Source organism: Brevundimonas sp. NPDC055311 (assembly GCF_053645695.1).
In genome coordinates, this window is the sequence record NZ_JBSHMV010000002.1 from 504,069 (window position 1) to 724,088 (window position 220,020).

Sequence of the window (220,020 nt, forward strand, 5' to 3'; positions counted from 1 at the left end):
TGACGCGCGAGGTCATCAAGGTCGAATCCGTCACGGGCCGTCTGGAAGGCGACTTCGGCTACCTGCGCATCTCGACCTTCAACGAGAACACCGGCCGCGAGCTGACCGAAACGATCGAGCGGCTGAAGACCGAGAAGCCGGGCCTCAAGGGCTATGTGCTGGACCTGCGCAACAACGGCGGCGGCCTGCTGACGGCGGCCATCGACGTGTCGGACGCCTTCCTGGAACGCGGCGAGATCGTCAGCCAGCGCGGCCGCAAGCCCGAGGATATCGAACGCTACGCCGCCAAGCCGGGCGACCTGACCGGCGGCCTGCCGGTGGTGGTGCTGATCAACTACGGCTCGGCCTCGGCGTCGGAGATCGTGGCGGGCGCCCTGAAGGATCAGGAGCGGGCGACGGTCGTCGGCCTGACCAGCTTCGGCAAGGGGTCGGTGCAGACGGTGATCCCGCTGCGGGGCGGCCAGGACGGCGCCCTGTCGATCACCACGGCGCGCTACTACACCCCGTCGGGCCGTTCGATCCAGAAGATCGGCATCGAGCCGGACCTGGAGGTGGCCCGTTCCGAGGCCGAGGCGCGCATCGTTTCGCGCTCCAGCTTCATCTATTCCGAGGCGGCCTATTCGACGGCGCTGGACTCCTCCATCGGGGCCGAGCGCAAGGGCCCGCACACCCCGCGCGAAGCGCCCGGCGCCGACTACGCCAAGGACAAGGACTATCAGCTGGAACGGGCGCTGGACGTGCTGCGCGCCGGCGGCGACCTGGCCAGGCTGGCCGCCGCCCCCGAGGGGATCGTCATCACCGAACCGGGCGAGGAGAAAGTCGAGACGGCGGCTGACACGTCGGATAAGGCGGACAAGTCGGACACGCCGACCGTCACGATCAAGCCAGACGAGCCGAAACAGCGCTAAGACATCGTCCCCTTCTTGCGTCATCCCCGGGCTTGTCCCGGGGATCCATATCCGCGCCGGTCGGGTTCAGGCGCGGCGTTTCGGCCCCATCGGTCGTGTTCATGGATTCCCGGGACACGCCCGGGAATGACGACGGTTTGAGTAGCCGCAAACGTGGTGAACGCGCCGTTAGGCTTTCTTAACCGGCGCAGGGCTTAACTGAGGCTGAGGGGCGCCGCGTCTGTGCGGCGTCTGCCAGCCCGAGCCGACGCCCTGACCATGTTCGCCAAGCGCCAGTCCGCCCTCGCCGCCGCCGCAGGCGCGCCGCCGGAGCCCCGGTCGCGCCTCGCCATGGAGCCGGTCCTGAACGCCCTGAAGAAGCCGCCCGTCGCGGCGGGCGCGGCCGGGGCCTTCGTCATCGGCGCCGCCACCCTGTTCGTCGCCGTGCTGGGCGACCCGCGCGCGGGCGCGCCGACGGCCAGCGCCGTGCTGGAACGTCCCAGCGCCGCCGACATCGCCCCGACCGGCGCCGAGGCCTTCGGCTTCAGCGGTCTGGACATCTATCAGGACCTCGGCCCCATCGACCCGGCCCTGATGGGCGAAGAGGGCGCAGGCATGGCGGGCGAGGCTCTCATCACCCTGCCGGACGGCGCCAGCGTGGCCTCGGGCCAGGGCTTCAGCGCCCCGGTGCGCGCGCCGTCCAATCCCCTGCCCAAGGCGCCGATCGCGGGCCTGTTCCAGCCCGGCCCGAACGGTCCCCTGCCGCGCATCGCCGCCGACGGCCGCGTCCCGGCCCAGGCCTACGCCCGGCCCTTCCGCTCGAACGGCAGGCCGATGGTGGCCCTGGTGGTCGGCGGGCTGGGCCTGAACAGCGCCACGACGCGCGCGGCGATCGAACGTCTGCCGGCCGAGGTGACGCTGTCCTTCGTGCCCTACGCCGAGGGGCTTCAGACCTGGATCGACATGGCCCGCGCGCACGGCCATGAGGTGATGATCGAACTGCCGATGGAGCCGACCGGCTATCCCGACAACGACCCCGGCCCCTACACCCTGCTGTCGAGCGGCGGCGCCGACGATGTGGCGGTCAAGCTGGACTGGCTGCTGGCGCGCGCCACCGGCTATTTCGGCGTGACCAACTATCTGGGCGATCGTTTCGCGACCTCGGACGAGGGGGTGACGGCCCTGATGACCAACCTGCGCCAGCGCGGCCTGGCCTTCCTCGACGACGGCTCCATGCGCCGCCGTCCCGGCGCCTTCGCCCGCGCCAGCGCCGACCGCGTCGTCGACGAGGAACAGACCCCCGCCGCCATTCTGCGCCAGCTCAACGCCCTGGAGGCGGCCGCCAAGACCAACGGCGCGGCGCTGGGAACCGGCTTCTCCTACCCCGTCACCGTCGAGGCCGCCGCCCGCTGGACGGCGGGTCTGGAGGCCCGCGGCCTGCAACTGGCGCCCGCCTCGGCGATGACCCGGCGGCCGGGGCGGTAGGCCGCATAATCCGCGCGGCGAGGACGTCGGCGTGTTAGAGAGGTCGGCATGAGCACCGACGACGATCACGCCCCCGCCGCCGAACCTGCAGACGCCGTTCCCGGCGAGACGCCCGTGCAGCGGGCGCTGCGGCTCAAGAAGGCGGCGATTGACGCCCGACCCAAGCCGCCGCGCGGCGGACGTTTCCAGCGCGAACAGGCGGCCCGCATCAAGAGCGGGGCTTCGCGACCCTGGATGAGCAAGTAGTCAGACCGGGCCTTTGGCTTGATCGGCTCCGATAGACGTGATCGTCTGTCGGTATGACGATGTTCGCCCTCTTCCTGGCTTTGGCTTTCGTGGCCGTGCTGGCGGCCATGTCCTGGCGCGCTGCAAGAGGCCTGACGCGCGAGATGCGGTTGCCGATGCAGTGGGGCTTTGACGGGCGGTCAATATGGCGTGCGCCTCGTGACGTCGCCTTGAGCTTCACGCCTGTTCTGGCGGCCTTGACCCTGCTCTCTACGGCGATGGCGAGTCTGTTGGGGCCGCTGGAGAGCGCGGACGCGCGGCGTTACTTCGGCGTCCTGATCGTCATGGGATTGGCCTGGATCGGCGCTCACGCTCTGCACCTCAGGCTGGTGCGTGGCTGGCTCGCACGGCAGGGCTAAAGCGTCAGCCGCATGGCGACGCGGTCGGTCAGGCCGTGGGCGGCCTCTGCGGCCAGGGTCTCGCGCAGATAGGCGGGCGTTTCTGCAAACGTCAGCGCCGCATAGCCCAGGCGCGCATAGAAGGGCGCATTCCACGGAACGGTGCTGAAGGTGGTCAGGGTCAGGGCCTGTTTGGCGCGGGCTTCGGCTGCGTGGCGCGCCGCCGCCATCAGCGCCCGCCCAGCGCCGCGCCCCTGATGTTCAGCAGAGACTGACAACTCGAGGATATGCAGGTCCGCGTCCGCTTCGGCGGCGATCAGGAAGCCGATCGGCTGGTCCGCCGTATCAACCGCGACCCAGGACAGGCCCTGCGCGACGGCTGTGCGGTGGGTGCCCGGTCCGGCGACATGGTCGTCGGCGATCCAGGCCAGATCGGGCAGGGTGCGGAACAGCGTCGCCGCCGACCGCTCCACCGCCTCCAGACGGCCGATGTCCGTTCCGCGCGTCGGGCGGACCCGGATCAATGGGCGTCGCAGCCCTTGGCGGGCATGGGTTTCAGGTCCAGCAGGGCGAACAGCCTAGCGTCGTCGTCCTCTTCCGGGTTCGGCGTGGTCAGCAGCTTGCCGCCGACGAAGATGGAGTTGGCGCCGGCCAGGAAGCACAGGGCCTGCATCTCCGGCGTCATGCCTTCGCGCCCGGCCGACAGGCGGACCATCGACTTGGGGCAGACCAGGCGGGCGACAGCGACGGTGCGGACGAACTCGATCGGGTCGATCTCGCCCTCCTTCAGCACCCGCTCGCCCAGCGGCGTGCCGCCGACGGGGACCAGGGCGTTGACCGGCAGGCTGTCCGGGTGGACGGGCAGGGTCGCCAGGGCGTGCAGCAGGCCCGCGCGGTCGCGCCGCTTCTCGCCCATGCCGACGATGCCGCCGCAGCAGGTGTTCATGCCCGCGTCGCGGACGTGCTGCAGCGTCTCCAGACGGTCCTGATAGGAGCGGGTCGTCACCACCTCGGCGTAGTACTCAGGCCCGGTGTCGAGGTTGTGGTTGTAGTAGTCGAGGCCCGCGTCCTTCAGCTGTTTCGCCTGATCGGCGTTCAGCATGCCGAGGGTGGCGCAGGTCTCCAGACCCAGCGCCTTCACGCCCGAGATCATGGCCGCCAGCTTGGGCGTGTCGCGGTCCTTGAGCTCGCGCCAGGCGGCGCCCATGCAGAAGCGGCTGGCCCCGCCCGCCTTGGCCGCCATGGCCTCGGCGATGACGGCGGTCGGCTCCATCAGCTTCTCGGCCTTCAGCCCGGTCTTGAAGCTGGCCGACTGGGAGCAGTAGCCGCAGTTCTCGGCGCAGCCGCCGGTCTTGACCGACAGCAGCTGGGATTTCTGCACCTCGCTGGGGTCGAAGGTGCGCCGGTGCACCGTCGCCGCCTCGAACACCAGCTCCATGAAGGGGCGGGCGAACAGGGCCTCGACCTCCTCCAGCGTCCAGTCGTGGCGAGGGATCGAGAAATCGCGGGCGGGTCGGATCGAAGCGTCGTCAGCCATGGGACGACGGCTTAGCCGCGCGCGCGGGCGCGGCCAAGCCGGAAGTGATGCGTCGCCGTTATCTGGCTCAGCGTTCGTCCTTGTAGACGCGGCCGTCGCGCATGACGAAGGCCACGGACTTCAGCGTGGTCACGTCGGCCAGCGGATCGCCCGTCACGGCGATGACGTCGGCGCGCTTGCCCGGCTCCAGGCTGCCGATTTCCTCGGTCAGGCCCAGCAGATCGGCGGCGTTGACCGTGGCCGCCGCAATGGCGGTCGCCGGGGTCATGCCGTTCTGGACCATGAGTTCGAACTCATCGGCGTTGCGGCCGTGTTTGGAGACGCCTGCATCAGTGCCGAAGGCGATGCGCACCCCGGCCGGCACCGCCTTCTGCAACGACTGGCCGGTGATCTCGATGCGCCACAGGATCTTGGGCAGGACCTCGGGCGGATAGGCGTCGGGATCGGCGGCCAGACGCTCGCGATAGCCGTTCACCGTCGACAGGGTCGGCACATAGTAGGCCCGCGTGCGGCGCAACAACTGCAGCGTCTCGTCGTCGAAGATGGTGCCGTGCTCGATGGAGTCGGCTCCCATGCGCAGCGCCAGATTGACGCCGTCGGCGCCGTGGGCGTGGACTGCGACCTTCTTGCCGTACAGGTGGGCCGTGTCGATCAGAGCCTTGGCCTCGTCCTCGAACATCTGGGCGCCAAGTCCGGCGCCGATGCGGCTGTTGACCCCGCCGGTGGTGGCGATCTTGATCACGTCTACGCCGCGCCCGACCTGAAGGCGCACGGCTTCACGGCAGCTTTCGGCGCCGTTGCAGACATTGTCGTGAGCCACGTGTTCGCGAAGGTCGTCGTTGAAGCCCAGGCGCGCGTCCATATGGCCCGAGGTGGTCGAGATGCTGTTGCCCGCGTCGAGAATTCGGGGTCCGGGCAGACGGTGCGTGTCTGTCTCGGTCCGCAGGGCCAGTGTCACGCCGCCGCTATCGCCCAGGTTTCGCACCGTGGTGAAGCCGGCCATCAGCGTCTTTTCCGCATTCATGGCGGCGCTATAGGCGTGGACCGGCAGGTTGTCGGTGATCTCGGACAGGAAGCCCGCCTGACCCGCCGTGTCCGACACCAGGTGGACGTGGCTGTCGATCAGGCCGGGCAGGACGAAGCGGTCGCGCTGGTCCACCACCACGGCGCCAGGGAAGGCGGCGGCGTCGACGAAGCCGTCGCGGATCTCGACCACCTTGCCGTCGCGCACGATGAGGGTGGACGGGCCGCGCGGGGCCTGGCCGGGACGATCCAGCAGGCGGCCAGCCTGGATCAGGGTCACCACGCCCGGCGCGGGCGCGGCGCCGGTCGGTGCGACGGGTGTGGCGGTCTGGGCGGCTGCGGGCGCGCCAGCGGCCGCCAGGGCCAGGGCGCAGGCGGCCGTCGTCAGCAAGATCTTCATCATGGATACTCCCCCCTTGGAACTCGGGGAGTCTGTTAGCCCGCGTCTGTCGTCTTGCGCCAGTCGGATTTGCGTTCCCGGATCAGGCGACCAGGCGCGGCCCTCGTGAGGCGCCGGCGGCGACGGAGCGGTCCAGGCGGAAGCGGGCGACCTGCTGGTTCAGGCTGACGGCCTCATTGGCCAACTGGCGAGCGGCGGCGGTGGCTTCTTCGGTCATGGCGGCGTTCTGTTGGGTGATGTCGTCCATCTCGCCCATGGCGCGGCGGACACGGGCCAGGCCGTCGGACTGTTCCTGGGCCGAGCCGGCGATGCCGCCCGCCAGGCCGTCGACGGCCGAGACCTTGGCGCCGATTCGCTCCAGCGCCGCGCCGGTGCGCTCGACCAGGTCGACGCCGCGCGCCACCTGGGCCGAGGAGGTGGAGATCAGGGTGCGAATCTCGCCGGACGCCTCGGACGAGCGCTGGGCCAGGGCGCGCACTTCCTGGGCCACCACGGCGAAGCCGCGCCCGGCGTCGCCGGCGCGGGCGGCCTCGACCCCGGCGTTCAGCGCCAGCAGGTTGGTCTGGAAGGCGATTTCGTCGATCAGGCTGGTGAAGCGGCCGATCTCGCTCGAGGATTCGGCGATGGCGTGGATGGCGCTGACGGCGTCGCCGACCACCTGGGTCGTGTGCTCGACGTCGGCGCGGGCGGCGGCCAGAGCCTCGGCGGTCTGGCGCGCGCCGTCGGCGGTCGAGGCGACCTGGCGGGCGATGGCGTCGGCTTCGGCGACCGTGCGCTCCAGGTTGGCGGCCTGACGCTCGGTGCGGCTGGCCAGGTCTTCGGAGGCGACGGCCAGCTGGCTGGAGCCGGCGCTCAGGCTCTCGACGCTATCGGCCACGGCGCGGACGGCGGTGCGCAGGGCGCGGGTGGCGGCGTGGAAGTCGTTCTGCAGCGACCTGTATTCCTCGGGGAAGACGTCCGGGATGGTCACCGACAGATCGTTGTCGGCCAGGCTGTGCAGGGCGGCGCCCAGGGCGCGCACGACCTCGGCCTGGCGCGATTCGGCGGCGGCGTGTTCGGCCTGCACGCGGTCGCGCTCCTCCTGCAGGGCGTCCAGGTAGATGGAGATGGCCAGGTCCATGTCCAGCATGACCCGCTGGTTCAGTTCGGCCACGGCCTCGGCGGTGATGCGGTCGTGTTCGCGGCGATTGGCGAACAGCTTCCTGGGCCGCTCGATGATGGCGCGGGTCAGATGGGCCAGGAGAATGCTGTAGCCGCCGATGTACCAGCGCGGTTCCAGACCGATGCGGGCGTGGACGCGGCCGATGGTGCGCACCGAGGCGGCGTAGTCCTCGTCCGCGCGGCCCTCGATGATGGCGTCCCAGTGCTGCTGCTGGGCGTTGCTGGCGGCGGCGACATGGCCTTCGTCACGGAAGAAGCGGCGGGTCTCCGGCTCGGCGCGCACCCTGTCGTAGAAGGCGGCGAGGGCCAGAGGGATGGAGCGGCGCAGCAGGCCCGAGATGGCGCTGTAACCGGCGGACGGCCGACCCAGCCCCATGAAATGCATGCGGCGGTCGATCTCGTGGGAAGCCATGACGCAGACTCGTTTCAACGACGGGGCGAGGGGAGAGCCCCAATACCCCTTGTCGCCAAGAGGGTATTGTCCGGGTTAAGCCGAGATTGCGTAGATTTCCTTAATCCGCGCCGAACCGGCGGCGGCGTCATCGGCGGCCGTCATATAAAGACATCCTTATGTCTTGATTGCTCCCGTGGCCGCGCCGCGCTATAGCGGCGACAATCCCCCGATAGTGGCCGAAAGACATTTCAGCATGACCGACTACATCGTCCGCGACATCTCCCTGGCCGATTTCGGCAACAAGGAAATCGCCATCGCCGAAACCGAGATGCCGGGCCTGATGGCGCTGCGCGACGAATACGGCGCCGCCCAGCCGCTGAAGGGCGCCCGCATCGCCGGCTCCCTGCACATGACCATCCAGACGGCGGTGCTGATCCAGACGCTGGAAGCCCTGGGCGCCGAAGTGCGCTGGGCCTCGTGCAACATCTTCTCGACCCAGGACCACGCCGCCGCCGCCATCGCCGCGTCGGGCACGCCGGTGTTCGCCTTCAAGGGCGAGAACCTGGTCGAATATTGGGACTACGCTCACAAGATCTTTGAATGGGCGGATGGCGGCTATCCGAACCTGATCCTCGACGACGGCGGCGACGCCACCCTGTTGTGCGTGCTGGGGCCCAAGGCCGAGAAGGACGCCTCCGTCCTCGACAACCCGCAGAACGAGGAAGAGGAAGCCCTCTTCTCGGTCATGAAGCGTTATCTGAAGGAGAAGCCGGGCTTCTACTCGGCCATCCGCGACGCCATCGGCGGCGTGTCGGAAGAGACGACCACGGGCGTCCACCGCCTGTATCAGATGGCCGAGCGCGGCGAGCTGCCCTTCCCCGCCATCAACGTCAACGACAGCGTCACCAAGTCCAAGTTCGACAACCTGTACGGCTGCCGTGAATCCCTGGTCGACGCCATCCGTCGCGGCACCGACGTCATGCTGTCGGGCAAGGTGGCGGTGGTCTGCGGTTACGGCGACGTGGGCAAGGGCTCGGCGGCCTCGCTTCGCAACGGCGGCGCCCGCGTGATCGTCACGGAGATCGACCCCATCTGCGCCCTGCAGGCGGCGATGGAAGGCTATGAGGTCCAGACCCTCGAGGACGTCGCCGACAAGGCCGACATCTTCGTCACCACCACGGGCAACAAGGACGTCATCCGCGTCGAGCACATGCGCGCCATGCGCAACAACGCCATCGTCTGCAACATCGGCCACTTCGACAGCGAAATTCAGGTCGCGGGCCTGAAGAACTTCAAGTGGGACAAGATCAAGGATCAGGTCCACCACGTCGAATTCCCGGACGGCAAGAAGATCATCCTGCTGTCGGAAGGCCGTCTGGTGAACCTGGGCAACGCCACGGGCCACCCGTCCTTCGTGATGTCGGCGTCCTTCACCAACCAGACGCTGGCCCAGATCGAGCTGTGGACCAACGCCAAGGCCTACGACAACAAGGTCTACACCCTGCCCAAGCACCTGGACGAGAAGGTCGCCTTCCTGCACCTGGCCAAGCTGGGCGCCAAGCTGACGACGCTGAACCAGGAACAGGCCGACTACATCAATGTGCCGGTCGAGGGTCCGTTCAAGCCGGAACACTACCGCTACTGAGACCTGTCTCGGGTCTGTAAAGACAGAACCCCGCGCCGGCGACGTCGCGGGGTTCTGTTTGCTTGAAACGCACCTGCTCTCATACCGTCATCCTCGGGCTTGACGGCAGGGTAAGAGGGGGAGCCCTAGGCCGCGACGTCGCGGGGATCGAATTCGTCGGGCCCTCGGCCCATCAGGCCGGTCTCGAAGTCCATGAAGATGTCGATCAGCTCCTCGACGCCCACAGGGGGCGCCTTGGGGCTGAATCGGAAGCGCCAGAAGCTGACGATGTGCTGCACCGCCCCCAACTGGTCGCCCAGCCGGGTGAACAGGGCCGGCGCCTCCAGCAGGAAGTCGCGGAAGGCCAGCGGATTGCCCTCGCGCGTCAGCCCCGCATAGGCGTCGTCGTAATAGCGCAGGGTGCGGCTGACCTCTTCGCAGGTCTTCATGATGCGGCCGCGCAGCACGGCCCGGCCCCGGGCGATATAGTCCTTGGCGGCCTGGTCGCTGGGGCCGGCGGGCCGGATCGTTCCCACTTCATCGGCGACATGGACGATGTCGGCCATCAGGCTGCTGAGCGACCACTTGTAATAGAGGAAGCCCTTCCAGCAGAAGACGCCCTCCTGATACTGCTCGGGCTCCAGCTTCAGCGTCAGGCGCAGCGCCTCCAGCCGGTCGCCGGGGGCGTTGGACAGGATCTTCGAGGCCATGCGGGCGGTCGATCCGGCGGCCACGACTCCGTCGCCGATGCTGAGGGTGACCAGGGGCTCGATCTCCTTCTGGACGAACTCCAGCATCCGCTCCAGGTCGGCTTCGCTGAGGGCGAAATAGCAGGGCGCCGCGTCCACCCCGCCGCGCCGCAGCTGTTCGCGCAGCAGGAAGGGGTCCAGCGACGGCAGCTGATCCATCAGCCGCAGGGTCTTCAGATCCGGATGGTCGGGATCGACGCCGAAGGCTTCGTGCATGGCGCGCTCGAAGCCGATCTGATTGACAAAGATGAAGCGGCCGCCGGTCTTTAGATCGGTGCTGTCGATCGGCACCACGATCTTGGTCGCCACCTGACGGCGGCCGGGGAAGGCGTCGGTCTCGTTGCGCCGCAGCCGGTGCTTGATGATCAGGCAGCGATTCAGCGCCGGATTGCGGAACATCGGCCGCTCGGCCCAGTCCTCGCTGTCGCCGTGCTCGTCATAGACCTTGAGCAGGTTCAGCACGCGCGCGGTCGAGGCGGTCCGGCGCAGGTGTTCGAGATTGCGGATGGCGCGATCGGTCATGGCGGCCACCCTGCCAGCCAAAAATGACCAACGGCTTAGTTTGGCACAGGCCAAAAAAACGGGCCGCTTCCTGAAGGAGGCGGCCCGGTCAGTCGGGGAGGAAACTGAAAAGGGATCAGAAGTCGATGTTGACCGACAGCCACAGGCGCCGGGGCTCCTGATTGTTGGCGTACAGGTTGGTGTAGCTGAGCGCGCCCGTGTTCGTGTTGCTGACATAGGGGCGGTAGGACACGAAGTCCTTGTCAAACAGGTTGTAGATTGTGGCGTTGAAGGCCACACGGTCGGTGGCGCGGTACGAGCCGCCCAGGTGGAAGACCGAATAGCTGCGGTAATCGCCCCAGGTCGCCTTGGCGGTGCTCGTTGTGGTGTCCGGGTCGCGATAACGGTCGCTGCGGTATTCGCCCCGAGCCCACAGGCTCAGGCGGTTGGTGGCGTGCCAGCGCAGCACGCCGTTCACCATGTGCTCGGGCGTGTTGTAGAGCGGTTGCCCGGTTTCGGGGCCGCTCTTCTGCTCGCTGTCGGTGTAGGTGTAGTTGCCGTTGAGCGACCATGCGTCGTTGATCGACCAGTGGAAGGCGGCTTCCAGCCCCTGGGTGACGGCTTCATCGACGTTGATCGCCTGACCGAACAGGTCGAGGTCGGGCCAGTAGCCGTAGTCGACACAGCCGGGGCGGTTGTTCTGGGTCTCGTCGCGTACGACCGGCGGGCCGTTGTCGATGATCGGGGCGAAGGTGCAGTTCAACAGGCCGGGGCCGCTGGTGATCTTGTCCGAGAACTCATTGCGGAACACCACCGCGTTGGCGCGGAAGTTGTCGCGGTTGTCATAGAAGACGGCGAACTCGGTGGAGGTCGAGGTCTCCGGCTTCAGCGTCGGAGTGCCTATGGTCGGACGGGTGCCCTGGGCCGTGAAGCCGGTGATGCCGGGGGCGATCTGATCTAGACGCGGGGTTTTGAAGCCCTGGCTGACGCCGCCCTTCAGGGTCCAGTTTTCGGTCGCATTCCACACCAGATAGGCGCGCGGGCTGATGTGGTCGCCGAAGACGTTGTGGTCGTCGTAACGGACGCCCAGGGTCAGGGCCAAGGCATCGGTGAAGCGCCACTCATCCTCCGCGAACAGCGCCCACTGTTCGTGAGCGTAGGGCGCGGGGGCCACGCCGTCGATCATCTCAGCGTCCCAGTACTGGCCGCCGACGGTGAAGGTGTGATTGCGCCACTGCGAGAACAGCTTGGTGTCGAAAATGGTGTTGGTCGCTTCCAGGGTGCGGGCCTCGCCGGCCTTTCGGTCGGTGCCGGGCACGTCGTCGGGCAGGATGCGGCCGAGGGTCTCGCGCGTGGAGTGCGACAAGGTGGATTGCAGTTCGCCGAAGGGCAGGCGCCAGTTGTGCGCTAGGACATATTCGTCCTGGTTGAATTCTTGATCGGGGCCATAACCGCGCACGCCCAAGGTGCCCAATTGGGCGGTTGAGTTGTCGTACCACTGACGTTGCATATCGACGTCGAAGTAGAGGTCATGATCGGCGTGGGGCGTGAAATTCAGGCGGCCGCCGACGGACCACAGCTCGTTTTCAACCGGGCTGGGACCGCGCTGGCTGATGATGACCGCGCCGCCGTCGTCCTTTTCATAGGTCAGGCTGGAGGCTTCGCGCTGCGAATAGCGGCCGCGCAGGGCCAGGCCCAGGAGATCCTTCACCAGCGGACCTTGAGCATAGGCGTTGGCGCCGTAGATGTTCCCGAACTGATCGTCGCTCTGGAAGGTGCCGTCGGTGCTGAACGAGCCGTTCCATTCGGTCCCGACCTTGCGGGTGATGATGTTGACGACGCCGCCCATTGCATCCGAGCCGTAGAGGGTCGAGACGGGACCGCGCACCACTTCGATCCGGTCGATCGCCGACATCGGCGGGATGAAGCTGGTGGAGGTCTCGCCGAAGCCGTTGGGCGTGATGTTGCCTGCCGGATTCTGGCGGCGGCCGTCCACCAGCACCAGGGTATAGTCGCTGGGCATCCCGCGAATGGAAATGTTCAGACCGCCGGTCTTGCCCGCCGCCGCGCCGACGTCGACGCCTTCAACCGTCGCCAGAACCTCCGCCAGGCTCTGATACCGCGTCTCCTTCAGCTCTTCTCGCGACAATACGCTGATGGAGGCCGGGGCTTGCTCGATCTTCTGCTCGAAGCCCGAGGCGGTGACGACCACGTCGGCCACCTGGTGGCTCTGCTCCAGGACGTCAGAAGCCTCGTCGGCCAGGGCGGGCGCCGCGGCCCCGACGGTCATCAGGGCGGTGGCGGCCAGCAGGGACGAGCGGCGAGACGAGCGGAAGCAGGACATTGGAGCGGGGCCTTTGGAAATGAGAACGCCTCTCAACAGCGTTCGCATTCTCAGCGCAATGGGGGTGTGCGAATAGGTCGCATTTGCGCCGCGCTTCCGACACGTCTGGCGCGGAAATGCGGTCGGGCCTAAGAAGCGGGCATGGACATCATCGACATCCTGATCCTCATCGCCGTGGCCGCCGTCGCCGTCACCCTGGGCCTGGGCCTCTACAATCTGAAGCGCGGGGGCGAGGGGGCCAGCGTCCGGTCCAACAAGCTGATGCGGTTGCGTGTCGCCTTGCAGGCGGTGGCGGTGCTGCTGCTGATGATCGGCATGTGGCTGAAGCGCACCCACGCGGGCTGAGGTCGGACAGGAACAGGGGAGGGCGCGCCATGGTGACGCTGAACAAGATCTACACCCGCACCGGCGACGCCGGTCAGACGCGGCTGGCGTCGGGCGCGCCCGTGTCCAAGACCGATGCGCGGGTCGAGGCCTATGGGACGGTGGACGAGCTGAACGCCGTCATCGGCGTGGCGCGCCTGAACAGCGGCCAGAACGATCGCATCGACGCCATGCTGGGCCGCATCCAGAACGAGCTGTTCGACCTGGGCGCCGACCTGGCCACGCCGATGGAGCCGGCGCCCAAGTGGGAGGCCCTGCGCATCATCGCCTCCCAGGTCGAGCGGCTAGAGAACGAGATCGACTGGATGAACGACTGCCTCAAGCCGCTGGACAGCTTCATCCTGTCGGGCGGCTCGCCCCTGTCGGCGCATCTGCATCTGGCGCGCACGGTCTGCCGCCGGGCGGAACGGGACGCGGTGCGCCTGGTCGAATCGGGCGAGGCGGTGAACCCGGACGCCGTCCGCTATCTCAACCGCCTGTCGGACCTGTTGTTCGTCGCCGCGCGGCGCGCCAACGCCAATGGGGCCGGCGACGTCCTGTGGCGCCCCGGCGCGACGCGCTGAGGCGAAGGCCTTATTGAGACTGCAGCGCCTGGACCCGCTTGCGCTCGGCCTCGGTGGCGGCGGCGCGGGCGCGCTTGTCGGCGGCGATCTCATCTTCCAGCTTCACCAGGTCGCGGTTGCCCTCGGCCGAGGCCTCGGCGCGCGACATGCCTTCGGGGCGTTTGGTGATGTCGGGAATATAGATGGGCACGCCGCATTCGCGCGTCTCCATCGAATACCAGTGCCCCTTGGCCGCGCAGCGCTCGCCCGGATCGACCCAGAAACGCTGGAGGACGAACACGCCCGCCAGGGTCACGGCGAACAGGGCGAAGAAGATAATGCTGAGGCGACGGATCGTCAGAAAGCGTTTCATGCGGGGTCTCATAACCGAAAATTGGCCGCTGGACACGAACACAGTTCACGTAGCGTTACGTTGACAGGCCGGTTTCGTCGGTCCAATCCCTCGGCCGACATTTCGACGACCAAGTGGATAGGCTCATGAAGGTACTCGTCCCGGTGAAACGGGTGATCGACTCCAACGTCAAGGCGCGCGTCAAGGCGGACCAGACCGGCGTCGACCTCGCCAACGTCAAGATGAGCATGAACCCCTTCGACGAAATCGCCGTCGAAGAGGCCGTGCGCCTGAAGGAAGGCAAGGAACACCATGCCGCAGGCACGGCGACGGAAATCGTCGTCGTCTCCATCGGCGTGACCCAGGCTCAGGAAACCATCCGCACGGCCCTGGCCATGGGCGCCGATCGCGGCATCCTGGTGCAGTCGGACACGGACCTGGAGCCGCTGGCCGTCGCCAAGGTGCTGAAGGCCGTGGTGGACGAGGAGAAGCCCGACCTGGTGCTGCTCGGCAAGCAGTCGATCGACGGCGACAACAACGCCGTGGGCCAGATGCTGGCCGCGTTGGCGGACTGGCCGCAGGCCACCTTCGCCGGCAAGCTGGTCATCGACGGCGGCAAGGCTGTCGTCACCCGTGAAGTCGACGGCGGCCTCCAGACCGTCTCGGCCGAACTGCCGGCCGTGGTGTCGGTCGACCTGCGCCTGAACACGCCGCGCTATGCGTCGCTGCCGAACATCATGAAGGCCAAGAAGAAGGAGATCGCCGTCAAGGCGGTCGCCGACTACGGCGTCGACACGGCGGATCGCCTCAAGGTGCTGAAGGTGACGGAGCCGCCGAAGCGTTCGGCGGGCGTCAAGGTCGCCGATGCGGCCGAACTGGTTTCCAAGCTCAAGTCCGCGGGGGTGCTGTAATGGCCGTTCTCGTCATCGCCGACCACGACGGCTCGGCCGTTCGCGACACCACCAACAAGACCGTGACGGCCGCCCTGGCGCTGTCGTCCGACGTGGATGTTCTGGTCCTTGGAAAGGACGCCAAGGCCGTGGCTGACGCCGCCGCCAAGATTTCGGGCGTGCGCAAGGTGCTGCTGGCCGAAGGCGACGCCGTCGCCCACGGCCTGGCCGAGGCCGTCGAGGCCACCGTCCTGCCGCTGGCCGGGAACTACGACGCCATCCTGACCCCGGCCAACACCGACGGCAAGAACTTCGCCCCGCGCATCGCCGCCAAGCTGGACACGGCGCCGATCTCGGACATCGTCGAGGTCGTCTCGGCCGATACCTTCGTGCGCCCGATCTATGCGGGCAACGCGCTGGAGACGGTGCAGTCGGCCGACGCCAAGAAGGTCATCACCGTGCGCCCGACGGCCTTCGCCGCCGCCGCTGAAGGCGGTTCGGCCCCGGTCGAGAGCGTCGCCGCCGGCGAGGCGCCCAAGACCGCCTTCGTCTCCGAGGAAATGGTCAAGTCGGACCGCCCCGAACTGGGCGCCGCCAAGATCGTCGTCTCGGGCGGCCGCGCCCTGGGTTCGGCCGAAGAGTTCCACGCCGTCATGGACCCCCTGGCCGACAAGCTGGGCGCCGCCGTCGGCGCCTCGCGCGCGGCGGTCGACGCGGGCTACGCCCCCAACGACTATCAGGTCGGTCAGACCGGCAAGGTCGTGGCCCCGGCCCTCTACATCGCCATCGGCATCTCGGGCGCCATCCAGCACCTGGCCGGGATGAAGGACTCCAAGGTGATCGTCGCGATCAACAAGGACCCCGACGCCCCGATCTTCCAGGTCGCCGACTACGGCCTGGTCGCCGACTACAAGACCGCCGTGCCGGAGCTGATGGCCGCCCTGGGCTAAGGGCAGGCGTCACGCTGAGCATTGAAGCGCGCCGGATGGGAAACCGTCCGGCGCGTTTTCTTTTATTGGCCTTCTACATCCGCTCATCCCGGCGGACGCCGGGATCCAGTAAGAGCTACGCGCTCAACCGTGAAAATCCCCCTAGGCTTCCTGCCCGGCGCCTGAAGCCAAAGCACTGGATCCCGGCGTCCGCCGGGATGAGCGGAGAGGGGTTGGCCAAAGCTGTGGATGGGGCCAAACACGTCCCATGACCGCCCGCATTCCCGTCAAGCTGACCCCTCGCGCCGCCGCCGACCGCATCGACGGCTGGGACGTCGACCCGGACGGCCGTCCGGTGCTGAAGGTCCGCGTTCGCGCCCAGCCGGTGGAGGGCGAGGCCAACGCCGCCCTGACCGCCTTCCTGGCCAAGGCGCTGGGCGTGCCCAAGCGCGACGTGACCCTGGCGCGCGGCAGCCAGTCGCGTCTGAAGATGATCGAGGTCGACGGCCTGACCGACGCGGAGGTCCGCGCGCGCCTGCCCGCCGACGGAGCGCGCGACTGACTTTGCCGCGAGCGCGCCTTTTAGAGCTTTACCCTGACGGAAACACGGGATTGTATACGCGCCGTTGTCTGCCCGCAGTTCGCGGGCGCGAGGGGGCTCGCCCATGTTGTTCAGTCGCCTGCGGGGGCCAAGCCTCGCTGTTCTCACCTGCGCGCTCGGCGCGCTCAGCCTGTCGGCCTGCGCCACGACCGGCGACGCCGCGCCCAAGACCGAGACGGCCTCCGCCTCTTCGTCCAGGGATCGGACCATGGCGCCCGGCCTGGACGGCTGGGCCAATCAGGACCCCTATCCCTCCACCTATCGCGGCCTGCCGCGCCAGAACATGGCCATCGTCGGCGCCACGGTGCTGACCGGCGCGGGCCAGAAGATCGAAGGCGGCGTCGTCGTCGTCACTGACGGCCGCATCGCCGCCGTCGGCGGCGCGGACACCCCGGTCCCGGCGGGTCACCAGGTGGTGGACGCGCGCGGCCGCTTCGTCACGCCCGGCATCATCGACATTCACAGCCACCTGGGCGTCTATCCCTCGCCCGGCGTGCAGGGGATGAGCGACGGCAACGAAGCCACCAACCCCAACACCGCCCAGGTCTGGTCCGAGCACTCCATCTGGCCCCAGGACCCCGGCTTCAACACCGCCCGCGCGGGCGGGGTGACGACGATGCAGATCCTGCCCGGTTCGGCCAACCTGTTCGGCGGCCGCGGCGTGACCCTGCGCAATGTGCCGTCGGTCACCATGCAGGGGATGAAATTCCCCAACGCCCCCTACGGCCTGAAGATGGCCTGCGGCGAGAACCCGTCGCGCGTCTACGGCTCGCGCAACCAGTCGCCGGCCACCGGCATGGGCAACGTCGCCGGCTATCGCGCCGGCTTCATCGCTGCGCGCGACTACAAGGCCAAGTGGGACAAGTGGCGCGAGACGGGCGAGGGCACGCCCCCGACCCGCAATCTGCAGCTTGAGACCCTGGCGGGCGTGCTGGACGGTTCGATCCTGATCCAGAACCACTGCTATCGCGCCGACGAAATGGCGGTGATGCTCGATGTGGCCAAGGAGTTCGGCTACAAGGTCACCACCTTCCACCACGCGGTCGAGGCCTACAAGATCGCGCCCCTGCTGGCCCGCGAAGGCGTCTGCGCCGCCATGTGGACCGGCTGGTGGGGCTTCAAGATGGAGGCCCTGGACGGCATCGAGGAGAACGCCGCCCTGACCGACGCGCCCGAGGGCTCGTGCGCCGTCATCCACTCGGACGACGCCGAACTGATCCAGCGCCTGAACCAGGAAGCCGCCGCCGCCCTGTCGGCCGGTCGGCGCGCCGGGATGAACATCTCCGAAGAACACGCCATCGGCTGGATCACGCTGAATGCGGCCAAGTCCATCGGCATCGACAAGGAAACCGGTTCGCTGGAGAGCGGCAAGCGCGCCGACGTGGTGATCTGGAGCGCCGATCCCTTCTCGATCTACGCCCGCGCCGATCAGGTCTTCATCGACGGCGGCCTGGCCTTCGATCGCCAGAACCCCGCCTTCCAGCCCGTGTCCGATTTCGAACTGGGCCAGCCCGGCTTCGGCCAGGCCGCCGCCGGCGTCGCCCAGGGAGCTCGCTGAACCATGCGTATCAAAACTCTCCTCGCGGGCGCTGTCGCGGCCCTCGCCCTGACCGGCCCCGCCCTGGCGCAGGACGTCGCCATCACCGGCGGCCAGGTGCTGACCGGAACCTCGGTGATCGAGAACGGCACCGTCGTCATCCGTAACGGCAAGGTCGTTTCGGTCGGAACCGGCGGCGCGCCGGCCGGTCTGCGCGTCATCGACGCGCGCGGCAAGATCGTCACGCCGGGCTTCGTCGCCGTGGATTCCGGCCTGGCTGGGACCGAGGTCGGCTCGGTGCGCGGCTCCAACGACCTGGCCAACAGCGCCAACACCCTGACGGCGGCCTTCGACCTGTCCTACGGCCTGGACCCCTGGTCCTTCACCCTGCCCGTGGCGCGTCTCGGCGGCGTGACCCGCGCGGTGGTGACGCCGCGCCACGTCGGCTCGCGAGGGGGCGGCGGCCACAGCCATGACGATTCCGACTTCGCCGGCGCCGGCGACGGCGGCTATCAGACGCCGGGCCTGTTCGCGGGTCAGGCGGCGGTCATCAAACTGGGCGGCGCCGACATCCTGGTGAAGTCCAAGGTGGCCATGACGGCGCCCTTCGGCGAGGCCGGCGCCACCGTCGCCGGCGGCGCGCGCGGGGCCGAGTTCGTCCTGTTCAAGGAGACCTTGGCCGAAGTCCGCGCCTATGCCCGCAACAAGGCGGCCTATGACCGCGCCGACATGCGCGCCCTGTCCCTGTCGCGCGCCGATCTGGAAGCCTTGATCCCGGTGGCCGAGGGGCGCATGCCGTTGATCGTCACCGTCAACCGGGCGGCGGACATCCAGCAGGTGCTGCGCCTGGCGCGCGAGGAAGGCGTCAAGGTCATCCTCGACGGCGCCGCCGAAGGCTGGCTGGTGGCCGATGAGATCGCGGCGGCGAACGTGCCCGTCCTGCTGCACCCGATCACCAACCTGCCCTCGAACTTCGAGATGCGGGCGGCGCGGATGCAGAACGCGGCGGCGCTGAACGCGGCCGGCGTGGTCATCGCCATCAAGGGCAACGAGGGCTCGGCCCACCGCGCCCGCGACATCCGCTACAATGCGGGCAACGCCGTCTCGCACGGCCTGCCCTTCGCGGCGGCCATTCAGGCGATCACGGTCAATCCGGCCCGCATCTTCGGCTTCGACGGCCAGTTCGGAGAGCTGAAGGCCGGGGCGGCGGGCGACGTCGTGGTCTGGTCCGGCGATCCGCTGGAGCCGCTGAGCCAGCCCTCCGCCGTGCTGATCGACGGGGTGGAGCAGCCGCTGCAGGCCCGCAACCTGCTGCTGCGCGACCGCTACCGTACCGGCGGCGAAGGGGCGATGCCGCCTGCCTACGGCGACTGAGGCTTCACGGCCTGAAGACGGAAGGGCGCTGCGGGAGACCGCAGCGCCCTTTTTCATTGCTCCCGACTTCCGCTCATCCCGGCGGAGGCCGGGACCCAGTTCTTTGGCCCCAGGCTGGACATTGGAGACCGCTGTGCGCGGAGTTCTCACTGGGTCCCGGCGTCCGCCGGGATGAGCGGGGTATATAAGCGCGCGCCCCTACTGCGCCGTCAGTCCGCCGTCGATCTTGAACTCGGCGCCGGTCACGAACTTGGACTCGTCCGAGGCCAGGTAAAGCACGCAATAGGCCACATCGTCCGGCTCGCCGATGCGCTTCAGCGGAATGCCGCGCGCCAGTTTCTCATGCGCGCTCGCCTCGTCCCCGCCCGCCATGGCGACGAAAGGATCGAGGATCGGCGTCTTGATGAAGACCGGGTGCACCGAGTTGGCGCGCACGTTCCAACCAGCCCTGGCCGCCTCCAGCGCCACCGTCTTGGTGTAGAGCCAGACCGCCGCCTTGGTGGCGTTGTAGGCGCCCATGCCCGGCGCGGCCGCCAGTCCCGCGATCGAGGAGATGTTGACGATCGACCCCGCGCCCGAGGCCCTGAGCGGCGCCATGGCGTGCTTGCAGCCCAGCATGACGGATTCCAGGTTGATCGCCTGAACCTTGCGCCAGTTCTCCAGCGTGTCCTGCTCGGCCCACAACAGCTGGCCGCCGATTCCGGCGTTGTTCACCAGGATGCTGAGGCCGCCCATATCCTCGACCGCCGCGCCGACGACGCGGACCCAGTCGTCCTCGCGCGTGACGTCGTGCTCATAGGCGAAGGCCGTGCCGGGGTGGTCGGCGTTGATCGCCTCGGCCAGGGCGCGGACGCCGTTCAGGTCCAGATCGCTGAGCGCCACCCTGGCGCCCTCGCGGACCAGCATCCGGGCCATGGCCTGGCCCAGCCCCCCGGCGGCGCCGGTGATCAGGGCCGCCTTGCCCGCGACGCGTCCGCCCGTCACTCGACCAGACCCTTGACCGCCGCGTCGATGAAGCGGGCCATCGCCACGTCGCGCTCGGTCACCCCGTCGGCGTCATGGGTGGTCAGCAGCACCTCGACCCGGTTGTAGACGTTCGACCACTCCGGATGATGGTCGACCTTGTCGGCCAGCAGGGCGACGCGGGTCATGAAGCCGAAGGCGGCGTTGAAATCGGCGAAGCGCAGGGTGCGCGCGATGGCCGGGCGCGGGTCGTCGGCGCGGCGCCAGTCGGGCAGGTCCGCCAGAACTTCGGTCACGTCGAGGGCGGCGGTCATGGGCGTCTCCTTATGCTTTCGTCAGGCGTATCGCGGCCCCCGAGGCGCGACAAGCCGCCAGCCTGCGTCAGATGCGACGCTTCCCCGGATGACGGCGGCGACGGGAGGCGTTACACCCCCATCCATGACCCAGGCCGATCCCTCCTCCGACGCTTCCGGCAAGACCTCTTCCTTCGGCTTCCGCGACGTGGACGCGAAGGAAAAGGTGCAGATGGTGCGCGGCGTGTTCAACTCCGTCGCCTCCAACTACGACCTGATGAACGACCTGATGAGCGCGGGCGTGCACCGCATCTGGAAGGACGCGACGGCGGCCAAGCTGAACGTCCGGCCGGGCGAGGTGGTGCTGGACATGGCCGGGGGCACCGGCGACATGGCCCGCCGCTATTCCAAGATGGCCCGCGCGGCGCAGGATCGGCGCGGCGGCGAGGACGCCACGGTCATCGTCATGGACTACAACGCCGAGATGATCCTGAACGGCGTGGCCAAGGGCGGCGAGCCTGAGATGGCCTGGGGCGTCGGCGACGCCATGAACCTGCCCTTCCCCGACGCCTGCCTGGACGCCTATTCGATCAGCTTCGGCATCCGCAACGTATCGGACGTGGCGGGCGCCCTGCGCGAGGCGCGCCGCGCGCTGAAGCCGGGCGGCCGCTTCATCTGCCTGGAGTTCTCGCGCCCCACGACCGGCGCGCTGAGAAAGGCCTATGACGCCTGGTCCTTCCACGCCATTCCGCGCATCGGTCAGCTGGTCGCCAAGGATCGCGACAGCTACCAGTATCTGGTCGAAAGCATCCGCCGCTTCCCCGATCAGCAGACCTTCAAGCGGATGATCGAGGAGGCGGGCTTCAGCCGCGTCAGCGTCACCAATCTGTCGGGCGGCATCGCCGCCATCCACCACGGGTGGGCGATCTGAGCCGGCTGACCTTCAACGCCCCGCCGCCGACGCCTGAGGCCCAGCCGGTGCGCCATCCGGTGGGCGCGGCCTTTCGCATGGTGCGCTGGGGCTGGGTGCTGGCGCGCCACGACGCCCTGATCCCGCGCGAGGCCAACCCCCTGCTGCCCGCCTGGGGCCGCCCCTTCGCTCGCCTGATCCAGTTGTTCGCCAGCCGCAGACACCGCGCCGGACGGCCCGGCCAGCGCGTCGGCGAGGCCTTCGAGCATCTCGGTCCCGTCGCCATCAAGCTGGGTCAGGTGCTGGCCACGCGCGCCGACATCTTCGGCCTGCAGTTCGCCCAGGATCTGGGGCGTCTGAAGGACAAGCTGCCGCCCTTCCCGCTGGAAGAGGCCAAGCGCGAGATCGAACGCTCGCTGGGGCGCCCGGCCGAGAGCCTGTTCATCGATCTGACCGAACCGATGGGCGCCGCATCGCTGGCCCAGGCGCACCCCGCCTGGCTGGCCGACGGGCGCAAGGTGGCGGTCAAGGTGCTGCGCCCCGGCGTCGAGCGCCGCGTGGCCCAGGGGCTGGACGCCATGCGTCTGGGCGCCAAGCTGGTCGACCGCTTCGTCGAACCCGCCCGTCGGCTGGAGCCGCGCGCCTTCGTCGAGATCATCGCCCAGTCGCTGCAGCTCGAGCTGGACATGCGGCTGGAAGCGGCAGCCGCCTCCGAACTGGCCGAGGTCATGGCCAAGGACGGCTATATGTCCGCCCCCGCCGTCGTCTGGGACGGGGTGGGCAAGCGGGTTCTGACGCTGGAATGGGCGCCGGGCCTGCCGATGACGGACCCGGCTCTGGTCGATCTTCCCGGTCTCGACAAGGACGCTCTGGCCGACAAGGTGGTGCGCGCCTTTCTGGTGCAGGCGCTGGACCACGGCGTCTTCCACGCCGATCTGCACGAGGGCAATCTGTTCGCCGACGCCCCCGCGCAGCTGACGGCCATCGACTTCGGCATCGTCGGGCGGCTGGGCCCGGCCGAGCGCCGCTACCTGGCCGAGATCCTGTGGGGCTTCATCAGCCGCGACTACGACCGCATCAGCCGGGTCCATTTCGAGGCCGGCTATGTGCCGCCGCACCATTCGGTCGACACCTTCGCCCAGGCCCTGCGCGCGGTCGGCGAGCCGGTGATCGGCCGCCAGGCCAGCCAGGTGTCGATGGGCCGCCTGCTGGGCCAGCTGTTCGAGATCACCGCCCTGTTCGACATGCATATGCGCCCCGAACTGGTGCTGTTGCAGAAGACCATGGTCTCGGTCGAGGGGGTGGCGCGCCGCCTGAACCCCGATCACGATCTGTGGGAGGCCGCCAAGCCGGTGGTCGAGCGCTGGATCAAGCGCGAACTGGGACCGCAGGCCCAGATCAAGGAGACGGTCGAGGAGGCGCTGGTCACGCTGAAGGCCCTGTCGCGTCTGGTGCAGAACCCGCCGCCGTCTCAGACGTTGGTGATCGAGAAGGCCGGAACGCGGCCCTGGGTGGTCGCCGCCGTCACCGTCGCAGTCTGCGCGTCGGCGGCCGCCTTGGTGCTGACGCTTTGGCCGATGATCGTCGCCTGACGTTTCTTCGGAGCCTGCGTTTCATGAAGACCACTTCCTTCGCCGCCGTCCTGTCCGGCGTTCTTCTGCTGGCCGCCCCGGCGCTGGCCCAGACCACGGCTCCGAGCCGGGCGCCGAACCAGGGGGCGGCTGCGGCGACCCTGCCCGACGCCTTCGAGGGGGATGCGCCCGCCGCTTCGACAGCGCCCGCCTCGCCGCCGGTCGCCGGTCCCGCCGCCCAGGCGCCCGACATCGCCCGCTCGGAAGAGGCCCTGCGCCGGGTCATCGCCGCCTTCCAGGCTGATGAGATCGACTATTCGGTGTTCAGCACCGACATGGCCGAGCAGATCCGCGCCCAGTCCGGCGCGGTGGCGCCCCTGATCCAGCAGTTCGGCCCGCTGAAGACGATCGAGCATCGCGGCCAGCAGAGCGGCGCCGACATGTTCCGCGTGGTGTTCGAGAAGCAGGCCACCGACTGGGTCATCGCCTTCGACGACCAGGACCAGATCGCCGCCCTGCTGTTCCGCCCGGCCCAGGACTGATCAGTCCAGCGACGGCTTTCCGCGCCCGCTCTTGATCGAAGAGCGGCTGGACTTGGCCTGTAGCCGACGCTCCTTCGATGCGCGCGTCGGCCGGGTCGGCACGCGATAGACCGGCTTGATCGAGGCCTCGGCGACCATGGCCTCCAGCCGCTCGACGGCGTCCGCCTTGTTGCGCTCCTGGGTGCGGAAGCGCACGGCGCTGATGACGATCACCCCGTCCAGCGTCAGACGGCTGCCCGCCAGCTTCATCAGTCGCGCCTTCACCGGCTCGGTCAGGCTGGGCGAGTTCTTGACGTCGAACCGCATCTGCACGGCGGTCGAGACCTTGTTGACGTTCTGCCCGCCCGGTCCGCCGGCGCGGAAGAAGCGGAACTCCAGCTCGTCCTCGGGAATGCGGCTCATGACGCCTCTCTGCGCGCCCGCACCACGGCGGCGTCCAGCGCCTGCAGGAAGCGCGAGCGGTCGGAGGCGGAAAAGGGCGGCGGCCCGCTGGTCGGCACGCCCATGGAGCGCAGATGCTCGCCGATCATCCGCCCGGCCAGGGCCGAGCCGATGGAGTCGGCCGTGAACGGCTGGCCGTTCGACTTCAGCGCCTGGGCGCCCGATTTCAGCACTCGGTCGGCCAGCGGAATGTCGGCGGTGATGACGATGTCGCCGCGCGTGGCGCGCTCGGCGATCCAGTCGTCGGCCACGTCCGGCCCGGCGTCGACGACCACCTGTTCGATCAGCGGCTCGCGCGGCGTGTTGATCCAGGCGTTGGACACCACGAAGACCTTCAGGCCGCAGCGGCGCGCCACGCGATAGACCTCCTCCTTCACGGGGCAGGCGTCGGCATCGATGTAGAGGGTGGTGGCCATGAGGGGCTTATGGCCCGAGACGGGCGAGGGGAGAAGGCGCGAGGCCTTCCCCCTGCCGTCATATCAGGCCACGCCGTCGCGGATGCGCTTCAGATCCGGCGCCAGCGCCTCGTCGGTCAGCATGGCGATGGCTTCCTCGACGGTGACGATGGTCTGGGCCTGGGAGCCGAAGCGGCGGATGGCGACCTTGCCTTCTTCGGCCTCCTTGCGGCCGACGACGGCGATGGCGGGCACCTTGGCGACCGAGTGCTCGCGGATCTTGTAGTTGATCTTCTCGTTGCGCAGGTCGATCTCGGTGCGCAGACCCGCCGCCCGGAACTTGGCCAGAACTTCCTCGGCGTAACCGTCGGCGTCCGAGGTGATGGTCGCCACCACCGCCTGCGTCGGCGCCAGCCACAGCGGGAAGGCCCCGGCGTAGTTCTCGATCATGATGCCGATGAAGCGCTCGAACGAGCCCAGGATCGCGCGGTGCAGCATGACCGGGCGGTGCTTCTGGCCGTCCTCGGCGATGTAGGTCGCATCCAGACGCTCGGGCAGCACATAGTCCAGCTGGATCGTGCCGCAGGTCCATTCGCGGCCGATGGCGTCCTTGACGATGAAGTCCAGCTTGGGCGCGTAGAAGGCGCCGTCGCCTTCGGTTACGACCGGCTCGGTCCCGGCGGCGCGGGCGGCTTCCAGCATCTGGGCCTCGGCCTTGTCCCAGAATTCCTCGGTGCCGGCGCGCAGCTCGGGGCGGGTGCCCAGGCTGATGTATTTGGTCTCCATGCCGAGGTCGGCGTGGACCGAATAGGCCAGCTTGATGAACTCGGCCGTCTCCTCGACGATCTGGTCCTCGCGGCAGAAGATGTGGGCGTCGTCCTGGGTGAAGCCGCGCACCCGCATCAGGCCGTGCAGCGAACCCGACGGCTCATAGCGATGGCAGGCGCCGAACTCGGCCATGCGCAGCGGCAGTTCGCGATAGGAGCGCTGGCCCTGATCGAAGATCTGCACGTGGCCGGGGCAGTTCATCGGCTTGAGGCTGAGCGTCTCGCCCTCGACCGTCTCGCAGACGAACATATTGGCGCGGTACTTGTCCCAGTGGCCCGAGGCCTCCCAGAACTTGCGGTCCAGCACCTGCGGCGTCTTGACCTCGACATAGCCAGCGGCGTCCAGACGGCGGCGCATATAGGCCTCCAGCACGCGCCACAGCACCCAGCCCTTGGGGTGCCAGAAGACCATGCCCCGGCCCTCTTCCTGCATGTGGAAGAGCTCCATGGCGCGGCCCAGCTTGCGGTGGTCGCGCTTCTCGGCCTCTTCGATGCGCAGCAGATAGGCGTCCAGATCCTCCTTGGTCGCCCAGGCCGTGCCGTAGATGCGCTGAAGCTGGGCGCGGTTGGAATCGCCGCGCCAGTAGGCGCCCGCCAGCTTGGTCAGTTTGAAGGCCTTGCCCACGAACTTGGTCGTCGGGAAGTGCGGCCCGCGGCACAGGTCGGCCCACTCGCCCTGCTTGTAGACGGTGATCGTTTCCGTGCCCGGCAGGTCGCGGATCAGTTCGGCCTTATATTCCTCGCCGAGCGTCTCGAAGTGGGCGATGGCCTCGTCACGGTTCCAGACCTGACGCTCCAGCGGGGCGCCCCGGTCGATGATCTCGGCCATCTTCTTCTCGATCTTCGGGAAGTCGTCGGTCGAGAAGGGCTCGTCGCGGGCGAAGTCGTAATAGAAGCCGTCCTCGATGGCCGGGCCGATCGTGACCTGGGTGCCGGGGAACAGCTCCTGCACCGCCTGCGCCAGCACGTGGGCGGCGTCGTGACGGATGGTCTCCAGCGCCTCGGGGTCGTCGCGCATCAGCAGGCGGAAGTCGCCGTTCCCGTCGATGACGCGGTCCAGGTCGCGCTGCTCGCCGTTCCAGACGACCAGGGCCGCCTTCTTGGCCAGCGAGGGCGAGATGGCGGCGGCCACGTCGCGGCCCGTCGAGCCGGCCGGATACTGACGCACGGCGCCGTCGGGGAATTTCAGTTCGATCATGACGGTCGTTCTTTTTCGGTCTTGGCGGGCGGAACGGGATCATAGCCCGAACCGCCGAAGGGATGGCATTTACAGAGGCGCCGCACGGTGAGCCATCCCCCCCGCACCGGACCGTGCTCGATCAGGGCGTCGCGCCCGTAATCCGAACAGGTCGGCATGAACCGGCACTGCTGGCCGATCAGGGGGGACAGCGTCAGCTTATAGCCCCGATGGGCCGCGCGGACGCTGCGTTCGTAGAGAGACATTAGAGAGACCGGGGTCCCTTCGCCGGGGGCTCTGCTTCGGGTTCGTCGCGCTTATCCCTCTTCACAGCAGGGGGATCAACCGACGCGCCGTTCAGGCCGCGCCGGCGAGGCGAGTTCGCGTATCGCTGTGGTGTTTGGCCAACGCCTGCTGCACGGCGTCCAGCGTCGCCTCCAGCGCCACCATGGTCGAGGCGTGGCGGGCGGGATAGTCGGCGACCTGCTTCAAAACGCGCAAACCTTCAAAACGGCCATCGGGACCGTCGCCGCCGGACTTCAGCATGGCGGACATGGCGTCGCGCGCGGCCTCGATCTCCTGAGCCGAGGCGCCGAGGATGTTTTCCCCGACCACGCCCGCCGCCGCCTGGCCCAGGGCGCAGGCCTTGACCGTCTGGGCGAAGTCGCCGACGCGGCCGTCGGCGTCCAGCATCACATCGATGATCGCCTTCGACCCGCACAGCTTGGCCACCCGCTCGGCCGAGCCTTCGGGCGCAGGCAGGCGCCCGCTGTTCGGCAGGTTGGCCGCCAGCGACAGGATGCGCGCGCTGTAGAGGTCGTCGATCACGGGATGAAGATAGGCCTTCGCAGGCTGAAGGTGAAGAGACGCAAGGCTTCTCCCTCCCCTTCATGGGGAGGGTGGTCGCGCAGCGACCGGGTGGGGAGGGCTGGGTCATGGACGCGGCGCTTGAATAGCCTCGCCGCCCCCACCCGACTTCGCCCTACGGGTTCAGCCACCCTCCCCATGAAGGGGAGGGAGAAAGTCGCGTCCTACCCGCCCTGCAACGACGACCAGGTCCGTGCCGTCGGCGACGCTTCTCCGAGCGCGGGGGCGACTGCCGCCGGGCTCTGCCCCGGCTGCATCCGCGCGGCCAGCCAGCGCAGATTCTGGTCGGCGGCCTCGGGCGGCAGGTCGCGACGCAGGATGGCCTCGGCCTCGGCGGTCTTGCCCTGCAGGCCCAGCGTCAGGGCCAGGTTCTGACGCACCTGCAGCCCGGCGCCCGGCTGGGCCGCCGCGCGACGCAGCAGAATCTCGGCGGACGGCGCGTCGCCTTCGCCGATGCGGGCGATGGCGGTGTTGGTCAGGACGTCGGCGTTGTCGGGCGACAGGCGCAGGGCCTCGTTCCACGCGGCCTTGGCGTCGTCGGGGCGGCGCACCTGCTGATAGGCCACGCCCAGCAGCGACAGAGGGCGCCAGTCGCGCGGCGCCGCCGCCTTGGCCTGTTCCAGCGCAGCGATGCCGTAGAAGGCCTGCCCGCGCGCGATGTGGGCGCGCCCGACCTCCAGCATGGCCTCGACGTTGGCGGGCTGGACGACCAGCACGCCCTGCGCCGTCTCGGCCGCCTGATCATACTGGCCCAGTTCGCGCAGGGCCTGAGACAGCTTGACCCCGGCGACCGGGTCCATCGGATTGAGCTGCTGCTCCTGGGTCCAGAAGACCGAGCGGCTGAGGGCGTCGGCCCGATCATAGCCCGCGCGCGTGGCGGCGTCGGCAGGCGCGCGCGGCGCGGTCTGGCTCAGAGCCGGGGCGGCGAGGGCCAGAAGCGTCAGGCTGACGGTTGCGGCGAGGGCGGCGTTGCGCGACATGGAAGGGTCCGTGGCGGTTCTGCCCCTAGGGTCGCGCCGACGGGTCAAGGTTTGGTTAATCGGCGTTAAGCGTCGGAAAGGTCGCCCATGTCCCCTCAGTCCGAACTGCTGATCGCCGCCGCCGAGACCGCGCGCCCGGTCCGCATCGTCAAGGCGGGCGCGGCGCTGGGCGGGCGGATCGCCGCCTGGGCCGAGGCCAACGGCTTCACCGGCAAGGCGGGCCAGCTGCTGGTGGTCCCGGGCGCCGACGGCGCGCCGGAGCAGGCCCTGTTCGGCGCGGGCGAGGCCTTCGACCCCATGACGGCGCGCGGCCTGCCGACGCGCCTGCCCGCAGGGGACTGGCGGCTGGAGGGCGTCGAGGGCGAGGCGGCTCATTCGGCGGCTCTGGCCTTTGCGCTGGGGGGCTATCTGTTCGACCGCTACAAGGCCCGGCCCGAGCGCGGCCGCGCGCGTCTCGTGGCGCCGGACGGCCTCGACCTGACGGCGACGCTGAACATCGCCGCCGCCTGCGCCCTGACGCGCGAGATGGTCGACACCCCCGCCGCCGACATGGGGCCGCTGCAGCTCGAGACCATCGCGCGCGAGATCGCCGAGGGCGCGGGCGCGAGCCTGACCGTCACGACCGGCGACGCCCTGCTGGAGGAGAACTATCCGGCGGTCCACGCCGTCGGCCGCGCCGCCGCACCGCACCGGGCGCCGCGGGTGCTGGAGATCGGCTGGAATCTGGACCAGGCGGACCTGCCGCTGGTCGCCCTGGTCGGCAAGGGGGTGGTGTTCGACACCGGCGGTCTGGACCTCAAGGGCGCCGCCGGGATGCGCAACATGAAGAAGGACATGGGCGGCGCCGCCCACGCCCTGGCCCTGGGCCGCCTGATCATGCAGGCCGGTCTGCCGGTGCGGCTGGTGGTGCTGGTCGCGGCGGTCGAGAACGCGGTGTCGGCCGACGCCTTCCGGCCGGGCGACATTCTGAACAGCCGCAAGGGCCTGACCATCGAGATCGGCAACACCGACGCCGAGGGGCGGCTGATCCTGGCCGACGTCCTGACGCGGGCGGGCGAGCACCAGCCGGACCTGACGCTGGATTTCGCCACCCTGACCGGCGCTGCCCGCATCGCCCTCGGCCCCGAACTGCCGCCGCTCTACACCGACGACGACGCCCTGGCCGAGGGCGTGCTGAACGCTGGTCGCGTCGTGGGCGACCCCCTGTGGCGGATGCCGCTGTGGGCAGGGTATCGCGCCTCGTTGGACAGCGAGATCGCCGACGTTCGCAACGATTCCGCCGCCTGGGCCCAGGCCGGGTCGGTGACGGCGGCCCTGTTCCTGCAGAAGTTCGCCCCGACGACGGGCAGCTGGGCGCACATGGACGTCTTCGCCTGGAATCCTCGCGCCCGTCCCGGCTGGCCCGAAGGCGGCGAAGCCCAGGCCATCCGCGCCTGCTTCCGCTACCTCAGCGAGAAATTTTCCAAATAGCCAAGGCTGTTAACGCCCCCTTCGGGATCGGCGCCTAGGGTAGGCGGCTCGAATTATCCGAGCCGTCGAGAGACCGCCGCTTGACCGATGTCCTGGCCCTGCTGCCGCCTGGCGCGCCCCTGATCCTTCGGGACGGGGACCGCGTGGTGCTGGCCGAACAGGCGCTGGAAGGCCTGATGCGGGCCGAGGCCTATCGCCGGACCGATCCCGCCCACTGCCGTCTGCCGGTCGCCGACATCGTCGCCGACGACGGTCAGCGCATCGACCAGCTGCTGTTCGGCGAGGCCTTCGACATTTTGGAACGCAGTCAGGACCGCGCCTGGGGCCGCGCCCGACGCGACGGCGTGGTCGGCTGGGTCTCGCTGGAGGCCCTGGCGTCCGGCGCGCCCCTGGCGACGCGCCGCGTCGCCTCCGTCTCCGCCGCCCTGCCGCTGAACGCCCTGATCGGCGACGATGCCCAGGGCCTGGCCGACAGCGACCTGCAATCCATCGGCGCGTTCGAGCGTGACCTGGTCGCGGTGGCCGAGCGCCTGCTGGGCCGCCCGCACGCCCTGGGCGCCCGTTCCTCGCTGGAGACGGACTGCTCGGGCCTGGTGCAACAGGCTCTGCTGGCCTGCGGCCGGCCCGGCCCGCGTCGCGCCGCCGATCAGGCCGGTCTCGGCCGCGCCGTGTCGCGAGAGGACGCTCAGCGCGGCGATCTGGTGATCTGGCTGTCGTCGGCCGAAGGCGACTGGACCGGCCATTCGGCCCTGATGCTGGACGCCGAGCGCATCATCCACGCGACGGGCGCGCGCGGCGGCGTGGTGGTCGAGACCCTGGCCGAGGTCGAGGCCCGCCTGGCCGCCGACGGCTTCGCCTCCGCGCTCTTCCGCCGGGTCTGAGCCCTCAACCTGATCTCTGAAACGAAGAAAGGCGGCCCGAGAGCCGCCTTTCCGTCATCTGTCCTGTCCGTCGGCCCTCAGGCGTCGGGCGCCGGGTTCGTCGCCTGGGTCGCAGGCGCGTCGACGGCCGGGGCGTCAGCCGGAGCCGAACCGGCTTCGGTCGCGGCGGCGCCTTCAGCGGCCGGAGCCTCGCCTTCGCCTTCGGCCGGAGCGGCGGCGCCGGGTTGGCGCGCGGGGTCCGGCGCCGGGATGGCGTAGCCGCCCGAGCCTTGCGACCGCAGCCAGGCGATCAGGTTGATGCGGGTCTTCTCGTCGCGGATGCCGGCGAACGACATCTTGGTGCCCGGCACATAGCGGCCCGGCGCGTTGATGAAGTGGTCCAACTCGTCATAGTTCCAGGTCGGGGCCTCGGCCTTGTGCTTGGCCATGGCGTCCGAATAGGCGAAGCCCGCGCGGTGCATGGCGGGGCCGCCGACCACGCCGAACAGGTTCGGGCCGATGCCGTCGGCGCCGCCCGAGTTGACGGTGTGGCAGGCCTGGCAGCGCGCGAAGGCGGCCTCGCCGGCGGCCAGGTCGGCGGTCGGCAGGACCGTGCCCCAGTCGATCGGCAGGACGGCTTCGGCCGCGCCTGCGGCCGCTTCATCCGGCGCGTCCACGAAATAGCCCATCTTTTCGGGCTGCTTGGTGTGGTAGACCATGCCCGAAACCTGCTGGACCACCAGGATCGCAAAGGCGGTGCCCAGGCACGCGCCCATAATCTTGTTCCACTTCAGATCGCCGCTCATTCCGCGTCGTCGCATCCCGTCTCTAGATGAGCCCCCCGACCGCGAAGCGGCGTTCAGGCGTATTCTTGCGTGGGCGTCTCTTACACGCTAGCGCGACCTTCGCAACCGGCCCGGACGTTTCCGGGCGCTTTCAAGGCGCTAGGCGACCATGAATCCGCTGATAATGATACCCGCTCGCATGGCGGCGACCCGTCTGCCCGGAAAACCTCTGGCGGACATCGGCGGCAAGCCGATGATCGTGCGCGCCTGGGAGCAGGCCATGGCCTCGGGTTTCCGCGTCGCCGTGGCGGCGGGCGACCCGGAGATCGTCGCGGCGGTGCAGGCGGCGGGCGGCGAGGCGGTGCTGACCGATCCCGACCTGCCCAGCGGCTCGGACCGCATCCTGGCGGCCGCACAGGCGGTCGATCCCGACGGCGCCCATGAGGTGGTCATCAACATCCAGGGCGACATGCCCTTCGCCTCGCCGGACCTGGCCAGGGCCTGCGCCGAACTGCTGGCGCGCGAATCAGTCTGCGACATCGCCACCCTGGTCGCGGCCGAGGCGGATGTCTCGGACCGGAACAATCCCGACGTGGTCAAGGCGGTGCTGGCCCTGCCGGACGGCGGGACCAGCGGCCGCGCCCTCTACTTCACCCGCTCGACGCTGTACGGGGAGGGCCCGGTCTGGCGTCACGTCGGCATCTACGGCTACCGCCGCGAAGCCCTGGCCCGCTTCTGCGCCGCCCCGCCGTCGCCGCTGGAGAAGCGCGAAAAGCTGGAGCAACTGCGCGCCCTGGAGATGGGTCTGCAGATCTGGGCCTCGGTGATCGACGAGGCGCCCCTGTCGGTGGACAATCCGGCTGACCTGGAAGCCGCGCGGACGCTGGCCTGACTATACGCTCCGTCACCCTCGGGCTTGTCCCGAGGGCCCATGGCGGAGCCAGCCATGATCGTGGCCGCATTGACGCCGTGCTCAAACGTTCAGACGTCGGCGGCACGCCCAACGATGGGCCCGCGGGACAAGCCCGAGGGTGACGTGGAAAGGGGATCAGTCGTCGTCGCCCGCCTCGCCGTCGTCGGGGATGGCGGGCATCTCGACGGCCGGGGCCAGGGTGACGATCTCCTTGATCTCGGCGCCGGGGAAGGCCTGCATGATCGACACCACGAAGGGGTCCGCCTCGACCGCCGCGCGGCGGGCGGCGCGGGCCTTCTTCTCGACCTCGATCAGGGTCTCGCCGCCGCCCTGGCCGTTGGCCGCGATCAGCCAGGTGCGGCCGGTCCATTCCTTCAGCCGCCCGGCCAGACGCCGCGCCAGATCGTGGGGCGAGCCCTCGGCCGGTTCATAGGTGATGGCGCCGGGACGGAAACTGACGACGCGGACGTAGCGCTCCACGTCCATCTGCAGGGTGATCTCGCGCTTTTCGCCGATCAGGGCGACGACGGCCTCGAAGCTTTGCGGATCGGGCAGGGCGGGCGCCGCCATCGGCCGCGCCGCCAGCATGGCCGAGGCCCCGCCGCCTCCGCCGCCTGAGCCGCCGCCGCGAGGGCCGCTCGCGCCGCCGCCGGGGACGCCGCCCGACTGGATCGCCTTCAGCGCCTCTTCCGGTCCGGGCAGGTCGGCGGCGTAGGCCAGCCGCACGATGGCCATTTCGACGGCATCGGCCGGATTGGGCGCGCGCCGCACCTCGTCCAGCGCCTTCAGCAGCATCTGCCAGGTGCGCGACAGCGTCACGGCCGAAATGGCCGCGCCCAGGGCCGCCAGCTTCTGCGCCTGATCGCCGGGCAGGCGGGTGGCGTTCGGCCCCAGCATCTTGGCCACCGAGGCCGCGTGGCAATGCTCCAGCAGGTCGTTGGCCACCTGCACCGGATCGGCGCCGTAGCCGTACAGGGTGCGGAAGGTCGTCAGCGCCTCGGCCGTCTTGCCCGCCATCGTCTGCTCGAACAGGGCGATGGTCTGGGTGCGGTCGGCCAGACCCAGCATGTCGCGCACCGTGGCCGTCTCGACCACCGCGCCGCGCTCGGCCTGAACCAGCGCCTGATCCAGCAAGGACAGGCCGTCACGTACGGACCCTTCGGCCGCGCGGGAAATCAGCGCCAGCGCCTCCTGCTCGATCTTCATCCCTTCGCGCTCGGCGACGCGGCCCAGATGGCCGGCCAGGACCTCCGGCTCGACCCGGCGCAGGTCGAAACGCTGGCAGCGGCTGAGGATCGTCACCGGCACCTTGCGGATCTCGGTGGTGGCGAAGATGAATTTGGCGTGGGGCGGCGGCTCCTCCAGCGTCTTCAGCAGGGCGTTGAACGCCTGCGTCGACAGCATGTGGACCTCGTCCAGCACATAGACCTTGTAGCGGGCCTCCACCGGTGCGTAGCGGACGCTTTCCAGGATGTCGCGGATGTCGTTGACGCCGGTGTGCGACGCGGCGTCCATCTCCATCACGTCCATGTGCTGGCCCGCCATGATGGCGGCGTCGTGCCGCCCGGTGGGCGTCAGGGCCAGGGACGGCTTGTCGATGGTCTCGGTTTCGTTGTTGAGCGCGCGGGCCAGCAGGCGCGCCGTCGTCGTCTTGCCGACGCCCCGCACCCCGGTCAGCATGAAGGCGTGGGCGATCCGCCCGGTGGCGAAGGCGTTGGTCAGGGTGCGGACCATCGCCTCCTGGCCGATCAGGTCCTCGAACGCGCGCGGCCGGTATTTGCGGGCCAGGACGGTGTAGGCCTCGCCCTCGGCGGGCGGCGCTTCGAAAGCCGCAGGGGCAGGAACGGGCGCGGTCTCCGCCTTCGGTTCAGGCGCGGGTTCGGCCGCAGCGGCAGGCGCAGCGGACGGCGGCGGGGCGCCGAACATGTCGTCGGTGTTGGGGTCGCGCTCCTCGACTTCGGGCGCGTCTTCCTCCCACGGAGGACCATCGAGACTGTGATCGGCGTCGCTCATGGTCCTGTCTTAGCGCGAAGGGGCGTCGTCGCGCACCCCCTCGCGCCGCAGAGAGGTTCAGAGATCGGTGGGCAGTTGCCCGCCGTTGTCGCGGATCTTCTGGATCACCTGCTTGTGCAGCCAGATATTCATGCTGGCGCTGTCCGACTTGTCGCCTGTGTAGCCCAGTTCGTCGGCCAGCTCCTTGCGCTCGGCCAGCGAGGATTCCAGGCCGATCAGCTTCATCAGGTCGACGATGGAGGTGCGCCAGTTCAGCTTCTGCGCGCGCTGCTCGTTCATGAAGTCGAGGATGCCGGCGACATCGACCTCGGCCGCGGGCTGGGGCGCGACGGCGGCTGCGGTGGGCGCGGGCGCCGGGATCGGGGCCGCCGCTTCGGGCGCGGGGGCTGCGGGTGCCGCCGCCGGGGCTTCCTTCTTCCTGAAGACGCCGCCGAGAATCTTGCCGAGAATGCTCATTCGCCTGCTCCTGATGAGGGGATCGAAGCCCTTTCAGCGAATGAGGCGCGGCCCGGTTCCGTGAAGCTTGCGCGACGGGCCTTCCACGCCGCCGTTCGCCCCTCCCTCGCCATCCTCGGGCTTGACCCGAGGATCGGGCCATCTGTCTGCGGGCATCGGCAAGACAGAGCACGCCGTTTAACTCGATCCTCGGGTCAAGCCCGAGGATGACGGCGGAGATGCGGGTGCGGTGGAGATGTAGGGGACGGCGCGCTCAAGCAGCGAGTGACCGCGTCACGAGCGATAGCGCACTAAAAAATCAGGAAAGGTGGAGACCGCGACCCGAAGGGGAATTCGTTGTGGCTGCTGCCTTCCGGCCCTGACCAGGTTGGCGAAGCCTTCGCCCGCGATCTCCGAGAGGGGATATGACGGCGGACGGCGCGGGAATCAAGCCCTCCCCTGCGCGCGCTGTCGGGGCTATGGAGCGCCATGCCCTATCGCAACGCCTTTTCCGGCAATCCGCTCGACCGCTCCGGCGACCTTCGCAACGACGCCGCCTGGCTGGCCGAGCAGGAGGCCAACCCCGAAGCCCTGGCCATGATCCTGTGGGAAGGCCGTCCCCTGGTCGAAACCCATGAAGGGGCCGAGCGGCTGGTCTGGCTGTCGCTGGCCCATGCGCGCGACATGGCGCGCGACCGCGACGTCTTCCTGGGGCTGTGGAAGGGCGCGCCGGTCTTCGCCGCCGAATTCGAGGGCTCCATCGACCCGACTGCCGGGCCGGCCGGTGGGCTGGGCCGTTTTGTCGAGATGCGCGAGGCGGCGGTGGTTCTGCCCGAGGCGGACGCCGCCATCGCCGCCACGGCCAAGAGTCTGTTCGACTGGCGGCGCCGTCACGGCTTCTGCGCCGCCTGCGGCAAGGCGTCGGACCAAGCCTCGGGCGGCTGGAAGCGCGTCTGCCCGGCCTGCGGGACCGAGCATTTTCCGCGCGTCGACCCCGTCGTCATCATGCTGCCGGTGTTCAGGGGCGGCGCCGAACCCGTTTGCCTGCTGGGCCGTCAGGCCGCCTGGCCCGCCGGCCGCATGTCGGCCCTGGCCGGCTTCATGGAGCCGGGCGAATCGATCGAGGAGGCCTGCGCCCGCGAGGTGATGGAGGAGGCGGGGCTGACGGTGTCGGCCGTCGCCTACCACTCCAGCCAGCCCTGGCCCTTCCCCGGTCAGTTGATGATCGGCCTGATCGCCGAGGTCACGACCGACGAGGCCGCTCCCGACCAGACCGAGCTGGAGGCCGTCGCCTGGCTGACCCGCGGCGAGGCGCGGGCCGTGCTGGACGAGACCCACCCGACCATCCACGCCCCGCCGCCCTACGCCATCGCCAGGCGGCTGCTCGAGACCTGGGCGCGGGGCGAGGGCTAGGCCCTCGGGGCAAGCCCGAGGGCGCGGGCCTTGCGGCGGGAGTCTTACAGGATCTGGGCCGCTTCCTCGAAGTCGAGGCGGGGCGAGCGGGGGAACAGGTTCTCGTCCGTGCCGTAGCCCAGGTTCATGATGAAGTTCGGCTCGACATTGCTGTCGGGGAAGAACTCGGCCTTCACCCCCGCGGCGTCGAAGCCCGACATCGGACCCACGTCCAGACCCAGGGCGCGCGCGGCGATGGTCAGATAGCCGCCCTGCAGCGAGGCGTTGCGGAAGGCGGCCTCGCGGCGGCCCGCCTCTTCCGGGAACCAGTCGCGGGCGCCCGGCGCGTGCGGGAACAGCTTGGGCAGGGTCTCGTGGAAGTCGATGTCCTGGGCGATGATCAGATTGACCGGCGCGGCCAGGGTCTTGGCGCGGTTGCCTTCGGCCATGTGCGTCGACAGCCGGGCCTTGGCCTCGGGCGAGGTGATGAAGACGAAGCGGGCCGGGGTCATGTTGACCGCCGTCGGGCCGAATTTGGTCAGGTCGTAGAGCTTGCGGATCAGGTCTTCGGACACGGGCCGGTCGCTCCAGCCGTTGCGCGTGCGCGCCTCGGTGAACAGCTGGGCCAGAACGGCGTCGGAAACCGGAAGGTCGCGGGCGGGAAGGGCGTCAAAGGCCATCAGGGCTTCTCCAGAAAACTGATTGGTAACTTCAATGGTGGCTAATTAGTTTTGGGAGTCGTCGCCGTCAAGGGATCGGCAACCGATTTTGTGACGAATGTGCAGGGAGGCGAGCGCGACAGGCTTTCTTCGCCAGGGTCTGGAGCCGCGCGGCGCTTGGCCCTATCTAGGGCTCATGAAAGACCTCAACGCCCTGATGCAGCAGGCCCAGGCGATGCAGCAGAAGCTGCAGGACGCCCAGGCGAAAATGGCCGAATCCACCGCCGAGGGCACCTCGGGCGGCGGCCTTGTGACCATCTCTCTGAAAGGCCCCGGCGAGATCACTTCGGTGAAGATCGACGACAGCCTGATGACCCCCGGCGAGGGCGAGATCCTGGCCGACCTGATCGTCGCCGCTCACGCCGACGCCAAGCGCAAGCTGGACGAGGTCAACAACGCCCTGATGCGCGAGGCCGCCGGGCCGATGGCCGGGATGAACATCCCCGGAATGCCGAAACTCTTCTGATGGCCGCCTCCGCCGGGCCGGAAATCGAACGGCTCATCAGCCTGCTGGCCAAGCTGCCGGGCATGGGCCCGCGCTCGGCCCGGCGCGCGGCGCTCGCCCTGCTGAAGCGCCGCGAGCAACTGCTGGTCCCGCTGGCGGCCTCGCTGGCCGAGACGGCGGACAAGGTGGTCAACTGCTCGGTCTGCGGTTCGCCCGATACGCGCGACCCCTGCTCGGTCTGTTCGGATCAGACCCGCGACAACGCCCTGATCTGCGTAGTCGAGGAGGCCGGCGCCCTGTGGGCCATGGAGCGCTCGGGCGCCTTTCGCGGCAAGTATCACGTCCTGGGCGGCCTGCTGTCGGCGCTGGACGGCGTCGGCCCCGAACAACTTCGCATCGCCGAACTGATCGGCCGGGCGAAAGGCGGAGAGGCGAAGGAAGTGGTCCTGGCCCTGCCCGCCACCGTCGACGGCCAGACCACGGCCCACTACCTGGCCGAGCGCCTGTCGGCGGCGGGGGTGCAGGTCACCTCGCTTGCGCGCGGCGTCCCCGTCGGCGGCGAGCTGGACTGGCTGGACGACGGCACCATCATCCAGGCCCTGCGGGCGCGCCGCCCGGCCTAGCGAGCGCCTAGCGCTGCTTCTTCATGCGCCGCCGCATCACCCGGTCGCCCAGCGCCTCGGCGTATTTCAGGGTGAAGGCCAGGGCCGCGGGATTGCCGCGCCGGGGGCCGACCGAATCGGCCATCACCGCCCCGCGCTCGCCGATCGGCAGGGGCGCGCCCGTGGTGGTGTCCAGCGCGGTCTGGTGCTCGATCTCGGCGTTCAGCCGGGCGCCCATCAGGATCACCTGCACCGAGAACCAGGTCCACAGCAGGAAGCCCATGGCCGCCGCCAGCGGGCCGTAGGAATCGGTGCGCACGAAGGTGGTCAGGAACCAGCTGAACAGGAAGGACACCAGCAGGCTCAGGCTGGCCGCGAACAGGGCTCCCGGCGTCAGCCAGCGCCAGCGCGCCCGCGACCGGCTCGGCCCCAGCCGATAGATCAGGGCCAGCGCCCCGACATAGCCGAAGAACAGAAGCGGCCAGCGCAGCGGCGCCAGATAGGCCCACTCGTCCTGCAGGCCGAACACCGCCAGCACCACCGGCACGCCCACCACCAGGGCCGAGCTCAGCAGCACCGCCGCCATGGCCGAGACGGTGAAGCCCATGCACATCAGGTTGTAGACGACGATGTTGCGCCGCTCGACCTCGTGATAGGCGAGATTCAGTCCGTAGAAGAGGGTCTTGACCCCCCCGTTGGCCGCCCACAGCGTCAGCAGCAGGGTCCAGACCAGGGTGAAGGTCAGCTGGCCGGTCGAATTGCCCGCCAGCCGCGTCATCTCCGTCCCCAGGAACTGGGCCACATTGGCGGGCAGCACCTCATAGAGGAAGCTCAGCTGTCCCCAGGCGTCGGCCGGATCGGCGAACAGGCCGTAGATGGTGACGAAGGCGCCCAGCGTCGGGAACAGGGCCAGCAGCATGAAGAAGGTCACGCCCCCGGCGACGAAGCCGACGCGGTCGCCGAAATAGCCCATGACCGTGCGCCACAGGATGTCGACCCAGCCCTTGTGCGGTATCTCCAGCGGGCGGCGCGCCAGGCGGCCCCGGCCGGGCTCGTCCGCGTCATAGTCCTCGGGCGTGGGATCGCGCGGGGGCAGGGGCTCGGGCCGCTCGGGCCGCAGCTCCAGGCCGAAGCGGTGGCCCTGGGTGTAGAGCAGGTGCGCCGCCGTCGCGCCCGTCGCCAACCCGCCCGTGGCGGCGGCCAGATAGCGCAGCAGTCCGCCCGCCGCGCCGTGTGATCCCCGCGCAGCACGACGTTTTCCGGCGCGCGAGGCGCGATGACTGGACTGTGGTTTCATCCCCATTCGCCCTTCAACGGCCACGCTGTCGGGCCGTTCCGTCTTGAAATCATGCGTTACAGACCCCAATCAGCGAGAATGCCTGATCAGAACACCCAACCGACCTTGCTGACCGCCTGGAAAGGCGCCCAGGCGCGCCTGAAGGCCGCCGGCATCGACAGCCCCTCCATCGACGCGCGCCTGATGCTTGAGGCGGCGACCGGAGCGGGCCGCGTCGATATCCTGAACGATCCCTATCGTGCGCTCAGTCCTGAGCAAACCCTGGCGCTGGACTCCATGGTGGACCGCCGCCTGCGCCGCGAGCCGGTGTCGCGCATCCTGGGGCGCAAGGGCTTCTGGAAGATCATGCTGAACGTCACCCCCGACGTGCTCAGCCCGCGCCCCGACACCGAGACGGTGGTGGACGTCATCGTCCGCGCCTTCCCGCCGAACTCGACCTTCGAGATGGCCGACCTGGGTACGGGCTCGGGCGCCATCCTGCTGGCCGCCCTGGCCGAGCGGCGCGGCGCGCGCGGCGTCGGCACCGACATCTCGACCGAAGCCATCGCCGTGGCGCGCGAGAACGCGGCCAATCTCGACCTGAACAACCGCTGCACCTTCATGCGCACCGACTGGGCGGCGGGCTTCGCCGACGCCAGCTTCGACCTGGTGGTGTCCAACCCGCCCTACATCCCGACCGGCGACATCGCCGGCCTGGACCCCGAGGTGCGCGAGCACGACCCGCATCTGGCGCTGGACGGCGGCCCGGACGGGCTGCAGCCCTATCGCGACCTGGCGCCCGAGATCGCCCGCATCCTGCGTCCCGAAGGCGTCTTCGCCGTCGAGATCGGCTGGGATCAGGGCCAGGCGGTCAAGGCCCTGTTCGAGGCGGCGGGCTTCACCGACGTCAAGGTGGTTCAGGATCTGTCGAACCGCGACCGCGTCGTCACCAACGGCCCGGACCCGCGCGTCGGACCCATCCCCGAGGTCGAAGGTCCCGTTCAATAAGTCTGCGGCGATAAAAACCCTTGGAAAGCGTCTCGCTGCGCGCTAAGTCCGTGGTGTTCCCCACTCAAACGCATCCTTTTCGGGCCGGTTCGCCTGAACAAGCGCGTCGGAGTTCAGTGACGGTCGCGCCCCTAAGACGGACGTGGCGGACCACGGGGAACGCACGGTTTTCCGAACAGATCGCACCGGGGATAGGCCCCGAACGAACGGAACGACGAACAGGGTCCCGCCCGTTTTCTTCGACGGCGGCCCGCACCAGCACGGTAAGCTCCGATGAGAGATTTCAAGGGCATGAAGCGTCAACGCGGACGCAACCGTAAGCCCGGCGGCGGCAATAACGCCAACGCGACCAATCCGAACCGTTCCTGGGACTCGCAAGGTCCCGAGAACATCAAGGTCCGGGGCAACGCCCAGACCGTCTACGAACGCTACATGCAGCTGGCGCGCGACGCCGCGGCCGCCGGCGACCGCGTTCTGGCCGAGAACTACACCCAGCACGCCGAACACTATTTCCGCGTCCTGCGCGCCCTTCAGCCGCAGCGCTCGGTCAGCGAGATCGCCCAGCGCGAACAGGCGGGCCAGGGCTTCGACATCGACTTCGAGGACGAGTCGGGCGCCCAGGCGGCCGCCATCATCGCCGCCCAGCAGGCCGAGGAGCGCCGGGTCGAGGAAGAGGCCCGCCGTCAGGCCGAACGCGCCGAGCGCGACGCCAACCGCGATCGCGAACCGCGCGAGCCCAGAGAAGCACGCGAACCGCGCGAACCGCGTGAAAACGGCGACGGCGACAACCGCGAGGGCGGCCGTCGCGAATCCCGCCGCGAGCGCTGGGAGCGCCGCCGCGAGGAGCGCAATCGCCGCTTTGAGAACGGCGAGTCCGACGACGCCTCCAGCGACGACGCCGCGACGGTCCAGGACGAGGGCCGTCCGTTCGGCGAGCCCGCTCCCGAAGCCGCCGCGCCTGACGTCGCCGATCACGCAGCCGACGCGCCCTCGGCCGATGTCGCGCCCGACGCCGGCGATGAACCCGTCGCCAAGGCTCCGCGCACGCGTCGTCCGCGCGCCGCCGCCGCTGCTCCGGCCGCCGCCGATGACTCCGCGGCGGCCCTGCCGGGCTTCCTGACTCGCCCCACGGCGATCGAAGACGCCGCGCCGAGCGACGAAACGCCCGCCCCGCGCACCCGCCGTCCGCGCCGCAAGGCCGAGGCGGTCGCCGACGACGAATAGGGCGTGATCGCAACCTAGACAGGTGCGTTCATATTAATGCAACCAGTTGCACGTCACTCTCGAGCCATCGGGAGGACGTGTGATGGAATTCGTTCTACTGGCGGTCGCCCTCGGTCTGGCGACGGGGATCGCCGGCGTCAGGCTGTCGATCGGCGCCCACGGGCGCATAGGCGCGGCACAGAGGCTGCATGACCGTCAGGCCGCCGTCGCCCGACGCCGCATCGTCGATCTGGAGGGCGCGGTGTGCGACGTCGAGGCGCGCCTGCTGCGGGCCCAGGCGGTCGAGGCCGCCGGCCGACGCACCCACGCCGCCTTGCTGAGCGCCGCCAGTCGCGAGATGCGCGGCCCCCTGGACGCCGTTCTCGGTTTCGCCGACCTGCTGCGGATCAACGCCGTCAACGACCCCCTCAGCCATCGCCAGGCCCAGGCCGTCGATCAGATTCGCGAGGCGGCGGTCCGGTTGCGGACCCTGGTCGAGGGCCTGACCGTCTTCGCCGGCGCCGCCTCTGCGGGTGCGGCGGCCTCCGAGCGTCTGGACCCTCTGCTGGTCGCGCGCCGCATCTGCCAGGCCCTGGTCGATCAGGCTCGGGCGGCGGGGGTCGATCTGCGCCCGCCGCCGTTCCAGGCCGGTCTGACCGTTCAGGCCGAGGCGCGCGCCCTCGACCAGGTGATGACCGCTCTGATCGGCAACGCCGTCCAGCACAACCGGCCGGGCGGGATCGCCCTGATCGAGGGACGCCGCGTCGACCACGAGGTCTGGATCACCGTGCGCGACACGGGGCCGGGCCTGTCGCCCGCCCGGATCAAGTCTCTGTTCGACCCCTTCGTCCCGCGCGGACGGCCGGCGGCCTCGACCGACGGCGCGGGCGTCGGCCTGGCCGCCGCGCGTCGTCTGGCGGCCGCCATGAACGGCGACCTGGCGGTCGAGAGCCGCGAGGGCGAGGGGGCGGCCTTCACCCTGCGTCTGCCCGCTGCGTCGCCCTCCGAGCCGCAGGCCGCCCCTCGTCCCCAGCTTCAGGCCGCCCCGCCCCTGCCGCGCCTGCCGAACGCCATCCTGCTCTACATCGCCGAGGACCCGGCCGCCGTCGCCCTGATGCGTCGGCTGCTGCACGCCCTGGGCCCGATCCAGCTTCACGTCGCCGCCACCGCGCAGGAGGGGACGGATCTGGCGCGCGATCTGCAGCCCGACGCCGTGGTTCTCGACCTCGATCTGCACGGCGCCGAGGGGTTGTCCGTCAAGACCGCCCTGGCCGAGGAGCCCCTGACCCGCGACCTGCCCGTCCTGGCCTTGTCGGCGGCGGTCGACCCGGACTGGGTGGGCCGCGCCCAGGCGGCGGGCTTCGCCGAATACCTGACCAAGCCGGTCGCCCTATCCGAACTTGCGGGGGCCCTGGCGCGACTTCTGACGCCCTCTTCCCCGCCCGAAACGGCGATGCGCGCCTGACGACCTCACGCGGTCGCGACGACGGGCGGGGTTGACGCCGCGCCTCATGGCGGCTTCCTAAGAGAAACGGGGCTTTCGATCCTCGTCGCGTGAGAAGACCGAGATGCCGCCTATGCCGAACCGACCTCTGACGCCCCTGTTCAAGGCCTGGGTCGGCCCGGCCCTGGCTGCGGCGGCCCTGGCGGCCTGCGCCACGACGCCGCCGCCTCCGCCGCCGCCTCCGGCGCCGCCGCCCGTTCCGCCGGCGCCCGAGGCGCCGGTCGGCGTCGTGCTGGACGACTGGCGCGGCGTCATCACCCCGGCTGACCGCGATCGTTACCAGCGCCGCGCCGCCGCCTGGACCCTGGCGCTGGAGCAGGCCCGGCGTCAGCCCGGCTCGGGCGACCTGACGGCCCTGGGCGCCTTGGTCGATCCTGACGCCGGTCGTCCCGGCGTCGCTCCGCCGCCCGGCGCCTACCGCTGCCGCACCGTCAAGCTGGGGTCCCAGGGCGACGAAGGCGGCCTGGGCTATGTGGTCTACGGCTGGTTCGCCTGCCGCATCGAACAGACCCCGGCCGGGCTGAAGCTGGTCAAGCGCACGGGCTCCCAGCGTCCGGCGGGCCTGCTCTTCCCCGAGAACGACCGCGAGATGGTCTTCCTGGGCTCCATGGCCCTGGCGTCCGAACCGACCGCGCGCAGCTATGGCCAACGCCCGGAACGCGACATGGTCGGGGTGCTGGAGCGCGTCGGCGAGGCCCGCTGGCGCCTGGTCACGCCCTGGCCGGCGACGGAATCCAACCTCGATCTGCTGGAGCTGGTCCCCGCGACGCCTTCGCGCTGAACAGGGGCGCTGAACGGGCGCGCTGAACCGTCGCCGTTCCCGGCCGTTAGGAGGGGATGATGTTGGAGACTCCCATGCGCCTCGGACCCGCCTGCGCCGTCGTCATTCTCAGCGCCGCCGCCCTGACCGGCTGCGATCGCGCCGCCGCGCCCGATCGGCCGGCCTCGCCTGCGCCGGCCTCGCCCGCGCCGGCCCCCGTCGAGGCGGCCCCTGAGGCTCCCGCGCCCGCGCCCGAGGCGCCGGCCGCGACCCCGTCTCCGGGCGAGCAGGGCGGGGGCGACGACTGGCGCGCGGTGGCCACGCCCGCCGACGCCAGCCTTCTGGGTCGTCTCGATCAGGCCTGGCGCCTGGCTCGGGCCGAGGCCGAGGAACGGGGCTTCGCCGATGAGGTGGAATCCCTCGGCGTCCTGGTCGACCCCAACGCCGGCCAGGCCGGCCGTCTTCAACCCCCGCCGGGCGACTACCGGTGCCGGACCATCAAGCTGGGCGCGCGCGATTCCGGCCAGGGCGGTTCAGGGGGGCTGGCCTACGTCGCCTATCCCGCCTTCCGCTGCCGCGTCGAACTGACGCCGGGCGGCGACCTGATCCTGGAGAAGACCACGGGCAGCCAGCGCACGCGCGGCCTGCTCTATCCCGACACCGACCGGCGCCTGGTCTACGTCGGCGCCCAGGCCTGGGGCGACGAGACCGGCTTCCCGGCCTACGGCGCCCGGGCCGAGCGCGACCAGCTGGGCGTGTTCGAGCGCATCGGACCCCAGCGCTGGCGCCTGGTCATTCCCTTCCCTAAGCAGGAATCCAAGCTCGACATTCTGGAGCTGACGCGCTGATCGCGGCTTGACCGGGCGGGGCCGCGCCCGTCACCCTGTGCGCTTTCCTCGCCTTAATTCGGGAGCACGCGCATGCGCGGCGTCGGCCTCACGCTCGGATCCATCATCGCCATCGCCGTCGTCCTGGCGGTCGTGCTGATCGGCTTCCCGACCTACAACGTCTATACCAAGCAGATGGCCGGGCGCGCCGCCTATGAGGAGGCGGTGCAGAATCGCCGCATCCGCGTGCTGGAGGCCCAGGCCGCCCTGGACGCCGCCAAGCTGACCGCCCAGGCCGAGATCGAGCGCGCCAAGGGCGCCAATGAGGCCAACCGCATCATGGCCGAGGCCCTGGGCGGCCCCGAGGCCTATCTGCGCTGGTCCTACATCAACATGCTGCAGGAGACGGCCGGCAAGGAAGGCCGCCAGACCATCTACATCCCCACCGAGGCCGGGATGCCGATCCTCGAGGCGGGGCGGCGCCCGGCGACCCGTTAGGTCGAAGGCGACGGAACCGGGTGCGCCGCTCAGGCCTTCTGTCGATCACGAACGATTGAAGGAAGGGATGTTTCATGAAGTTGCGGCCGTCAGTACGGGGCCTGCCCGTTCTTCTCGGACTCATGATGCCGGCTCTGGCGGCGTGTGGTCAGGGTCAGGCCGAGAAGGCCGAGGACGCGGCGCCGCCGCCCGCAGCCGCCGCGCCTGAAACGGCGCCATCCCCGACGGTCGCGGCGTCTCCGGCTCCTCCTCCGGCGGCGGCGGCGCTCCGCTCCTCGCCAGGCCCTCGAGGGTCGACCGTGGACCTGACGCGGGTCCAGGTCACGGGCTCCATCCTGACGGTGGAGCTGCGCTACACGCCGCCGCCCGGCGAAGCGGTCTCCCAGTGGTTCTTCAACATCAGCGACGTCAGCGTCATCGACGACGCCACCTCGCAGCGCTACGGCGTGTTGCAGGACGAGGAGAAGAAGTGGATGGCCGCGCCGCTCTCAGGCGGGCGGATCGGCGTCAGCACCGGGCGGGACAAGCCGGCGATCATCTGGTTCAAATTCCCAGCGCCGCCCGCCGACAGCGCCACCATCTCCCTGAACATGCCCGATGTCAGTCCGTTTGACGGCGTGCCGGTGCAGCGGTGAGGCGAGTGCGCGTCGCCGCCGCGGCGACGGGGCTGGTCGCGGCTCTGGCCGCCTGTTCCGGCGAGCGGTCCGACGAGTCTGGCCCGTCGCCCGCCGCCGCGCCGACGCCCTCGCCGCAGGCTGAGGCTAACCCCGTCACGCCGTCGACGGCGGGGACCGGCGCCCAGAACGGCGCCCTGGGCGGCGGCGCTCGCCTGACCGGTCAGGTCAGCGGCCTCACCGGCCGGATCAGCGGCTTCGCCATGCGCCAGACCGAGACGCAGACCATTGTCGAACTGGCGTCAGACGTGCTGTTCGCCTTCGATTCCGCCCGGCTGACGGCGGAGGCGGAAGCGGCGCTGCGTCGCACGGCCGAACTGGCTGCTCAGGCGGGATCGGGCCGCATCACCGTGGTCGGCCATACCGATGCGGTCGGCGAGGACGCCTATAATCTCGCGCTTTCCAGGCGACGGGCCGAGGCGGTGGCGCAGTGGCTCGCGGCGTCGGGCGGCGTCCCGGCGGATCGCCTGCACGCCGAGGGGCGCGGCGAGGCCGAACCCGCAGCGCCCAATGCGACGACCGACGGCCAGGACGACCCCGAGGGCCGCGCCAGGAACCGCCGCGTCGTGGTCGCCATTCCGCGCGCCTGAGCCGCCGCCTCAGACCCGCGTCAGCCGCAGGTCCTGATAGTCGTAGCTGAAGTCGATGTCCGGCGAGACGCCCTTGACCGTGGCCGTCGCGGGCTTGGCCGTGGCGATGCTGAAGGTGACGAAGGCGTCTTCCTCGCGCTTGTCGGGGAAGCGGGTGCGGAAGGTCTCGCCGTCATAGGGCTCCAGCCAGCCCTGCAGCGCCGGGGTGTGGGTGAAGCGCAGCCACAGGCCGGACTTGCGGTTGCGGCCGCGCCCCTCGGTCTTCGGCTCGATGACGATGTCGCCGTACCAGGGATCGCGCCAGGTTCCGGCGTAGGCCTCCAGCGGCAGGGACGGGGCCGCGCCCGCCGCCTGTTTGGCGTCGATCTCGACGGCGGCCTTCAGCGACTTCTCGATCCCTTCGGCCTCGCGCTTTTTCGAATCCGCGATCCAGTCGACGTCGACCTTGTTCATGGCGATGTCGGACAGGCCCGAGCGCAGGGCGCGCAGCAGGAAGCTCTCCTCGGCGTTGGTGAAGACCGAGAAACCGATCTTGCGGCCGGGGATCAGCACCGTGGCCGAAATGCCGCCGGGCGAGCCGCCGCCGTGGGTCACCAGCCGCTCGCCGCGATAGTCCTGCACCTGCAGCCCCATGGCGTAGGTCGAGGCGACGGCCCGATTGGGCAGCTCCGCCGTCGGTCCGTTGGACGAGGAGACCACGATGTTGGGCTTGTACATCTCGCGCGCGGCGGCTTCGGAGAACAAGCGCGTCCCGTCGGCCAGCCTGCCTTCGTTCAGGCGCACGGCGATCCATTTGGCCCAGTCCGTAGCGCTGGCGCAGATGCCCCCGGCGGCGGCCGCCGAATCCCAGTTCCACACCTCGACGATGGACTCGGCGATCTGGGTCATCGGCCCCTGATAGCGCAGGGGCGGCCCGACACGTCCGTGCGGCAGGGCGGACTTCGCCGGATCGGCCAGGCGGGCCAGGGGCACGCTCTCGTTCATGCCGACCTTGTCGAAGATGCGGGTCTGGACGAAGTCCTCCCACGACAGGCCGGATGCCTTTTCGATCACCGCGCCCGCGACCACGAACATCAGGTTGCAGTAGTCGTAGTCCTCGCGGAAGCCGTCCTCGATCGGCACGAAGGCGGCCTGGGCCAGCACCTGCGCGCGCGTCCGGTCGCTGTTGGGCCAGAACAGCAGGTCGCCGGCGCCCAGGCCGAAACCGGCGCGGTGGCTCAGCGTATCGCGCACGGTGATCTGCTGGCTCACCAACGGGTCCGACAGGGTGAAGCCCGGCAGATAGGTGCGGATCGGCTCGTCCCACTTCACCTTGCCCTCGTCGACCAGGATGGCCAGGCAGGCGGCGGTGACGTTCTTGGAGTTCGACGCGATGGCGAACAGGGTGTGTTCGTCGGCCGGTTCGGCCTTGCCCTGGCGGCGCACGCCATAGCCCTTGGCCAGCACCGTCTTGCCGTCGCGGACCAGGGCCAGCGACACGGCGGGCTGCTCCGGCCAGGCGGCCATGCAGCGCTGCACCCAGGCGTCGGCGGCGGCGGCGATCTCCTCGTCGGAGCGCGTATCGGCGCTGGTCTGGGCCCAGCCGGTCGCGGGCAGGGCCGCGCCCGTGGCGGCGACGGCGGAGGAAATCAACGCCGCGCGGCGCGACAGGCGGATGGACATCAAGGACGCTCCCAAAGACTGAACGGCGACGCTACCGCCGCCCGTCCGTCGGGCCAAGGGGCGCCCTCCATTCATCCCGCTCATCCCGCCCATCCCGGCGTCCGCCGGGATTCAGTGCTTTGGCTTCAGGCGCGACGGTTCATACTGCGAACGCGGCTCTTACTGGGCCCCGGCGTCCGCCGGGGTGAGCGGGAACGAGACCGGCCTACGCCGCCAGCCGCCACCTTTGCAGGTGCTCCAGCACGTCCGCCACGATCTGGGCGCGGGTGAAGCCGGTCACGTCGCGCGGGCGCGTGCCGTCGCCGGTCACGGCGCTGAGCCGCCATTCCAGGGCGCGGCGGCTTTCGGGCGCCTCCAGCGCGGTCAGGGCCGGGCGAGGCCGCGACCGGGCGCCCAGTCGATACAGGAAGTCCCGCCCGTTGGCGTGCTCGACCCTCAGCCAGACGCCGTTGTCGTCGCTCTGGACCTCGCTGTTCTCCAGACCCTCGGCGGCCACCGCCGCGCGCACCTCTTCCAGCGCCGGGGCGCCGTGGCGGGCGATCTGGCGGTCGATGTCGCGGCGGCTGGCGGGGGCCAGGATGCGCTTGAGCTGTTCGCGCAAGGGCGCCGCCTCGGTCTCGACGGCCTCGCCCCTCAGGTCGGCGCCCATCTGCCGCGCCAGGCCGAAACAGGCCAGGATCATGATGACGGCGAAGGGCAGGGCCGCCACCAGGGTCGCCGCCTGCAGGGCGCCCAGCCCGCCCGCCAGCAGCAGCAGGGCCGCCGCCAGCCCCTGCAGCACGCACCAGTAGATGCGCTGCCAGCGCGGCGTGTCTTCGACGCCGCCCGAGGCCAGGGTGTCGATCACCAGCGATCCTGAATCCGCCGAGGTGACGAAGAAGACCGCCACCAGGGCGATGGCCAGGGTCGAGGTGATCGCCGTCCCCGGCAGATACTCCAGAAAACGGAACAGGGCGGTCGACAGGTCCGCCTGGACGGCGTCCGAGATCGCGCCGGCGGCCGCGCCCAGATCCAGGCTCATGGCCGTATTGCCGAAGACCGTCATCCACAAAAAGGTGAAGCCCGACGGGACCAGCAGCACGCCGATCAGGAACTCCCGCACCGTGCGCCCGCGCGAGATGCGGGCGATGAACATGCCCACGAACGGCGACCAGGCGATCCACCAGGCCCAGTAGAACAGCGTCCAGTCCGCCATCCAGGCGCGCGGCTCATAGGCGTAGAGGGTGAAGGTGCGGACGAAGAAATGATCCAGATAGAGGCCGAAATTCTGCACATAGGCCCGCAGCAGGAACAGCGTCGGCCCCGTGATCAGCACGAACAGCATCAGGCAGACGGCCAGCACCAGGTTCAGCTCCGACAGACGCCGAACCCCCTTGTCCACGCCCGACAGGACGGACAGGGTCGCCACGCCCATGACCACGACGATCAGGGCCACCTGCATGGTGACGCTGCTGGGCAGGCCGAAGACGTAGTTGAGGCCCGAGTTCATCTGGGCCACGCCCAGCCCCAGGGAGGTGGCGATGCCGAAAAGGGTGCCGCAGATGGCGAAGATGTCGACCATGTCGCCGATCGGGCCGTTCACCCGCTTGCCCAGCAGGGGATAGAGGCTGGACCGCATGGTCAGGGGCAGGCCCTTCCGGTGCGCGAAATAGCCCAGGCTCAGCCCGACAACGGCGTAGATGGCCCAGGCGTGGACGCCCCAGTGGGTATAGGTGATGACCATGGCCTCGCGCGCGGCGTCGATGGTGCCGGGCTGGGCCTCGGGCGGGGCGATGTAGTGCTGCACCGGTTCGGCCACGGCGAAATACATCAGGCCGATGCCCATGCCCGCCGCGAACAGCATGGCCAGCCAGGAAACATAGGGGAAGTCCGGCTCGGCGTCGTCCGGCCCCAGCTTCAGCCGCCCGGTCGGCCCGACGGCCAGCACGGTCGCGAACAGCAGGAACCCGGCCACGGAGGCGACGTAGAACCAGCCGAAGGTCTCGATCACCCAGGCCTGGGCGCGTCCGAACAGCAGGCCGGACGTGGCGGGCGCCAGCAGGGCGAGCAGCAGCAGTCCGCCTGCGATCGCGCTGGCCCCCCAGAAGACACGGGGGTTCATCTTGGTCGTCAGCATGGGCCGCAAGCGCACGGCGACGCTTATGGTTCCATACGGATTTCAGCTCGTTCCGGCTTGTTCAGGTCCGCGTCTCCCAGGCGGTCCAGGCGGCGATGGCGATCAGCCCCAGGGCCATGGCGGCGCGCAGCGCCGGTCCCTGGGCGCGGGTCAGCAGCGCCCCGCCTGCGCGGGCGGCGGTCAGCACGATGGTGGCGTGGACGACGACGCTGACCAGGATGTGCAGCGCGCCCAGCGTCAGGGCCTGCGCCAGGGTCGAGCCCTGGGCGGGGCGAATGAAGCCGGGCAGCAGGACCACATAGAGCAGGGCCGCCTTGGGGTTCAGCAGATTGCCGATCAGGCCGCGCCGGAACAGGGCGCGTCGCCGCATCTGCACCGGGGCGTCGCTGGCGCCGCCGCCGGCGCTGCGCCACGCGTCCCAGGCCAACCACAGCAGAAAGCCGACCCCGGCCCAGCGGATGGCCTGATAGAGGGCGGGCCACAGCAGCACCGCCTCGGTCAGGCCGAAGGCCGCGGCGACCATCCACAGCGTCAGCCCCAGGGTGATCCCGGCCACGGCCGCCAGCCCCGCCGCCCGCCCCTGCGACAGGGAGACCAGCGCCAGCCAGCCCATGTTCGGACCCGGCGTCAGCTCCATCAGCGCGACCGCCGCCAGAAACGGCAGGATGACGGCAGGATCGACGGGGAACGGCATCGGCGCTTTACCAACCTCTGATTGCGCTCAGGCTAGGCCGGGACGCGGGGCCGCATCAATCGTGGGCGGCGTCCCCCTTGCGTGTCTCATCGGACACACCCACCTCGTTTGCGACAGCTCAAGGCGTCGCTTCCTGTAAGGGCGCATTGAGTCGACATCCGCCTCCCGAGGGGAAACCGAACGCCATGAATCTCGACCTCTATTCCGACCGCGCCAAACAGGCCGTCCAGTCCGCCCAGTCGCTGGCGCTCGCCCGCCGCCACCAGCAGTTCGCGCCCGACCACCTCCTGAAGGTGCTGCTCGAGGAGCGCGACGGCCTGGCTCGCAAGCTGATCGATCAGGCCGGAGGCGACCCGGCTGCCGCCGAAGCCGTCACCGAAGGCCTGCTGAAGAAGCGGCCCCAGGTCGAGGGCGGCTCGGGCCAGCTCTACCTCGACGGCGATCTGGCGCGCGTCTTCAACGCCGCCGAAGAGGCCGCCAAGAAGGCGGGCGACGCCTTCGTCACCACCGAACGCCTGCTGGCCGCCATCGCCAAGGAGGGCGGGGCCGCCGCCGAGGCGCTGAAATCCGCGGGAGTCACGGCCAAGAAGCTGGACGACGCCGTGGCCGAAATCCGCAAGGGCAAGACCGCTGACAGCGCCGGCGCCGAGGACAGCTTCGACGCCCTGAAACGCTATGCCCGCGACCTGACCGAGGCCGCGCGCGACGGCAAGGTCGACCCGGTCATCGGCCGCGACGAGGAGATCCGCCGCACCATTCAGGTCCTGGCCCGCCGCACCAAGAACAACCCCGTCCTGATCGGCGAACCCGGCGTCGGCAAGACCGCCATCGTCGAAGGCCTGGCCTTGCGCATCGTCAACGGCGACGTGCCCGAAAGCCTGAAAGACAAGAAGGTGCTGGCGCTCGACATGGGCGCCCTGATCGCCGGGGCCAAATACCGCGGCGAGTTCGAGGAGCGGCTGAAGGCCGTGCTGAACGAGGTCGCCGCCGCTGAGGGCCAGATCGTCCTCTTCATCGACGAGATGCACACCCTGGTCGGGGCGGGCAAGGGCGACGGCGCGATGGACGCCTCCAACCTGCTCAAGCCCGCCCTGGCGCGCGGCGAGCTGCACTGTGTCGGCGCCACCACGCTGGATGAATACCGCAAGCACGTCGAGAAGGACGCGGCCCTGGCCCGTCGCTTCCAGCCGGTCTTCGTCGCCGAGCCCACCGTCGAGGACACGGTGTCGATCCTGCGCGGCCTGAAGGAGAAGTATGAGGTTCACCACGGGGTGCGCATCTCCGACAGCGCCATCGTCGCCGCCGCCACCCTGTCGAACCGCTACATCACCGACCGCTTCCTGCCGGACAAGGCCATCGACCTGATCGACGAGGCCGCCAGCCGCGTGCGCATGGCCGTCGACTCCAAGCCCGAGGCCCTGGACGAGATCGACCGCCGCCTGGTCCAGCTCAAGATCGAGCGCGAGGCCCTGAAGAAGGAGAGCGATCAGGCCTCCCAGCACCGTCTTGAGAAGCTGGAAGACGAGATCGACGACTTGCAGGGCCAGTCGGACGAGATGACCGCCCGCTGGAAGTCCGAGAAGGACAAGGTCGGCCAGGGCGCCCAGGTGCGCGAGACCCTGGACCGCCTGCGCCTCGAACTGGCCGCCGCCCAGCGCGCCGGCGACCTGGGCCGCGCGTCCGAGATCGCCTACGGCCAGATCCCCCAGCTGGAGAAGCAACTCGCGGATTCAGAGTCCCAGGCGGCGGTCGCCGCCCCGCTCACGCCCGAAGTCGTCGACGCCGAACAGATCGCCGCCGTGGTCAGCCGCTGGACCGGCGTGCCCGTCGACAAGATGCTGGAGGGCGAGCGCGAGAAGCTGCTCAAGATGGAGGACGAACTGGGTCGCCGCGTGGTCGGTCAGGACGAGGCCCTGGCCGCCGTCTCCGACGCCGTGCGCCGCGCCCGCGCCGGCCTGAACGACCCCAACAAGCCGCTGGGCAGCTTCCTCTTCCTCGGCCCCACGGGCGTCGGCAAGACCGAGCTGACCAAGGCGCTGGCCGGCTTCCTGTTCGACGACGACAACGCCATCACCCGCATCGACATGTCGGAATACATGGAGAAGCACTCGGTCAGCCGCCTGATCGGCGCCCCTCCGGGCTATGTCGGCTATGACGAGGGCGGCGCCCTGACCGAGGCGGTGCGTCGCCGCCCCTATCAGGTCGTTCTGTTCGACGAGGTCGAGAAGGCCCACCCCGACGTCTTCAACGTGCTGCTTCAGGTGCTGGACGACGGTCGCCTGACCGACGGTCAGGGCCGCACCATCGACTTCAAGAACACCCTGATCATCATGACCTCCAACCTGGGCAGCCAGTATCTGGCCGACCAGCCCGAGGGCGAGGATGTCGAGGCGGTTCGCCCCCTGGTCATGGAGCAGGTCCGCGCCCATTTCCGGCCCGAGTTCCTGAACCGCATCGACGAGATCATCCTGTTCCACCGCCTCGGCCGCGAACAGATGGGCGGCATCGTCCGCATCCAGCTGGCGCGCCTGGAGAAGCTGATGGCCGACCGCCGCCTGACGCTGGCCCTGGACGACAGCGCCCTGACCTGGCTCGCCGACAAGGGCTACGACCCGGTCTACGGCGCAAGGCCGCTGAAGCGCGTCATCCAGAAGGAACTGGTCGACCCGATGGCCAGGAAACTGCTGGCCGGAGAGATCGAGGACGGCAGCGTGGTGGCCGTGTCCGCGGGCGCCGACGGGCTGGAGATCGGGAAGGCGCGGGTGCACTGACGCGCCTTCGAGCGCTGATCCGAGAAAGGGGCCGCATCATTGCGGCCCCTTTTTTCTTTCGTCATCCTCCGGCAAGCCGCGAAGCGGCGCTGACCGGGGGACCCAGCGGCGCGCGGAGCGCGAAAGATCCACGCTCGACGGCCGCCCTTAGATCGCCTTCGGCGCCGCTGGGTCCCCCGGTTCCGCGCTGCGCGCGGCCCGGAGGATGACGAAAGAGGGGGAGCGACATAGCGTGGCCGTATGGCGACCCATCGCACCTTCATCGCGACCTACATCATGGCGAGCGGGCGCAACAGGACGCTCTACGTCGGCTCGACCTCCAATCTGGAAAGCCGCGTGTGGAAGCACAGGACGCGCGCCTTTTCCGGCTTCACCGACGCCTATGACTGCACCCGTCTGGTCTGGTTCGAGCAGCACGCCCTGATGCTTGATGCGATCCGGCGCGAGCGGCGGATCAAGAAATGGCTGCGCGACTGGAAGCTGGCCCTGATCGAGAAGGACAACCCGGACTGGCGCGACCTCGCGGCCGACTGGTTCCCCGACCCGGACTGGACCCCGCCGCCGGGCGCCGACTGAGCCTCACCCCAGCACCGGCATCACCTCCACCCCGTCACAGGGGAAGGGGTTCATGTGCGGGTGGCTCGAACAGGCGGGCCGCCGCCTCGTGGCTGTCGGCGCGCACGACCATGAAGACGGTCAGCAGGTTGACCACGTCGGTCACGGCGCCGTCGTCGTCGATGCGTTTGGTCGGGCCCAGCGGGCCGCCCTGAAAGACGATGGAGTCGCGGTGCGCCTCCTCCCAGGCGGCGACGCCGAGGCGGGCCGTCTCGGCCTGCTCGGCCTCGCTCATGGCGCGCCAAGCCCGCCATTTGGGGCTGGTCTTGTCGCTGGTGAAGACGGCCAGGTAATGGGTCTGCGCGCTCATCGAAGCCTCCCGTTTGCGCCAGGGGTCGGTCTTTCGTCGGCCGTGGGCAAGCGGGACCGCCTCCCCTTGTGGGAGAAGGAAAATCCGCCGGCCTTCACATCAAGGCTTCGCAGCGCCTGATACTTCCCGCGCCAGCGCCCCACTCGTCCTCATCTCCCCGCCCCACCTCCCGCCTGCCGCATCCTGCCCCTCGTCCCGTCGCAGGGGAGGGCTCGCTCGGCCGGCGAACCGAAGCGGCGGCGGGAGCGGAGAGAACGGGGTCCGTGTCGGACCGTCGGCCTCCCATCGCGCGCGCCGGGCAAGGGGAACCCCAGCGGAAGGCGGCGACGGTTCGGGTGGGCGGTTCAGGATGTCCTGCGGGCGGCGGAACGAGGCGAACGCCTCCAACGCCGTTCCGCGGCCTCAAGCCGCGCGCAAGCGCGACCGGCCGCAGACATCGGGACGCGGAGCCGACGGGGCCTAGCGACGGGGCGTTCGACCCGTCCGCCAGAGAGGCTCCGGCCAGGGTCGAGGGGTTACTCGGACCGTTCCAGGACTGCGTCGTCGCGCGGCCTGCCCGTCATGGGCGCCGGGGGTAGCCGCGAACAACGGCGCCTGCCCCGAGCTCATGTCCAACTCTTCGCGCGGGGCGTCGGCCTTCGTCGAAACGGTAAATCACATCTTCTCCGGGCGAAGCCCCGGCGCCCCGCCCAGCCCTTCCGCCGCCCGGTCACCCCGAGGCGGGTAAAGCTGTTCCTTCTCCCCTTGTGGGAGAAGGTGGCCCGTCAGGGCCGGATGAGGGGTCTCTCCGAGGTTGGATGAAGGCCGCGCTTAGACCGCCGCGCGACCCCTCATCCGTCAGCCTTCGGCTGCCACCTTCTCCCACAAGGGGAGAAGGGCTCAGGCCGCGTCGGGTCGGGAGGTCCCGAAGGGCCGACGATCGCGGCCTGCTCGACTGCGCTCAAGTCGCGAGGGTCCGCGACCCGAGCATAGCGCCCTCAGATATGTATGGCGTGGCCCAGCGCGCGCAGGGACGCCTCGTGGAAGGCTTCGCCCATGGTCGGGTGGACGTGGATGGTTCCGGCCACGTCCTCCAGCACCGCGCCCATCTCCAGCATCTGGGCGAAGCTGTTGGACAGCTCCGACACATGCTGGCCGACGGCCTGGACGCCCAGCAGGCGGTGGTCCGTCTTCGAGGCGATGACGCGGACGAAGCCGCCGTCCTCGCCCGCCTCGATGGCCAGGGCGCGGCCGATGGCGGCGAAGGGGAAGACGGCCTGGATCACGTCGTCGCGGCCCTTGACGTCGTCGGGGCCTAGGCCCGCCGAGACGATCTCCGGCTCGGTGAAGCAGACGGCGGCGATGGTGGTCGGATCGAAGACGCGATCGTGCCCGGCGATGATCTCGGCCACGACTTCGCCTTGGGCCGAGCCCTTGTGCGCCAGCATGGGCTCGCCGGTCAGGTCGCCGATGGCCCAGACGTTCTTCATGCTGGTGGCGCAGCGCTCGTCGATCTTCACGAACGGGCCGTTCATGGCCACGCCCATGTTTTCGAGGCCCCAGCCTTTCGTCCGCGCGCGGCGGCCGACGGTGACCAGCACCTTGTCGGCGTCCAGCTGCATCGGGGCGCCGTCCTTGTCGGTGACGTTCAGCTTGCCGTCGCCGAAGCCCCCGGCGCGGGCGCCGAGCAGCAGCTGGACCCCGTGCTTCTCCAGCCATCTGGCGACGGGGTCGGTCAGGGCCTTGTCGTAGAGCGGCAGGATGCGCTCGGCCATCTCGACGATAGCCACTTCGGCGCCCAGCTTGCGGAAGGCGATGCCCAGCTCCAGGCCGATGTAGCCGCCGCCGACGACGACCAGCTTCTTGGGCACTTCCGGCAGGCTCAGGGCCTCGGTGGACGAGATCACGTCGCCGCCGAAGGGCAGGAAGGGCAGTTCGACCGGCTCTGACCCCGTGGCCAGGATGACGTGTTCGGCGGTGATGCGGATGTCGCCGTCGTCGGTTTTCACGGTGCAGGTCTTGGCGTCGGTGAACTCGGCCCAGCCCTTGATGACATTGACCTTGGCCTTCTTCAGCAGGGCGGCGACGCCCGCGTTCAGCTTCTTGACCACCCCGTCCTTCCACTCGACCGTCTTCGACAGGTCGATGGCCGGGGTCGAGGCGGTGATGCCCAGCGTACCGTCGCCGGCGGCCTTGGCCACCGTCTCAAACTTGCCCGCCGCGTGGATGATGGCCTTGGACGGGATGCAGCCGACGTTCAGGCAGGTGCCGCCGAGACCGGGGGATGCGTCCACCAGCACGGTCTCCAGCCCCAGCTGGCCGCAACGGATCCCCGCCACATAGCCGCCGGTTCCGGCGCCGATGATCAGGACTTTGGTCTTGAGGGTCTGGGTCATCAGTTCATCCAGAGCGTGGCCGGGTTCTCCAGCAGGGTCTTGATCTTCTGCACGAAGACCGCCGCGTCATGGCCGTCGACGATGCGGTGATCGAAGCTGGAGGACAGGTTCATCATCTTGCGCACGACCATCTGGCCGCCCCGCACCACGACGCGCTCCTCGATCTTGTTCGGACCGACGATGGCGACTTCGGGGTGGTTGATGATGGGCGTGTGCACCACGCCGCCGAGCGTGCCCAGCGAGGTGATGGTGATGGTCGAGCCGGACAGTTCCTCGCGCTTGGCGCTGCCGTCCTTGGCGGCGCCCGAGACGCGGGCGATTTCTTCGGCCGTGTCGTAGGCGTCGCGCGCCTCGGCGTGGCGGACGACCGGGACCATCAGGCCGTTCGGCGTCTGGGCGGCGATGCCCAGGTGGACGGCGTTGTGCTGGGTCAGCACGCCGGCCTCGTCGTCATAGGTGGCGTTGATGTTCGGCTGGTCCTTCAGGGCCACGACGATGGCGCGGGCGATGAAGGGCAGGACGTTGAGCTTGGCGCGGCCTGTGCCCTTGTTCTGGGCGTTCAGGTGGGCGCGCAGCTCTTCCACCGCCGTCATGTCGATGTCCTCGACATAGGTGATGTGCGGGATGCGACGGACGCTCTCGGCCATCTTCTCCGCGATCTTGCGGCGCAGGCCGATGATGCGGACTTCGTTGGTTCCCTCGGCCCTGGCGTAGAGCGAACCGCCCGAAGCCGTAGCCGGGGCGAACGTGCCGCCGCGCGCGACGAAGGCGTCCAGATCGGCGTGCTCGATGCGGCCTGCGGGACCGCTGCCGGGCACGAAGACCAGATCGATCCCCAGATCACGCGCGCGGTTGCGCACGGCGGGGGAGGCCAGCGGGCGCTCGCCCGGCTGGCGGCCGGTCAGGGCCGGAACGGGCTTGGCGTCGGTCTTGGGCGCAGCAGCAGGCTTGGCGGCCGGTGCGGCGACAGGCGCCGGCGCGGCCTTCTCGGCCTTGGCGGCAGGCGCTGCAGCGGCGGCCGGAGCCTCGGCGACATTGCCCTTGCCCTCGACCTTGAAGCTGACCAGGGGGCCGCCGACGGCGATCTGCTGACCGGCTTCGCCGTGCAGGGCGACGACGACGCCGGAGACCGGGCTGGTCAGTTCGACCGTCGCCTTGTCGGTCATGACCTCGGCCAGGATCTGGTCTTCCTGAACCGCGTCGCCGACCTTGACGTGCCAGCCGACCAGTTCGGCCTCGGCCGTGCCTTCGCCAACGTCAGGCAGTTTGAAGACGTGGTTGGCCCCGGCGGCGGCGACCGGGGCAGGAGCGGCCTCGGCCTTGGGCGCTTCGACGGCGACCGGAGCAGGTTCGGGCGCGGCGGAGACCGGCGCAGGGGCCGGTTCATCGGCGGAGGCGTTGCCTTCGCCCTCGACCTCGAACTCGGCCAAAGGGCCGCGCACGGCCATCATCTGGCCGGGCTCACCGTGCAAGGCGGTGACGACGCCCGCGACCGGGCTGGTCAGTTCGACCGTGGCCTTGTCGGTCATGACGTCGGCGACGATCTGATCCTCGGCGACCGTATCGCCGACCTTGACGTGCCAGCCGACGAGCTCGGCCTCGGCGGTGCCTTCACCCACGTCGGGCAGCTTGAATACGTAACGACCCATCTTAGCGACCTCCCGTCATGACGGCTTTCAGCGCGTCGGCGACCCGCTGCGGTCCGGGGAAATATTCCCATTCAAAGGCGTGCGGATAGGGCGTGTCCCAGCCGGTCACGCGCGCCACCGGCGCCTCCAGGTGATAGAAGCAGCGCTCCTGCACCAGCGCGCTCAGTTCGCCGCCGAAGCCCGAGGTTTTCGGCGCCTCGTGCACGATGACGCAGCGGCCGGTCTTCTTGACCGAGGCCTCGATGGCTTCGATGTCCAGCGGAACCAGGGTGCGAAGGTCGATGACCTCGGCGTCCACGCCCGCGTGCTCGGCGCCCGCCAGCGCGACCCAGACCATGGTGCCATAGGCCAGGATGGTGACGTCGGAGCCTTCCTTCATCACGCGGGCCTTGCCGATCGGCTCGACGTATTTGCCGGTCGGAACCTGGGCCAGTTCCTGCGCCTTCCACGGGCTGACCGGCTTTTCGTGCCAGCCGTCGAAGGGGCCGTTGTAGAGGCGCTTGGGCTCGAAGAAGATGACCGGATCGTCGTCCTCGATCGCCGCGAGCAACAGGCCCTTGGCGTCATAGGGGTTGGACGGGATCACCACCTTCAGACCGGCGATGTGGGTGAACAAGCTTTCCGGCGACTGGCTGTGCGTCTGGCCGCCGAAAATGCCGCCGCCATAGGGGCTGCGGATCACCATCGAGGAGGTGAACTGGCCACCCGAGCGATAACGCATCTTGGCCGCTTCGGAGACGATCTGGTCGTAGGCCGGATAGATGTAGTCGGCGAACTGGATCTCGACGACCGGGCGCAGGCCATAGGCGGCCATGCCGATGGCGGTGCCGACGATGCCGGTTTCCGAGATCGGGGCGTCGAAGCTGCGGTTCAGGCCGTGCTTCTTCTGCAGATGGTCGGTGACGCGGAAGACGCCGCCGAAATAGCCCGCGTCCTCGCCGTAGGAAACGACAGTCGGGTCTTCGGCCATCTTGACGTCCAGGGCCGAGTTCAGGGCCTGGATCATGTTCATCGGCGCAATGGCGGGAGCGTCCGGGGCGACCGACGCCGGGGCGTCCTTCTGGTCGACCATGTCGGCTTCAATCTTGTCGTTGATCTCGGCCATCACTCAGACTCCTACTTCGCGGCGCTGTTCGACCAGACGCCAGTCCTCGGTCGCATAGACCTCCTCGAACATGGTCTTCACGCTGGGGCGCGATTGGCCCAGCGTGCCGACGGCCTCGGATTCCTTGGCGGCGGCGCGGACCTTTTCGACCGTTTCTTTTTCGGCCTCTTCCTGCTGTTCGTCGGACCATTCGCCGATAGCGATCAGGTGCTGTTTCAGGCGGGCGATCGGATCGCCCAGCGGCCACTTCTCATGCTCGTCGCCGGGGCGGTAGCGGCTGGGGTCGTCCGAGGTCGAGTGCGGGGCGCCGCGATAGGTGAACAGCTCGATGATCGTCGCGCCCTGATTGGTGCGAGCGCGCTCCTCGGCCCACTGGGTCGCGGCCCAGACGGCCAGGAAGTCGTTGCCGTCGACGCGCAGGGCGGGCAGGCCATAGCCGATGCCCTTGGACGCGAAGGTGGTCTCAAGCCCGCCGGCGATGCCCTGGAAGGACGAGATGGCCCACTGGTTGTTGACGATGTTCAGGATGACCGGCGCGCGATAGACGGCGGCGAAGGTCAGGGCCGAGTGGAAGTCGCTCTCGGCGGTCGAACCGTCGCCGATCCAGGTGATGGCGATCTTGTCGTCGCCGCGGATGGCCGAGGCCATGCCCCAGCCCACGGCCTGAACATACTGGGTGCCCAGATTGCCCGAGATGGTGAAGAAGCCGTAGTCCTTGGCCGAGTACATGATCGGCAGCTGGCGGCCCTTGATGGGGTCTTCGGCGTTCGAATAGATCTGGTTCATCATGGTCGCGAGCGGATAGTCGCGCGCGATCAGAAGGCCCTGCTGGCGATAGGTAGGGAAGCCCATGTCCTCGCGGCTCAGGATCATCCCCTGCGCGACCGCGATGGCCTCTTCGCCGGTGCACTTCATATAGAAGCTGGTCTTGCCCTGACGGTGGGCGCGGTGCATCCGGTCGTCGAAGGCGCGCGTCAGGATCATGGCCTTCAGGCCGCGACGCATTGTCTCGGGGTCCAGCTTGGGGTTCCAGGGGCCGACGGCCTTGCCTTCATCGTCCAGCACGCGGATCAGGCGGAAGGCGAGATCGCGCATCTCGGCGGGCGCCGTGCTGACCTCCGGGCGGTCGACCGCGCCGGGCGCATCGAGCTTCAGGTGGCTGAAATCAGGCGTGTCGCCCGGCCGACCCGAAGGCTCCGGGACGCGCAGCGACAGCGTCGGGGTGTTCTTCATCAATGCCTCCCGTCCGGTTGAACCGGCCGCGTTTCCTTATGAAGCAGGGCATAGCATGTCGGCTCACTGTTAGCTCTCCCAAAAACACCCTTGCCAAATGCTGATTTGGGGTATTTTATTGCGCGGAAAGCTAATTCGGAGAAAGCCTTTGGCCGACGAACTCGACCCCATCGACGCACGCATCCTCGACATCCTTCAACAGGACGCAGGCCTGTCCGTCGCCGAGGTCGCCGATCGCGTCGGCCTGTCGGCCTCGCCGTGCTGGCGCCGGATCAAGAGACTGGAGGACTCTGGCCTGATACGCAAGCGTGTCACGCTCTTGGACGCCGGACTTCTGGGCCTGGACTTCGAAGTCTACGCCATCGTCAAGCTGAGCCTGCCGACGCGCGACAACCTGCAGATCTTCGAACAGGCCGTCGAAGGCTGGCCCGAAGTCGTGCAGTGCGCCACCATCACCGGCCGCGAGGACTATGTCCTGCGCATCATCACCACCGACATGCACGCCTTCGATCAATTCCTGCGCGACAAGCTGCTGACGCTGGGAATCGTCTCCAATTGCGAGAGCCACATCGTCACTCGCGGGGTCAAGAACGTCACCACCCTGCCGCTGGGCATCATCACGCCGCACGTCAGCTGAGAGGCGTCGCCTTTCGGTCAGGCGGAACCTCCATTTCACGCGGTTCGTTGGCCTGAGGTGAAAAGCGGAGGTTTCCGACATGCTGAAATGGGCGCTTATCTTCGCCGTCATCGCCCTGGTCGCCGGTCTGCTGGGTTTCGGCGGGATCGCGGGCGCGGCGGCGGGCATCGCCAAATTCCTGGCCATCCTGGCGCTGATCGTCTTCGTGGTCTTCCTGATCCTGGGCGTGACCGTGGCCAAGAAGGTCACCTGAGGGTTTCGAACGCCACCGCGTGAACCTTGTCCCGCCCTAGAAGCGCGGCCAGGGGCGGGGTTGGGAACAATCCCGCGATCGCCGGATCGCGCACATCCAGGCCGCCGGTGAAGGCGCCGAAGGCGGGCATGATCAGCCGCCGTCCGTCGGTGACGAAACAGGGGCGGCGCACGCCTCGTCCATAGGCGGCGACGCGAGCGGCGGGATGCAGGTGGCCCGCCACCTCGCCCGGCGCGGGGTCGGGCTGCGGCTCGTGGATCAGGAACAGGCCGCCCAGCGCCAGGGTCTCGACCACCCGGCCGGGCAGGCGCCTGAAGGGATTGGCCAGCGCGCCGGCCAGGGCGTCCAGGTCGTGATTGCCCTCCAGCCAGATCCAGTCGCGACCCGCGGCCAGCCTCTCCAGCCGCGTCAGCTGGGCGCCGTCCATGCGCGACACAGCCTTTGAATCATGGAAGCTGTCGCCCAACAGGACGACCGCGCGCGGGTCCAGCGCGTCGATCTCGGCCTCCAGCCGGGCCAAGGTGGCGGGGCTGTCATAGGGCGGCAGCATCTGCCCGCGCGCCGCGAAGGCCGAGCCCTTCTCCAGATGCAGGTCCGAGGCGATCAGGGCCTGACGCCCCGGCAGCCACAGGGCTCCGGAGCAGCGCAGCACGCAGGCTTCGCCGTTGACCGTCAGCTTCAGCCCGCCGCACGGATGACGATAGGGCGACAGGATTTCCCGCAAGGCGTCGTTCATCGCCCTTCTCCCCGTGGGGGAGAAGGTGGCTCGCGCAGCGAGACGGATGAGGGGGCGGCCGGCCTCAACCTCATCGTCTGACGTTCAGCTCGCTGAAGCAGCCCCCTCATCCGAGCGGCTCCGCCGCCCACCTTCTCCCCCAAGGGGAGAAGGACGCGTCTTATCTTCACGCCGCCCCCTTCAGCGCTTCGGGCGCGTCTTCCATGACCTCGGCGATCAGGGCCTCGGCGGTCTCGTCCAGGATCATTTCCGCCGCGTCTCCCCCGACCCGTTCACGCCCGATCTGCACCAGCACCGGCACGCAGAAGGGTGAGGGCCGGTCTAGCGCCTTGTGCACGATCCGGCCGTGGATGCGGCTCAGCAACTGGCCCAGCCGCGCCACGTCCAGCAGGCCCGTCGCCGCATCGGTCCGCGCCGTCCTCAGCAGCAGGTGATCGGGCTGATGGCGCCGCAGCACGTCGTAGATCAGGTCGGTCGAAAACGTCACCTGCCGCCCGGTCTTCTCCGCTCCCGGCTGGCGCTGCTCGATCAGGCCGGAAATCAAGGCGCAGTTGCGGAAGGACCGTTTCATCATGAAGCTTTCCTCCAGCCAGGCCTCCAGATCGTCGCCCAGCATGTCCGGCTCGAACAGGGCGTCCAGATCGAGGTCGTCCATCGGTCGGATCGACCAGATGGCCAGCGAATAGTCGGTGACCACAAAGCCCAGCGGCCCGACGCCTATCCGGTCCAGTCGCCGCGTCAGCAGCATGGCCAGGGTCGTGTGCGCCAGCCGCCCCTCGAACGGATAGGCGACCAGGAAATGCCGCGTGCCCCTCGGAAAGGTCTCGATCAGCAGGGTTTGCGCTTCGGGGATAGCGCTGCGCAACGCTTGAAGCTCCAGCCACTCCTGCACGTCGGGCGGCAGGACGCGCCAGTGGTCGCGGTCCTGCACCATGCGCCGCACCCGCTCGGCCAGAGAGGTGCCCAGCGGGAATTTCGAGCCGCCGTAAGAGGGGATCTTCGGGTCTTTATCCACGGCAGGCGAGACGAGGGCGTCCGTCTTGACGATCCCCTGAAAGGCCCAGACCTGACCGGCGAAGACGAAGGTGTCGCCGGGCGTCATCTGCTCGAAATACCATTCCTCGGCCTCGCCGATCTTGCGCCCCGCGACCAGATGCTTGCCGCCCGCGCGCCGCCCCGCGACCCGCACGTTCAGATTGGCGGCCGACACGATGGCGCCGACGTTCATCCGGTGCCGTTGGGCCATCTGGGCGTTGCGGACGGTCCATTTGCCGTCGCGGGTGCGCACGATGCGGGCGAAGCGATCATAGGTCCGCAGCGCATAGCCGCCGACAGCGACCAGATCGACCACCTCCTCGAACGCCTCATAGGTCAGGCCGCGATAGGGGCCGGCCGTCGTCACCTCGGCGAACAGGTCGGGCAGGTCGAAGGCCTCCGAACAGGCGCAGCCCATGACGTGCTGGGCCAGCGTATCCAGCGTGCCCGTATGTTCCGGCTCCCAGTCGAAGGCGTTCTCGGCTACGGCCTCGCGCGCGGCCTGACACTCCAGCATCTCGAAGCGGCTAGCGGGGACCATCAGGGCGCGCGACGGCTCGTCCAGCCGGTGGTTGGCGCGGCCGATGCGCTGGACCAGACGGCTGGCCCCCTTCGGCGCGGCCAGTTGGATCACCAGATCGACGTCGCCCCAGTCGATGCCCAGGTCCAGCGTCGAGGTACAGACCACGGCCTTGAGGTCGCCGCGCGCCATCGCCGCCTCGACCTTGCGCCTCTGCTCGGCGGCCAGGGAGCCGTGGTGAAGTGCGATCGGCAGGTCGTCCTCATTGATCGCCCACAACGACTGGAACACGAACTCGGCCTGCCAGCGGGTGTTGACGAAGATCAGGCTGAGGCCTGCCTGCTTGATGGCGTCGTAGACCTCGGGGATGGCGTGGACGCCGGTGTGCCCGGCCCAGGGCACGCGGCCTTCCGAGACCAGCACGTCCACCACCGGCGACGCGCCCGGATCGCCGAGGACGATGCATATTCCTTCTCCCCCTGTGGGAGAAGGTGGGCCCGAAGGGCTCGGATGAGGGGTTCTTCTGTCGTCGGACGGGATGATTTCGGGAATGTCGCGAGACCCCTCATCCGTCAGGCTCCGCCTGCCACCTTCTCCCACAAGGGGAGAAGGAGAAAGCCAGTCGGCGATCTTGCCCGGATCGTCCACCGTCGCGCTCAGGGCCACCCGCCGCATCGTCGGCGCGAACGTCTGCAACCGCGCCAGCCCCAGCGCCAGCAGGTCGCCGCGCTTGCCGCTCCAGATGGCGTGGACCTCGTCCAGCACCACGCACTTCAGGTCGGCGAAATAATCCCTCGCCCCCTCCCAGGCGCAGAACAGGGCCAACTGCTCGGGCGTGGTCAGCAGGATGTCGGGCGGGAAGTCGCGCTGGCGCTGCTTCTTGGACTGTTTAGTGTCGCCGGTGCGGCTCTCGACGTGGATGTTGAGCCCGATCTCGCGGATCGGCGTCATCAGGTTGCGCTCGACGTCGGTGGTCAAGGCCTTCAGCGGCGACAGATAGAGGGTGTGGACGCCCGACCCTGGTCCGGTCTGCGGCCTCGGCCCCCGTTCGGCCAGATCGATCAAGCTGGGCAGGAAGCCCGCCAGAGTCTTGCCTCCGCCCGTCGGCGCCACCAGCAGGGCGTGCTTTCCGGCCTGCGCCGCCGCCACCATTTCCAGCTGATGCCGACGCGGCGACCAGCCCCGACCGGCGAACCAGTCGGCGAACAGCGGCGGAAGCGTTGCAGTGATCGGCGGCGTCACGACAGGCCTATAGCATGTTCCCGTTCCGTTTCGTCACCTCTGGCGCTATCTAGCGAGGGTGACTGTCGAATCCGCCGAGATCAGCACCGCGTCGTCGCTGACGTTCGACCTGCCGCCCGCGCTGGCCACGCCGCCGGGGGCCGGGGCCGTGTGCGACGATCAGGGCGCGCGCAAGATCGGGCGGGGCGCCGCCGAGGGCCTGTTCACCGGCGGCGACGTGATCGTCGCCCACGCTGGGCTGACGGCGCGACGGCTGGGTCTGGCGCCGCCGCCGCGCTCGGCCGAGATGCTGGATGCGCTGGAGTTGTTCGCCTTCGTGCGCCCGGCCCGGTTCTGCGCTCCGTCGGCCACGGGACTGGCGCTGGCGCTCGGGCGCGAGGAGCCGAGGGGGGCCGAGGCCCAGGCCGCCGCCCTGCGCGCCGCCGCCGCCGACCTGCTGGCCGAGCTGGCCGCGCCTGCCTATCCGGGGCGGGAGGAGGCCTATACGCTGGCCTTGACGCTGGAGCGGGCGGGCTGGGGCTGGGCGTCGCGCGTGCTTCAGGCCCTGCGCGCCGGGCCGTTGCGCGACCGCCAGCAGCGCGGCTCGGGCCTCGACGTCTGGGCGCGGCTGCAGGAATGGGAAGACGAGGCGCCGCGCGGCGAGGCCGGGTCGGCCCCCGTCGATTCCGAGAGCGCCCGCATCCGCCTGGACAAGCTGCTTCAGGCCTCGGGTCTGGACGAGACGCGGCCTGCCCAGTCCGACTATGCGGCGGAGGCCGCCTACGCCTTTTCGCCGCGCAACGAAGAGGGTCGCCCGCGCGTCCTGCTGGCCGAGGCCGGGACCGGCACGGGCAAGACCCTGGGCTATCTGGCGCCCGCCAGCCTGTGGGCCGAGCGCAACGCAGGCGCAGCGTGGATCTCGACCTACACCCGCGCCCTGCAACGCCAGATCGACCGCGAAAGCCGCGCCCTGTGGCCCGACGAGGCCGAGCGTCGCCGCAAGACGGTGGTGCGCAAGGGGCGCGAGAACTACCTCTGCCTACTGAACCTTCAGGACATGGTGCAGGCGGCGCAGCTGGGGAACGGCGACCTGATCGGCATGGGCCTGGCCGCGCGCTGGGCCGCCCACACCCGCGACGGCGACATGACGGGGGGCGACTATCCCGGCTGGCTGCCCGGCCTCTATGCGACCGCGCCCATGCATCAGGCGGGACCGGCCAATCTGGTCGACCGGCGCGGCGAGTGCGTCCACGCCGCCTGCCCCCACTATCGCCTGTGCTTCGTTGAAAAGACCATCCGCGCCAGCCGCCGGGCCGATCTGGTGGTGGCCAATCATGCGCTGGTGATGACGCAGGCCGCCTTCGACGGCGCCCGCACCGCGCGCGGCCTGAAGCAGGACGGCGAGACGGCGGCGCTGAAGCGCATCGTCTTCGACGAGGGCCACCACCTGTTCGACGCCGCCGACAGCGCCTTCTCCGCCTGCCTGTCGGGGCAGGAGGCGGCCGAACTGCGTCGCTGGATCAGAGGGCCCGAGGGGCGCGGCCGTCGCGGGCGCGGGCTGGAACAGCGTCTGGGCGACCTGACCGCCGACAACGAAGCCGCCTCCAAGGCCCTGAAGGACGCGCTCCAGGCCGCCGCCCAACTGCCCGGCGAAGGCGTGTCTGGCCGCATCGCCCCGGCCTCGGGCGAGGTGAACCCGATCGGGCCGATCGAGCGATTTCTGGTCGCGGCGCTGGAGCAACTGCGCGCCCGCGCGGCCGAGACCGGCGGCGCCGAGTTCGGTCTGGAATGCGCCCTGCGCCCCGTCGCCGAGCCGGTGCTGGAGGCCGCCCGCGAAGCGGCCCGCGCCATCGCCGCCGTCGAGGCGCCCTTGCTGGCCCTGTCGCGCCACCTCGAAGACATTCTGGACGAGGAGGCGGCCGAGCTGGACGGCGCCGCCCGCGCCCGCATCGAGGGCTCGCTGCGCGGGCTGGACCGGCGCGCGCGCATGACCCTGCCCGGCTGGCGCTCCATGCTGGCGGCGCTGGAGGAGGGGGGCGACGAACCCGACCCCGATTTCGTCGACTGGCTTTCGGCGGAAGCCGCTTTCGGCCGCATCCATGACGTGGCCCTGCGTCGTCACTGGATCGATCCGACCGTGCCGCTGGAGGCGGCGGTGGTCATGCGCTCGCACGGGGTGCTGGTGACCAGCGCCACCCTGACCGATCCGGCGGCGGAAGACCCCTTCGACCTCGCCCGGATGCGCACCGGGGCCGCGCGCCTGATCGAACCGGCGCGGACGCTGAAGGTCGACAGCCCGTTCGACTATGCCACCAACAGCCGGGTCATCGTCGTCAATGATCTGGTCAAGGACGACCCGCGCCAGATCGCCTCGGCCATGCGCGAACTGTTTCTGGCGGCGGGCGGCGGCGGACTGGGCCTGTTCACCGCCATCCGGCGGCTGAAAGCGGTCTATGAGCGACTGGGGCCGGAACTGGCGCGGGCGGGCCTGCCGCTCTACGCCCAGCACGTCGATCCGCTGGAGGTCGGGGCGCTGGTCGACGTCTTCAGGGCCGAGCGCGACAGCTGCCTGCTGGGCACCGATGCGGTCAGGGACGGGGTGGACGTGCCGGGGCGGTCCTTGCGCGTTCTGGCCTTCGACCGGGTGCCGTGGCCGCGTCCGGACCTGCTGCACAAGGCGCGACGCGAGCGGTTCGGCACGGGCTCGGGCGGGCGTTCGTGGGACGACGCCCTGGCGCGCGGGCGGATCGCTCAGGCGTTCGGCCGTCTGATCCGCCGCGCAGACGATCGGGGCGTCTTCGTCATGCTGGACGCCGCCTGCCCGACGCGCCTGTTCGCCGCCTTGCCGCCGGGGACGGAGGTGCTGCGCCTGGGCCTGGCCGAGACGGTGGAGTTGACCAAGGGGTTCCTGGCGGAATCGGGCTGAAGCCTCCGCTCCCTCTTCTTTCGTCATCCTCCGGCAAGCCGCGCAGCGGCGCTGACCGGGGGAGCCAGCGGCGCCGAAGGCGATCTTTGCTGCGCGCGCTGCGCGCGGGTTTTCGCCCTCCAGGCGCCGCTAGGTCCCCCGGTCTCCCTCGCTTTCGCGAGGGTCGCCGGAGGATGACGAAAGAAAAGGGGCCTGTGCATGATCGCCCTGTCGGTTATTCAAAGCGCTGCGCTTCAAACTGACCCAAGGCCCATGTCCAAGACCACCCCCGCTACTGTCGCCCTGACCAGGGCCGGCGTCGCTTTCGAGCTGCATCCCTACGATTACGACCCCGATGCGCCGCGCGTGGGTCTGCAGGCGGCCGAGGCCCTGGGCTGGGCGCCCGAGCAGGTGTTCAAGACGCTGATGACCTTGGTGGACGCCAAACCCGTCTGCGTCGTCGTGCCGTCCGACTGCGAGGTCAGCATGAAGAAGCTGGCCGCCGCCGCAGGGGGCAAGTCGGCCCAGATGATGAAGCCCGCCGACGCCGAGCGCCTGACCGGCTTCAAGGTCGGCGGCGTCAGTCCCTTCGGCCAGCGGAAGGCCGTCCCGACCTTCATCGACGAGACGGCGATCCTGTTCGACCGGGTGCTGATCAACGGCGGCCAGCGCGGCCTGCTGCTGGAGTTGGCGCCGGACGAGGCGGCGCGCGCCTGCACGGCGACGTGGGCGGACCTGACGGCCTGACCGGTCTAGCTCTCGAACGTCACGACCACGCTGTCGGCGGAACGCTCGGCCTCGCCGTGGAACACCGCCTCGATGTTGTTGCCGTCCGGGTCGAGCAGGAAGGCGGCGTAGTAGCCGGGGTGATAGGGCCGCTCGCCCGGCGCGCCGTTGTCGGTTCCGCCCGCCGCCAGCCCCGCCTTGTGGAAGGCTTCGACCATGGCGCGGTCCTTCGCCTGGAAGGCCAGGTGGCAGCGGCCCGTCGGCCGACCCGCCGCCGCGATGCTGTCGACCGCCGAGACGAACAGTTCGTCGGCCCAGAAGAAGCGTTCGGCTTCGCCGCCGATGGGCACGCCCAGGGCCTCCAGCACCGCGCCGTAGAAGCGGCGGCTGGCCTCCAGGTCCGGCGTCACCAGTTGCAGATGGTCGATCAGCCGGCCGCGATGAAGCTGCTGCGTCTCCATGGTCCTCGTCTCCTGTCAGATTGCGATTCGAACGGGCGGCAGCCTGGCCTGTTCCTGCTGACAGGACGTGTCAGCAGCCGCTCATCCTGCTAAAGCGCGCTCATGACCGACGCCGTCCCGCATCACAGCCGTAAGGGCTTGATCATCCCCTTCGCCATCGTCGCCGTGGGCCTGGTCCTGTGGACCGGCTGGTGGTTCTTCCTGACCCAGCAGATCGAGCGGCGCATGGAGGCCAAGATCGCCGGGCTGCAGGAGAGCGGCTGGACCATCCAGCATGCCGGGATCTCCACTACCGGCTGGCCGATGCACGCGCGGGTGACGATCAAGCACCTGGACGTCGTCGCCCCGTCCGGCCACGCGATCGCGGCGCCCGAGATGATCGCCCAGGCCAACGCCTACAATCCCACGCGCTGGGTGCTGGCGGCGCCGGACGGCCTGACCGTTACGCGCGGCGAGAAGGGCAAGACCGCCATCCGCGCCGAGGGCGTCCGCATGAGCGTGCACGGCCTGACGCAGCGCTGGCCCAATGTGGCGCTGGAGCTGGAGAGGCCGGTCTTCACCGCCCTGCCGGACGCCGAGCCCTTCCCGCTGAAGCAGGCGCGTCTGGTGCAGTTCTACATGCGGCCGCACCTGGTCGGCTCGGACACGCCGACCGATGATGTGGACGTGCTGTTCCGTCTGGTCGACGGCGAGGGCCGCCCGGACGGCCCGGTCGAAGGCTTCACCCAGTCGGGGATGCTGAACGCCCAGATCGAGGCGGTGATCGAAAAGGCCTCGGCCCTGCGCAAGGGCGCGGACGCCAAGGGGCTGCTGACCGCCTGGACGGCGGCGGGCGGCCGCTTCATCGACGTGAAGGGCCAGCTGCAGGCCGGCGAGAGCAAGGCCTTCGTCTCTAGCGACGCCCTGTCGGCGGACGGCCAGGGTCAGCTGGAAGGCGAGGTCTTCGTGCGCGCCGAGAAGCCGCTGGCGGCCATCGTGGGTCTGGCGGGCGCCCAGCAGGGCGGGGCGCTGGACCGCGCCGCCGCCGCCAAGGCCGCCGCCGCCACGCCGCAGGGCGGGACCGGCGACGACGGTCAGGGCGTGGAGCTGGCCATCCTGTTCCGCGGCGGCCGCACCTATCTGGGGCCGTTCGCCCTGGCGCCCGCGCCGCAGCTGTTCTGATGCTGATCGAGCCGCCCGCCGACGAAGCGCGCCTGTCGCTGGAGCGGGCCGTGGCCGAGGCCGTCCGCGCCCGGCTGGCGGCGGGGCCGCGCGGCTCGGTCGACGGCGACGCCATCGCACTGCGCGCGGTTCTGCAAGGCGCGAGCCTGTCGGAAAAAGCGGCGGTGCGCGCCGTGCTGGGACGGCTGGAGGCGGCCGACGGACGGCCGTTGATCGCCTGCGGATCGTTGTCGCAGATCCTGGCGTCTGACCGCTGGGGGCTGGCGGCGCGGCCGATGGCAGAGGCGGATCAGGCCCTGATCGCCGTGCGCGACGGGGCGGCGCAGAAAACGCGGGCCCTGATCGATCTGTCGGCGCGGCCGTGGTGGGGGCGGTTGCTGGCCCTGCCCATGCTGAAGGTCATCGCCGCCCTGCCGGATGACGCCGCCGGGGCGCCGCGCGCCCTGATGGTCTCGACCGAGGCGCCGGGACCGACCGGCGACGACCGCACCTTCTGGGTCACGGACAGCGGTTGGCCGGACGCTCGCATCGTCGAGGCCCTGGGCCAGGCGGGCCTGGCGGCTGAATTTCTGTCGGGCGGAGGCGGGTTGAAGCTGTTCGTCCTGACGGGCTATGTGCAGGCGGAAGACATCAGGCTTGACGGCGCGCCCGGCGGCCTGACCGGCGTCATCGGCGCCGCTCCCGTCTTCTGACAAATTGCGGCTTGTATACTTCGACTGGCAGGGGATGACGCGCGCATGACCGAAGCGAACCAGGCGCCGTCCGGCGGCGCGCCTCAACCCAAACGCGGCGTGCTGGACATCGCCCCCTATGTCGGCGGCAAGAGCGCCATCGCCGGGGTGGCCAAGCCCATCAAGCTGTCGTCCAACGAGAACGCGCTGGGCGCGGGCGAAAAGGCGCGCGAGGCCTTCGCCGCCGCCGTTGCCTCGATCCACCTCTACCCCGACGGTCGGGCCGACCGCCTTCGCGCGGCCGTGGCGGAGGCGCATGGACTGGAGCCGGAGCGGCTGATCTTCGGCAACGGCTCGGACGAGGTCTTCGCCCTGCTGAACCAGACTTATCTGGAGGCCGGCGACAACATCGTCACCAGCCAGTACGCCTTCGTCGCCTATCAGATTTCGGCCCGCGCCTGTCAGGCGCAGGTCAGGCTGGCGGCTGAGCCGGACTTCCGCGCCGACGTCGACGCCATGCTGGGCCTGGTCGATGAGCGGACCAAGCTGGTCTATCTGTCGAACCCGGCCAATCCGACGGGCAGCTTCGCCACGGGCGAGGAGATCCGCCGCCTGCACGCGGGCCTGCCGCCCCACGTCATCCTGGTGATTGACGAAGCCTACGCCGAGTTTGTCACCGAGCCGGACTGGGAAAGCGCCTTCGATCTGGCGCGCACGGCGCCCAACATCGTCGTCACCCGCACCTTCTCCAAGCTGCACGGCCTGGGCGGCCTGCGCGTCGGCTTCGGCTATGCGCCGCTGGCGGTGGAACAGGCCATCGACCGCATCCGCCTGCCGTTCAACGTCTCCCTGCCGGGGATCGAGGCGGCCATCGCGGCGTTGGGCGACGAAGCGCACCAGAAGGCCTCGCGCGATCTGGTGGCCGAGTGGCGGCCGCGCCTGATCCAGGCCGTCAAGGGCTTCAGCTTTGAGGTGTTCCCGGCCTCGGGCAACTTCATCCTGATCCGCTTCCCGGATGCGAAGCGCCCGGCCTCGGCGGCGCAGGACTATCTGCAGTCCAGGGGGATCATCGTGCGCGGCGTGGCCAGCTATGGCCTGCCGGACTGCCTGCGGGTGACGGTCGGGACCGAGGATCAGAACCGCGCCGTCATCGACGCGCTCAGCGAGTTCGCGGCGGGCTGACGCCTCAGTCGCCGCTGTTGAAGCGGACCACGCCGATCACGCCTGCGCGCCAGACATGGTCGTCCTCGATCAGGGGGCTGTCCTTGATGTCGCCCAGGCGCTGTTCGTAGTTGAAGAAGGCGCCGACGCCGTAGCGGTCGCCGATCGGCACGGCCAGCAAGGCCGCCGCGCCCGCCGCCGACAGGCCGCCCGAAGGCGTGAAGGCGGCGTAGTCGGTGTTGGCCGCCTCCTGGGCGGTGACGCCGTAATAGCGCTGGACCCGCTCGTCGCTGCCGCCGCGCATATAGGCCATGGTCTGCAACAGGCCGATGGGCGTCACGCGCTGGTGGCTGACCGAGCCGTAGTATTCCAGTCCGGCGTCGTCGCCCGTGGCGTCATGCTGGATGCGGCCGCCGACCACGATGTTCCCCGGCAGGCGCTTGAAGGCGTAGAGCGCCGCGTCGGCGCCCAGGTCCGGCCGGTCCATGCCGTCGATATCGCCCGCCGCGAAACGAGGGCGAAGCTGGACGCCCGCATGGAAGCCGTCGCGCTTGATGGCGTTCCAGCCCAGGCCGTCCAGGCCGTTGGCGTAGACGATGTCGCGATAGGAGGCCGAGCCCCAGGCGGTGAAGTTGAAGTCTTCGGCCTTGTCGCCCGACACGCTGAAGCCGCGCACGAAGCCGCCGCCGACATCGACCTTCCACGTCTGCGGCGCCTCGACCGGCTGGAACGGCTGCGACTGCGCCAGGGCGGCGGCGGGCAGGCCGGCGAAGGCGGCGGTCAGGAGCGCGAGGCGGAAGGCAGAGCGGAAAATCATGAGCGGGTCCCAGGTCAACAACTGATGATATAGGGGCCCGTCCTGCAAAGCCTAGGTTTGGGGCGGCAACAAGGCGATCGAGGCGCCTTCGATCCGGCTCTCCAACTGCTTCATGAACTCGGCGCGCTTCAGCCCGGCCGGAATAGGCGGCAGGAATTCGAAAACGACCGTGCCCGGATAACGTTTGAAGCCATGCGCCGGCCAGCGCACCCCCGAGTTGGTGGCGACCGGCCAGCAGGGCGCGTCTACGTCACGATAGATGGCGGCCACGCCCGGCTTGTAGTCCGCCGGCTCGCCGGGCGCCGTGCGGGTGCCTTCGGGGAAGATCAGGATCTGGCGGCCGTCGGCCAGACGGGCGCGGGTCTGGCGCACCATGTCCTTCAGCGCCTTGGCGTGGGCGGCGCGGTCGACGGCGATCATCTTCGTCTTCCAGGCGAACCAACCGAAGAAGGGCAGGGGCATCAGCTCCTTCTTCAGGACGAAGCACGGATCGTCCAGAAAGGCGAAGGGCGCGACCACGTCCAGCATCCCCTGATGCTTGGCGGCGATCAGCGCCGGACCGGAGGGGCGATGCTCCAGCCCGCGCACCTCGACCTTGATTCCCGCTATCCAGCGCAGGCCGAACAGGACGAAGCGCGCCCACAGCTTGATCACCCCCATGGCCGCCTTGTGCGGCATCAGCAACGCCGGCGACAGGACGACCGCGAACAGCGGCATCGACAGATACAGCCACAGGGTGAAGAGCAGGGATCGAACGGTCGTCATGCGGCGGCCTTGGCGAAGGGGGACGGGCGAAGCGTTAGGGAACGGCAGGCTGTGGAGCGGTCGTTTCGGCGGGCCGCTCGGGGTGGCGGCCGGTCAGGCGATGCATCCCTTCGCGGCCGAGAACTGCCAGGTATTTCATGTATTCCAGCGTCATGCGCCGGGCGGTCTCGGTGGCGCGCCACCAGGACGGCGTGTCCAGCGACGGCGTGGAGACGGCGTAGGGCGTCAGCCGCACGCCGGGCGCGGCCCCGCGAATCTCCATCAGGCTGCGCGGCATATGATAGTCGGAGGTCACGACGATCAGGTCGTCATAGCCCTTGGACCGCGCCCAGGCGGCGATCTCCTGGGCGTTGCCGACGGTGTTCTCGGCCTCGAAGCCCAGATCGACGCAGCAGTTGAACAGCTTCTTCGACCCCGGCGTCAGGGCGCGCAGCTCCTTGCGGCGAACCTCGCGGTTGACGCCCGAGATCAGCAGGCGGTCGCCCTTGCCCTGCTCCAGCAGGCGGACGGCGGCGTTGACCCGCTCGGCCGAGGGGCCGGTCAGGGAGACGATGGCGTCGGCCCGCGCCGGCTCGGGCGCAGGCGTCAGTCCTCGCACCCGTTCGGCGAAGACGAACAGGCCCGTCAGCCACATCAGCGCCACCACGGCGATCAGCGTCAGGAACTTCATGCCTAACTAACTAGCGACGCCCGCCCAGCTTCGCCAGCGCCGTCAGGCGTGCGGCCAGCACCGCGACCGCCCCCGCCAGCAGGGGACAGGCGGCCAGCGTCAGCAGGTCCGGCCAAGCCAGCGGCAGGGCCGGCGTCAACCCGCCCTCGCCGCCGATCAGACGCAGCGCGGCCAGCATCAGCGCCGCCAGTCCGGCGCCCGCCGCCCCCGCCCCGGCGGCCAGCAGGCCGAAACGCTTCTGGAACAGGGAGGCGACAGCGCCGTCCGAGGCGCCGTTCAGGCTCAAGGTCTCGATCACCGCCGCCTGGGCCGCCATGCCCGCGCGGGTGGCGTAGGCGATGGCCGCCGCCGTCGCCGCCGCGATCAGCAGGAAGGCCGCCCCCGCCAGGGCCGTGATCAGGCCCGCCGAACGCTCGACTTCGCCGCGCCACAGGCTGTGGTCGTCGACGGTGGCGTCCAGTCCGGCCTCGGCCAGGGCGCGGCTCAGGCTGGGCGCGCTGGCGGGCGCTTTCGGGTCCAGATGGACGATGACCAGATAGGGCAGGGGCAGGTCGGGCAGGGCCGCCTCGCCCACCCAGGGACGCAGCAGAGCCTCTGCGGCCTTGCGGTCCATCGCCTGGGCCTCCGCCACGCCGTCGACCCCGGCCAGGGTCTCGGCGGCGCGCGCGGCGGCGGCGGGGCCGGTTTCATCGACGCGCGGGCGCACCTGCACGGTCGCCTCGGCCCGCAGCTGACGCGCCCAGCCGTGCGCGGCCCGGTCGGCGGCCAGGGCGCCGACGGCGGCGATCGAAGCCAGGAAGCACAACACGGCGATGACCACGACCAGCCAGCGTTCGCCGCCCGCCTCGCGCGGCAGAAGTTCGGGTTGGGCGCTGCCGAAGCGGCCGATCATGTCTGATCCTCCGATGCGGTCGGGGCGACGGCGGGCGCGATCTGCTCCAGCCGCCCGCCTTCCAACCGCAGCACGGCGGCGCCGCTGCGCGCGGCCAGGGCCTCGTCGTGGCTGGCGATCAGGATCGTGGCGCCCAGCCTGTTCAGCGACTGGAACAGCCGCATCAGCTTCTCGCCCATCGGCCGGTCGACGCTGCCGGTCGGTTCGTCGGCCAGGATCAGGCGCGGCCGCGCCACCACGGCGCGGGCGATGGCCAGCCGCTGCTTCTCTCCGCCCGACAGCGTCGGCGGCAGGGCGTCCAGCCGCCCGCCCAGGCCGACCCAGCGCAGCATTTCCTGCACGTCGGCGGCGTACTCGGCCGGACGCTCGCCCGCCAGATGCAGCGGGAGGGCCGCATTGTCGAAGGCCGACAGATGATCCAGCAGGCGGAAGTCCTGGAAGATGACGCCCATGCGACGGCGAAGCGCCGGAACCTCGCGTCGGGGCAACTGGGTCACGTCCTGGCCGAACAGGCTGATTCGCCCCGCCTGCGGTCGGGCGGCCAGCGTCAGCAGCCGCAACAGCGAGGACTTGCCCGCGCCCGAGGGTCCGGTAAGGAAGTGGAAAGAGCCGTTTGGCAGAGTAAGGTTAACGTCCCGCAGCACGGCGGGCCTGCCCGCATAGCCGAAGCCCACGCCCCTGAGGCGGACGGCGTCAGGCGCGGAATCAGGGTCGGCGGCGCGGCGGATCGGATCGGGCATCGAGTTTCGTATTGGACCGGGGCGTTGCGCCGCGACAGGAGGGGGCGATAAGCCTCGCAGTCAGCTGACATGATACTGACCTGCCCCGCCTGCGCCACTAGCTATTTCGTTCCCGACGAGGCGATCGGTCCGAACGGCCGTCGCGTGCGCTGCAAGGCGTGCGGCCACGACTGGCGCGCGACCCTTGAGGACGCCCCTCTCGAGCTGGAGCCGGAAGCCGCCCCGACCGAGGAGGTCGAGGCCGCGCCCCGCTACGACACCTTCGCCGAGACCCCGGCGCCGGAACTGCCGCGCGCCTTCCGCGCCAAGGCCGAGCGCAAGCGTCGCGTGCGTCAGGCGGCGGCCGCCGGGGCGGCCTGGGCGGCGGCGGCGGCCGTGGCGCTGGGCCTGCTGACCGGGGCCGTCCTGTTCCGCGAGGAGATCGCCCGCGCCTTTCCGTCGGCGGCGGGGGTCTACAGGTCGCTGGGGCTGGACGTGAACACGGTCGGTCTGGAGGTCGAGGCCCTGCGAGGCCGCACCACGCCGCACGACCCTGGCCGCACCCTGGTTTCGGGCGCGCTCCGCAACATCCGCGACATTGAAATCGTCCCGCCGCCGCTGGTGGTCGTCCTCAAGGATGCTGGGGGCGTCGAGGTGACGCGCCGCATCGTGCGCCTGGACGGACCGCCCATCCTGCCCGGGAAGGTTCAGGGCTTCGCTGTCGTCATTCCCGATCCGCAAGGCCGGGTGGCGAAGTTGAGCGTCGACTATCTGCTCGAGCAAGCGCCCGGGCCCGCCGCCAAGGCGCCATCCGGGTCGGCTTCTGCGACCTCGCGCGCAAGGACTGCGGCCGATAGCGCCGTGCGCGAGGACGGCGGCCTGCGCCGCTGAGCCCCTCGACCTTCGTCCAGCCGCTTCGCCTCTCGACTCCGGCCGTGCGAAAAGGGTATCGCCGGGGCATGGCTGACACCCGACCGACGCCCGCCCCCACGGTTCTTCTGTCCCAGGCCGAGATCGAGGCCGTCGTGGCCGATCTGGCGCGCCGCATCGCCCCCCATGTCGATGACGAGACGGTAGCCTCTGTCCTGCTGACCGGGGGCCTGTGGTTCGCCGCCGACCTGACCCGCGCCCTGGCGCGCGAAGGCCGCAACGTCCGCTTCGACGCCCTGTGGCTGGCCTCCTACGGCGACGAACAGACCAGCCGCGGCCGTATCGAGGTCCGCGCGCCCTATCAGCGCTCGCTGGTAGGACGAAAGGTGCTGATCCTGGACGACGTGTTCGACACCGGCCTGTCGCTGGCGGAAGCCGTGCGGATCACGAAGGAGGCGGGCGCCGCCGAGGTGCTGACCTGCGTCTTTGCTCGCAAGCCTTGGCCCAAGCCCCGCGCGCCCGAGCCCGACTTCGTCGGCTGGGAGGCGCCGAACCGCTTCCTGGTCGGCTACGGCCTGGACCACGCGGGCGGCCTGCGCGGGCTGCCGGACATCTGCGCTCTGGACTAGGTCTGGAGCCAGTCCGCCATCGGCTCGCGGGCGAACATCTCGTCATAGGTCGGGCGCGGGCGGACGACCGCGCTGCGGTCGCCGTCGACGAGGACTTCGGCGGCCAGGGGACGGGTGTTGTATTCGCCGCTCATGACCGCGCCATAGGCTCCGGCGCTCATGAAGACGACCAGGTCGCCCGCCTTCAACGGCGGCAGGTCGCGGTCGCGCGCGAAGGTGTCTCCTGTCTCGCAGACCGGTCCGACGACGTCGTAAGGCAGCGCCTCGCCTGCGACCGGACGGACCGGCTTCAGGTCGTGGAAGGCGTCATAGAGGGCCGGGCGCATCAGATCGTTCATCGCCGCGTCCAGGACCAGGAAGCGGCGGCCGTCCGTTCGTTCATTGACCTGGATGACGCGGCTCAGCAGCACGCCCGCATTGGCGGCCATCAGGCGGCCGGGCTCGAAGGCGGCCTCGACGTTCAGGCCATCCAGCACGCGCGCGGCCATGGCGACGTATTCGGCCGGAGCGGGCGTCGCCGCCTCGCCGTAATAGGGCACGCCCAGTCCGCCGCCGAGGTCGAGGCGGGTGACGCTGTGCCCCTCGGCGCGCAGGTCCTCCGTCATCTGGCGCAGCACGCGGAAGGCGGCCTCCAGCGGGCTCAGGTCCGTGATCTGGCTGCCGATGTGGCAGGCCAGCCCCACGGGCGTGACGTGGGGCGAGACCGAGGCGCGAGCGTACAGCGCCATCGCCTCCTCGACCGGGACGCCGAATTTGTCGCCGGCCCCGCCGGTGGTGATCTTGGCGTGGCCGCCTGCGCCGATCTTCGGATTGACCCGAATGGCGATGGCTGGAGACGCCGACTTCTCGGCGGCGACGGCGATCAGCCGGTCCAGTTCGGCCGAGGACTCGACGTTGATCTGGCGCACGCCCTGTTCGATGGCGAAGGCCAGTTCGGCGTCGGTCTTGCCCACGCCCGAGAAGATGATGCGTTCGCCCGGAATGCCGACCGCCAGGGCGCGGCGGATCTCGCCTTCGGACACGGTGTCGGCGCCGCAGCCCAACTTGGCCAGCGTCGCCAGCACGGACAGGTTGGAGTTGGCCTTGACCGCGAAGGCGATCAGGGCCTCGCCCAGCGCGCTCCTATGCGCGTCGCACGCCTCGCGCAGCAGACCGTAATGGCGGCGCAGGGTGGCCGAGGAATAGACATAGGTCGGCGTGCCGACGCTGTCCGCCAGCGTCTCCAGAGAGACGCCCTCGGCATGCAGGACGCCGTCCTTGAGATCGAAATAGTGCACCGGCGGGGAGTCCAGTCAGAGAGAGGAGCGCGAAGGCTCAGTTCATCGGCGGCGGCTTGCCGAACGGGTCGGACGTGCCGTTGTCGATCGGCATCTGGCGCGGCGGCAGGTTCTGCATCGCCGGTTCCGGCAAGTGCTCGGCCGAGCGGTCGCGGATGGCGCGCTCGGTCTGCTTCTTCGGCGTGGCGCCCTGCGGCGGCTCCAGATCGGCCATGCGGCCGCAAGCCGAGAGCAGAAGGGCGGCGGCGCCCGCCAGGATCAGGGTCTTTTTCACAGGCGGCTTCTCCAGTCGGCGATGCGCGCGCGGACCTGTTCCGGCGCCGTGCCGCCGAAGCTCTGGCGGCTGGCGCAGGAGGCTTCGGGCGTCAGCACTTCATACACGCCTTCGGTGATCCGGCCATCCAGGGCCTGCAATTCCGTCAGCGGCAATTCGCCCAGACCCAGGCCCAGCGCCTCGGCCCGCTTCACGGCGGCGCCGGTGACGTGGTGCGCCTGGCGGAAGGGCAGGTTCAGTTCGCGCACCAGCCAGTCGGCCAGGTCGGTGGCGGTCGAGAAGCCTGCGCCGGCGGCGGCGGCCATCTTTTCGGTGTTAGGGCGGATCACGGCGACCATGGCGGTCATGGCCGTCAGCGCCAGGTCGAGCGCGTCGAAGGCCTCGAACACCGGCGGCTTGTCCTCCTGCATGTCCTTGGAATAGGCCAGCGGCAGGCCCTTCATCACCGTGGTCAGGGCGATCAGGGCGCCGTTGATGCGGCCCGTCTTGGCGCGCACCAGCTCGGCGGCGTCGGGGTTGCGCTTCTGCGGCATGATGGACGAGCCGGTGGTCAGGTCGTCGGGCAGGGTGGCGAAGCCGAACATCGGCGTCATCCACACGACGATCTCTTCGGCCAGTCGCGACAGGTGGCCTGCCGCGATCGAGGCGGCGGCCAGGCTTTCCAGCGCGAAGTCGCGGTCCGACACGGCGTCGAGCGAGTTGGCCATCGGGCGGTCGAAGCCCAGCGCCTGCGCCGTCATGTGACGGTCGATGGGGAAGGGCGAACCGGCCAGCGCCGCGGCGCCCAGCGGGTTCTCGTTCATGCGCACGCGGGCGTCGGCGAAGCGCCCGGCGTCGCGGCCGAACATCTCGACATAGGCCATCAGGTGGTGGCCGAAGGTCACCGGCTGGGCCGTCTGCAGATGGGTGAAGCCCGGCATCAGGTCGCCCGCGTGCTGTTCCGCCCGGTCCAGCAGGGTCCGCTGCAGGTCCTTCAGTTGCGCCACGGTGCGGTCGCAGGCGTCGCGCACCCACAGGCGGAAGTCCGTCGCCACCTGATCGTTGCGGCTGCGCGCCGTGTGCAGGCGCCCCGAAGGCTCGCCGATCAGCTCCGACAGGCGGGCCTCGACGTTCATGTGGATGTCTTCATAGGCGTCACGGAAGGGGAAGGTCCCGTCCTTGATCTCGCCCTCGATGACGTCCAGCCCGCCCAGAATGGCCTGCGCGTCGGCGGCGGCGATGATTCCCTGCTTCTCCAGCATGCGACAATGGGCCCGCGAACCGGCCAGGTCCTGCGCCCACAGGCGTTTGTCGACGCCGATGGAGACGTTGATGGCCTGCATGATGTCGGCGGGCTTGGCGCTGAAGCGCCCGCCCCATAGAGACTGCCCCTCAGACCCCTTCGAAGGGGAATTGTCAGACTGTGGTTTGGAAGGCGTATCAGACATGAGCGGCTCTGGACGGACTTGGGCGGGCGTGGCGACGTTCGCCCTGATCAGCGTGATCGGCGTGGGCGCGGCGTTGCTATACGTCAATCATCATAAGGGGCGCAAAGACTCGGCGCCCGTTGCGGCTGCATCGAAACAGCCGAGCACCCGCCTGATCGCGTATGCGCGGGGCTCCCTCGCCCGCCTGCAGGCGCCGCCGCCCGCCCCGGCCACCGACTACGCCTTCCGTGACGCGGCCGGACGGGAGGTCCGCTTCGCCGATTTCGCGGGCAAGGTGACAGTGGTGAACCTGTGGGCCACCTGGTGCGCGCCGTGCCGGATCGAGATGCCGACCCTGGCCGCGCTGGCCGATCACTATAAGGAACGCGACGACTTCGCCGTGGCGGCCATCAGCATGGACGCGGAAAAGACGGCTGACGAGGCGCGCGCCTTCATCGCCGACCATGCGCCGCTGCAGTTCTACATCGACCCGAAGTTCCAGCTGGCCTTCGAATTTTCGGGCAAGGGCGCCATGCCCCAGACGATGGTGCTGGATCGCCAGGGGCAGGTTCGCGCCGTCCTGGTCGGCGAGGCCGACTGGGCCAGTCCCGAGGCTCGGGCGCTGATCGACGACCTTTTGGCAGACCAGTGACCCTTCTCCCACAAGGGGAGAAGGGATTGGATCAGTTCTTGGCCGGGACGCGCTGGTCGGTGGCCGGGTCGACGGCGCCGGGGCGGCCTTCGGCGGCGGCCTGGGCCTGCTTGTCTTCCAGCTTGTCGGCGACCTTGCCGGCGCCTTCCTCGACCGCCTGAGCGGCCTTCATGGCGCCGGATTCGACGACTTCGCCCGTCTGGGCGGCGACGTCGGCGGCCTTGTCGCCGGCGGCTTCGGCGTTGGCCTCGGCCTTGTTCTGCTCGGCCTGGGTGCAGGCGGCGGCGCCGAGCGCCAGGACCGAGGCGGCGGCGATGGTCAGGGTGCGGATACGCATGGGTGATAGCCCCTCTGAAATTTGAACCTTGGCCTTAACGCCGCTGACCCGCTGCGGTTGCGAACCGGGTCAGTCGAGGTCGACCGGAAGGGTCTGGCTGGCCAGCAGACGCTCCGTCGTCTTCCAGTGGTTCGGCCCCTGCCGCTCGACCCAGGCCTGCACCATGTCGCGGCCCAGGCCGTAGTTGATGACATAGGAGCGGTAGGTCTCGATGAAGCTCAGCCGCTGCGCCGCCCGGTCGCGCGCGACGAGGTTGTATTTCTGCAGCTGGTTCAGCGCCATCTCTCGGTCGATGCGCCCGGCCAGATAGTCGTCGGCCACCGTGTATTCCGCCCGCGCCAGCTCCCGCGTCAGGGCCAGTAGCTGCGTCTGCGCCTCGGCCGTCGCCGGGTCCAGCCCCGCCAGCGGATAGAGGACGCGCGCCTCGAACTCGGTGCGCTCATGGCCGGGGAAGGCCAGGTCGATGCCGTAGTTGGCGCTGCCCTCGGCGATGAAGGACATGGGGCTGAACAGCGGATAGACGCTCATCTCGAACCAGCCCTTGTCCTTGACGAAGGTCTGCTCCAGCAGGGCGTTATAGACGTGGTGGCCGGGGTAGCCTTCGTGACAGCCCAGATCGACCGCCCGGTCGATATAGATGGGCAGGTCGGTGTTCACCTGGATCAGGCTGAAGCCGCCGCCCTTGAACCAGTTATAGCCGGACCACGGCTTGTCGTTGACGAACTCCAGCGTGAAGGTCTCGCCGGCAGGCAGGGTGATATGACGCTCGGTGCGCGCCTTGCACTCCTTGATGGCGGCGCGCATCACCGTATCCAGCCGGTCCTTGGGGATCACATAGCGGGCGCGGAAGGCGGCGACCCGCTCGGCCAGAGGTCCCTCGCCGGGGACCATGGCGTCGATGCGCGCCAGCACCGGATCATAGGACGACAGCGGCCGCAGTTCCGGCCGCACGCCGAACAGGGCCTCGGCCTCGTCGGCGAAGCCCAGCGTTTCGCCCTGCAGCATCCGCAGCCGCGCCGAGGCCGCCGAGACATGGGCCTTGAGATAGGCGCGGCGCTGGCGGCTCTGGGCGTCCAGTCCCCGCTCCGGCAGCGTCTCGAGGCGTCGGGCCAGGTCCGCCGCGCCTTCGGCCAGTTGGGGCAGGGCGCGCGGATTGGCCTTGGCCGCTTCGGCCCACTCGGCCGGTCCGTAATAGGCGTCGACATAGCCCGGCTCTCGCTCGCCGATCTCCAGCGTCAGGGCGACATAGTCGCGCGCCACGTCGTCCAGACTGTCGGCGTCCTGTTTCTGGAACGCGGCGCAGCCGGTCAGAACAACGACAGCGCCGGCCAGGGCGGCGAAGGTGATGGCGCGCATGGAAATTCCCTCTTCCCGATCCGCGACGCTAGGCCGACGGAGCCCCCGCGCCAAGAAGGAAGGCGCGGCCAGATTCGGGATTGAGACCGCCTCGCCCATGCTGTAAGCACCGCCGTCCGGCCTCAACGCCGCGCACGCACCCGTAGCTCAGCTGGATAGAGTGCTGCCCTCCGAAGGCAGAGGTCACAGGTTCGAATCCTGTCGGGTGCGCCACTTCGGTTTAAAGCCGAGAACTCCGCCAACGGCGGCGAAATTCCCGTCATCACTGGACGCCAAGGCCCGCAGAAGATCTGTCCGCGAGCCAATAATGCGTGCTTCGGTCTTGCTGACGACCTCCACGCGTTGAGTCAGAGCGCGAAGGTGGTCACGGCGATACCCGCACTCCCGGTCCCTCAGTTTGCGGCGTGCCGCCGCCGCGAAGCGGTGAAGGCTGTCGGCGGTGATGGTCGGAGCGACACGCTCGATTGAAGAAACGATCCGCTACGCGTCGATCCGAGCCTGATCCCGAATCCGGGTCAGTTCATCCACTCGGTCCTTCAACGAGCCATCGGACGGGGGCAGCATGCCGTTCTCAATGGCCTCGTAAAGTCGGTTAAGCTTGGCCTCCGCCTCCGTCGCCCGTTTGCGTAGTTCGGTGACATGGGTGCGTCTCTGGTCCGCCCATTGGCGCGAGAGCGCTTTCGAGGAAGGCTCCTCGAACCGTTCGCAAAGGCCAGTTATCTCGCGCAGCAAATCATTCTCGATCGCCCAGACTACTGGGAGTACAAGCTGACTGCAGAGCTTCTGCGTGCGCTTGCTGAGCCGGTGCTCGTTCGTTGGCGACATCTTGATCGGGGCCTCTATACCCGTCCTTCGCAGATCATCTCGGAAGATGCCTTCATCCAATGGCACTCGGCCCATTTCGCGGAGATGGGCCGCTTCTCAACCGCGTTTGGAGGCCTGATCAATGAGGTCTTTGCGGATGCTTGGGGAGAGCCCGGGGTCTCAGGTTCCGACTTAAAAATTCTGCGCGCCTGTGAGTTGTTCGCCGACCTTTGCGAGCAACTGATCCTTTGGGAAGAGAAGGTTCGCTTTGCCGTGGTTCCTACGGCGTTCGAGGAGGTCCGAGAGTTGATGGTAGGCATCGGTGGGCGTTTCCTTACTCAGCTCGAGCGGGTGCCGACCATGTTAAGCAACCTGTTTTCGGGCGTGCCCAAGACCGGCATTCACAGCCTCAGTCTTGAACTCGACCTCCCTACAGGTTGGGTCGAACGCCATGCGGCCGCGCTGAAACGCGCGGAGCGCGCCCTACAAGCTGGCTGGTGACCCGATCGGATGACGGACGAAGAGATCCGCGTTGCTTCTCTTGAGAAGCTGACCGAAGAGCGAATCTATGGGGCGGCCGTGAGCGAGACGACGCCGCAGGAAATAGATGCGTTGGCTATGGCCATTGCCGACGCCCTGGGCGGTGCCCACCGGCCTTCGTACCGGTAATAAAGGCCCCTCTTGGTCGCTACGGTTGGTGCAGCGACGGTGTTCGCTTTAGGTGCTGAGCAGCAACCACCTAAAACGGAATGACGCTCGTGTGATAGGCCGAAATCACTCGGGTGCGGTCAACGAAATCTCGCTCGGTTGCGATCTCCCACTCAGGAAACTCGTCGAGGAAAAGCTCGTGCGCCAGCACACCGATGATCGGTTCCCTGATTGTCTCAACCAAGCCCATGGCGATTGATCCCATTTTTTGGGACATCTGCGGATTTCCCGAGAACAAGGATAAGCCCTTATCTTTTCGCGCTCTCGGGGCCTGGACATGCCCCGCGCTGGAAATGGTGTCCGCTGACGTGGCCGAAGCGGCTGATGCGAGTGATACGGCGACGACGGCCCTGAACATGGCCGGCGAGCTTCTGGGAGCCGGTACTCCGCCGTCTCTGGCCTGGTTCGAGACTGAATGCCGCAAAGCTTGGGAGCATCAGCCCGCCATTCTGGCCAGCATCATCACCACCCTAGTCGCAACCGAGAGGCGGCGAGAAGCGCTGGAGCTCTGTCTTGAGGCGAAAGCCAGAGGTGAAACAGGCGGCTTTGTGAATGCTGGCGACTCGTTTGTGCAGGCCGCCATTCGGCTTCTCCAGACTTCCCTTTCCGCTTGAGACCTTCCAAGGCGGGAGCGCCATCATGACTCTTTACGTGTGTGGGACGGCATGAAGCAGTCCTTCTGGTTCGCAGCGTCGGTTCAAGCTCGCGCAGGCGATTTGGTCCGCGTTTTCATAACCGCGCCTTCAGAAAAATCCGGGCTCAGCCGCTGGCTGGGTCTGGCTCGACAGATGAACGCCTCTCGGTCGCCCTTCATCTATAATGAGACGTCGAAAGCGTGGTTCATGGCGAACCACCACGCCAGGATCACAGATGAAATGGTTCTGGCTCCGCGCGAAGCTCCAAGAGTCTATCAGTCATCCCCCGATCCCGACCTGCCCGTCATAAGGGTCGTGCATGGGAAGGTTCTGGGGTCCGCCGTCATCCGAAAGATAAGCAGCGAAGACAGCGGGGTCGACTCAAGGCTGGACCTGGAGATCCTGTCGGAACGCAGCATCGCGCCAGGAGAACCATGGCTGCCTGATGAAGAATGACCGCGCCTGATCGGATTCCACGCTCGATAGCGCCACGACGAACAGGCCTTGAGCATTTAAAGGAAGATGGCGCACCCGAAGAGATTCGAACTCCTGACCCCCAGATTCGTAGTCTGGTGCTCTATCCAGCTGAGCTACGGGTGCGCACCGCCTTGCGGGCAGGGCCGGGTATCTAGCGGGTCGTTCTGGCGCTGGCAAGCAGGTTTTCTCAGAAAATCTTGAGAAAATGCGGGGTTGGCCTCGGGGGCCTGCGGGCCTAGGCATAAAGCCTCCCTCAAACGTGCCGGAGTGCCTGAGTGCGCGCCTTGTCCTTCTCCCGTCTGCGTCCTGCGCGCAGGATTTCGTCTCTCGCAGCGGGGACGGCCTTGGCGGCCCTGATGCTGGCCGGGTGCGCGACGACGGCCGAGCATCTCCAGGCCGGGGCCGCGCCGGCTCCGGTCGAGAGCCCGGCCGCAGCCCAGGCGTCCGTCGCCAGGGGGCCGTTCGTGTCGGCGGCCAATCCCCTGGCGGTCGAGGCGGGAATGAAGGTGCTGGCGCGCGGCGGTTCGGCCGTGGACGCGGCGGTGGCGATCCAGGCGGTGCTGGGCCTGACCGAGCCGCAGTCGTCGGGCCTGGGCGGCGGCGCATTCATGATGGTCTATGACGCCCAGAACGGCGCCGTCACCGTCTATGACGGGCGCGAGACGGCGCCGGCCGCCGCTACGCCCGAGCTCTTCTATGAGAACGGCAAGCCTCTGGCCTTTGTCGATGCGGTTCTGAGCGGGCGCTCGACCGGGGCGCCGGGCGTGATGCCCATGCTGGCCCTGGCCCAGAAGCAGCACGGCGCCCTGGCCTGGTCCGAGCTGTTCGGCGATGCCGAGACGCTGGCGCAGGACGGCTTCGTCGTCAGTCCGCGCCTGGCCGGCATGATCAACGGCGACGCGCCTCAGGCGAAGACCCGCTGGGCGACGGAGTATTTCACCAAGCCGGACGGCGCGCGCTATCAGGCGGGCGACACCCTGCGGAACCCGGCCTACGCCGAGACTGTGCGCCGCATCGCGCGCGAGGGCGCAGCCGCCCTGCAGCAGGGCCCGCTGGCCGAGGCCATCGTCGAGGCGGTGCACGAGGGGCCGCGTCCCGGCGCCCTGAGCGCCGCCGACCTTGCCGGCTATCGCCCCGTGGTGCGCGAGGCCGTGTGCGGGCCTTACAAGATCTACACCATCTGCGTGCCGCCGCCGCCGTCCAGCGGGGCCTCCATCCTGGAACTGCTGGCCATGGCCGAGCGGACGCCGGACATCGACAAGGGGCCGGACAGCCCCGAGGCCTGGGCCGCCTTCGGCCAGCTTCAGCGGCTGATGTACGCCGACCGCGACCGCTATTTCGGCGATCCCGCCTTTGTCTCCGTGCCGGTGGCGGGGCTGCTGGACCCGGCCTATGTGGCCGAGCGGGCGGCCCTGGCGCCGGGCCTTCGCGGCGCGGCGCCCTATGGCGTTCCGGCCGGGGCGCCGAACGTCGGCGCGGACGCCACGCGCGAACCGGCGGGGACGTCGCATCTGGTCGTGGTGGACGCCCAGGGGAAAGCCGTCAGCATGACCACGACCGTCGAGAGCCTGTTCGGCTCGGGTCGGATGGCGGGCGGTTTCTTCCTGAACAATCAGCTGACCGACTTCTCCCTGGTCCCCACGGCGTCGGACGGCACGCCGGCGGCCAACGCCGTGGCGGCGGGCAAGCGGCCGCGTTCGTCCATGTCGCCGGCCTTGATCCTGGATCGCGAAGGGCGGTTGATCGGGGCGCTGGGCTCGCCGGGCGGTTCGTCCATCCTGGCCTATAACGCCAAGGCTCTGATCGGCGCCCTGGCCTGGGGCCTGCCGCTGCAACAGGCGTTCGACCTGCCGAACCTGGTGGCCAAGGGGGACGGCTTCGGCGCCGACACCGAGGGCTTCCCCGCGGCCGTGCGCGAAGGCATGGCGGCGCGCGGCGTCGCCTTGCAACCCAACACGACCGAAACCTCCGGCCTGCATGGGGGCTTGTGGCGGAACGGGCGCTGGGACGGAGCCGCCGACAGCCGCCGCGAAGGCGTGGCGCGGACGCAGTAGGGCGGCGAGCCTACTCGCGGGGGCGGATCGTCAGTTGGAAGGCCACCAGGCCTTCCGACACGTCCGTGTTGATGCCCTGATAGCCGCGCAGGCCCTTGGCCTCGATCTCGCGATAGACGACGCCGAAGGAGCTTTGCACCGCGCCTCGGCGATAGGCCACGCCGATGGAGGCGTCGCCGAGATAGGCGCCGGCGTCCTGGCTGACGCCCGAACGCGCGAAGTCGCCGTCGCGCGTGCGCGCGAAATTGTAGCCGACCGCCCGCTTGGAGCCTGCTGCGTACAGATACCAGCGCGGGCGCTCGCCGAAGGCCTCGTCGCCGTTGGGGGCCAGGCGGTCCAGGCCCTCGCCGATGCGCAGGGTGGCGCCCGCCTCGGCCGAGGGGCCGTCGCTGCCGACCCCGAAGCCGGCGTGGGGCGTCAGCGACACTTCCAGCCCCGAGGCCGTGCGGCCCTTCGCCGCCGTCCAGCCGCGCGTATAGGTGACATCGTAGCTCTCGCCCGAGAAGGCGGCCGGGTCGAGGGCGCGCGGCGGCAGGGGCGCGCCATCGGCGCGGCGCAGTTCGCCTGTGGTGACGATGCGCAACCGGTCGGTGAAGCCGTCCCCGGCGAACCAGGCTTCCTGGCGCAGTTCGCCCTCATCGGCGCTCAGTCGGGCGACATCGTTGAACTGCACCGGGGCGCCGAAGGCGGCGTCAGGTTCGGTCGAGAAGGGCAGGCGGCTGTCCAGCCGGGCCGCGGCGTCCTCGAACCGGACGGCGTCGCCGCCACGAACGGCGACGGAGCCTTCGGCCATGGTCTGGGGCATGGCGAAGACGGTCGTCGGGGCGACCGCCGCGATCATCCATCCTGCCCATGCCATCGGTCGCATCAACGGTCCCTCCCGATCCGTTAACGCCTCCACTGTGCACGAACGCCAGGGAACCGCAACGGACTCTTTTACGCCTTAATCCTTGTCAGACGAACGAAGCCGCCCGGAGAGGGTTCCCGCGGGCGGCTTGAAGGCGATGGCGATGACCTTGCGGGCCGGCCTTACTGGCAGGCTAGGCACTCGTCGTAGTCGGTGCGGGCGATGGAGAAGAGGTCCGGCTGGTTCGGATCGATCTCTTCTTCCTTCTTGTCCTCGGCGCCGGCGAAGGCGGCGCGCTGCACCGACTTGGAGCGCAGGTAGTAGAGGGACTTCAGGCCCCGCTCCCACGCCGACCAGTGCAGCATGTGCAGGTCCCACTTGTTGACGTCGCCGGGGATGAACAGGTTCAGCGACTGCGCCTGGCAGATGTCGCCGGTGCGGTCGGCGGCCAGTTCGATGACCCAGCGCTGGTCCAGTTCGAAGGCGGTCTTGAAGACGGCCTTCTCCTCGTCCCCGAGCGCATCTAGATGCTGGACCGAGCCTTCGTTCTCGAGGATCGAGGACCAGACGGCCTCGGTGTCGATGCCCTTCTCGCCCAGCAGCTTCTGCAGATAGGGGTTCTTGACCGCGAAGGAGCCCGACAGCGTCTTGTGGGTGTAGATGTTGGCCGGGATCGGCTCGATGCCCGCCGAGGTCCCGCCGCAGATGATCGAGATCGAGGCGGTCGGGGCGATGGCCAGCTTGTGGCTGAACCGCTCCATCACGCCGCGATCGGCGGCGTCGGGGCAGGGGCCCTTCTCTTCCGCCAGGGTGCGGCTGGCCTTGTCGGCCTCGCGGCGCAGGTGCTTGAACAGGCGCATGTTCCAGCTCTTGGCCATGGCCGATTCAAAGGCCACGCCCTGCGCCTGCAGGAAGGAGTGGAAACCCATCAGGCCCAGACCCACCGAACGCTCGCGCTGGGCCGAATAGACGGCGGCGGCCATCGACGACGGGGCGCGGGTGATGAAGTCCTCGAGCACATTGTCGAGGAAGCGCATGATGTCCTCGATGAAGCGGGGCTCCTCGCGCCACTCCAGGAAGGTCTCGGCGTTGACCGACGACAGGCAGCAGACGGCCGTGCGCTCGACGCCCTTATGGTCCAGGCCCGTGTGCAGCATGATTTCCGAGCACAGGTTGGACTGCTTGACCGACAGGCCCAGATCCTTCTGGTGCTGCGGCATCTGCCGGTTCACCGTGTCCGAGAAGATCAGATAGGGCTCGCCCGTCTGCATCCGGATTTCCAGGATCTTGGTCCACAGGTTGCGGGCGTCGACGGTTTTGCGGACCTCGCCGGTCTTGGGCGAGATCAGGTCGAACGGCTTGCCGTCGCGGACCGCCTCCATGAAGGCGTCGGTGATGTTGATGCCGTGGTGCAGGTTCAGCGAGCGGCGGTTGAAGTCGCCCGACGGCTTGCGGATTTCGAGGAATTCTTCGATTTCCGGGTGGTGGATGTCCAGGTAGACGGCGGCCGAGCCGCGACGCAGCGAGCCTTGCGAAATCGCCAGGGTCAGCGAATCCATCACGCGGATGAAGGGGATGATGCCCGAGGTCTGGCCCGCGCCCTTGACCTTCTCGCCGATGGAGCGGACGCCGCCCCAGTAGGTGCCGATGCCGCCGCCGTTCGAGGCCAGGGAGACGTTCTCGTTCCAGACGTTCTGGATCCCGTCCAGGCTGTCGTTGACCGCGTTCAGGAAGCAGGAGATCGGCAGGCCGCGATCGGCGCCGCCGTTCGACAGCACCGGGGTCGCCGGCATGAACCACAGCTTCGACATATAGTCATAGACGCGCTGGGCGTGCTCGGCGTCGTCGGCGTAGGCCGTGGCGACGCGGGCGAACATGTCCTGATAGCTTTCGCCCGGCAGCAGGTAGCGGTCTTCCAGGGTCTTCTTGCCGAAATCGGTCAGAAGGGCGTCGCGCGTGCGGTCCAGTTTCAGACCGCCGACCACCGTCAGCTGAGGCTTGGCCTCCGGCGGCGCCGAGGAAACCGTAGAGAATTCCGTCGTCTGCAGAGCTTCGCCGCCAGCCATTTTCATCCCTGTCCCGAACAAATCGATTAGAAGGCCGTACCGGTTTGAGACACTACATCTAGTGGCTGCTCGCCGGTGTTCGGCTAGATATATGGGTGCATATCCCTAACCGCAGGTAAAGCTCTTGACGGGAGCTTTTCTGACGAATCGGTGGGCGGCTGATCACACCCTGTGGAAATGACTCAGGAATTGGGGGTGATCACATTTTTCACCGAACCGTCGTCGATTTCTGCGAGGCCTGAAAGGGAACGTCGCAACAGCTTGGCCGTTAGCGCCCCATGGCTCCGCATCCCACCGCCTTCCTGACGCGCGCCCTGCGGGTCGCCCGCACAGAAATCGCCGCTGTGGCCGCCATGCTGGTGGTCGCCCTGGGGGTGCTGATCTTCATCGAGGTGGCCGACGACATGCGCGAGGCGGACGGCCAGGCCTTCGATCAGGCCGTGCTGGCGGCGGTCCGACCCTTCGCCGATGATCCGGGTCGGCCCTGGGGGCCGTGGTGGCTGCACGAGGCGGCGGCGGACCTGACCTCGCTCGGCGGCATATCCGTGCTGACCCTGTTCGCCGTCATCGCCATCGGCTTCCTGCTGATCATGGGCAAGCGGCTGTCGGCCCTCATGCTGATCGTCGGCCTGGCCGGCGGGGTGGCCCTGAGCGAGGGCCTGAAAGCCCTGTTCGAGCGCGAGCGGCCGCCGCAGATCTATCAGGCGGTGGAGACGCTGAACGCCAGCTTCCCCTCGGGCCACGCCCTGCTGTCGACCGTCTTCTACCTGACGCTGGGCGTCATGCTGACGCGCGCCTTTCCGCGCAAGCGGCTGAAGGCCTATGTTCTGGGCTGCGCGGTGGTGATCGCCCTTCTGATCGGGCTGACGCGAATCTACCTGGGCGCGCACTGGGCGTCGGACGTGTTTGCGGGCTGGAGCGTGGGCGCCGCCTGGTCGATGGCCCTGTGGCTGGTCGCTTACGCCGCCGAGCGCCGCCAGCGTCTGCATGACGCGCCGCTTCAGGATGCGCCCTAGCCGTCCTTCCTTAGACCAAGGTCTAGCGCCGCGACGGCGTGCGGCTGACGGATAAGGAAGGACGACGCTTCAGGAGGTTCCCATGACCGATTTCGCCGCCCTCTACGCCGAACGGCTGACGACGCCCGAGGCGGCGGCCGCCCTGATCCCCTCAGGCGCGAAGATCGCCATGGCCCTGGGCGTCGGCCAGCCGCCCGCCCTGCTGAAGGCCCTGGCCGACCGGGCCGAGGCGCGGCAGGTGGGCGACGTCAACCTCTACTACCTGCTGTCCACCGCCATCGCGGGCGAGACGGTGATGCGCTACGAGCTGACCGACCGCATCCGCCCGCACAGCCTGTTCCACGGCGCCATCGAACGGAAGCTGGAGGCGCGCGCGATCGAGGAAGGCCGTCGCGCCGTCTGGTTCGTGCCTACCGGCTTTCAGCAGACGCCGCGCGTGCTGACGCGCGAGATCGGCGTCGACACCCTGCTGGCGACCGTCTCGCCGATGGACGCTGAAGGGTATTTCAGCCTGGGGACCAACACCGACTACGCCCTGGCCGTATCGAAGACGGCCGAGCGGGTGATCCTAGAGGTCAATCCGCACATGCCGCGCGTGTTCGGCGACTGCCGCGTCCATGTTTCGCAGGTCGCGGCCCTAATCGAGCATTCGGCGCCCCTGCTGGAGGCGGGCAAGGCGCCTCAGCAGCCGCAGGATCTGGCCATCGGCGCCCTGATCGCGGGACTGGTCGAGGACGGGGCGACGCTGCAGATGGGCATCGGCGCTCTGCCGGACGCCGTTTGCGCGGCCCTGCATGACCATCGCGATCTGGGCATCCATACCGAAATGTTGACGCCTGGCCTGGTCGAACTGATGAAGGCGGGCGTCGCCACCAACGCCCGCAAGACCCTGCATCCGGGCAAGACGGTGTTCACCTTCTCCATGGGCGACCGATCCACCTACGAATTCCTGCATGAGAATCCGGCGCTCGAGGCTCATCCGGTCGACTATGTGAACGATCCCGCCGTCATCGCCCGCAATGACCGGATGATTTCGGTCAACGCCACCTTGCAGATCGACCTGTTCGGCGCCTGCTGTTCCGAGCATCTGAACGGGCGGCAGTATACGGCGGCGGGCGGCCAACTGGACTTCGTGCGCGGCGCGGCGGCGTCACAGGGCGGCAAGTCGATCATCGCCTGCCATTCGACGGCGGCGAAGGGGACGGCCTCGCGCATCGTGGCGCGGCTGGACGGTCCGGTGACGACGCCCCGCAACGACATCCACTACGTCGTCACCGAGCATGGGGCCGCCAATCTGAAGGGGCTGACCGACGACGCCCGCGCCCGCGCCCTGATCGGCCTGGCCGCGCCCGAGTTTCGCAAGGGGCTGGAGGAAGACGCGAAGGCGATGGGTCTGCTTTAAAGGCCGCCCGAAGGAGGCTTTTTTTACAATTCCCGTACAGACTGCCCGCAAACGGGGGAGAGAAGACCAGTTATGCACGGGCGCTGGCGATTGTTTCGTCATGCGGCCGGCCGCGAGGCCGGTCCGCCGGCGGTCGCCTATGTGGCGCTGTTCGCCCTTTGCCTTCTGGTCGGTCAGTGGAGCGTGGACGCCTATAAGGCGGTGATCGTCTGGCCGGCGAACGGGGTGTTGCTGGCCGCCTTCCTGCAATTGCCGCGTCGCAAGGCGTTCGCCGTGCTGCTGCTCTGCCTGGGCCTGAACCTGGGCAGCACGGTGATGCGCGGGGACGGGCCGCCCTACGTCTGGCTCAATCCCCTGCTGAACCTGACCCAGGTGCTGATCGCCGGCGTGTTGGCGCGGCGACTTTGCGGCGCCGCCCTGGATCTGCGGCGTCCCCGCCGTCTTCTCACCTTTGCTCTCGGCGCGGCGGTTCCGGCGGTGCTCGTCACCAGCACGGCGTCGGTTCTGCTGGCGGTCTGGGTGCGCGGCTATTCGCCCGAGCTGGCCGTCTTCGTCTGGACGCATCTGGTCATGATGGAGACGCTGGGCCTGCTGGTCGTCACACCCAGCCTGCTGTTCCTGGCGCGAGCGCATCGCTTCCGGGGCGAGACCGCCTCGCCCTGGTTGTCTCTCAGTCTCCTGGCGTTGACGGCGGCGGTGGTCTCGGCAGTGTTCCTGCAGTCGGGATCGCTGCTGTTTCTCATCTTTCCGCCCCTCATGCTGGCGGCCTATCTCCTGTCGCCGCCCTGGATGGCGGCGACCCTTCTCGCGGCGGCCGCCGTCAGCTGCATCCTGACCCTGGAAGGGCATGGGCCCGTGGCTGCGGCGCAGGTGTCCGAGGTGGCGGCGCTGGCCCATGTGCCGGGGCGGCTGCGGCAGATGTCGCTGTACCACGGCTTTCTTCTGGTCGCGGTTCTGTGCTCCCTGCCCCTCAGCGCCCTGATGGCCGAAAGGCGCGCGGCGGCGAAGCGGCTGGCCCAACGCACCGCCCTGGCGCTGGCGCAGCGGCGGCGAGCCGAGGCCGCCGCGGCCGCCAAGGCCCGCTTTCTGGCGCTCATGAGCCATGAGATGCGCACCCCGCTGAACGGGGTCAGCGGCTATGCCGACCTTCTGTCCCGGCGGGCGGACCTGACGGACGAGGCGCGCGCCCAGGTCGTCGCCGTGCGCGATGCGGGCGAAGCCATGCTCAGGCTGGTGGAGGACGTGCTGGACGCCTCCGACGATGACGCCGCAGTGCGATCCGAGATCTTCCCCGTCGCGGCCCTCGTGCGCGAAGCTGGCGAATCCGCCGCCATGGCCGCTGAGGCCAAGGGGCTGGCCTTCGATCTCGACCTGGACGTGGATGAGGCGGTCAGGGGCAGAGGCGATCCTCATCGACTGGCGGCCGCCCTGCGTCACCTCCTGTCCAACGCCGTCAAATTCACCGACCAGGGACGCGTGGCCCTCAAGGCGCGCCTGGACGGCGGTCGGCTGACCCTGACGGTGCAGGACATGGGGCCGGGGATCGCGCCGGAGCTGGAGCCGGTGCTGTTCGACCTGTTCCAACTGGGCGATGATTCCCTGAACCGTCGCCATGGCGGCGCGGGCCTGGGCCTGTCGGCCGCCCGGCGACACGCCAGGGCCATGGGCGGCGACGTGATCCTGAGCCGGACCTCGGCGCAGGGCTCCGTCTTCACCCTGACGGCGCAACTGGACTTGAGTGCGATTGAAACAGACGTCGAGAGCCCGGGCGGATTGACGGATGCGGCTTCGTCGCTTCGGGTTCTGGTGGTGGACGACCATCCGACCAATCGTCTGATGCTGCGGACCATGATGGAGGCGGCGGGCTGCGCCGTGGCGGAGGCCGTGGACGGACGCGACGCTGTCGGTCGGGCCGCCCTGGAGATCTTCGACCTGATTCTGATGGATGTGCGGATGCCGCGCCTGAACGGGCTGGAGGCGACGCAGATGATCCGCGACGGCGGCGCGGCCTCCGCGCAGGCGGTGGTTCTGGCGGTGACCGCCGACGCCATGCCCGAGGACGCCGCGCGATGCCTGGGCGTGGGCATGGACGGCCATCTGACCAAGCCGGTCACCCATGATCGACTTTACGCCGCCGTGGACCAGGCCTTCCGAGCCGCCCAGGCGCGTCTGGCCGCCTAGGCTGTTTGGCCGTCTAGCCTTCCCAGCCGTCCTCGAAGGGGAAGCGTTCCGACCAGAAGGCCTGAAGCGCGGGCAGGGCGTCGACGCGGCGCACCACTTCGGCCATGCGGGGCGCCTCGGCGTAGAAGCGTCGCCGCTGCGGCGTCCAGCGGCTGGCGGTCGCGACATAGAGGTCCAGCACCGTCATCTCCTCGCCCAGCAGGAAGCGGCCCGGCGCGACCTGGGCGTCCATCATCCGCCAGCAATCGGCGATGCGGTCGATGGTGCGGCGCTGGATTTCGGCCTGGGCTTCAAGGTTGTCGCCGACGAGCCGCGCGGGTTCGTCGCGCACCCAGAACATCGAATAGATGGAGGCGGGGATGAAGCTCATCCAGCGCAGGAACTGCGCCCGACGCGGATCGTCGAGCGCGGGCGACAGCCGCGCCCGTGGATGGGAATCGGCCAGCCAGACCAGGATGGCGGCGCTTTCAGTGATGATCTCGCCGCCGGGCGTGACCAGGGCCGGCACTTGGCGCATGGGATTGACCGCCGCCACCTTGTCTCGCTCGGCCTCGCCTTCCCAGGTCGGCGCCTCGACCACCCGATAGTCCTGTCCGATCAGCCGCAGCGTCGCCTCGACCGGAACCGAGCCTGACCCGGCTGCGCCGTAGAGTGTGAAAACCATCCCCATCTTCCTCCCCAATTTCCTGTCATCGAAACACCATATCTAGCGGTCCGGTGAAAAGTGATCGCTAGATGTGCGCATCTTCCCTTGTCCCCGCGCGCCGGCGGACGCATGGTGGAACGCACCTTCTCCGGATTCGCCTCAGGTCTTCTACGATGAACGCTCCCGCCACGATCATTCGTCCCGGCACGCCCGGCCTGCTGACCCCCTCGGCCGCCTACAAGCCCTTCCGCTACCCGTGGGCCTTCGACATGTGGAAGAAGCAGCAGCAGGTCCATTGGATGCCCGAGGAAGTCCCCATGGGCGAGGACGTCAAGGACTGGGCCGCCAATCTGAACGACGGCGAGCGCAACCTGCTGACCCAGATCTTCCGCTTCTTCACCCAGGCGGACATCGAGGTGCAGGACAACTACATGGAGCGCTACGGCCGGGTGTTCAAACCGACCGAGGTGAAGATGATGCTGGCCGCCTTCGCCAATATGGAGACGATCCATATCGCGGCCTACGCCCTGCTGCTCGAGACGATCGGGATGCCGGACAGCGAGTTCGGCGCCTTCATGGAATACGAGGCCATGAAGGACAAGCACGACTACATGGGCCAGTTCGGGGTCGACAGCGACGCCGACATCTGCCGCACCCTGGCCATGTTCGGGGGCTTCTCCGAAGGGCTGCAACTGTTCGCCAGCTTCGCCATGCTGATGAACTTCCCGCGCCAGTCCAAGATGAAGGGCATGGGCCAGATCGTGTCCTGGTCGGTGCGGGATGAAAGCCTGCACTGCGAGGGCATCATCAAGCTGTACCATGCCTTCAACAAGGAGACGGGCGCCGTCACCAAGGCCGTGGCCGACGACATCGTCGACTGCTGCAAGACGGTGATCGAGATGGAGGACAAGTTCATCGACCTGGCCTTCGAAATGGGCCCGGTGAACGGCATGACGCCGGACGACATCAAGGCCTATATCCGCTTCATCGCCGACTGGCGCCTGCGCCAGCTGAACCTGCCGGAAGTCTACGGCGTGACTGAGAACCCGCTGCCGTGGCTGCAGTCGCTGCTGTCGGGCGTGGAGCACGCCAACTTCTTCGAGGCGCGCGCCACCGAATATTCCAAGGCGGCGACGCAAGGGTCCTGGCACGGCGCCGACGGCGTCTGGGACAGCTTCGACAACATGATGAAGCGCCGCACGGAACCGGCCGAGGCCTGAACCCCGCAGTTACGCGATCAGGGGCGCCCCGGCGGAAGGTCGGCGGCGCCCCTTTCTTTTCAGGCGTCTCAGTTCGGCGCCTGACGGCCCGCGTTGCAGCGCGCCGTATCGCCACGCTCGCAGGCGGCCACGGTAGCGCGCCAGTCGGCCATGTCGCGTTCATAGCGGGCCTGGGCTTCCTCGGCCGCACGCAGTTCGGCTTCGTGTCGCTCCTGGGCGAGGCGAGCGTCGGCCTGGGTCTGATCGACCTCGGCCTGCCAACGGCGCTGGGCGTCGGCCTGAGCGGCCTGGTTGGCCCGGTCCTCGTTCTCGGCCAGGTCGTTCTGGGCGACGATCTCGGCGTTGAGGGCCTGGGTCTCACGCAGTTCCTGGGGGGTCTGGGCTGAATCCGGCGCGCGGTGATAGCGCTCGCCCTTGGCCAGCATCTCGGCCACGGGGTCCTTGGGCGCCGGGGGCGTGGCGCTCTGATTCTGGCTTTGGGCGTAGCTCGCGCCGGCGCTCAGGGCGAGCGCCAGCGCCGAAGGCAGCATCAACGCCGTCCAGACGCGCGAGGGGAGGGGGCGCGAAGGCGTGTGACGGATCATGAGGTCTCTCCTTTGCAGGGCGAGGATGCGAAAGGCCGCAAGCTTGGCGCTTCCGACGCTTGATGGAAATAACGTCCCGAAACGGGGAAGGCTGCGCCCGCGCCTCACTGCGGCAGCAGAAGCTCGAAGCGCGTGCCCTGGGGGCCGGTGTCCAGCAGGACCAGGGCGCCGCCGTGGTTGGCCGCCAGCTCGCGCGAGATGGTCAGGCCCAGGCCTGTGCCGTCGGCTCCGCCGCCGCTGACGAAGGGTTCGAACAGGCGGTCGGCCAGACGCGGCGGGATGCCGGGACCGTCGTCGCGCACGCCGATGGCGGCCATGCCGTCGCGGAGCTCGGCGCTGACGGTGATCGCGCCCTTGCCCTTGTTGAGGCCTCCGGCAGCGGACTCGATGGCCTGGCGGGCGTTGCGCATCAGATTGACCAGGATGCGGTGCAACTGATCCGGATCCGCGTTGACGGTGAAGCGGGCGGGCAGATCACGCACCAGGCGCACGCCGTCGGGCTCCAGCCCAGCGTCCTCAGCGGCGGCGGCCACGGCGCGGGCCAGCAGCATCTTCTGAAGCTGGGGCGCTGGCTCCTCGGTCTTGCCGTAGGCCAGCACGTTGCGCGCCAGGGTCGAGGCGCGGCCCAGCGCCCGCTCCAGTCGGGGCAGGGCGGTCGCCACCAGGGGATCTGACGAGGTCGACAGCCGCTCGGACGCCATCTGGGCCGAGGTCAGCATGTTGCGCAGATCGTGGTTGATCTTGGCCACCGCCTCGCCCAGCGCCGCCAGACGGGCGCGTGAGCGCAGGGACTGACGCACCTCCTCCTGCATCCGAGCCAGTTCGCGCTCGACCCGGCCGATCTCGTCCTTGCGGTCCGAGGGCGTTTCGGCCGGGCTTTCTGGATTGGCGGCGAAACGCTCGATCGAGCGGGTGACGCGGCGCAGGGGCTGCAGCACCAGCATCGACAGGGCGGCGTACAGCAGGCCGCCCGCCACCGCCGCGATCAGCAGCGACATCATCAGGCTGTTGACCAGGAAGCTCTCCAGCTCCTTCTTCAGCGGCTGGGCCGGGGCCAGGATCTCGATCAGGTCGCCCGAGCGATAGCGCGGCGCCGCCTGCACCCGCAGCGAGCGGTCGGGGTGGCCGAACAGGGTCTTCCACGGGTCCAGCAGCCGGGCGCCGACGCTGCGCTGGCGCAGGTCGATCAGTTCGGGCGCTCGCGGCAGGTTGGGGGCCTGCAGCAGCAGACGCCGCACCCCCTGTTCGCCGATGACCACCGACTGCACCCCGCCGATGCTCAGCAACTGTTCGGCGGTGGAATCCTCGACGGCGGAATAGGGCAGGGCCTCGACCCCGACCGAGGCCAGTTCGGCCGCCTGCAGCCGGTCCATCAGCCACCGCTCCTGGAAGGAGGCGGCGCTGGGCACGATGATCAGGGCGGCGACCGCCAGGGTGAAGGCGACAGTCAGCAGCAGCAGTCGGCTGGACAGGCCGTCGGGCGCCCGCGGCTTCAGCCGCCGGCGCAGGGCGCTCCACCGGGCGGGCAGGGCCGCAGGCGTCCTGGCGGGCGTCGCCGGGGCCATGGGCGTCTGCAGGCCGGTCGGAAGGGCCTCGCGCTCCGTCATGACGCCTCCATGCGGGGACGGGCGCGCAGCTTCTGGGCCAGCTTGAGCAACAGGGGCAGCAGCATGGACAGGAAGGCGACTCCCATCAGAGGCCAGAGGAATTCCGCGAACAGGCTCCGAATGTCGGGATTCGGGTCCGTGACCAGAACGTCGTGCAGGCTGTCGCCGATCCAGCAATAGATGGTGTGCGCGGGCAACAGGCCGATGAAGGTGGCGATCACATAGGGCCGCAGCGGCGCCGCCATCACGCCCGCCGCCACATTGATCATGTGGAACGGCACGGTGACGACCAGGCGCGCGACCAGCACGTACCAGAAGGTGTTCTTGTCCACCCCGGCGCAGACCTTGTTCAGCAGGCCCGTATCGGCGGTGGCGCGGCGGCGCAGGGAATCGCCCAGGGCGGTGCGCCCCACATAGTAGACGGCCAGGGCGCCGACCGTGGCGGCGAAGGCGGTGGCGACGCCCCCGACCCACGGACCGAACAGATAGCCCGCCGTCACCGTGATGAAGACCACCCCCGGAACCACGCTGGCCGTCAGCAGGGCGAAGACCAGCATCAGCGCGCCGAGCATCAACAGATAATGTCGGGCGGTCAGGGCCTCCAGCGCCGTTCCATGCTCGCGCAGGGTGTCCAGCGACAGATAGCGATTCCAGCCCATGCCGAAGATCAGGGCGACGGCGGCCAGCAGCACGGCCAGGGGCAGAAATCTTTTGACCCGGTCCAAGCCGCGCTCCGTCCTCTTCTTCCTGACATCCTTAGCGTATTTCCAGACGCCGTGCGCCCCTGTCAGCGATGTGGAAAAGCCGCTTCGGCGTTGACTCTCGTCCTGCCGCCGCTTATACGCCCGCCTCTCTCGCGGCTGACGCTTGTGTCTGTCGCCAACCCCAGTAACCCGGAGCCGACCGTGAAGCGGACCTATCAGCCGTCGCGACTCGTGCGCAAGCGCCGTCACGGCTTCCGTTCTCGGATGGCCACCAAGAACGGTCAAAAGATTGTCGCGCGTCGCCGCGCCAAGGGCCGCAAGCGCCTGACGGCCTGACGTCACGCGCCCATTTCCCTGTCAGGGCGGGGCGCATGACCGATCTGATGAAAATCGATCGCCTGTTGCGGCGGCCCCAGTTTCTGGCGGCCGCCAAAGGCGTTTCCCAGGCCCGCGGCGCCGTGGTGGTCCAGCAGCTGGATCGCGCCGACGGCGACCCAACGGTGCGCCTGGGATTCACCGCCACCCGCAAGATCGGCGGCGCCGTGATCCGCAATCGCGCCAAGCGGCGCCTGCGCGAGGCCGCCCGCCTGCTGACCCCGCTGCACGGCCGGGTCGGGTGCGACTATGTATTCATCGCCCGGATGGGCACGGCGGACCGCGACTGGGACCGTTTGCTTGACGACGTGAAATCGGCCCTTACAAGGCTCGCAACCCCGCGCGCGGCTTCCGATATGGGAGACCGGGCCGCTTCGACCGCCCGCGTCGCCCCCGACCCGCGCCCCGCCGACCAGGACCGCTGATCCCGATGCAGAACCAGAATTCGCGCAACACCATCATCTTCTTCGTGTGCGCGGCCCTGATCATGGGCGTCTACTACTTCATGGTGATGCGCCCGCAGGCCGAGGCGCGTCGCCAGGCCCAGGTCGTCGCCGCCGAGCAGCAGAAGGCGCGCGAGGCTTCGGCCGACGCCGGTCTGACGCCGTCGAGCGCCGCGCCGGGCGTCTTCATCAAGGAGCGCGCCGAGGCCCTGGGCACGGTCGCGCGCGTGCCGATCCAGACCCCGACCCTGAAGGGCTCGCTGTCGCTGCAGGGCGCGCGCATCGACGACCTGTACCTGACCAACTACAAGGAAACGCTCGACAGGAATTCGCCCCCGGTCGAGCTGTTCCGCCCGCAGGGCATGGAGCACGCCTATTTCGCCCAGTTCGGCTGGAGCGGCCCGAACGTCCCCGGCGGCGTGCCCGGCCCCAACACCGTCTGGCGCCTGACCCAGGGTTCGACCCTGACGCCGACCACCCCGGTCGAGCTGACCTGGGACAATGGCTCGGGCCTGCGCTTCACCCGCGTCGTCTCGATCGACGACCAGTATATGTTCACGGTCAAGGACACGGTGGCCAACCTGGGAACCCAGGCCATCGCCATCGCCCCCTACGGCCGCGTCGAGCGCCAGGGCGTGCCGGTCGACCTGGGCAAGCAGATGATCCTGCACGAGGGCGCGATCGGCGCCTTCGGTTCGGACGGCAAGTTCACCACCGAACAGGTCAAGTACAAGGACTGGGCCAAGAAGCCGCGCATCGAGAAGGACTCGACCGGCGGCTGGCTGGGCATCACCGACAAATACTGGCTGGCGGCCCTGATCCCGACCCAGGACGAGGCCATCGAAGGCCGCTTCTCGGTGCGCGACGCCGACGGGATGAACATCCACGAAGCCGCCATGCTGGGCGCGACCCACACCATCCAGCCGGGCCGCCAGATCGAAGAGACGCAACGTCTGTTCGCCGGCGCCAAGCGCGCCGAGGTGCTGAAGGGCTACGAGGAATCGCTGAACCTGCCGCGCTTCGTCTACGCCATCGACTGGGGGATGTTCTGGTTCCTGACGCGCCCGATCTTCACGGTGGTGGAGTTCTTCTACGGCGTTCTGGGCAACTTCGGCCTGGCCATCCTGGCCCTGACGGTCGTGGTCAAGCTGATCCTCTTCCCGCTGGCCAACAAGTCCTATGAGAGCCTGTCCAAGATGCGGACCCTCCAGCCCAAGATGGAGGAGATCAAGAAGAAGCACGGCTCCGATCCGCAGAAGCAGCAGCAGGAGATGATGGCCCTGTATCAGCGGGAGAAGATCAATCCGCTGGCGGGCTGTCTGCCGATGGTGGTGCAGATCCCGGTCTTCTACGCCCTGTACAAGGTGCTGTTCGTGACCATCGAAATGCGTCACGCGCCCTTCTTCGGCTGGATCCGCGACCTGTCGGCGCGCGACCCTTCGACGATCTGGAACCTGTTCGGCGCCGTGCCGTGGGACCCGGCCACCCTGCCGATCCTCGGCGGCATCCTGAACGGCCCGCTGCACCTGGGCGTCCTGCCGCTCGTCTACGGCTTCACCATGTGGCTGCAGATGGCGATGAACCCGCCGGCGCAGGATCCGATGCAGCGTCAGATCTTCGCCCTGATGCCCATCGTCTTCACCTTCATCATGGCTCCGTTCGCGGCCGGCCTGCTGATCTACTGGGCGTGGAACAACGTGCTGTCGATCATCCAGCAGTATGTGATCATGCATCGCTTCGGCGCCGAGAACCCGATCGACAGCTTCATCGCCCGCTTCAAGAGGGCCTGATCGGTTGGACGCTTCGGACGAGCCCAAGGTCGGAGAATACTCGGACGCCGAGGTCGAGGCGGCGCGCATCCTGTTCGCGCGCCCCGCGACCTTCATCATGGGCTGCGCCAAGATCGAGCAGCTGCCGACGCCGGACCTGCCCGAGATCGCCTTCGCCGGGCGCTCCAACGTCGGCAAGTCCAGCCTGATCAACGGGCTGGTGGGGATGCACAAGCTGGCGCGCGCCTCGAACGAGCCGGGCCGCACGCGCGAGGTGAACTTCTTCGACCTGGACGGGCGGATGCGCCTGGTCGACCTGCCCGGCTACGGTTGGGCCAAGGCGTCCAAGACCACGGTCAAGAAGTTCCAGGATCTGGGCCGCGACTATCTGCGCGGCCGGGTGACGCTGAAGCGCGTCTATCTGCTGATCGACGCCCGCCACGGCCTGAAGAAGGTGGACGACGAGGCCCTGGATGCGCTGGACCTGTCGGCCGTCTCTTACCAGATCGTCCTGACCAAGGCCGACAAGCTGAAGAAGGGCGAGGCCGAAAAGGTCCAGGCGGCGACGCTGAAAGCCATCTCCAAACGCCCGGCGGCCTATCCGCACGTCGCCGTCACCTCCTCGGAAAAGGGCTTCGGCCTGCCCGAACTGCGCGCGGAGATCATGCGCACCACCGGCGTCGTTCTCGACTGAATCTCACGTTGGCGTGAACCGTTAAGCCGGACCGGCGTTGTCCCCTCGGTTCTTAACGAGAGGGGAGCGCTCCATGCGTTCAGCGATCATCGGCGGCGTCGCCGTCGCCTGCCTGCTGGGTCTGTCGGCCTGCGGAAACAACAACAAGGCCGAAACCCCGGCCGCCGACGGGGCCGAGACCGCCTCGACGGCTCCTGCGGCGACGCTCGACGCGCCCAAGCCGGGCCTGTGGCGCGTGTCCACCGCCATGGAAGGCATGCCGGGCGGCGCAGCCATCGCACCCCAGGAAGTCTGCATCAAGGAAGCCAAGCTGGAGGCTCCGGCCAACACCCAGCAGCCGGGCGCTGATTGCACCACCCAGCCCTTCGCGCGTCAGGGCGACGCCATGGTCGCGACGTCGACCTGCACCCTGCCGGGCAATATGAAGGCCGACTCCACCATCCGCGTGACCGGTGACTTCAACAGCCGCTACGTCACCGAGGTCACCACCAAGATGGACCCGGCGCCGACGCCGCAGATGGCCCAGACCAAAGTCACCATGACGGCCGAGCGCATCGGCGACTGCCCCGCCGCCTGATCGCGGCCTGCCGGATAACGATATGATCGTCACGGCCGGTATGGCGTCGCTGAAAAGCGGCCCCATATCGGTCGGATGATCCCTCTGTCCATTCTCGACCTCGCCCCCGTGCCGGAAGGCTCCGACGTGGGCCAGGCCCTCGCCAACACCATCGATCTGGCCCGCCACGCCGAGCGGCTGGGCTACAGCCGCTACTGGCTGGCCGAGCACCACAACATGCCGGGCATCGCCAGCGCCGCGACTTCGGTCGTCATCGGCGCGGTGGCGGCGGCGACGAAGACCATCCGCGTCGGCGCCGGCGGGGTCATGCTGCCCAACCACGCCCCCCTGGTCATCGCCGAACAGTTCGGCACCCTTAACGCCCTTCATCCCGGCCGGATCGACCTGGGCCTCGGTCGTGCGCCCGGATCGGATCAGGCGACGGCGCGCGCCTTGCGCCGCACGCTTCAGGGCGACCACGACGCCTTCCCGCAGGACGTGATGGAGCTGATGCAGTGGTTCGCGCCCGCCACGCCGGATCAGCGCATCATCGCCAATCCGGGCGAGGGTCAGGCCGTGCCGATCTGGATCCTCGGCTCCTCGACCTACGGCGCTCAGCTGGCGGCGCATCTGGGCCTGCCCTACGCCTTCGCCAGCCATTTCGCGCCGGGCGAGATGATGCGGGCCCTCGACATCTATCGCCAGACCTTCCGCCCGTCGCCGTATCTCGAGAAGCCCTATGTCATGCTGGGCTACAACGCCTTCGTGGCCGAGACGGACGAGGCGGCGCGCCTGCTGTTCACCTCGGTCCAGCAGGCCTTCGTCAACCTGAGAACTGGCCGCCCCGGCAAGCTGCCGCCGCCGGTCGAGGGCTATTACGAGCGGCTGGACGGCGCGGCGCGCGGCATGATCGACGCCGCCCTGGCCTGCTCGGCGGTAGGCGCGCCAGCGACGGCCAAGGCCGCCCTCGACGCCTTCATCGCCCAGACCGACGCCGACGAACTGATGCTCACCAGCCAGATATGGGACCCGGCCGCCCGCGTGCGATCGATCGAGCTTCTGGCGGCGGCGACGAGACTGGCGTCCGTCTAACGCTCGCTTTCGGGCGCTTGGAACAGCAGGGGCGAGGCGACGCTCTCGGCGTCCAGATGACGCCAGGCCGCGCCCAGGCGGATGGCGTCGGCCAGGTCCTGCGGGGATATGGGCTCGGCCTCCGTCAGACGCTGGCGCAGCCCGGCGCAGGCCGCCAGCACGGCGGCGGCGCGCCGCACCTCGGGGACCGACGATCGGGCGCCCAGGCCGTCCAGAGCCGCGAAGCGCCACCCCTCCTCGGGCGGGGCCGCCTGGATGAGCGCCCATTTCTCGGCGGGGGAAAGGCGGTCGGACAATCGTTCCCAGACGCTGTCGTCGCCCCGTCGGCGATACTGGCCCGGTTGAGCGGGCAGGCCGTGCCGACCATAGACCTCGCACGCGGCCGCCTCGATGGCGGCGACCTCCGCCAGCAGACTTTCCACGCCGTCCATAGACCCCTCTCGGGGGGCGACGGCGTGCGGGTCGCCTCGGTCGTCGCGACGGCGTCCGAACCGACCCAGCATGAGCCTTAGCGGTTCAGCGTGCTGGTGACCGAGACGTCGTAGACCACGCGGGTGATGCTCTGGACCACCTCGAAGAATTTGCGCATCTCGGCCGCGCCGGCGCGCGGCGTGTAGAGGAGGTCGTCGGGCTGCATCTGGAAGTTGCTGGCGATGAAGAAGCCCTCGCCCTCGGTCAGGTTCAGGCGATAGACCACCGGCACGCCGCGTGAGGTTGCGGGTTGCTGGATGCCCAGCGCCTGGGCCACTTCCGGCCGCTCGAAGCGGAAGACCAGCACCGACTTGGCGTCGGCCAGGTTGGAGTCCAGCCCGCCGACGCCGCTGAGGGCCTCGGCCAGGGTCAGCGGACCGGGCGGCAGTTCGCTGCGCGCCACGGCGTTGAAGGCGCCGAAGGAGCTGAACCGGCGCGGTTGATAGACCAGGTTCACCTGATCGCCGCGTTGCAGGCGGACGTTTTCGTTGAACTCGGTCGTGACGATGGACATCGGGGCCGTATAGGTGCGGCCCTGGCGCTGGATCTGGACATTGACGTCATAGATGGAACGCGAAGAGCCGCCGGCGGCGGCGATGATGTCCAGGATGCGGTCATGGTTGGCCGACAGAGGCTGGCGGCCGGGGTTGCGCACCTCGCCCAGCACGGTCACGGCGTTGGAGGTATTGCCCGCCACGGTGACGATCACCTGGGGATTGGCGACCTTGCCGACCAGGGCGCGACGCACGGCCGCCGAGGCTTGTTCCGGGGTCAGTCCCTCGACCCGCACGTCTCCGGCGAAAGGCACGGGCACGGCACCGTTGCGATTCACCACCAGGGGCGGAAGAGTCTGATTGCCCGACGCCGCCGGCGCCGTGGCGCTGCCGCCGCCGAACAGGGAGCCGCCGGGCTCGAAGATGCTGACCGCCAGGGTGTCGCCGATGCCGATCACATCAGTGGGGGTCTCGCTGGAGGCCAGGGCCAGACTGCTGAACGAGGGGGGCGGCGCGGCCTTCAGACGTTCACTCAGCTCGAAGTCCAGATTGACCAGGGCGTAGTCGCCTGCACGCTCGGGCGAGGCGGCGCTCCCGACCACGTTGCGGCCCGACGGTCCGTCGCGCGGCAGGGTGGAGCAGCCCGCGAGCAGGGCGACGATCATCAGGCTGGCGGCGGTTCTGGTCATGACGGCCCTATTGCAGTTTGATCAGTTGCTTACTCGCAGGGCGTCCGCGCCGCCAGAGGGCGGCAGCACCTGCTGCTCCACGACTTCGAAATGCCGCTCCCACGTCGGAGCGGAATAGGACGGGGCCACGGGCGCCGTGCGCGTCCATTCCTCGAGGGCGGCCAGCCAGCCCAGACCGTCCAGCGGATCGATCAGGCGGGCGTGCGGCACCAGTTCGCGGTGGGCGGCGATGTCCGAGGCGATCAGGGGAATTCCCATGGCGCTGGCCTCGACTGCGGGCAGGTCGAAGCCTTCGGTCGACGAGGGCGCGACCACGGCGCGGGCTCCCCGCATCAGGGCCGACAGGGCGCAGTCGGGCAGGTTCTCGGCCTGATGGACCAGGCCCTGCAGGTTGGGGGAGCGCTGCAGCAGATCGAGCACCGCTTCATTCTCCCAGCCGTAGCGTCCGACCAGGACCAGACGCGGGGCCTCGGCGCCCATCCTTTCCTGCAGGCGACGCCACACGGTCAGCAGGAAGGCGAGATTCTTGCGCGCCTCGATCGTGCCGACATGGACGAAATAGGGATGGGCGGCCCCGACCACGACGCTGCCGTTCAGGGTGCGCTCCAGGCCCAGGTGGGCGACATCGACCGGCGGCGACGTCAGGCCGGATCGTCCGGCGAAGGCCAGAAGCTCATCGGCCGTGTGCTGGGAGTTGACGATGATCCTTGAGGCGTGGCGCAGAATATTCACCACCCGACGCTCATGCTTGGTCCGGTCGCCCGGTCGGCAGAACTCGGGATGGGTGATGGGAATCAGGTCGTGCACCATGACGACCCGCTCGATGTTTCCAGCGTCCAGGGCGGTCAGGATGTCCGGCGTGTTCAGGCTGGTGTGGCCGACATTGACATAGGCCCGGGCGGCCGGCGGCGCCTTGACGCTGCGGGTGCGGAAATACTGCTTCCAGACGCGGCGCTTGATCCGCTTGGGCGGAGCGTCCTCGTCGGGTACGCGGCCGAGGATGGACGCCCCGTTGTCCGAAGAGCGTAGGGCGGCGAACAGGCGCTGGGCCTCGGGGCTCAACTCGTTGACCCTGCCCGGGCCGGTCCAGCGTGCGCGCAGTTGGGCGATCCGGTCGCGGAACCACTCATCATCGACGCGCGCCAACTGATCATGACGCGCCCGAACCGGCACCATGCGATAGACGGGATGCTCGATCAGCCATTCTGCATAGGCCAGGCAGACGCGATCCACACCAGTCGGTGCGCTTCGCTCCGTGCGGCTGAGCAGCCGGCTGGCGTCGAACAGAATGTCTTCAGGCATCAGGATATATAGCCCGCCCGCATGAGTTCGGCGATGTGGATGATGGCGACTGGCCGGCGCTCGTCGATCACGATCAGATTGCTAATCTTGTTCGCCGTCAGCAGATCGACCACGTCGCTCATGCGGGCTTCGGGTTCGACGGTGATCGGGCTGCGGCTCATGATATCCGTCGCACGAAGAGTGGCGATGTCGTTGGCGAAGGCTCGGCGCACGTCGCCGTCGGTGATCACTCCGGCCAGGCTGCCGTCCGGGCTCAGGACGGCGACCGCTCCCTTGCGCCCCTCGGTGATCGCCGACACTACGGTGCGAAAGTCCGCGTCAAGTGGCACGCTGGCCGGGGCGGCGGCGTTATCGCCCATCCACTCGCGCACGGTCTGCAGGCTCATGCCCAGGGCCCCGCCCGGATGGTGCAGGCCGAAATCCTCGCGCGTGAAGCCGCGACGGTCCATCAGCACCATGGCCAGGGCGTCGCCGATGGCCAGAGTCATCAGCGTCGAGGTCGTCGGCGCGAGGCCGTTGGGGCAGGCCTCGGCCACCTTGGGCATGGTCAGGCAGACGTCCGAGTGGCGGCCCAGGAAGCTCTGGGGCCTCTGGGTGACGCCGATCACCGGAATGTCGTTGCGGGCGCAGAAGAGCAGCGGATCGCGCAGTTCGCGGCTTTCGCCCGAGTTGGATATGGCCAGAAGCGTCGTGTCGGGGCGCAGCATCCCCAGGTCGCCATGACTCATCTCGGCCGGGTGAACGAAGAAGGAATTGGTCCCGGTGGAGGCCAGGGTGGCGGCGATCTTGCCGCCGATATGGCCCGACTTGCCCATGCCCGTCACCACGACATAGCCGGGACGCGACAGGATGACGTCGGCGGCGCGCGCGATGGAGGAATCCAGCGAACGCTCCAGCGCCTCCAGCGCCTCTATGTTCAGGCGCACGACTTCGCGCGCCCGATCGGACATGGCGGTCAACTGTTCAGGGGAGGACGGGGCGGAAAAAGCAGTCATGACGGCTCCAGACGCCAGGGCCGTTTCGGCGGCTCTTCATGGCGCAGTGGCAAATGCCTTATTCGCGAGTTCGATACAATGGCACCGTCGCGGGTGAATGGTCGATGAATAAATGACAACCAAAGCGACCCTCATGCGTTGCAATACGTCCTGGGGATAGAAAAAGAATCTTGAGACGTATGTCATCACCACAGGGGCTCGCCTGCCCTCGACTGCCCGCGCCGCCTGCCCGACTGGCCGAGGCTGCGCTTTTTCTCGATCTTGACGGGGTGCTGGCGCCCCTGGCGCCGACGCCCGACGCCGTGGGGCCGGAGCCGCGTCGCACTCGGACCCTCACGCAATTGACACAGGCCCTGGGCGGGCGGGTCGCCGTCGTCAGCGGCCGCACCCTGGCGGAGATCGACCGCATCGTCGACGGCGCGGCGAGCGCGGCGTCCGGGGTGCATGGGTTAGAGCGGCGCCGTGCCGACGGCGCCCTGAGCGCGCGGGCTCCGGCGCCTTCGGTGCGGACCGCCGTGGCCGCCTTTGAGGATTTCGCCCAGAGTCGCCCCGGAGTGATTGTCGAGGACAAGGGGCTGTCGGCCGGGCTGCATTTCCGTCAGGCTCCGAACGAGGCGGCTGCGGCCCTGACCCTCGCGACAGCCCTGGCGGATCAGACCGGCCTGACGCTTCAGCCGGGCTCCATGGTACTGGAGCTCAAGACCCCCGGCGCGGACAAGGGCGTCGCGGTCGCGGCCTTCATGACCGAGTCGCCCTTCAACGGCGCCACGCCTGTCATGGTGGGGGACGACCTGACCGACGAGGCGGGCTTTCGGGCGGCCGAGGCGCTGGGCGGTTTCGGCGTCCTGGTGGGGCCCGAGCGGCCCACCGCCGCCCGCTACAGGCTGGAGAATGTGGAGGCGGTGCTCGACTGGCTCGGCGCCCTGGCCTCCTCCGCCGCAGAGGAGAAGGAGGCGCGCGCATGACGCCCAACCTGGATCTAGCGCCCATCGGCAACTGTTCGGTCAGCGCCCTGATCGACCGTCAGGGGCGGTTTGTCTGGGCCTGCGCCCCGCGCATCGACGGCGATCCTGTCTTCTCGGCCCTGATGGACGGCGCCGCCCCCGAGCACGGCTTCTGGGCGATCGAACTGGAAGGCCAGGTCTCCGTCGAGCAGGAATACGTCCGCAACACCGCCGTCCTGCGGACGGTGCTGACGGCTGCCGACGGCGCCGCGATGGAGATCATCGACTTCTGCCCGCGCCACCTGAAGCATTCGCGCATCTACCGCCCGGTGGCCTTCGCGCGCGTGGTGCGTCCGCTGGTCGGAACGCCGCGCGTCACCATACGCCTGCGCCCTTCGGCCGACTGGGGCGCGAGCCGCGCCCAGCATACCTCGGGCTCCAACCACATCCGCTATCTGTGCAGCGATGTGACCCTGCGGCTGACCACCAACTGCCCGGTCAGCCATGTGCTGAACGAGCGGACCTTCCGTCTGGAGGAGGAGATGGCCTTCTTCCTGGGGCCGGATGAAGGTTATGACCAATCGGTCCTGGCGGGCGTCAACGCCGCCCTGGACCTGACCATCGCGCACTGGAAGCACTGGACCCGGACCCTCTACCTGCCTCTGGACTGGCAGGAAGCGGTGATCCGCGCCGCCATCGCCCTGAAGCTGTGCGTCTATGAAGAGACCGGCGCCATCGTCGCCGCGATGACCACCTCCGTGCCGGAATTCCCCGAAAGCGGGCGCAACTGGGACTATCGCTACTGCTGGATCCGCGACGCCTACTATACGGTGCGGGCGCTCAACCGGCTGGGCGCGGTGGACATCCTGGAGAGCTACCTCGGCTATCTGCGCAATCTGGTCGACGCCTCCGCGGGAGGGCATGTGCAGCCGGTCTATGGGGTAGGGCTTGAGCCCGCCATCGTCGAGCGTATCGTCGACAGCGTCGAAGGCTACCGCGGCATGAAGCCGGTGCGCGTCGGCAATCAGGCGCACGAGCATCTTCAGCACGACGTCTACGGCCAGATCGTCCTGCCCCTGGTCCAGGCCTTCTTCGATCATCGCCTGCTGCGTCCCGGCACGATCGAGGACTTCCGCGCCCTGGAGAAGGTCGGCGAGCGCGCCTTCGCCATGCACGATCAGGTCGACGCCGGATTGTGGGAGTTCCGCACCATCGCCCGGGTGCATACCTATTCCTCGGTCATGTGCTGGGCGGCCTGCGATCGCCTGGCCCGGGCGGCGCATCATCTGGGTCTGGACGACCGCTGCGAGCTGTGGCGCGAGCGGGCGCGCATCATCCGCGAGCGCATCGAAGCCGAAGCCTACTTGCCCGACGAAGGCCGTTTCGCCGCCAGCTTCGGCGGGACGGAGCTGGACGCCGCCCTTCTGCAGATGACGGACCTGGGCTTCCTCGACGCCCACGATCCGCGTCAGGTGAAGACTTTCGAGGCGGTCGAGCGCGATTTGAAGCGCGGTCCCTACCTGTTCCGCTACGCCCACGCGGACGACTTCGGCGAGCCGGAGACCGCCTTCAACTTCTGCACCTTCTGGTACATCGAGGCCCTGGCTCTGAACGGCCGGGTCGAGGAGGCGCGCGTCATCTTCGAGGAGATGCTCAGCCGCCGCACCCATGCGGGCCTGCTCAGCGAGGACATCTCGATTCAGGACGGCGAGTTGTGGGGCAACTACCCGCAGACCTATTCCCTGGTCGGAATCATCAACTGCGCGGTCCTGCTCAGTCGCTCGTGGACGGACGCGCGATGAGCCGCCTGATTGTCGTCTCGAACCGCGTCTCGGCGCCCAAGGACCCCGCGGCGGGTTCCGCCGGAGGCCTGGCCATGGCCCTGTCGGCGGCGCTGCGGAAGTATGAGGGGCTGTGGTTCGGCTGGTCCGGCGAGACGGTCGAACATTTCACCGGCGAACTGAATGTCGAGGACCGGGCCGGCGTGACGGTCGCCACCGTCGACCTGGAGCCTCAGGACGTCGACGAATACTACAACGGCTACGCCAACAAGACGTTGTGGCCCCTGTTTCATCACCGGGTCGACCTGACGGCTTATGAACGGTCCTACGGCGAGGGCTATGAGCGGACCAACCGTCGATTCGCCGAAGTGCTCGAGCCGCTGCTCGAGCCTGACGACGTCATCTGGATTCACGACTACCACATGATCCCGATGGCGCGGGATCTGCGCCGTCTGGGGGTGAAGAACCGCATCGGCTTCTTCCTGCACACGCCCTGGCCCGCGCGTCAGTTGCTGGTGACGCTGCCGCATCACCGTCGGCTGGTGGAATCCATGTTCGACTTCGACCTGCTGGGTTTCCAGACGCGCGAATGGCTGGGGCTGTTCCAGCGCTATGTCGAGGTCGAGGCGCGCGGCCGGGTGCTGGACGACGGCCGCCTCGAAGCCTTCGGCCGCAGCGTCCGGGCTGGGGTCTTTCCCATCGGCATCGATGTGGACGGCTTTCTGGCGGCGCGCGATTCTCCGCTGGGACAACGGACCTATGACCGGATGGCGGCCTCGGCTGTTTTTCGCTCGGTGATCGTGGGGGTTGATCGGCTGGACTACTCCAAGGGGCTGGAGCAGCGCCTGCTGGGCTATGAGCAGTTCCTGGAGGACAACCCCGACCAGCGCGGTCAGGTTTTCCTGCTGCAGGTCACGCCCATTTCGCGCGATGAGGTGGATACGTATCAGGACATGCGGGTGCGGCTGGAGGCTCTGGCGGGACGGGTCAACGGCGCCTACGCCGAAATGGACTGGCAGCCGGTCCGCTATCTGAACCGCACCTTTCGCCGCGACCAGCTGGCGGGCCTCTATCGGGCGGCGCGGGTCGGCCTGGTGACGCCCCTGCGCGACGGCATGAATCTGGTGGCCAAGGAATATGTGGCGGCTCAGGACCCGGACGATCCGGGCGTCCTCATCCTGTCGCGCTTCGCGGGCGCGGCCGAACAGATGGGGGAGGCGCTCCTGGTCAATCCCTTCAGCCGCGAAGAGTTGTCAGAGGCGATCCAGAAGGCTCTCACCATGCCCTTGTCGGAACGCATCCGGAAGTGGAAGGCGCTGATGCAGGTCGTGCGGGACACAGACGTCGCGCGCTGGCGCGATGACTATGTCCGGGCCTTGCTGGCGACTTGAGTGATTCGAAACGACGTCTTGATCGTCTCATATTGTAAACTCGCCCGAATTTTGATGTTTCAAAATGACTAAGTCTCCGAGTCTTGGGCGACGAGAAAGGCATTATGTGTTGAAACGGCGCCACAGTGGACACATTCAGCGCCAAAATGGGGAACCGCTGCACTGCAATACCGTTCGGCTTTCGAGCGCCTTCGCGGTAACGCATGGGCTTTCGGATCAACCAAGAGTGTGAGGACACCATGAAGCTGAAACTTCTGGCCAGTGTCGCTGCCGCGGGGCTGTTCGCAGCCGGCGCTGCATCGGCGGAGCCCGATGGCTGGTACGGCGCGATCGACGCCGGCTACCACATCATCGACGACATCAACACCGAAGCGTCGGCGACCGGCCACCACTGGAACTGGGAAGTCAATGACGGCTGGGCGGCGTTCGCTCGCCTGGGCTACCGTTTCAACCCGAACTGGCGCGTTGAACTCGAAGGCGGCTACCGCTCGGGCGACATCGGTCGCGTGCGCGCCGTCTCGGGCCCGAACGGCCTGTGCAACTCGACCCCGGCCACCGGCCCGTGCCACTCGCCGGAAGGCGACATCACGTCGACGACGCTGATGGCCAACGTCCTGTACGACTTCGGTTCGCCGGACTGGACCATCCGTCCGTTCGTCGGCCTGGGCGTGGGCGTGAACCGCGTCAACACCGACACCGCCGGCCGTCTGCGCCAGGATCCGACCGTCGCCTTCACCGCCGACGACAGCTCGACCAAGTTCGCCGCTCAGGCGATCGCCGGTCTGGCCTGGGCCGTGTCGGACCGCGCCAACATCGACCTGACGTACCGTTACCTGACGGGCGACATGGAGTTCGACACCAACCAGTCGGCCGCTCCGGCCTTCGGGACCCTGTCGGGCGACTACGACCAGTCGCACACCGTGACGCTGGGCCTGCGCTATGCGTTCGGCGCCGAGCCGGTGGCCCCGCCGCCGCCGCCCCCGCCGCCCCCGCCGCCCCCGCCGCCTCCCCCGCCGCCCCCGCCGCCGCCTCCGCCGCCTCCGGCCAAGCCGGCTGCGCGTCAGTTCGTGGTCTACTTCGACTTCGACCGTTCGGACCTGACGGCGGAAGCCCGCTCGGTGGTGACGCAAGCCGCCAACTACGCCAAGTCGGGCGCTCCGACGCGCGTGCTGGTCGTCGGCCACACCGACACCTCGGGCAACGCGGCCTACAACATGGGCCTGTCGAACCGCCGTGCGCGCACCGTGGCTGACGCCCTGGTCGCTCAAGGCGTCAACGGCGGCGTGATCTCGCTGGACGGCAAGGGCGAGACCCAGCTGGCCAAGCCGACCGCCGACGGCGTGCGCGAGCCGCTGAACCGTCGCGCCACCGTCGACATCAACTTCTAAGCCCTGAGGGGGCCGGTCTCGATCGGCCCCCGAAGGCTGTGTTGATGAAGGGTCAAGGCCGCCGAGCTCCGTCGGGTTCGGCGGCCTTGATTCAATAGCTTAGGCCCAAGGTGGTTCCCGTTTCGCCTTGCCAAGACGTCGGCCTGGCTATTAATAGGGCCTGCCTTCGAGAGATATCAGCGTTTGCTCGCGCCCTTTGACCCCGACCAGTCCGATTTAAGTCTTCAGATCTCAGTGGATCTGACGGGCCGTCGCTTTCTTATCGTGTCCGCGCCTTTCGGTCGTTTCGGACGCGTGCTGGCGCGCGCCATCGAGTCGCGCGGCGGCGAGGTGCGACGCATGTTGTTCAATGCGGGCGACGTGTCGAACTGGAGGCGTTCCGGCGGCCTGGCGTTCCGCGAGAAGGCGGAGCTTTGGCCTGGGCGGCTGTCCGCCCTCGCCGCCGATTTCACCGACATTATCGTGTTCGGAGAAGGCGGCCCCTACAATCAGGGCGTGCTCAGCCAGGCGGATCGCTTGAAAGCGCGGGTCTGGGTGCTCGAAAATGGGTATTTCCGGCCGGACTGGATCACCCTGGAGCGCAACGGCGTCAACGGTTCCAGCGCCCTGCCGCGCTCGGCTGCAGGCTATCCGCCGCCGCCCCCGGAATTGCCGGTGTCTCGACCTGTCGGCAGAATCCTGCCGCATCATGTCATCAACATCAGTCTCTATCATGCGGTTCAGCCGCTGGGGCGGCTGCTGTTTCCCCAGTACCGCCATCACTATTCGGCCTCGCCCTGGCGTCAGTGCCTGGGTCACGTGCGCCGCTATCTTGAGTTGGGCCTGCGCCCCCGAGGCGCCAGCGACGCCGGGCGTCTGAAGGCCAAGGGGCCCTTCTTCATCGCCTGCCTGCAGCGCGACGGCGACGCCCAACTGCTGCGCTATTCCGACATTCACGACAACCTGTCTTTCCTGGCGCAGGTGATGGACAGCTTCGCCGCCAGCGCGCCGGCAGGCAGCCGCCTCGTGGTCAAGAATCATCCGCTTGATCCGGGCATCATCAACCTGGCGCGCGAGACGCGTCGGATGGCCGAGGCGCGCGGTCTGCAGGACCGCGTCGACTTCATCGACGGCGGCAATCTGGCTCAGCTCTGCCGCGCTTCGCAGGGGATGGTGGTCAACAATTCTAGCGCCGCCCTGTCGGCTCTGGGCTTCGGCACGCCGGTCAAGGTGCTGGGACAGGCCTTCTTCGATTTCGAAGGGCTGGCGGATCAACAGTCGCTGGACGGTTTCTGGCGGGCGCCGCAGCCGGCCGATCTCAAACTGTTCGCGGCGTTCCGCGCCTATGTGATCAATCGCACCCAGATCAACGGCAACTATCATGAGCCGCGCGCCATGATCGCCACCGCCGAGCGCGTGGCCGACGCCTTGGAGACTCGGCTGGCCTAGGTCGCCGAACGGCTGTTTCCGGGTGTGGCTCTCAAGCCACCCTTTGGCGTTGTCATCATTCTGTCATCCAGTTGTCGCCCGAGCTTCCCAGAGCGCGCTTAAGCCCCCGACATCGAGCGGCCGCATATGGGCCGGCTTGCATGGCGTTCCGCCTCCATCTCTGGGGATACAGACAGATGACCATCCGCAAACAGCTGTTCTGGGCAAGCACCGCCCTGATGAGCAGCTTCTTCATGGCAGAGACCGCTTCGGCTCAATCGACCGGCACGGCCGCCGTTGAAGTCGAGCAGGTCGTGGTCACGGGCCGTCGCGGTCCGCGCACCATCGACGGCGCCATGGTGGCTGAAACCATCGGCAAGTCGCGCTCGAGCATCACTCAGGAGTTCATCGAGACCCAAGCCGCCGGTCAGACCATCAATGAAGTTCTGAACCTGGTTCCGGGCATGAGCTTCACCAACAACGACGCCTATGGCTCGTCGGGCGGCAATATCCGTCTGCACGGCTTCGACGGCCCGCGCATTTCGCAGACCTTCGACGGCATGCCGATGAACGACTCGGGCAACTACTCACTGTACACCAACCAGCAGTTGGACTCGGAACTGATCGGCACGGCTTCGGTCAACACCGGCACGACTGATGTCGACTCCCCGACGGCCTCGGCCTCGGGCGGCACCATCAACCTCAGCTCGATCGCCCCGACGACGGAATTCGGCGGTCAGATCAAGGGATCGCTGGGCGATGACGACTTCCGTCGCGTTTTCGCCCTGGTGAACACCGGTGAAATCGGCCCGTGGGGCACGCGCGCCTGGCTGGCCTATTCGGACCAGTCGTACGACAAGTTCAAGGGTCTCGGCGACCTGAACAAGACCCAGTACAACTTCAAGGTCTACCAGCCGATCCGCGACAACGGCGACTTTGTCTCTCTGGCCGGTCACTGGAACCGCAACCGCAACAACAACTATGCGGACCTGCAGCTGAAGCGCAACGCTGACGGTTCGGCCAGCCTGGCCGACGGCGTGACCTGGGACAGCGATTTCGACACCGATTACACGGCGCCGACCTATCGTGACGGCGAGGCCGACATCGACGGCAACTCCAACCGTTACTGGGCGCTGCGCCAGAACCCGTCGGACACCGGCAACATCCGCGCGCAATCGCGCTTCACCCTGCGTGAAGGCCTGATCTTCACCTTCGATCCGTCGTTCCAGTACACCCTGGCGACCGGCGGTTCGGGTCAGTTTGTCCTGTCGGAAACCGATCGTGCGCTGCTCGGTTCGTCGGGCACGGGCGGCGTCGACCTGAACGGCGATGGCGATACGCTGGACAGCGTGCGCGTCCACGCCACCAACAACACCCACACCCAGCGCTACGGCATCAGCTCGTCGCTGATCTGGCGGATGTCGGACACGCAGACCCTGCGCGCTGCCTATACCCTGGACGACGCACGTCACCGTCAGACCGGTCTCTACGGCCGGGTCGACTTCTCGGATCCGACCAACCCGCACTTCTTCGACCCCTTCGCGGGTCTGCACGACAAGGATCACCGCATCGTCAACCAGGACGGCTATGAGCTGCGGACGCGTGACCGCCTGTCCTACGCCATCCTGAACCAGTTCGCCGTCGAATACGCTGGACGCTTCTTGGACGACACCCTGCGCGTCAACCTCGGCGTCCGTGCGCCGTTCTTCAAGCGCGAGATGAACCAGAACTGCTATTCGCAGTCCAAGAGCAGCTCGGTGGTCTGCTCGACCGAGAATGCCGTCAAGCAAGCCGACGGCACCTACAAGCTCGGCACTCGCACGCAGAGCTACATCGCGCCCTATTCGCGTGAAGTGAAGTTCGACGACATCCTGCCGAACATCAACGTCAGCTGGAACTTCAGCGGCAACCAGTGGGTCTACGGCTCGTTCGCCCAGTCGCTGACCCTGCCGCGCACCGACAACCTGTACACCGTCTTCTTCGACGCGAACGGCGACATCACTTCGCCGATCACCGAACCGGAAAAGACCACGACCTACGACTTCGGCTATCGCTACCAGACGGGCGTCCTGATGGCCTCGGCCAACGTGTGGTACACCAAGTTCGATAACCGCATCGTTTCGCGTTACGATCAGGATCTGGGCGTGTCGTTCGACTCGAACGTGGGTGACGTCGACCTGTACGGCTTCGATTCGCAAATCGGCTGGTCGCCGATTGAAGGTCTGTCGCTGTACGCCACGGCTTCGTACACGGACTCTGAAATCGCCAACGACTATCTGGATGGCACGACGGTCATCAAGACGGGCGGCAAGTCGCTGACGGAAACCCCGGATTGGACCTTCGGTGGTCGCATTCAGTACGAAACCGGTCCGCTGCAAGTCGGGGCTCAGGTCAAGTACACGGGCGAGCGTTGGGTGACCGACGAGAACGACCTGTACACCGAGGCCTATACGGTCGTGAACGCCGACGCCAAGTTCGACCTGGGCTACTTCGGCTACAAGAACTCCAGCCTGGCCCTGCGCATCGTCAACCTGTTCGACGAGAACTACTTCGGCTCGATCTCGGGCGCCTACAACGCGTCGCGCAGCACCTACGCCTACCGCGGAGCGCCGCGCACCATGCAGGCGACCCTGACCTACGCCTTCTAAGACGTAGCTGGGATCACCAGCATAAAGAAAGGGAAGGGCGGTCCGGCGACGGGCCGCCCTTTCTTCTTTTGGCTTAGGGCGAACTCCGCCTTGCCGCCATTGAACCCAGGGGCGTCAGGGCCTATCTCGCCCCCTTCGTGCTTCATCCCTTTATGTGGACGTTTTCGCCCCATGACCCTGCCTATTCCTGCCGAATGGACGCCGCATCGCGCGATGTGGGTCGGTTGGCCCAGTCACGCCGATCTGTGGGAGGACAACCTCGAACCGGCGCAGGCCGAGGTCGAGGCCCTGGTGCGCGCCCTCGCTGGCCCCGGCCGGGAGCAGGTCAAGCTGATGGTCGGCAATGACGAGGCCCTGGCCGACGCCCAGGCGCGCTTCGCCGACGTTGCGGGGGTGACGGTTGTGGCCGGACGCTTCGGCGACATCTGGCTGCGCGACACCGGGCCGATCTTCGGCGCCGGCTCGGCTTCGGCTCAGGCCTTCGTCTTCAACGGCTGGGGCGGCAAGTACGACCTGCCGCATGACGACGAGGTGGCCGACCAGATCGGCGAACAGACGGGCGTCGCCCTGACCCGTCACGATTTCATCCTGGAAGGCGGCGCCGTCGATCATGACGGCGAGGGCACGGTGTTGACCACGCGCCAGTGCGTGCTGAACCGCAACCGCAACACCGGCTGGACCGAAGAAACAGCCGAAGCCGCCTTCGCCGAGGCCCTGGGCGCCAGGAAGGTGCTGTGGCTGGGCGACGGCCTGCTGAACGACCACACCGACGGCCACGTCGACAACCTGGCCCGTTTCGTCGCGCCGGGCGTGGTGGCCTGTCCGATCGCCTTCGGCCCCAAGGATCCCAACGCCGAGGTCTATGACGAGACGGCCCAGGCTCTGTCCGCCATGACCGACGCCGCCGGCCGCCCGATCCAGGTGCTGCGCATCCCTTCGCCGGGACTGGTGCTGGACGAGGACGAGCGTCCCATCCCGGCCAGCCACATGAACTTCCTGATCGCGGACGGCGCCGTCATTGTGCCCACCTACGGCAACGACATGGCCGCCCGCCTGGCCTGCGAGGCCCTGGCGACCGTCTTCACCGATCGCAAGATCATCCCCCTGCCGTCGACCGCCATCCTGTCGGGCGGCGGCTCGTTCCACTGCATCAGCCAGCAGGAGCCCGCCTGATGACCCGTCAGATCACCGTCGCCGCCATCCAGACCGCCTACGGCGAGGACATGCAGGCGAACATCGACAAGACCATCGGCTTTATCCGCGAGGCGGCGGCCAAGGGCGCCCAGGTCATCCTGGCGCCGGAGCTGTTCCAGGGGCCGTATTTCTGCGTCTCGCAGGAAGAGAAGTGGTTCGGCGCCGCCTATCCGTGGCGCGAGCATCCGGCCGTCACCCAGCTTCAACCGGTGGCGAAGGAACTGGGCGTGGTCCTGCCCGTCTCGATCTTCGAGCGCGAGGGGCCGCACTACTTCAACAGCCTGGTGATGATCGACGCCGACGGCGAGCTGATGGGCGTCTATCGCAAGAGCCACATCCCCGACGGCCCCGGCTATCAGGAGAAGTACTACTTCCGCCCCGGCGACACCGGCTTCAAGGTCTGGGACACGCGCTTCGGCCGTATCGGCGTCGGCATCTGCTGGGACCAGTGGTACCCCGAAACGGCGCGGGCGATGATGCTGCAGGGGGCCGAGGTGCTGCTGTACCCGACCGCCATCGGCACCGAGCCACATGACGATACGCTGGACACCGCCGCCCCGTGGCGGCGCGCCATGCAGGGCCATGCCGTGTCGAACGTCGTGCCGGTCGTCGGCGCCAATCGCATCGGCCACGAGCAGGTGACAGAGGCGGGCCAGACCTACTACGGCCACTCCTTCATCGCCGATCATCGCGGCGACCTGGTCGAGAGCCTGGACCGGGAAGAGGGCGTGCTGGTCCACACCTTCGACCTGGACTTCCTGGACCGTCACCGCGCGGCCTGGGGCTTCTTCCGCGATCGTCGGACGGATCTGTACGGCGCCCTGGCGACAGGCCGCCCAGCCTGACCCGGCTCTAACGAAAAACTGGATCCAAAAAGAAAAGAGGCGGAAGACCGGGGTCTTCCGCCTCTCTCATTTCACGCGTTGAACGCTATCAGAACTTAAGCGTGGCGCCGAAGGTGAAGTAGCGGCCGATCGCGTCGTAGGTCTGCGGGAAGGTGTTCCCGTTGTTCGCCGACGTGGTGCCGATCTGCGAACCGACCATCGGCGGCGCCTTGTCGAACAGGTTGTTGATCGTCGCCGTCAGACGGACCGTCTGGGTGATGTCCCAGCGGCCGCTCAGATCGAAGTAGTCGTAGCTGTCGATCTGGGCGTAGTCCGGGAACCACTTGGTGTTGCTCGGCTCGACTTCGACGCCCGACAGGTGACGCCACATCAGAGAGGCCGAGTAGTCGCCCATCGTCCAGGTCGCGCGGCTGTTCCAGCGTTGCTTGACCTTGGGTTCGCCGCACGACACCGAGTAGTAGCCGACGCAATCGCGCAGAGTGGAGATCGGCGTGGCCTGGGTCTCGTGCTTGGTGACGATGTTGCCGTTGACGCTCAGGTCGACGCGACCGATGTCCCAGCCGAAGTCGGCCAGTTCAACGCGGTAGTTGGCGGCCAGGTCGAAGCCGGAGACGCGCTCGTTACCGGCGTTGGTGGTCGGACGGATCACGCCCTTGGCCCCGTTGCCGTTCAGCGAGCCGTTTACAGCGCTGCGCTGGATGGCCTTACAGCTGTCATTGAACTCGAGGTTCGGGTTCATCGTGGTGCTGTAGCAGCCGTTGATGACATCATCCAGGCTGGGGCTGTTGATCGTCTTGTCGATCTTGATGTCATAGTAGTCGAGGCTCAGGCGCAGGCTCGGCACGAAGGCCGGCTGCCAGACGGCGCCGACGGTCCAGGTGTCGGCTTCTTCCGGACCCAGGTCCGGGTTGCCGCCGGTCTGTTGATTGACCTGACCCGAGTTGGGCTCATCAACGGCGCCGATCAGGGCGTCCGGAACGCCGGTGAGGCGGCAGAGATTGCTGAGAGTGCCGGCAGTATTGGCTTCAGCGCTGTTGATCCGGTCTTTTTGGCACGGATCAATGGCGCGGTTGCCCAGGCCGGTGACCTGCGGGTTGAACAACTCGCCGATGTTCGGCGCACGCGTGGCGCGCTGATACATTGCACGAACGCGGATGTCCTCGGTCGGCGACCAGTCACCGCCAAGCTTGTAGCTGCCGTATTGCGACTTGCGGCCAGCGGCCTTGAACTCGGTCTGGCGGTAGCCAGCTTCCAGGTTCATGCTGTGGATGAACGGCAGGTTCTCGATCAGCGGGATCGCCAGTTCGGCGAAGCCTTCGCGCATTTCAAACTGGCCGTCACGATCCGGAACCGGTGCGCCGGTGCCCAGGATTTCGCCGTGCGACTGCGAAGCTTCATCGCCACGGGTTCCAGCGCTCGAACGACGCCATTCGGCGCCGAAGGCGACAGCGATCGGGCGTTCGCTCCACGGGCTGCTCAGGTGGTCCGGCAGGACGCCCGAGATAGAGCCCGAGGCCACGTCTTGCTTGATCGTGGTTTTGCTCATCGACGACAGGTTAATGTAGTCGATCATTTCCTGGGTGATCGTGCCTTCGGGACCGAAGACGTTGATCGGCACGCAGCCGGCGACAGCGCCTGTCTTCGGATCTGCGCCGACCGGGAGGCACTGAGTCGTGGACGTAGTATTCAGCGCGTTCTGAAGCTTCGACAGCGACCCCCAGTTGATGCGCGTCAGCAGTTGCTGGGTTTCACCGTGCGAGATGTAGGCGTCGTAGTTCCAGTCGGCGTTGATGTCGCCGCGGACTCCGGCCAGCAGTTGGACCGTCTTGTTTTCGATGTCCACCGGGCGGGTGCCCATTTCGGTGAAGCGACGGTTGATGGTCAGATCCATGACCGTGGTGCCGGCTGCGCCTGAAACGCATTCAGCAGCGCCCAGCTTCAGGGCGTCGCAGAATTGCTGGCGCATCGCGTCGGGGATGAACGGGTTGCCGATCGGCACCTTATAGCTGTTGCCAAAGGTGCCGCTCGAAGCGTTGTCCAGCGACACGTCGCTCTGAACGTAGGTCAGGTGGGTGTAGACTTCAGCCGCTGAGTTGATCCTGAAGCTGCCGAGACCATTGATCTGGTAGCGGCTCAGCGGCGTCTGGTACAAGTTGTACGGGTTGTAGTTGTAGCCTGCTTTGTTGTAGCCGGCGTCGTTTTTACCGATCAGGGCGCCCGTGGTGGGGTCCAGTTCGGCGCCGTCGGGCAGAGCGATGCCGCTCAGGGCTTCATTAATCGTGTCGTCTGCATTCTTGACGATCAAGCGGGCCAGGCCGAAACGGCCGGGAACCGAGGTGCCGGAACCCAGCGGGTCGCCGGTCGTCGAGGAGCGCGCGACGGTGCCCCACGGGCGACGGTCCTGGTACAGCGGATCGGTCTTGGTGTAGCCGAAGCTGACGACGGCGTTGCCGCGATCTTCGGCGAAGTTGCCGCCGACGGTCAGGTCGAATTTGCGACGGACAGCGTCGTCTTCACCCGAGAAGCCGTAGGAGGTGTTGAGCTCAACGCCTTCGAAATTGTTCTTCAGGATGAAGTTGACCACGCCGGCGACGGCGTCAGCGCCGTACACGGCGGAGGCGCCGCCGGTGACGGTGTCGACGCGCTCGACCAGGGCCAGCGGGATGGTGTTGGTGTCGACCACGCCTTCCAGGTTGAACGGCACCACGCGGCGGCCGTTGATCAGCACCAAGGTGCGGTTGGTGCCCAGGCCGCGCAGGTTGATGGTCGCGCCGCCGCCCGAGCCGTTGTTGGTGGCCGAACCGACGGCCGGCACGGCGGCCGGCAGGTCCTTGACCAGTTCTTCAACAGCCACCGGCTGCGACATGGCGATAGTTTCAGAGCTCATCGACGTGATGGGGCTGGACGCCTCATAGCCCGGCTGGCGGATGCGCGAGCCGGTGACGACGATAGAGCTGACTTCGGAAACTTCTTCTTCGACCGATTGGGCGAAAGCCGGCGTGGCGGCCATGAAGCTGAGGGCGGCGCCCCCGATGATGGTCGAGGCGAGCAAGGACTCGCGAATAATTCTCTTTTTCAAAAGAGACCCTCTCCTGAACAAAACAAGCCGTCGCCCGCCCCCTTACGACGAGGGCTGAACCGACGGCTCGCGGCACATGCAGGACCGTGTGGCCTGCGACGGAGACATTACGGCGAGGCTTGCCTCAGACAAGTCAGAATTGCGTCAATAATGGCACAGATCGGAAAAAATTACCACTATTCGAAGCATATTCGGAAATATCGGCAAACATTACGCTCATTTTCCGAAATTCAGACTAACGACGTTCTCTGACGCGCCGTCCCGATCATCGGCGCTGCTGCCCCAGGGGTAGCCCCTGTCGGCTCCGCAGTAGGGACGGCGGCCCTGTCGGGCGTTCTCGACCACCAGGCGCGGGCGCAGGCGGGCGGCGCCCGTGAAGACATTGTCGGTGATGACATTGTGGGAAGGCGTCTGGTGGCGGATGACGCCGCGCTCGCCGCAGTTGCGATAGAGAAGGACGCCGGGACGCCCTCCCAGTTCGAAGCGGTTGCCCGTGATCCGGTTCCGCGCCGAGCCGTCGACGGCGATCATCTCCCGCCCGGTGCGCGTGCGAAAGAGGTTGTCCTCAATCCGATTGTCGGCGCTTTCAGCGTCCAGATAGAGGGCGGTGGCGACGCTGCGCCCCTCCAGGGTCGAGCGGGTCAGGCTCATCCGCGTGACGCCGGGACCGACATAGAGGGGGATGGAGCCCGTGCCGCGAACGGTCACCTGTTCGAGGATGATGTGGTTGGGCGCGGCGGCCTGGGCGGCGGTCGTATGTTCGGCCGTGCGGGACGAGGCGCGCAGGTCGTCATAGCTCCCATCCGCCCCCATGCCCCAGATTCGCACCGAACCGTGGATCAGGCAGCGCGACAGCCGCACGTCGGTCGGGCGGCTCCAACGGTCGGCGGCGAGGCGGCGCGACCAGACGGCGATGGTCGGCGCGCGGGTGGTGACGGCGGCGCCGGGGCGGCCGACGGCGCCCCCCGCGCAGTCCAGCCCCGCGCCCGAGGCCTCGGCGCCTTCGATCAACACGGGGCGCACGACCGTCTGTCCTGGCGTCAGAACCGCGCGACAGGTCAGGCGATAGGGCGCCGTGGTCTCGGCCGTCAGCTCGCCCAGTTCCGAGGCGGAGCAGGGACGGGCGGCAGGCAGGGACCAGGCCTGGAGGCCGCCGGCCAGGATCATTCCCGCCAGCAGCATCGCCATCAGGGCAGGGGCGCAGCCAGCGCCAAGGCCTCGGACGCGCAGCCGGGAGCCCCGGCGCCTTGCGCCCGCAGAGCCGTCAGTTCGGCGCGGGCGGCGGCCAGGTCGGTTGCGAATTCCGGCTGGTCAGCGGCGCGGGCGTAGACGACGCGCCCCAGATCCTCCCCGGCGGCGACGTCGCTGGGATAGTGCATGCCGCACACCAGCCGGCTCTGGCCGATCTCATGGGCCATGCGGCGAATCTCGGCCGCGCGGTCGGGGGCCAGGACGGCGAAGGCCTCGCCGTAGACGACGGCGACCGTCGAGCTGCCGGACGGATAGGAGGCGCTGCGCCGACCGGCCTCGGTCAGGCGCTGGCAGGCCTGACGGGACGGATCGTCGCCCACCGGTCGGGCGCGGAAGGCGCGCGCCTTGACCGTTTCCGCCGCCGCATCGGCGTCGTGAAACAGCCGCTGCATGAGACGGGTCAGCTCAGGCGTCTGCTGGGGCTCCAGCCGCACGCCCAGGACGCAGTTGAAATGCTGCAGCGCCAGGGGCGGGCGCAGTTCGGCATGGGCCGTGGCCAGCAGCCAGCGGTCGGTGTTCTCCAGCGTCGCCATGCGCGTCGAACGATCCTTGTCGGACTGATCGACGGTGGATCCGGGCGCGGGCGGCGGGGGCGCGGCGGCGGTCAGCGCCTCCACTTCTGCGGCGTCGAGGTAGCCCGGCGGCGCGGCGGCGACCCGCGCCGCTTCGGGACGCAGAGCCGCCGGAGTGCCGGCGCAGGCGCACAGCAGAAGCGCCGCCGCCGCAGTCGTCGCCAACGCCGGGCGGCGGATCACGCGCCGCTGTTCCAGCTCAGTTGCACCGAGGTCAGGCCGCCTTCGCCCGGCGCGGCCACGACCTGAAGGCTGGCGCCCTTCTCGGCGCGGGCGGAGGCGCCGTAGGCGCGGGCCTCGCCCTGGTTCATGGCCATGATCGGAGACAGGCCCGCCTTCTCGGCGCGCTGACGATAGAAGTCGATCACCGCATCGGGCGTGGCGTCGGTGGTGAAGGTGATGATGCCGCCCGGACCTTCGGGGCCCGACGCCATGAGGGGCGCCCCGTCGGTCTGGGCGCCGGGATAGAGGGCGGCGAAGGTCGGCGCGCCGTCGATGGCGGCGCCCGGCGCCTCAGGCGTCGACGGCGTCGGAGCTGCCGCAGGCGCGGCGGTTTCGGCCGGCTCGGCGGCGGCGATCGACGGCGATTCGCCTTCGGGCGCGGCCTGACTGCGGTCATCGCACGCCGCCAGGCCGACGCTGAGCGCCAAGACGACGGTTGCCACGCTACGCTTCATTCAGCCTACGTCCTTAATCCTATGCGACTATCTGCACCGTGGCCTATCCGTGCGGCGGCAGCAAGGCGGTTCAACCGGTAGGGGCGTCCACATCATCGCCGGGCTGGCCCGTGGACTTGCGCGCCTGCTCCGGTCCCCCGGCCGGGCGGGCGGGCGGGTCGGACATCTCGCGCCCCTGACGCGCGATGTCGGCGTTGATGGCGTCCTGATCCGGGTCGATCTCCGAGCCGGACGCCGATCCGCCCCGTAGCGAGCCGGCGCGGGTGTCCGAGCCGGAATCGGTGCCTTGCAGGGCCTTCTTCAAGGCGTCCTCGACATGGCCCAGGTCGGGTTTCTCGCCCATGGCGGCGGCCTCACGGGCGTCTTCGTTCTCGGCGGCGGGATCGGTCATGGATGGTCTCCTTGCTCGTGCAAGACAAGCGGACCGGCCGTCCGGAGGTTCCCAATCGCGCAGGCCGCGCGCGCCAAAGGAAAAGGGCCGGCAGATCTCTCCGCCGGCCCCTTGGTCTTACGTGCCGATCGTCTTACTTGACGAACAGCTTGTTCCAGCGGCGCGGCTGGCGCTTCTTCCAGGCGCCGCGGTGATAGGCGTCCGACCCGATCAGCGGCACGACGGTCGTGGCTTCGGCGTAGACCATCTGTTCGTAGGTGGTCTGGACCTTGCCCCACGAGGCGGCTTCCTGCAGCGTCGAGGACGAGCAGGCGCCGTCGCGCACGTCGGCGACCGTGATCTGCACGGCGTAGCGGTGCATGTCGGCGTCGACGCCGAGAATCTCGGCGCAGACGACGGTGTCCTGAGCGAAGTTCTTCGGCACGCCGCCGCCGACCATGAACAGGCCGGTGACGCCCGCCGCGATCTTGATGTCGGTCAGTTCACGGAAGTCCGCGACCGCGTCGATCATCATATAGGGCTTGCCCTCGGCCATGCGCTCCTTCTGGTGCTTGACCAGGCCGAAACCGGCCGAGGAGTCGACGAAGGCCGGGCAGAAGATCGGCGCGCCTTCTTCATAGGCGGTCTGGATCAGCGAGCCGGGCTTCTTGGCGTTGCCTTCCGACAGCCACTTGCCCATCTCCCAGATGAACTCGCGCGAGGAATAGCCGCGCGGCTCCAGGCGGCTGGCGATCTCATAGATCGCGTGGTCGCAGGCCTGCAGTTCTTCTTCGTCGATGTAGGTATCGTAGATGCGGTCGATGTAGTGCGAGCGCAGGATGTTGTCGTCCACCTCGCCGGCGGCCTGATAGTGCTTGTAGCCAAGGGCCTCGAAGAAATCCATGTCGACGATCGAGGCGCCGGTGGCGACCACGGCGTCGACCATGCCGAACTTCACCATGTCGCGGTAGACGTCCATGCAGCCGCCGGCCGAGGTCGAACCGGCCAGGATCAGCCACGGCGAGCAGGCCTCGTCTTCCAGGGCCATGTTGAAGATGTCGGCCGCGCGGGCGGTGTCGCGCGAGCTGAAGGACATCTTGCGCATGGAATCGATGATCGGGCGCGCGTCGAAGCTGGTGATGTCGATGTGCTCGACAGTGGTGGCCAACAGCTCCGCCTTGGCGTTGGAACGAACCGGTGCGTTCATCTCTCGGGTTTCCCTTTGGTTTGAGCGCCCGTCGTCAATAAGGAACAGCGGCCCGGACGGAGCGACGGGCCGCTGCTTGTATCAAAGCCTTGAGACATTTTTCAGTTCAAGGCGTGATGCGGTGGATCAGCGCTTGCGCTTGCGTTGGCCGGCCTTGCCCTTGGGGCGCGACAGGCGGACGACCTTGCGGGCGTTCTCCTCGGCCGTGGTGCGCACGGTCGGGATGGAGCGCGGCGCCAGGCCGTACATCGAACCCATGGGGGCGTCCTCGACCACGGCGATCTCGTGTTCGCCATAGCCGTTGAAGCCCGTGGTCATGGCCACGCCATAGGCGCCCAGCATGCCGATCTCGATGAAGTCGCCTTCCTGGACATCGGCGGGCAGCCAGAACGGACCGGGCATGTGGTCGATGCTGTCGCAGGTCGGGCCATAGAAGCGGAAGGGCTTCAGCTCCGACGAGGAGACGCCGTCCCGGACCAGCTTGGTCGGGAAGGGCCAGCGCGAGTGGGTGGCGTCGAACAGCGAGCCGTACGACCCATCGTTCAGATACAGGGCGTCGCCCTTGCGCAGGTCCACGCGGCACAGCACCGACGACGATTCCGCCACCAGCGCCCGGCCGGGCTCGCACCACAGTTCGGTCGTTTCCGACACCGGCATCTCGTTGAAGCCGCGATGGATGGCGTCGGCGTATTCGCTCAGGTCCGGCGGGACCATGCCCGGATAGACCGAAGGGAAGCCGCCGCCGACATCGACGATGTCGACGAAGACGCCCGCCTTCTTGATGGCGCGGCCGACCTGAGTCATCGCCGCCTCATAGGCCGAGGGGCGCATGCACTGCGAACCGACGTGGAACGACACGCCCATCAGGCCGTCCTTGACCGCATGGCGCGCGGCCAGCAGCAGGGCGGGGGCCTGATCCGGGGTGACGCCGAACTTGCCCGACAGGGAATAGGCGGCGCCGTCTGCCGACACGCCCATGCGCACGATCAGGTTCAGGTCCTCGGCGTGGCCGGTGGCCTCGAGGATCTTGTTCAGTTCGTCATGGCTGTCGAGCACGAAGGTGCGCACGCCGTGTTCGGCGTAGGCCGCACGGATCGCGCCGCGGCTCTTGACCGGGTGCATGAAGGCCAGACGCGCGTTCGGGCTGACCGACCGAACCAGTTCGATCTCGGCCAGGGACGCGACGTCGAAGGCATTGACGCCGTTCTCGACCAGGGTCTCGATGACCCAGCGCGAAGGGTTCGCCTTCACCGCATAGAAGACGTCGGCTTTCAGATTATCCTGGAACCACTGCGCCGCTACGGCAACGGAGCGGGGGCGCACGAGTGCGACCGGACGCTCCGGGGACCGCTGACGGACCAGGTCCAGGGGAAGCTGGTACGTGTGCAACTCACGTAACCCCCTGATGATTGTTAACCCAGACCCGGCGTTAGCGGCGCAAGTTAGGACCTACGGGGTCCGCCGGAACGCGCGATATGGGGATATTGGGCTGTCATGTAAAGCGGAAATTTCATGGCGGGGTTGCATGGGGACTGCGCTGGGCCGTTCCGCAGAATCGGCGCCGCACTGGACGAAATCGACGCAGACATGCCATTAAGACTTGCCCTTGCGCCCATCTCGCGTCATGCGGCGCCCCCTTTGTCGCAACCTCATCCATAGGTTCATGAGTTCTTCAACAGCCGCCGTCGCGTCCGTTCGCGACGTCTCGAAGACCTACGGGGCCAGAAAGGCGCTCGACGGCGTGTCCGTCGAGGTCGGCGCCGGTGAAATGGTCGCCCTGATCGGTCCCTCCGGTTCGGGCAAGTCCACCCTGCTGCGCTCGATCACGGGTCTTCACCCCATCGATCCCGGCGGAACCATCACCGTCTTCGGCGATGTCGTTCAGCAGAACGGCCGCGTCACGGGCGCCGTGCGCCGCGCGCGCAGCCGCCTGGGCATGATCTTCCAGCAGTTCAACCTGGTGGGGCGGCTGAGCCTGTTCTCCAACGTCATGCTGGGCGCCCTGGGGCGTCTGCCGTCGTGGCGCGGCCTGTTCGGCGTCTGGCCGGGCGCGGACAAGGCCAAGGCCATGGCGGCTCTGCACCGCGTCGGCGTGTCCGACTACGCCGCCCAGCGCGCCAACACCCTGTCGGGCGGCCAGCAGCAGCGCGGCGCCATCGCCCGCGCCATCGTCCAGGGCGCCAAGGCCATCCTGGCCGATGAGCCGGTCGCCTCGCTCGACCCCGTGTCGGCCCGCAAGGTGATGGAGCTGCTGGTCGAGCTGAACAAGCGCGACGGCATGGGCGTGATCGTCACCCTGCACCAGGTCGACTACGCCATCCGCTACTGCAACCGCGTCATCGCCCTGCAGAAGGGCAAGGTGGTCTATGATGGTCCGTCGACGGGCCTGGACACCAAGCGCCTGATCGAAATCTACGGTCCTGAATACGAGGACGCGTTCTGGGAAGCCAAGGCATGACCCGCACCGCCATCACCCGCCGCCTGCTGGGCGTCGCCGCCATCGCCGTCACCCTGGGCCTCGTCGGCTGCGGCCAGGGCGAACAGGCCAAGCCCGGCGCCACCCCCAGCGAAATCACCTTCTCCATCCTGTCGGCGGAAGGCCAGGCCTCGGCCGGCCCGCTGTGGCAGCCGCTGCTGGACGACATGTCCAAGGCGATCGGCGTGCCGGTGAAGCCCTATTTCGGCTCGAACTACACCGTGCTGGTCGAGGCCATGCGCGGCAACCACACCCAGGTCGGCTGGTTCTCGGCCAAGCCCGAGGTCGAGGCCATCGACCGCGCCAACGCCGAGGTCATCGCCCGCACCGTCAACCGTGAGGGGCTAGACTCCTATCAGTCGACCCTGATCGTCAAGAAGGGCTCGGGCATCACGCTGGACAAGGTGCTGGCCTGCGGCAAGGTCTACAACTTCGGCATCGGCGACGCCCAGTCGACCTCGGGCACCCTGGCGCCCATGACCTTCCTGTTCAACGAGCGCGGCGTCGTCCCGGCCCAGTGCTTCAAGACCGTGCGTTCGGCCAACCACCAGGCCAACGCCTTCGGCGTGGCCACCGGCGTGATCGACGTGGCCACCTCCAACAGCGTCAACCTGGTCTTCATGCGCCGCGAGAACGCCCAGCTGGCCGACCAGATCGAGGAAATCTGGACCTCGCCGCCGGTGCCCGAGAGCGGCATCGTCGTGCGTCAGGATCTGGACCCGGCCCTGAAGGAGAAGATTCGCAGCTTCTTCCTGACCTATGGCCAGGGCGAGGGTCCTGAAGCCGAGCGTCAGCGCAAGGTGCTGGCGGGGCTGGAGTATTCCCGGTTCGCCCCGGCTGACGATTCCTATCTCAACCCGATCCGCGAGATGATCGCCGACCAGAAGCGCGGCGAAGCCGAAGCCAAGGGCGATAAGGCCGGCGTCGCCGCCGCCGAGGCGGAAATTCAGCGCCTGCGCAGCCTGCGCGAGGTCCAACCTTGACCGAGGCCCCCCTTCCGACCTCGGCGTCGCCGGTTCCGGCCGCGCCGCAGAAGTCCGCCGTCTCCTGGGCGATGGACGTCCTGGTCTGGGGCGGCGTGATCGCCGTCCTGCTGTACAGCGTCAACGCCGTCGATCTGGGCAACATCTCGCGCCTGTTCTCGGGCAACGACAGCATGAAGATGTTCGTCCACGACCTGCTGCGGCCGGACTTCTCCGACTGGAGGATGTTCGTCGCCAAGATGTGGGAGACGATCCAGATCGCCCTGTGGGGCACCTTCCTGGCCGTGCTGTTCGGCATTCCGCTGGGCCTGGCGGCGGCCCGCAACATGGCGCCCCAATGGGTCGTGACCCCGGTGCGCTGGATCATGAACCTGCTGCGCTCGGTGCCGGACCTGGTGATCGGTCTGCTGTTCGTCACCGCCGTGGGCCTGGGCCCGCTGGCCGGCGTCCTTGCCATCACCCTGAATACGGCTGGCGTTCTGGCCAAGCTGTTCTCCGAAGCGGTCGAGTCGATCGACAAGGGGCCGGTCGAGGGCGTGCGCGCCACCGGCGCCTCCAAGCTGCACGAGATCGTCTGGGGCGTGATTCCCCAGGTGGCCCCGCTGTGGACCTCCTTCGCCCTCTACCGTTTCGAATCGAACAGCCGCTCGGCCACCGTGCTGGGGCTGATCGGCGCGGGCGGCATCGGCCAGGTGCTGTTCGACAGCATGAACGCCTTCAACTTCAAGGCGGTGTCCGCCATCGTCATCATCGTGGTCATCGCCGTGACCCTGATCGACACCCTGTCGCAGATCATGCGCAAACGCCTGCTCTGACGGCTTATCGAGGACGCATCGAGTCAGGTTTGCCCTGACTGTCACAAAGGTCTGGCCGGACCGTCACATTCTCCTGCTTTAAGCGTCGCACACTGACGACTGGAGAAGGTCCGGCCATGATCCGTACACTGAAGTTCACGGCCTGCGCGGCCGCCCTGCTGGCCTTGGCGGCCTGCGGCGACAACGAGGGCGGTGCCCCCGGCTCGCAGAAGGCCCGGACGGGCATCTGGGCCGCCGGCTCCTCGACCGTCTTCCCCTTCGCCACCCGCGTGGCTGAGACCTTCGCCCGCAACGGCGGTGGCGGTTCGGCCCCCCGCGTCGAATCCCTGGGCACCGGCGGCGGCATCCAGGCCTTCTGCGCCGGCATCGGCCCCTCGACCCCGGACATCGCCAACGCCTCGCGCCCGATGAAGCAGAGCGAGTTCGACCGCTGCGTCGAGAACGGCGTCACCGACATTGTCGAGATCAAGATCGGTTATGACGGCATCGTCGTCGCCACCGCCCGCACGGGTCAGAGCTTCAACCTCGAGCTGAACGACCTCTACGAGGCCCTGGCCAAGGAAACGCCGGGCGCCGACGGTCAGTTGGGCGCCAACGCGGCCAAGACCTGGAACGACGTCAACAAGGCCCTGCCGGCGACCCGCATCCAGGTCTACGGTCCGCCGCCGACCTCGGGCACGCGCGACGCTTTCCTCGAACTGGGCATGGCGCCGGGCGCCAAGCTGATCCCGGCGGTCGCCGCCATCGAGGCGCAGGACAAGACTCGCTTCGAAACCGTGGCCCATACCCTGCGTGAAGACGGCGCCTGGATCGACTCGGGCGAGAACGACAACGCCATCGTCCAGACCCTGACCCGCACGCCGGGTTCGCTAGGCGTGTTCGGCTTCTCCTTCCTCGAGCAGAATATGGACACGGTGAAGGCCGAGACCATCGACGGCGTGGCCCCCTCGGTCGCCACCATCGCCGACGGCTCCTATCCCCTGGCCCGCAGCCTCTACATCTACGTCAAGAAGGCCCACATCGGCGTGACGCCGGGCCTCGAACAGTTCGTTCAGGAGTTCATGTCCGAAGGCGCTGCCGGCCGCGGCGGCTATCTGCAGGACCGCGGCCTGGTGCCGCTCGTCGCCGAGGAGCTGACGGCGGAACGCGCCAAGGCTTCGGCCATGACCTCGATGGCCCGTCCGAACTGAGGCGGCTGAATGCGAAACGCCCCGGACATCGTCCGGGGCGTTTTTGCTTTCTCGCGAGGCTCAGCGCTTAGGCCGCCGCGCGGCGTCTCAGCCGCGCCACCCGGCGCAGGCGGCGCCAGAAGCGGCCGCGCGCGGGCTCGGGATAGGGCTGCAGGTTCTCGATGAACTGCTCGGCTGAGGCCCGCCAACTGAACTTCTCCGCATAGGCGCGGACGTCCTTGCGGTCGAGCTCCAGGCATTTCAGGCAGGCGGTCTTCAGGTCGTCGTCGATGAAGCCCGCGCCCGAGCCGGGGATGATGTCGATCGGGCCGTGGGCCGGATAGGCGGCGACCGGCGTTCCCGTGCCCATGGCCTCCAGGATCACCAGACCGAAGGTGTCGGTCCAACTGGGGAAGACGAAGACGTCGGCGTCGGCGAAGCAGCGGGCCAAATCCTCGCCGAAGCGGGCGCCCAGGAATTTCGCCTCGGGGTATTTCTCTTCCAGCTCGGCGCGGGCCGGGCCGTCGCCCACGATGATCTTGGTGCCCGGCAGGTCCAGCTCGAGGAAGGTCTCGATGTTCTTCTCGACCGCCACCCGGCCGACATTGAGGAAGAAGGGGCGGGGCCAGTTCTCGCCGCCCATCTCCTTGTAGATCGGCTCGAGGTCGGGGCGGAACAGTTCTGTGTCCACCCCGCGTGTCCAGGGCGAGACGTTCTTGAAGCCGTGCTCGACCAGCTCGTCACGCAGGGTCGGCGTGGCCACCATCAGCCGCCCCGACGGCTTGTGGAACCACTTCATATAGGCGTAGCCGACCTGCACCGGGATCGGGAAGCGGGCCGAGACGTACTCGGGGAATTTGGTGTGATAGCTGGTGGTGAACGGCAGCTTCCACTCCACGCAGATGCGCCGCGTGGCGATGCCCAGCGGGCCTTCGGTGGCGATGTGGACGGCTTCGGGCTCGAAGGCGCGCAGGCGCTCGCGAATCTCTTCCTCGGCGCCCAGGGCCAGTCGGATCTCGGGATAGGTGGGGCAGGGGATGGTCTTGAACTGGCTGGGCTCGATGACCTCCACCTCATGGCCCATGGCGCGGCATTCAGCCACGGTGCGGGTCAGGGTGCGGACGACGCCGTTGACCTGGGGCTCCCAGGCGTCGGTGACCAGAACAATGCGCATGAAGTCGATAGGGCCTTGAGCCGTTTCGCGAAGGCGAAACTTCTAGACGCTCCTCATGACGAAGGCGAGACGGCATGATAGAGCAGGGTTCGAACAGGGTTCACCTCTTCGCGAACGGCCACGTTTAGCCGGACCTCATCTTCGAATGAGGCTTTCCCCAGAAGATTTTGCGATTTCCCGAATTCTGTGCGGCTGAAGGCGCGATGATGCGATGCACATTCGAGCGTAGTCGCCATATATGCGGAAATTCACAGGATGGATTTCATGACGCCGACCGATCTTCGCCATTGGGATGAGCTGGACCGGAACAAGTACCGGGACGAACGTGAGGTGGTGGCCGAACTGCTGGCCGCTGAACCCCTGACGCCTGACGGTCGCGCGGCGGTCCTGAACGACGCCATCGGCCTGGTCGAAAGCGCCCGCAAGAGTCAGAAGCGCCAAGGCGTGGTCGAAAGCTTCCTGCAGGAATTCAGCCTGGGCACCCGCGAAGGTCTGGCCCTGATGTGCCTGGCCGAGGCCCTGCTGCGCACGCCCGACGCCGACACCCGCGACCGCCTGATCGCCGAGAAGATCGGCTCGGCCGACTGGGCCAGCCACATGGGCCAGTCCGACAGCCTGTTCGTCAACGCCTCGACCTGGGGCCTGATGCTGACCGGCAAGCTGGTCGACGTCGACGATGAGGCGCGCAGCGACCTGCCGAACTTCCTCAAGCGTCTGGTCGGGCGTCTGGGCGAGCCGGTCATCCGTCAGGCCGTCGCCACCGCCGTCAAGATCATGGGCGAGCAGTTCGTCGTCGGCCGCACCATCGACGCTGCGCTGAAGCGCTCGGACCGCGAAAACTGGCTGTGCAGCTTCGACATGCTGGGCGAGGGCGCCCGCACGGCCGCTGACGCTGAGCGCTATGAAAAAATCTACGCCGACGCCATCGAGGCTGTGGGCAAGACCGCCAAGGGCGAAGGCCCCGAGCGCGGCCATGGCGTCTCGGTCAAGCTGTCGGCCCTGTCGCCGCGCTATCAGGCGGTGCAGGAGGACCGGGTGTGGGAAGAGCTGTATCCCCGCATCCTGCGTCTGGCGCTGATCGCCGCCAAATACGACATCAACTACACCATCGACGCCGAAGAGGCCGACCGCCTGGCCCTGTCGCTGAAGCTGCTGGAGCGGCTAGCGCGCGAACCGGCGCTGGGCGACTGGCAGGGTCTGGGTCTGGCCGTTCAGGCCTATCAGAAGCGCACGACCGAGACGGTGGCCAAGCTGGCCGAACTGGCCAAGTCCTCGGGCCGCCGCCTGATGGTGCGCCTGGTCAAGGGCGCCTATTGGGACACCGAGATCAAGCTGGCCCAGGTCAACGGCCGCACCGACTATCCGGTCTTCACGACCAAGCCGGCGACCGATCTGAACTATCTGGTCTGCGCCAAGGCATTGATCGAGGCCTCGCCCTACATCTTCTCGCAGTTCGCCACCCACAACGCCCACACCCTGGCCGCCGTGCACCGCATGGCCGCCGATCGCGGCGTGACCATCGAGTTCCAGCGCCTGCACGGCATGGGCGAGGCCCTGTATGACGGCGCCAAGGTCGAGTGGGGCGATGTCGTCGTGCGCGCCTACGCCCCCGTCGGCGGCCACGAAGAACTGCTGCCCTATCTGGTGCGCCGCCTGCTTGAGAACGGCGCCAACTCCTCCTTCGTCCACGCCCTGCTGGACGAGCGCGTGCCTGCGGCCGACGTGGCCGCCGATCCCATCACCTCGGTCGAGGCCCAGCCTGACCGCCATCCGAAGATCCCTGTGCCCATGAACATCTACGGCGACCGCCAGAACTCCCTCGGCCGCGACTATTCGCAGGCGACCGACCGCGAGCGCCATTCGGCGGCTCTGGAGCGCGTCGACAGCGAGAAGCTGACCGCCGGCCCGATCATCGGCGGCAAGCTGCGCGCCGGCGTGAACGCCCAGGACGTCACCAATCCCTACGACCGCACCCGCATCCTGGGCCACGTGTCGGAAGCCTCGGCCGAGGACGTCGACGCCGCCGTGGGCGCCGCCGCCAACGCCCAGGTCGCCTGGGACCGTCTGGGCGGCGCGGGCCGCGCACCGGTGCTGCGCGCCATGGCCGACGCCCTGGAAGCGGATCTGGACCGTCTGGTCGCCCTGCTGTCGCGTGAAGCGGGCAAGACGCTGAACGACGGCGTGGCCGAGGTGCGCGAGGCCGCCGACTTCTGCCGCTACTACGCCCTGCTGGCCGAGCGCGACTTCGGCGGCCGCCAGACCCTGAAGGGGCCGACCGGCGAGACCAACGAACTGGTCCTGCACGGCCGCGGCGTCTTCGGCTGCATCAGCCCGTGGAACTTCCCGCTGGCCATCTTCACCGGCCAGATCGCCGCTGCGCTGGCCGCCGGCAACGCCGTGGTGGCCAAGCCCGCCGAGCAGACGCCGCTGATCGCCGCCGAAGCCGTGCGCCTCTATTACAAGGCCGGCCTGAACCCCGACCTGCTGGCCCTGGTCCCCGGTCGCGGCGAGACGGTCGGCGTCGCCCTGACCAACCATCCGGGCATCGACGGCGTGGCCTTCACCGGCGGCACCGACACCGCCTCGGCGATCAACCGCGGCCTGGCCGCGCGTCCGGGCGCCATCATCCCCTTCATCGCTGAAACGGGCGGCCTGAACGGCATGTTCGTCGACACCACGGCGCTGAAGGAACAGATCATCGACGACGTCATCCTGTCGGCCTTCGGTTCGGCGGGCCAGCGTTGCTCGGCCCTGCGCGTCCTCTATGCGCCCAAGGATTCGGCCGACGCCCTGATTGAAGGCCTGAAGGGCGCCCTGGCCGCCCAGGTGCTGGGCGACCCGACCGACGCCAAGACCGACATCGGCCCGGTGATCGACGCCGAAAGCCGCGCCAATCTGGAAGCCCACGTCGAGCGCCTGTCCAAGGAAGCCAAGATCATCGCCCGCGCCGAACTGCCGGCGGGCGCCGATAAGGGCGACCTGTTCGCCCCGGTCATCGCCGAAATCCCGACCCCGGACTTCCTCGAGCGTGAAGTCTTCGGCCCGATCCTGCACGTTTACCGCTACGAGCCGAAGGACCTGGAAAAGGTCGCCGGCAAGCTGGCGGCGCGCGGCTTCGGCCTGACGCTGGGCGTCCACAGCCGTATCGACGCCTTCGCCAAGGAAGTGATGGAGCTGGTTCCGGCGGGCAACGTCTACGTCAACCGCTCGATCATCGGCGCGGTGGTCGGCGTCCAGCCCTTCGGCGGCGAAGGCCTCAGCGGCACCGGCCCCAAGGCCGGCGGCCCCAACAGCCTGATCCGCTACGCTGCCGAAAAGGCCATCAGCATCAACATCGCCGCCCAGGGCGGCGATCCAGCGCTGTTGAACCTCTAAGGTTCAAACCCGCCCGGAGGGCCTTGGCGTCCTGCTCGGGCGCGGATATGTTCGCATCGTCGGCGCGCGAGGAATGCGCTGGCGATGCGGCCATTCGCTTGGCGTAGAAGATGACGTTGCACCAAGCATGAGCCGTTCTTTTGTCGTCCGGCAGTCCCAGATCATTGGCGCGTTGATGATGCGCGAAATGGCGACGCGCTATGGACGCCGGGGCCTGGGCTTCCTGTGGGTTGTCGGCGAGCCGTTGCTGTTCTGCTTCGGCGTGATCCTGATCTGGACGTTTATCCGTCAAAAGGCCGCCCATGGACTTTCCGTGGCGGCGTTTGTCATGACCGGCTATATGGCATTGCTGATGTTGCGTCATAGCATCAGCTTCAGCATGAATGCGGTCGGATCCAATCTGGGGCTACTCTATCATCGCGCCCTGACGCCTCTGCACTTCTATCTGGCGCGCTCTATTCTGGAACTGGCGGGGACGACGGCTGCCTTTATCGTCCTGTATCTAGCGCTCTTGTTGTTCCGGCAGGTAGGGGCGCCATCAGACTTTCTGCTGCTTTATGGTGGCTGGACTCTGATGTGGCTTATGGCCATGGGGACAGGCTTCATTCTGTCTGGCCTATCCAGCCGCTTCGAGGTGATGGAGCGCATCGTCCCCGTCTTGAGCTACGCCATGATCCCGTTGTCGGGCGTTTTCTTCATGCTGGATTGGGTTCCTGAGCGCGCAAGAGCAGCCTTTCTCTGGGTCCCCTTTCCAAATGCGGTTGAAATGATTCGAAGCGGCGTATTCGGGGAGTTCGTGCCGACACATTTCCGACCCGCCTACGCCTTGGCGACTGCATTGCTCATGGTCCTGGTCGGGCTTCTCATGGTGAAGAACGCCGAAGGCTATATTGATGTTGATTGATCATCAGAAAATGACGGACGCTCATGTCTGAACAGCTACGTTATATTGGGCCGCTGTCAGATCGGCCGGAAACTCGCCCGAGTCGCTGGGAAGGCTTGCGGCGGCGCGCGATCGCGCCTTTTTCCCTAGTGGTGATTGCGCCGACCTTGCTGGCTTCGCTCTATTGGGGCGTCATTGCGACACCGCAGTATGTGTCTGAATCCCATTTCATGGTACGCAAGACAGATGAAGCGCGCCCGAACAGTCTGGGCCTGGTTCTCCAGGGCGTCGGCCTCTCTGGCGGGACGGAAGACTCCTTCGCCGTGCAGGAATTTATGCTGTCGCGCGACGCCGCAGGGACGCTGGACAAGCGTTTTGATCTGGAGAAGGTCTTCACGCGCAATGGTGCCGACCTCTTCTCCCGGTACCCTGGGTTGTTCGACCGGCCTTCGGAGGAGGCTCGATTCAGGACGCTGAAGCGCTTTGTGACGGTGGGCTATAATTCGACTAGCGGCATAACCACGCTAAGGGTGCAGGCGTTCACGCCGCAGGATGCGCGGAATATGAACTTGGCGCTTCTGGCGTCCGGTGAGGCCCTTGTGAACCGTCTGAACGAGCGAGCCGCTACCAACGCGGTGGCTGAGGCGCGGGCGGCCGTGGAAGAGGCCTCCTTGCGGCGGGCGACCATTCAGGACGAGATGGCGGCGTTCCGCAATCGCGAACGATTCCTCGACCCCCAGATCGCGGCGACGGAGTCGACGCAGCTCATTTCCGGACTTCTAACCACCGTGGCGCAACTTCGCGCGGAAATGGCGCAGTTGCGTCAGACGGCGCCCGAGAGTCCGCAGATTCCGATTTTGTCAGGCAGAATCTCCGCCTATGAGGCGCAGATCGCCGCCGAGCGGGACAAACTGACCGGGGAGGCCAGTTCGCTTGTCCGCAAAATGTCGACCTATGAAGGTTTGGCGCTGCAGCGGGAACTTGCGGACCGCGCCGTGATGGAGGCTTCCGCCTCGCTGATGACGGCGCAGCAGGACGCTCGTCGTCAGAAGCTCTATCTTGACCGAGTGGTCGAGCCCAACCTGGCGGATAAGCCCATCCGGCCCGAGCGGTTGCGCGCCATTCTGATCGTTTTCCTCAGCAGCCTTGTGATATACTTCCTCGGTCGGCTGCTCTGGGGAGGTCTGCGGGAGCACCGACAGGAGTGACGCTGCTTGCCGACACCCGAGAGCCGATCGGCCTCAAGGTCACGGGCCTGTCCAAGACCTATAAGCATGCGAGACGCACTGTTTTCAGCGGTCTTGATTTCACATTGGAGCAGGACGGGCGACTGGCCATCCTGGGGCGGAATGGGCAAGGGAAGTCTACGCTGATCAAGATGCTGGGCGGCGTGTTGCCGCCTTCCAGCGGCAGGATCGACTGGCGGATGACGTCATCCTGGCCGATTGGTTTTGGGGGAGGCTTCCAAGGTAGTCTGACCGGCGTGGACAATATTCGTTTCCTAGCGCGTCTCTATCAGAAGGATTACTACGACATCCTGGAGCGTGTCGATGGTTTCGCTGAGCTTGGCTCCTCGCTCAAGGAACCGGTGAAGCACTTTTCATCGGGGATGCGGGCGCGTCTTGCATTTGGACTTTCCTTGGCTATTGAGTTTGATTGCTACCTTATCGATGAGCTTGTTGCGGTCGGGGATGCGAGATTCCGTGAGAAATGTAGGGAAGAGCTATTTGAAAAGCGTGCGCATCGCGCTTTCATGATCGCTTCCCATAATACTGAATTGCTTGTTCGCCATTGCGATCGGGCGCTCATGATCGAAAGCGGACGCACGCGAATATTTAATGATGTCCGAGAGGCCGTCGACATCTACACTTGGCTGAAAGCCGGCTGATGACGCGACCGTTGCAAGACCGGGCGGTCACGGCCTCCACCTATGACTGGCCGACCAGACTTTTCCGCTATGATAAACGCACGATCGGGAATGAGCCGAACCGGGTGGACCTCACCGGGCGCGGTCGATCCTTGGTGATCGGGCCGAACCGTGTGGTGCAGGCGGGGCTTTGGCGCCTCCGGGTTCGTCTCGCCTTCGACGAGTGGGCAGCGAAGCATCGTTACGCTCTCGCCTGGGGACCGGATGAAGATAGCGCCGTCTATGAATTCTCTCCTGTACGTGAGGGAGTTTTCGACGTGGAATTGGACGCTCGCTGGAAACAACCGGCGAAAGCGAAGTTGCGCCTGCGTCTGGTGGACGCCTCAATGGGAGGCGCTTTTGAGTTCAGGGGGGCTCAAGCCTTCCGCCTTGATGATGAAGTGAGATGCTGAAACCTAGAATTGTTCAGTTCAGGACCCTGGACTTCCTTGATGTCGTCAAGGCTATGGAAGAGATGGGAAACGAGGTTGTCGGGCACCCCGCAAAAATTGTCGGACCGCTTCAGCTCACCTCCAAGGGAACCGGAAATCGCCTCGTCATTGAGGATGGTGTCGTCTTAAAGAAGGCCCGTTTTGATTTTCTTGGGGACGGGGGTGAAATTTCGATTGGCCGAAAGACGGTTCATTTCGGGGCGCTGATCGTGGGAGAGAAGTGCAAAATTGAGATTGGAAAGGGAGTGCGGATGAACGCCGCGACTCGTATCCATGCGGTAGAAGAAACCAGCATACGAATTGGACATAAATGTCTTTTATCAGATGTTAGGATTCGAACATCTGATATGCATTCAATCATTGATGTGAGCTTGGGAATACGTATCAATCCTGCGGCAGATGTTGTTATCGAAGATAACGTTTGGATCGCTGAAGATGTCAGGATTTATAAAGGGGTCCGGATCGGGCAAGGAAGTGTCGTCGGAGCGAGGTCGACAGTCACCCGAAATCTGCCTCAACGTTCTCTTTGTGTGGGCAGTCCCGCTAGAGCCGTGAAGAAAGAAATATCATGGGACGGGAGGCGGCTATAGCCGACTCCCGTTTCCTAATTTCAAGACGTTCTGTGTTTTGAAATGTACTCGATGATGTTTTCAATCTCCACTACGTGGCCCAAGTCCGGTCTGTAATATCTACTATTGGTGATGTAGGCGTAGTGGAACAGGTCCTCGATAGGTCTTTTCCGGGTTCTCCTGGGCACTGTGGTACGGTCATAGGTCAGGCCCCACCCTGAATAGAAGGGGACGCCGTAGCAATGGACACGTTTGCCGGCCATGAGGGCTTCAAAGCCCATGCCTGATGTGGCGACGTAAACATCGTCCACGAGGTCGAACAGGGCGTATGGATTTATGTCGAAGGCGATTGGGTGGATATGGTCATGGAGGTCGGTGAAGCGCGCCAGTCGCTCCATGCTGAAGTAGCTCGACTTTCCTCCGATGATCGCGTCCGGATGTTGCTTCACGATGATGTCGTGCTGAGGATGACGTTCGATCGCATCCAGGATCATCTGATCGAAGCTCGATTCATCGGCCAGACCCGATTCCACTGACTGATCGCCGAATCGCTGATCGACCAGCAGCACTTTAGGTCGGGCGGGATCGCCTATGGCGAGCGGGCCGTCTGGCGCGTGATTATATTTGGAGACGCGGGCTTCGACCAATTGCGCAAGGGCTTGGGCGCTTCGGCGTTTTTGCGCCTCCGTCAGTTCTGGGCCTGTTTCAAGTTGTTGTTCCAACCGCGACGCTCGCGTAGCGTCATAGTAGGCTGTTTTATCGTCCAGAATGATGCCGAGGCCAGGCGTCCCGGAAAGGCCGATATCGAGGGAGCGGATGAAGCCGTCCTCGACGATGAGAACCGGCTTGCCGAGACGGGCCGCCAACTCGCGCTGTCTGCGCTTGTTGTTGCTGTCCTTGATGCCCCATTTCAGAAAAATGTTCACGCTGGCCAAGGAGGTTAGGTCATTGACGCCAGCTCCGCTATCCACGGCCATCCGCGCCTTCATGAGACGGAGCAGATATTTCTGGGTCGTGGCGAGTGTGGTTTCGCTGCTGGGAATACTGATGATATCGAGCGCCTGACCCGAGAACACCGCTTCGCTGATGGTGCGGGTTTCAAGGCGACGCGAACCGTTGGCGAGTTCCTCGAGGAAGGCCCGAATTCGTACGGAAGCTTGGCCGTCAAAGGCGCCAACCCCAAACTCGGTCGCGGCCCAATCGAGTTGTTCCGATGCGATTGTCTGCCCGTGAGTCAAGGCGTCGTCGAGCGCCGCCCAGAGTTCGGCGCGGTCGAGCGCCGCCGGAATGCCGACGCGGGCCCAGATCTGATCGAAGTCGATGTACTTCGTCGAAATCGCCGGCTTTCCGCACAGCACCGCTTCGAACAGCATTGTGCTGTTGATGGAGGTGACGAGATCGACGTGTGCGATCGTTTCGGCCGGCTCCGCCAGATAGAATTCGGCGTCGTCAATGGAGGCGGAGGAACTTGAGAATAGCTCGGATAAAAGCTCAGAGCCAAGGACATCCTCTTTTGAGGGTGGAGTGCGGACGAGAAGTTGAAGGCCGCGTTCCTCGCAGTATGCCAAAATGTCTCTGATCGCCGCCCTCTGCGCCGCTCTTGCGACTTTCTGATCCAGTTGAGAATCCAGTGGTTGAGCTGCAAAGAGTATCGACTTTTTCTCAGGGTCGAGACCGAAGAGACGACAGAAAGTGGTTCTGTCGAAATGGGGCGTATAGGATTTATAGGTGTCGAATTTGGGCGCCCCAACTGTGATAAAATGGTCTTCGGGATAGCCGCGGTCGATAAAAATTCTACGCTGTGTCTCGCCCCACCCCAGAATAACGTCGCAGAGAGGAAGAGATGCCCTGCTAGTTATGTCTGTATAATAAAGATCGCGATCGGCGAACACGGATTCATGGGGGATGAGGATTGTGGGTATTTCTAATTCTCGGCAAGCCTCAACGATAATCCTCATTACCGGGGCCCAGTCAAAAGTCAGAACGAAGCCAGATATCCGCTTTTTAAGCGGAGCTAGTCGTCGCATAATCAAGCGGCGATATAGGTCTGGATGTTCGCGTGCATACTTAAGTGCTGCACGACGAACTTGATTATCTTCGACATTCTTGATCAGATCGAACGGGACGAGGGCGTAGCCAGCGCCATGGAGGTCGTTGATCACTGCGTCCCCGTGCTCAGGGATCCAGGGCATGTAGAGGAAAACACGAACGTCTTGGGCGAGAGCGGTGGCCAGTTCCTGCCCCATCCGTCCCTTGAACCATGCTGGCGCTCGAGGCATGCTAGGTCCAGAGCCTTCCCGAGAGGTTTGCTTTTTCTGAGCTTTGACCTCGGTCAGGCGAACGCCATGACGGGCGCAGAAGTTGGCCAGGAAATTTGGTATCCCGCCCGCGACGAAAACCTCGGAACGCTTATCGGCCAAGATCCACGGTGCGATAGACATCTGGAACTCGAATGCGCTCACGCGTGTAGTTCGGAAGATGAAACGACGGCCGGGGTGCGTCTTTAGCATCCCACTCCATCGCTCGCGGGGTCCAAAAAAAAAGGCGCGAGGGAGGCCGCGTCCGCTCCATCGAAGAAATGGTACTTGAGCATAGCGAGGAACGGCTTTGAGGACTTGAAGCGGACTATCAGGGTTCATCGATTATCCTGTGGTTCGGCGTAAGCCGAGGGGTAGCGCTGTGAAGGCGAAAAGTAGGACTGGAAGGAAAAACAAGCTGGTTGCATCAGCGTCAAGAGAAGCACGTGAAACGGCTTGTATAATGGATCGGGAGAGGGAGCCCAGCCTGAGCGGTATTAAACGGCGCAGTACGTAATTGGTGCCGAAAGAAGAACCCGATTTTTGTGTGACCCTTGGTATTATCTCCAGGGCTAAAATTGGCGATTCGTCTGCTGTTCCGAAGAGGAGCCGTCGACCGTAGCCATGGTGCGCTGAAGGAGTGCGTTCCACTCAGGAGACGGAGATGTGAAGGACTTCGCTTCATCAGACGGCAGGGTCTCGGCGATCTGACGAGCGGCGTACGCCATGGTCCTTGCTGCAGCCCCATAACAGGGCAGTCGGCGCTTGGGCGTGTCGCGTCTGGCGTCCCGAAGGAGGCGCTGCAACGTCAAGCTGTCATCGTCGGCCAATTGCCCTTTGGTTAACAGCAATTCGAGCAGAAGAAGGACGTTGGCTTCGGAGGGAGCCTTCAGGTCATTCGCGTGAAGCAAGGTTTTCAGTGAGGCGTGATCGGCTAGATCCAGCGTCAAGCCTCGCCCCCAATATACAGGCTTACCCAGGAGGATGACTGGCCGTCCGCGGATGAGGGCTTCAAGTCCGACGTTGGAGGACAGGGTCAGAACGGCGCGACTGGCGTCGATGGCGTCATGGATGTTGATGTCGGCGTTTAAGAAACGCCCGGACGAAGCGGCGTATTCGGCCAGCGGATCTTGTGAGGCGCGAGGATGGGGTTTGTACAGGATCCTCCAGGTCTCAGGGATCTGGGCCAGGACGTCTCGGTAGAGAGACGCCAGGTCGGGGAAGCGTCCCAGGGCCACGGCGACGTTGGCGTCGTGCGGCGTCTGGCCAGGAAGAAAAAGTATAGGGCGATTATCTCCCGCGAGCCAGGTCGAGACCTGTGCGCCGGCGCTATGGGGAGGCTGAACATATTTGCTTGTTCGATCGCTTCTCCAGGCATCCCGAAAAGCGATGGTCGATGCGGACGGCTGCTCAGGCATCGGTTGACGATCGATGCTGGCTTCTCCTCGGAAGAAATGGGGCGACCGAGCATCAACGTAGAGATGACCGGGAAAGAAACCGCTCTCCCAGTAGAGCAGACGCCGGCGCGCCTTGGCGGTCATTTCAGCGAGTATGCGTGAAACCGTCTCGGCGCCGTGCGGGATGAGGACGACGTCGGCACGAGACGCCCTGATCCGCCCATGGGCCAAGGCGCCCACTCCGCGCAGGTGCTGGCTCCAGTCGCTTTCCGGGAGCACCATGCGCGGCGTGATGGGTTCGATCACGAACTGATGGATCGACAGGTCGATCAGATCAAGTTTGAAGTGGAACCGGCGTCGGAATTGCCGTGCTGTCAGACGTGGGGCCGATCCGATGTTTTCGGCAAGCAGAGGAACTTCTTCTTCCGAGGCGTGCCCATCGGGCCAGTAGGGCACGATTTCGACATCTAGCCCAGATTTCCGCGCCGTGTGCGCCAGTCGGCGTGCATTGGTCGCGGATTCTTCGCCCGGTACACGGAATATCAGAGCGCGCCGCGGCGACTGACGTTGAAACCGAGCGGCGAATGTCATGTCGTCAGGCCGACCTTGGCGTAGAGGCCCCTGAGCTGCTCATGGTAGTTCTGTTCGGAGAAGCGCAGGGCCTGGACGCGTCCCTTCTCCGCCATATTCTCCCGCAACTCCTCGTCGGCGTCCAGCGCACGAACAGCCTTCGTCATCGCCTGCACGTCATAGGGATCGACCATGATCGCCGCATCGCCGGCGACTTCGGGCAGGGAGCCTGCGTTGGATGTGAGCACAGCCGTTCCCAACGCCATGGATTCCAGGACCGGCAGGCCGAAGCCTTCATAGAGGGAAGGGAATAGCGTGGCCTTGGCGCCGCGGATCAGGCTGAACAGCAAGTCTCCGGGCAGGTACTCGTACTGTCGGATGAGGTCGGCGCCGGGTCCTTCCTCAGCGAGAACGCGCTTCAGGAGGGCGGTTTCGTTCTCGTGCATCCAGGCCGGGCTGCCCACCAGAATGAGCGGCGTCTTCACGCCCGAGGCCAGATAGGCCTGAACGATCCGGCCCAGGTTCTTCTTCGGTTCGATCGCGCCGAAATGAAGGAAATAGCCTTTCCAGGAGAGATTGAAGATGTTCTCCAACTCGATCTCGATATCCTGCTGGGGGCGTTCCGTTATGGACGTCGGCAGATTGACGGCCTGACCCGTGTTCGTGATGCGATTTGCGGGGACTTGCAGGATGTGCTCGACATCTCGGCGGGTGGCCTCGGACACCACACAGATGTGGTCGGCTTTCCCTACAACCTTTCGACACAGGTCCAGGAAGGTCTGCTTGTCGTCTGTCGTCACATAGGGAAGGCGCAAGGGGATCAGGTCATGGAAGGTGTAGATGTTGGGCATCCCGCGCGCGAACACCGGCAGGGGGCAGGTCCAGTGCATCAGACCGGGTTGCGACGTGCTGGAACCGGCAAAGCTCACAGGGGTCATCGTGCGGCGCCATTGGAAGGCGCGATTGGCCAAGGGGAAGAGAGAGGGCGAGGTCCAGAATTCCCCGGCGTCCGGCTTTTTCTGGCCTGGCCACATCACATGGTCGGCGTCGCCGAGCGATATCGCCGAGCGGCCGAACTGCATCGTAAACGTCTTGAACTTCCGAACAGCCTTGTCTGTGCGCGACAGCTTCGGCTTCACCCCGTCCAGCAGGGCGGCTTCGTTGACGACGGCGTCAGAGCTCGACTTGGCGTTTGGGCCGTACAGAACCGCGCTGTTCAGCCCTATGGCGTGGACGCCCTGCAGCAGGTTGCGGCTGTAGGTGGCGATCCCGGTGCCTCGCGGCAAAGCAAGATTATAGCCGTCGATACAAATGGTGGGCATGGCTTTGCTTGTGGAGTTCACGAGAGACGATGGGATGGTTTGAGCGAGCGTCGTCGGCGGTTTAGCGCGGCCAACCGCCCGCGCGGCTGAGGGCGCTGGGGTTGGGCTTGCCGATCTGGCCGCCGATCCAGCGCGCCGCAGCGATCAGGGCGTCCAGGTCGTAGCCGGTCGAATAGCCCGCGCGCTCCAGCATGTAGACCAGATCCTCGGTGGCGATGTTGCCGGTGGCGCCGGGCGCGAAGGGGCAGCCGCCGATGCCGCCGACCGAGGCGTCCAGCACGTCGACGCCCGCCTCAACGCCCGCATAGGCGTTGGCCAGGCCGGTGTTGCGGGTGTCGTGGAAATGCAGGCGCAACGTCGCGTCCGGCGCGGCCCTGCGGGCGGCCTCGACCTTCTTCGTCACGCTCCACGGGTCGCCGACGCCGATGGTGTCGGCCAGGGCGATCTCCTCGACGCCCAGGGCGGCGATGCGGGCGACTAGGTCGCTGACCTGCGCTGTCGAGACCTCGCCGTCGAACGGACAGCCCCAGACGCAGGACAGGGTGGCCGACAGCTTGGGCGTCGCGCTCGGCGCGCCGTCTGCATTGGCGCGGCCTGCCACGATCTCGGCCAGCATCTGCACCTGCTGTTCGACGCTGAGGCCCTGGTTCTTCAGGCCGAAGCCGTCGGTGGCGGACATGGCGATGTTGACCTCGTCCACCGCCGTGCCCAGCGCGCGGTCATAGCCCTTGCCGTTCAGGACGAGGCCGATGCGGCTGCGGCCCTCAGTGCGGGGCAGGGCGGCCATGACCTCTTCGGCGCCGGCCATCTGGGGCACGTATTTGGGGTGGACGAAGCTGACGGCCTCGATGCGCCTGGCCCCGGCCGCCTCAAGACGTTGGACGAAGTCGGCGCGGACGGCGGGCTCCAGCACCGTCTTTTCGTTCTGCAGGCCGTCGCGCGGGCCGACCTCGACGATCTGGATGAAACGTCCCATCAGCGCCCGCTCCTCTCGCCCGCTCCGGCAGGGGCGTAGATGGTCAGGCGCACATCGTCGCCCGAGGAATAGTTGTGGCCGCTGACCACGCCGACGGCGCGGCCGGCGGCGCCCAGGTCGGCCAGGGCGCGGCGGAAGGCTTCGTCGTCGCGGGCCTCGACGATGGCCGGGCGGCCCTCGGCCAGGGCGCGGGCGGCGCCGGCGCCGTCGGTCAGTTGGGTCTCCTTGCTGGTCAGGAAGACGAAGCTGGGCTCATGGAAGGTGGTGATGGCCACCGGCCCCGGATAACGGCCCTGGGCGGGGTTCAGCTCGGCCGAATCCAGCGTCTGCACCAGGCGCGGCGCGATCGACAGGGGGCGCAACTGGCGGATGGTCCCGGCCAGGCCCGCATGGGCCAGTATGCCGAAGACGATGGCGATGAGGATCCCGGTGATCGCTGCGCGGTTGACCAGCAGGAAGCCCCCCACGGCGGCGGCCATGACGGCGAAGACGATGGTGATGGTCGCCCAGGTCTGGGCGGTCGAGCGGCCGAACTCGGTCAGGCCATAGACGGTGATCAGGCAGATGACCATGGCCGCGAACAGGCCCAGCAGCGCGCCCGTCACGCGCGAGATCTTGCCGATCGGCTGGGTCAGGGCGGCGGCGGCCAGCAGGGCGATCGCGCCGAAGGTCGGCAGGGTGTAGTGCCACAGCTTGGTCGGCGCCAGTTCGAACATCAGCCAGGCCGGGACCAGCCAGCAGACGGCGAAGCGGATCGCGGGCTCGGCCCGGCGATGCCAGCCCGTCGACAGGGCGGCCGGCAGCATCAGGGTGACGGGAAACAGCAGCAGCGGCGACAGCAGCACATACATGCCGGGGAAGCCGCCGTGACTTTCATGGGCGCCTGCGATCTTGGGCGCCAGATCGCCGCCGATGGCCTCGCGCCAGAAGCCGCCGTCGGTGGCGATGGTGATGGCGATGGCCCACGGCCCGACCAGCAGCGCCACGAGCGGCAGGCCCCAGCCCCAGCCCAACTGCCCCAGCCACCGGATGTTCCGGTCCCAAAGCGATAGGGCGATGATGCTCAGCGCCACGACCAGCAGGCCGATCGGTCCCTTGATCAGTATGGACAGGCCGATGCCCGCCCAGAACAGCAGCTTGTGCAGCCGGTTCGCCTTCTCGCCCGCCCGCGTGGCCATATAGATGCGCGCCAGCGCCGCCATCGACAGGGTGGTCAGACCCGCCAGCATGGCGTCGGTCTTGGCGATGCCCGCCTCGGTCGACAGCAGGAAGGTCGCGCCCAGCATGACGCCGGCCAGGAAGCCCGCCCTCTGGCCGAACAGGGCGGCGCCCGCCCAGGCCACGGCCCAGGCCGCCAGCATGGCGCCCAGCAGCGACGGCAGGCGATAGGGCTGGATATTGCGGTCCTCGACGTCCGAGGTCGCGGCCACGGCCGCCGCCTGCATCCAGTAGATGCCGATGGGCTTCTTCCAGCGCGGATCGTCCTGGAAGCGGATATCGACATAGTCGCCGCCCTCCAGCATCTGAGCGGTGGCCTGGGCGAAACGGCTCTCGTCCCGATCCAGCGGGGGCAGCAGAAGCAGGCCGGGCAGGCCGGCGATCAGGGCCAGCAGGGCCGCAAGGACAGGGCCGCGCCAGCCGGCGATGTAGCGATCCAGGTTCGGGCGGTTCATGCTGCTGTCGTATCACGCCGGGTGCGGCCCCCGGAAGCTTCACCTTCCTCATCGCTTGTGGACGCGCCGTTTCGCCCAGGCGCGGCCTGCGCTAAAGAGCGTCGATGATCGACCGCTCCGCTTCCTCGCCCGACATTTCCGTCGTCGTGCCCGTGCATGACGAATCCGGCGCCGCCGTGCCCCTGGCGCGCGAGATCGCCGAGGCTTTCGCCGGCCGGTCCTATGAGATGATCTTCGTCAACGACGCCAGCCGGGATTCGACCCTGGCCGAGCTGCAGGCGGCGATGGCGGAACTGCCCGCCCTGCGGGTGCTGTCGCACGGAACCAATGCGGGACAGAGCCGGGCGGTGCGCACCGGCGTCCTGGCCGCGCGGGCGCCGATCGTGGTGACCTTGGACGGCGACGGCCAGAACCCGCCCGCCGACGCGCCGCGTCTGGTCGACGCCCTGCTGGCCTCTCCGCCCAGCGTCGCCCTGGTCGGCGGGGTGCGCGCCAAGCGCCAGGACAGCAACGCCAAGCGTCAGGCGTCGTTATGGGCCAACCGCATCCGCAAGAAGCTGCTGGGCGACGACGCCGACGACACCGGCTGCGGCCTGAAGGCGTTCCGCCGCGACGTCTTCCTGCGCCTGCCCTACTTCGATCACATCCACCGCTACCTGCCCGCCCTGATGATCCGCGAGGGGTATGAGAACCGCTACCTCGACGTCGATCACCGCCACCGCGAGACGGGCCGGTCGAAATACACCAACTGGGGACGACTGCGGGCGTCCTTCTCGGACCTGCTGGGCGTGATGTGGCTGAAGTCCCGCTCGCGGCGTCCGGGCGCGGTGACGGAGTTCTGAGGTTTAAAATTCCGCTCATCCCGGCGGACGCCGGGAACCAGTGCTTTGGCTACACCCGCGGACATCTGCCGCTGAGTTTGGGGCTCCTACTGGATCCCGGCGTCCGCCGGGATGAGCGGGGTATGGCCGGTACGCCCTAACTGAACGCCAGAAAGATCACGGCCACCACGGTCACGTCGAACAGGCGGGAGGCAAGGCTGAAAGCGGCGGGCATGGCGCGATCCGAAGACGGTTGAGCCTGCGTCCTCGCAAATCAGGCGCCAGTCGCCCTCAGATCTCGGTTTTGCGCGACCGTCCGGGCGAGGGGCGCCGATCGTGCCGCCCCGAATATTCCCGGCCGAGATAGGTGGTGCGCGCCGCATCCAGCACCGGCGCCCCGCCCTTCAGCCCGCGCTTCTGCCCCGACTGGCCCAGCACCTGGGCGGCGAAGGCCGCGGGCGGCGGAGGCGGGGTGACGGCAGGCTTTGCCGGGGAGGCGGCAGGATCGGCCGCCTCGTCCGACGTCTCGGCCTCGGTCGGGACCAGGGCGCGGGCGCGCCGCCGCTCGCGACGGCGACGGTCGCCCTCGCGGCGGTCGTCCACGACGGGATCGTTCAGCGGTCCCGCCGCGCCGATGGGACGGATCTCGTCCGTCACGGGCGGCCTCAGCCCTTGGACTGGGCGAGGCGGTCGATCTGGGCCCGCATCTCGTCCATCTGGCGGCGCATCTCGTCCAGGGCCGCCCCGTCCTTCGCCGGTTCGGCCTTGGCCTCGGCGGCCGCAGGCGTCTCGGCCGCTTCGCCTTCGGGGCGACCGTAGGCGAAGCCGGGGAACATCCGCATGGCGCGCTCGAACATGGCCATGTTCTGGCGCACGGCCTCTTCCATCAGATTGCCGCCGGGCGCCGAGGCGAAGGCGCGCGTGAATTGGCCGCGCAACTGCTCCTGCTGGCGGGTGAAGCTGTCCAGCGACATCTCCAGATACGACGGCAGCACGCCCTGCATGGAGTTGCCGTAGAAGCCGATCAACTGACGCAGGAACTGCACCGGCAGCAGGGCCTCGCCCCGGCTTTCTTCCTCGAAGATGATCTGGGTCAGGATCTGACGCGTCAGATCGTCATTGGTCTTGGCGTCGTAGACGGTGAACTCCACGCCCTCGCGCACCATGCGGGCCAGATCATCCAGCGTCACATAGGCGCTGGTGGCGGTGTTGTAGAGCCGCCGGTTCGCATACTTCTTGATGACGACCATGCCGTCACGGGTTTTTCCGCCCTCGGATTTCTTGTCGGTCACGCTTGTTCTCGCGATGTTGCAACGCCCAAGCATCCCGCATTGCGCGCGCGAAGGCGAGTCCCGTCTTTGATGCGGCTCAGACGTTCACCAGCACCACGCCGATCAGCACGGCGGCCCAGTGCACCCCGGCCCCCGTGACGACGAACCCGTGCCAGATGGCCCGGCGGAACTTCACCTTCTGGCTGATGAAGACGAAGACCCCGGCCGTATAGATCAGCCCGCCCGCGACCAGCAGGCCCAGCGCCAGCGGATGCACCGTCTCGATCATCGGCTTCAGCGCGAACACCGCCACCCAGCCGAACAGGACGTAGATCACGCTCCAGAAGGCGTCCGACAGGCGCGGGGCCAGCATCTTCACCCCCGCGCCGACGATGGCCATGGTCCACACCGCCAGGGTGAAGCCCACGGACCATGCCCCCTCGAAGCGCACGGTCGTAAAGGGCGTGTAGCTGCCCGCGATCATCAGGAAGATGGCCGCCTCGTCCAACCGCCGCAGCACTGGCCGCGCCGCACACGGATGGGTCAGGTTGTAGATGGTCGAGGCCGTCAGCATGGCCACCAGACACAGGGCGTAGATGGCCGTCGAGACCGCCGCGCCAACCCCCGCATAGACGCCGGCCAGCACCGCCAGCACCACGCCTCCCGCCGCCGCCAGGGCCAGACCCACGGCGTGCACCCACAGATCGGCCAGCCGCTCGGCCCGCGTCTGGTAGTGTTCGATCATGTCCAGATCGTCGGGGGTGCAGATGCGGCAGGCGAGGGCTTTCAGCATGATGGGGCTTTCGGCAAGATCACGTCTCCTTCGCTTTCTGAAAGCGCGGCTGCGGGCATCGTTCCCGGCGGATGCTGCGGCGCGGCGATGACGTTTTGCTGATTGCTGCATCGCAACAGGTGACGAGCGCCTGCGAATGCGGCACAACCTCGCGCAAAGAATTTCTCCAGGGAGTGAATAAAAATGACCGACGTCGTCATCGTCTCCGCCGCCCGCACGCCGGTCGGCTCCTTCCTCGGCGGCCTGTCGACCCTGCCGGCCTCCAAGCTGGGCGAGGTCGCCATCAAGGCGGCGCTGGAACGCGCGGGCGTGGCCGCCGCTGATGTGGACGAGGTGATCCTGGGCCAGGTGCTGCAGGCGGGCGCGGGCCAGGGCCCGGCGCGTCAGGCCGCCATCGGCGCCGGTCTGGCCAATGAGACCCCGGCCTGGAGCCTGAACCAGCTGTGCGGCTCGGGCCTGCGCGCTGTGGCTCTGGCCTATCAGCAGATCATGCAGGGCGACGCCAAGATCGTCGTCGCCGGCGGTCAGGAAAGCATGAGCCAGTCGCCGCACACGGCCCAGCTGCGCAACGGCCAGAAGATGGGCGAGCTGGCCTTCAAGGACAGCATGCTGCAGGACGGCCTGATCGACGCCTTCCACGGCTATCACATGGGCCAGACGGCCGAGAACATAGCCGCCAAATGGTCGATCGACCGCGCGTCTCAGGACGCCTTCGCCGTCGCCTCGCAGAACAAGGCCGAAGCGGCCCAGAAGGCGGGCAAGTTCGCCGACGAAATCGTTCCCGTCACCATCTCGACCCGCAAGGGCGACGTGGTCGTGGATCAGGACGAATACATCCGCCACGGCGCGACCCTCGAGGCGATGGAGAAGCTGAAGCCCGCCTTCGTCAAGGACGGCACGGTGACGGCGGCCAACGCCTCGGGCATCAACGACGGCGCCGCCGCCCTGGTGCTGATGTCGGCCGATGAAGCCAAGGCGCGCGGGCTTGAGCCGTTGGCCCGCATCGCCTCCTGGGCCACCGCGGGCGTCGATCCGGCTATCATGGGCACCGGCCCGATCCCGGCCTCGAAGAAGGCGCTGGAGAAGGCGGGCTGGACCGTCGCCGATCTGGACCTGATCGAGTCCAACGAGGCCTTCGCCGCCCAGTCGCTGTGCGTGGTCAAGGAGCTGGGCCTCGACCCGGCCAAGGTCAACGTCAACGGCGGCGCCATCGCCATCGGCCACCCGGTCGGCGCCTCGGGCGCGCGCATCCTGACCACCCTGCTGCACGAGATGAAGCGCTCGGGCGCCAAGAAGGGTCTGGCCACCCTGTGCATCGGTGGCGGCATGGGCGTGGCGATGTGCGTCGAGCGCGCATAAGCACAACGCCACAGGCTGAAACAGGAAAGGCCGGCGAGCGATCGCCGGCCTTCTTGCTTGCACCCTATAACCCCCCGCTCATCCCGGCGGACGCCGGAATCCAGTGCTTTGGCCTCAAGCGCTTCGTTTTGAGCTTGGCGACTCTAAGAACCGCGCGTCGTTCTCACTGGACTCCGGCGTCCGCCGGGATGGGCGCGTAAGTGAAGGCAGAGGCCTTGCTTCAAAACCCCCGTCGCCAGCTGCCCAGCAGGGCGTAGCCGGTCGGGGCGCCCGCGCGGTGCTGCTCCTCGCGGCTGGCGACGGCCTCAAGCTGCAGCCAGGAGCCGCCGGGCAGGGCGTGCAGGCTGCGGACGCTGAAGTCGATCTGCCGCCCTGACGGCGCGGCCGAGAAGCGCCGCTCCGAGAAGGTCACCGGATCGAAGTAGTCCAGCGGCGCGTCGGCCAGATAGGCGCTGAACGTCCCATCCTCGATCCGCAGCGGCTGGGAAATCTCCCACGTCAGGCTGCGGCAGCCCAAGGCCTTGGCGAAGGACCACGTCGGACAGGCCGATTGCAACGACGCCCGCCAGGTCGAGCTGAGCGCCGGGGCCGACAGATGCAGGAACCGCCCCTCCAGTTCGGTGCGGCCGAAACCCGCCTCGCCCGACAGGGTGAATCCGCGCCCCAGGTCCACATCCGCACCGACCGCGGCAAAGCGGGTGCGCGACGGCAGGGCGAAGTCCGACTGCGTCGGCAGATAGGCCCCCAGCGGCCCCATCCGCTCGTCCAGCGCGCCCAGACTGAACGAAAGGCCCCCGTTGGCGGCACGCCAGTCCAGCCCGGCGCGGGCGTAGGTCGAGGCGTCTCGCTCGACCGGACGCAGCGGCACGCGTCGGTCGCCGGACCCGCTCTCGGCGCTGAAGGTTAGGGCGCCGAAGTTCAGTGCCCCGCGCAGGGCGTGATCCGCCTGACTCAGGGCCACGAAGCCGTCGCCGGAGCCGCTGCGGAACGGCGAGCGCGCCCCGCCCTGGCCCTGCCACGCCGCGAACGACAGCCGCCCGGCCTGAACGTCGAACAGGGCCTCGCCGCGCGTCTCGTCGCCCAGCCACGGCGCGTCATAAGGGCTGTAGCGCGCCGCCACGGGCTCGGGGGTGGCCACGGGCGTGGCGGCGGCCAACGACAGCCGCGTTCCGCCCGGCGTGTCGAGCGTCACCTGCGACTGCTGCATGGGGGTTGGGTTGCTGGGCTGGTAGCTGCGGCGCGGCGCGGGGCCGTAGGCGGCGCCGAGGTCCACCCGAAACAGCCGTTCATACTCGTCATAGGCGATGGTGCCGAGCGCCCCTGTGCGTCTCAGAGCGTCGCCGAACGGGCCGCCGACATGGACGCCCGGTTCGACCGCGATATTCACGGACTGGCCCGCCGCCATGGGCGAGGCGGTCGCGCCCACCGGCTGGAAGGCGCGGGCGATGTCCAGGGCGCCGCGTCCGAAGATGATGTCCGTCCCCGCATCGCCCAGGTCCGCTCCGGTGCGCAGCAGGATGTCCACCGCTTCACGACCGGTCAGATTGGGGAAGGCCTCCAGCAGCAGGGCCAGGGCGCCCGCCACGGCGGGGGAGGCGAAGGAGGTGCCTCCGCCCTTCCAGCACTGGTCGCCTTCGCAATTGAAGACGACCTCGACGCCCGGCGCGGTCAGATAGGCGCCCTGGGACACGCCGGCCCTGTTGGAGAAGTCTCCAAGCTGGCGCGCGCGATCATGGGCGCCGACGACGATGATCGAGCCGGCGAAGCGCGGATCGCTGGCGTAGCGGCCGGGCCATTCAGGATTGACGCCGGCTTCATTGCCGGCGGCGACGGCGAAGACGACTCCTGCGTTGACCGCCCGCTGCAGGGCCGCCTCGAACTGCGAGCCCAGCGGCCCTTCGCCGCCTAGGGACAGGTTGATGATCCGGGCGCCGTTCTGCACGGCGTAGTCCAGGGAGCGCGTCAGGTCGGACGAACGGAAGCAGATCTTGTCGTCCGGATCGGTGCAGTCGCTGACGTCGGCGCGGATCGACATGATGGTGGCGTTGAAGGCCACGCCGACCGTGCCGTAGTTGTTGAACGGCGCGGCGATGATGCTGGCGACGCTGGTTCCGTGGTCGTCCGTGCCCTCGGGTCGGTTGCGGCCGGGCACGACGTCGGTGGACAGGGGCGAGATGTTCACGCCCAGGTCCTGGTGGTTCAGCTTGATGCCGCTGTCGACTACGGCGACGGTCATGCCGCGCCCGGTCGCGCCCTGTCGCCAGGCGCTGATGGCCCCAGTGTCTCCGACGCCCCAGTTGCGCAGATACTCCGATGACGTCGCGCTGGGGATCGCCGGAGGTGGGGGAGGCGGCGGCGGAGGTGGCGGTGGAGGTGGCGGCGGCGTGACGACGCCTCCGCCCATTCCTCCGCCTCCGCCGCCCCCGCAAGCCGCCAATGGCAGGGCTATAAGGCCCAGGACGCTGATCGAGATCGCGTATCGTCGCAGTCGTTGAACGGACATGGTTTCCTCTCCCGAAACCTATCCAGCTATTAGGCGGGTTTCGAAGAGATTGACGAGTCCGCTCGGTCGAGCGCTCAGGTCAGTCGCGCAGCAGCTCGTTCACGCCGGTCTTGGCGCGGGTCTGGGCGTCGACGCGCTTGACGATGACGGCGCAATACAGGCTCGGACCGCCGTTCGGGTCGGGCAGGGCGCCCGGCACCACGACCGAATAGGCCGGAACCTCGCCGCGGAAGATCTCGCCCGTCGCCCGGTCGACGATCTTGGTCGAGGCCGACAGATAGACGCCCATGGCCAGGACCGCGCCCTCGCGCACGATGACGCCCTCGGCCACCTCGGCGCGGGCGCCGATGAAGCAGCCGTCCTCGATGATGGTCGGGTTGGCCTGCAGCGGCTCCAGCACGCCGCCGATGCCTGCGCCGCCCGACAGGTGGACGTTCTTGCCGATCTGGGCGCACGAACCGACCGTGGCCCAGGCGTCGACCATCGAGCCTTCATCGACATAGGCGCCGATGTTCACGAACGACGGCATCAGCACCACGTTCTTGCCGACATAGGCGCCGCGACGGACGACGGCGCCCGGCACCGAGCGGAAGCCGGCGGCCTGATAGTCGGCGGCGCTCCAGTCGCCGAACTTGTTGGGCACCTTGTCCCAGAAGGGACCGATTCCCGCCGGGTGATCGGCCGACAGCGGCAGGGTCGGGGCGTGGCCGGCGCGCATGATGACGTTGTCGTTCAGGCGGAAGGACAGCAGCACCGCCTTCTTCAGCCACTGGTGCGTGCTCCACACGCCGTCCTCGCCGCGCGAGGCGACGCGCGCCTGGCCGGAGTCCAGCAGGGCCAGAGCGGTGTCGACGGCGTCGCGCACCTCGCCGCGCGTGGCGGGCGAGACCTCGGCGCGGGCTTCCCAGGCGGCCTCGATGACGGATTCCAGGTGGGTCAGGTCGGTCATTGCGGATCTCCGTCCAGCATGGCGGTGGTCAGGAAGGGGCCGAGGGAGGCGGCCCGGTGTTGGATGTGGTCGCCCTCGGCGGTGAAGGCCTTGGTTCCGACCAGGACGGTGGTCATGCCCAGGTCGCGCGCCGGCTCCAGGTTCTTGGGCGTGTCCTCGAAGAAGCAGGCGGTCGCCGGATCGACGCCGAAGCGCGTCAGCATCTTGTGGAAGGTGCGCGGGTCCGGCTTGGGGATCAGGTCGGCGTCCTCAAGCGCGAACACCCCGTCGAAGAAGGGCGTCAGCTCCAGCTTCTCCATCACCCTTCTGGCGTGACCGGCCGAGCCGTTGGTGAAGATCAGACGCGGGCCGTTCAACCGCGCCAGCGCCGCGTGCAGGCCGGGATCGGGCGCCAGCACGTCCAGCGGCACGTCGTGGACCTCGGCCAGGAAGTGATGCGGGTCGATCTCATAGTGCATCATCAGACCGGCCAGGGAGGTGCCGTAGTCATGCAGATAACCGCGCTGCACCGACAGGGCCTCGGCCGATTCCAGACCGGATGTCCGCACGACGTACTGATTGATGCGCTGCTCCACCTGACGCAGGAACTGCGTCTCGGGCGGGTACAGGGTGTTGTCCAGGTCGAAGACCCAGGACCGGACATGACGCAGGTCTGCGGCGATCTCCGTCGAGGCGGAGTCCGGCCGGGCGGTTTCGGGCGCCGTCTTCGACGCCGAACCCGTCACTTCCTTTTGACCAGGGTGCCGGCGCCGTGCTCGGTGAACAGTTCGACCAGCATGGCGTGCGGTCGGCGCCCGTCCAGGATGACCACGGCCTCGACGCCCGCGCGGACGGCGGCCATGGCCGTCTCCAGCTTGGGGATCATGCCGCCGGTGGCGACGCCCGTGTTGATCAGGCCTTGCGCCTCGTCCAGCGTCATCTGGCGGATGATCTCGCCGTCGGCGCCCTTGACCCCCGGCACGTCGGTCAGCAGCAGCATCCGCTTGGCGTGCAGGGCGCCCGCGACGGCCCCGGCCACGGTGTCGGCGTTGACGTTATAGGTCTGGCCGTCTTCGGCCACGCCGATGGGAGCGATGACCGGCACCCAGTCCTCGGTCTCCGAGGCGATCAGCCCCTTGATCAGCTTGGGATCGACCTTGGTCGGTTCGCCGACGAAGCCCAGATCGACTTCATGCTCGATCATGCTGTCGGGGTCGCGCTTGGTGCGGCGCGTCTTCTCGACGGTCAGCAGGCCGGCGTCCTTGCCCGACAGGCCGACGCCGCGCACGTCGGCTTCCTTGCCGGCGACGGTGATCCAGTGGGCGATCTCTTTGTTCACGGCGCCGGACAGGACCATCTCGGCCACCGTCATGGTGTCCCTGTCCGTCACGCGCAGGCCGTCGACGAAGGCCGACTTCACCCCCGCCTTGTCCAGCATGGCGCTGATCTGAGGGCCGCCGCCGTGAACGACCACGGGGTTCACCCCCATCAGCTTCAGCAGCACGACGTCCGCGGCGAACTGCTTCGCCACCGCGCTCTCGCCCATGGCGTGGCCGCCGTATTTGATGACCACGGTCTCGCGGTCATAAACCTGGATGTAGGGCAGGGCCTCGGCGAGCGTCTTCGCCGTCTCCCAGCCGCGTTCCTCGGATTGCCGATCAGTCTCTATCATCGTGCGGGCTCGATAGCGGCCAAGGGCGCGGGAGTCACGCCCGAAGGGCGGACGATCGTTCGAACCATTTGCATCCCGCGTATGGTTTTCGACGCCAACTGGGATATCCAGCACGGATGCGCCTTTTTCCAGTGATCATGTGCGGTGGTTCCGGGACGCGCCTCTGGCCCGCGTCGCGCCCGTCGCGCCCGAAGCAGTTCATCCCACTGGCGGGCAATCGATCGCCCTTCCAGGAGGCCGTCGCGCGGGTGGCGCCCCTGGCGGCCGACGGCGGTCGGATCGTGGTCATCGGCGGCGCGCTCCATCGTCGCGCCATTCTCGAGCAGCTTCTGGAAATCGGCGTCGATGCGGCCGTGCTGCTGGAGCCTGAAAGCCGGGACTCGGCGGCGGCGATGGCGGCCGCGGCGCACTGGACCCTGGCGCAGGAGCCGACGGCGGTGAACGTCTTCCTGGCCTCGGACCATCACGTGCCGGATCACGCGGCCTTTCGCGAGGCCGTGCTCAAGGCGGCCAAGGCCGCCGAGACCGGGCGGATCGTCACCCTGGGCGTGCGCCCGACCGAACCGTCCGAAGCCTACGGCTACATCAAGCCCCTGACGGGCGGCCTGTCTCCCGTCGAGGCCTTCATCGAAAAGCCCAGCCGCGACCTGGCCGATCGCTATATCGGCGAGGGGTTCCTCTGGAACAGCGGCAATTTCATCGCACGCGCCGACGTGCTTGCGGCGGAGCTGAAACGGTTCGCTCCGGGGGTCGAAGCGGCGGCCCGGACGGCGCTGCAGCCGGTGCTCGAGGGCGGGGACATCCTGCTGGGCGCGGCCTTCCGGGAGGCGCCGAGAATCTCCATCGACTATGCGGTCATGGAACGGACGGATCTGGCCTCGGTGCTGGCGGTCGATTTCAAGTGGTCCGACCTGGGGGCATGGGACGCGATCGCGGCCAGCGGCGAGGGGGAGATCGGCGGCCATATCTTCGAGGACGCCGAAGGCTGTATGGCGCGCGCGCCTGACGGCATGATCGTGGCGGCGCTGGGGGTCAGAAACCTGGCCATCGTCGCGGAGCGGGACGCGGTGCTCGTCTGCGATCTGAGTCGGACCCAGGAGGTGAAGAAGATCGTGGAGCGCGTCCGGCTCTCCTCGCCGCAACACATGGATTTTCATCAACCGCCGGAAGAGGACCTGCCTCAGGGCTTTTCGCGCCTGCGCGACTGGCTTCGCCTTCGGGCGCTGCCGCTCTGGGCGACGGTGGGGCGCACCGAGGATGGCGACTTCTGTGAACTGATCAGCCTCGAGGGGCGCCGGGTCCCGGCGCCGATGAACCCGCAGGTGCAGGCATGTCAGGCGGCGGCCTTTGCCTTGGCGGGGCGGCTGGGCTGGGAAGGGCCGTGGCGCGCCCTCGTCACGGGATCGCTGGATCGCCTGGAGAGCGGGGCGGCGGCGCTGTCGGCTTGGGCGGTTGCGGCGAAGGCGGGGCTGGAGCCTTCGATCATGCAGGAGCGGGCGGCGGCTCTGCGGGATGATCTGATCCGAGACGCGACCCTGTCCGACCGCATCAGGGGGCGGCTGGACATGTTGAAGGCCTGTCTCGACTGGTCGGAAGCGACGACCGACCCGGCATGGCCTGAAGCGGTGCGGCTTCTGGCGGCCTCGATCGAGGCCGCGTTCGACGGCGGGAGGGGCTCCGGGGCGTCGTCGCCCGGCATGATGCTGGAAGCGGCGGGCCTTCTCGCCCGTTCGGGCGGCGATACGGCCAGGTCGGCTCTGATTCGAGACCTTTACTCCAGAGGCGTCTCCGAAAAGGACGCCTTGGGTCTCGTTATTCTGGACGGAGCTGTCGAGGGCAGTCCGGGCCGGCCCCCGCGCGCCCGTTTCGAGGCGCAGATCGCGAGGCTGAAGGCCGCCACGGCGCTGGCGGAAGCGGGCGAGCCGCGATCGCGCAAGTTCTTCGCGGATGAAGCAGCGGCGGCTCTGCGGGCCGTCTGGCTTTATCTCACGCCTGAAGGCCTGTGGCGCGACAACCGACTAGAAGGCGGCGAGTTTATCGATGAAGCTGCAAATGCTCTGGCCTTATATAATCTGATAGGCGCCTTTGAGCATTTGGCAGGCTCGGGAATTCTTAATTCCGAAGTCGAGATGAGCGCTATGCTTCGGTGAGCTCTTAACAAAATCTTACCTTGTGTAGCTTCAGGGCCACGGTGGTGTTGCAACAGGACGCAATAGCTTAGTTTCCTGCTCGACCGGATAAGGCAGCGCTGTTATGCAGGCGAAAGGCGATGCTCCGCGTCGTCCATTTGAAACAGATCTCGGAGGGCCGCATCACTATGCGTGTCAAGAGTTTGATCCTGGCGTCGAGCGCGGCGGCCGCCCTGGCCCTGTCCGCCGGCGCTGCATCGGCGGAGCCCGATGGCTGGTACGGCGCGATCGACGCCGGCTACCACATCATCGACGACATCAACACCGAAGCGTCGGCGACCGGCCACAACTGGAACTGGGAAGTCAATGACGGCTGGGCGGCGTTCGCTCGCCTGGGCTACCGTTTCAACCCGAACTGGCGCGTTGAACTCGAAGGCGGCTACCGTTCGGGCGACATCGGTCGCGTGCGCGCCGTCTCGGGCCCGAACGGCCTGTGCAACATGACCCCGGCCACCGGCCCGTGCCACTCGCCGGAAGGCGACATCACGTCGACGACGCTGATGGCCAACGTCCTGTACGACTTCGGTTCGCCGGACTGGACCATCCGTCCGTTCGTCGGTCTGGGCGTGGGCGTGAACCGCGTCGACGTCGACACCGCCGGCCGTCTGCGCCAGAATCCGACCGTCGCCTTCGCCGCCGACGACAGCTCGACCAAGTTCGCCGCTCAGGCGATCGCCGGTCTGGCCTGGGCCGTGTCGGACCGCGCCAACATCGACCTGACGTACCGTTACCTGACGGGCGACATGGAATTCGACACGTCGGCCGTCGGCACGGGCGCTGTTCCGTACGGAACGTTCTCGGGCGACTATGACCAGTCGCACACCGTGACGCTGGGCCTGCGCTATGCGTTCGGCGCCGAGCCGGTGGCCCCGCCGCCGCCCCCGCCGCCGCCCCCGCCGCCCCCGCCGCCTCCTCCGCCGCCCCCGCCGCCGCCTCCGCCGCCTCCGGCCAAGCCGGCTGCGCGTCAGTTCGTGGTCTACTTCGACTTCGACCGTTCGGACCTGACGGCGGAAGCCCGCTCGGTGGTGACGCAAGCCGCCAACTACGCCAAGTCGGGCGCTCCGACGCGCGTGCTGGTGGTCGGCCACACCGACACCTCGGGCAACGCGGCCTACAACATGGGCCTGTCGAACCGCCGTGCGCGCACCGTGGCTGACGCCCTGGTCGCTCAAGGCGTCAACGGCGGCGTGATCTCGCTGGACGGCAAGGGCGAGACCCAGCTGGCCAAGCCGACCGCCGACGGCGTGCGCGAGCCGCTGAACCGTCGCGCCACCGTCGACATCAACTTCTAAGCCCTGAGGGGGCCGGTCGCGATCGGTCCCCGAAGGCTTCCAGGTTGAAAGACATCAAGGACGGTCGATCCATCGGGTCGACCGTCCTTTTTCTTTGGCTTTCTTCGACCTGCGTCGGCGGGACGCTGGCGAAGCGCCTCGACCGGGGCTATTGCGGCAGAGACGGTTGATGAGAGGAGCCACCCATGCGCGTCGCCATGATCGGAACCGGCTATGTCGGCCTGGTGTCGGGCGCCTGTTTCGCCGACTTCGGCCACACGGTGACCTGCGTCGACAAGGACGCCTCCAAGATCGAGCGTCTGCACCAGAACATCATGCCCATCTACGAGCCGGGGCTGGATGATCTGGTCGCCAGCAACGTCCGCGACGGGCGGCTGGCCTTCGCCGTCGACGGAGCCGAGGCGATTCGGACGGCGGACGCCGTCTTCATCGCCGTGGGCACGCCTTCGCGGCGCGGCGACGGTCATGCGGACCTGTCCTATGTCTATGCCGCGGCCGAAGAGATCGCCGACCTGATGGACGGCTTCACCGTCGTGGTGACCAAGTCGACCGTCCCCGTCGGCACCGGCGACGAGATCGAGCGCATCATCCGTCAGCGGCGACCCGATGCGGACTTCGCCGTCGTCTCCAACCCGGAGTTCCTGCGCGAAGGCGCCGCCATCGGCGACTTCAAGCGCCCTGACCGGGTGGTGGTCGGAACAAACGACGAGCGCGCCCGCGCCGTCATGGCCGAGCTCTACCGGCCGCTGAACCTCAATGAGACGCCGATCATGTTCACCGGGCGGCGCACGTCCGAGCTGATCAAATATGCGGCCAACGCCTTCCTGGCCATGAAGATCACCTTCATCAACGAGGTCGCCGACCTGTGCGAGGCGGTCGGCGCCGACGTGCAGCAGGTCGCGCGCGGCATCGGTCTGGACAACCGCATCGGCTCCAAATTCCTCCACGCGGGGCCGGGTTACGGCGGCTCCTGCTTCCCGAAGGACACCCTGGCCCTGGTCCGCACAGCGACCGACGCCGGTTCGCCGCTGAAGCTGATCGAGACCACGGTGGCCATCAACGACGCGCGCAAGAAGGCCATGGCCGACCGCGTCGCCGAGGCCTTGGGCGGCGAGCTGAAGGGCAAGACGGTCGCCCTGCTGGGCCTGACGTTCAAGCCGAACACCGACGACATGCGCGACGCCCCCTCTCTGGACGTGGCCCCGGCCCTGATCGCGCGCGGCGCGCGGGTTCAGGCCTTCGACCCGGAGGGCATGGAGGAGGCGGCCAAACTTCTGGACGGCGTGGTCTTCACGGACGGTCCCTATGACGCCCTGGCGGGCGCGGACGCCGCCGTCATCATGACCGAATGGAACCAGTTCCGCGCCCTGGACCTGGACCGGATCAAGCTGCTGTTGAAACAGCCGGTCATGGTCGACCTGCGCAATGTCTACCGTCCGGAGGACATGCGGGCGCGCGGTTTCCGCTACTTCTCCATCGGCCGCCCCCTCGATGCGGCCTAGCTAGAGAAGCAGGCGGCCGATCGCGATGACCGCGGCGGCGACCACGACGGCGGTCGCCGCCGCGATGCCGATCAGCCTTATCGTCCTGCCCAGCTCGTCGCCGTCCATCGGAATCTCCTGCCGACACAGCAAGCCGACAGTGAACCGGCCAAGGCAAGGGGATAGAGGTCAAGCTAGGCCGTTTCTTTCGCCTCGGCCGCCGGACTGACGGCCAGACATGAAAAAGGGGCGGCGCCGAACGGGCCGCCCCTTCCTGTTTCAGGCCGTTCCGGCCGATCAGCCCGTGAAGGGACGGATCAGGATCTCGACGCGACGGTTCTGGGCCTTGCCCTCGACCGTGTCGTTGGAGGCGATGGGGTTGCGGGCGCTCATGCCGGCCACATAGATGCGTTCGCGCATCACGCCCCGGTCGATCAGATAGGAGGCGACCGAGGAGGCGCGGCGTTCGGACAGCGGCTGGTTGATGGCGTCGCCGCCCGAGGAGTCGGTGTGGCCGACGACATCGACCATGGACCGGTCGTATTCGTTCAGCACGCGGGCCACGTCGTCCAGCACCGGCAGGAAGCGGGCGTCCAGCGACGACTGGTTGGTGGCGAAGGTCACGTCGGAGGGCATGCGCAGCACCAGGTTGTCGCCCTGACGCGCCACGCCGACGCCGGTGCCCGATAGTTCGGCTTCCAGGGCGCGCTGCTGACGGTCCATGTACTGACCGACGCCGGCGCCGGCCAGGGCGCCGATGCCCGCGCCGATCAGGGCGTTCTTGCGGCCCTGTTCGCCGCTCGAGGTGTTGGTCAGATAGCCGAGCAGGGCGCCGCCCACGGCCCCGGCGATGGCGCCGGTTCCCGTGTTGTTGCGGCGCGGGGCGGAGCTGTAGGGATCGGTCGTGGTGCAGGCGGCGGCGCCCAGCAGGGCGGCGATGCTGACGCCGACGACGGCGAGCTTGGCGCTCATGGGGAATTCCTTTCGATGGTCGCGATCTTCGCGAAAAACGCGAAGCATATGGTGAAGGTTCCAACCTGTATGCGGGGTGAACGAAGGTCCGGCGTTGACCCGAAGGCCCCATCTTCCCATCTATCCTTCAGGCCGGATCTTCTGCCGATGTCGGGGAAGATCAGACGGCCGAGGTCGCTTCGTTAGAGGGCCCCATGACTACGCGCACCCTGCTGTTCGACAGCCCCTTCCTGTTGGGCTTCGATCATACCCGAGCCCTGATCGACCGGGCCGCCAAGGCGGCGGCCGAATCCTACCCGCCCTATAATGTGGAGCAACTCGGCGACGCCGCCGTGCGCATCACCCTGGCTGTGGCGGGGTTCACGCCGGAGGAGCTGTCCGTCACCGTCGAGGGACGGCAACTGACCATCACCGGCAAACGAGAGGACGCCGGGCGCGACCCTCAAGCCTTTCTGCATCGCGGCATCGCGGCGCGGGGCTTTGTCCGCAGCTTCGTCCTGGCCGATGGACTGGAGATCGCGGGCGCCCGGCTGGAGCACGGTCTGCTGCACGTGGACCTGATCCGCCCGGAGCAGGAACGCAGCGTGCGGCGCATTCCCATCACGACGGGCTGAGCCCAGCCGTCGAACCGCCTGGCTCTGCAGGCGTTCAGTCAAGCGTAAGGAGGCGGTCTTATGACGCCCACCATGAAGATGCCCAATACGAAGATCCCCGACTTCGCCGATTTCGGCGCCCCGGATCTGGTCTATGTGCGCGCGATCCGCGCCTCCGACGTTCTGGCCGACGCTCGCGTCGAGACCGCGTCCGATCTGGAGATCGATCCCGATCAGATTCTCTACGCCGTGCACGGCGCTGACGGCGAACGTCTGGCGGTCATGCTGGATCGCGAAACCGCCTTCGCCGCCGCCGTCGCCCATGACCTGGAGCCGATGTCGGTTCACTAGGCTCGGTTCGGATGGAATCGGTCCGAACTCGGATATTCGCTCCAGGCGGCGGACGTTCGCCCTTCCTGTAAAGGGAAGACCGCTCAGGCGGCGGTCTTCGACACGTCCTTGACGAACAGGGCCCGGATGGCGTCGACCGTCCGCGTCTGACGCAGTTGTTCGCGCAGTTCCGGCGAGCGCAGGGCGCGCGACACGGCCGCCAGGGCGCGCAGGTGTTCGGCCCCGGCCTCCAGCGGCGCGAACAGGGCGAACAGCAGGTCGACCGGACGATCGTCCAGCGACTCATAGGCCACCGGCGTGTCCAGCCGCACGAAGACGGCGCAGACGCGGTCCAGTCCCTGGATGCGGGCGTGCGGCACGGCGACGCCCGAGCCCAGGCCCGTCGAACCCAGGGCCTCGCGCTCCTGAAGCGCCTCGAACGCCTTGTCGGCGTCCATATTGAAGGCGGCGCCGAAGGCTTCGGCCACGGCGTGAAGGGCCTGACGTTTGGATGACGCGCCGCCCCGCAGGACGATCCCGTCCGACGACAGCAAATCAGCGATGTCCATGCTTACCCCGAAAATCGAACCCGACATTGGCGGAAGGGCGAGTGCTCTTTAGCCTCTTCGCCCTTCCTGAGGAAGCCTCAGCCGACGGCTTGCGCCGCCGCGCCCTTGGTCGTGCGTTGCGGATCGATCCAGCCGACGTTGCCGTCGGGCCGGCGATAGACCACGGCCAGGCCGCCGTGGGCGGCGTTGCGGAACATCACCAGCGGATAGCCGGTCATGTCCAGTTCCGCCACGGCGCGTCCTACGGTCAGGGTGCGGATCTCCGACTCGGTCTCGGCGATGACCATGCCCACGGGCGGCGGTTCGCCAGGCAGGCCGGCGTCGCCGAAGGCCTCGTCCTCGACCGTGTCGGGGTCGCGGAAGATGGTCATGGCGGCGACTTCACGCGCGGCGTTCTCGGTCTTCTCGGGCGACAGGCCCTTGGGACCGATATGGTGGTCCTTCAGGCGGCGCTTGTAGCGGCGCACGCGCTTTTCCAGCTTGTCCAGGCTGTCCGAGAAGGCGGCCTGGGCGTCGCCGCCGAAACCCGTCGTCACCAGGGACTGGCCCGAGGCCAGACGCACCCAGCAATCGACCCGGAAGCCGTGTCGATCCTTGGACACCACGACCTCGGCGTCTTGAGCGCCGCGGGCGAAATATTTGCCGACTCCCTCTTCGAGTTCCTGGGAGATGCGCGAGCTTAGCGCTTCGCCGACATCCACTTGCTTGCCGCTGACTTGGATCTTCATGTCCCTAGAACGCGACTGACCGGCTTTGGTGTCAATGGCGATCACCGATTTGTGGTGACGCTTGGTCGCAGTCAGCCGGCTCTCATCAGGCGGCGGCGCTGGATCGACGAGGGAATGCGCAGGGCTTCGCGATATTTCGCCACAGTGCGCCGGGCGATGTCGATTCCCGCCTCGTTCAGGATCTCGACGATGCGGTCGTCGCTCAGCACGTCGCCGTCGCCGGATTCGCCGTCGATCATGGTCTTGATTCTCTGGCGCACGGCCTCGGCCGAGTGGGCCGCGCCGCCGTCGCTGGACTGGATGGCGGCGGTGAAGAAGAACTTCAGCTCGAACACCCCGCGCGGGGTGGCCACGTATTTGTTCGAGGTGACGCGGCTGACCGTCGATTCGTGCATCTCGATGGCTTCGGCCACCGTCTTCAGCGTCAGGGGGCGCAGGAACTCGACGCCGAAGGCCAGGAAGGCGTCCTGCTGGCGCACGATCTCGGAGGCCACCTTCATGATGGTGCGGGCGCGCTGGTCCAGCGACTTGACCAGCCAGCTGGCCTGGGCCGCGCAGTCGGCGACGAAGGTCTTCTCGACGTCCGAACGGGCGCCCGCCGCCACCACGGCGTGATAGCGTTTGTCGACCAGCAGGCGGGGCAGGGTGTCGGTGTTCAGCTCGACCCGCCAGCCGCCGGCCGGATCGGGACGCACATGGACGTCGGGCACGACCGTCTGGGCCGGTTCGCCGCCGAAGCCTGCGCCGGGGCGCGGCGTCAGGGCCTTCAGCTCGGCGATCATCTCGGCCAGATCCTCGCCGTCGACGCCGCAGGCCTTGCGCAGGGCGGTCAGGTCGCGTCGCGCCAGCAGCTCAAGATTGTCCAGCAGGGCGCCCATGGCCGGGTCGAAGCGGTTGCGCTCGATCAACTGCAGCTTCAGGCATTCGGGAATGGAGCGGGCCATGACGCCCGTCGGCTCGAAGCCGTGGCAGACGGCCAGCACCGTCTCGATGCGCGCCGCATCGACGCCCAGCCGTTCGGCGATCTCGTCGAGGTCGGCGCGCAGATAGCCGCCCTCGTCCGTGGCGTCGATCAGGGTCAGGGCGATGGCGTGGTCGGCCGGGCCGAACCCGGCGGCCGAGGCCTGGGCCTGCAGATGCTCCCACAGGGTCTCGTCCCGATGGTCGGGCCGCTCGCGCTCCTCGCCGTCGGCCAGGCCGCCGCCCGAGCCTGCGCGGGACCAGTCGGTCAGGCCGGGCTGGTCGGTCGCCTGGTCGCCCTGTCGGTCGCCGACGCGTTCGCCGGGGGCGGCGTCGCCGTAGAGGTCGTCGGCGCCGGCGTCCAGGGTCTGGGCGTGGGCGTCCGAGCCTTCGACGAAGCGCAGTTCGCCCTCGTCGCCGCCGTCGGCGGTTGCGGCGTCCTGGGAAGCCTCGGGCGCGGTGTCGACGCCGGGTTCGCCCTCGTCCCGTTGCAGCAGGGGATTGCGCTCCAGCTCGCCCTCGACGAAGGCCTCCAGCTCAAGGTTCGACAGTTGCAGCAGCTTGATCGCCTGCTGCAGCTGGGGCGTGATGACCAGCCCCTGCCCCTGTCTGACCTCCAGCCTCTGCCCGATCACGTCGTTCCACCCCGCACGCAGGCGCTGTTGGCCCGCTTCTTGCTGGGATCATGATCCGAAGCTGTTAACGTCAGGCGAACGGCGCTTTCGTCGTGCGCCTTTCGACGTCAGGCGTACATCTCGCCCAGGTAGACGCGGCGCACCTCGGCGTCGGCCACCGCCTCGTCGGCCGTGCCCTCGAACAGGACGGAGCCGGACGAGATGATCGAGACGCGGTCGATGATGTCCAGCGTCTCGCGCACATTGTGGTCGGTGATCAGCACGCCGATGCCCTGGCCCGACAGATAGCGGATCACCTGGCGGATGTCGGCGATCGCCAGCGGATCGATGCCGGCGAAGGGTTCGTCCAGCAGCATGAAGCTGGGCCGGGCGGCCAGGGCGCGGGCGATCTCGACGCGCCGGCGCTCGCCGCCGGACAGGCCGGTGGCCGGGGCGTGGCGCAGATGGTCGATGCGCAGCTCCTCCAGCAGGCGGGTGGTCTCGTCCCGCACGCCGGCGGCCGTCGTCTCGCGCAGTTCGACCACGGCCTTGACGTTCTGCTCGACCGTCATGCCGCGGAAGATGGAGGCTTCCTGCGCCAGATAGCCCAGGCCCATGCGCGCGCGCTGGTACATGGGCTGTTGGGTGATGTCCTCATTGTCCAGCCAGATCGAGCCGCTGTCGGCGGGGATCAGGCCGGTGATCATGTAGAAGCAGGTCGTCTTGCCCGCCCCGTTGGGACCCAGCAGGCCGCAGACCTCGCCGCGCTGGACGTTCAGGGAGACGTCGCGCACCACCTGACGCTGGCCGAAGCTGCGGGCGATGTGCTCGACGCGCAGCCCGGTGGGACGCGCCTCCTCAAGCGCCGTCGTCTCTGCGGCGGCGGGGGCGTCCCGGTTGAGGGCGGAGAGTTCCTTGCGCGCCACGCGGGGTCAGTTCCCTTGCGGATAGAAGACGCCCTGGACGCGGCCGTTGGCGCCCCCGCCCTCGATGCGGGCCGTCTCGGTGCGGACGTTGTAGACGAGGCGGTTGCCGGTCAGGACGCTCTTGCCCTGGGTCAGGATCACGTCGCCGGTCACCACGACGTTGCCGTCGTTCAGCGTATAGACGGCGCGGTCGCCCTTCATGCTCTGGTCCGGGGTGACGAAGTAGACGCCGCCGCTCGCCTCGATGCGGGTCAGGTCGCCGTTGGCGGTGAAGCCGCGGATGGCGTCCGCGCGCAGGCGGTTCGAGCCTTGCGTCACCTCGGCCCGGCCCCGCAGGGAGAAGCCGTCGGGCGTGTATTCGCCGGCGTCGGCGCCGTACTGGACCGGCTGGCGGCTGGCGTCGGCGCGGTTGGCTGATGCGTTCTGGGCGCCCGAAACGGCGGGCAGGGCCAGGGCGGTCAGCAGGGCGACGCCCGCGAGCGTCAGTTTGGACTTGGACATGTTCATCTGTCGGCTCCGGCGGGATTGATGGTCCCGCGCACCTTGTTTTCGCCCTGGCCGTTGAAGACGACCCGCTGGCCCTGATCATAGATCGCATAAGACGAAGCATCGATGCTTCCAAGGGGGCCGCGACCCTGCACCCCCTTGTCGCCGGTGACGACGCCGGTGTCCGTGTCGACCACGGCTTCCGGCGTGGTCAGCTCCCAGCCCGTGCCGCCGTCGGAAATCTTGACGTTCGGGCCGATGACGACCTTGCGCTGCGTCTCGATATAGGTGCCGCCGTCGGCGCTCAGCTCCGTCGTCTTTCGCGCGCCCAGGTTCAACCGCAGCAGGGGGCCGATCAGGCGGAAATGGCCGGTCGCCGGGTCGCGCACCGCGCCCTGGGCGCCGATGACGAAGGAGCGCCCCTGCGCGTCCTGGCCGTGGAACATGGGGTTGTCCAGGCGGATCTCGCGGCTCTCGCTGGCCTTGCGCTCCACCCCCGACATGACGGTGCGGAACACGGTCCAGGTCAGGGCGCCCCCCGCCAGCATCAGGATGACGATGGGCAGGACGCGCCGATACAGCTTCACCCGTCGCGAGCGCGTGCGCCAGCGTTCGCCGGCGCGGGCGACGCGCGCCTCGTCGGCGCGCTTCTGCTCGTCCTGGGCGTGCTGTTCGCTCATCGGCGTTTCAGGTCCGTCCTTCAGGCGTGGGCGAAGATGTCGATCTCGTCCCAACCGGCCAGGTCGAGGCGCGAACGCATGGGCAGGAAGTCGAAGCAGGCCTGGGCCAGCTCCATGCGGCCCTCGCGGACCAGCATCTCGTTCAGCCGGTCCTTGATGACGTGCAGGTAGAGAACGTCCGAGGCGGCGTAGTCCATCTGCGCCTGGCTCAGTTCGGCCGCCCCCCAGTCCGAGCTCTGCTGCGCCTTGGACATGTCGACCCCGGCCAGTTCGCGCGCCACGTCCTTCAGGCCGTGCCGGTCGGTATAGGTGCGCGCCAGCTTGGACGCGATCTTGGTGCAGTAGACCGGCCGCGTCTCGACGCCCAGGTGCAGTTCGAACATGCCGATGTCGAAGCGGCCGAAGTGGAAGATCTTCAGCACCTTCGGATCGGTCAGCAGCCGCTTCAGGTTGGGGCAGTCATAGGCGGGGCGGTTCAGGCGCACGACGTGGGCGTTCCCGTCGCCGGACGACAGCTGCACCACGCACAGCGGGTCGCGACGGAAGCGCAGGCCCATCGTCTCGGAATCGATCGCAACCTCCAGGCCCAGGTCGAGGCCGTCGGGCAGGTCGCCCTCGTGGAAATAAACCGTCATGCGCGCAAAACTCGTCAGTCGTTCAGGCCGTAACATAGACGAACCGCGCGCTATCGCCAGAACGCAGGCTCGACCTTTGCTATCGCGGCGCAGGGAAGGGGAGGTCGGGGCCGAAATGACAAACGGCGCCGCATCCTATCGGATACAGCGCCGCTTGAGAAATGGTGCCCAGGAGAAGACTCGAACTTCCACGACCGTTAAGCCACTGGCACCTGAAGCCAGCGCGTCTACCAATTCCGCCACCTGGGCCCGGTGGGTCACCCCGCCGAGGCGCGGACTAATAGGGGGGACCCTCGGGGCGGTCAACAGCCTTTTTCCGCTTTCGTGAAAAAACTGCGTCGCTGACCGAAAGCCCCGCGATTTCCGCACCCTATCAGGCCAGCCAGACCATCATCCGCGTATCGGCGCTTTCGCCCCGGGCGCGGCTGAAGGCCGGACGGGTCTCGCCGGTGTAGAGGAAGCCCGCCTTCTCCAGCACCCGGCCCGAGGCGGGGTTGTCAGAGAAGTGGCCGGCCATCAGGGCGCGGCGCTTCCACCGCGTCGAGGCCCAGACCAGGGCGCCTTGCAGCGCCTCGGTCGCATAGCCGCGACCCCAGAACTCCCGTCCGATCCAATAGCCCGCTTCGGGCACGGCGTCGGCGTCGTGGAACATGCCGATGACGCCCACCGGGCCGTGATCCTCATGCTCGATCAGGAAGGTGTTGGCCTTCTTCGGGTCCTGGGACGCCACCTGCAGCACGAAGTCCTCGGCGTGGTCGACGCCGAAGGGGTGGGGCATCCGCTTGGTCATGCGGGCGATGTCATGGTCATTGGCCAGGGTCGCGATCCGCGACACGTCCTGGGCGCCGGGGGCGCGCAGCAGCAGGCGCCGCGTCTCGACGACGGGAGAGGTTTCGATCACGCACATGGTTCGGCCTCGATGTCTTCGGCGCCGCCTCCTTGGAGGGCTCGGGCGGCTTCGAGGCGGGGAAACGCAAACGGGGAGCCTGGTGATCCAGACTCCCCGCGGAAAATTTTCCCTTGGTCCGGATCGGGCTGCTGTCGAGAGCAACGCGATCCGGGGAAATACTGTCCTGGCTTCGCGTTACTCGGCGGCCATCGCCTGGGCGTCGTCGTTGGCCGGGAGAATCGACACGTAACAACGGCCGCCACGTTTGGTGGTGAACTGCACCGCGCCGGTCGCCGTGGCGAACAGGGTGTGGTCGCGGCCCAGGCCGACGTTGGCGCCCGGGTGGAATTTGGTGCCGCGCTGACGCACGAGGATGTTGCCGGCCAGCACGCGCTCGCCGCCGAACTTCTTCACGCCAAGGCGCTTCGACTCGGAGTCGCGACCGTTACGCGACGAACCGCCGGATTTCTTGTGAGCCATCTTGCTGCTCCTCTTCTTGGGGCGCTATCGGCCATTCGGCCGGCTTGAGCGCACCCTCACGATCTGGACTGGCGCTGATCCAGCGCCGGTGAAACTCTTAGGCTTCGGCGCCTTCGGCGGCGTCAGCCTTCTTGGCGGCGGCCTTCTTGGCCGGAGCCTTCTTGGCCTTCGGAGCCTCGGCTTCGACAGCCTCGACGCGCGGGGCCAGGCCACGGGCGCGGGCGTTGATTTCCGCCTTGGTGATCAGCTCGACCTTGCCGTCCCACTTGGCCTTCTCGCCGGCGCCTTCGATGCCGGTGATGCGCAGGACCGATTCCATCTGGCGATGGCCGTTCGTGCGGCGATAGCCCTGACGACGGATCTTCTTGAAGATCTTGATCTTCTCGCCCTTGCGGGTCTCGATCAGCGTGGCTGCGACAGCGGCGCCGTCGATCAGCGGAGCGCCGACCGTAACACCCTTGTCGCCGCCCAGCATGAGGACTTCACCGAAATTGACGGCAGCGCCAGCGTCGCCGTCGATCTTCTCGACAACAATCACATCGCCCGGTTGAACCCGGTACTGCTTTCCGCCGGTCTTGATCACCGCGTACATTAGGAAGCCTCAGCGTGAACGCAAAAATGGATGCGCCCGCCAGGAGACCCTGCGGGCGAAGAGCGGCGACATATACGGATGGTCACGGAAGAGTCAACGTGAAACGGACGCCTGCCGGGCCAAAACCCGCATGAAACCGGTTCCTGGCGGACTCTGTGGCCGGATCGCACGGACCACGCAAGCCGATAGGCGCGCATGGGGGCATATATAGAGAGCGCGGCGTGACGCCGCGCATGAAGATTCTTCGCCGATTCTTCTCGACTGTTATAAGATAACATTCTAAGGGAGCGGCCATGTCTTCTCCCGATCTCGCCGAGCCGGTGCTGCTGTCGCTTCTGGGCGGCGGCTTCGTCGCGGCCTTCCTGCACGCGGCCTTGCCGACCCACTGGCTGCCTTTCGTCCTCGTCGGCCGCGCCCAGCGCTGGAGCGTGGCGCGGGTGATGACGGCCGTGATCACGGCCGGTCTGGCGCATATCGTGTCGACCGCCGTGGTCGGCTCGCTGATCGTGGCGGCCGGTCTGGCGCTGAACCGCTGGGTGGAGGGGCTGCTGCCCCACCTGTCGGCGGCCCTTTTGTTCCTGTTCGGCGCCTTCTACCTGGCCAGGGCCTCGCTGAGGCGCCCGGCGACCGCAGGCGGGCCCGCGACCGAACTGGCCGAGCCGGCGGTGTCGGATCGCGCCGCCTTCTGGGGCTTGGTGCTGATGATGGCCGTGACGCCGGGCGAGGTGCTGCTGCCCATCTATCTGTCTTCGGCGACCGAGGGCGTGGGGGCGCTGGCCCTTCTGACTCTCGCCTTCACGGCCGGGACGGTGCTGGGCATGACCCTGCTGGCGGCCCTGGCGACCGCAGGCTACTCCATCCTGCGGCTGGAGCGGTGGGCGCGCTACGAGGGAGCCATCCTGGGCGGAGCCCTGATCCTGATCGGCTTCCTGGTGCTGACGCACCAGCACTGAGTTTCGATAGGTTATATATTTACATTCAAAGACTTATCCTGGCGGGTCTTGACCTTCCCGCGAGGGAGGATCTAGCTGAACGGACATGGCGCACGATCACGCACACGGCCATGACGGCCACGATCATCACGATCATTCCCACAGCCATGCTCACGGGCATTCGCACGGCCATTCCCATGGTCTGGGCGGGCATCATCACCATCATGGCCCGACCGACACGGGCGACTGGCGCTACGCCGTCGGCCTGATCGTCAACCTGGCCTTTGTCGCCGCCGAGTTCACCGCCGGCTTCATCGCCGATTCCACCGCCCTGATGGCGGATGCGGGCCACAATCTGTCGGATGTGCTGGGCCTGGCCATGGCGGGCGGGGCGGCTTGGCTGGCGCGGCGCGCGGCGGGGCCGAAGCGCACCTACGGCTATGGCAAGGCGACGGTCCTGGCGGCCCTGGGCAACGCCCTTCTGCTGATCTTCGCCTGTGGCGCCATCGCCTTCGAGGCGGTGCGCCGCCTGGCCGAGCCCGCGCCGGTGGCCTCGGGCGTCATTATCGCCGTGGCGGGGATCGGCTTCGTCATCAACCTGGGCACCGCCCTGCTGTTCATGAAGGACCAGCACAAGGACCTGAACGTGCGCGGCGCCTATCTGCACATGATGGCCGACGCCGCCGTGTCGCTGGGCGTGGTGATCGCCGGGGCGGTCATCCTGTTGACCGGCTGGTCGATGATCGACGGGATCGTCAGCCTGCTCATCGTCGCCGTCATCATGATCGGCACCTGGGGCCTGCTGAAGGATTCGGTGAACCTTGCGCTGGACGCCGCGCCGAACGGCCTGGACGTGGGCGAGATTCGCGCCGCCTTCCTGGCCCTGCCGGGGGTGACGGCGGTGCACGACCTGCACGTCTGGGGCCTGTCGACCACGGACGCGGCCCTGACCGCCCATATCGTCCACCAGCGTCCCGACGGCGACGCCCTTCTGGCCGAGGCGCAAGGCCTGGCGCGCGGTCGATTCGACATCAGCCACACGACCCTTCAGCTGGAAACGGCGGTCCTGCCGGATTGTCCGACCTGCTGAGCGGTTTCGCCCCTTCCCAAGGCGGCTCTCAGCCGCCATCTAGCGAGCCATGACCCAGAAGACTCCCGTGACCGTCCTCACCGGCTACCTCGGCGCCGGCAAGACCACCCTGCTGAACCGCATCCTCACCGAGGACCACGGCAAGCGCTACGCCGTCATCGTCAATGAGTTCGGCGAGATCGGCATCGACAACGACCTGGTGGTCGGCGCCGACGAGGACGTGTTCGAGATGAACAACGGCTGCGTCTGCTGTACGGTGCGCGGCGACCTGATCCGCGTGGTCAACGGCCTGATGAAGCGCCAGCGCCCCGGCAAGCCCGCCTTCGACGCCATCATCGTCGAGACGACCGGCCTGGCCGACCCCGGCCCGGTGGCCCAGACCTTCTTCGTCGACGACGAGGTCAAGGCCAAGACCCAGCTGGACAGCGTGACGGCCCTGGTCGACGCCAAACACGTCATGGCGCGTCTGGACGACTCCAAGGAGGCGCGCGAGCAGGTCGCCTTCGCCGACCGCATCATCCTGAACAAGATCGATCTGGTGGACGAGGCCGCTCTGGCTGACGTCGAGGCCCGGCTGCGCGCGCTGAACCCGCTGGCCCCCATCGTCCGCGCCGAACGCTCGAACGTGCCGCTGGATCAGGTGCTGGGCCTGCACGCCTTCGACCTGGACCGCATCCTTGAGGTCAAGCCGGACTTCGTGAACCCGCCTCACGGCGCCGAGGGCCACGTCCACGACGAGCATTGCGGCCATGATCACCACCACCATGACCACGCGCACGATCATGACCATCACGATGGGCATGACCACGGCCCGCGCGGCCACGCGCACAATGACGACATCAAGGGGATTTCCCTGACGCTGGATCGCCCGCTGGACGGCGCCCGTTTCACGGCGTGGCTGGACAAGCTTCTGGGCGAGCAGGGCCAGAACATCCTGCGCGCCAAGGGCATCATCGACGTGGCCGGCGAGGATCGCCGTCTGGTCTTCCAGGCCGTTCACATGATCCTCGAAGGCGACCTTCAGAAGCCCTGGGGCGAAAAGGAGCGCCGCTGGAGCCGCGCCGTCTTCATCGGCCGCGACCTGGACGAAGCCGCCCTGAAGGCCGGGTTCGAGGCCTGCGCGGCATGACGGGGCGTGTGGAGGCCAGACTGATCTACGGCACGCCCGATTTCGAGGTCCTGCAGCGCGGCGACTTCGTCCGCTGCGCCGTCTCGGGCGCCCCGATCCCGCTGGAGGCCCTCAACTACTGGAGCGTCGAGCTTCAGGAGGCCTATGCGTCCGGCGAACTGATGACGAAGCGCTGGGTCGAGACGCACCGCTAACACCCTCTCCCGGCGGGAGAGGGCTTGAGCGCACGAGAGGGGAGCGATCGTTCTTGCGCGAAAGGGTGAGGGGCTTGTCCTGTCCGTCGGCGTAAGCCGTCGCGCCGCGGCCTTCGGCCGACTTCGCCCGCGAACCCTCACCCTTTCGGCTTGCGGATCGCCTTTGGCTCTCCGAGTCTCAAGCCCTCTCCCGTCAGGAGAGGGTTTTCAGCCATTCCGTTATCACCCGCGCCAGCGCCTTCGGCTGTTCCAGCGGGATCATGTGGCCGGTGTGCGTCACCGTCTCCAGCGTCGAACCTGCGATCCCGCGGTGCAACTCTTCCGCCTCCTCAGCGCTGCGCAGCCGATCCGTATCCGCCGCCACGATCAGCGTCGGCTGAGGGATATCTCCCAACCGGTCCAGATCGCCCGCCCGCGCCATCGCCGACTGGCGGTGAAACACCTCGCCGCCCAGTCGCAGGCCCATGTCGCGCACCCGCGCGATCATCGCCTCGTCGTCCGCCAGATCGGGGTGCAGGGACGAGACGATGGCCGGACGGCTCAACCCCTTGAAGGCCTTCGGCGGCGCCTTCAACGACGAACGCCGCTGGCGGATCAACTCCTCCGTATCCCCGCGCGCCGAGGTGGCGATCAGGATCAGGGCCTCCACCCGCTGCGGCGCGATCCGCGCCAGTTCGCGCGCCACATAGCCGCCCATCGAGAAGCCCACGGCGACGAACCGTTCCGGCGCGTCGCTCAGGATGGCCGCCGCCATGCTCTCGATATCCTCACCCCGGCTGAGGTCGGTGGCGACCAGCGGCCCGAACGGGGCCAGATCGTCGGTCATTTCGTCTTTCAGGGCGTCCCACAGGGTCGCATCGGCCATGAAGCCGGGAATGAGCAGCAGGGTCATGGCCCCCTCATAGACCCGCCACGCGACAGACGCGACGGGGGAGGTTATGAGGCCCCTCTGACTTTCTTTGCGTGTGCGAGCCGACATGACGACCTTCTCCTTCGACGCCCAGGTCACCGCCGCCCTGTTCGACAAGACCGGCGCGATCTTCGCCCTGGGCGACGGCTCGGTGCGGTTCGAGAGCGGCGCCCGCAGCGAGGTCCATGACGGCGCCGTCCTGTGCGCCTGCGTCCACCCCTCGGGCGAGGGCGTCGTCACCGGCGGCGACGACGGCAAGCTGGTCTGGAGCCGCGAAGGCGAGGCCGTCCTGCTGGCCCAGACCAAGGGCCAATGGATCGACGCCGTCGCCGCCTCGGCCGAGTCGGGCCTGATCGCCTTCTCCTCGGGCCGCACCCTGAGCGTGCTGGACGTCAAGGATCCGCACTTCCGCCGCGACTTCCAGCACGAGCGCACCGTCTCGGGCGTGGCGTTCGATCCCAAGGGCCGCCGCATCGCCGCCTCGACCTATGGCGGCGCCTGGCTGTGGTACGCCCGCATCGAGCAGCAGCAGCCGACGAAGCTGGCCTGGGCCGGGTCGCATCTGGCGGTCGGCTTCTCGACCGACGGCGCCTATGTCGTCACCTCCATGCAGGACAATCAGCTGCACGGCTGGCGGCTGAAGGATCAGAAGAACATGCGGATGGGCGGCTATCCGTCCAAGATCAAGAGCTTCGCCTTCATGGCCAAGGGGCAGCTTCTGGCCACCTCGGGCGCGCAGGGCGTGGTGCTGTGGCCCTTCGTCGGCTCCAACGGGCCGATGGGCCGCGAGGCGACCGAGATCGGCTATGACGAAACGACCCTGATCGCCCAGGTCGCCGCCGCCCCCGCCCACGGCCGTCTGGCGGCGGGGCTGGAAGACGGGCGCGTCTGGTGGGCCGATCCGGCCGGGCGCGGCCTTCAGTTCGTCAAGCAGGACAAGGGCGCCCCCATCACCGCTCTGGCCATGAGTTCCGGCGCCGCTCGCATCGCCTGGGCCGACGAGGACGGCCACGCGGGCGTGGCCTCGCTCTGATCCGTATCCCTCCATGCCGTCATCCTCGGGCTTGACCCGAGGATCCAGCCCCTCGACGGTTCTGCGATCCTCGTTCAGGCGCCGGCGCTCCTGGATTCTCGGGTCAAGCCCGAGAATGACGGCGGTTTGGCAAGCGTCGCCGTGATTTCTCAACCTTCCTGAGTCATCCTCACCCCATGACCCGCGCAAAGGGCCGCAGGCGGCGGCCGATCCTGACCCTGCTCGTGATCCTGGCCCTGTTCCCGCTGGCCGGGGTGGCGGTGCATCGCTTCCTGCCGCCTCTCGCCACGATCCTGATGGTCAAACAGGCGGCGGCCGGGCACGGCATGGACTATCGCTGGCGCTCGCTGGACCACATCTCGCCGCGTCTGGTCGAGGCGGTGATCGCCGCCGAGGACGCCCGTTTCTGCCAGCACCACGGCTTCGACGTCGAGGCCATCCAGAAGGCGATGGAGGCCAACGAACGCGCTGAGCAGCGCGGCTCGGACAAGAGGCGCGGCGCCTCGACCATCAGCCAGCAGACCGCCAAGAACGTCTTCCTGTGGCCCAGCCGCGACTGGGTCAGGAAGGGGCTGGAGGTCGGCTACACCGGCCTGATCGAGATCGGCTGGGGCAAGCGGCGGATCATGGAGATGTATCTGAACGTCGCCGAATGGGCGCCGGGCGTCTATGGCGCCGAGGCCGCCTCGCGCCACTGGTTCGACAAGAGCGCCGACAAACTGACCGCGCAGGAGGCCGCCCGCCTGGCCGCCATCCTGCCCAGCCCGCGCCGTTACAACGCCGCCGCGCCCGGCCCCTATGTCCGTCGCCGGGCGGCCCGCATTCAGGCCGCGATGGGTACTGTGCGCCAACAGGGGCTGGACGCCTGCGTCGACCGCCGCTGAGGGCGCAGATTTCGCAACCCGCTGTTAACCGTGAGCTTGGGGCCAAGCCTTAACGGACCCGCGTCATGCTGGGGACGACGGCGGACCCAGCGTCCGCGCCAGGGCAGCCGGGGGTGGCGACACGATGGACCGATTGACATGCGCCCGCGCCGCCGCCGGGCTGAAGCGACTGACCTCGCGCTTTCTGCGCCAGACCCAGGGCAATGTGGCGATGATGTTCGCCCTGGCCCTGCCGGTGCTGCTGATGATCACCCTGGGCGCCATCGACATCCACCAGGCCTCCAAGGTGAAGGCCCAGCTTCAGGACGCGCTGGACGCCGCCGCCCTGGCCGCCGCCCGTTCGACCTTCACGGACGACGTCAACATCAACAAGGTCGGCCTGGCGGCGCTCAAGGCCAACATGCCCGGCTATTTCGGCGAGACCTCGGGCGACACGGCCAACTTCGTCCTGCTCAACAACCGCGTCACCGGCGACGCCAGGGTCAACGTCAAGGTTCTGGTCGCCAACATCGTCCTGCCCCCCTACGGCAAGCTGCTGGACGACTACCTCCCGGTCAGCACCCGCTCCGAAGTCCTGCGCGCGTCGCGCAACGTCGAGGTGGCCATGGTGCTGGACACCACGGGATCGATGAGCGGCAGCATCGGCGACCTGCGCGAAGCGGCCAAGGAATTGGTCAAGATCGTCGTGCAGGACCAGCAGTCGCCCTTCTATTCCCGCGCGGCCGTGGCCCCCTACGACTGGGCGGTGAAGCTGGACGCCAGCGCCACCCTGCCGGGGACGCTGGCCAAGGCGGCTCGCGGCGACCTGCGCGGTCCGACCGACATCAACGCCGTCGGCTATTTGGAAAGGGCGCTGGATATAACGTCCGTCAGCCGCGCTCGCCCTGCAGTGGTGACGGTGAGCAACCACGGCCTGCAGTCGGGCCAGGGGGTGTTGATCACGGGGGTCAACAACACCACCGACCTCAACGACAACACCTACAAGATCACCCGTATCGATCAGAACCGCTTCAGCCTCGACGGCTCCGATACTCGCTCGGCTTCCAGAGCCGCGACCAGGGGCGCGGTGCAACCATGCATCGTGGGGGATTGCTCCCTGGTGGTGACCTCGACTCGCCATGGCCTGTCAGACGATGAATACGTCTATATTGAAGGCGTCAGTGGCCTGGGTCGCCGTACGAGCAGCGTTCCGAACGTCAACGGCAACCACGTCCGGGTCAAAGTCTTGGACGCAGATAGGTTCTCCCTCCCCGGTCTGTATGGCCCCAGCTACAGAGATTACGGCAGCGGCGGACAGGCATACTGCGCCAGCCGCGGCTGCCACTATTTCGTGTTCCGGAACGCGTCGAACACCTATTCACGCCTGCCGGCGACCAATTGCGTGAGCGAGCGGACCGGCGAGGATGCTTACAAGGATACTGCGCCCGGCGTGGCTCCTGTGGGGCGGGTCTATGCGACCAACTGCAACTCGCAGCCGATCCTGCCGTTGACCAGCGTTCGCGGGGATCTCGAAGACCGTATCAATTCGCTCGGGGCTGCGGGCAACACCGCCGGACAGATCGGCATCGCCTGGGGCTGGTATCTGGTGTCGCCCACTTTCGGGTCGATCTTCACGGGCGACGGCCAGCCGGCTCCCTATGATATGTCCAGGACTCTCAAGGCCGTGGTCCTGATGACGGACGGTGAGTTCAATGCGCCTTATTGTGAGGACGTCGCCGCCAATACGGGCGGGCGTTCGACAAGCCGCATCTATTGCGCGGCCACCAACGGGGACCCCTTCCAGCAGTCGGTGAAGCTGTGCGAAGGGATGAAGGCTCAGAACATCGTCGTTTACACGGTGGGCTTCAACCTTGGGAACGCCACAGGACGAGTCGGCGTCGTCGATACCGCCCTGGACGTCATGCGCGCCTGCGCCACAAACGAAGACACCCATTTCTTCAAGGCCGACAGCGGCACGGATCTGCGTGACGCCTTTCGCGCCATCGGCCGCGACATCACCCGCCTGCGCATCGCCCGCTGACGCCGGCGTCGCCGCAAGCAAAAGGGCCGGCGGATCGCTCCGTCGGCCCTTCATGCTTTCAGCCGTCCCGCCCGGTCAGATCAGGCGGATCTCCTTCAGACGTTCGGTCAGGAAATCCTCGGCCAGGATGGTCTTGCCCGCATAGCGGTCCGGGTTCTCCGCCGTGATCGTCGACGGCAGGGTCTCGATCGGGAAGTCCGGGTTGAAGTGCAGGAAGAAGGGCGTCGAATAGCGGGCGAAGCCGCGACGCTCGGGCGCCGGATTGACCACGCGGTGCGTCGTCGACGGCAGGACGTGGTTGACCAGCCGCTGCAGCATGTCGCCGATGTTGACCACCAGGGCGCCCGGCGGCGGGGCGATGTCCAGCCATTCGCCGTCCGAGTCCTTCAGCTGCAGCCCGGCCTCCTCGGCGCCCAGCAGCAGGGTGATGACGTTGATGTCCTCATGGGCGCCCGCGCGCACGCCCTCGGCGTCGGCCGGGATCGGCGGATAGTGCAGCAGGCGCAGCACGCTGTTGCCCAGCTGGACCTTGTCCTCGAAATAGGCGTCGTCGAGCTTCAGATAGCGGGCGATGGCCTTCAGGATGCGGCGGCCCAGCGTGTCCAGACCGTCGTACAGGCCGTAGACGTGCCGCTGAAAGCCCGCGACCTCGGTCGGCCAGACGTTGTCGCGCATGTATCGGCGATAGGGGTGGCCCTCGGGCAGTTCGCGGCCCGTGTGCCAGAACTCCTTCAGATCGACGGCCTTGGCGCCCTTGGCCGCCTCGACGCCGAACGGCGTCAGGCCGCGCGCGCCGCCGGTGCCGGGCTGGTGATACTGGCGCTTCACGTCCTCGGGCAGGGCGAAGAAGGTCTTGGCGTCGGTCACGGCGGCGTCGATCAGGCCCTGGTCCAGGCCGTGGTCGGCGATGACGGCGAAGCCGTAGCGGGCGAACGAGGCGCCCAGGGCGTCGGCGAAGGCCTGGAAGTCGGCGTCATAGCCCTTCATCGACACCGGAACGATGGCGCGGGTCCTGGCCTTGTCCTCGGCGGAAACGGCGGTGAGGGAAGAGGTCACTGTGAAATCAGCCTCTCTGATGGTGAATATGGCGGCCCTCATACGCCCAATGGGCGCGAAAGGGCAGATGGGGCGGCCTGGGCCTTTGGTCCACGTCAGTCCTGCGGGATGACGGCCCGGATGACGCGCGCCGACGACGGACGACCGGCGATGCCGCGCCGGGGATCGACCACGACGCGCAGGTCGCCGCTGGAATAGGTCACGCTCGCGCGCTGGCCCTCGACCACGGTGATGCTGCGCAGCCGGTCCAGGAAGGGGCGGGCGCTGGGCGAGCGGGCGATGCGGACCACGGCGTCGGTGGTGACGATCAGCGCCTCGATGCACAGGGCCTCGGATTCCTCGCCGAAGACGTTGATGCGGACCAGTCGGCCCATGGCTTCCGAGACCAGGCTGCTGCGCCGGGTCATCAGGTTAAACATCTGCACCGGGCCGAGCGAGGGCGGCTCCAGGCTGACCGGCGGCCCGGCCAGGGAGACCGGCGAGCCGCCGGGCGTGCGCGTCGTATAGACGGTGACGCCGCCGCCGGCGGTGACGCGCAGCACCTGATCGCCCGCGTCGTTCCGATAGATGGTGTCGCCGCGCGGGGCCGAGGACGGACGCAGGGCCCAGGTCTCGGTCGAGCGCTCGAACCGCAACAGGGTCAGCGACCCCGCCCGGTCCAGGATGAAGGCCTGCCCCGCCTCGGAGACATAGCGTCCCGGCGGCGGGGTGGTGCGGGTCACCGACTGGTCACGGATGACGCGGCTCTGTTCAGCCTGGACGTTGGAGCGGGTCTGGGCCTCGGCCCTGACGGCGCCCGCCAGACCCGCGACGGCCATCGCCAGTCCCGTGACGCAGAGCAGGCGCAGGCCGGCGCCCGTCGCGGCGCTGGGCGCGGCGACGGCGAAGAGAGGCGGCTTCTCCGCCACGGCTCCGACCGCAATCCTCATGATTTAAGAGGTGATACGCCCGAACGGCGGATTTTGGGCGAACGCGGCTTATCCAACCAGGTACTGCCCGCCGTTAAGCGACAGGGTGCAGCCTGTGACATATCCGGCACGCTCGCCTGACAGCCAGGACACCATGTCGGCGATCTCCTCGCCCTTGCCCAGGCGGCCGACCGGAATCTGGGCCACGATGCTGTCCAGCACCTTCTGGTCCATGGCGCCGACCATTTCGGTGTCGATATAGCCCGGCGCGATGCAGTTGACGGTCACGCCCTTGCGCGCGTTCTCTAGCGCCAGCGCCTTGGTGAAGCCGATCATCCCGGCCTTGGCGGCTGAATAGTTGGTCTGGCCGATCTGGCCCTTCTGGCCGTTGATCGAGGAGATGTTGACGATGCGGCCGAAGCCCCGGTCGCGCATCCCGTTGATCACCTGGCGCGTCATGTTGAACACGCTGTCCATGTTGACGCGGATCACGTCGGACCACTGGTCCGCGCTCATCTTGTGGAAGAAACCGTCGCGGGTGATGCCCGCATTGTTCACCAGAACGTCGATGGGACCGAACTGCGCCTCGACCTCCTGCACCGCCCGGGCGCAGTCGTCGAAAGAGCCGACGTTGCCCTTCACCACCATGACGCCCAGTTCGCGGGCGGTGGCCTCTGCGGCCTCGGTGTTGCCGGAATAGCCGGCGGCGACCTGCAGCCCGTCTTCCTTCAGTCGTTGAACGATCGCCTTGCCGATGCCCCGGGTGCCCCCGGTGACGAATGCGGTACGCGTCATGACCTCTCCCTGTCCTGTGCGGCGGCCATCGTGGTCGCGACGCCGTCCGCCTCCCTTGCCGACAGCCTTAGCGCGGCTGGAGACGAACGAGAAGACGGGGTTACGCCGTTGCGGTCATGCGGCCCATGTCGATGACGAAGCGGTAGCGCACGTCCGACCGCTCCATCCGTTCATAAGCCTGGTTGATCTGATCGGGGGCGATCACCTCAATATCGCACACGATCCCGTGTTCGCCGCAGAAGTCGAGCATCTCCTGCGTCTCGCGGACGCCGCCGATCAGCGAGCCGGCGATGCGGCGACGCCGCCACAGCAGGGGCATGGCGAAGACCGGCAGCCCCTCCCTCGTCAGCCCCAGCATGACCATGGTCCCGTCGCGCGCCAGCAGATTGACGTGGCTGGCGATCTCATGCGTGGCCGAGACGGTGTTGATGATCAGGTCGAACTGCTCGGCCGCCGCCTTCATGGCCTCGGCGTCTGAGTTGATCAGGAAATGCCGGGCGCCCATCCGCTCGGCGTCGGCCTTCTTGCGGTCCGAGGTCGACAGCACCGTCACCTCGGCGCCCAGGGCGGCGGCCAGCTTGACCGCCATGTGGCCCAGCCCGCCCAGGCCGATCACCGCCACCTTCGACCTCGGCCCCACGCCCCAGGTCTTCAGCGGCGACCAGGTGGTCACGCCTGCGCACAGCAGCGGCGCCGCCGCATCCAGCGGCAGGCTGTCGGGAATCTTCAGCACGAAGGCCTGGTCCACCGTGATGCGGTCGGAATAGCCGCCCTGGGTGATGGTCTGGCCGACGCCGGCGCCCTTGGGATCGCGCGAGCCGTAGGTCTGGGTCATGCCCGGCTCGCAATACTGCTCCAGCCCCTCGCGGCAGGCCGAACAGGTCCGGCAGCTGTCGACCATGCAGCCGACGCCGACGCGGTCGCCTTCCTTGAACCGGGTGACGTTGGCGCCGACCGCCGTCACCACCCCGGCGATCTCATGGCCCGGCACGATGGGATAGCGCGTCCCGCCCAGGTCATTCTTCACCACATGCAGGTCCGAGTGGCAGACGCCGCAATATTTAATCGCGATGGCCACGTCGTTCGGGCCGGGATCGCGGCGCTCGAAGCTGTAGGGGCTCAGCGGCTGGTCGGCGGCGGTCGCGGCGAAGGCGCGCGTGGCGATGGGCATGGAGGTCAGTCCTTCAGCTTGGCGATCAGCGCCTGGGCCGCCGCCGGGTTCCGCACCTTGGCCCCCGAGATGAAGTAGGCGAAGACGTCGCCGCGCCCGGCCCAGCCGCGCGCCTGTTTCGCCACGGCGTCAAACTCGTCCGAGGTCATGCCCGTCGGCTCGTCCTCGCGGCTGGACATCAGCCGCGCATATCTAAAGTCAGATGTTTCTTCGTCGATCTGGGGCCAGGTCGGCTCCTCGTCGTCGACCGCATAGACGACGGCCGCGCCGTATTTGCGCGCCAGATCATAGAACTGTTCGGTGGCGAAGGTCGGATTGCGCACCTCCAGCGCGTGGCGCAGCCGCACCCCGTCCTTCTCCTTGGGCAACAGCTTCAGGAAGCCTTCGAAGTCCTCGGGCTCGAACTTCTTCGTCCCCATGAACTGCCAGTTGATCGGCCCCAGCTTGTCGCCCAGCACCGTCAGCCCCTGCGACAGGAACCGCTCGAAGCTCTCGGCGCCGTCCGACAACACCTTGCGGTTGGTGCAGTAGCGGCTGGCCTTGACCGCAAAGACGAAGCCGTCGGGCGTCTCATCGCGCCACTTCGCCCAGCTGTCGGGCTTGAAGGTCGAATAATAGGTGCCGTTGATCTCGATGGAGGTCAGCGCCCGGCTGGCGAACTCCAGCTCCCGCTTCTGCACCAGCCCCTCGGGATAGAAGACCCCGCGCCACGGCTCGAAGGTCCAGCCGCCGACGCCGATATGGATGGATCCCGTCATGATCGAACCTCCTGCCAGACCGTCTTGATCGCAGGATTTCAACCGCGACGCCACGGAAAGGCGGCGCCGCGCGTCCAAAGGCTTGGCCGTTCCTTCACTCTATGCATAGTGGTGGTCGTTCAGCGGAGGTCGGTCATGTTGTTGGCGGTTCTGTTCTACGGCGTTACGGCGCTTGGCGGCCAGACGGGGACCAATCCCGCGCCGCCTTCCTCCAATCATCAGGTCATCGGTCCCAGCGCGGACAGGGCGGACACCACCATGTGGCGCTTTCGCGAGATGGATGATCGTCGCATCATCGATGAATTACGCCGCGAGCGTGTCCGCCTGAACTATGAGGCCGCCGTGATCAACCAGCGCTGGCAACTGGCCGACGAACTGGACAGGCTGATCGCCGCCAACGAATGCGGTCAGGCGACCGAACTGGCTCAGCGCGCCGGATATCGCGACATCCGCGAGGGTGTCGCCAACGCCTGTCAGGCCAGGGCGACGGCGCCTAAGTCCTGAGTCTGGACTCATTTCGCGCCAGAGCGTGGCGGTCCGCAACGCGCGGGTCTATAGCGCCAGCCTGACCGGAGTGCTGCGCGCGTGTTTGAACTGACGCCTGAGATCATCGCCCTGTTGGGCGTCGCGTCGGTGATCGCCGGCTTCATCGACGCCATCGCCGGGGGCGGGGGGCTGATCTCCTTGCCGGCCCTGCTGTCGGTGGGGCTGAACCCGGTCGCCGCCATCGCCACCAACAAGGTTCAGGGCAGCGTCGGCACGGCCTCGGCCCTGTGGAATTTCTGGCGCAAGGGGCGGGTGGATTTTCGCCTGATCCGCTGGCCGATGCTGTTGACGGCGATCGGGGCGGGGCTGGGCGCCTTCGCCGTCACCCTGGTGGACACGCGCTGGCTGATGATCCTGCTGCCCGTGCTGCTGGTCGGCATCGCCCTGTATTTCCTGCTCGGCCCCAAGGCGGCCGACGAGGACGCCCACGCCCGGCTGACGCCGCTGGCCTACGCCGTCGTGGCGGGCGGGATCGGCTTCTACGACGGCTTCTTCGGGCCGGGGACGGGGTCCTTCTTTGCGCTCAGCCTCGTCATGCTGCTGGGCATGGGACTGACGCGGGCGACGGCGCACACCAAGGCGCTGAACCTGATGAGCAATGTCGTCGGCATCGTCGTCCTGGCGGTCGGCGGCCACATTGTCTGGGTGCTGGCCGGGATCATGGCGGTGGGCCAGTTCATCGGCGGCCGCCTGGGCTCGCACGCGGCCATGCGCTTCGGGCCGCGGCTGATCCGGCCCCTGCTGGTGGTCATCTCCCTGGCCATGACGGCGCGGCTGCTGTCCGATCCGGCCAACCCGCTGCGGGCCATGATCGCCGGCTGGCTGGGTTAGGCCGGGCGGCCGCCCAGGGTCAGGGCCTTGCGGACGGCGCCGGTCAGGGCCTCGGCCGTGACGGGCTTGGCCAGGTGAAGGTCGGCGCCCGCCTGGGCGGCCTGTTCCTGATGCTCGGCCATGGCGTTGGCGCTCAGCATGATGACCGGCGCGCGCGGACGCGCCGGATCGGCGGCCTCGATCCCGCGCAGGGCGCGCGTGGCGCTCAGCCCGTCCATCGCCGGCATCTGCATGTCCATCAGCACCAGGTCGAACCGCTCAGCGGCGAAGACGGCTGCCGCCTGCTCCCCGTTCTCGACCACGGTCAGCTCGACGCTGTCGCCCAGGATCAGCTGCACCACCCGCTGGTTGATCGGGTGATCCTCGGCCAGCAGGACGCGGGGGCGGGCGCGGGAAGGCGATAGGTCTGACGCCGCCTCTTCGCCGCCGGCCGTCTCGAACGGCGCGGGGACGGGGATGCGCGTCAGCGGCAGTTCGACCCGGAAACGGCTGCCTTCGCCCAGGGCCGACTCGGCCTCGATGCGTCCGCCCATCATCTCCGTCAGGGCGTGGCAGATGGACAGGCCCAGCCCCGCTCCGCCGAACCGCCGGGTGATGGAGGCGTCGGCCTGGCTGAACCGCTGGAACAGCTGCGCCGCATGGTCGGCGCCGAAGCCGATGCCGGTGTCGCGCACCTCCAGCGTCAGCAGGGCGGCGTCGTCGCCCCTGTCCAGCAGGTCGATATGGGCTGAAACCTGGCCCTGTGCGGTGAATTTGACGGCGTTGGACAGCAGATTGCCCAGGATCTGGCGGATCCGCACCACGTCGCCGTTGAAGACGCCGCACGCGCTCTCGGCGCGCTCGATGCGGAAGATCAGGCCCTTCTCCTCGGCCAGGCCGCGCAGGGGGGCGATGGTCGGGATCAGGGCGTCGTCCAGGTCGAAGGGGCGGACCTCCAGCGTCATTCGCCCGGATTCGATGCGCGACACGTCCAGGATGTCCGTGACCAGCCGCTCCAGTGTCACGCCGGAACTGCGGACCAGTTCGACCATTTCGGCCTGCTGGGGCGACAGCGGCGTGCGCGCCAGGGCGTCGATGACGCCGATGACCCCGTTCAGCGGCGTGCGGATCTCATGGCTCATATTGGCCAGGAAATCGGACTTGGCGCGGTTGGCGGCCTCGGCCGCCGCCTTGGCCTCGAGCAGGGCGCGCTCCGCCGCCGCCTTGGCCGTCACGTCGCGGGCCACGGCGTAGATGCGGTCGCCGAACTTCTGCGCCCGCCATTCCAGGGTGACGTAGCCGCCGTCCTTGTGGCGATAGCGGTTGACGTGGCCCAGCACCGGATCGCCGGGGCGGCGCGTCTCGACTTCGGTCACGCTGTCCAGGGTGCCGGGCAGATCGTCGGGGTGGACCAGGGTCAGTATGGCCAGGCCGACCAGCTCCTGAGGCTGATAGCCCAGGGTCGAGGCCCAGGAGGCGCTGACCCGCACGATACGCCCCTCCAGGTCGCGGATCACCAGCAGGTCCAGGGAGACGTCGAAAAAGGTCGCCAGATCGACCACGGCGTCAGGAGGCGGCTGCGGCTGTCCCGTCGATGAAGGGGCGGCGGCCGGAGTGAAAGGCATGGGCGGTCCTGAGGCGCGGTCCTGAAGGCAGGCTGGACCCTATCCTAGCGTCTGCCGGTTAAGGGCGCCTTGCGGCTCGCGTCTCAGGAGAGCTTCAGTAGGCGTAATCGCGATAGACGCGGCTGATGTCGCCGCCCCATTCGCCGTTGTAGAGCTCCAGCAGGCGGTCGGCCGAGGTCACGCCGCTGTCGGCGATGTCTTCCAGTTCGGTGATGTAGCCGCGCTCGTCCACCATGCCGCCCGAGAAGCGGGCGCGGTTCTTCAGGCCCTGCTTGGCGATGTTGACCATGTCGACGGCGATGTCGCGCACGCTGCGGCCGTTGACCTCGGCCTTCAGGCCCAGCCGCGTCACGTCGCGGCGCAGGCGCTCGTGATCGGCGATGTCCCAGTCCTTGCACAGGTCCCACGCCGCCGCGAGCGACGGGGCGTCGTACAGGATTCCGGCCCACAGGGCGGGCAGGGCGCAGATGCGGCTCCACGGCCCGCCGTCGGCGCCGCGCATCTCCAGATACTGTTTCAGACGCACCTCGGGGAACAGGGTGGTCAGGTGGTCGGCCCAGTCCTGCGCCGTCGCCCGGTCGCCCGGCAGGGCGTCCAGCTTTCCGTCCATGAAGGCGCGGAACGACTGGCCCGACAGGTCGACATAGGTCTCGCCGCGCTTGGCGAAATACATCGGCGCGTCCAGCGCATAGTCGGCGTAGCGCTCATAGCCGAAGCCGTCCTCGAAGGCGAAGTCCAGCATCCCGGTGCGGTCCGGGTCGGTGTCGGTCCAGACGTTGGCGCGCGCCGACCGGAAGCCGTTCGGCTTGCCTTCGGTGAAGGGGCTGTTGGCGAACAGGGCGGTGGCGATCGGCTGCAGCGCCAGCGACGTGCGGAACTTCATGACCATGTCGGCTTCGCTGTCGAAGTCGAGGTTCGCCTGGATGGTGCAGGTCCGCAGCATCATGTCGAGGCCCAGCCTGCCCTTCTTGGGCATGTAGGCGCGCATGACGTCATAGCGGCCCTTGGGCATGACGGGGATGTCCTCACGCCGCCACATCGGGTCGAAGCCCAGGCCCAGGAAGCCCAGGTTCAGCTGGTCCGCGACCTGCTTGACCTCCATCAGGTGCTGGCCGGTCTCGTTGCAGATGTCATGGATGTCCTTCAGCGGTGCGCCCGACAGTTCGAACTGTCCGCCCGGCTCCAGACTGATCGAGGCGCTGAAGCCCTCGGCGTTCCTGCGCTCCAGGGCGATGACGTGGCCCGCTTCCTCCACCGGCGTCCAGCCGAAGCGCGTCAGCCCGTCCAGCATGGCCTTGATGCCGCCGGGGCCGTCATAGGCCGGGCGGCGCAGGGTCGACTTGTCGAAGCCGAACTTCTCGTGCTCTGCGCCGATACGCCACTGGTCGCGGGGTTTCTCGCCCTTCGACATGGCGTGGATCAGCTGGTCTCTGGAAAGGGGCGCCGTGTCGGACATCTGTAACCTCTGCTGTCGCGGCTAGATGGGCCAGCCGGCGGCCGGGCTCAAGGGGCTGGGCGGAATCTTCTAGCGTTCCCAGTCGCCGACCGCCGCCTGCCACAGCGTCATGGCGGCGATGGCGGCGGTGTCGGCCCGCAGGATGCGCGGCCCCAGCGAGACGGCGGTGGTGAAGGGCAGGGACCGCAGCCGTTCGCCCTCTTCCGGTGAAAACCCGCCCTCCGGCCCGATCAGTATGGCCCACCTGCCGTCGCCTGCGGCGGTCAACGCCGATACGGCGGGCGCGCCGCCCGTCTCGTCGCAGAACATCAGCAGACGCCCGTCCTCCCAGCTGTCCAGCAGGGCGTCCAGCTTCACCGGATCATCCACCGCCGGCACGTCCAGGCGGCCGGTCTGCTCGGCCGCCTCCTCGGCGATGGCGTCCAGCCGATCGAGACGCAGGCGGTCGGCGTTGGTGCGGTGGGTCAGGACCAGCCGTACCCGTTTGGCGCCCAGTTCGGCGGCCTTCTCGACGATGGTCTCGACGCGGGCCTTCTTCACCACGGCGACGATCAGCTCCAGATCGGGGCCGTAGGCCTGCGGCCGTGTCTGCTCCTCGGCGCGCAGGATCACGCCCTTCTTCAGCACCTCGGCGACGCTGACGCGCCACTCGCCGTCGCGGCCGTTGAAGACCAGAAGCTCGTCGCCCGCCTTCAACCGCATCACCTGGGTCAGATAGCGCGACTGGTCGAGCGTGGGCGCCACGGCGCCGCCGGGGGCGAGGTCGCCCTGAACATGCAGACGGATCATGCCCCTCAATGGGCTCAGAGCGTCCGCGCGATCAAGAGCTTCATGATCTCGTTCGTGCCGCCGTAGATGCGCTGGACGCGGGCGTCCTTGTACAGCTGGGCGATCGGATATTCGGTCATGTAGCCGTAGCCGCCGAAGAGCTGGAGCATCTCGTCGATGGTCTCGCCCTGGATATCCGTGATCCAGTATTTGGCCATTGAGGCCGTGGCGGCGTCCAGTTGGCCCTTCAGGTGAAGGCCGATGCAGTGGTCGACGAAGACCTTGGCGACGGTCAGCTTGGTCTTGATCTCGGCCAGTTTGAACTGGGTGTTCTGGAAGTCGATGACCCGCTTGCCGAACGCCTTGCGTTCCTTGACGTAGGCCAGGGTCGCCTCCAGTCCGCGCTCGGCGGCGGCCACGCCCTGAACGGCGATGTTCAGACGCTCCTGCGGCAGTTGCTGCATCAGTTGGACGAAGCCCATGCCCTCGGTCCCGCCGATGGCGTTCTCCAGCGGAACCTTCACGTCGTTGAAGAACAGCTCGGAGGTGTCGTTCGCCTCCATGCCGATCTTGTGCAGATTGCGGCCGCGCTCGAACCCTTCGGCCTCGTCCGTCTCAAGGCAGATCAGGCTGGTGCCCTTGGCGCCCTCGGCCGGGTCCGTCTTGGCCACGACGATGATGAAGTTGGCCAGCTGCCCGTTGGTGATGAAGGTCTTGGAGCCGTTCAGGACATAGTGGTCTCCCTGCTTCACGGCGGTGGTCTTGACCCCTTGCAGGTCCGAACCCGCGCCCGGCTCGGTCATGGCGATGGCCCCGACCAGTTCGCCCGATTGCAGGCGCGGCAGCCAGCGCGCCTTCTGCTCGGCCGTGCCGTAGTGCCAGATGTAGGGCATGACGATGGCGTTGTGCAGGCTGATGCCGAAGTGGTCCGCGCCCTTCCAGCCCAGCTGGCGCATCAGCACCACCTCGTGCCGGTAATCGCCGCCGAAGCCGCCGTCCTCTTCCGGCAGCGACAGGCCCAGCAGGCCGGCGTCGCCCGCCGCGTTCCACAGCCCGCGCGGCACCGAGGAGGCGGCGATCCACTGCTGGAACTTCTCCTGCGGGGCGTGTTCGTCGATCCATTTGGCGACGGAGTCGGAGAAGAGGACGATCTCCTCTTCCTTCATGAAGTCGGGTTCGGGGCTGCCAAGGACGTTCATGGGATGTTTCCTGCTGACGCGGGCGGTCTGCGCCGCCCTTCTGCAATAAAGAAAAGACCTCTCCCGCCGTGGCGAGAGAGGCCCCTGGATCAGAAGCGGATCAGAACGCCTCGGCGGGCATCTGCATCAACACCTCGGCGCCGGACTTCAGCTTCTTCAGGTGCGCCCCGGCGTCGGGCAGGATGCGCTCGACGAAGTAGCGGCCGGTCATCAGCTTGTTGGCGTAATAGGGATCGGCGTCACCGGCGGCGATCTTCTCTTGCGCCGCCTTGGCCATCTGGGCCCACAGGAAGGCGTAGGCCGTCAGGCCGAAGATGTGCAGATAGTCGGTCGAGGCGGCCGCGGCGTTGTCCGGGTTGGCCATGCCGTTCTGCATCAGCCACATGGTGGCCTCCTGCAGCTTCTTCTTGGCGTCGGCCAGGCCCTCGACGAAGGGCTTGATCGCCTCGTCCTCGCCGTTCTCGCCGACGAAGGCGTCGATGTCGGCGAACCAGCTCATGATGGCGCGGCCGCCGCTGGCGGGCAGCTTGCGGCCCACCAGATCCAGCGCCTGGATGCCGTTGGTGCCCTCATAGATCATGGTGATCCGCGCATCGCGCAGATACTGCGAAGCGGGGAAGTGTTCGGTGTAGCCCGAACCGCCGTGGACCTGCATCGCCAGCGAGGCGACGTGGAAGCCCTTGTCGGTCAGATAGGCCTTCAGCACCGGCGTGATCAGGCCCATGTAGTCCTTGGCCTTGGTGGCGACGGCTTCGTCGGCGGCCTTCTGCAGATCGGCCTGCAGCGCGGTCCACAGGATGAAGGCGCGGCCGCCTTCGACATAGGCCTTCGATTCCAGCAGCATCCGGCGCACGTCCGGGTGGACCATGATCGGGTCGGCCGGGCCGTCCGGGTTCTTAGGTCCGGTCAGGCTGCGGCCCTGCAGGCGGTCGTTGGCGAACTCGACGGCGGCCTGATAGGCGGCGTCGCCGATGGCCAGGCCCTGCAGGCCGGTGCCCAGGCGGGCTTCGTTCATGACCACGAACATATTGTTCATGCCGCGGCCTTCTTCGCCGATCAGCCAGCCCTTGGCGTTCTCATAGGCCATGACGCAGGTGGCGTTGCCGTGGATGCCCATCTTGTGCTCGAGGCCCGCGCAGGCCACGCCGTTGCGCTCGCCCAGCGAGCCGTCCTCGTTCACCAGGAACTTCGGCACCACGAACAGGCTCAGGCCCTTGATGCCCGGAACCGCGCCTTCGACGCGCGCCAGCACCGTGTGGATGATGTTGTCGGCGAAGTCGTGCTCGCCCGCCGAGATCCAGATCTTCTGGCCGGTGATCGAATAGGAGCCGTCGTCGTTCCTGACCGCCTTGGTGCGGACCATGCCCAGGTCGGTGCCGCACTGCGGCTCGGTCAGGTTCATGGTGCCGGTCCATTCGCCCGACGCCATCTTCGGCAGATACTTCTGCTTGATCTCATCCGAGGCGCTGGCCTCGATGCCGTGGAAGGCGCCGCTGGTCAGGCCCGGATACATCGAGAAGGCGGCGCTGGCGGCGGCGGTGAACTGGCCGACCGCGCTCGACACCACCGAGGGCATGCCCTGACCGCCGAACTCGGTGCTGAAGCCCAGCGAGGGCCAGCCCGCCTCTACCATCTGGTGATAGGCGTCCTTCCAGCCCTTGGGCGTCGTCACCACGTCGCCCTCGATGTGACAGCCTTCCTGATCGCCGGTGCGGTTGATCGGGGCGATGACCTCTTCGGCGAACTTGCCGCCTTCCTCGACGATCTGGTCGATCAGGTCGCGCGACAGATCGGCGTCGGGCAGCAGATTGCCGAAATTCTCGACCTGCAGCACGTCGTGCAGGACGAAGGACAGGTCGCGGACAGGCGCCTTGTAGGCCATGGGATCACGCTCTCGCTTTGAAGGTCTGGAAGTGGTCGTCGGGGTCGTTGAGGCGTTCGCTCAGCAGGCTGGCGTAGGCCTCGGCGCCCGGCAGAAGATCGGGACGGTGTTCCGACAGCTTGGACTCCATCCAGGCGCAGGCGGCCTCGGCCGTCTCGATCGCGCCTTCGATGTCCTCGAGTTGCTGCTTCAGCGCCTGGATGCGGGCGCGGTGGCGCGGCAGGGCGATGGCCATCTGATGGACGTTGTGGTCCTTCTGGTCATACAGATCCAGCATCTCCTGGATCTCGACCAGGGTGAAGCCGATGCGCCGTCCGCGCATGATCAGCTTCAGCCGGGCGCGGTCGCGCGGGCCGTAGACCCGCGTCTGCCCTTTGCGCGACGGCGTCAGCAGGCCCTTGTCCTCATAGAAGCGCAGGGCCCGCGCCGTGGCGCCGAACTCCCGGCACAGCTGCCGGATCGAATAGGTGCGGTGGTCGTCAGCAATCGGCATGACGTCTTCATAACTTGACGCGGACGTAAAGGGAAGCTTTTCGCGCGCCGGGCTACGAAGTTGTGAACGGCTCAAAAGAAAAGGCCGCGACCGGGGACGGGTCGCGGCCTTCGTATTCGCAGGCCCTCAGGGGGAGGGGGAGAAGCGAGCCTGCAAATCGGGTCAGGAAGGCGCGCCGCTCATCGGCGACGCAGCCACAGCACCGGCGCCGTGATGGCGATCAGAAAGACGTTGGTCAGGCTCAGCCCCAGGTCCAGGCCGAAGGCGTGGACGCCCAGGGCGATCGTCTCCAGGGCCAGCAGACCCGCCGCCGCCGTCAGCAGCAGGGGGCGGCCGAACCGCCATGAGACCAGCGGCGTCAGAACCATGACGGCCAGCACGATCTCGGCGACGCCCAGGCCGCGCACGAAGGCCTCGCCGGTCATGGCGGGCCACTGCATCAGGACGATCAGATTCTCCATCGACTCGGTCAGCTTGGCGTAGCCGGCGGCGATGAAGAACATGGCGATCCAGCCCTGGAAGGTCCAAAGCGTGATGTTCAGATAGTCGGCGCGGGCGCGCGCCTGGTGAGGGGTCAAGGTGGTCGTCGTCATGGCCGTAACCGTTAATTAGCAACAGTCACAAGATCAGTTCCTGTGATCCTGTTTGCAAGCGGCTGAAACAATCTGTGATCACGGTCGGGAAGGGACGTGGCGACAGCAGGGCCGAAACCACAATTCCTCGTAACCCAGCCGGGATCACCCGCCTCTACGCCCGGGCGGATTTCGAGTCAACGGCCGATGACATCAATTGATGACTTATAGGCTCCAGGCGGCCTTCGCGGCCTCCAGCCGGGCCAGTTTGGCCTTCAGCGGCGCCCAGTCGTCGGCCGTGTCGATGGCGCTCCACAGGGCTTCGACCTCGTCGATCAGCATCTCTTCCGGCTCGGGGGCGGCGAACATCGGATGCTCCAGCCGCTCCGGCCGGTCCGGCTCATGCTCCATCAGGGCGAAGCGGAAGGCGTCGAAGGCCTCGCCCTGATAGGTCTTGCCGCGCGGACCGCCCAGCGCCCGCGCCGCCGAGCTGAAGCCGCCGAACCAGTCGAAGAAGAGCGGCTCCCAGCGCAGGGCCTCCTTCTTCTCGCGCGCCAGCGCCAAGGTCGCGTCCAGCAGCCGCTGGTCCGCGGCCTCGCCCAGACTCTGCACCCCCAGCCGGTTCAGGAAGGCCGCCCGCAGATGGCGGATATAGGCCGGGCCGAAGGCGTTCAGCGCCGCCGCCAGCGGCTCCGGCTCGGCGATCAGCTTCAGACAGCCTGCCAGTTGCGTCAGGTTCCAGAACACCGCCTCGGGCTGGCGGGCGAAGGCATAAAGGCCGTTCTGGTCGAAATAGGCGGCGGTGAAGCCCGGCTCATAGTGGGGCAGGAAGCGCCACGGGCCGTAGTCGAAACTCTCGCCCGTGACGTTCAGATTGTCGGTGTTCAGCACCCCGTGGACGAAGCCCGCCGCGATCCACTTCGCCGTCAGCGCCGCCGAGGCCTCGACCACCGCCGCCAGGAAGCCCGCCGCGTCGCCCGGCGCGACCGCCGGATGATACAGGCTGCGCGCGTGCTCCATCAGGACCTCGATCTGGTCCTTGCGCCCGTAGTAGGCGGCGCGCTGGAAGGTCCCGAAGCGGATGTGGCTGTGCGACAGCCGCACCATGACCGCCGACCGCGTGGGCGACGGCTCGTCGTGCCGCTCAAGGTCTTCGCCCGTCTCGATCAGCGACAGGATGCGGCAGGTGGGCACGCCCAGACTGTCCAGCATGGCCGCGGCCAGCGCCTCGCGCACCCCGCCCTTCAGCGTCAGCCGTCCGTCGGCATGGCGCGACCAGGGGGTCTGACCCGAGCCTTTTGTTCCCAGGTCGAGAAGGCGACCTGGAAGAGCGCTATCGCTCGCGACGTGGTCGCTCGCTGCTTGAGGGAGGCCGGCGTCCTTATCAGCTTGAGGGACTTCCCGCATCTGCGCCGCTAGGAAGCCGCGCCCGTCGCCGATCTCGGGGTTGTAAACGCGGAACTGGTGGCCGTGATAGCGCATGGCCACGGGGCCGGGCTGGCCGGGCAGGGGCTCGAACCGGCCGAAATGGGCGATCCATTCGGCGTCGCTCAGCGTCTCCAGCCCGACCTCGGCCGCCGCCCGGTCGTTGCGCAGGCGCAAGACGGTCTGGGGAAAGTCGGCCGCCTTCACGGCGTCGCCGTAGTCGGCGCCCAGGTCGAAGAAGCGGGGTTCGGAGCGATAGGCGGGGGAGACGGGCATGGGCGGCAGATGCCCCTTCGCCGCGCATTTCGCAACTGCGGCGCGGAAGGGGCGGATCGGGGTTGAACCTTCGCGGCCGATCCGTATTTTCACCCGCAGACATCAGGCCTCGTGCGATCCGATCCCGAGGCCAGGCCGGCGCCGCCCTGTGCGCGAATCCGGTCCGGCGTCCGTCGATAACCTGACGCCACGACAGACCCTCTCAGTGTTTCGGAGACCTTCGTGGCCAGAAAATTCACCCTCGCCTTCCTCAAGACCGAGGCCGGTTCCGGCGCCGTCCTCGGCTTCGCCGCCGTCGCCGCCCTGATCGTCGCCAACTCGCCCTGGTCGGCCGACTATTTCGCGTGGCTCAAGAGCGTCCACGCCGTCCAGATCGGCCCGCTGCGGCTGGAGGAGACGGTGTCCGACTGGATCAAGGAAGGCCTGATGGCCGTCTTCTTCCTCGTCGTCGGCCTGGAGATCAAATACGAGATTCTCAAGGGAGAACTCAGCAATCCCAAGAAGCTGGCCCTGCCCATTCTGGCCGCGCTCGGCGGCATGGCGGTTCCGGGTCTGGTCTATCTGGCGATCGCCGGGGCGCTGGGCGGCCCGCACCAGGGGTGGCCCATTCCCCTGGCCACGGACATCGCCTTCGCCCTGGCCGTCTTCGCCGTGGTGGGGCGCAGTCTGCCGTCCTCCCTGCGCGTCTTCCTGCTGACCCTGGCCATCGTCGACGACCTGGGCGCCATCGCCCTGATCGCCGTCCTGTTCAGCCAGGGCGTGCAGTGGATTCCGCTCCTGGCGGCGCTGGGCGTCATCGCCGTCTTCGCCGTCCTGGGACGGCGGCGCATGGCCGCCGCCTTCTGGGTGCTGGGCTTCGCGGCTGTCTGGTATCTGACGGTGCAGTCGGGCCTGTCGACCTCCCTGACCGCCGTGGCCTTCGCCCTGATCGTGCCGGTCGATCCGCGCCGCCAGACCTCGCAGAGTCCGCTCAAGGACGCCATGCACGACCTGCACCCCTATGTGGCCTATCTGGTCCTGCCCCTGTTCGCCTTCGCCAAGGCGGGGGTCTCCTTCGCCGGCCTGTCGCTGGAGCAGGCCTTCGCTCCCCTCGTCATCGCCATCGCCCTGGGCCTCTTCCTCGGCAAGCAGGCGGGCGTCTTCGGCGTGGCCTGGCTGGCGGTGAAGCTGGGTCTGGGCGACAAGCCCTCGGGCGCGGGCTGGATGCAGCTCTACGGCGTCAGCCTGCTGTGCGGCATCGGCTTCACCATGAGCCTGTTCATCGGCGTCCTGGCCTTCCCCGGCGCCGTGGACTCGCCGGAACAGATCGAGGTCAAGCTGGGCGTCATCGGCGGTTCGGTGCTGTCGGCCCTGACAGCGGCGATGATTCTCGCCCTGGCCGAGGCCGGTCGAAAGAAAAGACGCGATGAAAAATCAGTCGCTTCGGCTGAGTGATCGCTGATAACATTGACCTAACGTCAGTATATTTGTCTCTTTATCGCCACAGGTGGGGCGGGCTTGGGTGAAATTATCGTTCTCCAGGCGGCCTTTCCTTGTCGGTGACTCGACCATGGACTAACCCTTTTGAGTGAGAACTCGCGTCGTTCAATGAGCGCGAGTCATCAGGGACAGGAATCGCGCACGGCCGCGAAACGCGGCCGGGCCCATAGAGTCGGGGAGCCGCCTTATGCGTTTGAACCACATCCTTCGCTGCACCGCTTCGGTCGCCGTCGTCGGCGTCGCGGCCTTCGGCTTCGCCGGAGCCGCCGCCGCCCAGGAGGGGCCGACCACGGTCGACGACATCATCGTCACCGCCCAGAAGCGTGAACAGAGCCTGCAGGACGTGCCGATCGTGGTCACGACCCTGTCGCAGGAGGCGCTGGACGGCGCCGGGGTCCGCGACATCAAGGATCTGCAGATCCTGACGCCGGGCATGACCGTCACCTCGACCCAGTCGGAAACCGCCACCACCGCCCGCATCCGCGGCGTCGGCACCGTCGGCGACAACCCCGGCCTGGAAAGCTCGGTCGGCGTGGTCATCGACGGCGTCTACCGCTCGCGCAACGGCGTCGGCTTCGGCGACCTGGGCGAACTGAGCCGCATCGAAGTGCTGAAGGGGCCGCAGGGCACCCTGTTCGGCAAGAACACCTCGGCCGGCGTCATCAACATCATCACCGAGGCCCCGTCCTTCACGCCGGGCTTCAGCGCCGAGGCCACCTACGGCAACTTCAACGCCTGGGGTCTGGCCGGGTCGATCACCGGCCCGATCACGGACAAGGTCGCCGGCCGCCTCTACATGGCCAAGCGTCAGCGCGACGGCTTCTACGACGTCGTCACCGGCCCCGGCCCGCGCCAGGAGACCGACGATCAGAACCAGGACTTCTGGACCGCGCGCGGCCAGCTGCTGATCCTGCCCTCCGACGACGTCTCGATCCGCCTGATCGCCGACTACTCCAAGCGCGACGAATACTGCTGCGTCTCGACCCAGGTCCGCACCGGCCCGACCTACGGCATCATCACCGCCGTCGGCGGCCAGCAGGCGGCCCCGGCGCCGGGCTTCGGCGCTCTGCCCTTCTCGCGCACGGCCTACGCCAACCGCGGCACGGGCCAGACCATGGAAGACATGGGCTTCTCGGCCGAGGCCAACATCGACATTCCGTCGTGGAACGCCACCTTCACCTCGCTCAGCTCCTGGCGGAACTGGTCGGGCGTCAACGGCATGGACCTCGACTACACCACCGCCGACCTGCTCTATCGCCCGGATGACGGCGGATACGGCTTCGAGCTTGAGAACCTGACCCAGGAGTTCCGCCTGGCGGGCGCCACGGATCGCCTCGACTGGCTGGTCGGCGCCTTCCTGACGCGTGAGAACATCGCGCGTGACGACAGCTATTGGTACGGCGCGGGCTACACGCCCTATATGTCGCTGCTGTTGGGTTCGCGTTTGAACCTGACCAATCCGGCGGCGGTCAACTGCGTGACCGGACCGGGCGCAACGCCGATGGGCATTGTCGGCTGCCTTACGGGGGCGACGGCGCCCACGGGGCCGGGCTTCGGCATCGGCCAGGGCGTGAAGGACCATTACAGCCAGACCACCGAATCCATCGCCTTCTTCACCAACAACACGGTGAAGCTGACCGACAAGTTCGACGTCACCCTGGGCCTGCGCTACTCCAATGACCACAAGCGTCTGCTGGCCCTGCAGGACAATGTCGGCACGAACGGCGCGGCCTGCGGCGGCGCTCTGGGCAACGCCGGCGCCATCGGCGGCGCCATCGGCCTGGCCGACCCCGCGCTGTCGCTCGAACAGATCCAGGCCCTGACCTCGACTCTGGTCGGCACCATCTGTCTGCCCTGGGCCAACCCTCAGTTCGACAACCGCCGCATTTCGGAATCGAACAACGGCGGCGAGTTCTCGGGCACGATCAAGGGCAGCTATCGTTTCAACGACAGCGTCATGGCCTACGCCTCCTACGCCCACGGCTACAAGTCGTTCGGCTACAACATGGACCGGGTGCAGGCGGGCGTGACGCCGACCTCGTCGCTCTACTTCCCGTCCGAGACGGTCAACAGCTATGAAGTCGGGCTGAAGAACACCCTGTTCAACCGCTCGGTGCTGCTGAACCTCACCTACTTCAATCAGAAGTTCGAGGACTTCCAGCTCAACACCTTCCTGGGCACGGCCTTCGTCGTTGAGTCCATTCCCGAGGTCACCACCGAGGGCGTCGACGCCGACTTCGTGTGGTTCACCCCGGTCGAGGGCCTGTCCTTCTCGGGCGGCGTGACCTACGCTGACACCAAATATGGGAACTTCGTCGCTTCGGACCTGACCAACCCGGCCAACTTCCCGCAGCTGTCCCTGCTGCCGGGCGCCCGCGCCTCGTTCGCGCCGGAATGGTCGGCCACGGCCTCCATGGCCTTCGACCGCTCGATCGGCGCGGGGCTGAAGCTGGGCCTGAATCTGTCGGCCAAATACTCGACCGAGTTCAACACCGGCTCCGACCTGCTGCCCTACAAGATGCAGGACGCCATGACCCTGGTGAACGGCCGCATCACCCTGGGCGCCGAGGACGAGACCTGGGCGCTGGACATCTGGGGCCAGAATCTGACGGACGAGGAATACATGCAGGTGGCGATCAACGCCCCTCTGCAGGGCTCGGCCTTCCAGACCACGGTCCAGCCGAACGGCACCTTCTACAACCCGGCGCTGGACACCCAGACCTACAACGCCTTCATGGGCCAGCCGCGCACCTACGGCATGACCCTGCGCGTCCGCTACTGATCCCGCGCCGGCCAGCCGGCGCTCTGATCCTTCTGGGGCGGTTCGATCTTGGTCGGACCGCCCTTTTTGCAAGGCCTAGCCATGCCGCCTTGTTCATCGCCATACGGGAGGGTGTCATGCGGCGTCCGCTATGCGACGTTGTGCTGGTGACGGCCTACGCCGTCCTCCTGATCGTGGGGCTGGCGCTATTCTGGAGCGGCCCCCTGTGGGAGCGTCTGGATCTGGGAACGCCGACGGCGGCGGCCTGGGTGTCCGCGCTCGGCACGGTGCTGGGGGTCGGCGTCGCGGCGGCGGGGGTCTGGCTGGCGCCCACATTGGCCGATCGGGCGTCGGCGCGTAAGGCGCGCCGTCAGTCAACCTATGCGCTCAAGGCCTGCGCCGAGGGCGTGGCGCATCTGGGCGTCAAATTGCGTTCCGCCGTCCATAAGACGATGACCTGGCCGCCGGATTCCGTGACATGGGAGGTCGAACCCTATCGCAGCATGCTGCAGCCTCACCTTGTGGCGGACACGGGCTCTGATGCGGCGGCTGAGGCGTTCGCGCGGATGGGGGCTTGTTTGAACACGGCCGAGGCTTTTCTGAGCGACTATAATCGTTTGCGAAGTCAGCCCTATTTCTCGCGTTCGGAAATCGACGACAAGTTCCCGAGGATTCAGGCGCTCGCCGAGGAGATCGCCGCCACGCGCTTGTGAACACGTCCCCTGCGGCCCCACGAAAAAGCCCCCGATCGCATGGACCGGGGGCTTTCCTCATTCATTCGCGAGCCTGTCGTCTCACTCCGCCGGCGTGCGGTCTTCTCCCGCCAGCCTTCGCTGTCCGGCGAACATCCGGTGCAGCAACCGCCGTCCGAAGCCGGCGATGTCGTCGACGATGGTGAATACGGCCGGGATGTAGAGCAGGGACAGGAAGGTCGAGGAGATCAGCCCCCCCACCACGGCCACGGCCATGGGCGAGCGGAACTCCACATCGGCGCCCCAGCCGATGGCGATGGGCACCATGCCCGCCCCCATGGCGAAGGTCGTCATCAGGATCGGCCGGGCCCGTTTGTGGGCGGCGTCCATGATGGCGTCGAAACGGCTCAGGCCGCTTTTCTCGGCCATGATGATGTAGTCGACCAGCAGGATGGAGTTCTTGGCCGCGATCCCCATCAGCATCAGCACCCCGATCAGGGCGGACATGGAGAAGCTCTTGCCCGCGATCACCAGGGCGATGAAGGCGCCGCCGATGGCCAGGGGCAGGGCCGCCATGATGGTGACCGGGTAGGCGAAGCTTTTGAACAGCAGGGTCAGAACCGCGTACATCAGCAGGATGCCCGACAGGAAGGCGATGCCGAAGCCCACCAGCATCTCCTGGATGAACTCGGCGTCCCCGGCAGGCACCTGACGCACGCCGTTCGGCAGGTTCTTCGCCGCCGGCAGGCGATTGACCGCCTGGCCCGCCGCGCCGGTGGTCAGGCCGTCGAGCTCGGCCGAGATGGAGGCGATGCGCGAGCGGTCCTGACGGCTGACCGTGGCCGGGCCGGCGCCGAACTCGATGTCAGCCACGGCGCTCAGGGGCACGGCGGCGCCCGAGGCGGTCGGGACGCGCAGGGTCTCCAGCACGTTCAGGTCCTCGCGCGCTTCCTCGGTCAGCTGAAGGCGGATCGGGATCTGTCGATCGCCCAGATTGTATTTGGGCAGGTTCTGATCGATGTCGCCGATGGTGGCGACGCGCACGGCCTGGGAGATGGCGCCCGCCGAGACGCCCAGCAACGCCGCCTCGTCCGGTCGCGGCGTGACCAGGATTTCCGGACGGGCGATGGCGGCGGTGTTGACGATGTTGGCCAGGCCCTGGACCCCGCGCATCTCGTCCTCGACCTTGCGGGCCGCCGCCTCCAGCGTCGCCGGGTCGTCGCCCAGGATGGAGAAGGTGTAGCTGGTGCCGTCGCCGGGGCCGCCGCCCTGCTGGGCGATGCCGGCGCGGATGCGGGCGCCGGGGATCTGCTTCAGCTCATCGACCATGACGCGGGCGAAGGCCTGCTGGCTCAGCTCGCGCTTACCCTTGGGCACCATGTCGGCGTAGACGTTGGCCTGGTTGACGGACTGGCCGCCGATGGCGGCGTAGACCGAGGTGACCTCCGGCCGGGCGTTCAGCTTCTGGGTCACCTGCTGCACCACGGCGTCGGTCTGGCGCAGGGTGGCGCCCGGCGGCAGCTCGACCTGGAAGGCGGCGCGGCCCTCGTCGGCGGGCGACATGAACTCGAACGACATCTTGGCCGCGATCGACAGGCCGATGGAGCCGAACAGGAAGACGCCGCCCATGACGAAGACGATCCAGCGGTGCTTCAGGCACCACCTCAGCGAGCGCAGATAGCCGCCCATCCAGAAGGGGTCCTTGTCCTCATGATGGGTGTGCTTGAGCAGATAGGCCGCCATCAGCGGCGTCAGCAGACGCGCCACCACCAGGGAGAAGAAGACGCTGATGCAGGCGGCCAGGGCGAAGGCCTTGAAGAACTGGCCGATGATGCCGGGCATGAAGCCCACGGGCGCGAACACGGCGATGATGGTGCCGGTCGTCGCCACGACCGCCAGGCCGATCTCGTCGGCGGCCTCGAAGGCGGCGTCATACGGCGGCTTGCCGTCGCGCATGTGGCGGACGATGTTCTCGATCTCGACGATGGCGTCGTCGACCAGGATGCCGATGGTCAGCGACAGGGCCAGCAGCGTCACCACGTTCAGCGACTGGTCCATCGGCCCCAGGATGGCGAAGGTCGGGATCAGCGACATCGGCATGGCCGTCGCCGCGATCAGGGTCGCCCGCCAGTCGCGCAGGAAGATCCACACCACGATGACCGCCAGGACCGCGCCCAGGATCAGCGCCTCCAGCGAGGCGAGGTAGGATTCCTCGATGTATTTCACGCTCGAGGTGACCTGTTCGATGGTCAGTTCGGGATGGGCCTCGTCGATCTTCTCGACCTCGGCGCGGACCTTTTCCGAGACCTTGACCTCGCTGGCCTCGCGCGAGCGCAGAAAGTTGAAGGTCACGGCCTCCTGGCCGTTGTAGCGAGCCAGGCGGCGCGGCTCGCTCCACTTGTCGACCACCGCGCCCAGATCGCCCAGGCGCACGTTCTTGCCGTCGCCGACGGGCACCAGGGTCTCGCGCAGCTGTTCGACCGAGCCGGCGGCGCCCAGGGTGCGCACGGCGCGCTCCGAACCCGCGATGGTGACGCGCCCGCCCGGCAGGTTGTTGTTGACGTTGGTCAGGGCCTGGCTGACCTGGGCCGCCGTCACGCCGTAGGCGCTGAGCCGCTGCGGGTCCAGTTCGACGCGGATCTCGCGGTCCACGCCGCCCGAACGGTTGACCTCGCCGACGCCGCCCAGCGCCAGCAGGGCTCGGCTCATCTCATTGTCGATGAACCAGCTGATCTGCTCGGGCGTCATCGTCTCCGAGCGCACGACATAGGTGATCAGGGCGTCGCCGGTGATGTCGATGCGCTGGACCGTCGGCTCCTGCATGTCCTGGGGCAGGCTGGCGCGCACCCCGCTCATGGCGTTGCGGACGTCGTTGGTGGCGCGCTCGGTGTCGGTGCCCAGTTCGAACTCGATGGTGGTCGAAGACACCCCGTCCGAGACGTTGGAATAGATGTGGCGCACGCCGGACAGGCCGGCGATCGAATCCTCGATCACGCGCGTGACCTGCACCTCCATCTCGGTCGGGGCGGCGCCGGGGCGCGCGGCCGTGACCGCGACCAGGGGGAAGTCGATGTCGGGGTTGTTGTTGATCCGCATCCCGGCGAAGCCGGTCACGCCGCCCAGCGTCAGCAGCAGGAACAGCAGGATGATGGGGATGGGGTTTTTGATCGCCCAGGCGGAAATCTGGTTCATGGCCGGGCCTTACTTCTTGGCGGGCGCTTGGGCGGCGGGGGCGGCGGCCGGAGCGGCGGTCGTGGCGGCGCGCGGCGCGGCCACCGTCACCTTGTCGCCGTCGTTCAGGAAGCCGGCGCCGGCCACCACGACCCGCGCGCCGGCGTCCACGCCGTCCACCGAGGTCTGGTCGTCGCGCCGCGACAGCACCGTCACCGGGGTGAAGCGCACCGAGGAATCGGCGTTCAGCACGAACACCCCTGACCTGTTGCTGCGATACAGGACCGCATCGGTCGGCACGACCGTGGCCGGTCGCGCGCCCGCCTCGATGGCGGCGCGGGCGAACATGCCGGGCTTCAGCGCGCTGCCGGGGGCCAGGCTGATGCGGGCCAGGCCGAGGCGAGTCTGAGGATCGACTTCGGGCGTGACGATGCGGACCGTGCCGGTGGTCGATCCAGCCTGGCTGGAGGTGACGGCCGCGCTCTGACCGGCCTGGATCAGCGGCAGCTCGGTTTCAGGCACCTGGGCGTCCAGCTCCAGGCGGCCGTCGCGCACCATGCGGAACAGTTCGGTTCCGGCGCTGATGATCTGACCCTTGGTGACGCTGCGGCTGATGATCAGGCCGCTGACCGGCGCGCGGATGGTGGCCTGGGACAGGCGGGTCTGGGTTTCCGACAGGGCGGCCTGCGCCGAGGCCAGATTGGCCGCCGAGGCGCGCTGGTTGGCCAGGGCCGTGTCCAGCGAGGCCTGGCTGAGGAAGCCGCGCTCCTTCAGTTCCTGCGCGCGGGCCAGGGCGGCGTCGTCGCGGGCGGCGTTGGCCTCGGCCGTCTGCACCGCCGCCTGCTGCTGGCGCACCTGGGCCTTCAGCAGGACGTCGTTCATCTGCACCAGGGGCTGGCCCTGGCGGACGTAGGAGCCTTCATCGACATAGAGGGTCGTCGCCGTCAGCCCGCCGGTCTCGGCGCCGACCGGCACCTCCTCCCAGGCCGAGACGGTGCCCGAGGCGACCACGGTGCGGGGCAGGGCGACCGAGATCGCCGTCGTGGCGCTGACCGTCTGGCGCGAGGCTCCGCCTTCCTTTTCCTTGGGGGCGTCGCCGTGTCCGCCGCAGGCGGCGAGGGTCAGGCTCGCGGCGAAAGCCACGGCCATGGCGGAGGTCAGTCGGGCCGGAAAGCGTCGAGAGGTCGCCACGTGCGGATATCCTGGGAGATTGAGCGTTCAGTCAGGCGCGCGCCAACCTTCTGTCCGGCGTCGCGGGCATAGCAAGGCTGTTTACCCGTTCAGCGACCCGCGCTCAAACGACTCATTCGCAATTACAGAGAAGTAATCTGCAACCGGCGCGAGCATGGATCGAGCACGGTCAGGGCCGGTCGCGCGCGGGCAGGGCGGCGACCTCGGCTTCGGTCAGGGCGCCGGCCATGCGCACGCTGCACGGCATGGACGAGGGCGAGCCGCCGACGACCAGTCGGGTGTAGTCGCCGGTGCACAGGCTGTTCATCCCGCCCATGGGCGCGAAACCGATGGCTAGGGCGTCGCTCAGCTCCGGGCAGGCGCCCGCCGCCTCAAGCCGATAGATGGTCTTGTCCAGTTCGCGCACATAGACGTTTCGCCCGTCGGCCGAGGCCCGGAAGCTGCGAACGTCGTCCTGGAAGAAGCATTTGCGTGCGTTTGCAGCCGTGGCCGTCGTCCCATCGGCGGAGGTCGAGACGGGGGCGCAGGCCGCCAAGGCGCCTAGGGCGCACAGGAAGACGGAAAAGGCGAGGCGGGCGGACATGGCGTTGCTCCATGATTGGGCGAGTCCGGGGGGCTCGGTCAGCGTCAGATAGCGTCTGGAGATGAACCTTGGCTGTCAACGCGCGCCGCCGTCGCGGGTTGCGCTTCATGGCGTCGGGGATCCAGCCGCCCGGCCGCCTCGGTCGGCAGGGGCGAGGGCCGCCCCAGCAGCAGGGCCGCCAGATGCTCGCCCAGAAGGGGCGCGACGCAGAAGCCGCGCGACCCCAGGCCGGTCAGGACATGAAGCCCGTCCTCCCACGCGCCGCACAGAGGCAGGCGGTCCGGCGTCGTCGCGCGCACGGCGACGCGGCGGCCGTGGACGGGCGCTTGCTCCACGCTTGCAGCGCGTTCAGGCAGGGCGGCGGCCAGGGTCGCGCGGTTGCGGGCGCTGGCCGCATCTGAGGCCTCGGGCGCGTCGATCCCCCGCTCGTGAGTGGCGCCGTACAGCATCCCCCGCCCCGTCGGCGCGGCGTAACCGCCCCAGGCGACGGGCGGCGCCGACGTCGCGCCCTCGATCCAGTCCGCCTGCCCGGCCACGGGCGACAGCGGCGACTCGGGCGCCAGTCGCGCCGAGCCCCAGCCGGCGGCCACAACCACGGCGTCCGCCTCGACCAGGACGGCGTCGTCCGCGCCCCGCACGCGCCAGCCCTCCGCCGCAGCCTCCAGCCGCTCCGCCCTGGCCTCGATCCGCTCGGCGCCCGCCAGCCACGGCTCCAGTATGGCGTCGGACCGCACCGTCAGCGCCGTCTTCATCATCAGCCCGCCGCGCGTGACAGGCTCGCCCAGGCGCGCGGAACAGGCGGCCGTGTCCAGCCGCTGCATGACGCCCTCGGGCCACAGGGTCTGGGCGGCGATCTTGTCGAAGCGGGCGGCGTCGCGCGGCGCCTGTTCCAGTTGCAGCACCCCTTCGGCGACGACGGCGCCGGGCAGGGCGCGATAAAGCGCACCCGCGCGTTCCAGGGCCTGGGCGTGGAGGCCCGCGATCAGGGCGTCGCCCGCGTCCAGGCGCGGCGTGACCAGGGAGGCCGGAAAGCCCGAGGCCCCGGCGCCCGCCCGCTCGGCCTCGATGACGGTGACGCGGACGCCTTCGGCGATCAGGGCGCGCGTGACGGCGGCTCCGGCGATTCCGGCGCCGACGACGGCGACGTGGCGAGGACTTGGGTCAGAACTGGGGTCAGGGCTGGGGTCAGAACTGGGGCCCGCCATGCGCGCCTCGAGCCGCTCGCGCTTCCTGCCATGGCCCGGCTTCTTCTCGACCGTGAAGCCGTGATCGGCCAGGCCGCGCCGCACCGCTCCGGCGACGGTGAAGGTGGCCAGCCGGGCGCCGGCCCCGGAGCGCGCCGCGGCTAGGGCCAGGATATCGGGCGACCACATGCCGGGGTTCAGCGCGGGCGAGAAACCGTCCAGGAACCAGGCGTCGGCCGGTCCCGACCATTGCTCCAGCGCCCATCGGGCGTCGCCGACGGCCAGGTCGATCGTCGCGCCCCACTGCGGCAGGTCCAGTCGGTGAAAACCCGGCGTCCCGGCAGGCCAGATCGCCAGCACCCCGGCGGCCGTCTCGACCAGTTCCGGCCAGGCGGCCAGGGCGCGCGCGGCCTCTTCGCGCGCCAGGGGGAAGCCCTCGACGGAGAAGACCTTGAGGCGCCCGCCTTCGGGCCGCTCGCGCCGCCACAGGTCCAGCAGGGCGATGATGTTCAGCCCGGTGCCGAAGCCCAGTTCGGCCACGGTGAAGGCGGAGCGCCCGGCCCAGGCTTCGGGCAGGCCGCAGCCCTGCAGAAAGACCGCGCGGGTCTCCGCCAGGCCGTCGTCCTTGGAAAAATACACATCGCCGAACCGACCCGAGCGAGGCGAACCGTCGTCCGCCCACAGCAGTTGAGGCGAGGCGTCGTCGTCCATCGGCCGGGCGGTGATGTCGGGAGAGCGGGTCATGACAGCCGTCTATCGACCCTGGCGGCGGGACGGAAGCGCCATCGACCCGGCAGGCGCGCATGAAAAAAGGGACCGTCCGAAGACGATCCCTTTCTCCATCACGGTCCGCAGGACCGCGATTTAAGACTGTGAAGTCTTAGGCAGCCGGAGCAGCGGCCGGAGCGGCGGCGGCGTCAGCGGCCGGAGCAGCGTCGGCGGCCTTGGCGGCTTCGCCAGCGGCTTCGCCAGCAGCGGCGGCAGCGTCGGTGGCGGCGGCGTCAGCCGTAGCAGCGGCGTCGGCAGCGGTGTCGGCGGCGGCGGTGGCGTCGGCAGCGGCGTCTTCAGCCTTGTCGGTGGCGGCCGGTTGGCAAGCAGCCAGGGCCAGAGCGGCGGCCGAAGCGGCGATCAGAGCGGTGATGCGCATAGGTTTCTTCCTTCAGAAGGTAAAAGCGAGACCATGAACCTCGCTGAGGGAGTGATAACGGCTTCGTGAGGAGAAGCGCAAGCGATTTCTCACGCGTTCGTGAAGGCGGGTGAGGCCGCAGGGCTTCGACCGGAGCTCAGGCCCAGAGCTCAGGCCCCGTCGGGCGGGACCGGGCGCGGCGCGGTCGGGTCCATGGGATCGGGCGGCGTCGGTTCGTTCGGGTCCGGCGGCAGGGTCGGCGGCGAGGGGACCGGCGCGGCTTCCCCCGGCGGCGGGGTCGCCGTTCCGGTCGAATCGGGCGCGGGCACGGGGCTGACGGGCGGGGCGGCCGCTGCAGGCGCGGCGTCCGTCACGGGGGCGGGCGGCTCGGGCGCCCGCTCGTTGCAGGCGGCGACGAGGGTCAGAATCGAAAGGCCGCCGAACGTGGCCGCGCAACGGCCGAGGCGGGAAGGGCGGGATGAGGGACGCGCAGGCATGGGACGGCTCCAGGCGTAGGGCCGCGCACGCGGCCGTGATCCTGAGAGAACCGTCGTGAACGCTCCGTGTTCCGAAAACGCCTGAAAGGCGTCAGGCGTCCATCGGCGCGGCGGCCAGGGCCTCTTCCATCTCGGTGAAGGACGGCTGGGCGGTCGAGGGGATGTCGCCGCGTCCGATCTCGACCGAGATCTGGGCCGCATTGCCGTGCAGGTGGGCCACCAGCACCGACTGGATGATCTTGTAGTAGGCGCCTTCCTCCTCGACGATGGCGTTCAGGCGCGAGGCGAACGGCCCCACCAGCCCATAGGCCAGGAAGACGCCCAGGAAGGTGCCGACCAGGGCGCCGCCGATCATGCTGCCCAGAATTTCCGGCGGCTCGGTGATCGACCCCATGGTCTTGATGATGCCCAGCACGGCGGCGACGATGCCGAGCGCCGGCAGGCCGTCGGCCAGGGTCTGCAGCGCGTGGGCCGGGGCCAGGGCCTCGTGGTGGTGCTTCTCCAGCTGTTTCTCCATGGCGTCCTCGATCTGGTGCGGATCCTCGAGGTTCATGGTCATCATCCGCAGGGTGTCGCAGATGAAGTCGGTGGCGAAGTGGTCCTTCAGCACCTTGGGATACTTCTGGAAGATGGCGCTCTCGGCGGGCTTCTCGATGTGGTTCTCCAGGGCGATCACGCCCTTGGACTTCATCGTCTTGGTCAGCTGAAACAGCAGGCTGAGCAGGTCCTTGTAGTCCTGCTTCTTCCACTTCGGCCCGGCGAAGCATTTGCCCAGGCCGCCGAGGGTGGCCTTGATGACCGGCAGGCTGTTGGAGATCAGGAAGGCCGCGATCCCCGCCCCGAAGATGGCCATCAGCTCATAGGGCAGCGAATAGAGGATCGTCGCCATCTTGCCGCCGTGCAGCAGGAAGCTGCCGAACACCATGGCGAACAGCATGACGATGCCGATGATCTGGAACATGAGGCGAGCAGGCGTCCTGGAGCCGAAAGGGTCGGGAGGCCGTTATCGCCGTTAATGCTTAAGGGCGCGTTTCGCGAATCCCGGTTCGGGACAAAAAGAACAGAGACCCTTCTCCCTCCCCTTCATGGGGAGGGAGACAACTACAGCCGCGTCGCGCCGCTGAGGATGTTCTCGCGCGCCTTGGCGGTCAGCTTCTGATAGCCGGCCTTGCCGCCGCGCACATAGACGGCGCCGTCGACCTTTTCCGGGTCGAAGCCGTCGGCGACCAGGTCGACCTTGCGGTATTTGAAGGTGCCGGTGGTGTCGGCCGACTTCAGCATCCGCACGAACACCGGTCGGGCGTAGGTCGGCAGTTGCTCGTCAGCCCAAGCGGCGAAGCTCGCGGCGTCGAACTTGCCGTCCAGCACCAGGCCGACCATGCCCGCCTTGCCCTCCTGGCCCGGCACCTCGACGCCATAGGCGATGACCTCCTGCACGCCCGGCGCCTCGGACAGGCGCTGTTCGACCTCGGCGGTCGAGACGTTCTCGCCCTTCCAGCGGAAGGTGTCGCCCAGCCGGTCCATGAAGTAGAGGTAGCCCTCGCGGTCCTGGCGCATCAGGTCGCCGGTGCGGAACCAGCGGTCGCCCTTCTTGAACACGTCGGTCAGGATCTTCTTCTCCGACGCCTTCTTGTCGGCGTAGCCCGAGAAGTCGTGGCGGATGTCGCTGCCGATCTGGCCGATGGCCTCGCCGGTCTCGCCGATGGAGACCGGAACGCACAGACCGTTCGGTCCGCGCAGGGGCTCGCCCGTCTCGGGGTCCAGGGCGATCAGACGGATGTTGATCTGCGACTTCAGATAGCCCGGCACCCGACCGATGGCGCCCGCCTTGCCGTCGAAGTTGAACAGGGAGACGTTGCCCTCGGTCGAGCCGTAGAACTCAAGGATGTCCTTGATGCCGAAGCGGCTCTGGAACTCGGGCCAGACGTCGGGACGAAGGCCGTTGCCGAAGGCCAGCCGCAGCTTGTGGCCCTTCTCGTCCGGGTGTTCCGGGCTGTTGACCAGATAGCGGCACAGCTCGCCGATATAGACGAACATGGTCGCGCCCGTCGCCTTGACGTCCGGCCAGAAATGGGTGGCCGAGAAGCGCCGCCGCGTCACCATCCGTCCGCCGTTCAGCAGCACCGAGCCGACCCCGACCAGACCTCCGGTCGAGTGATACAGCGGCAGGACGTTGAACAGCACGTCCTTGGGCGTCGAGGCCGTGGCGCCGGCGAAGGCGCGCATATAGGTCCGCACCCGCGAATGCGGCATCCGCGCCGCCTTCGGCAGGCCCGTCGTGCCCGAGGTGTAGATGTAGAGGGCCGTGTCGCGGTTGGTCATGCCCTGGCGCAGCGAACGGTCGGGCCGAACCGAGGAGGCGCTGCGCACGGCGTTGTCCAGGTCGCGGCGCGTATTGGTCTCATTCTCCTCGCCCAGGCCGTGGACCCAGATCATCAGGTTGCGGTCGACCAGGCCGCGCGCGTCCTCGACCGCCTGCCAGCAGTCCTCGTCCGTCACCACGTTGAAGGCGGTCGAAATGGTCAGGCAGTGGGCCAGGGCCGCGCCGGTCAGATTGTTGTTGATCAGGGCGGTGGCCACCCCGACCTTGGAGAAGCCGAACCAGGCGGCGACGTATTCCACGCGGTTGTGCATCACCAGGGCGATGACGTCGCTGCGCTTCAGATTGCGGCTCTTGGCCCAGTTGGCGTAGCGGTTCGCCAGGGCCTCGAACTCGCGATAGGTCAGTTTGCGGGTCTCGTCCTCGACGGCGATGTTGGGGCCGAACTTGTCGACCGCCTCCTCGATGTCGTCACAGGCTAGGACGTCGCTGTCGAGGGTGATGGGCTTGATGCGCTTCAGAAGCCGGAACAGCCCGCTCGCGAACTTGATGTCACGCCGGATGTTTGCCGCCAGTCCCATGGGTGCGCCGCCTCTTCCCGATTTGCCCTTGCCACGGTGATGGACGGCGAGGGGCGGCGGGTCAACCGGCGGCGGGGACGCAGGCTGGGTCATTCTGAAAAAAGACAAGCTTTCGCGTGCTTTTCAATGACGTAAGGTCAAGTCGAAGGCCGACGCAACGTCAACCTGATGCTGGGATGACGGCGGCGTTCACACGGGGTCGTCTACAGAGGAAATCAGACGAACGTCGTCATGACTGATGACGCCGCCGCCGCATCTCAGCGCGCGGGGGGCGCCACCCGCCAGATCGCGTCGCCCACGTCGTCGGCGACCAGCAAGGCGCCGCGCCCGTCGACCGCCACCCCGACCGGCCGCCCCATGGCCTCGCCCTTCTCATTGCGGAACCCGGTCAGCACGTCCTGTGGCGGCCCGTCCGGCCGTCCATCGCGGAAGGGCACGAAGATGACCTTGTAGCCGGACGGCGGATTGCGGTTCCACGAGCCGTGCTGGCCGATGATCGCTCCATTTCGCCACTGCGGCAGCAGCGCCCCCGTATAGAAGGTCAGGCCCAGCGACGCCGTGTGCGGCCCCAGGGCGTAGTCGGGCTTGATCGCCCTGGCGACCATATCGGGCCGGGCGGGCTGCACCCTTTCGTCGACGTTCTGGCCGTAATAGCTCCACGGCCAGCCGTAGAAGGCGCCCTGCGTGACCGAGGTCATGTAGTCGGGGACCAGATCGTTCCCCAGGGCGTCGCGCTCATTGACCGAGGTCCACAGGCGGCCGTCCTGCGGGTTCCAGGCCAGGCCGACGGGGTTTCTCAGCCCCGAGGCGAAGACGCGACGCGCCCCCGTCGCCGCGTCGATCTCCAGGATCGCGGCGCGGTCGACCTCCTCGTCCAGTCCGTTCTCGCCGATGTTGGAATTGGAGCCGACGCCGACATAGAGCTTGGTCCCGTCGGCCGAAGCGACCAGGCTCTTGGTCCAGTGGTGATTGCGCCCGGCGGGCAGGTCCGCGACCTTGACCGGCGCCGCGTCGATGCGCGTCTGGCCTGTCTGATACGGGACCATGACCACGGCGTCGGCGTTGGCGACGTACAGCCGCTCGCCGACCAGGGCCATGCCGAAGGGCGAGGTCAGGCCGCCCAGGAAGACGGTCTTCGTCTCCGCCGTCCCGTCGCCGTCGGCGTCGCGCAGCAGGCTGATCCGGTCGGCGCTGGGCCGTTCGCCCGACCCGGCGCGCGCCATCACCAGCCCCTCGATCCAGCCGCGCAGGCCCCCCTTCTTCTCCTTCGGCCTGGCGGGCGCCTGGGACTCGGCGACCAGCACGTCGCCGTTGGGCAGGACGTAGAGCCAGCGCGGATGGTCCAGCCCTGTCGCGAAGGCGTTCAACGCCAGGCCCGCCGCTGGGATCGGCGTCCGGCCTTCCGGCCAGCCGACGGCGGGGGCGATCTTCACCATGGGGACTCGCTGCGGCTGCGGCGCCGGCAGGTTGGGCGCGGCGCCGAACCCGTCCGTTTCCGGCAGCACGCTTTCGGTCTGGCAGGCCGCCAGACCGAGTGCGGCGACGAGGGGCAGGGCGAGGAAGAGGGGGCGAACAGACATGACGGACATCCTGAACGATTGCCCTTCATCATACGCCGTTTCGCGCGAGAAAGAGCCTCCCCCTTGAGCAGGCGGGGCGCCCTGCCTATCTGCCATCCCCGAAGCCGGGAGGGGCTCCATGCCAGCCGTCATTTCCATCGAAGGTCTGACCAAGACCTACAAGTCCGGCCATCAGGCCCTGAAGCGCGTCGATCTGGAGATCGAGAAGGGCGAGATCTTCGCCCTGCTGGGTCCGAACGGGGCGGGCAAGACGACGATGATCTCCATCGTCTGCGGCATCGTCACCCCGTCCAGCGGAACCATCATCGCCGACGGTCACGACATTCAGTCCGACTACCGCGCCGCCCGCACCCGCATCGGCCTGGTCCCGCAGGAGCTGACGACCGACGCCTTCGAGACCGTCTGGGCCACTGTCGCCTTCAGCCGGGGCCTGTTCGGCAAGGCGCCGAACCCGGCCTATGTCGAACAGATCCTTCGCGACCTTTCCTTGTGGGACAAGAAGGACGCCAAGATCATGACCCTGTCCGGCGGCATGAAGCGCCGCGTCATGATCGCCAAGGCCCTGAGCCACGAACCGGAAATCCTCTTCCTGGACGAGCCCACGGCGGGCGTGGACGTCGAGCTGCGCCGCGACATGTGGGCCCTGGTGCGCCGCCTGCGCGATCGCGGCGTGACCATCATCCTGACCACCCACTACATCGAGGAAGCCGAGGAGATGGCCGACCGCGTCGGCGTTATCCTCAAGGGCGAGCTGATCCTGGTCGAGAAGACCGCCGACCTGATGCAGAAGCTGGGCCGCAAGACCCTGACCCTGAACCTGCAGGAGCCGCTGGCCGCCCTGCCGACCGAACTGGCCGAGTGGCCGCTGGAGCTCAAGAATGACGGCGGCGAGATCGAATACGTCTTCGACTCCAACGCCGAGCGCACCGGCGTCCCGTCCCTGATGCGCCGCCTGTCGGACCTCGGCATCGGCTTCAAGGATCTCAGCACCCGCCAGAGCTCGCTCGAGGACATCTTCGTCGGCCTGGTCCATCAGGATCGGGAGGCCGCGTGATGAGCTTTAACGGATATGGCGTCTGGGCCATCTACCGCTTCGAGATGGCGCGGGCCTTGCGCACCCTGTGGCAGTCGCTGGTGACGCCGGTCATCACGACCTCGCTCTATTTCGTCGTCTTCGGCGGCGCCATCGGCAGCCGCATGACCGAGGTGGACGGCGTCCCCTACGGCGCCTTCATCGTGCCGGGGCTGATCATGCTCAGCCTGTTTACCCAGTCGATCTTCAACGCCTCCTTCGGCATCTACTTCCCCAAGTTCACAGGGACGATCTACGAGATCCTCTCCGCACCCGTCTCGCCGCTGGAGATCGTCCTGGCCTATGTCGGGGCGGCGGCCACCAAGTCGGCGATCCTGGGCCTGATCATCCTGGCCACGGCGGCCTTCTTCGTGCCGCTGGAGATCCTGCATCCCTTCTGGATGCTGGCCTTCCTGATCCTGATCTCGACCACCTTCGCCCTGTTCGGCTTCATCATCGGGGTCTGGGCGCAGAATTTCGAGCAGCTCCAGTTCATTCCCATGCTGATCGTCACGCCCCTGACCTTCCTGGGCGGCGCCTTCTATTCGATCGAGATGCTGCCCGAGGGCTGGCGCACGCTCGCCCTGTTCAACCCGGTGGTCTATCTGATCTCGGGCTTCCGCTGGGCCTTCTACGGCGTGGGCGACGTCAGCGTTCAGGTCAGCCTTCTGGCCACGCTGGGCTTCTTCTTCGCCTGTCTGGCGGTGGTGGGCTGGATCTTCAAGACGGGCTATCGTCTGAAGAACTGAAGGCCACGAAAGCGCCGAACTCGGCGCTCACCGTTTCGCCCTCTATCGCCTTTTCGACCTGATGCGCGCTCGCCTGAGCGCCGGAGACCGAATGTCCGACGCCGACGACAAGCCCCAGACGACCGATAATCCGGCGCCGCAAACGCAGCCCGAACCCTTCCGCCGGGGCCAGATCACCTGGGGCCGCCCGCCCCAGGCCGCCTTCCACGTCGGCCCGCTGCCGCGCGACGAGGGTCTGGCCCGCCTGACCGCCATGCCGCCCCATCCGAAGCCGTCGCAGGCCAGGCCCGCCCAGACCCAGCCTGCGCAGCCGCGTCCGCAGGCGGCCCAGCCTGCCGCCGCTCGCCCGGCCGCGCCCGCGGGTCGTCCCTCCGGCGTGTTCGGCGGCTCCATGGTGCCGCGCCGCCAGCCCGCGCCGACCGCTTCGGCTCCGCAACCCGCCGCTCCGCCGGCGCCGCAGGCGGCCCCCGCGTCCACGCCCGCCGCAGACCTGACGCCGCGGCCGCTGCCGGACGCTGCGCCTGTGGTCGCGGCTGCGACGGCCGCGCCTGTGGCGGAAGCCGCTTCGGCGTCGTTCGTCCAAGCCGAGCCCGCGCCCGTCGTCGCGCCGCCGGCCGCCGTGGCGACCTCCCTGGCGCCCAGGCCTCGCTCGCGCTGGCCGCTTTACGCCGGCGTGGCGGCCGCCGCCGTCCTGGTTCCTGTGGCGGTGTGGCTGCTGGCCCGTTCGGGCGCGGACGACGCCGCGCCACCGCCGCCTGCCGTCATGACGGAACCTGCGGCCGAGACCCCCGCGATCCCTGTCGAAACATCGGCGCCGACGCCGCAACCCGCCCCGACCGTCGTCGAGACGCCCGCCGCCGCGCCCGTCGCGCGCGCGCCTTCGCCGCGAACCGCAGCCGCGTCGCCTGCGCCCGCGCGCCCGACGCCCGCTCCATCCCGACCGGCTCCGGTTCCGGCCCCGACCTCCGCGACCTCGACCTCCGCGACTCCGGCCCCCGCCGCTCAGGCCCCGGCCGTCGCGACGCCCGCGCCGGTGGTGGTGGTCACGCCTCCCGGCGCGCCCCAGCCCCCCGCTGCGTCTCAGCCCGACGTCCCGGTCCAGGCCGACGGCCCGCCGCCGACCCAGGCCCGCCCGGCCCAGACCGATCCCAACGCCCCGATCGTCACCCGGCCCCAGCGACTGGACTGATCGATAAACGAAGCCCTAGCGTAAGGAGAAGGCTAGGCGGCTGACCGTCAGTCGCCCCGGCTCCACGCCATGTCCCAGCCGCAGACGCGCTCTATGCAAGGCTTTCAGGGCTTCGGCCCCGAAGCCCGCATTCGCGGGATTTTCCGTTTCGATGCGACAGTCTTCCAGGGCGCCCTGCGCGGCGACGATGCAGCTATAGATGACTTCCCCATGGCTCAGTCGCATGGCTCTGGATGGATAGGCGGGCGCGGGAGCGGAGGCCCAAATCTCCCGCAGACTGGCTGGACGAGAGAACGAAGGCTCGGTCTCCAGCAAGCCGTCACGCGCTGAATCCGGGTCTGTCCCGCAAGCGTCCCGGACCGCGTCAATGGCGCTGTTGTCGGAAGGCAGAGGCAGTCGGAGGCGCTCTCGGGGCCGTCCCGGCTCGACCGGGGTCGTGGATGACGGATGAATGACCAGGTCGCCGCCTTGGTGGAACAATCGGGCGACTCGGCCCGGCCGGATGGCCGCCATGACGGCCTGTCCGGGGATGTTGATCCAGGTCTGACGCTCCTCCTGGCCGTTCTGCGTCCAGGTCAGGGGCCGCAGGCCGGGAGCGGCTTCGACAGGAAAGCCGACCAGCAGGGCCTCCAGTCTGTTGTTGAAGCAGCGCAGGATGAGGCTTTGTCCGCCTTCATAGCTGATGCTGGCGCTCGGCCCTTTGTCGGTCTGGGCCATATCCCAGCCATCCGTCGCCTGCGCCTGGGCGGGCGCCCCGGCGAGCAGCAGGGGCAGGGCGAGCAGGATGATCGCGCGCATCGGGTCGGCCTTCTTGGCTATTTCAGCGGCAGATAGCCCCGCTCGACCATCCGGCGCAGGGCGTCGAAGGCCTCGCTCAGTTCGTCATAGGCGGTGCGGGCGGCGGTCAGGCGGGCGACCTGATCGGGGGTGGACGGCGCGCCGGATTCGGCCAGGCGGATGGCCTCGGCGCCCCAGCGCGCCCGCGCCTGGGCCGTCAGCACCGCCAGTTTCTGAAAGGCGGCGACGTCGACCTGGGCCAGGGCGTGGCCGATCAGTTCGCGGTTGGCGACATAGGCGGCGTAGTCGATCTGCTCCAGCAGGCCGCGCAGGCGGCGCTGCTCCTGCGGCTCCATGTCCTCGGGCTGGAAATGGTCGCTGGAACGACGGCGGGACTGGGTCAGCATGGTCGACATGACGGCCTCGGGCGAAACAGCAAGCCGCAGCCTGACCCTGCTTTGGTTAACCGCCCGTTTGCGCGCCTTGCCGGAGGCCGGTCTGGGCGCCGGTCTGGACGCCTCTGGGGGCCAGCTTCAGCCGCTCGCGATCCGGCGCGCCCAGGCCGCGCGGGCAGCGCATCGGCCGATAGTCCTTGGAATAGCAGAGCCGCGCCTCGCGGAACCAGCCGTCGGCGGTGGCGATGAAGACCCCGTCGCGCGGGAAGCCGGGATTGGCGGCGACGAAGGCGTCGCGGATCGCCCCGGCGGTCAGGCGCTGGGCCGGGATGGCTTCCAGGTCCGGCTTGTCCAGTCCGTCCCACATCCTCGCCGCCTGGGCGAAATAGGCCTCGGGGCTGTCCCAGCCGCAGGTCCCATGCGCGGCCCACTCGTGCTGCTGCAGGCTGGGCGAGGGCGTCATGCAGAAATGCCGCCGCACCGTCTCGACCGGAATGGCCGGACCGGGCGCGGCGCAGTAGCGCGGGTGCCTGTTGTCGGCGCCGTTGGGCCACAGCCCGTGCAGGGTCAGGCCGAAGGCGTTGCCGGCGCACTGATAGCGTTCGTCGGGATAGTCCTTGCCGCTGCGGCACGCCTGAGGCGACCAGCTGACCGCCAGCATATTGAAGGCGACCGGCACGTCCGGCGCCGCCTCGTCCTGCGGGATGCGATAGGGGCGGGCGGGGCGCAGGTCGTCCGGCACATCGCAGACGGCGCCCGCGGCCTCGGTCCGCTCCGGCGTCGCCTCCTGCGAGGCGGTGCAGGCGGTCAGCAGAACCATCAGGGCGGCGGAGACGAAAAGAGGGCGCATGGCGGTCTCGTAAACCCTGCGTGATCGACGGCCAAGGCGGAACCGGCGCCAGGCCCCGCTCATTGATAAGCGTAAGCATAAGAGGATGAGTCCATGCCCGATCAAGCCGCCTTCGAAGCCGCCCTCGAGGAAGCCATCGCCCTGTTCGAACAGGGCGAGACCATGAACCAGGCGCGCTTCGACGACCTTCTGGCGGAGTTGCAGGCGCGTCTGCCGACCCTGGCCTCGGCGCCGGAGCACGATCCCCGCGCCGAGAAGGCTCGCGCTCTGGCGGTGCGCGCCGCCGCCCTGGAGAAACGCGCCGCCGTCGGCCACGGCCAGATGGACGAGGTCAACAGCCTGTTGTCGCCCCTGATGGGCAGGAAGGCGGAGGACTAGACCGTTATCGGTTCAGATCGATCCTCTCAGCGGCACGCCGCGACGCACGCCTGCGCCAGCACTTCGGCCGAGTCGATCAGCGGCGCGTCGACGTCGCCCTGATCCAGCAGCAGCGGCACCTCGGTGCAGCCGCCGATCACCGCCTCGGCCCCCGCCGCGATCAGGGCCTG

Annotated in this window: 205 protein-coding genes, 3 tRNA genes, 1 other RNA gene and 1 pseudogene (2 of these 210 running past the window's edge); 97 read left to right on the plus strand and 113 right to left on the minus strand. The window is 68.0% G+C overall.

Features of this window, described 5'->3' with window-relative positions; translation table 11 throughout:
* The 4 genes from ACWIDZ_RS08235 to ACWIDZ_RS08250 form a co-directional block, all read left to right on the plus strand.
* A protein-coding gene (locus ACWIDZ_RS08235) for a S41 family peptidase (RefSeq protein WP_453987949.1) crosses the window boundary here: on the plus strand, positions 1–908 show its 3' portion. Its footprint begins 514 nt before the window's first position; only the last 908 of its 1,422 coding nucleotides appear in the window; the start codon falls outside the window, past its left edge; its stop codon occupies positions 906–908.
* Positions 909–1,166: 258 nt separating this feature from the next.
* A complete protein-coding gene (locus ACWIDZ_RS08240) occupies positions 1,167–2,372 on the plus strand; it encodes a divergent polysaccharide deacetylase family protein (protein WP_453988280.1) in 1,206 nt (401 codons plus the stop codon).
* 48 nt (positions 2,373–2,420) lie between these two features.
* Complete coding sequence (locus ACWIDZ_RS08245; protein ID WP_128114909.1) at positions 2,421–2,618, plus strand: hypothetical protein; 198 nt, start codon at positions 2,421–2,423, stop codon at positions 2,616–2,618.
* Between the two features lie 53 nt (positions 2,619–2,671).
* Complete coding sequence (locus ACWIDZ_RS08250) at positions 2,672–3,016, plus strand: hypothetical protein (RefSeq protein WP_453987948.1); 345 nt, start codon at positions 2,672–2,674, stop codon at positions 3,014–3,016.
* Here ACWIDZ_RS08250 and ACWIDZ_RS08255 read toward each other — a convergent pair.
* The 4 genes from ACWIDZ_RS08255 to ACWIDZ_RS08270 all read right to left on the minus strand — a co-directional run bounded on the left by ACWIDZ_RS08255 (position 3,013) and on the right by ACWIDZ_RS08270 (position 7,528).
* A complete protein-coding gene (locus ACWIDZ_RS08255) occupies positions 3,013–3,519 on the minus strand; it encodes a GNAT family N-acetyltransferase (protein ID WP_453987947.1) in 507 nt (168 codons plus the stop codon). The genes ACWIDZ_RS08250 and ACWIDZ_RS08255 overlap by 4 nt on opposite strands.
* A complete protein-coding gene (gene bioB, locus ACWIDZ_RS08260) occupies positions 3,516–4,532 on the minus strand; it encodes a biotin synthase BioB (RefSeq protein ID WP_291782683.1) in 1,017 nt (338 codons plus the stop codon). Before bioB ends, ACWIDZ_RS08255 begins: the two co-directional genes overlap by 4 nt.
* A 67-nt stretch (positions 4,533–4,599) precedes the next feature.
* The gene (locus ACWIDZ_RS08265) at positions 4,600–5,958 is read right to left on the minus strand and encodes an amidohydrolase family protein (RefSeq protein WP_453987946.1); all 1,359 of its coding nucleotides are present in this window, start codon (positions 5,956–5,958) and stop codon (positions 4,600–4,602) included.
* A gap of 79 nt (positions 5,959–6,037) precedes the next feature.
* Positions 6,038–7,528: a methyl-accepting chemotaxis protein gene (locus ACWIDZ_RS08270; RefSeq protein WP_453987945.1), complete on the minus strand. Its 1,491-nt coding sequence runs from the start codon at positions 7,526–7,528 to the stop codon at positions 6,038–6,040.
* Between the two features lie 235 nt (positions 7,529–7,763).
* Between ACWIDZ_RS08270 and ahcY the strand changes: the two genes are divergently transcribed.
* A complete protein-coding gene (gene ahcY / locus ACWIDZ_RS08275) occupies positions 7,764–9,155 on the plus strand; it encodes an adenosylhomocysteinase (protein ID WP_312219863.1) in 1,392 nt (463 codons plus the stop codon).
* Between the two features lie 125 nt (positions 9,156–9,280).
* On the opposite strand, the gene ACWIDZ_RS08280 is transcribed toward ahcY, so the two are convergent.
* On the minus strand, positions 9,281–10,405 hold the full coding sequence (locus ACWIDZ_RS08280) for a hypothetical protein (protein WP_343830263.1): 1,125 nt from the start codon (positions 10,403–10,405) through the stop codon (positions 9,281–9,283).
* Between the two features lie 115 nt (positions 10,406–10,520).
* Positions 10,521–12,728 (minus strand): TonB-dependent receptor domain-containing protein, encoded by a 2,208-nt coding sequence (locus ACWIDZ_RS08285; protein ID WP_453987944.1) that lies wholly within the window; start codon positions 12,726–12,728, stop codon positions 10,521–10,523.
* A 141-nt stretch (positions 12,729–12,869) separates the two neighbouring features.
* Between ACWIDZ_RS08285 and ACWIDZ_RS08290 the strand changes: the two genes are divergently transcribed.
* On the plus strand, positions 12,870–13,073 hold the full coding sequence (locus ACWIDZ_RS08290; RefSeq protein WP_312219866.1) for a twin transmembrane helix small protein: 204 nt from the start codon (positions 12,870–12,872) through the stop codon (positions 13,071–13,073).
* A gap of 29 nt (positions 13,074–13,102) precedes the next feature.
* Positions 13,103–13,675 (plus strand): cob(I)yrinic acid a,c-diamide adenosyltransferase, encoded by a 573-nt coding sequence (locus ACWIDZ_RS08295; RefSeq protein ID WP_338577138.1) that lies wholly within the window; start codon positions 13,103–13,105, stop codon positions 13,673–13,675.
* 10 nt (positions 13,676–13,685) lie between these two features.
* Here the strand turns inward: ACWIDZ_RS08295 and ACWIDZ_RS08300 are convergent, their stop codons facing one another.
* Positions 13,686–14,027, minus strand: coding sequence for a hypothetical protein (locus tag ACWIDZ_RS08300; RefSeq protein WP_338577136.1), 342 nt, complete (start codon positions 14,025–14,027; stop codon positions 13,686–13,688).
* Positions 14,028–14,152: 125 nt separating this feature from the next.
* On the opposite strand from ACWIDZ_RS08300, the gene ACWIDZ_RS08305 reads away from it, so the two are divergent.
* The 5 genes from ACWIDZ_RS08305 (at position 14,153) to ACWIDZ_RS08325 (ending at position 19,337) form a co-directional block, all read left to right on the plus strand.
* Positions 14,153–14,917 (plus strand): electron transfer flavoprotein subunit beta/FixA family protein, encoded by a 765-nt coding sequence (locus tag ACWIDZ_RS08305; RefSeq protein WP_453987943.1) that lies wholly within the window; start codon positions 14,153–14,155, stop codon positions 14,915–14,917.
* Positions 14,917–15,846, plus strand: a complete 930-nt coding sequence (locus ACWIDZ_RS08310; RefSeq protein WP_453987942.1) for an electron transfer flavoprotein subunit alpha/FixB family protein — start codon at positions 14,917–14,919, stop codon at positions 15,844–15,846. The genes ACWIDZ_RS08305 and ACWIDZ_RS08310 overlap by 1 nt, the downstream gene beginning before the upstream one ends.
* Positions 15,847–16,093: 247 nt before the next feature.
* Positions 16,094–16,387 carry a DUF167 domain-containing protein gene (locus tag ACWIDZ_RS08315; protein WP_453987941.1) on the plus strand — a complete coding sequence of 98 codons (294 nt, stop codon included), beginning with the start codon at positions 16,094–16,096 and terminating at the stop codon, positions 16,385–16,387.
* Between the two features lie 103 nt (positions 16,388–16,490).
* On the plus strand, positions 16,491–17,984 hold the full coding sequence (locus ACWIDZ_RS08320; protein ID WP_453987940.1) for an amidohydrolase: 1,494 nt from the start codon (positions 16,491–16,493) through the stop codon (positions 17,982–17,984).
* 3 nt (positions 17,985–17,987) lie between these two features.
* Entirely contained in the window at positions 17,988–19,337 is a 1,350-nt protein-coding gene (locus ACWIDZ_RS08325) for an amidohydrolase family protein (RefSeq protein WP_453987939.1), read from the plus strand.
* Between the two features lie 198 nt (positions 19,338–19,535).
* On the opposite strand, the gene ACWIDZ_RS08330 is transcribed toward ACWIDZ_RS08325, so the two are convergent.
* Together ACWIDZ_RS08330 and ACWIDZ_RS08335 are read right to left on the minus strand one after the other, a co-directional pair.
* Positions 19,536–20,321 (minus strand): SDR family oxidoreductase, encoded by a 786-nt coding sequence (locus ACWIDZ_RS08330; RefSeq protein ID WP_453987938.1) that lies wholly within the window; start codon positions 20,319–20,321, stop codon positions 19,536–19,538.
* Positions 20,318–20,614 carry a 4a-hydroxytetrahydrobiopterin dehydratase gene (locus ACWIDZ_RS08335; protein ID WP_453987937.1) on the minus strand — a complete coding sequence of 99 codons (297 nt, stop codon included), beginning with the start codon at positions 20,612–20,614 and terminating at the stop codon, positions 20,318–20,320. The genes ACWIDZ_RS08330 and ACWIDZ_RS08335 overlap by 4 nt, the downstream gene beginning before the upstream one ends.
* A 124-nt stretch (positions 20,615–20,738) precedes the next feature.
* On the opposite strand from ACWIDZ_RS08335, the gene ACWIDZ_RS08340 reads away from it, so the two are divergent.
* Genes ACWIDZ_RS08340 through ACWIDZ_RS08350 form a run of 3 tightly spaced genes read left to right on the plus strand, consistent with a single transcriptional unit; the run spans position 20,739 to position 23,616 of the window.
* Positions 20,739–21,524 (plus strand): class I SAM-dependent methyltransferase, encoded by a 786-nt coding sequence (locus ACWIDZ_RS08340; RefSeq protein WP_453987936.1) that lies wholly within the window; start codon positions 20,739–20,741, stop codon positions 21,522–21,524.
* A complete protein-coding gene (gene ubiB / locus ACWIDZ_RS08345) occupies positions 21,512–23,095 on the plus strand; it encodes a 2-polyprenylphenol 6-hydroxylase (protein WP_291782732.1) in 1,584 nt (527 codons plus the stop codon). The genes ACWIDZ_RS08340 and ubiB overlap by 13 nt, the downstream gene beginning before the upstream one ends.
* A 23-nt stretch (positions 23,096–23,118) precedes the next feature.
* A complete protein-coding gene (locus ACWIDZ_RS08350; protein WP_453987935.1) occupies positions 23,119–23,616 on the plus strand; it encodes a hypothetical protein in 498 nt (165 codons plus the stop codon).
* Here the strand turns inward: ACWIDZ_RS08350 and arfB are convergent, their stop codons facing one another.
* The 6 genes from arfB to ACWIDZ_RS08380 all read right to left on the minus strand — a co-directional run bounded on the left by arfB (position 23,617) and on the right by ACWIDZ_RS08380 (position 28,303).
* Positions 23,617–24,018 (minus strand): alternative ribosome rescue aminoacyl-tRNA hydrolase ArfB, encoded by a 402-nt coding sequence (arfB, locus tag ACWIDZ_RS08355; protein WP_046652431.1) that lies wholly within the window; start codon positions 24,016–24,018, stop codon positions 23,617–23,619.
* The gene (locus ACWIDZ_RS08360; protein WP_453987934.1) at positions 24,015–24,473 is read right to left on the minus strand and encodes a YaiI/YqxD family protein; all 459 of its coding nucleotides are present in this window, start codon (positions 24,471–24,473) and stop codon (positions 24,015–24,017) included. The genes arfB and ACWIDZ_RS08360 overlap by 4 nt, the downstream gene beginning before the upstream one ends.
* Before the next feature lie 63 nt (positions 24,474–24,536).
* Positions 24,537–26,477: a threonine--tRNA ligase gene (thrS, locus tag ACWIDZ_RS08365; protein ID WP_453987933.1), complete on the minus strand. Its 1,941-nt coding sequence runs from the start codon at positions 26,475–26,477 to the stop codon at positions 24,537–24,539.
* Positions 26,474–26,722: a membrane protein insertion efficiency factor YidD gene (gene yidD / locus ACWIDZ_RS08370; protein WP_128718934.1), complete on the minus strand. Its 249-nt coding sequence runs from the start codon at positions 26,720–26,722 to the stop codon at positions 26,474–26,476. The genes thrS and yidD overlap by 4 nt, the downstream gene beginning before the upstream one ends.
* 91 nt (positions 26,723–26,813) lie before the next feature.
* On the minus strand, positions 26,814–27,284 hold the full coding sequence (locus ACWIDZ_RS08375) for an iron-sulfur cluster assembly scaffold protein (protein ID WP_453987932.1): 471 nt from the start codon (positions 27,282–27,284) through the stop codon (positions 26,814–26,816).
* A 203-nt stretch (positions 27,285–27,487) separates the two neighbouring features.
* The gene (locus ACWIDZ_RS08380) at positions 27,488–28,303 is read right to left on the minus strand and encodes a tetratricopeptide repeat protein (protein ID WP_453987931.1); all 816 of its coding nucleotides are present in this window, start codon (positions 28,301–28,303) and stop codon (positions 27,488–27,490) included.
* A gap of 87 nt (positions 28,304–28,390) precedes the next feature.
* On the opposite strand from ACWIDZ_RS08380, the gene ACWIDZ_RS08385 reads away from it, so the two are divergent.
* Together ACWIDZ_RS08385 and ACWIDZ_RS08390 are read left to right on the plus strand one after the other, a co-directional pair.
* Positions 28,391–29,773, plus strand: coding sequence for a leucyl aminopeptidase family protein (locus tag ACWIDZ_RS08385; RefSeq protein WP_453987930.1), 1,383 nt, complete (start codon positions 28,391–28,393; stop codon positions 29,771–29,773).
* Between the two features lie 80 nt (positions 29,774–29,853).
* Positions 29,854–30,654, plus strand: coding sequence for a C40 family peptidase (locus ACWIDZ_RS08390; protein ID WP_453987929.1), 801 nt, complete (start codon positions 29,854–29,856; stop codon positions 30,652–30,654).
* Positions 30,655–30,731: 77 nt separating this feature from the next.
* On the opposite strand, the gene ACWIDZ_RS08395 is transcribed toward ACWIDZ_RS08390, so the two are convergent.
* A complete protein-coding gene (locus ACWIDZ_RS08395) occupies positions 30,732–31,439 on the minus strand; it encodes a c-type cytochrome (protein ID WP_291782756.1) in 708 nt (235 codons plus the stop codon).
* 148 nt (positions 31,440–31,587) lie between these two features.
* Between ACWIDZ_RS08395 and ACWIDZ_RS08400 the strand changes: the two genes are divergently transcribed.
* Positions 31,588–32,310 carry a 3-deoxy-manno-octulosonate cytidylyltransferase gene (locus ACWIDZ_RS08400; protein WP_453987927.1) on the plus strand — a complete coding sequence of 241 codons (723 nt, stop codon included), beginning with the start codon at positions 31,588–31,590 and terminating at the stop codon, positions 32,308–32,310.
* A gap of 156 nt (positions 32,311–32,466) precedes the next feature.
* Here the strand turns inward: ACWIDZ_RS08400 and ACWIDZ_RS08405 are convergent, their stop codons facing one another.
* From ACWIDZ_RS08405 to ffs, 3 genes are all read right to left on the minus strand, one after another.
* Complete coding sequence (locus ACWIDZ_RS08405) at positions 32,467–34,344, minus strand: DNA polymerase III subunit gamma/tau (protein ID WP_453987926.1); 1,878 nt, start codon at positions 34,342–34,344, stop codon at positions 32,467–32,469.
* A gap of 57 nt (positions 34,345–34,401) precedes the next feature.
* Complete coding sequence (locus ACWIDZ_RS08410) at positions 34,402–34,800, minus strand: DUF3597 domain-containing protein (RefSeq protein WP_453987925.1); 399 nt, start codon at positions 34,798–34,800, stop codon at positions 34,402–34,404.
* Between the two features lie 303 nt (positions 34,801–35,103).
* Positions 35,104–35,197, minus strand: an RNA gene (ffs, locus tag ACWIDZ_RS08415) — signal recognition particle sRNA small type.
* Positions 35,198–35,268: 71 nt separating this feature from the next.
* Between ffs and nudC the strand changes: the two genes are divergently transcribed.
* Complete coding sequence (nudC, locus tag ACWIDZ_RS08420) at positions 35,269–36,192, plus strand: NAD(+) diphosphatase (RefSeq protein WP_453987924.1); 924 nt, start codon at positions 35,269–35,271, stop codon at positions 36,190–36,192.
* A gap of 44 nt (positions 36,193–36,236) precedes the next feature.
* Here nudC and ACWIDZ_RS08425 read toward each other — a convergent pair whose 3' ends face one another.
* Positions 36,237–36,851, minus strand: coding sequence for a malonic semialdehyde reductase (locus ACWIDZ_RS08425; RefSeq protein WP_343830307.1), 615 nt, complete (start codon positions 36,849–36,851; stop codon positions 36,237–36,239).
* Between the two features lie 175 nt (positions 36,852–37,026).
* Between ACWIDZ_RS08425 and ACWIDZ_RS08430 the strand changes: the two genes are divergently transcribed.
* Positions 37,027–37,356, plus strand: coding sequence for a YbaB/EbfC family nucleoid-associated protein (locus tag ACWIDZ_RS08430; protein ID WP_453987923.1), 330 nt, complete (start codon positions 37,027–37,029; stop codon positions 37,354–37,356).
* Positions 37,356–37,958 carry a recombination mediator RecR gene (recR, locus tag ACWIDZ_RS08435; protein WP_291782778.1) on the plus strand — a complete coding sequence of 201 codons (603 nt, stop codon included), beginning with the start codon at positions 37,356–37,358 and terminating at the stop codon, positions 37,956–37,958. Before ACWIDZ_RS08430 ends, recR begins: the two co-directional genes overlap by 1 nt.
* A 7-nt stretch (positions 37,959–37,965) precedes the next feature.
* Here the strand turns inward: recR and ACWIDZ_RS08440 are convergent, their stop codons facing one another.
* Positions 37,966–39,234, minus strand: a complete 1,269-nt coding sequence (locus ACWIDZ_RS08440; RefSeq protein WP_454071127.1) for a YihY/virulence factor BrkB family protein — start codon at positions 39,232–39,234, stop codon at positions 37,966–37,968.
* 78 nt (positions 39,235–39,312) lie between these two features.
* Between ACWIDZ_RS08440 and prmC the strand changes: the two genes are divergently transcribed.
* The 8 genes from prmC to ACWIDZ_RS08480 all read left to right on the plus strand — a co-directional run bounded on the left by prmC (position 39,313) and on the right by ACWIDZ_RS08480 (position 46,277).
* Entirely contained in the window at positions 39,313–40,221 is a 909-nt protein-coding gene (prmC, locus tag ACWIDZ_RS08445) for a peptide chain release factor N(5)-glutamine methyltransferase (RefSeq protein WP_453987921.1), read from the plus strand.
* Positions 40,222–40,512: 291 nt separating this feature from the next.
* Positions 40,513–41,445, plus strand: a complete 933-nt coding sequence (locus tag ACWIDZ_RS08450; protein WP_453987920.1) for a DUF4167 domain-containing protein — start codon at positions 40,513–40,515, stop codon at positions 41,443–41,445.
* An 82-nt stretch (positions 41,446–41,527) separates the two neighbouring features.
* Complete coding sequence (locus ACWIDZ_RS08455; RefSeq protein ID WP_453987919.1) at positions 41,528–42,889, plus strand: hybrid sensor histidine kinase/response regulator; 1,362 nt, start codon at positions 41,528–41,530, stop codon at positions 42,887–42,889.
* 112 nt (positions 42,890–43,001) lie between these two features.
* Positions 43,002–43,709: a DUF4893 domain-containing protein gene (locus ACWIDZ_RS08460; protein ID WP_453987918.1), complete on the plus strand. Its 708-nt coding sequence runs from the start codon at positions 43,002–43,004 to the stop codon at positions 43,707–43,709.
* A 74-nt stretch (positions 43,710–43,783) separates the two neighbouring features.
* Positions 43,784–44,536, plus strand: a complete 753-nt coding sequence (locus ACWIDZ_RS08465; protein WP_453987917.1) for a DUF4893 domain-containing protein — start codon at positions 43,784–43,786, stop codon at positions 44,534–44,536.
* Between the two features lie 72 nt (positions 44,537–44,608).
* Positions 44,609–45,013: a hypothetical protein gene (locus ACWIDZ_RS08470; protein ID WP_291782798.1), complete on the plus strand. Its 405-nt coding sequence runs from the start codon at positions 44,609–44,611 to the stop codon at positions 45,011–45,013.
* A 122-nt stretch (positions 45,014–45,135) separates the two neighbouring features.
* Positions 45,136–45,648, plus strand: a complete 513-nt coding sequence (locus ACWIDZ_RS08475) for a hypothetical protein (protein ID WP_453987916.1) — start codon at positions 45,136–45,138, stop codon at positions 45,646–45,648.
* A 5-nt stretch (positions 45,649–45,653) separates the two neighbouring features.
* The gene (locus ACWIDZ_RS08480; RefSeq protein WP_453987915.1) at positions 45,654–46,277 is read left to right on the plus strand and encodes an OmpA family protein; all 624 of its coding nucleotides are present in this window, start codon (positions 45,654–45,656) and stop codon (positions 46,275–46,277) included.
* A 9-nt stretch (positions 46,278–46,286) separates the two neighbouring features.
* Here ACWIDZ_RS08480 and ACWIDZ_RS08485 read toward each other — a convergent pair whose 3' ends face one another.
* From ACWIDZ_RS08485 to ACWIDZ_RS08495, 3 genes are all read right to left on the minus strand, one after another.
* Entirely contained in the window at positions 46,287–47,939 is a 1,653-nt protein-coding gene (locus tag ACWIDZ_RS08485) for a serine hydrolase (protein ID WP_453987914.1), read from the minus strand.
* 205 nt (positions 47,940–48,144) lie between these two features.
* Complete coding sequence (locus ACWIDZ_RS08490) at positions 48,145–50,070, minus strand: BCCT family transporter (RefSeq protein WP_453987913.1); 1,926 nt, start codon at positions 50,068–50,070, stop codon at positions 48,145–48,147.
* 46 nt (positions 50,071–50,116) lie between these two features.
* A complete protein-coding gene (locus ACWIDZ_RS08495; protein ID WP_291782814.1) occupies positions 50,117–50,749 on the minus strand; it encodes a LysE family translocator in 633 nt (210 codons plus the stop codon).
* 185 nt (positions 50,750–50,934) lie between these two features.
* Here ACWIDZ_RS08495 and clpB point away from each other — a divergent pair, with 185 nt between their 5' ends.
* Both clpB and ACWIDZ_RS08505 read left to right on the plus strand, forming a co-directional pair.
* Positions 50,935–53,520 carry an ATP-dependent chaperone ClpB gene (gene clpB / locus ACWIDZ_RS08500; protein ID WP_453987912.1) on the plus strand — a complete coding sequence of 862 codons (2,586 nt, stop codon included), beginning with the start codon at positions 50,935–50,937 and terminating at the stop codon, positions 53,518–53,520.
* A gap of 240 nt (positions 53,521–53,760) precedes the next feature.
* Positions 53,761–54,096: a GIY-YIG nuclease family protein gene (locus ACWIDZ_RS08505; RefSeq protein ID WP_453987911.1), complete on the plus strand. Its 336-nt coding sequence runs from the start codon at positions 53,761–53,763 to the stop codon at positions 54,094–54,096.
* Between the two features lie 34 nt (positions 54,097–54,130).
* Here ACWIDZ_RS08505 and ACWIDZ_RS08510 read toward each other — a convergent pair whose 3' ends face one another.
* The 5 genes from ACWIDZ_RS08510 to ACWIDZ_RS08530 all read right to left on the minus strand — a co-directional run bounded on the left by ACWIDZ_RS08510 (position 54,131) and on the right by ACWIDZ_RS08530 (position 60,807).
* Entirely contained in the window at positions 54,131–54,445 is a 315-nt protein-coding gene (locus ACWIDZ_RS08510; protein ID WP_453987910.1) for a hypothetical protein, read from the minus strand.
* A 977-nt stretch (positions 54,446–55,422) separates the two neighbouring features.
* On the minus strand, positions 55,423–56,820 hold the full coding sequence (gene lpdA / locus ACWIDZ_RS08515; RefSeq protein ID WP_453987909.1) for a dihydrolipoyl dehydrogenase: 1,398 nt from the start codon (positions 56,818–56,820) through the stop codon (positions 55,423–55,425).
* Complete coding sequence (locus tag ACWIDZ_RS08520) at positions 56,820–58,469, minus strand: 2-oxo acid dehydrogenase subunit E2 (RefSeq protein WP_453987908.1); 1,650 nt, start codon at positions 58,467–58,469, stop codon at positions 56,820–56,822. Before ACWIDZ_RS08520 ends, lpdA begins: the two co-directional genes overlap by 1 nt.
* 1 nt (position 58,470) lies before the next feature.
* Complete coding sequence (locus ACWIDZ_RS08525) at positions 58,471–59,574, minus strand: alpha-ketoacid dehydrogenase subunit beta (protein WP_338577063.1); 1,104 nt, start codon at positions 59,572–59,574, stop codon at positions 58,471–58,473.
* Between the two features lie 3 nt (positions 59,575–59,577).
* On the minus strand, positions 59,578–60,807 hold the full coding sequence (locus tag ACWIDZ_RS08530) for a thiamine pyrophosphate-dependent enzyme (RefSeq protein WP_453987907.1): 1,230 nt from the start codon (positions 60,805–60,807) through the stop codon (positions 59,578–59,580).
* A 148-nt stretch (positions 60,808–60,955) separates the two neighbouring features.
* Between ACWIDZ_RS08530 and ACWIDZ_RS08535 the strand changes: the two genes are divergently transcribed.
* Together ACWIDZ_RS08535 and ACWIDZ_RS08540 are read left to right on the plus strand one after the other, a co-directional pair.
* Complete coding sequence (locus ACWIDZ_RS08535) at positions 60,956–61,444, plus strand: Lrp/AsnC family transcriptional regulator (RefSeq protein WP_291782849.1); 489 nt, start codon at positions 60,956–60,958, stop codon at positions 61,442–61,444.
* A gap of 79 nt (positions 61,445–61,523) precedes the next feature.
* On the plus strand, positions 61,524–61,697 hold the full coding sequence (locus tag ACWIDZ_RS08540) for a DUF1328 domain-containing protein (protein WP_346485004.1): 174 nt from the start codon (positions 61,524–61,526) through the stop codon (positions 61,695–61,697).
* On the opposite strand, the gene pdeM is transcribed toward ACWIDZ_RS08540, so the two are convergent.
* A complete protein-coding gene (gene pdeM / locus ACWIDZ_RS08545; RefSeq protein ID WP_453987906.1) occupies positions 61,690–62,433 on the minus strand; it encodes a ligase-associated DNA damage response endonuclease PdeM in 744 nt (247 codons plus the stop codon). The genes ACWIDZ_RS08540 and pdeM overlap by 8 nt on opposite strands.
* A 166-nt stretch (positions 62,434–62,599) precedes the next feature.
* A complete protein-coding gene (locus tag ACWIDZ_RS08550) occupies positions 62,600–65,230 on the minus strand; it encodes a ligase-associated DNA damage response DEXH box helicase (RefSeq protein WP_453987905.1) in 2,631 nt (876 codons plus the stop codon).
* Between the two features lie 58 nt (positions 65,231–65,288).
* Between ACWIDZ_RS08550 and ACWIDZ_RS08555 the strand changes: the two genes are divergently transcribed.
* Positions 65,289–68,135 (plus strand): ATP-dependent DNA helicase, encoded by a 2,847-nt coding sequence (locus ACWIDZ_RS08555; protein ID WP_453987904.1) that lies wholly within the window; start codon positions 65,289–65,291, stop codon positions 68,133–68,135.
* 252 nt (positions 68,136–68,387) lie between these two features.
* On the plus strand, positions 68,388–68,861 hold the full coding sequence (gene ybaK, locus ACWIDZ_RS08560) for a Cys-tRNA(Pro) deacylase (RefSeq protein WP_453987903.1): 474 nt from the start codon (positions 68,388–68,390) through the stop codon (positions 68,859–68,861).
* A 5-nt stretch (positions 68,862–68,866) separates the two neighbouring features.
* Here the strand turns inward: ybaK and ACWIDZ_RS08565 are convergent, their stop codons facing one another.
* Positions 68,867–69,301: a VOC family protein gene (locus ACWIDZ_RS08565; protein WP_453987902.1), complete on the minus strand. Its 435-nt coding sequence runs from the start codon at positions 69,299–69,301 to the stop codon at positions 68,867–68,869.
* A 102-nt stretch (positions 69,302–69,403) separates the two neighbouring features.
* On the opposite strand from ACWIDZ_RS08565, the gene ACWIDZ_RS08570 reads away from it, so the two are divergent.
* The 3 genes from ACWIDZ_RS08570 to hisC are packed head-to-tail and all read left to right on the plus strand — an operon-like array spanning position 69,404 to position 72,315.
* Positions 69,404–70,462 carry a DUF2125 domain-containing protein gene (locus tag ACWIDZ_RS08570; RefSeq protein ID WP_453987901.1) on the plus strand — a complete coding sequence of 353 codons (1,059 nt, stop codon included), beginning with the start codon at positions 69,404–69,406 and terminating at the stop codon, positions 70,460–70,462.
* Positions 70,462–71,154: a hypothetical protein gene (locus ACWIDZ_RS08575; RefSeq protein ID WP_453987900.1), complete on the plus strand. Its 693-nt coding sequence runs from the start codon at positions 70,462–70,464 to the stop codon at positions 71,152–71,154. Before ACWIDZ_RS08570 ends, ACWIDZ_RS08575 begins: the two co-directional genes overlap by 1 nt.
* A 45-nt stretch (positions 71,155–71,199) precedes the next feature.
* Positions 71,200–72,315 carry a histidinol-phosphate transaminase gene (gene hisC, locus ACWIDZ_RS08580; RefSeq protein ID WP_453987899.1) on the plus strand — a complete coding sequence of 372 codons (1,116 nt, stop codon included), beginning with the start codon at positions 71,200–71,202 and terminating at the stop codon, positions 72,313–72,315.
* A gap of 4 nt (positions 72,316–72,319) precedes the next feature.
* On the opposite strand, the gene ACWIDZ_RS08585 is transcribed toward hisC, so the two are convergent.
* Genes ACWIDZ_RS08585 through ACWIDZ_RS08605 form a run of 5 tightly spaced genes read right to left on the minus strand, consistent with a single transcriptional unit; the run spans position 72,320 to position 76,178 of the window.
* A complete protein-coding gene (locus ACWIDZ_RS08585) occupies positions 72,320–73,111 on the minus strand; it encodes a MipA/OmpV family protein (RefSeq protein WP_346519820.1) in 792 nt (263 codons plus the stop codon).
* A 51-nt stretch (positions 73,112–73,162) separates the two neighbouring features.
* On the minus strand, positions 73,163–73,876 hold the full coding sequence (locus ACWIDZ_RS08590; RefSeq protein WP_453987898.1) for a lysophospholipid acyltransferase family protein: 714 nt from the start codon (positions 73,874–73,876) through the stop codon (positions 73,163–73,165).
* Between the two features lie 34 nt (positions 73,877–73,910).
* Positions 73,911–74,546: a YdcF family protein gene (locus tag ACWIDZ_RS08595; RefSeq protein ID WP_346519824.1), complete on the minus strand. Its 636-nt coding sequence runs from the start codon at positions 74,544–74,546 to the stop codon at positions 73,911–73,913.
* Between the two features lie 10 nt (positions 74,547–74,556).
* On the minus strand, positions 74,557–75,438 hold the full coding sequence (locus ACWIDZ_RS08600) for a cell division protein FtsX (protein ID WP_452111085.1): 882 nt from the start codon (positions 75,436–75,438) through the stop codon (positions 74,557–74,559).
* Positions 75,435–76,178, minus strand: coding sequence for a cell division ATP-binding protein FtsE (locus ACWIDZ_RS08605; protein WP_452111084.1), 744 nt, complete (start codon positions 76,176–76,178; stop codon positions 75,435–75,437). The genes ACWIDZ_RS08600 and ACWIDZ_RS08605 overlap by 4 nt, the downstream gene beginning before the upstream one ends.
* A 69-nt stretch (positions 76,179–76,247) precedes the next feature.
* On the opposite strand from ACWIDZ_RS08605, the gene ACWIDZ_RS08610 reads away from it, so the two are divergent.
* Positions 76,248–77,048 carry an MJ0042-type zinc finger domain-containing protein gene (locus tag ACWIDZ_RS08610; protein WP_291782894.1) on the plus strand — a complete coding sequence of 267 codons (801 nt, stop codon included), beginning with the start codon at positions 76,248–76,250 and terminating at the stop codon, positions 77,046–77,048.
* Between the two features lie 68 nt (positions 77,049–77,116).
* Entirely contained in the window at positions 77,117–77,656 is a 540-nt protein-coding gene (locus tag ACWIDZ_RS08615) for a phosphoribosyltransferase (RefSeq protein WP_453987897.1), read from the plus strand.
* Here the strand turns inward: ACWIDZ_RS08615 and lysA are convergent.
* Genes lysA through argH form a run of 3 tightly spaced genes read right to left on the minus strand, consistent with a single transcriptional unit; the run spans position 77,653 to position 80,634 of the window.
* Positions 77,653–78,933, minus strand: coding sequence for a diaminopimelate decarboxylase (gene lysA, locus ACWIDZ_RS08620; protein ID WP_453987896.1), 1,281 nt, complete (start codon positions 78,931–78,933; stop codon positions 77,653–77,655). The two genes, ACWIDZ_RS08615 and lysA, sit on opposite strands and share 4 nt — an antisense overlap.
* A gap of 37 nt (positions 78,934–78,970) precedes the next feature.
* Positions 78,971–79,207 (minus strand): LPS translocon maturation chaperone LptM, encoded by a 237-nt coding sequence (gene lptM / locus ACWIDZ_RS08625; protein WP_046652811.1) that lies wholly within the window; start codon positions 79,205–79,207, stop codon positions 78,971–78,973.
* Positions 79,204–80,634 carry an argininosuccinate lyase gene (argH, locus tag ACWIDZ_RS08630; RefSeq protein WP_453987895.1) on the minus strand — a complete coding sequence of 477 codons (1,431 nt, stop codon included), beginning with the start codon at positions 80,632–80,634 and terminating at the stop codon, positions 79,204–79,206. The genes lptM and argH overlap by 4 nt, the downstream gene beginning before the upstream one ends.
* On the opposite strand from argH, the gene ACWIDZ_RS08635 reads away from it, so the two are divergent.
* Positions 80,633–81,265, plus strand: coding sequence for a TlpA family protein disulfide reductase (locus ACWIDZ_RS08635; protein WP_453987894.1), 633 nt, complete (start codon positions 80,633–80,635; stop codon positions 81,263–81,265). The genes argH and ACWIDZ_RS08635 overlap by 2 nt on opposite strands.
* 31 nt (positions 81,266–81,296) lie before the next feature.
* Here ACWIDZ_RS08635 and ACWIDZ_RS08640 read toward each other — a convergent pair whose 3' ends face one another.
* Together ACWIDZ_RS08640 and ACWIDZ_RS08645 are read right to left on the minus strand one after the other, a co-directional pair.
* Complete coding sequence (locus tag ACWIDZ_RS08640; RefSeq protein WP_312218205.1) at positions 81,297–81,602, minus strand: hypothetical protein; 306 nt, start codon at positions 81,600–81,602, stop codon at positions 81,297–81,299.
* Between the two features lie 69 nt (positions 81,603–81,671).
* On the minus strand, positions 81,672–82,958 hold the full coding sequence (locus ACWIDZ_RS08645) for a hypothetical protein (protein ID WP_453987893.1): 1,287 nt from the start codon (positions 82,956–82,958) through the stop codon (positions 81,672–81,674).
* A 136-nt stretch (positions 82,959–83,094) separates the two neighbouring features.
* Here ACWIDZ_RS08645 and ACWIDZ_RS08650 point away from each other — a divergent pair.
* From ACWIDZ_RS08650 to ACWIDZ_RS08670, 5 genes are all read left to right on the plus strand, one after another.
* Positions 83,095–83,171, plus strand: a tRNA-Arg gene (locus ACWIDZ_RS08650).
* A 426-nt stretch (positions 83,172–83,597) separates the two neighbouring features.
* On the plus strand, positions 83,598–84,263 hold the full coding sequence (locus tag ACWIDZ_RS08655) for a hypothetical protein (protein WP_453987892.1): 666 nt from the start codon (positions 83,598–83,600) through the stop codon (positions 84,261–84,263).
* 9 nt (positions 84,264–84,272) lie between these two features.
* On the plus strand, positions 84,273–84,431 hold the full coding sequence (locus tag ACWIDZ_RS08660) for a hypothetical protein (protein ID WP_453987891.1): 159 nt from the start codon (positions 84,273–84,275) through the stop codon (positions 84,429–84,431).
* Between the two features lie 194 nt (positions 84,432–84,625).
* Positions 84,626–85,084, plus strand: a complete 459-nt coding sequence (locus ACWIDZ_RS08665; protein ID WP_453987890.1) for a hypothetical protein — start codon at positions 84,626–84,628, stop codon at positions 85,082–85,084.
* Positions 85,085–85,135: 51 nt separating this feature from the next.
* Positions 85,136–85,561 carry a hypothetical protein gene (locus ACWIDZ_RS08670; RefSeq protein ID WP_453987889.1) on the plus strand — a complete coding sequence of 142 codons (426 nt, stop codon included), beginning with the start codon at positions 85,136–85,138 and terminating at the stop codon, positions 85,559–85,561.
* Positions 85,562–85,628: 67 nt separating this feature from the next.
* Here the strand turns inward: ACWIDZ_RS08670 and ACWIDZ_RS08675 are convergent.
* Positions 85,629–85,705 (minus strand) — tRNA-Arg (locus ACWIDZ_RS08675).
* Between the two features lie 233 nt (positions 85,706–85,938).
* On the opposite strand from ACWIDZ_RS08675, the gene ACWIDZ_RS08680 reads away from it, so the two are divergent.
* Positions 85,939–87,636 carry a gamma-glutamyltransferase family protein gene (locus tag ACWIDZ_RS08680; protein ID WP_453988279.1) on the plus strand — a complete coding sequence of 566 codons (1,698 nt, stop codon included), beginning with the start codon at positions 85,939–85,941 and terminating at the stop codon, positions 87,634–87,636.
* A 10-nt stretch (positions 87,637–87,646) separates the two neighbouring features.
* On the opposite strand, the gene ACWIDZ_RS08685 is transcribed toward ACWIDZ_RS08680, so the two are convergent.
* Together ACWIDZ_RS08685 and ACWIDZ_RS08690 are read right to left on the minus strand one after the other, a co-directional pair.
* Positions 87,647–88,504, minus strand: coding sequence for a lipid A-modifier LpxR family protein (locus ACWIDZ_RS08685; RefSeq protein ID WP_338577025.1), 858 nt, complete (start codon positions 88,502–88,504; stop codon positions 87,647–87,649).
* 161 nt (positions 88,505–88,665) lie between these two features.
* Positions 88,666–90,555 (minus strand): ribonucleoside-diphosphate reductase subunit alpha, encoded by a 1,890-nt coding sequence (locus tag ACWIDZ_RS08690; protein WP_453987888.1) that lies wholly within the window; start codon positions 90,553–90,555, stop codon positions 88,666–88,668.
* A 272-nt stretch (positions 90,556–90,827) separates the two neighbouring features.
* Between ACWIDZ_RS08690 and ACWIDZ_RS08695 the strand changes: the two genes are divergently transcribed.
* The 3 genes from ACWIDZ_RS08695 (at position 90,828) to ACWIDZ_RS08705 (ending at position 95,148) form a co-directional block, all read left to right on the plus strand.
* Positions 90,828–91,565, plus strand: coding sequence for a phosphatase PAP2 family protein (locus ACWIDZ_RS08695; protein ID WP_291782930.1), 738 nt, complete (start codon positions 90,828–90,830; stop codon positions 91,563–91,565).
* Positions 91,566–91,647: 82 nt separating this feature from the next.
* Positions 91,648–92,967, plus strand: a complete 1,320-nt coding sequence (locus ACWIDZ_RS08700) for an acetyl-CoA hydrolase/transferase family protein (protein ID WP_453987887.1) — start codon at positions 91,648–91,650, stop codon at positions 92,965–92,967.
* A gap of 72 nt (positions 92,968–93,039) precedes the next feature.
* Positions 93,040–95,148: a response regulator gene (locus tag ACWIDZ_RS08705; RefSeq protein WP_453987886.1), complete on the plus strand. Its 2,109-nt coding sequence runs from the start codon at positions 93,040–93,042 to the stop codon at positions 95,146–95,148.
* A gap of 13 nt (positions 95,149–95,161) precedes the next feature.
* Here ACWIDZ_RS08705 and ACWIDZ_RS08710 read toward each other — a convergent pair whose 3' ends face one another.
* Positions 95,162–95,818 carry a glutathione S-transferase family protein gene (locus tag ACWIDZ_RS08710; RefSeq protein ID WP_453987885.1) on the minus strand — a complete coding sequence of 219 codons (657 nt, stop codon included), beginning with the start codon at positions 95,816–95,818 and terminating at the stop codon, positions 95,162–95,164.
* A gap of 149 nt (positions 95,819–95,967) precedes the next feature.
* Here ACWIDZ_RS08710 and ACWIDZ_RS08715 point away from each other — a divergent pair, with 149 nt between their 5' ends.
* On the plus strand, positions 95,968–97,014 hold the full coding sequence (locus ACWIDZ_RS08715; protein WP_312218584.1) for a ribonucleotide-diphosphate reductase subunit beta: 1,047 nt from the start codon (positions 95,968–95,970) through the stop codon (positions 97,012–97,014).
* A 68-nt stretch (positions 97,015–97,082) separates the two neighbouring features.
* Here the strand turns inward: ACWIDZ_RS08715 and ACWIDZ_RS08720 are convergent, their stop codons facing one another.
* From ACWIDZ_RS08720 to ACWIDZ_RS08730, 3 genes are all read right to left on the minus strand, one after another.
* Entirely contained in the window at positions 97,083–97,598 is a 516-nt protein-coding gene (locus tag ACWIDZ_RS08720; RefSeq protein WP_338577018.1) for a cell wall hydrolase, read from the minus strand.
* Positions 97,599–97,702: 104 nt separating this feature from the next.
* On the minus strand, positions 97,703–99,205 hold the full coding sequence (locus ACWIDZ_RS08725) for a sensor histidine kinase (protein WP_338577016.1): 1,503 nt from the start codon (positions 99,203–99,205) through the stop codon (positions 97,703–97,705).
* A complete protein-coding gene (locus ACWIDZ_RS08730) occupies positions 99,202–99,930 on the minus strand; it encodes a TVP38/TMEM64 family protein (protein ID WP_338577014.1) in 729 nt (242 codons plus the stop codon). The genes ACWIDZ_RS08725 and ACWIDZ_RS08730 overlap by 4 nt, the downstream gene beginning before the upstream one ends.
* A 180-nt stretch (positions 99,931–100,110) precedes the next feature.
* Here ACWIDZ_RS08730 and rpmH point away from each other — a divergent pair, with 180 nt between their 5' ends.
* From rpmH to ACWIDZ_RS08760, 6 genes are all read left to right on the plus strand, one after another.
* A complete protein-coding gene (rpmH, locus tag ACWIDZ_RS08735) occupies positions 100,111–100,245 on the plus strand; it encodes a 50S ribosomal protein L34 (protein WP_003164000.1) in 135 nt (44 codons plus the stop codon).
* Between the two features lie 35 nt (positions 100,246–100,280).
* Positions 100,281–100,709 carry a ribonuclease P protein component gene (rnpA, locus tag ACWIDZ_RS08740; protein ID WP_291782960.1) on the plus strand — a complete coding sequence of 143 codons (429 nt, stop codon included), beginning with the start codon at positions 100,281–100,283 and terminating at the stop codon, positions 100,707–100,709.
* A gap of 5 nt (positions 100,710–100,714) precedes the next feature.
* On the plus strand, positions 100,715–102,517 hold the full coding sequence (gene yidC, locus ACWIDZ_RS08745) for a membrane protein insertase YidC (protein ID WP_453987884.1): 1,803 nt from the start codon (positions 100,715–100,717) through the stop codon (positions 102,515–102,517).
* A gap of 4 nt (positions 102,518–102,521) precedes the next feature.
* On the plus strand, positions 102,522–103,190 hold the full coding sequence (yihA, locus tag ACWIDZ_RS08750) for a ribosome biogenesis GTP-binding protein YihA/YsxC (protein WP_312218592.1): 669 nt from the start codon (positions 102,522–102,524) through the stop codon (positions 103,188–103,190).
* A 73-nt stretch (positions 103,191–103,263) separates the two neighbouring features.
* Positions 103,264–103,767, plus strand: a complete 504-nt coding sequence (locus ACWIDZ_RS08755; protein WP_291782971.1) for a DUF3617 domain-containing protein — start codon at positions 103,264–103,266, stop codon at positions 103,765–103,767.
* Between the two features lie 75 nt (positions 103,768–103,842).
* On the plus strand, positions 103,843–104,838 hold the full coding sequence (locus ACWIDZ_RS08760; protein ID WP_453987883.1) for an LLM class flavin-dependent oxidoreductase: 996 nt from the start codon (positions 103,843–103,845) through the stop codon (positions 104,836–104,838).
* Here the strand turns inward: ACWIDZ_RS08760 and ACWIDZ_RS08765 are convergent.
* From ACWIDZ_RS08765 to ACWIDZ_RS08780, 4 genes are all read right to left on the minus strand, one after another.
* Positions 104,835–105,269, minus strand: coding sequence for a hypothetical protein (locus tag ACWIDZ_RS08765; RefSeq protein ID WP_453987882.1), 435 nt, complete (start codon positions 105,267–105,269; stop codon positions 104,835–104,837). The genes ACWIDZ_RS08760 and ACWIDZ_RS08765 overlap by 4 nt on opposite strands.
* Before the next feature lie 77 nt (positions 105,270–105,346).
* Complete coding sequence (locus ACWIDZ_RS08770) at positions 105,347–106,492, minus strand: polysaccharide biosynthesis/export family protein (RefSeq protein ID WP_453987881.1); 1,146 nt, start codon at positions 106,490–106,492, stop codon at positions 105,347–105,349.
* 21 nt (positions 106,493–106,513) lie between these two features.
* Complete coding sequence (locus tag ACWIDZ_RS08775; RefSeq protein WP_453987880.1) at positions 106,514–107,794, minus strand: glycosyltransferase family 4 protein; 1,281 nt, start codon at positions 107,792–107,794, stop codon at positions 106,514–106,516.
* Positions 107,794–108,789 (minus strand): KpsF/GutQ family sugar-phosphate isomerase, encoded by a 996-nt coding sequence (locus tag ACWIDZ_RS08780; protein ID WP_453987879.1) that lies wholly within the window; start codon positions 108,787–108,789, stop codon positions 107,794–107,796. The genes ACWIDZ_RS08775 and ACWIDZ_RS08780 overlap by 1 nt, the downstream gene beginning before the upstream one ends.
* Before the next feature lie 179 nt (positions 108,790–108,968).
* Between ACWIDZ_RS08780 and otsB the strand changes: the two genes are divergently transcribed.
* From otsB to aguB, 8 genes are all read left to right on the plus strand, one after another.
* Entirely contained in the window at positions 108,969–109,754 is a 786-nt protein-coding gene (gene otsB / locus ACWIDZ_RS08785) for a trehalose-phosphatase (RefSeq protein WP_453987878.1), read from the plus strand.
* Entirely contained in the window at positions 109,751–111,535 is a 1,785-nt protein-coding gene (locus ACWIDZ_RS08790; protein WP_291782983.1) for a glycoside hydrolase family 15 protein, read from the plus strand. The genes otsB and ACWIDZ_RS08790 overlap by 4 nt, the downstream gene beginning before the upstream one ends.
* Complete coding sequence (locus ACWIDZ_RS08795; protein ID WP_312220776.1) at positions 111,532–112,905, plus strand: alpha,alpha-trehalose-phosphate synthase (UDP-forming); 1,374 nt, start codon at positions 111,532–111,534, stop codon at positions 112,903–112,905. Before ACWIDZ_RS08790 ends, ACWIDZ_RS08795 begins: the two co-directional genes overlap by 4 nt.
* A 239-nt stretch (positions 112,906–113,144) precedes the next feature.
* On the plus strand, positions 113,145–114,293 hold the full coding sequence (locus tag ACWIDZ_RS08800) for an outer membrane beta-barrel protein (protein ID WP_453987877.1): 1,149 nt from the start codon (positions 113,145–113,147) through the stop codon (positions 114,291–114,293).
* 264 nt (positions 114,294–114,557) lie between these two features.
* Complete coding sequence (locus ACWIDZ_RS08805) at positions 114,558–115,721, plus strand: capsular polysaccharide export protein, LipB/KpsS family (protein WP_453987876.1); 1,164 nt, start codon at positions 114,558–114,560, stop codon at positions 115,719–115,721.
* Between the two features lie 176 nt (positions 115,722–115,897).
* A complete protein-coding gene (locus ACWIDZ_RS08810) occupies positions 115,898–118,348 on the plus strand; it encodes a TonB-dependent receptor (protein WP_453987875.1) in 2,451 nt (816 codons plus the stop codon).
* Between the two features lie 171 nt (positions 118,349–118,519).
* Positions 118,520–119,521 (plus strand): agmatine deiminase family protein, encoded by a 1,002-nt coding sequence (locus tag ACWIDZ_RS08815; protein WP_453987874.1) that lies wholly within the window; start codon positions 118,520–118,522, stop codon positions 119,519–119,521.
* Positions 119,521–120,387 (plus strand): N-carbamoylputrescine amidase, encoded by an 867-nt coding sequence (aguB, locus tag ACWIDZ_RS08820; RefSeq protein ID WP_453987873.1) that lies wholly within the window; start codon positions 119,521–119,523, stop codon positions 120,385–120,387. Before ACWIDZ_RS08815 ends, aguB begins: the two co-directional genes overlap by 1 nt.
* 88 nt (positions 120,388–120,475) lie before the next feature.
* Here aguB and ACWIDZ_RS08825 read toward each other — a convergent pair whose 3' ends face one another.
* From ACWIDZ_RS08825 to ACWIDZ_RS08855, 7 genes are all read right to left on the minus strand, one after another.
* Positions 120,476–123,466: a TonB-dependent receptor domain-containing protein gene (locus ACWIDZ_RS08825; protein WP_453987872.1), complete on the minus strand. Its 2,991-nt coding sequence runs from the start codon at positions 123,464–123,466 to the stop codon at positions 120,476–120,478.
* A gap of 216 nt (positions 123,467–123,682) precedes the next feature.
* Complete coding sequence (locus ACWIDZ_RS08830; RefSeq protein WP_453987871.1) at positions 123,683–124,654, minus strand: right-handed parallel beta-helix repeat-containing protein; 972 nt, start codon at positions 124,652–124,654, stop codon at positions 123,683–123,685.
* Positions 124,654–125,472: a phosphatase PAP2 family protein gene (locus tag ACWIDZ_RS08835; protein WP_453987870.1), complete on the minus strand. Its 819-nt coding sequence runs from the start codon at positions 125,470–125,472 to the stop codon at positions 124,654–124,656. Before ACWIDZ_RS08835 ends, ACWIDZ_RS08830 begins: the two co-directional genes overlap by 1 nt.
* A complete protein-coding gene (locus tag ACWIDZ_RS08840) occupies positions 125,469–125,966 on the minus strand; it encodes a hypothetical protein (protein ID WP_338576960.1) in 498 nt (165 codons plus the stop codon). Before ACWIDZ_RS08840 ends, ACWIDZ_RS08835 begins: the two co-directional genes overlap by 4 nt.
* A 70-nt stretch (positions 125,967–126,036) precedes the next feature.
* Positions 126,037–126,357: a ribonuclease gene (locus ACWIDZ_RS08845; protein ID WP_291783352.1), complete on the minus strand. Its 321-nt coding sequence runs from the start codon at positions 126,355–126,357 to the stop codon at positions 126,037–126,039.
* 133 nt (positions 126,358–126,490) lie between these two features.
* Positions 126,491–127,543, minus strand: coding sequence for a 1,9-bis(guanidino)-5-aza-nonane synthase (locus ACWIDZ_RS08850; RefSeq protein ID WP_291783350.1), 1,053 nt, complete (start codon positions 127,541–127,543; stop codon positions 126,491–126,493).
* Positions 127,544–127,669: 126 nt separating this feature from the next.
* The gene (locus ACWIDZ_RS08855; protein WP_453987869.1) at positions 127,670–128,932 is read right to left on the minus strand and encodes a type III PLP-dependent enzyme; all 1,263 of its coding nucleotides are present in this window, start codon (positions 128,930–128,932) and stop codon (positions 127,670–127,672) included.
* Between the two features lie 274 nt (positions 128,933–129,206).
* Between ACWIDZ_RS08855 and phnC the strand changes: the two genes are divergently transcribed.
* From phnC to ACWIDZ_RS08875, 4 genes are all read left to right on the plus strand, one after another.
* Entirely contained in the window at positions 129,207–130,001 is a 795-nt protein-coding gene (phnC, locus tag ACWIDZ_RS08860; protein ID WP_291783344.1) for a phosphonate ABC transporter ATP-binding protein, read from the plus strand.
* Positions 129,998–131,002 carry a phosphate/phosphite/phosphonate ABC transporter substrate-binding protein gene (gene phnD / locus ACWIDZ_RS08865; protein WP_453987868.1) on the plus strand — a complete coding sequence of 335 codons (1,005 nt, stop codon included), beginning with the start codon at positions 129,998–130,000 and terminating at the stop codon, positions 131,000–131,002. Before phnC ends, phnD begins: the two co-directional genes overlap by 4 nt.
* Before the next feature lie 71 nt (positions 131,003–131,073).
* Positions 131,074–131,817 (plus strand): phosphonate ABC transporter, permease protein PhnE, encoded by a 744-nt coding sequence (phnE, locus tag ACWIDZ_RS08870; RefSeq protein WP_291783384.1) that lies wholly within the window; start codon positions 131,074–131,076, stop codon positions 131,815–131,817.
* Positions 131,818–131,933: 116 nt separating this feature from the next.
* Complete coding sequence (locus ACWIDZ_RS08875) at positions 131,934–133,007, plus strand: substrate-binding domain-containing protein (protein ID WP_452111064.1); 1,074 nt, start codon at positions 131,934–131,936, stop codon at positions 133,005–133,007.
* Positions 133,008–133,074: 67 nt separating this feature from the next.
* Here ACWIDZ_RS08875 and ACWIDZ_RS08880 read toward each other — a convergent pair whose 3' ends face one another.
* On the minus strand, positions 133,075–134,160 hold the full coding sequence (locus ACWIDZ_RS08880; protein WP_453987867.1) for a glycosyltransferase family 4 protein: 1,086 nt from the start codon (positions 134,158–134,160) through the stop codon (positions 133,075–133,077).
* Positions 134,161–134,424: 264 nt separating this feature from the next.
* Between ACWIDZ_RS08880 and putA the strand changes: the two genes are divergently transcribed.
* Complete coding sequence (gene putA, locus ACWIDZ_RS08885; RefSeq protein WP_453987866.1) at positions 134,425–137,535, plus strand: bifunctional proline dehydrogenase/L-glutamate gamma-semialdehyde dehydrogenase PutA; 3,111 nt, start codon at positions 134,425–134,427, stop codon at positions 137,533–137,535.
* A gap of 127 nt (positions 137,536–137,662) precedes the next feature.
* Positions 137,663–138,439, plus strand: a complete 777-nt coding sequence (locus ACWIDZ_RS08890; protein ID WP_343829856.1) for an ABC transporter permease — start codon at positions 137,663–137,665, stop codon at positions 138,437–138,439.
* Between the two features lie 21 nt (positions 138,440–138,460).
* On the opposite strand, the pseudogene ACWIDZ_RS08895 reads toward ACWIDZ_RS08890, so the two are convergent.
* Positions 138,461–138,532: pseudogene (locus ACWIDZ_RS08895) on the minus strand (hypothetical protein); the annotation flags it as partial.
* 1,090 nt (positions 138,533–139,622) lie between these two features.
* Between ACWIDZ_RS08895 and ACWIDZ_RS08900 the strand changes: the two are divergent.
* From ACWIDZ_RS08900 to ACWIDZ_RS08910, 3 genes are read left to right on the plus strand one after another with little or no spacing between them, the layout of a single operon-like run.
* The gene (locus ACWIDZ_RS08900; RefSeq protein WP_453987865.1) at positions 139,623–140,306 is read left to right on the plus strand and encodes an ABC transporter ATP-binding protein; all 684 of its coding nucleotides are present in this window, start codon (positions 139,623–139,625) and stop codon (positions 140,304–140,306) included.
* Positions 140,306–140,737: a hypothetical protein gene (locus ACWIDZ_RS08905; RefSeq protein ID WP_453987864.1), complete on the plus strand. Its 432-nt coding sequence runs from the start codon at positions 140,306–140,308 to the stop codon at positions 140,735–140,737. Before ACWIDZ_RS08900 ends, ACWIDZ_RS08905 begins: the two co-directional genes overlap by 1 nt.
* A complete protein-coding gene (locus ACWIDZ_RS08910; RefSeq protein WP_453987863.1) occupies positions 140,731–141,366 on the plus strand; it encodes an acyltransferase in 636 nt (211 codons plus the stop codon). The genes ACWIDZ_RS08905 and ACWIDZ_RS08910 overlap by 7 nt, the downstream gene beginning before the upstream one ends.
* A gap of 20 nt (positions 141,367–141,386) precedes the next feature.
* On the opposite strand, the gene ACWIDZ_RS08915 is transcribed toward ACWIDZ_RS08910, so the two are convergent.
* From ACWIDZ_RS08915 to ACWIDZ_RS08935, 5 genes are all read right to left on the minus strand, one after another.
* Positions 141,387–143,807 carry a capsular polysaccharide export protein, LipB/KpsS family gene (locus tag ACWIDZ_RS08915; protein WP_453987862.1) on the minus strand — a complete coding sequence of 807 codons (2,421 nt, stop codon included), beginning with the start codon at positions 143,805–143,807 and terminating at the stop codon, positions 141,387–141,389.
* 407 nt (positions 143,808–144,214) lie between these two features.
* On the minus strand, positions 144,215–145,630 hold the full coding sequence (locus ACWIDZ_RS08920) for a capsular polysaccharide export protein, LipB/KpsS family (protein WP_453987861.1): 1,416 nt from the start codon (positions 145,628–145,630) through the stop codon (positions 144,215–144,217).
* The gene (locus ACWIDZ_RS08925; RefSeq protein WP_453987860.1) at positions 145,627–146,931 is read right to left on the minus strand and encodes a glycosyltransferase family 4 protein; all 1,305 of its coding nucleotides are present in this window, start codon (positions 146,929–146,931) and stop codon (positions 145,627–145,629) included. Before ACWIDZ_RS08925 ends, ACWIDZ_RS08920 begins: the two co-directional genes overlap by 4 nt.
* Before the next feature lie 61 nt (positions 146,932–146,992).
* The gene (locus tag ACWIDZ_RS08930) at positions 146,993–147,907 is read right to left on the minus strand and encodes a hydroxymethylglutaryl-CoA lyase (RefSeq protein WP_453987859.1); all 915 of its coding nucleotides are present in this window, start codon (positions 147,905–147,907) and stop codon (positions 146,993–146,995) included.
* Positions 147,907–149,580, minus strand: coding sequence for an ArnT family glycosyltransferase (locus ACWIDZ_RS08935; RefSeq protein ID WP_453987858.1), 1,674 nt, complete (start codon positions 149,578–149,580; stop codon positions 147,907–147,909). The genes ACWIDZ_RS08930 and ACWIDZ_RS08935 overlap by 1 nt, the downstream gene beginning before the upstream one ends.
* Positions 149,581–149,684: 104 nt before the next feature.
* On the opposite strand from ACWIDZ_RS08935, the gene ACWIDZ_RS08940 reads away from it, so the two are divergent.
* Positions 149,685–150,422, plus strand: a complete 738-nt coding sequence (locus ACWIDZ_RS08940; RefSeq protein WP_453987857.1) for a glycosyltransferase family 2 protein — start codon at positions 149,685–149,687, stop codon at positions 150,420–150,422.
* A 270-nt stretch (positions 150,423–150,692) separates the two neighbouring features.
* On the opposite strand, the gene ACWIDZ_RS08945 is transcribed toward ACWIDZ_RS08940, so the two are convergent.
* From ACWIDZ_RS08945 to trhA, 3 genes are all read right to left on the minus strand, one after another.
* Positions 150,693–151,058: a hypothetical protein gene (locus tag ACWIDZ_RS08945; RefSeq protein WP_346486104.1), complete on the minus strand. Its 366-nt coding sequence runs from the start codon at positions 151,056–151,058 to the stop codon at positions 150,693–150,695.
* An 8-nt stretch (positions 151,059–151,066) separates the two neighbouring features.
* Entirely contained in the window at positions 151,067–151,651 is a 585-nt protein-coding gene (gene phaR / locus ACWIDZ_RS08950; RefSeq protein ID WP_291783382.1) for a polyhydroxyalkanoate synthesis repressor PhaR, read from the minus strand.
* A gap of 118 nt (positions 151,652–151,769) precedes the next feature.
* A complete protein-coding gene (trhA, locus tag ACWIDZ_RS08955; protein ID WP_453987856.1) occupies positions 151,770–152,465 on the minus strand; it encodes a PAQR family membrane homeostasis protein TrhA in 696 nt (231 codons plus the stop codon).
* A gap of 183 nt (positions 152,466–152,648) precedes the next feature.
* On the opposite strand from trhA, the gene ACWIDZ_RS08960 reads away from it, so the two are divergent.
* Positions 152,649–153,824: an acetyl-CoA C-acetyltransferase gene (locus ACWIDZ_RS08960; RefSeq protein WP_453987854.1), complete on the plus strand. Its 1,176-nt coding sequence runs from the start codon at positions 152,649–152,651 to the stop codon at positions 153,822–153,824.
* A 220-nt stretch (positions 153,825–154,044) separates the two neighbouring features.
* Here ACWIDZ_RS08960 and ACWIDZ_RS08965 read toward each other — a convergent pair whose 3' ends face one another.
* From ACWIDZ_RS08965 to argB, 4 genes are all read right to left on the minus strand, one after another.
* A complete protein-coding gene (locus ACWIDZ_RS08965; protein WP_453987853.1) occupies positions 154,045–156,060 on the minus strand; it encodes a S8 family peptidase in 2,016 nt (671 codons plus the stop codon).
* Between the two features lie 346 nt (positions 156,061–156,406).
* Entirely contained in the window at positions 156,407–157,276 is an 870-nt protein-coding gene (gene dapD, locus ACWIDZ_RS08970; RefSeq protein ID WP_312220293.1) for a 2,3,4,5-tetrahydropyridine-2,6-dicarboxylate N-succinyltransferase, read from the minus strand.
* Entirely contained in the window at positions 157,273–158,001 is a 729-nt protein-coding gene (locus ACWIDZ_RS08975; RefSeq protein ID WP_453987852.1) for a pyrimidine 5'-nucleotidase, read from the minus strand. The genes dapD and ACWIDZ_RS08975 overlap by 4 nt, the downstream gene beginning before the upstream one ends.
* Positions 157,998–158,927, minus strand: a complete 930-nt coding sequence (argB, locus tag ACWIDZ_RS08980) for an acetylglutamate kinase (RefSeq protein WP_453987851.1) — start codon at positions 158,925–158,927, stop codon at positions 157,998–158,000. Before argB ends, ACWIDZ_RS08975 begins: the two co-directional genes overlap by 4 nt.
* 116 nt (positions 158,928–159,043) lie before the next feature.
* Here argB and ACWIDZ_RS08985 point away from each other — a divergent pair, with 116 nt between their 5' ends.
* From ACWIDZ_RS08985 to ACWIDZ_RS08995, 3 genes are all read left to right on the plus strand, one after another.
* Complete coding sequence (locus ACWIDZ_RS08985; RefSeq protein ID WP_453987850.1) at positions 159,044–161,077, plus strand: mannose-1-phosphate guanylyltransferase; 2,034 nt, start codon at positions 159,044–159,046, stop codon at positions 161,075–161,077.
* A 167-nt stretch (positions 161,078–161,244) separates the two neighbouring features.
* The gene (locus ACWIDZ_RS08990; RefSeq protein WP_453988278.1) at positions 161,245–162,408 is read left to right on the plus strand and encodes an outer membrane beta-barrel protein; all 1,164 of its coding nucleotides are present in this window, start codon (positions 161,245–161,247) and stop codon (positions 162,406–162,408) included.
* 185 nt (positions 162,409–162,593) lie between these two features.
* A complete protein-coding gene (locus tag ACWIDZ_RS08995) occupies positions 162,594–163,910 on the plus strand; it encodes a UDP-glucose dehydrogenase family protein (RefSeq protein WP_291777114.1) in 1,317 nt (438 codons plus the stop codon).
* A 276-nt stretch (positions 163,911–164,186) separates the two neighbouring features.
* Here ACWIDZ_RS08995 and ACWIDZ_RS09000 read toward each other — a convergent pair whose 3' ends face one another.
* Positions 164,187–164,861 (minus strand): OmpA family protein, encoded by a 675-nt coding sequence (locus ACWIDZ_RS09000; protein WP_291777117.1) that lies wholly within the window; start codon positions 164,859–164,861, stop codon positions 164,187–164,189.
* A gap of 194 nt (positions 164,862–165,055) precedes the next feature.
* Here ACWIDZ_RS09000 and ACWIDZ_RS09005 point away from each other — a divergent pair, with 194 nt between their 5' ends.
* Positions 165,056–165,475 (plus strand): Hsp20 family protein, encoded by a 420-nt coding sequence (locus tag ACWIDZ_RS09005; protein ID WP_313415869.1) that lies wholly within the window; start codon positions 165,056–165,058, stop codon positions 165,473–165,475.
* A gap of 60 nt (positions 165,476–165,535) precedes the next feature.
* Positions 165,536–165,805, plus strand: a complete 270-nt coding sequence (locus ACWIDZ_RS09010; protein ID WP_312218280.1) for a DUF1150 family protein — start codon at positions 165,536–165,538, stop codon at positions 165,803–165,805.
* A gap of 83 nt (positions 165,806–165,888) precedes the next feature.
* Here ACWIDZ_RS09010 and ACWIDZ_RS09015 read toward each other — a convergent pair whose 3' ends face one another.
* From ACWIDZ_RS09015 to rplU, 11 genes are all read right to left on the minus strand, one after another.
* Positions 165,889–166,353 carry a PTS sugar transporter subunit IIA gene (locus tag ACWIDZ_RS09015; RefSeq protein ID WP_453987849.1) on the minus strand — a complete coding sequence of 155 codons (465 nt, stop codon included), beginning with the start codon at positions 166,351–166,353 and terminating at the stop codon, positions 165,889–165,891.
* A 77-nt stretch (positions 166,354–166,430) separates the two neighbouring features.
* On the minus strand, positions 166,431–167,081 hold the full coding sequence (gene hpf / locus ACWIDZ_RS09020) for a ribosome hibernation-promoting factor, HPF/YfiA family (protein ID WP_291777129.1): 651 nt from the start codon (positions 167,079–167,081) through the stop codon (positions 166,431–166,433).
* Positions 167,082–167,152: 71 nt separating this feature from the next.
* The gene (gene rpoN / locus ACWIDZ_RS09025; protein ID WP_453987848.1) at positions 167,153–168,676 is read right to left on the minus strand and encodes an RNA polymerase factor sigma-54; all 1,524 of its coding nucleotides are present in this window, start codon (positions 168,674–168,676) and stop codon (positions 167,153–167,155) included.
* A gap of 107 nt (positions 168,677–168,783) precedes the next feature.
* Positions 168,784–169,581, minus strand: coding sequence for an LPS export ABC transporter ATP-binding protein (lptB, locus tag ACWIDZ_RS09030; protein ID WP_291777135.1), 798 nt, complete (start codon positions 169,579–169,581; stop codon positions 168,784–168,786).
* Between the two features lie 6 nt (positions 169,582–169,587).
* Positions 169,588–170,088: an LptA/OstA family protein gene (locus tag ACWIDZ_RS09035; protein WP_291777138.1), complete on the minus strand. Its 501-nt coding sequence runs from the start codon at positions 170,086–170,088 to the stop codon at positions 169,588–169,590.
* Entirely contained in the window at positions 170,085–170,747 is a 663-nt protein-coding gene (gene lptC / locus ACWIDZ_RS09040) for an LPS export ABC transporter periplasmic protein LptC (protein ID WP_291777142.1), read from the minus strand. The genes ACWIDZ_RS09035 and lptC overlap by 4 nt, the downstream gene beginning before the upstream one ends.
* Before the next feature lie 20 nt (positions 170,748–170,767).
* A complete protein-coding gene (locus ACWIDZ_RS09045) occupies positions 170,768–171,382 on the minus strand; it encodes a ribonuclease D (RefSeq protein ID WP_453987847.1) in 615 nt (204 codons plus the stop codon).
* Between the two features lie 162 nt (positions 171,383–171,544).
* Positions 171,545–171,631: transfer RNA gene (locus ACWIDZ_RS09050), tRNA-Leu, on the minus strand.
* Positions 171,632–171,755: 124 nt separating this feature from the next.
* On the minus strand, positions 171,756–172,289 hold the full coding sequence (locus ACWIDZ_RS09055) for a GNAT family N-acetyltransferase (RefSeq protein WP_291777148.1): 534 nt from the start codon (positions 172,287–172,289) through the stop codon (positions 171,756–171,758).
* 177 nt (positions 172,290–172,466) lie between these two features.
* A complete protein-coding gene (gene rpmA / locus ACWIDZ_RS09060) occupies positions 172,467–172,751 on the minus strand; it encodes a 50S ribosomal protein L27 (protein WP_040344569.1) in 285 nt (94 codons plus the stop codon).
* 97 nt (positions 172,752–172,848) lie between these two features.
* Positions 172,849–173,343 (minus strand): 50S ribosomal protein L21, encoded by a 495-nt coding sequence (gene rplU / locus ACWIDZ_RS09065; protein WP_291777160.1) that lies wholly within the window; start codon positions 173,341–173,343, stop codon positions 172,849–172,851.
* A gap of 293 nt (positions 173,344–173,636) precedes the next feature.
* Here rplU and ACWIDZ_RS09070 point away from each other — a divergent pair, with 293 nt between their 5' ends.
* The 4 genes from ACWIDZ_RS09070 to ACWIDZ_RS09085 all read left to right on the plus strand — a co-directional run bounded on the left by ACWIDZ_RS09070 (position 173,637) and on the right by ACWIDZ_RS09085 (position 176,688).
* On the plus strand, positions 173,637–174,296 hold the full coding sequence (locus ACWIDZ_RS09070; protein WP_453987846.1) for a hypothetical protein: 660 nt from the start codon (positions 173,637–173,639) through the stop codon (positions 174,294–174,296).
* A gap of 85 nt (positions 174,297–174,381) precedes the next feature.
* Positions 174,382–175,365 carry a cation diffusion facilitator family transporter gene (locus tag ACWIDZ_RS09075; protein ID WP_453987845.1) on the plus strand — a complete coding sequence of 328 codons (984 nt, stop codon included), beginning with the start codon at positions 174,382–174,384 and terminating at the stop codon, positions 175,363–175,365.
* A 49-nt stretch (positions 175,366–175,414) separates the two neighbouring features.
* Positions 175,415–176,494 carry a CobW family GTP-binding protein gene (locus ACWIDZ_RS09080; protein ID WP_453987844.1) on the plus strand — a complete coding sequence of 360 codons (1,080 nt, stop codon included), beginning with the start codon at positions 175,415–175,417 and terminating at the stop codon, positions 176,492–176,494.
* On the plus strand, positions 176,491–176,688 hold the full coding sequence (locus tag ACWIDZ_RS09085) for a DUF2093 domain-containing protein (protein ID WP_453987843.1): 198 nt from the start codon (positions 176,491–176,493) through the stop codon (positions 176,686–176,688). Before ACWIDZ_RS09080 ends, ACWIDZ_RS09085 begins: the two co-directional genes overlap by 4 nt.
* A gap of 193 nt (positions 176,689–176,881) precedes the next feature.
* Here ACWIDZ_RS09085 and ACWIDZ_RS09090 read toward each other — a convergent pair whose 3' ends face one another.
* Positions 176,882–177,580, minus strand: a complete 699-nt coding sequence (locus ACWIDZ_RS09090) for an alpha/beta fold hydrolase (RefSeq protein WP_453987842.1) — start codon at positions 177,578–177,580, stop codon at positions 176,882–176,884.
* 85 nt (positions 177,581–177,665) lie between these two features.
* Here ACWIDZ_RS09090 and ACWIDZ_RS09095 point away from each other — a divergent pair, with 85 nt between their 5' ends.
* The 3 genes from ACWIDZ_RS09095 to ACWIDZ_RS09105 all read left to right on the plus strand — a co-directional run bounded on the left by ACWIDZ_RS09095 (position 177,666) and on the right by ACWIDZ_RS09105 (position 181,535).
* Positions 177,666–178,631 carry a WD40 repeat domain-containing protein gene (locus ACWIDZ_RS09095; protein ID WP_453987841.1) on the plus strand — a complete coding sequence of 322 codons (966 nt, stop codon included), beginning with the start codon at positions 177,666–177,668 and terminating at the stop codon, positions 178,629–178,631.
* A 176-nt stretch (positions 178,632–178,807) separates the two neighbouring features.
* Positions 178,808–179,515, plus strand: coding sequence for a monofunctional biosynthetic peptidoglycan transglycosylase (mtgA, locus tag ACWIDZ_RS09100; protein WP_453987840.1), 708 nt, complete (start codon positions 178,808–178,810; stop codon positions 179,513–179,515).
* Positions 179,516–179,639: 124 nt separating this feature from the next.
* Complete coding sequence (locus tag ACWIDZ_RS09105) at positions 179,640–181,535, plus strand: pilus assembly protein TadG-related protein (protein WP_453987839.1); 1,896 nt, start codon at positions 179,640–179,642, stop codon at positions 181,533–181,535.
* 75 nt (positions 181,536–181,610) lie between these two features.
* Here the strand turns inward: ACWIDZ_RS09105 and ACWIDZ_RS09110 are convergent, their stop codons facing one another.
* The 5 genes from ACWIDZ_RS09110 to ACWIDZ_RS09130 form a co-directional block, all read right to left on the minus strand.
* The gene (locus tag ACWIDZ_RS09110; RefSeq protein ID WP_453987838.1) at positions 181,611–182,633 is read right to left on the minus strand and encodes an isopenicillin N synthase family dioxygenase; all 1,023 of its coding nucleotides are present in this window, start codon (positions 182,631–182,633) and stop codon (positions 181,611–181,613) included.
* Between the two features lie 53 nt (positions 182,634–182,686).
* Positions 182,687–183,499, minus strand: coding sequence for a DUF4908 domain-containing protein (locus ACWIDZ_RS09115; protein ID WP_453987837.1), 813 nt, complete (start codon positions 183,497–183,499; stop codon positions 182,687–182,689).
* 69 nt (positions 183,500–183,568) lie between these two features.
* The gene (gene phbB, locus ACWIDZ_RS09120) at positions 183,569–184,294 is read right to left on the minus strand and encodes an acetoacetyl-CoA reductase (protein ID WP_312218264.1); all 726 of its coding nucleotides are present in this window, start codon (positions 184,292–184,294) and stop codon (positions 183,569–183,571) included.
* Positions 184,295–184,394: 100 nt separating this feature from the next.
* The gene (locus ACWIDZ_RS09125; protein WP_453987836.1) at positions 184,395–185,465 is read right to left on the minus strand and encodes an NAD(P)-dependent alcohol dehydrogenase; all 1,071 of its coding nucleotides are present in this window, start codon (positions 185,463–185,465) and stop codon (positions 184,395–184,397) included.
* Between the two features lie 5 nt (positions 185,466–185,470).
* The gene (locus ACWIDZ_RS09130) at positions 185,471–186,223 is read right to left on the minus strand and encodes a DUF72 domain-containing protein (protein WP_453987835.1); all 753 of its coding nucleotides are present in this window, start codon (positions 186,221–186,223) and stop codon (positions 185,471–185,473) included.
* Positions 186,224–186,358: 135 nt separating this feature from the next.
* Between ACWIDZ_RS09130 and ACWIDZ_RS09135 the strand changes: the two genes are divergently transcribed.
* Both ACWIDZ_RS09135 and ACWIDZ_RS09140 read left to right on the plus strand, forming a co-directional pair.
* Positions 186,359–186,727 carry a hypothetical protein gene (locus tag ACWIDZ_RS09135; RefSeq protein ID WP_453987834.1) on the plus strand — a complete coding sequence of 123 codons (369 nt, stop codon included), beginning with the start codon at positions 186,359–186,361 and terminating at the stop codon, positions 186,725–186,727.
* 81 nt (positions 186,728–186,808) lie between these two features.
* Positions 186,809–187,600 carry a TSUP family transporter gene (locus ACWIDZ_RS09140; RefSeq protein ID WP_291777195.1) on the plus strand — a complete coding sequence of 264 codons (792 nt, stop codon included), beginning with the start codon at positions 186,809–186,811 and terminating at the stop codon, positions 187,598–187,600.
* On the opposite strand, the gene ACWIDZ_RS09145 is transcribed toward ACWIDZ_RS09140, so the two are convergent.
* The 8 genes from ACWIDZ_RS09145 to ACWIDZ_RS09180 form a co-directional block, all read right to left on the minus strand.
* Positions 187,597–189,204, minus strand: a complete 1,608-nt coding sequence (locus ACWIDZ_RS09145) for an ATP-binding protein (protein WP_453987833.1) — start codon at positions 189,202–189,204, stop codon at positions 187,597–187,599. The two genes, ACWIDZ_RS09140 and ACWIDZ_RS09145, sit on opposite strands and share 4 nt — an antisense overlap.
* A gap of 94 nt (positions 189,205–189,298) precedes the next feature.
* Positions 189,299–190,660, minus strand: a complete 1,362-nt coding sequence (locus ACWIDZ_RS09150; protein WP_453987832.1) for a glutamate--cysteine ligase — start codon at positions 190,658–190,660, stop codon at positions 189,299–189,301.
* A 69-nt stretch (positions 190,661–190,729) separates the two neighbouring features.
* The gene (locus ACWIDZ_RS09155) at positions 190,730–191,449 is read right to left on the minus strand and encodes a 16S rRNA (uracil(1498)-N(3))-methyltransferase (RefSeq protein ID WP_453987831.1); all 720 of its coding nucleotides are present in this window, start codon (positions 191,447–191,449) and stop codon (positions 190,730–190,732) included.
* A gap of 14 nt (positions 191,450–191,463) precedes the next feature.
* A complete protein-coding gene (locus tag ACWIDZ_RS09160) occupies positions 191,464–192,627 on the minus strand; it encodes an acyl-CoA dehydrogenase family protein (RefSeq protein WP_453987830.1) in 1,164 nt (387 codons plus the stop codon).
* Between the two features lie 100 nt (positions 192,628–192,727).
* On the minus strand, positions 192,728–194,509 hold the full coding sequence (locus ACWIDZ_RS09165; RefSeq protein WP_453987829.1) for an acyl-CoA dehydrogenase C-terminal domain-containing protein: 1,782 nt from the start codon (positions 194,507–194,509) through the stop codon (positions 192,728–192,730).
* 4 nt (positions 194,510–194,513) lie between these two features.
* Entirely contained in the window at positions 194,514–195,002 is a 489-nt protein-coding gene (locus tag ACWIDZ_RS09170) for a MerR family transcriptional regulator (protein ID WP_291777208.1), read from the minus strand.
* Between the two features lie 179 nt (positions 195,003–195,181).
* Positions 195,182–195,595, minus strand: coding sequence for a DoxX family protein (locus ACWIDZ_RS09175; RefSeq protein ID WP_291777211.1), 414 nt, complete (start codon positions 195,593–195,595; stop codon positions 195,182–195,184).
* A 204-nt stretch (positions 195,596–195,799) separates the two neighbouring features.
* Positions 195,800–197,275, minus strand: a complete 1,476-nt coding sequence (locus ACWIDZ_RS09180; protein ID WP_453987828.1) for a protein adenylyltransferase SelO family protein — start codon at positions 197,273–197,275, stop codon at positions 195,800–195,802.
* Between the two features lie 222 nt (positions 197,276–197,497).
* Here ACWIDZ_RS09180 and nhaA point away from each other — a divergent pair, with 222 nt between their 5' ends.
* The 3 genes from nhaA to ACWIDZ_RS09195 all read left to right on the plus strand — a co-directional run bounded on the left by nhaA (position 197,498) and on the right by ACWIDZ_RS09195 (position 202,228).
* Positions 197,498–198,709: a Na+/H+ antiporter NhaA gene (gene nhaA, locus ACWIDZ_RS09185; RefSeq protein WP_453987827.1), complete on the plus strand. Its 1,212-nt coding sequence runs from the start codon at positions 197,498–197,500 to the stop codon at positions 198,707–198,709.
* Positions 198,710–198,941: 232 nt separating this feature from the next.
* Positions 198,942–201,536, plus strand: a complete 2,595-nt coding sequence (locus tag ACWIDZ_RS09190) for a TonB-dependent receptor (protein WP_453987826.1) — start codon at positions 198,942–198,944, stop codon at positions 201,534–201,536.
* Between the two features lie 116 nt (positions 201,537–201,652).
* Complete coding sequence (locus ACWIDZ_RS09195) at positions 201,653–202,228, plus strand: hypothetical protein (RefSeq protein ID WP_453987825.1); 576 nt, start codon at positions 201,653–201,655, stop codon at positions 202,226–202,228.
* Between the two features lie 81 nt (positions 202,229–202,309).
* On the opposite strand, the gene ACWIDZ_RS09200 is transcribed toward ACWIDZ_RS09195, so the two are convergent.
* The 9 genes from ACWIDZ_RS09200 to ACWIDZ_RS09240 form a co-directional block, all read right to left on the minus strand.
* On the minus strand, positions 202,310–205,399 hold the full coding sequence (locus tag ACWIDZ_RS09200) for an efflux RND transporter permease subunit (protein ID WP_338576813.1): 3,090 nt from the start codon (positions 205,397–205,399) through the stop codon (positions 202,310–202,312).
* A 9-nt stretch (positions 205,400–205,408) separates the two neighbouring features.
* Positions 205,409–206,527, minus strand: coding sequence for an efflux RND transporter periplasmic adaptor subunit (locus tag ACWIDZ_RS09205; RefSeq protein ID WP_453988277.1), 1,119 nt, complete (start codon positions 206,525–206,527; stop codon positions 205,409–205,411).
* Positions 206,528–206,738: 211 nt separating this feature from the next.
* On the minus strand, positions 206,739–207,152 hold the full coding sequence (locus ACWIDZ_RS09210; protein ID WP_291777227.1) for a DUF6491 family protein: 414 nt from the start codon (positions 207,150–207,152) through the stop codon (positions 206,739–206,741).
* 44 nt (positions 207,153–207,196) lie between these two features.
* The gene (gene mnmC / locus ACWIDZ_RS09215; protein WP_453987824.1) at positions 207,197–209,080 is read right to left on the minus strand and encodes an FAD-dependent 5-carboxymethylaminomethyl-2-thiouridine(34) oxidoreductase MnmC; all 1,884 of its coding nucleotides are present in this window, start codon (positions 209,078–209,080) and stop codon (positions 207,197–207,199) included.
* A 136-nt stretch (positions 209,081–209,216) separates the two neighbouring features.
* Positions 209,217–209,483, minus strand: coding sequence for a hypothetical protein (locus ACWIDZ_RS09220; RefSeq protein WP_453987823.1), 267 nt, complete (start codon positions 209,481–209,483; stop codon positions 209,217–209,219).
* A 149-nt stretch (positions 209,484–209,632) separates the two neighbouring features.
* On the minus strand, positions 209,633–209,959 hold the full coding sequence (locus ACWIDZ_RS09225) for a hypothetical protein (protein WP_453987822.1): 327 nt from the start codon (positions 209,957–209,959) through the stop codon (positions 209,633–209,635).
* Positions 209,960–210,050: 91 nt separating this feature from the next.
* Positions 210,051–210,920 carry a flagellar motor stator protein MotA gene (motA, locus tag ACWIDZ_RS09230; RefSeq protein WP_291777239.1) on the minus strand — a complete coding sequence of 290 codons (870 nt, stop codon included), beginning with the start codon at positions 210,918–210,920 and terminating at the stop codon, positions 210,051–210,053.
* 140 nt (positions 210,921–211,060) lie between these two features.
* Positions 211,061–212,860 carry a long-chain-acyl-CoA synthetase gene (locus ACWIDZ_RS09235; RefSeq protein ID WP_453987821.1) on the minus strand — a complete coding sequence of 600 codons (1,800 nt, stop codon included), beginning with the start codon at positions 212,858–212,860 and terminating at the stop codon, positions 211,061–211,063.
* Positions 212,861–213,117: 257 nt separating this feature from the next.
* Positions 213,118–214,449 (minus strand): PQQ-dependent sugar dehydrogenase, encoded by a 1,332-nt coding sequence (locus ACWIDZ_RS09240; RefSeq protein WP_453987820.1) that lies wholly within the window; start codon positions 214,447–214,449, stop codon positions 213,118–213,120.
* A 109-nt stretch (positions 214,450–214,558) separates the two neighbouring features.
* Here ACWIDZ_RS09240 and ACWIDZ_RS09245 point away from each other — a divergent pair, with 109 nt between their 5' ends.
* The 3 genes from ACWIDZ_RS09245 (at position 214,559) to ACWIDZ_RS09255 (ending at position 217,450) form a co-directional block, all read left to right on the plus strand.
* Complete coding sequence (locus ACWIDZ_RS09245) at positions 214,559–215,494, plus strand: ABC transporter ATP-binding protein (RefSeq protein WP_453987819.1); 936 nt, start codon at positions 214,559–214,561, stop codon at positions 215,492–215,494.
* Positions 215,494–216,261, plus strand: coding sequence for an ABC transporter permease (locus ACWIDZ_RS09250; RefSeq protein ID WP_291777252.1), 768 nt, complete (start codon positions 215,494–215,496; stop codon positions 216,259–216,261). The genes ACWIDZ_RS09245 and ACWIDZ_RS09250 overlap by 1 nt, the downstream gene beginning before the upstream one ends.
* A 91-nt stretch (positions 216,262–216,352) precedes the next feature.
* Positions 216,353–217,450 (plus strand): hypothetical protein, encoded by a 1,098-nt coding sequence (locus ACWIDZ_RS09255; RefSeq protein WP_453987818.1) that lies wholly within the window; start codon positions 216,353–216,355, stop codon positions 217,448–217,450.
* 15 nt (positions 217,451–217,465) lie between these two features.
* On the opposite strand, the gene ACWIDZ_RS09260 is transcribed toward ACWIDZ_RS09255, so the two are convergent.
* The 3 genes from ACWIDZ_RS09260 to ACWIDZ_RS09270 are packed head-to-tail and all read right to left on the minus strand — an operon-like array spanning position 217,466 to position 219,472.
* Complete coding sequence (locus ACWIDZ_RS09260; protein WP_453987817.1) at positions 217,466–218,248, minus strand: TonB family protein; 783 nt, start codon at positions 218,246–218,248, stop codon at positions 217,466–217,468.
* 17 nt (positions 218,249–218,265) lie between these two features.
* Positions 218,266–218,643, minus strand: a complete 378-nt coding sequence (locus ACWIDZ_RS09265; RefSeq protein ID WP_453987816.1) for a hypothetical protein — start codon at positions 218,641–218,643, stop codon at positions 218,266–218,268.
* A gap of 46 nt (positions 218,644–218,689) precedes the next feature.
* Positions 218,690–219,472, minus strand: a complete 783-nt coding sequence (locus tag ACWIDZ_RS09270) for a ribonuclease T2 family protein (protein WP_453987815.1) — start codon at positions 219,470–219,472, stop codon at positions 218,690–218,692.
* Positions 219,473–219,565: 93 nt separating this feature from the next.
* Here ACWIDZ_RS09270 and ACWIDZ_RS09275 point away from each other — a divergent pair, with 93 nt between their 5' ends.
* On the plus strand, positions 219,566–219,850 hold the full coding sequence (locus ACWIDZ_RS09275) for a hypothetical protein (RefSeq protein ID WP_291777266.1): 285 nt from the start codon (positions 219,566–219,568) through the stop codon (positions 219,848–219,850).
* Between the two features lie 26 nt (positions 219,851–219,876).
* Here ACWIDZ_RS09275 and ACWIDZ_RS09280 read toward each other — a convergent pair whose 3' ends face one another.
* Positions 219,877–220,020, minus strand: partial view of an aspartate/glutamate racemase family protein gene (locus ACWIDZ_RS09280; protein WP_453987814.1) — the final stretch only. 519 nt of this gene lie beyond the right edge of the window; only the last 144 of its 663 coding nucleotides appear in the window; its start codon lies off the right edge, out of view — the gene reads right to left on this strand; it ends in the stop codon at positions 219,877–219,879.

What these genes read in the sequence shown, in the direction of transcription:
- ACWIDZ_RS08485 (WP_453987914.1), bottom strand. Translation starts at nt 47,939, where the DNA reads ATGTCCATCCGCCTGTCGCGCCGCGCGGCGTTGATTTCCTCCGCCGTC.
- ACWIDZ_RS09090 (WP_453987842.1), bottom strand. Translation starts at nt 177,580, where the DNA reads ATGACCCTGCTGCTCATTCCCGGCTTCATGGCCGATGCGACCCTGTGG.
- ACWIDZ_RS08590 (WP_453987898.1), bottom strand. Translation starts at nt 73,876, where the DNA reads ATGACGACCGTTCGATCCCTGCTCTTCACCCTGTGGCTGTATCTGTCG.
- ACWIDZ_RS08775 (WP_453987880.1), bottom strand. Translation starts at nt 107,794, where the DNA reads ATGCCTGAAGACATTCTGTTCGACGCCAGCCGGCTGCTCAGCCGCACG.
- ACWIDZ_RS08410 (WP_453987925.1), bottom strand. Translation starts at nt 34,800, where the DNA reads ATGAGCATTCTCGGCAAGATTCTCGGCGGCGTCTTCAGGAAGAAGGAA.
- ACWIDZ_RS08810 (WP_453987875.1), top strand. Translation starts at nt 115,898, where the DNA reads ATGACCATCCGCAAACAGCTGTTCTGGGCAAGCACCGCCCTGATGAGC.
- ACWIDZ_RS09250 (WP_291777252.1), top strand. Translation starts at nt 215,494, where the DNA reads ATGAGCTTTAACGGATATGGCGTCTGGGCCATCTACCGCTTCGAGATG.
- ACWIDZ_RS08395 (WP_291782756.1), bottom strand. Translation starts at nt 31,439, where the DNA reads ATGAGCGGCGATCTGAAGTGGAACAAGATTATGGGCGCGTGCCTGGGC.
- ACWIDZ_RS09110 (WP_453987838.1), bottom strand. Translation starts at nt 182,633, where the DNA reads ATGAGGGCCGCCATATTCACCATCAGAGAGGCTGATTTCACAGTGACC.
- ACWIDZ_RS09240 (WP_453987820.1), bottom strand. Translation starts at nt 214,449, where the DNA reads ATGTCCGTCATGTCTGTTCGCCCCCTCTTCCTCGCCCTGCCCCTCGTC.
- otsB (WP_453987878.1), top strand. Translation starts at nt 108,969, where the DNA reads ATGTCATCACCACAGGGGCTCGCCTGCCCTCGACTGCCCGCGCCGCCT.
- hisC (WP_453987899.1), top strand. Translation starts at nt 71,200, where the DNA reads ATGACCGAAGCGAACCAGGCGCCGTCCGGCGGCGCGCCTCAACCCAAA.
- ACWIDZ_RS08800 (WP_453987877.1), top strand. Translation starts at nt 113,145, where the DNA reads ATGAAGCTGAAACTTCTGGCCAGTGTCGCTGCCGCGGGGCTGTTCGCA.
- ACWIDZ_RS09015 (WP_453987849.1), bottom strand. Translation starts at nt 166,353, where the DNA reads ATGGACATCGCTGATTTGCTGTCGTCGGACGGGATCGTCCTGCGGGGC.
- ACWIDZ_RS08925 (WP_453987860.1), bottom strand. Translation starts at nt 146,931, where the DNA reads ATGCCCACCATTTGTATCGACGGCTATAATCTTGCTTTGCCGCGAGGC.
- ACWIDZ_RS08270 (WP_453987945.1), bottom strand. Translation starts at nt 7,528, where the DNA reads ATGGCTTCCCACGAGATCGACCGCCGCATGCATTTCATGGGGCTGGGT.
- ACWIDZ_RS08600 (WP_452111085.1), bottom strand. Translation starts at nt 75,438, where the DNA reads ATGATCGGCCGCTTCGGCAGCGCCCAACCCGAACTTCTGCCGCGCGAG.
- ACWIDZ_RS09175 (WP_291777211.1), bottom strand. Translation starts at nt 195,595, where the DNA reads ATGACGACGACCACCTTGACCCCTCACCAGGCGCGCGCCCGCGCCGAC.
- ACWIDZ_RS09200 (WP_338576813.1), bottom strand. Translation starts at nt 205,399, where the DNA reads ATGAACCAGATTTCCGCCTGGGCGATCAAAAACCCCATCCCCATCATC.
- ACWIDZ_RS08965 (WP_453987853.1), bottom strand. Translation starts at nt 156,060, where the DNA reads ATGACCGTCGCCGTAGTCGACAGCGGCATCAAGCTGAACCACCAGGAC.
- ACWIDZ_RS08400 (WP_453987927.1), top strand. Translation starts at nt 31,588, where the DNA reads ATGAATCCGCTGATAATGATACCCGCTCGCATGGCGGCGACCCGTCTG.
- ACWIDZ_RS09160 (WP_453987830.1), bottom strand. Translation starts at nt 192,627, where the DNA reads ATGAACGTCCTTGGCAGCCCCGAACCCGACTTCATGAAGGAAGAGGAG.
- ACWIDZ_RS08525 (WP_338577063.1), bottom strand. Translation starts at nt 59,574, where the DNA reads ATGGCCGAGATCAACGACAAGATTGAAGCCGACATGGTCGACCAGAAG.
- phbB (WP_312218264.1), bottom strand. Translation starts at nt 184,294, where the DNA reads ATGACGCGTACCGCATTCGTCACCGGGGGCACCCGGGGCATCGGCAAG.
- ACWIDZ_RS08705 (WP_453987886.1), top strand. Translation starts at nt 93,040, where the DNA reads ATGCACGGGCGCTGGCGATTGTTTCGTCATGCGGCCGGCCGCGAGGCC.
- ACWIDZ_RS08475 (WP_453987916.1), top strand. Translation starts at nt 45,136, where the DNA reads ATGATGCCGGCTCTGGCGGCGTGTGGTCAGGGTCAGGCCGAGAAGGCC.
- lptC (WP_291777142.1), bottom strand. Translation starts at nt 170,747, where the DNA reads ATGAGCGAACAGCACGCCCAGGACGAGCAGAAGCGCGCCGACGAGGCG.
- ACWIDZ_RS08695 (WP_291782930.1), top strand. Translation starts at nt 90,828, where the DNA reads ATGGCTCCGCATCCCACCGCCTTCCTGACGCGCGCCCTGCGGGTCGCC.
- ACWIDZ_RS08280 (WP_343830263.1), bottom strand. Translation starts at nt 10,405, where the DNA reads ATGACCGATCGCGCCATCCGCAATCTCGAACACCTGCGCCGGACCGCC.
- ACWIDZ_RS08700 (WP_453987887.1), top strand. Translation starts at nt 91,648, where the DNA reads ATGACCGATTTCGCCGCCCTCTACGCCGAACGGCTGACGACGCCCGAG.
- ACWIDZ_RS08575 (WP_453987900.1), top strand. Translation starts at nt 70,462, where the DNA reads ATGCTGATCGAGCCGCCCGCCGACGAAGCGCGCCTGTCGCTGGAGCGG.
- ACWIDZ_RS08455 (WP_453987919.1), top strand. Translation starts at nt 41,528, where the DNA reads ATGGAATTCGTTCTACTGGCGGTCGCCCTCGGTCTGGCGACGGGGATC.
- ACWIDZ_RS08635 (WP_453987894.1), top strand. Translation starts at nt 80,633, where the DNA reads ATGAGCGGCTCTGGACGGACTTGGGCGGGCGTGGCGACGTTCGCCCTG.
- ACWIDZ_RS09075 (WP_453987845.1), top strand. Translation starts at nt 174,382, where the DNA reads ATGGCGCACGATCACGCACACGGCCATGACGGCCACGATCATCACGAT.
- ACWIDZ_RS08760 (WP_453987883.1), top strand. Translation starts at nt 103,843, where the DNA reads ATGATCCCTCTGTCCATTCTCGACCTCGCCCCCGTGCCGGAAGGCTCC.
- ACWIDZ_RS08440 (WP_454071127.1), bottom strand. Translation starts at nt 39,234, where the DNA reads ATGAAACCACAGTCCAGTCATCGCGCCTCGCGCGCCGGAAAACGTCGT.
- ACWIDZ_RS08780 (WP_453987879.1), bottom strand. Translation starts at nt 108,789, where the DNA reads ATGACTGCTTTTTCCGCCCCGTCCTCCCCTGAACAGTTGACCGCCATG.
- ACWIDZ_RS09105 (WP_453987839.1), top strand. Translation starts at nt 179,640, where the DNA reads ATGGACCGATTGACATGCGCCCGCGCCGCCGCCGGGCTGAAGCGACTG.
- rpmA (WP_040344569.1), bottom strand. Translation starts at nt 172,751, where the DNA reads ATGGCTCACAAGAAATCCGGCGGTTCGTCGCGTAACGGTCGCGACTCC.
- ACWIDZ_RS08405 (WP_453987926.1), bottom strand. Translation starts at nt 34,344, where the DNA reads ATGAGCGACGCCGATCACAGTCTCGATGGTCCTCCGTGGGAGGAAGAC.
- ACWIDZ_RS08605 (WP_452111084.1), bottom strand. Translation starts at nt 76,178, where the DNA reads ATGCCCGATCCGATCCGCCGCGCCGCCGACCCTGATTCCGCGCCTGAC.
- ACWIDZ_RS08670 (WP_453987889.1), top strand. Translation starts at nt 85,136, where the DNA reads ATGAAGCAGTCCTTCTGGTTCGCAGCGTCGGTTCAAGCTCGCGCAGGC.
- ACWIDZ_RS08655 (WP_453987892.1), top strand. Translation starts at nt 83,598, where the DNA reads ATGGGTGCGTCTCTGGTCCGCCCATTGGCGCGAGAGCGCTTTCGAGGA.
- bioB (WP_291782683.1), bottom strand. Translation starts at nt 4,532, where the DNA reads ATGGCTGACGACGCTTCGATCCGACCCGCCCGCGATTTCTCGATCCCT.
- ACWIDZ_RS08875 (WP_452111064.1), top strand. Translation starts at nt 131,934, where the DNA reads ATGATCCGTACACTGAAGTTCACGGCCTGCGCGGCCGCCCTGCTGGCC.
- ACWIDZ_RS08995 (WP_291777114.1), top strand. Translation starts at nt 162,594, where the DNA reads ATGCGCGTCGCCATGATCGGAACCGGCTATGTCGGCCTGGTGTCGGGC.
- ACWIDZ_RS08905 (WP_453987864.1), top strand. Translation starts at nt 140,306, where the DNA reads ATGACGCGACCGTTGCAAGACCGGGCGGTCACGGCCTCCACCTATGAC.
- ACWIDZ_RS08540 (WP_346485004.1), top strand. Translation starts at nt 61,524, where the DNA reads ATGCTGAAATGGGCGCTTATCTTCGCCGTCATCGCCCTGGTCGCCGGT.
- mtgA (WP_453987840.1), top strand. Translation starts at nt 178,808, where the DNA reads ATGACCCGCGCAAAGGGCCGCAGGCGGCGGCCGATCCTGACCCTGCTC.
- ACWIDZ_RS08640 (WP_312218205.1), bottom strand. Translation starts at nt 81,602, where the DNA reads ATGCGTATCCGCACCCTGACCATCGCCGCCGCCTCGGTCCTGGCGCTC.
- ACWIDZ_RS09265 (WP_453987816.1), bottom strand. Translation starts at nt 218,643, where the DNA reads ATGTCGACCATGCTGACCCAGTCCCGCCGTCGTTCCAGCGACCATTTC.
- argH (WP_453987895.1), bottom strand. Translation starts at nt 80,634, where the DNA reads ATGTCTGATACGCCTTCCAAACCACAGTCTGACAATTCCCCTTCGAAG.
- ACWIDZ_RS08685 (WP_338577025.1), bottom strand. Translation starts at nt 88,504, where the DNA reads ATGCGACCGATGGCATGGGCAGGATGGATGATCGCGGCGGTCGCCCCG.
- ahcY (WP_312219863.1), top strand. Translation starts at nt 7,764, where the DNA reads ATGACCGACTACATCGTCCGCGACATCTCCCTGGCCGATTTCGGCAAC.
- ACWIDZ_RS09080 (WP_453987844.1), top strand. Translation starts at nt 175,415, where the DNA reads ATGACCCAGAAGACTCCCGTGACCGTCCTCACCGGCTACCTCGGCGCC.
- ACWIDZ_RS08720 (WP_338577018.1), bottom strand. Translation starts at nt 97,598, where the DNA reads ATGATCCGTCACACGCCTTCGCGCCCCCTCCCCTCGCGCGTCTGGACG.
- ACWIDZ_RS09190 (WP_453987826.1), top strand. Translation starts at nt 198,942, where the DNA reads ATGCGTTTGAACCACATCCTTCGCTGCACCGCTTCGGTCGCCGTCGTC.
- ACWIDZ_RS08935 (WP_453987858.1), bottom strand. Translation starts at nt 149,580, where the DNA reads ATGAACCGCCCGAACCTGGATCGCTACATCGCCGGCTGGCGCGGCCCT.
- ACWIDZ_RS09000 (WP_291777117.1), bottom strand. Translation starts at nt 164,861, where the DNA reads ATGAGCGCCAAGCTCGCCGTCGTCGGCGTCAGCATCGCCGCCCTGCTG.
- ACWIDZ_RS09135 (WP_453987834.1), top strand. Translation starts at nt 186,359, where the DNA reads ATGTTGTTGGCGGTTCTGTTCTACGGCGTTACGGCGCTTGGCGGCCAG.
- ACWIDZ_RS08910 (WP_453987863.1), top strand. Translation starts at nt 140,731, where the DNA reads ATGCTGAAACCTAGAATTGTTCAGTTCAGGACCCTGGACTTCCTTGAT.
- ACWIDZ_RS08240 (WP_453988280.1), top strand. Translation starts at nt 1,167, where the DNA reads ATGTTCGCCAAGCGCCAGTCCGCCCTCGCCGCCGCCGCAGGCGCGCCG.
- ACWIDZ_RS09010 (WP_312218280.1), top strand. Translation starts at nt 165,536, where the DNA reads ATGACGCCCACCATGAAGATGCCCAATACGAAGATCCCCGACTTCGCC.
- ACWIDZ_RS08770 (WP_453987881.1), bottom strand. Translation starts at nt 106,492, where the DNA reads ATGACCAGAACCGCCGCCAGCCTGATGATCGTCGCCCTGCTCGCGGGC.
- ACWIDZ_RS08610 (WP_291782894.1), top strand. Translation starts at nt 76,248, where the DNA reads ATGATACTGACCTGCCCCGCCTGCGCCACTAGCTATTTCGTTCCCGAC.
- pdeM (WP_453987906.1), bottom strand. Translation starts at nt 62,433, where the DNA reads ATGAACGACGCCTTGCGGGAAATCCTGTCGCCCTATCGTCATCCGTGC.
- ACWIDZ_RS08430 (WP_453987923.1), top strand. Translation starts at nt 37,027, where the DNA reads ATGAAAGACCTCAACGCCCTGATGCAGCAGGCCCAGGCGATGCAGCAG.
- ACWIDZ_RS08265 (WP_453987946.1), bottom strand. Translation starts at nt 5,958, where the DNA reads ATGATGAAGATCTTGCTGACGACGGCCGCCTGCGCCCTGGCCCTGGCG.
- ACWIDZ_RS08360 (WP_453987934.1), bottom strand. Translation starts at nt 24,473, where the DNA reads ATGGCCACCACCCTCTACATCGATGCCGACGCCTGCCCCGTGAAGGAG.
- ACWIDZ_RS08460 (WP_453987918.1), top strand. Translation starts at nt 43,002, where the DNA reads ATGCCGAACCGACCTCTGACGCCCCTGTTCAAGGCCTGGGTCGGCCCG.
- ACWIDZ_RS09225 (WP_453987822.1), bottom strand. Translation starts at nt 209,959, where the DNA reads ATGCCTGCGCGTCCCTCATCCCGCCCTTCCCGCCTCGGCCGTTGCGCG.
- ACWIDZ_RS08960 (WP_453987854.1), top strand. Translation starts at nt 152,649, where the DNA reads ATGACCGACGTCGTCATCGTCTCCGCCGCCCGCACGCCGGTCGGCTCC.
- motA (WP_291777239.1), bottom strand. Translation starts at nt 210,920, where the DNA reads ATGTTCCAGATCATCGGCATCGTCATGCTGTTCGCCATGGTGTTCGGC.
- ACWIDZ_RS08320 (WP_453987940.1), top strand. Translation starts at nt 16,491, where the DNA reads ATGTTGTTCAGTCGCCTGCGGGGGCCAAGCCTCGCTGTTCTCACCTGC.
- ACWIDZ_RS09255 (WP_453987818.1), top strand. Translation starts at nt 216,353, where the DNA reads ATGTCCGACGCCGACGACAAGCCCCAGACGACCGATAATCCGGCGCCG.
- ACWIDZ_RS08850 (WP_291783350.1), bottom strand. Translation starts at nt 127,543, where the DNA reads ATGAACGCACCGGTTCGTTCCAACGCCAAGGCGGAGCTGTTGGCCACC.
- ACWIDZ_RS08380 (WP_453987931.1), bottom strand. Translation starts at nt 28,303, where the DNA reads ATGTCGCGCAACGCCGCCCTCGCCGCAACCGTCAGCCTGACGCTTCTG.
- ACWIDZ_RS09205 (WP_453988277.1), bottom strand. Translation starts at nt 206,527, where the DNA reads ATGGCCGTGGCTTTCGCCGCGAGCCTGACCCTCGCCGCCTGCGGCGGA.
- ybaK (WP_453987903.1), top strand. Translation starts at nt 68,388, where the DNA reads ATGTCCAAGACCACCCCCGCTACTGTCGCCCTGACCAGGGCCGGCGTC.
- ACWIDZ_RS08250 (WP_453987948.1), top strand. Translation starts at nt 2,672, where the DNA reads ATGACGATGTTCGCCCTCTTCCTGGCTTTGGCTTTCGTGGCCGTGCTG.
- ACWIDZ_RS08815 (WP_453987874.1), top strand. Translation starts at nt 118,520, where the DNA reads ATGACCCTGCCTATTCCTGCCGAATGGACGCCGCATCGCGCGATGTGG.
- clpB (WP_453987912.1), top strand. Translation starts at nt 50,935, where the DNA reads ATGAATCTCGACCTCTATTCCGACCGCGCCAAACAGGCCGTCCAGTCC.
- recR (WP_291782778.1), top strand. Translation starts at nt 37,356, where the DNA reads ATGGCCGCCTCCGCCGGGCCGGAAATCGAACGGCTCATCAGCCTGCTG.
- trhA (WP_453987856.1), bottom strand. Translation starts at nt 152,465, where the DNA reads ATGCTGAAAGCCCTCGCCTGCCGCATCTGCACCCCCGACGATCTGGAC.
- ACWIDZ_RS09070 (WP_453987846.1), top strand. Translation starts at nt 173,637, where the DNA reads ATGTCTTCTCCCGATCTCGCCGAGCCGGTGCTGCTGTCGCTTCTGGGC.
- ACWIDZ_RS08325 (WP_453987939.1), top strand. Translation starts at nt 17,988, where the DNA reads ATGCGTATCAAAACTCTCCTCGCGGGCGCTGTCGCGGCCCTCGCCCTG.
- ACWIDZ_RS09165 (WP_453987829.1), bottom strand. Translation starts at nt 194,509, where the DNA reads ATGGCCTACAAGGCGCCTGTCCGCGACCTGTCCTTCGTCCTGCACGAC.
- ACWIDZ_RS08335 (WP_453987937.1), bottom strand. Translation starts at nt 20,614, where the DNA reads ATGACCGCCGCCCTCGACGTGACCGAAGTTCTGGCGGACCTGCCCGAC.
- ACWIDZ_RS09045 (WP_453987847.1), bottom strand. Translation starts at nt 171,382, where the DNA reads ATGACGGTTTATTTCCACGAGGGCGACCTGCCCGACGGCCTCGACCTG.
- ACWIDZ_RS08920 (WP_453987861.1), bottom strand. Translation starts at nt 145,630, where the DNA reads ATGACATTCGCCGCTCGGTTTCAACGTCAGTCGCCGCGGCGCGCTCTG.
- phnE (WP_291783384.1), top strand. Translation starts at nt 131,074, where the DNA reads ATGGACGTCCTGGTCTGGGGCGGCGTGATCGCCGTCCTGCTGTACAGC.
- lpdA (WP_453987909.1), bottom strand. Translation starts at nt 56,820, where the DNA reads ATGACCCAGACCCTCAAGACCAAAGTCCTGATCATCGGCGCCGGAACC.
- ACWIDZ_RS09085 (WP_453987843.1), top strand. Translation starts at nt 176,491, where the DNA reads ATGACGGGGCGTGTGGAGGCCAGACTGATCTACGGCACGCCCGATTTC.
- ACWIDZ_RS08710 (WP_453987885.1), bottom strand. Translation starts at nt 95,818, where the DNA reads ATGGGGATGGTTTTCACACTCTACGGCGCAGCCGGGTCAGGCTCGGTT.
- ACWIDZ_RS08315 (WP_453987941.1), top strand. Translation starts at nt 16,094, where the DNA reads ATGACCGCCCGCATTCCCGTCAAGCTGACCCCTCGCGCCGCCGCCGAC.
- putA (WP_453987866.1), top strand. Translation starts at nt 134,425, where the DNA reads ATGACGCCGACCGATCTTCGCCATTGGGATGAGCTGGACCGGAACAAG.
- ACWIDZ_RS08300 (WP_338577136.1), bottom strand. Translation starts at nt 14,027, where the DNA reads ATGAAACGCTTTCTGACGATCCGTCGCCTCAGCATTATCTTCTTCGCC.
- ACWIDZ_RS08340 (WP_453987936.1), top strand. Translation starts at nt 20,739, where the DNA reads ATGACCCAGGCCGATCCCTCCTCCGACGCTTCCGGCAAGACCTCTTCC.
- prmC (WP_453987921.1), top strand. Translation starts at nt 39,313, where the DNA reads ATGCCTGATCAGAACACCCAACCGACCTTGCTGACCGCCTGGAAAGGC.
- ACWIDZ_RS09235 (WP_453987821.1), bottom strand. Translation starts at nt 212,860, where the DNA reads ATGGGACTGGCGGCAAACATCCGGCGTGACATCAAGTTCGCGAGCGGG.
- nudC (WP_453987924.1), top strand. Translation starts at nt 35,269, where the DNA reads ATGCCCTATCGCAACGCCTTTTCCGGCAATCCGCTCGACCGCTCCGGC.
- ACWIDZ_RS08795 (WP_312220776.1), top strand. Translation starts at nt 111,532, where the DNA reads ATGAGCCGCCTGATTGTCGTCTCGAACCGCGTCTCGGCGCCCAAGGAC.
- phaR (WP_291783382.1), bottom strand. Translation starts at nt 151,651, where the DNA reads ATGGTCGTCATCAAGAAGTATGCGAACCGGCGGCTCTACAACACCGCC.
- ACWIDZ_RS08520 (WP_453987908.1), bottom strand. Translation starts at nt 58,469, where the DNA reads ATGGGTCGTTACGTATTCAAGCTGCCCGACGTGGGTGAAGGCACCGCC.
- ACWIDZ_RS08385 (WP_453987930.1), top strand. Translation starts at nt 28,391, where the DNA reads ATGTCCCCTCAGTCCGAACTGCTGATCGCCGCCGCCGAGACCGCGCGC.
- ACWIDZ_RS08495 (WP_291782814.1), bottom strand. Translation starts at nt 50,749, where the DNA reads ATGCCGTTCCCCGTCGATCCTGCCGTCATCCTGCCGTTTCTGGCGGCG.
- ACWIDZ_RS08465 (WP_453987917.1), top strand. Translation starts at nt 43,784, where the DNA reads ATGCGCCTCGGACCCGCCTGCGCCGTCGTCATTCTCAGCGCCGCCGCC.
- ACWIDZ_RS08295 (WP_338577138.1), top strand. Translation starts at nt 13,103, where the DNA reads ATGGTGACGCTGAACAAGATCTACACCCGCACCGGCGACGCCGGTCAG.
- ACWIDZ_RS08845 (WP_291783352.1), bottom strand. Translation starts at nt 126,357, where the DNA reads ATGACCGATCCCGCCGCCGAGAACGAAGACGCCCGTGAGGCCGCCGCC.
- ACWIDZ_RS08840 (WP_338576960.1), bottom strand. Translation starts at nt 125,966, where the DNA reads ATGAAGCGTAGCGTGGCAACCGTCGTCTTGGCGCTCAGCGTCGGCCTG.
- arfB (WP_046652431.1), bottom strand. Translation starts at nt 24,018, where the DNA reads ATGAGCCGCATTCCCGAGGACGAGCTGGAGTTCCGCTTCTTCCGCGCC.
- ACWIDZ_RS08715 (WP_312218584.1), top strand. Translation starts at nt 95,968, where the DNA reads ATGAACGCTCCCGCCACGATCATTCGTCCCGGCACGCCCGGCCTGCTG.
- ACWIDZ_RS08985 (WP_453987850.1), top strand. Translation starts at nt 159,044, where the DNA reads ATGCGCCTTTTTCCAGTGATCATGTGCGGTGGTTCCGGGACGCGCCTC.
- ACWIDZ_RS08565 (WP_453987902.1), bottom strand. Translation starts at nt 69,301, where the DNA reads ATGGAGACGCAGCAGCTTCATCGCGGCCGGCTGATCGACCATCTGCAA.
- hpf (WP_291777129.1), bottom strand. Translation starts at nt 167,081, where the DNA reads ATGAAGATCCAAGTCAGCGGCAAGCAAGTGGATGTCGGCGAAGCGCTA.
- ACWIDZ_RS08350 (WP_453987935.1), top strand. Translation starts at nt 23,119, where the DNA reads ATGAAGACCACTTCCTTCGCCGCCGTCCTGTCCGGCGTTCTTCTGCTG.
- ACWIDZ_RS09210 (WP_291777227.1), bottom strand. Translation starts at nt 207,152, where the DNA reads ATGTCCGCCCGCCTCGCCTTTTCCGTCTTCCTGTGCGCCCTAGGCGCC.
- yidD (WP_128718934.1), bottom strand. Translation starts at nt 26,722, where the DNA reads ATGTCTCTCTACGAACGCAGCGTCCGCGCGGCCCATCGGGGCTATAAG.
- ACWIDZ_RS09055 (WP_291777148.1), bottom strand. Translation starts at nt 172,289, where the DNA reads ATGTGCGTGATCGAAACCTCTCCCGTCGTCGAGACGCGGCGCCTGCTG.
- thrS (WP_453987933.1), bottom strand. Translation starts at nt 26,477, where the DNA reads ATGATCGAACTGAAATTCCCCGACGGCGCCGTGCGTCAGTATCCGGCC.
- ACWIDZ_RS09270 (WP_453987815.1), bottom strand. Translation starts at nt 219,472, where the DNA reads ATGCGCCCTCTTTTCGTCTCCGCCGCCCTGATGGTTCTGCTGACCGCC.
- ACWIDZ_RS08790 (WP_291782983.1), top strand. Translation starts at nt 109,751, where the DNA reads ATGACGCCCAACCTGGATCTAGCGCCCATCGGCAACTGTTCGGTCAGC.
- phnC (WP_291783344.1), top strand. Translation starts at nt 129,207, where the DNA reads ATGAGTTCTTCAACAGCCGCCGTCGCGTCCGTTCGCGACGTCTCGAAG.
- yidC (WP_453987884.1), top strand. Translation starts at nt 100,715, where the DNA reads ATGCAGAACCAGAATTCGCGCAACACCATCATCTTCTTCGTGTGCGCG.
- ACWIDZ_RS09180 (WP_453987828.1), bottom strand. Translation starts at nt 197,275, where the DNA reads ATGCCCGTCTCCCCCGCCTATCGCTCCGAACCCCGCTTCTTCGACCTG.
- ACWIDZ_RS08425 (WP_343830307.1), bottom strand. Translation starts at nt 36,851, where the DNA reads ATGGCCTTTGACGCCCTTCCCGCCCGCGACCTTCCGGTTTCCGACGCC.
- ACWIDZ_RS09005 (WP_313415869.1), top strand. Translation starts at nt 165,056, where the DNA reads ATGACTACGCGCACCCTGCTGTTCGACAGCCCCTTCCTGTTGGGCTTC.
- argB (WP_453987851.1), bottom strand. Translation starts at nt 158,927, where the DNA reads ATGATAGAGACTGATCGGCAATCCGAGGAACGCGGCTGGGAGACGGCG.
- ACWIDZ_RS09155 (WP_453987831.1), bottom strand. Translation starts at nt 191,449, where the DNA reads ATGATCCGTCTGCATGTTCAGGGCGACCTCGCCCCCGGCGGCGCCGTG.
- ACWIDZ_RS08530 (WP_453987907.1), bottom strand. Translation starts at nt 60,807, where the DNA reads ATGAAGAACACCCCGACGCTGTCGCTGCGCGTCCCGGAGCCTTCGGGT.
- ACWIDZ_RS08755 (WP_291782971.1), top strand. Translation starts at nt 103,264, where the DNA reads ATGCGTTCAGCGATCATCGGCGGCGTCGCCGTCGCCTGCCTGCTGGGT.
- ACWIDZ_RS09195 (WP_453987825.1), top strand. Translation starts at nt 201,653, where the DNA reads ATGCGGCGTCCGCTATGCGACGTTGTGCTGGTGACGGCCTACGCCGTC.
- rplU (WP_291777160.1), bottom strand. Translation starts at nt 173,343, where the DNA reads ATGTACGCGGTGATCAAGACCGGCGGAAAGCAGTACCGGGTTCAACCG.
- ACWIDZ_RS08930 (WP_453987859.1), bottom strand. Translation starts at nt 147,907, where the DNA reads ATGGGACGTTTCATCCAGATCGTCGAGGTCGGCCCGCGCGACGGCCTG.
- ACWIDZ_RS09275 (WP_291777266.1), top strand. Translation starts at nt 219,566, where the DNA reads ATGCCCGATCAAGCCGCCTTCGAAGCCGCCCTCGAGGAAGCCATCGCC.
- ACWIDZ_RS08505 (WP_453987911.1), top strand. Translation starts at nt 53,761, where the DNA reads ATGGCGACCCATCGCACCTTCATCGCGACCTACATCATGGCGAGCGGG.
- aguB (WP_453987873.1), top strand. Translation starts at nt 119,521, where the DNA reads ATGACCCGTCAGATCACCGTCGCCGCCATCCAGACCGCCTACGGCGAG.
- ACWIDZ_RS08890 (WP_343829856.1), top strand. Translation starts at nt 137,663, where the DNA reads ATGAGCCGTTCTTTTGTCGTCCGGCAGTCCCAGATCATTGGCGCGTTG.
- ACWIDZ_RS09260 (WP_453987817.1), bottom strand. Translation starts at nt 218,248, where the DNA reads ATGCGCGCGATCATCCTGCTCGCCCTGCCCCTGCTGCTCGCCGGGGCG.
- ACWIDZ_RS08585 (WP_346519820.1), bottom strand. Translation starts at nt 73,111, where the DNA reads ATGATTTTCCGCTCTGCCTTCCGCCTCGCGCTCCTGACCGCCGCCTTC.
- ACWIDZ_RS09150 (WP_453987832.1), bottom strand. Translation starts at nt 190,660, where the DNA reads ATGTCCGACACGGCGCCCCTTTCCAGAGACCAGCTGATCCACGCCATG.
- ACWIDZ_RS09130 (WP_453987835.1), bottom strand. Translation starts at nt 186,223, where the DNA reads ATGACGGGATCCATCCATATCGGCGTCGGCGGCTGGACCTTCGAGCCG.
- rnpA (WP_291782960.1), top strand. Translation starts at nt 100,281, where the DNA reads ATGACCGATCTGATGAAAATCGATCGCCTGTTGCGGCGGCCCCAGTTT.
- ACWIDZ_RS08690 (WP_453987888.1), bottom strand. Translation starts at nt 90,555, where the DNA reads ATGAAAATGGCTGGCGGCGAAGCTCTGCAGACGACGGAATTCTCTACG.
- ACWIDZ_RS08595 (WP_346519824.1), bottom strand. Translation starts at nt 74,546, where the DNA reads ATGAAGTTCCTGACGCTGATCGCCGTGGTGGCGCTGATGTGGCTGACG.
- ACWIDZ_RS08830 (WP_453987871.1), bottom strand. Translation starts at nt 124,654, where the DNA reads ATGGCGATGCTGCTGGCGGGAATGATCCTGGCCGGCGGCCTCCAGGCC.
- ACWIDZ_RS08305 (WP_453987943.1), top strand. Translation starts at nt 14,153, where the DNA reads ATGAAGGTACTCGTCCCGGTGAAACGGGTGATCGACTCCAACGTCAAG.
- ACWIDZ_RS08765 (WP_453987882.1), bottom strand. Translation starts at nt 105,269, where the DNA reads ATGGACGGCGTGGAAAGTCTGCTGGCGGAGGTCGCCGCCATCGAGGCG.
- dapD (WP_312220293.1), bottom strand. Translation starts at nt 157,276, where the DNA reads ATGACCGACCTGACCCACCTGGAATCCGTCATCGAGGCCGCCTGGGAA.
- ACWIDZ_RS09145 (WP_453987833.1), bottom strand. Translation starts at nt 189,204, where the DNA reads ATGCCTTTCACTCCGGCCGCCGCCCCTTCATCGACGGGACAGCCGCAG.
- ACWIDZ_RS08570 (WP_453987901.1), top strand. Translation starts at nt 69,404, where the DNA reads ATGACCGACGCCGTCCCGCATCACAGCCGTAAGGGCTTGATCATCCCC.
- ACWIDZ_RS09125 (WP_453987836.1), bottom strand. Translation starts at nt 185,465, where the DNA reads ATGCCCATCGCCACGCGCGCCTTCGCCGCGACCGCCGCCGACCAGCCG.
- ACWIDZ_RS08290 (WP_312219866.1), top strand. Translation starts at nt 12,870, where the DNA reads ATGGACATCATCGACATCCTGATCCTCATCGCCGTGGCCGCCGTCGCC.
- ACWIDZ_RS08310 (WP_453987942.1), top strand. Translation starts at nt 14,917, where the DNA reads ATGGCCGTTCTCGTCATCGCCGACCACGACGGCTCGGCCGTTCGCGAC.
- ACWIDZ_RS08660 (WP_453987891.1), top strand. Translation starts at nt 84,273, where the DNA reads ATGACGGACGAAGAGATCCGCGTTGCTTCTCTTGAGAAGCTGACCGAA.
- ACWIDZ_RS08725 (WP_338577016.1), bottom strand. Translation starts at nt 99,205, where the DNA reads ATGACGGAGCGCGAGGCCCTTCCGACCGGCCTGCAGACGCCCATGGCC.
- ACWIDZ_RS08940 (WP_453987857.1), top strand. Translation starts at nt 149,685, where the DNA reads ATGATCGACCGCTCCGCTTCCTCGCCCGACATTTCCGTCGTCGTGCCC.
- ACWIDZ_RS09035 (WP_291777138.1), bottom strand. Translation starts at nt 170,088, where the DNA reads ATGAACATGTCCAAGTCCAAACTGACGCTCGCGGGCGTCGCCCTGCTG.
- ACWIDZ_RS08665 (WP_453987890.1), top strand. Translation starts at nt 84,626, where the DNA reads ATGATCGGTTCCCTGATTGTCTCAACCAAGCCCATGGCGATTGATCCC.
- ACWIDZ_RS08245 (WP_128114909.1), top strand. Translation starts at nt 2,421, where the DNA reads ATGAGCACCGACGACGATCACGCCCCCGCCGCCGAACCTGCAGACGCC.
- ACWIDZ_RS08680 (WP_453988279.1), top strand. Translation starts at nt 85,939, where the DNA reads ATGCTGGCCGGGTGCGCGACGACGGCCGAGCATCTCCAGGCCGGGGCC.
- ACWIDZ_RS08285 (WP_453987944.1), bottom strand. Translation starts at nt 12,728, where the DNA reads ATGTCCTGCTTCCGCTCGTCTCGCCGCTCGTCCCTGCTGGCCGCCACC.
- ACWIDZ_RS08990 (WP_453988278.1), top strand. Translation starts at nt 161,245, where the DNA reads ATGCGTGTCAAGAGTTTGATCCTGGCGTCGAGCGCGGCGGCCGCCCTG.
- ACWIDZ_RS09095 (WP_453987841.1), top strand. Translation starts at nt 177,666, where the DNA reads ATGACGACCTTCTCCTTCGACGCCCAGGTCACCGCCGCCCTGTTCGAC.
- ACWIDZ_RS09245 (WP_453987819.1), top strand. Translation starts at nt 214,559, where the DNA reads ATGCCAGCCGTCATTTCCATCGAAGGTCTGACCAAGACCTACAAGTCC.
- phnD (WP_453987868.1), top strand. Translation starts at nt 129,998, where the DNA reads ATGACCCGCACCGCCATCACCCGCCGCCTGCTGGGCGTCGCCGCCATC.
- ACWIDZ_RS08645 (WP_453987893.1), bottom strand. Translation starts at nt 82,958, where the DNA reads ATGCGCGCCATCACCTTCGCCGCCCTGGCCGGCGCTGTCGTTGTTCTG.
- ACWIDZ_RS09170 (WP_291777208.1), bottom strand. Translation starts at nt 195,002, where the DNA reads ATGCCGATTGCTGACGACCACCGCACCTATTCGATCCGGCAGCTGTGC.
- ACWIDZ_RS08470 (WP_291782798.1), top strand. Translation starts at nt 44,609, where the DNA reads ATGCGCGGCGTCGGCCTCACGCTCGGATCCATCATCGCCATCGCCGTC.
- ACWIDZ_RS08450 (WP_453987920.1), top strand. Translation starts at nt 40,513, where the DNA reads ATGAAGCGTCAACGCGGACGCAACCGTAAGCCCGGCGGCGGCAATAAC.
- ACWIDZ_RS08880 (WP_453987867.1), bottom strand. Translation starts at nt 134,160, where the DNA reads ATGCGCATTGTTCTGGTCACCGACGCCTGGGAGCCCCAGGTCAACGGC.
- ACWIDZ_RS08510 (WP_453987910.1), bottom strand. Translation starts at nt 54,445, where the DNA reads ATGAGCGCGCAGACCCATTACCTGGCCGTCTTCACCAGCGACAAGACC.
- ACWIDZ_RS08615 (WP_453987897.1), top strand. Translation starts at nt 77,117, where the DNA reads ATGGCTGACACCCGACCGACGCCCGCCCCCACGGTTCTTCTGTCCCAG.
- ACWIDZ_RS09220 (WP_453987823.1), bottom strand. Translation starts at nt 209,483, where the DNA reads ATGCGCATCACCGCTCTGATCGCCGCTTCGGCCGCCGCTCTGGCCCTG.
- mnmC (WP_453987824.1), bottom strand. Translation starts at nt 209,080, where the DNA reads ATGACCCGCTCTCCCGACATCACCGCCCGGCCGATGGACGACGACGCC.